The following is a 226,519-nucleotide window of genomic DNA, read 5'->3' as shown; positions in this document are numbered from 1 at the left end:
GCGAGCGGCGAGCACTGCTGCGCCGCCGGCCGACGGTGACCTCCTGGCGCAGGCTCCTGGAGACCGCGCGCGTCGAGTACGAGCGCAGCGCGGGGATTCTGCCCTTCGACGACGAGGACTACGAGCGCTTCGCCGCGGTCGGATAGGCCGGACGGCGGTGCGCCGGCGGTCGGCTGACGGCCTGCCGGTGTGGTGTCTCGCCTCACCATCACCTCACCCACCTCTCGTCATCGGCACGAGTGGGGGTGCGAGTACGGCGCGCCTTGTCAGGGGCGGGTACGAGTACGCGCACGCCTCCGAGCACGACCGCGGCCAGGGCCGCGGTCGGCCGTGGGGCGCGAGTGACATGGGTGACGCGGGCTAACGGATCGATGCGGGCCGGGGGTTGGTCTGCGGCTGGTCTGTGATGGGCTGCGATCGATCTGCGATCGATCTGCCGCCACCTGCGCCACTGGTGACGCTCTGCGCCGCCGGTGACTGTGGCCTGCCGTGTGCCGTGTGTGCGCCGCCGGGTGCCATGCGCCGCTTGCTGGGTCGCCGTGTCCGCCAAGGCCCGCTACGCGCGCCCGCGCGTCTGCTTCCTCGGCTTGCCTCGGCGCGTCTGCCTGTCTCGGCGATGGTCACCGATGCCGGTCACCGCGGCACGACGCCGCCGTCCGTCACGGTCCATCACCGCTGTCTGTTATGCGCGCTGCCTGCCGTGCGTCTGCTGCGTCTCCTTTATGCGCGTTCATGCGCGCTGCCGACCGCCGCGCGGGCACCGACTCAGCCCGCGCGTTTGGTCCGTTCCAGTGGAACCGCGAGGCGATCGCCGATCGCTCGCAGCCCTGCCAAGTCGTGTACGTCGCCAGGGAGTGCGGCCACTTGGGCCACCGGAACCTCGGGGTGGAGAGCCGTGAAGCGGTCGTGTGTGCGCTGCTCGCGTCCGAGCACCTGCATACGCTCCGCGTGCAGCCGAAGCAGGCCCGCGGCGAGCCGCTCCGCCGACGTGTCCGCCGACGTGGGGGAGACGTCGGGGTCCGCTGCCGAGGGGTTCCGCGCTTGAGCATTCCCTGAGGGGGGATCGACAAATCCGCCGTCGGCAAGATTTTCTGCCCCGGTATCGTTCTTGGCCGGATCGCTTCCCTCCGCCGCGTTCGCGAGCGCATCGCCCGGATCCGCCGGATCCGCGGGGTCGCCCGTCAGGGAAAGGATCTCCGCGGCGGCCAACGCCCGTTCCGCGGAAAGCTGTTCGGCCCCGCTGCCGTGTACCCGGTTCAGCACCAGCCCGGCCAGCGGCATCTGGTCCGCGGCCAGGCGTTCGACGAAGTACGCGGCCTCCCGCAGGGCGTCCCGCTCGGGTGCGGCCACCACGAGGAAGGCGGTACCGGGAGCCTGCAGTAGCCGGTAGGTGGCCTCCGCGCGAGTACGGAATCCGCCGAACATGGTGTCCATCGCGGCAGCAAACGTCTGAACGTCGCGCATCAGCTGCCCGCCGAGCACCTTGCTGACCGTGCCCGTCATCATCGACACGCCCACGTTCAGGAACTTCATCCCGGCCTTGCCGCCCACCTTCGCCGGCGCCATCAGGACCTTGATGAACTTCCCGTCCAGGAAGGAGCCGAGACGTTTCGGCGCGTCCAGGAAGTCCAGCGCCGACCGGCTGGGCGGGGTGTCGACGATGATCAGGTCCCATTCGTCGCGGGCCCGGAGCTGGCCGAGCTTCTCCATGGCCATGTACTCCTGCGTGCCCGCGAAACCGGCCGAGAGCGACTGGTAGAAGGGGTTCGCGAGGATGGCCCGGGCGCGCTCGGGGTCGGCGTGCGCCTCGACGAACTCGTCGAACGTCCGCTTCATGTCCAGCATCATGGCGTGCAGTTCGCCGCCGTTCCCGTCGCCGATGCCCTCCACCCGGCGCGGGATGTTGTCGAGCGCGTCGATGCCCATGGACTGGGCGAGCCGGCGGGCCGGGTCGATGGTGAGGACGACGACCTTACGGCCGCGCTCGGCGGCCCGTACGCCCAGGGCGGCGGCGGTGGTGGTCTTGCCGACGCCGCCGGAGCCGCAGCACACCACGATGCGGGTCTGCGGATCGTCCAGCAGGACGTCGATGTCCAGCCCGGGTGCCACGTCCATGCCCATGCCGCCTCCTGCGTACGACTCGTTGTCCGTGGCGCCCTTACGGCGGGCGCCGCTCACGCCGGCCACTGCTTGCGCAGGTCCGTCGCGAGTCGGTAGAGCCCCGCCAGGTCGATGCCGTCCGTAAGGAGCTCCAACTCGTGCAGCGGCAGCCCCAGGCCGGTCAGCTCGGCGCGCTGCGCCCGCTCCAGCGCCACCCGCTCGGCGTGCTCCCGCGCCTGCTCCAGCAGCGGGTCGACCAGCCGCTCGGCCATGCCGCCGCGGCGCGCACCGCCCAGGCCCGCCTGGGAGAGCGCCTTGGCGACGGCCGTGCGCTGCCCGTTGGCGACGGCCTCGACGGCCTCGTGGTCGAGGACCGCGGGGCGCACCATGTTGATGATGACCCCGCCCGTCGGGAGGCCGTCGGCGCGCAGCTCGGCGATGCCGTCCGCGGTCTCCTGGACCGGCATCTCCTCCAGCAGGGTCACCATGTGGACCGCCGTCTGGGGCGACTTCAGGACGCGCATCACGGCCTGTGCCTGGTTGTGTATCGGGCCGGTCCGGGCCAGCCCCGCCACCTCGTCGTTGACGTTCAGGAAGCGGGTGATGCGGCCGGTGGGCGGCGCGTCCATGACCACGGAGTCGTAGACGAAGCGGCCGTCCTTGCCCTTACGGCGCACCGCTTCGCACGCCTTGCCGGTCAGCAGGACGTCCCGCAGCCCCGGGGCGATGGTGGTCGCGAAGTCGATCGCGCCCAGCTTCTTGAGGGCGCGTCCGGCCGAGCCCAGCTTGTAGAACATATGGAGGTAGTCCAGAAGTGCGAACTCCGGGTCGATCGCCAGAGCGTGCACCTCCCCGCCGCCCGGCGCGGTGGCGATCTTCCGCTCCTCGTAGGGCAGCGGCTCCGTTTCGAAGAGTTGTGCGATGCCCTGACGGCCTTCGACCTCGACCAGCAGGGTGCGCCTGCCCTCGGCCGCGAGGGCCAGCGCGAGTGCGGCGGCGACCGTGGTCTTGCCGGTTCCGCCCTTACCGCTGACGACATGGAGCCTGCTCACACTGGGGAGCCTAACCAGTCGCCCCTCGCCCTACGCACCAGGGCCCGGCGGAGAGGCATTACAGTCGGCCCCATGACCAAGTGGGAATATGCGACCGTACCGCTGCTCGTACACGCCACGAAGCAGATTCTTGACACCTGGGGCGAGGACGGCTGGGAGCTGGTCCAGGTCGTCCCCGGGCCGAACCCTGAGCAGCTGGTGGCCTACCTGAAGCGGGAGAAGGGCTGATGGCGGGCGGCACCGTCGAGGGCAGGCTCGCCGGGCTCGGCCTGAAGCTGCCCGAGGTCGCGGCGCCCCTGGCCTCGTATGTGCCCGCGCTGCGCACCGGTCCGTACGTCTACACCTCGGGCCAGCTGCCGCTGGTCGAGGGGAAGCTGGGCGTGACCGGCAAGGTCGGCGCGGAGGTGACCCCGGAGGAGGCCAAGGAGCTGGCGCGCACCTGTGCGCTGAACGCGCTGGCCGCCGTGAAGTCGGTCGTCGGTGACCTCGACCGGGTCGTGCGTGTCGTGAAGGTCGTCGGTTTCGTCGCCTCGGCACCGGACTTCACCGGCCAGCCGGGTGTCGTCAACGGCGCGAGCGAGCTGCTGGGCGAGGCCCTGGGCGACGCCGGCGTGCACGCGCGCAGCGCGGTGGGCGTGGCGGTGCTGCCGCTGGACGCGCCGGTCGAGGTCGAGATCCAGGTCGAGGTCGCCGACTAGCGAGCGTCCAGGTCGCCGACTAGCGAGGGCCGAGGTCGCCGACCGACGGGCCTCGAAGTCGCGGACTGGGGGGCCGGACCCGTGGGCGGGCCGTGCCGGTGGGCCGGTGGGCGCGGACCGGTGTGACCGCCGGTGCGCGGGCCGGCCCCGGCGTGGTGCCGCCGGTGCCACTCGAACATCAGCCCGTAAGCGCATAGCATCCGGCCATGTCCACTACGAATGGCCAGTGGTATCCACCCGAGTGGCCAGAGCGGATCCGCCTCTTGTCGGCGGGCGAGCTCACACCGGTGACACCGCGCCGGGCCGCCACCGTGCTGCTGCTGCGGGACGGACCGGACGGAACGGACGGGCAGGACACCCCACAGGAGGCACAGGGCGGGGACGGGGAGCACTCACCGGAGGAGCTCGACGCACCGGAGAGGCTCGACACGGTGCCGGAGCCCGCGGAGGCCCCGGAAGGCTCTGAAACGCCCCCAGAGAGCCTGTGGAACGCGGCCGGAGGGGCCGACGGGCTCGCCGTCTACATGCTGCGCAGACGCGCCTCCATGGCCTTCGCCGGAGGCGCGTACGCCTATCCGGGTGGTTCCGTGGACCCGCGCGACGAGCGGATGGTCACCTGGGCCGGTCCCTCGCGGGCGCGGTGGGCGCGGCGGCTGGGCCTGGACCCGAGCGAGGCGACGCGGGCTCAGGCCATCGTGTGCGCGGCGGTCCGCGAGACCTTCGAGGAGGCGGGGGTCCTGCTCGCGGGCCCCACGCCGCACACCGTGGTCGCGGACACGACGGGGGACGACTGGGAGACGGACCGCGCGGCGCTGGTCGCCCGGGATCTGTCGTTCGCGGAGTTCCTGGACCGCCGGGGGCTTGTGCTCCGCTCGGACCTGCTGGGCTGCTGGGCGCGCTGGATCACCCCGGAGTTCGAACCGCGCCGCTACGACACCTGGTTCTTCGTGGCTGCGCTGCCGCGGGGGCAGCGCACCCGTAACGCCTCCACGGAGGCGGACCGGACCGTCTGGATCCGCCCGGGCGACGCGGCCGACGGCTACGACCGGGGCGAGCTGCTGATGATGCCGCCCACGATCGCGACGCTGCGCCAGCTCGCGGCCCATGGCTCGGTCGCCGACGTACTGGCCGCGGCGGCGGACCGGGATCTGACGCCGGTGCTGGCCCAGGCGCGGGTGGAAAACGGTGAACTGGTGTTGAGCTGGCCGGGTCATGATGAGTTCACCAAGCACATCCCGGGAGCCACGGGGGGACCCTCCGCATGACGTACGCATCCGCTCTGCCCGGCCAGCCGCGTGGGGGCAGCATCGGCGGCCCGGCCACCGACCGGTCCTTCTGCGTCCTGGCGCCGAACGCCTCGCCCATGACGCTGGACGGCACCAACACCTGGATCGTCGCCGAGCCCGACTCCGACCTCGCCGTCGTCATCGACCCCGGGCCGCTCGACGACGCACACCTCAAGGACGTCATCGCGACCGCGGAGCGAGCGGGCAGGCGGATCGCGCTGACCCTGCTCACCCATGGCCACCCGGACCACGCGGAGGGCGCGGCGCGCTTCGCCGAGCTGACGCGCACGTCCGTACGGGCGCTGGATCCGGCGCTGCGGCTGGGCGACGAGGGGCTGGGGCTGGGGGACGTCATAACCACCGGCGGTCTGGAGCTACGGGTGGTGCCCACGCCCGGCCACACCGCCGACTCGCTGTCCTTCCACCTTCCGGCCGATGGCGCGGTCCTTACGGGCGACACGGTGCTCGGGCGGGGCACGACCGTCGTCGCGCATCCGGACGGGCGGCTCGGCGACTATCTGGACTCGCTGCGGCGGCTGCGCTCGCTGACGGTGGACGACGGGGTGGACACGGTCCTGCCGGGGCACGGGCCGGTGCTGAACGACGCCCGGGGCGTCGTGGAGTACTACCTCGCGCACCGCGCCAACCGCCTCGCGCAGGTGGAGACGGCCGTCGAGGACGGTCACCGGACTCCCTCGGAGGTCGTGGCGCGGGTGTACGCGGACGTGGACCGGTCCCTGTGGCCGGCGGCGGAGCTGTCGGTGCGGGCCCAGCTGGACTATCTGCGCGAGCACGGGCTGATCTGAGGTCGCTCTTCCTGGAGCTCGTAGGGGCTCCAGCCCGTTCGGGAGCGCCGTAAGGGCCCCGCCGGAATCCCGGCGGGGCCGTTACGTTCCGTTTTCGCGTATCCGTTCCGTCCGGCGGTTCCGTCCGGGTCAGCGGGAGCGCTTGGCCAGCCGCTCGACGTCCAGCAGGATCACCGCGCGCGCCTCCAGCCGCAGCCAGCCGCGGCCCGCGAAGTCGGCGAGCGCCTTGTTGACGGTCTCGCGGGAGGCGCCGACCAGCTGGGCCAGCTCCTCCTGGGTCAGGTCGTGGACGACGTGGATGCCCTCCTCCGACTGCACGCCGAAGCGGCGCGACAGGTCCAGCAGGGCCCTGGCGACCCGGCCGGGAACGTCGGAGAAGACGAGGTCGGACATCTGGTCGTTGGTCTTGCGCAGGCGCCGGGCGACCGCGCGCAGCAGCGCGGAGGCGACCTCGGGCCGGGCGTTCAGCCAGGGCTGCAGATCGCCGTGGCCGAGGCCGAGCAGCTTGACCTCGGTAAGGGCGGTGGCGGTGGCGGTACGCGGGCCGGGGTCGAAAAGCGACAGTTCGCCGATCAGCTCGCCGGGGCCGAGCACGGCGAGCATGTTCTCGCGGCCGTCGGGAGAGGTGCGGTGGAGCTTCACCTTGCCCTCGGTGACCACGTACAGGCGATCGCCGGGGTCCCCTTCGTGGAAGAGCGCGTCACCCCGCGCGAGGGTGACCTCTCCCATGGAGGCGCGCAGCTCAGCGGCCTGCTCGTCATCGAGCGCCGCGAAGAGCGGGGCGCGCCGCAGAACGTCGTCCACGAGTCTCTCCTTGTCGACATGCACAGGGGACCGACGTCCCCATGATGCCGGACGGTAAAACAGTGCGATCAATCACAAGTTTGACGCACTGGCCTGCCGGGCTGTGCGGCAGGGGTCCGATTGGGGACCTCTTCACGGTGGCCGGGGCGGATGTCAGTGGGTGGGCTTAGGCTGGCCGGGTGTCCAATACGCCGGTGAGAGCACAGGGCAAGGGGGCCGGACGGGTGACCGCACCTCGTAATTCCGCTGTGGGCGAACAAGAGTCCGCTGAGTCGGCAGAAGCCGCGAAGCCGCATAAATCGGTCAAGGGCTCGAAGGGCGCCCGCCCCGAGTCCCGGCTCGCCCTCGTCCGCCGCGCCCGGCGTATCAACCGCGAGCTCGCCGAGGTGTATCCGTACGCCCATCCCGAGCTCGACTTCGAGAGCCCCTTCCAGCTGCTGGTGGCCACGGTCCTGTCCGCCCAGACCACCGATCTGCGGGTCAACCAGACCACCCCCGCGCTCTTCGCCGCCTATCCGACGCCCGAGGACATGGCGGCGGCCGACCCGGAGGCCCTGGAGCAGCTGATCCGGCCGACCGGCTTCTTCCGCGCCAAGGCCAAATCGCTGCTGGGCCTGTCCGCCGCCCTGCGCGACCGCTTCGGCGGCGAGGTCCCTGGTCGGCTCGAGGATCTGGTCACCCTGCCCGGTGTCGGCCGTAAGACGGCCAATGTGGTGCTCGGCAATGCCTTCGGGGTGCCGGGCCTGACCGTGGACACCCACTTCGGGCGGCTGGTGCGGCGCTGGAAGTGGACCGCCCAGGAGGACCCCGAGAAGGTCGAGGCGGAGATCGCCGCGCTCTTCCCCAAGCGCGAGTGGACGATGCTCTCGCACCGCATCATCTTCCACGGCCGCCGCGTCTGCCACGCCCGCAAGCCCGCGTGCGGCGCCTGCCCGATCGCCCCGCTCTGCCCTGCGTACGGGGAGGGCGAGACCGATCCGGACAAGGCGAAGAAGCTGCTGAAGTACGAGATGGGTGGCCAGCCGGGCCAGCGCCTGCGCCCGCCGTCCGACTACCCCGGCCGTCCCGCCGCCCCCCTGGGGGCCGCCGAGTGACGAGCACGTACGGCGGGGATGTGGAGGTCAGCGCCCATGGGCTGCCCGAGTGGCTGCTGCCGGTGGCGCGGCTGGCCGAGACGATCGAGCCGCGTCAGCTGAGCCGGTTCCTGCCGCCCCCGCAGGGCGGCGGCCGCCCCTCCGCCGTGCTGGTGCTCTTCGGCGAGGGCGCCGACGGCCCGGAGCTGCTCCTCATGGAGCGCTCCGGCTCGCTGCGCTCGCACGCCGGCCAGCCCTCCTTCCCCGGCGGTGCCCTCGATCCGGAGGACGGGGATCCGGACGAGGAGGGCCCGCTGCGCGCGGCGCTGCGCGAGGCCGAGGAGGAGACGGGGCTCGACCCCTCGGGGGTGCAGGTCTTCGCCGTGCTGCCGCGGCTCTACATCCCGGTGAGCGGTTTCGTCGTCACCCCGGTGCTCGGCTGGTGGCGTCGGCCCAGCCCGGTCGGGGCCGTGGACCCGGCCGAGACGGCCCGGGTCTTCACGGTTCCCGTGGCGGATCTCACGGACCCGGCGAACCGGGCCACGACCGTCCACCCCAGCGGCCACCAGGGGCCCGCCTTCCTGGTGGGATCCGCTCTGGTCTGGGGCTTCACCGCCGGAGTGATCGATCGCATCCTGCATTTCGCGGGGTGGGAACGACCTTGGGACCGCGCCAAGCACGTCTCACTCGACTGGCGCGCGTGAGACGGTGTTCCGGTGAATGTGCTGGACATCCTGCTGCTGCTCGCCGCCGTATGGTTCGCGGTCGTCGGCTACCGCCAGGGCTTCGTCGTCGGCGTGCTGTCGGTGACGGGGTTCATCGGGGGTGGGCTGATCGCGGTCTATCTGCTGCCGCTCATATGGGACGGCACATCCGACAAGACCTCCCCCGGTACGGTCGGTGCCGTGGTGGCGATCGTCCTGGTGATCGTGTGTGCCTCGGTCGGCCAGGCCGCCACCACTCACCTGGGGAACAAGCTGCGGCGGTACATCACCTGGTCACCGGCGCGCGCCCTGGACGCCACCGGCGGCGCGCTGGTGAACGTCCTGGCGATGCTGCTGGTGTCCTGGCTGATCGGCTCCCTGGTGGCCCAGACCTCGCTCCCCACCCTGGGCAGGGAGGTCCGTGACTCCAAGGTGCTGCTCGGGGTCTCCCGCGTCGTTCCGGACGAGGCGAACACCTGGTTCACCGACTTCTCGTCCGTGCTCGCGCAGAACGGCTTCCCGCAGGTCTTCTCGCCGTTCGCCAATGAGCCGATCACCTCGGTGCCGCAGCCCGATCCCGCGCTCGCCCAGTCCCCGGTGGCCACGCGGGCTCAGGAGAGCATCGTCAAGGTCGTCGGGACCGCCCCCAGCTGCGGCAAGGTCCTCGAGGGCAGCGGCTTCGTCTTCGCACCGAACCGGGTCATGACCAACGCCCATGTCGTCGGCGGCGTCAGCGACCCGACCGTACAGATAGGCGGCGAGGGCCGGCTGTACGACGCCAAGGTCGTGCTCTACGACTGGAAGCGCGATATCGCGGTCCTCGATGTGCCCTCGCTGCAGGCCCCGGCGCTCCAGTTCGCCCAGGACGACGCGCGCTCCGGTGACGGCGCGATCGTCGCCGGCTTCCCGGAGAACGGCGCCTTCGATGTGCGCGCCGCCCGCGTCCGCGGCCGTATCGAGGCCAACGGCCCCGACATCTACCGCCGCTCCACCGTGCACCGCGATGTGTACTCGCTGTACGCGACCGTGCGGCAGGGCAACTCCGGCGGTCCGCTGCTCACCCCGCAGGGGCGGGTGTACGGCGTGGTCTTCGCCAAGTCCCTCGACGATGCCAACACCGGGTACGCGCTGACGGCGGACGAGGTGAGCGAGGACATCGAGAAGGGGCGTACGGCCGACCAGCCGGTGGACAGCCAGGGGTGTGCCCTCTAGCGCGGTGGCCGAGGGATATGCCCTCCGGAGCGGATGCGCCCGGCGGAGTGTGGCCCTCCAGAGCGGAGAGGCCCTCCAGAGCGGGGTGATCCGGTGGTACCGAGCGTGCTACCAGGGGTTTCCGGTGTCGCCGGGGCCCTGTGCCGCGCCGGAGGTACTGCTAGCGGCTGCGTGGATGGCGCAACCGCGCCGAGACCCACCGGGCCCGGCGGCGGATGATGCGGGGAATCCCGAGGTTCGGGTCATGGCCTTGGGTAGGCCCGGAGCCGCCCCGCTCGGAAACACTCAGCGCGGCATTGGCAGTAGCGGCGGCCTGGGGGCCGCGGCTGTTTGGTGCGTCACGGTAGTCGTGCGTCCAGCCCATACCTCGGTGTCTGCCCCTGACCCAAGGTCCGTAATCGCCGGTGGCTGCGGCAATTGGCCTATGCTCCAGGCAATTGGCTGTTCGAAAAACAGATGTTCGCTCAACCGTCGTCGCGCGGTCGGAATGCGTACGGCCGACGCCGCTCAGCGGTCGGGTTCGGGGTCCTTCAGCCAGTTGATCAGCTCAGAGGTGAAGGCCCGGGGGTCCTCCTCGTGCGGGAAGTGGCCGAGCCCGTCGAAGAGCCGCCAGCGGTACGGGGCCTCCACGTACTCCCCGGAGCCCGCCGCGCTGCGGGTCCGCATCACCGGGTCGAGTGATCCGTGCAGATGCAGGGTCGGGACCTGCACCGGCCGCTTCATTCGCCGGTTGAACTGGAAACCGTCCGGCCGTGCCAGCGACCGCACCATCCAGCGGTACGGCTCGATCGAGCAGTGCGCGGTCGAAGGGATGCGCATCGCCCGCCGGTAGACCTCCACGGCCTCGTCCTCGGGCAGCCGCGGCCCGGACCACTCCCGGATCAGCCGCCCCACGGCCGCCGCGTCGTCCGCGACCAGCCGGCGCTCGGGCAGCCAGGGCCGCTGGAAGCCCCACACATGGGAGCTGGCCGCGCTCTGCTTGACGTCCGCCAGCATCGCCGAGCGCCAGCGGCGGGGGTGCGGCATCGAGGCCACCGCGAGCCGCCGCACCAGCTTCGGCCGCATCACCGCGGCCGTCCACGCCAGGTAACCGCCCAGGTCATGGCCGACGAGCGCGGCGTCCGGCTCACCCAGCGAACGGATCACACCGGTGATGTCGAGGGCGAGGTTGGCCGGGTCGTAGCCCCTGGGCGTACGGTCGCTGCCGCCCACCCCGCGCAGATCCATCGCGACCGCGCGGTAGCCGGCGTCGGCGAGCGCGGGCAGCTGGTGCCGCCAGGTCCACCAGAACTGCGGAAAGCCGTGCAGCAGCAGCACCAGCGGGCCGTCACCCAGCTCGGCGATGTGGAACCGCGCGCCGTTGGCCGCGACATCCCGGTGGGTCCAGGGGCCGTCGAGCCGTACGACCGACGCGGAGGTATCAGGGACGGTCATGCCGAGGAGCGTGTCATATCCCGCACGGAGCGTCCGCCATTGCTCTCGGCACGCGGATGCGGCTTGACGCTCCCCAGCACGGCGGCGCTCTCCTTGGACGAGGCGATCGACCGCTTCGGGGCCTTGACCTTCTTGAACTTCAACAGCGCCAGCAGCCCCAGGATCCCGGCGAACAGCCAGTAGATACCGCCCACGATCAGAAAGCACCAGGCGAGGCCGAGGCCGGTCCAGGCGCGCATGCCGTAGGCGAGGGCGAAGCTCAGCACCGGCAGCGAGAACAGCAGCAGCACCCCCGCCGCCATCCCCGCGCCGCTGCCGACCGCGGCCTTCTTGGCCCCCACCCGGAGCTCGGCCTTGGCCAGCGCGATCTCGTCGTGCATCAGCGCCGACAGCTCGGTGGTCGCCGTCGCCACCAGCTGGCCGAGGCTGCGGTTGCCGCCGTCGTCGGCTGCGCTCATCGCCATCTCCCTCTGCTCTTGTGCGTCTTCGCTCGTGCTGCGCCGTCCGCGCTTGGTACGTCTTGCTTGGTACGTCTTCTGTGCTTGCTACGTCTTCTGCGCATTTCTGCGGGCGTCAAGCCTCTCAGATCATGCCGGACCATCGTCGCCGGAGTCGTTTGCGGCGGCCACTTCGGCAAGCCGCCGGTGCTCGGCGGCCTTAGCCTCGTGAATGGCGGCCATCCGCAGGTGGTATTCGGGGCTGTCCAGCTCATAGACGTCCGGGATGCCGTCCATGTCCTCGTCCCGCTCCTCCTCCTGACACAGCCGCTGGTACGTGGTGTTGCGCAGCTTGAGGAGGATGCCGGCGAACAGGGCGGCCGTCAGGGAGCCGATGAGGACCGCCGCCTTGATTTCCCCGGCAAGTGTGGGATCGGCGGGGAAGGCGAGTTCGCCGATGAGGAGGGAGACGGTGAAGCCGATTCCGGCGAGGGCGGCCACGGCGACGACATCGGCCCAGGCCAGATCCTCGTTCAGCTCGGCTTTGGTGAAGCGGGCGGCGCACCAGGAGCCGCCGAAGACGCCGACGGCCTTGCCCACGACGAGGCCGAGGACGACGCCGAGGGTCTCCGGGCGGGAGAAGACATCCGCCAGGGCGCCGCCGGAGAGCGGCACCCCGGTCGCGAACAGGGCGAACAGCGGCACCGCCACGCCCGCCGACACAGGGCGCAGCCGGTGCTCGACGCGCTCGGCGGGGGAGCGCTGCTCGCCCTCCCGCACGGTGCAGCGCAGCATCAGGCCCATCGCGACGCCGGCGATGGTGGCATGCACACCGCTGGCGTGCATCAGCGCCCAGACCACCACGGCGAGCGGGAGATGGATCCAGGCCGTCCGGACGCCCTTGCGGTGCAGCAGCCAGGCGAGGACAAGCGCGGCGATGGACAGGCCCAGGGCGATGAAGTTGATGTGCTGGGTGAAGAAGATCGCGATGATCAGGATGGCGCCGAGGTCGTCGACGACCGCGAGGGTGAGCAGGAAGGCGCGCAGCGCGGCGGGCAGGGCGGTGCCGAGCACGGCGAGGACGGCGAGCGCGAAGGCGATATCGGTGGCGGTCGGCACGGCCCAGCCCTCGAGGCTGCCACCGCCGCTCGCGCTGACGGCGACATAGACGAGCGCGGGCACGGCCATGCCGCAGACGGCGGCGATCACGGGCAGCGCGGCCGCCTTGGGGTCGCGCAGCTCGCCCGCGACCAGTTCGCGCTTGAGCTCGATACCGGCGACGAAGAAGAAGATCGTGAGCAGGCCGTCGGTGGCCCAGGAGGCGACCGAGAGGTGCAGATGCAGCGCCCGGGGGCCGAAGGAGAAGTCTTTGATGTCGCCGTAGAGGCCGCTGAGCGGGGTGTTGGCGAGGATCAGCGCCACGATGGCGGCCACGAGGAGGACCACACCGCCGACGGTCTCGGTGCGCAGCGCGTCGGTGACGAACGTCCGCTCGGGCAGCGACAGGCGTCCGAGGAACTTGCGGCTGGTGGGCGCGGCCACAGGCGGGCCTCCTGGGTGGGTAGGTGGTGCGGATACACGTGTGGCGTATGCCGACCAGACTTCCCGGCGCTCCCGCCCCTCATCTTGTCGTAATTCTTATGCGACAGCCACCTGCGGCCATCACGGCGAGGGGCGCCCCCGCCTGGCGGGAACGCCCCTCGCTCATGTGGTGCTGATGTGGAGCCTGCTGCTGATGTGGCCCCTTTAGTGCCCTTGGCGTCTGTGGTGTCTGTGACGTCTGTGGCGCCTGCGGTGTGCCGGCCCTGGGGTGGGCCGGATCAGTCCTCGCTGGGGGCGGAGGGCAGCTTGCTCTGGATCAGCTCCATGACGGAGGAGTCGGTGAGCGTGGTGACATCGCCCAGCGCGCGGTTCTCCGCGACATCGCGCAGCAGACGGCGCATGATCTTGCCGGAGCGGGTCTTGGGCAGCTCGGCCACCGGCAGGATCCGCTTGGGCTTGGCGATCGGGCCGAGCTGCTTGGCGACATGCGCCCGCAACTCCTCGACCAGGCCATCGTCCTCGGCCGCGCCGCCGCGCAGGATGACGAAGGCGCAGATGGCCTGGGTGGTCTGCGGGTCGGTGGCGCCGACGACCGCCGCCTCGGCGACCTTGGGGTGCGAGACGAGCGCCGATTCGACCTCGGTCGTGGAGATGTTGTGGCCGGACACCAGCATCACATCGTCGACCCGGCCGAGCAGCCAGATGTCGCCGTCGTCGTCCTTCTTGGCGCCGTCGCCCGCGAAGTAGCGCTTGTCGAAGCGGGACCAGTAGGTGTCCAGGTAGCGCTGGTCATCGCCCCAGATGGTGCGGAGCATGGACGGCCACGGCTCGGTGAGCACCAGATAGCCGCCATGGCCGTTCGCCACCTCATTGGCCTCGTCGTCCACGACGGTGGCGGCGATGCCCGGCAGCGAGACCTGGGCCGAACCGGGCTTGGTCGCGGTGACGCCCGGCAGCGGGCTGATCATGATGCCGCCGGTCTCGGTCTGCCACCAGGTGTCGACGACGGGTGTGGTGTCCGCGCCGATGTGCTTGCGGTACCAGACCCACGCCTCGGGGTTGATGGGCTCGCCGACGGAGCCGAGGATGCGCAGTGAGGAGAGGTCGAACTTGGCCGGGATGTCGTCGCCCCACTTCATGCAGGCGCGGATCGCGGTCGGGGCGGTGTACAGCAGGGTGACCCCGTACTTCTGCACGATCTCCCACCAGCGGCCCTGGTGCGGGGTGTCCGGGGTGCCCTCGTAGAGCACCTCGGTGGCGCCGTTGGAGAGCGGGCCGTAGACGATGTACGAGTGACCGGTGACCCAGCCGACGTCCGCGGTGCACCAGAAGACGTCGGTCTCCGGCTTGAGGTCGAAGACGGCGTGGTGGGTGTAGGAGACCTGGGTGAGGTAGCCGCCGGAGGTGTGCAGGATGCCCTTGGGCTTTCCGGTCGTACCCGAGGTGTAGAGGATGAACAGCGGGTGCTCGGCGTCGAACGCCTCGGGGGTGTGCTGCTCCGGCTGGCGCTCCACGATCTCGTGCCACCAGACGTCGCGGCCCTCGTGCCAGCCCACCTCCTGGCCGGTGCGGCGGACGACCAGCACACTGCGCACGTTCTCGGTGCCGGGCCGGGTGAGCGCCTCGTCGACGGCGGGCTTGAGCGCGGAAGGCTTGCCGCGTCGGTAGCCGCCGTCCGAGGTGATGATGACGCGGGCGTCGGCGTCCTGGATGCGGGTGGCGAGAGCGTCGGCCGAGAAGCCGCCGAAGACCACCGAATGCGGGGCGCCGATGCGGGCGCAGGCCAGCATCGCGACCACGGTCTCCGTGATCATCGGCATGTAGATGGCGACCCGGTCGCCCGACTGGACCCCCAACTCGGTCAGCGCGTGGGCCGCCTGGGAGACCTCCCGCTGCAGCTCGGCATAGGTGAGGGAGCGGGTGTCGCCGGGCTCGCCCTCGAAGTGGAGCGCCACCCGGTCGCCCAGACCGTTCTCGACGTGCCGGTCGACGCAGTTGTACGCCACATTGAGCTTGCCGTCGGCGAACCACTTCGCGAACGGCGGGTTCGACCAGTCGAGTGTCTCGGTCGGCGCGGTCGCCCATGACAGCCGACGGGCCTGCTCGGCCCAGAAGCCCAGGCGGTCCGCCTTCGCCCGCTCATACGCCTCGGCCGTGACATTGGCGTTCGCGGTCAGCTCGGCGGGCGGCGCGAAGCGACGCTCCTCCCGAAGAAGGTTGGCCAGGCTCTCGTTACTCACGACATCTCCCATTCCCAGGGTGTCCGTTGTGTCCCAGGCCATAGCTCATCAGCCAACGGCACACCCTGACAAGGGCTGTCGCCGAAAATTGGTTTAGACCTGTCATGGTCTATGTCACCGCTCCAGCTCCGGGGCCCCCTGGACGGGGTCGCCTCCCCGCTCCGCGACGCCGGAATGACCGCTACCGGCGTGGGCGGGGGCCGGGGTGGCGAGGCAGGCGGAGATGGGCGCGTCATGGCCCGGACGGACGGGCAAAAATCTCCCCGAGCCCGTGTCCAGGACATACGCCTGCGCCTCCGCCACGTGGAAATACATGCCATGCAGCGCCAGCCCGCCCTCCGCCACCCGCCGTGCTACGCAGGCGTGGTCCATCAGATGGTCGAGCTGCTGTCGCACATTGACCAGCGCCAGCCGCTCCACATCATCGGCGATCGGCCGGCTCGACAGGGCGACCTCGCCGCGCCCCAGCCGACCGATCCGCTCCATCCGCGCCAGCGCCGGTCCGCCGTGGCGCAGCCAGCGCTCCAGCGGCGAGCGGTCCAGTGGTGAGCGCTCCTGTGGCGAGTGCTCCTGCGGCGTCGGGTCCCCGCCGGCGGATGCCCCGGCGCCGGGCTGGGACGGCGTCCGGGGCGGCGCCGATGAGCCGAGCAGCGCATGCATCGCACCGCATCCGGAGTGCCCGCACACCGTGATGCTGCTGACCTTCAGGACCTCCACCGCATAGTCGATCGCCGCGCCCACCGAGTCGCAGGAGCCATCGGCGCCCGATGGTGGCACCAAATTGCCGACATTGCGCACGGTGAACAGGTCGCCGGGGCCACTGGAGGTGATCATGCTGGTCACCAGGCGGGAGTCGGCGCAGGTGAGGAACAGCTGGCTGGGTCGCTGCCCCTCCCGCGCCAGCCGGGCCAGCTCGTCGCGGACCAGCGGTGCCGTATGGCGCTGGAACGCGCTCACCCCGCCGAGCAGCTGACCGCCAGCGTGCCCGTCGGCGCCCGCGGCCGCCGCGGCGGGACGGGTGCAGTGGTGATCACGCCAAGGTGTCCACGGCCGGCAGGCCCGGGCGCCGCCCGCTTCCGCGATCCGCCGCGCCGGCCGTCCATCGGCCGTCGCCCGCCCGGAGCCCGAGGACCGGCGGAGCGCCGTGAGCGGAGTGACCGCGAGGAGGGCGACCGCAAGGACCGCGGCTGCGGCCACGAGGTCGGCTCGGAGAGAGGCGCCGCAGGCCAATGCGATGCCCAGTGAGGCCGGGGCGACAACCAGTGAGAGAGGAGCGGCGAACAGGATGAGGATGGCCGAGGTGGAGAGATCTCCGTGTCTGCGGCGGGAGACCCGGTGGATCCGGTCCAAGAGCTTCAATATTCCCGTCTCCTCCGGGGGCCTTCGGTCGCGGATAGGGCCGCGGCGGTGGGTCACGGCGTACTGCGGTACTGAATCCCAAGCGTTGGTAAATGAATCGTAATGCTGAGTAAAGTCGCTGGGAAGTCTTTTGGGGGGAGTGAGCCGCTATTCCCCCTATGGGGTGAATAGTCATTTAAAACGCCTTGTCATCCTCTGTCCTTTCCTCGGTCCGTGCGAGGTTGGCTCCCATCCGGCCGGATCTCCTGGAAGCAGCACGGGACACGAGGGGCGAGGTGGCGGTATGCGGACCAGAAGAAACGTCACTGCACTGCTGGCCGCGGTGGTGGCGCTCTCCATGCCGGTCGGCTGCTCAGGGGACACCGCCCAGACCCATGGGCCGGGCGGCACCGCGGGCCCGCGCCACGACAGGGACGGCCCTCAGAAGGGTCCGGGGGCGCCGAACCACCCCGACAAGGCCCCCAAGGCGGTGCGGCTCATCGGCGACGGATCGACCTCCGACACCGGCCCGCAGCCCCATCAGCCGAAGGCCGAGCGGCTTGAACCGGGCGAGAGACCACCGCAGTTCGTCGTCTTCTCCTGGGACGGCGCCGGCCAGGACAAACGCAAGCTGTTCTCCCACTTCCGCGCGGTCGGCAGGAAGTACGGCGCGACGATGACGTACTTCCTCAGCGGCGTGTACCTGCTGCCCGCGGAGAAGCGGTACCTCTACGATCCGCCCAGGCATCGGCGCGGCGCCTCGTCCATCGGCTTCAACGACGTCAAGGGCATCAAGGCCACGGTGGAGCAGCTCCGCGGCGCCTGGCTGGACGGCAATGAGATCGGCACCCACTTCAACGGCCACTTCTGCGGACGCAAGCGCGGAGTCGGCAGCTGGTCGGCGCGGCAGTGGACCAGCGAGATCGAGCAGGCCGAGTCGTTTGTCGAGAACTGGAAGACCAACTCCGGTCTGGAGCATGAGAAACCGCTCCCCTTCGACTACGGCAAGGAACTCATCGGCGGCCGTGCGCCCTGTCTGGAGGGGCAGAAGAAGCTGATCCGGGCGGCCGCGAAGCTGGGATGGCGCTATGACGCGAGCTCGCCCGGCGGGCTGCAGATCTGGCCTCGTAAGATCCACGGCATCTGGGACTTCCCGCTGCAGCAGATCCCCGTACCGGGCCGCTCGTTCGAGACGCTCTCCATGGACTACAACTTCCTCGCCAACAAGCCGCGCAAGAAGGCGGGCAAGCGGCCCAAGCGCTCCACCTGGGGCCGTCCGATGCGCGACGGTCTGATCGCCGCCTTCGACCGGGCGTACGAGGGCAACCGGGCGCCGCTGTTCATCGGCAACCACTTCGAGTCCTGGAACGGCGGAACGTATATGCGCGCCGTGGAGGACGTCATCAAGGAGGTGTGCCCGCGCAAGGGAGTGCGCTGCGTCTCCTTCAAGCAGTTGGCCGACTGGCTGGATGCGCAGAACCCCCGCGTCCTCGAGAAGCTGCGGGTGCTGGACGTCGGGAAGCGGCCGCCGGGCGGCTGGAAGAGCTACCTGGCCGCCGAGCAGGCCGTGCCCTAAGCGGGAGCGGGAGCAGCCGCCGAACCCTCCTCCGGCGCGAACTCCCGCAACGCGAAGGCGGGGTCGACCTGGGCGGCCAGATCGGCACCCGTCTTCGCGTTCCCCCAGCTCTGCGCGTTCTTCAGGTGGAAGTGCACCATCTGACGGGTGTACCGCTGCCAGTCGCGCCGCTCGTACGAGGCGTCCACCGCGTCCCGCAGAGTCCGCAGCGCGTCGCGGTTCGTCTCCTCGAGCTCCTCGAACCGGGGCGCACGACCCTTCTCCATCGCCCGGACCCAATCGGAGTGGCCGAACGCGACCAGGAGGTCATCGCCCACCTCCGCACGGAGGAAGTCCAGGTCGTCCGGTCCCTGCACCTTGTTGCCGACCACCCGGAGCGCCACATCGAAATCGCGGGCGTACTCCTTGTACTGGCGGTAGACGGAGACGCCCTTACGCGTGGGCTCGGCCACCAGGAACGTCATGTCGAAGCGGGTGAAGAGGCCGGAGGCGAAGGAGTCGCTGCCCGCCGTCATATCGACGACGATGAACTCGCCCGGTCCGTCGACGAGATGGTTCAGGCACAGCTCGATCGCGCCGACCTTGGAGTGGTAGCAGGCGACGCCGAGATCGGATTCGGTGAAGGGGCCGGTCGCCATCAGCCGCACCGCCCCGTCGTCGAGTCGCAGGGTGCGGGCGCATGCCTGGTAGACGGGGTTGTCCTCGCCGATCCGCAGCAGCCGCGACCCCTCGCCCGGCGGAGTCGTCTTGATCATGGTCTCGGCGGAGGCGATCCGGGGGTTCGTGCCGCGCAAGTAGTCCTTGATCAGCGGGAGATGGGCGCCCATGGCGGGCAGTGCGGCGGCCTCTGCCTCGTCGAGTCCGAGCGCGACGCCCAGATGCTGGTTGATATCGGCGTCGACGGCGACGACAGGGGCGTGGGCGGCGGCGAGATGGCGGATGAACAGCGACGACAGCGTGGTCTTGCCGCTTCCACCCTTGCCTACGAAAGCGATCTTCATGTTCACCTAGCGTAGGTGAGTGATCGCGGACCATGCGGGATTTACGTGAAGAACACCACTCCAACGAGGGGTGCCGGGTGCGGTGTGCGTAGTGTCGTACTCATGAGTACGTCAGCTGATCCGCTCGCCGCCCTGGCGGCGCTGCCCGGTGTGGCCGAGTCCGTCAACGCCGTACGGAACGCCGTGGACCGGGTCTACGGGCACCGGGTGATGCGCCGCCGCAGCAATGAGGTCACCTCCGAGGCGGCGTTGCGCGGGGCGCGGGGCTCCGCCGCGCTGGCCGGTGCGGACTGGGCGCTGGAAGAGGTGCGCCGCCGTACCGACTTCGGGGCCGAGGGCGAGCCGCGCACGGTGGGGGCGGCGCTGCGGCTGACCGCCGAGGCGGGGCAGTTGCTGAGCATCTGGCGTCAGTCGCCGCTGCGTGTTCTGGCCCGGCTGCATCTGGTCGCGGCGGGCGGGGTGGAGGGCGACGAGGGGGTCGGACGCCCCCGGCAGTCGGGTGAGCCGGTGGACGAGCCGCTGATCGGGTCCGATCTGCCGCTGCCGGACGCGGATGAGGTGGCGGGGCGGCTCGATGGGCTGGCCCGGCTGCTGCTCGCGGGAAGCGAGGCTCCAGCGCTGGTGGCGGCGGCGGTGGTGCATGGTGAACTGCTCGCCCTGCGGCCCTTTGTCTCCCGCAATGGTTTGGTGGCGCGCGCGGCCGAACGGATCGTGCTGGTCGGCAGCGGCCTCGATCCGAAGTCGATCTGCCCGGCCGAGGTGGGGTACGCGGAGCTGGGCGTCGCGCCGTACATGGCGGCGCTGGAGGGCTATGCGTCCGGAACGCCGGAGGGCATGGCGGTGTGGATCGCGCACTGCGGACGGGCGGTTGAGCTCGGCGTGCGGGAGTCCACGGCGGTCTGCGAGGCCCTGCAGCGCGGGGCGGCCTGACGCCTGACAAGAGTTGCGGCGGTACCCGTGGGCACCGCCGCTGGCACAGCTACCGGGTTACCATGCGTGCAATCTCATTCGCCCATCAGGTCGGGAACTTCTGCCCGTCACCTGGTGCGGCTGGCCCGTAATCGACGGGTCGACGTCGCGTGGGTGCTCAGCATCTGTGCTCGGTCCGTGGGGCCTTGGCGTCTGAGGGTTTCCTCCCGGATACCCCTGGTCTCGCGGGCCGTCGATTCCTTTGTACTCCTGCGAGAGGCCAAGCGGAACCCCTCGCCGTAGATCTTTGCTATTACCCCTAAACGCGGGCATAAAGGGCGCGGCGCCGATTGGTGTACCACACCAGCCCGGCGGTGGCGGCGGCCGCGCCGACGGCCGCAGCCACGGCGAGCACCGGGCGGGGCGGCATGGGGAGCGAGGGCCTGCGCTGCTTCAGCCGGACCGGGCGGTCGAAGGAGAGAACCGGCCAGCCGCGGGCCGCCGCCTCGCGCCGCAGCGCCCGGTCCGGGTTGACCGTATGAGGGTGGCCGACCGCCTCCAGCATCGGGAGATCGGTCGCCGAATCGCTGTAGGCGTAACAGCGTGACAAGTCGTAGCCCTCCGACTCCGCCAGCTCGGCGATCGCCTCCGCCTTGGTCGGGCCATAGGCGTAGTACTCCACCTCTCCGGTGAACACCCCGTCCTCGACGACCAGGCGGGTGGCCACCACGCGGTCCGCGCCCAGAAGCTCACCGATCGGCTCGACCACCTCCGCCCCGGAGGTGCTGACGATCACCACATCGCGGCCGGCGATGTGGTGCTCCTCGATGAGCGAGGCGGCCTCGTCGTAGATGATGGGGTCGATCAGATCGTGCAAGGTCTCGGCGACGATCTCCTTCACCTGCTGGACATTCCATCCGCGGCAGAGCGCCGAGAGGTACGCGCGCATCCGCTCCATCTGGTCGTGATCGGCGCCGCCGGCGAGGAAGACGAACTGCGCATAGGCGGTACGCAGTACAGCGCGGCGGTTGATCAGACCACCCTGGTAGAAGGACTTGCTGAAGGTGAACACGCTTGACTTCGCAATGACCGTCTTGTCCAGGTCAAAGAAGGCGGCTGTCCGGGGCAAGGAGTGGTTTTCCACGACGCCGAGCATAGGGCCCACCATTCGGCGTAAGCTCAGGCGCGTGGGTTTGCCTGAGAAGGCTCTCGGGTACACCATGGAAGTCACGGATCGTTCGCGACCGTGCTAACCCGGCCCGACTCCTCCCCCCCGAGTCGGCCGTGGGGACGACCCCCGCTCTCCCCCCGGCGGGGGTCGTCGCATGTCCGGACGCATTTTCGGCGTTCTCACGAGATCTTGCTCCCCTCCCTCGGGCCCGTGTGGCCCCGGCTCTCCACAGCTTGAGCGGTAACCGTAAGTAATCGCTAGGCTGCTCTCCGGAAGTCACTGCTTTAGGTGACTGGGATATTCACAAGTGATGAGTTGTCCACAGTTTTGGACCAAGATCCCCAAGATTTTCTGGATCGCAGCACGGTGATTCTCCGCGGTGCTCGCACTCGCTGTTCGCGGAAGTGAGAGCGCGTAACGGATATGGGAGGGGATCGTGACTGCATCCATCACACCGGAACGCCCTTCGGCGGCCGAAGGACAACGGAGCAGACCGCTCATCGTCACCGAGGACGAGGAGCTTCTCGACGATCTGCTGCGGCTGTGCGCGGCGGCCGGAGCCGAACCGGAAGTGGCACATGGCGCGCTCACCCGCCGGGGCAGTTGGGAGGCCGCACCGCTGATTCTGGTCGGCGACGACTCGGCCGCCCGGCTGTGCGACCGGGCCCGCAGAGAAGGGGTGCTGCTCATCGGGCGCGATCTGGACGACCACGGCATCTGGCGGCGGGCGGTGGCGCTCGGCGCGGACAACGTGGCGTTCCTGCCCGATGCCGAGACCTGGCTGGTGGACCGGATCGCCGATGTCGCCGAGGGCGTGGGCCGGCAGGCCCTGACCATCGGGGTCATCGGCGGCCGCGGCGGCGCGGGCGCCTCCACCCTCGCCTGCGCCCTGGCGGTCACCGCGGCCCGCTCCGGACGGCGCACCATGCTGATCGACGGCGATCCGCTGGGCGGCGGGCTCGATGTGCTGCTCGGCGGCGAGGGCGTGCAGGGGCTGAGATGGCCCGCCTTCGCCGAGTCGCGGGGGCGGGTCGCCGGAAGCGCTCTGGAGGAGTCGCTGCCCGAGCTGCACGCGCTGCGGGTGCTCAGCTGGGACCGCGGCGATTCGGTCGTCATCCCGCCCTCCGCGATGCGGGCGGTGCTGGCCGCGGCCAGGCGGCGCGGCGGGGTCGTGGTGGTGGATCTGCCGCGCCGCGTCGACGACGCGGCGGCCGAGGCCCTGGCCCAGATCGACCTCGGGCTGCTGGTCGTCCCGGCGGAGCTGCGAGCGGTCGCGGCCGCCCACCGGGTGGCGTCCATGGTGGGCATGGTGCTGCGGGACCTGCGCGCGGTGGTGCGGGGGCCATGCGGACCGGAGCTTGCCGACGAGGAGATCGCGGGGCTGCTCGGGCTGCCACTGGCCGGTCAGCTGCCGCCGGAGCCCGGTCTGGCGGAGGCGTTCGAGGGTGGGGAGCCCCCGGGCGGCAGCCCCCGCGGACCACTCGGCCGGTTCTGCGCGGAGTTCTGGGCGCGTGCCCTCGCCGACGAGGGAGGTGTCACCGCATGAGCGTCGTATCGCCGGATCTGCTGGACGCGGTGCGGCTGCGGCTCGCCGGGAGCGGCGCGGAGCCCACGCCCGCCCGGGTGGCGGCGGCCCTGCGTGAGGAGGGGCGGCTGCTCGGCGACACCGAGGTGCTCGGGGTGGTGGAGGCGCTGCGCTCGGAGCTGGTCGGCACCGGGCCCCTGGAGCCGCTGCTGGCCGCCGCCGATGTCACGGACGTCCTGGTCACCGCCCCCGATGAGGTGTGGGTGGACCGGGGCTCGGGGCTGGAGCGCACAACCGTCACCTTCGTGGACGCGGCTGCCGTGCGCAGGCTCGCGCAGCGGCTTGCCGCGGTGGCCGGGCGGCGGCTGGACGACGCCCGGCCGTGGGTGGACGCCCGGCTGCCGGATGGGACACGGCTGCATGCGGTGCTCCCTCCGGTCGCGGTCGGCTCGACCTGTCTGTCGCTGCGAGTAGTGCGCCCCCGGGCCTTCTCCCTCGCGGAGCTGGAGGCGGCCGGGACGGTGCCGCCGGGCGGCGCGCAGCTGCTGCGGGCCATGCTGGACGCCCGGCTGTCCTACCTGATCAGCGGCGGCACGGGCTCGGGCAAGACAACGCTGCTGAGCACCCTGCTGGGGCTGGTCGGCCCGCAGGAGCGGATCGTCCTCGCCGAGGACTCGGCCGAGCTGCGGCCCGACCACCCGCATGTGGTCCGGCTGGAGACCCGCCCTGCCAACCAGGAGGGCCGAGGCCAGGTCACCCTGCGGGATCTGGTGCGGCAGGCGCTGCGGATGCGCCCCGACCGGCTGGTGGTCGGGGAGGTGAGAGGCGCCGAGGTCACCGATCTGCTGGGGGCCTTGAACACCGGCCATGAGGGCGGCTGTGGCACCGTCCACGCCAATACGGCGGCCGACGTTCCCGCGCGGCTGGAGGCGCTCGGCTCGACCGCCGGTCTGGACCGGGCCGCGCTGCACAGCCAGTTGGCGGCGGCGCTGTCGGTCCTGGTCCATCTGGTGCGGGACCGCGGCGGACGGCGCAGGATCGCCGAGCTGCATGTGCTGGACCGGGACCGGTCGGGCTTCGTCACGACCGTCCCCGCGGCCGTCTGGAGCCCGGAGGGCTTCGAACGGGCGGCGGGCTGGCAGCGGCTCCAGCGGCTGTGCGCACGGGGCGGAGGCGCGGCATGACGGGCGCGGGAGCGGACCAGGGGGCGCTGGCGCTGTGCGCCGCGATGCTGTGCGCGGGGGCGGCCGTATGGCTGCTCGCCGGGCGGGACCGGGAGCTGCGCCGGGTAAGGGTGCTGTTCGCGGGCGGCGGACCCGTCGAGCCGGCGGGGCCCGGCCCGGTGCGGCGGCTGTCCGAGACGACCGCCTGGCTGCGGGAGCGCTGGCGAGTCGGGTACGGCGGGCGGATGGGGCGTGAGCTGCTGTGCCTGCCGGTCGGATGTGTGATCGCGCTGCTGGGCTCGTCGATTCTGCCGCTGCTCGGGGCGATGGTGGCCACTCCGGTCGTCGGCCGGTGGCTGCGGTCCCGGCGGCGCGAGCGGGACCGTGTGCGGCGCGCCGCCGGGGTGATCGACCTGTGCGCCACCGTGGCGGGCGAGCTGCGGGCCGGGCGGCATCCCGGCGAGGCGCTGCTGGCGGTGGACCCGGGGCACCTGAGGGAGCGTTGGGGGCTGGTGACGGCCGCGGCCCGGTTCGGCGGTGAAGTGCCGGACGCGCTGCGGAGGGTGGCCCGGCTGCCGGGTGCCGAGGGGCTGACCGGGGTCGCGGCCTGCTGGCAGGTGGCGGTCGACGAGGGAGCGGGGCTGGCGGCGGGTCTCGACCGGGTGGCGGCGGCGCTGCGCGCCGAGCGGGACCAGCGGGAGAGCCTGGACGCCAAGTTGGCGGGAGCCAAGGCCACCGCCGTCGCACTGGCGGTGCTGCCCGTCGTCGGACTGGTGCTGGGCGGTCTGCTGGGCTCCGATCCACTGCATGAGTTGCTGCACACCCCGACCGGGCTGAGCTGCCTTCTGGCGGGCGGCTTGCTGGAGTGGGCGGGCCTGGTGTGGACCGGCCGGATGGTGCGGGCGGCGCGTGAGCCGGGGCGGCCGGTGGCCGATGAGCGCTGAAGTTGTCCACAGCCTGGGGATTTCGCTGTCCTTCCTGGCGGCCGCCCTTTACACGGTGATGGCGATGGTCGAGGCCCATCGGGAGCGGGGCGCCCGACGACGGCTGGCGGCGCTGCTTCCGGGCGCGGAGGACGGGCGGCCAAGGAGGGCCCGGCCCGGGTGGCCGAGGAGGGCCCGGCCGTGGCGGCGCTGGCGCGCCGGGGCCACTGCGGGCGCGCTGCCCCTCTGGGCCGCGCCGTGCGGGGCTGTGACGATCGCCGTCGTCCTCGTCGGAGGGCCACCGGGGTGGGTGCTGGGGCTCATCGCGGCCTGGGGCCTCTGGCGCTGGCAGCGGCACCGCCGCGCGACTGCCGGGCGCTCCGGCCGTGACCGGCACCTCGACGCGCTCGCCGCGCGCCAAGTCCCGCTGGCCGCCGATCTGCTGACCGCCTGCCTGGCGGCCGGAGCGGGCCCGCGGAAGGCGGCGGAGGCGGTGGGAGGTTCGCTCGGCGGCCCGGTCGGTGAGCGGCTTGCCCAGACCGCGGCGGAGCTGCGGCTGGGAGGCGAACCGGCCCATGCCTGGGGGCGCATCGGGGCTCTGCCTGGAGCGCAAGGGCTGGCGCGCGCCCTGGAACGCGCCGGGACAACGGGCGCTCCGGCGGTGGAGCCGGTGTCCCGGCTGGCGGCCGAGTGCCGGGCCGCGCAGGGGCGGGAGACGATGAGACGGGCCGATCGCACCGGTGTGCTGGTCAACGCACCGCTCGCCGGCTGCTTCCTCCCCGCGTTCCTGCTGGTCGGTCTGGCCCCGGTGATGATCGGGCTGGCCCGCGGCCTGATGGGCGACGGCCCCTGAACACCGGCGAGACCACCAATCACACCAGCACCAACCACACCAGCGAACGACAGCGGCACGACACAGCACGGCGAACGACGAACGACCAACGAGGAACCGCGGTCAGTGACACCGCGGACAGGGACAAGGGGGGCCGACATGGTGAAGCAGTGGTGGGTACGGCGGTACGCGGCGGCGCGTGCGAAGGCCGAGGCGGGCATGGCCACCGCCGAGTACGCGATGGGAACGATCGCGGCATGCGGTTTCGCCGCGGTGCTCTACAAGGTGGTGACCAGCGGGACCGTCAGCGGCGCGCTGCAGTCGGTCATCGGACGGGCGCTCGATGCGCAGTTCTGAGGCGCCGGGGACGGCGGAGCGGACGGGCCCGCGCGCCAGGAGCGACGCGCGGGGCGTCCCAGGGCTCCGGGGCGTCACAAGGACCCGGGGCGCCCCATGGACTCCGGGCCTCCCGAGGACCCATGGCCTCCCGAGGGCCTGCGGCCTCCTATGGGCCCAGGGCGTCCCGAGGGCCCGAGGCGTCCTAGGACCCCGGGGTGTCCCAAGAACCCGGCGCACGGGGCGGGACAGCGGCTTCGTCACGGCGGAGACGGCCGTCGCGCTGCCGGTGCTGGCGCTGTTCGCCCTGATGCTGATCTGGGGGCTGATGGCCGCGGCCGCGCAGCTTCAGTGCGTGGACGCGGCCAGGGCAGGGGCGAGGGCGGCGGCGCGTTCGGAGCCGAGGGCGGACGCGATGGCCGCCGCCCGCTCGGCCGCACCCGATGGAGCGCGGGTCGAGCTGTGGCAGGAGGGGGACCTGGTGCGGGTGCGGGTCCGGACGCATGCCGCCGGTCCCGGTCCGCTGGCGGTGAATCTGCGCGGCGAGGCGGCAGCGCTCGCCGAGGACACGGTGGGCGCGGTGGACGCGGATGGTGCGGCCCGGGAGGCGGCGCCGTGAGAAGGACGGACGACCGGGGGTCGGCCACCGTCTGGGCGGCGCTGGCCGCGACGGCCCTGTGCGCGGTGTTCGCGGCCGTACTGGCGGCCGGGCAGGCCATGGTGGCGCGCCATCGGGCGGGCGGAGCCGCCGATCTGGCGGTGCTCGCGGCGGCGGACCACGGTTTGGAGGGGGCTCGTACGGCTTGCGGTCTTGCCCGGCGGGTGGCCTCCGCCCAGGGGGCGCGCGTGGTGCGATGCGCCCTGAGCGGTGAGATCGCGGATCTCACGGCGGAGGTGCGCACCGGCCCGTTCACCGTCCGGGCCAGGGCGCGGGCGGGACCAGCGGGCACTCCCGTCACCGGGCCGCCGTCGGCGCCGGGCCGTGGGGAGCGCTCACTCGGCGGCCGGCGGCTGCTCCGGTGCCCCGGCGAGCAGGGTCGTCAGCAGGCGGATGGCGGCCTTCTTGTCCAGCGGATCATTGCCGTTGCCGCACTTGGGCGACTGGATGCAGGACGGGCATCCCGCCTCGCACTCACAGGCGGCGATCGCCTCGCGGGTGGCCGCCAGCCAGCGGGCGGCGGTGTGGAAGGCGCGCTCGGCGAAGCCCGCGCCACCCGGATGCCCGTCGTACACGAAGACGGTCGGCAGCAGCGTGTCGGGGTGCAGCGGGACGGACACCCCGCCGATGTCCCAGCGGTCACAGGTGGCGAAGAGCGGCAGGATGCCGATCGAGGCGTGCTCGGCGGCGTGCAGGGCGCCGCCGAGGGCCTGGGGGTGCACCCGGGCCTCCTCGAGCTGGTCGTCGGTGACCGTCCACCACACGGCCCGGGTGCGCAGGGTGCGCGGCGGAAGGTCGAGCTTGGACTCGCCGAGGACCTCACCGGTGATCAGCTTGCGGCGCAGAAACGAGACCACCTGGTTGGTGACCTCGACCGAGCCGAAGCACAGCCGCGCGTCCCCCCAGGGGATCTCGGTGGTGGTCTCCAGGATGGAGATCGCCGTGGTGTCGCGGGCCGTGGTCGAGTAGGGCGGAGCGGCCTCCTCCACCAAGGCGACCGAGTCGTCGAGGTCGAGCTGCCTGACGAGATAGCTCCGGCCCTGATGGAGGTGGACGGCGCCCTCGTGGACGGTGGTGTGGGCCGCCGCGGCGTCCACGGTGCCCAGCAGCCGCCCGGTCGCCGCCTCCACGACCTGGACCGGGCTGCCGCCTGCCCCGCGGATGTCGGTGAGGTCGGCGGCGCGCTCACGGCGGGTCCAGTGCCAGGCGGTCGCCCGGCGCCGCAGCAGCTTGCGCTGCTCCAGCTGCGGCATCAGCTCCTCGGTGGCGGGGCCGAAGAGCTCCAGGTCCGGCTCGGTGAGCGGAAGCTCGGCCGCGGCCGCGCACAGGTGCGGCGCGAGGACGTACGGGTTGTCCGGGTCCAGGACGGTGGACTCCACCGGCTGCCGGAAGAGGGCGTCCGGATGGTGGACGAGATAGGTGTCCAGCGGGTCGTCCCGGGCGACCAGGATCGCCAGGGCCCCTTCGCCGGTGCGCCCGGCCCGTCCGGCCTGCTGCCACAGGGAGGCGCGGGTGCCGGGGTAGCCCGCCACGACCACGGCGTCCAGTCCGGCGATGTCCATCCCCAGCTCCAGGGCGGTGGTGGCGGCGAGCCCGAGCAGCTCTCCGGAGTGCAGGGCCCTCTCCAGGGCGCGGCGCTCCTCGGGGAGATAGCCGCCGCGATAGGCGGCGATCCGGTCCGGCAGCGAGCGGTCCACTTCCGCGAGCCGCTCCTGGGCGATGAGCGCGATGAGCTCCGCGCCCCGCCGGGAGCGCACGAAGGTGACCGTACGGACGCCCTGGACGGCCAGGTCGGTGAGCAGGTCCGCGGACTCGGCCGTGGCCGTGCGGCGTACAGGGGCGCCCTGCTCGCCGTGGAGCTCGGTCAGCGGCGGTTCCCAGAGGGCGAAGACGACCTCGCCGCGGGGCGAGCTGTCCTCGGTGATCTCCACGACGGGCACGCCGGTCAGCCGGCTCGCGGCGACCGCCGGATCGGAGGCGGTGGCCGAGGCGAGCAGGAACACCGGCGAGGAGCCGTAGCGGGCGCAGACGCGGCGCAGCCTGCGCAGCACCTGGGCCACATGGGAGCCGAAGACACCCCGGTAGGTGTGGCATTCGTCGATCACCACATAGCGCAGCGCGCGCAGGAAGGAGGACCATCTGGGGTGGCCGGGCAGGATGCCGCGGTGGAGCATGTCGGGGTTGGTGAGCACATAGTTCGCGTACTGGCGGACCCACTCGCGCTCCTCCACGGGCGTGTCGCCGTCGTAGACCGCCGCCCGGATGCCGGTGCCCAGCGGGGCGGTGAGGCCGGCCACCGCGCGGCGCTGGTCGGCGGCCAGCGCCTTGGTGGGGGAGAGGTACAGGGCGGTCGTCCCCCGCCCGTTGGGCTCCTCCGAGCCATCCAGCAGGGTGCTGAGGACGGGGGCCAGATAGGCGAGGGACTTGCCGGAGGCGGTGCCGGTGGCCACGACCACGGAATCCCCGCGCAGCGCGTGTTCGGCCGTACGCGCCTGGTGGGCCCACGGGCGATCGATGCCGGCCGCGCGAATGGCGTTGATCACCTCCGGCCGGATCGCCGAGGGCCAGTCGGCATGGGTTCCCGGACGCGGGGGCAAGTGCTCCGTATGAGTGATGCGCGCGCCCCGGCCCGCCCCGGTGCTCAGCCGACCGAGGACGGCCCGGGGTGAGGGGTGTATGCCCGCCTGCCGCGGGATTTGGTCGTGGGCCATCGACACCGAGTGTGTCACTGGTCTGACGGACAATGGTCTCAAGGCGTCGTGCACGCCTGCTGGTAAGTGATTGAATGCCATCGCGGCTGCCGATCCATGGGGGGCGACCGCTCGATGCAAGGTGCTGGAGGATCCGTGGACCTGTCCCTGTCGACTCGGACCGTCGACGACCGCACGGTCGTCGAGGTCGGTGGCGAGATTGATGTATACACCGCGCCCAAGCTGCGCGAGCAGCTGGTCGAGCTTGTCAACGACGGCAACTACCACCTGGTCGTCGACATGGAGGGCGTCGACTTTCTCGACTCCACCGGACTCGGCGTGCTCGTCGGCGGGCTCAAGCGAGTGCGGGCCCACGAGGGCTCGCTGCGCCTGGTTTGCAACCAGGAGCGCATTCTGAAGATCTTCCGCATCACCGGCCTGACCAAGGTGTTCCCGATTCACACCTCGGTCGAGGACGCTGTCGCGGCGACCGACTGACAAGATCGCCGAAGGAAGACACAGAAGGGGGTTCCGGGCGGTGTACGCCCGGCCCTCCCGATAAGCACGCCCATACGCCCGAGGGGGATGGCATGGCCACCGTCGAACTCCGCTTCAGCGCGCTGCCTGAGCACGTCAGGACCGCTCGTCTTGTCGCGGCCGCCGTGGCGCGTCGGGCGGGGGTGGATGAGGCCGTGCTCGACGAGGTGCGGCTCGCGGTCGGCGAGGCGTGCACGCGTGCGGTCGGGCTCCACCTGAGCAATGGGGTGGAGGCACCGGTGCGGGTGTCGCTGACCGAGGAGGAGAAGAAGTTCTCCATCGAGGTCGGTGACGAATCCCCGACCTCGGCGGCCTTGGCGTCCGGCTCCCATCCGGAGATGGACGACGAGGCCGAGGGCGAGGACGAGATGGGTCTCGCCGTCATCAGCGGGCTCGTCGACGATGTCGAGGTGACGACCAGCGAGTCCGGTGGAGTGATCCGGATGAGCTGGCCGACGTCACCCCAGCCTCTGGTGTCCTAGCCCCTACAGCGCCGGGTCCTGCGTCACAGCGCCGGGCCCTGCCCCCATTGGGCTGGGCCTTGCCTCGCCGTGCCGGGTCCTGCCCCCATTGGGCTGGGCCCTGCCTCGTCGTGCCGGGTCCTGCCCCCATTGGTGGGATCCTGCTCGCGGTGGGCTGTGTGCTGCTCCCGTTGGTCCGGTCCTGCTCGCAGTGGGCTGGTCCCGCCACGTCTGGCTGCGTCCTGCCCCAGTCAGTTCAGGTCCTGCCACGTCCGGCTGCGTCGTGCTCTCGCCGGTTCGGGCTCTGCCCGCAAAGCCCGGAGCGCCGCCATCCCCGCGCGCCCCACCGCGCCGGGCTGAGTCCTGTTCGCACAGGCTGCGTCCTGCTGGCGCCGGGCACGCCCTCTCAACCGCGGCTCGGGGCCGGGAGCGGGCCTCGCTCGCCCTGATCGCCCATAGCTGGGTCCCTCGTGAGGGTCATCTGTCCGTCATCCCTCTTCCGACCCGCAGGACCAGCAGAACCCGCTGGAACCCACCGAACCGGCCGTTTCATGATCGCCGGTCCGGCTCTTGGCATGCCCGCGCCCGGTCGCCCGCAGGGTCCCTGCGCACCTCTCGGCGCGCGCTTTTTCGATCTCTGGCTTAGGCTCTGAACAGCGCTTTTCTCGACGACGCAGGACTGCCGCCAGATCATCTATATAGATCATTTGTAGAGATCATTTTACATCCGTCAGTGAATTGTCGACCTTCCTTCTTCCGAAGGAATTCATACCGCCAAACCAATTGATCTTCGCTGGTGCGGGCGAATTCCCATTCCGGCGCCCTGTTTTGATCGTGTGACGCTCCCTACAATCCGTCCACATCTCGAGCTCAGGACGCCTGAGCGCGGCGGCTCTTCTGCGGTCGCAGAACTGCTGCGCGCCCATGTGCCAAACGTCAAGGAGGACGAATGGCGGGGCCTCTCACCCCTCATCAGCTGGACCTCACCCCAACCCTGGCCGCCGCAGAGCTGACCGACGACAACCGTGTGATCGTGCTGGTGATCGCCGCCGTCGCGATCGCGGCGCTCGCGGTCGCGGTGGTCCTGGTACGACAAGTCCTCGCGGCGGGCGAGGGCACGGACAGTATGAAGAAGATCGCCGAGGCCGTTCAGGAAGGCGCCAATGCCTATCTGGCCCGGCAGTTGCGCACCCTCGGCGGATTCGCCGTGGTGGTGTTCTTCCTGCTCATGCTGTTGCCGGCGGACGACTGGGCGCAGCGCATCGGGCGTTCGGTGTTCTTTCTGATCGGTGCGGCGTTCTCGGCCGCCACCGGCTATATCGGGATGTGGCTCGCGGTGCGCAGCAATGTGCGCGTCGCCGCCGCCGCCCGTGAGGCCACCCCCGAGCCCCCCACCACCCCCGTCAATGGCGATTCGGCCGCTTCCGCACCCGGTAAGCCGAGCGTGGATCTCACGGCCGTCTCGCACAAGGCGATGAAGATCGCTTTCCGTACCGGCGGTGTGGTGGGCATGTTCACCGTGGGCCTCGGACTGCTGGGCGCCTCCTGCGTGGTGCTGGTCTACGCGGCCGACGCGCCCAAGGTGCTGGAGGGCTTCGGGCTCGGCGCCGCGCTGATCGCGATGTTCATGAGGGTCGGCGGTGGCATCTTCACCAAGGCCGCCGACGTCGGCGCCGACCTCGTCGGCAAGGTCGAGAAGGGCATCCCCGAGGATGACCCGCGCAACGCCGCCACCATCGCGGACAACGTTGGCGACAACGTCGGTGACTGCGCCGGTATGGCCGCCGACCTCTTCGAGTCGTACGCCGTCACCCTGGTCGCCGCGCTGATCCTCGGCAAGGCGGCCTTCGGCGACGCGGGGCTGGCCTTCCCGCTGCTCGTTCCGGCCATCGGCGTGATCACCGCCATGATCGGGATCTTCGCCGTGGCTCCGCGCCGCGCCGACCGCAGCGGAATGAGCGCCATCAACCGCGGCTTCTTCATCTCGGCCGTGATCTCGATGGCACTGGTGGCGGTCGCGGTCTTCATCTATCTGCCGTCCAGCTACGCGGATCTCGACGGGGTCACCAACCGCGAGATCCTCGGCCACAGCGGTGACCCGCGGGTCCTGGCGCTCGTCGCCGTCGCCATCGGCATCGTGCTGGCCGCGCTCATCCAGCAGCTCACGGGCTACTTCACCGAGACGACCCGGCGTCCCGTGCGGGACGTCGGCAAGACCTCGCTGACCGGCCCGGCCACGGTGGTGCTCTCCGGTATCTCGCTCGGTCTGGAGTCGGCCGTCTACTCGGCGGTGCTGATCGGGCTGAGCGTCTACGGCGCCTTCCTGCTCGGCGGCACCTCGATCATGCTGGCGCTGTTCGCCGTCGCCCTCGCCGGCACCGGTCTGCTCACCACGGTCGGTGTGATCGTCGCGATGGACACCTTCGGTCCGGTCTCCGACAACGCCCAGGGCATCGCCGAGATGTCCGGCGATGTCGAGGGCGCGGGCGCGCAGGTGCTCACCGACCTCGACGCGGTCGGCAACACCACCAAGGCGATCACCAAGGGCATCGCCATCGCCACGGCGGTGCTCGCCGCGGCCGCGCTCTTCGGCTCGTACCGCGACGCCATCGCGGAGGCCGTGAGCGATGTGCACACCTCCGTGGCCGGGGAGATGAATCTGAACCTGGACATCTCGCAGCCCAACAACCTCGTGGGCCTCGTCCTCGGCGCCGCCGTCGTCTTCCTCTTCTCCGGGCTGGCGATCAACGCGGTGTCGCGGTCGGCCGGAGCGGTGGTCTTCGAGGTGCGGCGGCAGTTCCGCGAGAAGCCCGGGATCATGAACTACAGCGAGAAGCCCGAGTACGGCCGGGTCGTCGACATCTGCACCAAGGACGCGCTGCGCGAGCTGGCCACACCGGGTCTGCTCGCCGTCCTGGCGCCGATCGCCGTCGGCTTCACCTTCGGGGTCGGCGCGCTCGGCTCGTTCCTGGCGGGCGCGATCGGCACCGGCACGCTGATGGCCGTCTTCCTCGCCAACTCCGGCGGCGCCTGGGACAACGCCAAGAAGCTGGTCGAGGACGGTCATCACGGCGGTAAGGGGAGCGAGGCGCATGCCGCGACGGTGATCGGCGACACGGTCGGCGATCCCTTCAAGGACACCGCGGGCCCCGCGATCAACCCGCTGCTGAAGGTGATGAACCTGGTGGCGCTGCTGATCGCCCCCGCGGTGGTGAAGTTCTCCTACGGGGACAACGCCAGCCCTGGGCTGCGTGCGGTCGTCGCCGGGCTCGCCGTCGCGATCATCGTGGCCGCGGTCTACATCTCCAAGCGGCGCGGAATCGTCGTAGGTGACGAAGACAACTCCGAGCGCGTGGCGAAGTCAGCCGACGCGGCGGTGGTGTCCTAGCCCCGGAAGGGGGCAGGAGGCCGGGAAAGCCCCTGCGACATGCGGGCGGGCGATGTGCGACAGCACATCGTCCGCCCGTGTCCCTGTCCGGGGTGTCCCGTCCGCTCGATGAGGCCATGTCCACAACGAGCGGGGTGCAAATAGCTCCAAAAGTATCGATACAGGGCGCTCACCGGGTGGGCCTCGCCGGATGGACGTGTATGTTCCGGGGCCGAGAGCCATGGAAGGGACCAATCCGGTGAACAAGAAGCTTGTGGCTGCACTGTCCGGCGGTGCGGCACTCGTACTGGCGCTGACCGGCTGCGGGGGCGGCGATGAGGACAAGAAGGTCGACGACTGGGCCAAGTCGGTCTGTGACGAGGTGCAGCCTCAGCTGAAGAAGATTCAGGGCGCCAACACCGCGATCCAGGGTGCCGCCGACGAGCAGGACTCCAAGAAGCTGCAGCAGACGGACTCCAAGGCGTTCCAGGAGATCTCCGAGTCCTACGGGGCACTCGCCAAGGCCGTGAACAAGGCGGGCCCCCCGCCCGTCGACAACGGCGACAAGACCCAGCAGCAGGCGGTCAAGGAGCTCAACGCCACCTCGGGGGCGTACACGAAGCTGAAGACGTCCGTCGACAAGTTGGACACCTCGGACAAGTCCAAGTTCGCCCAGGGGCTCAAGGGCGTCGCCGACGAGCTCGACAAGCTCAGCAAGTCGGGTGACCAGGCCCTGCAGAAGCTGCAGGAAGGAAAGGTCGGCTCGGCGATGGCCAAGCAGCCCGGCTGCCAGAAGCCGAAGACGACCGGCGGCGCCACGGCGCAGTCCTGACGGGCTGCCCAGGGCCGCTCGAGGCCGCCCCGGTTTCTGCCGCCAGGGGCTAACGACGCCGCCTCGCGCTTCCTTTGTCGGCCCGTCAGCCTGGCCGACGCGGGCGATGTCGTCCCGATGCCGACTGTCGTCGCCCGCTGTCGGTGGTTGCCCCGACAATGGGGGCGTGAGTACGCACCAGCCTCCGTTCCGCCTGCCCGTCGCCGACCCCGAGCGCACCGCCCGCCTTCGTGAGGCGCTGTCGGCCGCCTCCTTCACCGCCGATGGCCTGCTGGATCTGCTCGGCTCGTCCGCCTACGCGGCCCTGGCGCGCGGCGAGACCGTCCCGGCGCTGCGCGCCACCCGGGGCGAGAGCAGCCCGCTGGAGACCCTGGTGCGGCTCTTTCTGCTGCAGCGGCCCGTGGCGTACGAGCGGGCGGCCGCGGCCCTGTCGGCCGAGGACTGCCTCGCCGACGGCTGGCTGGTGCGCGAGGGCGACGAGGTGCGCGCGAGCGTGGATGTGCGGCCTTACGGCGGCCCCGAGGACCAGGAGTGGTGGATCGTCTCCGACCTGGGCTGCGCGGTCGGCGGCGCCGGAGGGATCGGCGGCCCGGGCGGCGCGCGCGGCCGTGAGGACCGCTCCCGGCTCGTCCTCGGGGTCGGCGGCGCGTCCACCACGCTCGCCGGTCTCACCGTGCCCGCGCCCGTGGGCCGGGTCCTCGACCTCGGCACCGGCTCCGGTATCCAGGCGCTGCACGCGGGCCGCCACGCCACCCGGGTCACCGCCACGGACCGCAATCCGCGCGCCCTGGCGATCGCCCGGCTGACCCTCGCCCTGTCCGGGGCGCCGGAGCCGGATCTGCGGGAGGGGTCGCTGTTCGAGCCGGTCGGGGACGAGACGTACGACCTGATCGTCTCCAATCCGCCCTTTGTGATCTCCCCCCGCTCCCCGGAGGGCAGTGAGCTGGTCTACCGGGAGGGCGGGATGTCCGGGGACGACCTGTGCCGCACGCTCGTCCAGCAGTCCGCCGGGCACCTCGCCGACGGCGGCTGGTGCCAGCTCCTGGCGAACTGGCAGCACATCGAGGGGGAGGACTGGCGCGAGCGGGTGGCCTCCTGGGTCCCGTCCGGCTGTGACGCGTGGATCGTGCAGCGCGAGGTGCAGGACGTCACCCAGTACACGGAGCTGTGGCTGCGCGACGCCGGTGAGCATCTGGCCGGCCCCGAGGCGTACGCGGCGCGCTACGACGCGTGGCTGGACGAATTCGAGGCGAGCAAGACCAAGGCCGTCGGCTTCGGCTGGATCACCCTGCGCAAGTCCGGCGCCGACCGGCCCTCGGTGACCGTGGAGGAGTGGCCCCATCCGGTCGAGCAGCCGCTGGGGGGCGAGGTCATGGCCCACTTCGACCGGCAGGACTTCCTGCGCACGCATGACGACGCGGCGCTGCTGACCGCCAGCTTCCGGCTGGCGGACGAGGTCGTCCAGGAGCAGGTGGGCCCGCCCGGGGCCGAGGACCCCGAGCATGTGGTGCTCAGGCAGTACCGGGGAATGCGGCGCGCGACGACGGTGGACACGGTCGGGGCGGGCTTCGCGGGTGTGTGCGACGGCACACTGAGCGCGGGCCGGATCCTGGACGCCATCGCCCAGCTGCTCGGGGAGGACCAGGTGGTGCTGCGCGACCGCACCCCGCAGTCCATCCGGCTCCTGGTCGAGCAGGGATTTCTGCGGCCGGTCGGCGACGACGGCATAGAGGCGCGATAGAGCGCGCGGGGCGGATACTTGGGGGCGTACGCCGGTGGTACAGAGCCCTCCCCCGCGCCCCCGTATGGCAGAAAGCTGCCGCCGGAGCGCAGAAGAGGCCACCTGGGACACGGGCCGTACGAGGCGACGCGCGCTGTTCACCCGCGGTTCGCGCTCACGCCTCCCGTGCGTGCCACGCTCCCGGCATGGAGAGCGGACCTGCGATCTTCGCCGGAACGGCATTCGTGTTGTTCGGCGCCGCGCTGCTGCTGTGGACGGCGGCGCGGCTGAGGCTGCGCGCACCGGTGGCACATGGTGTGAGTCCTGTCGCTTCCGCGGCGCTCTCCCTTCTCTTCGGCGTCGCCGCGCTCGGCGGCGGAATCTGGTGCCTCGGTTACGCCTGACAGGGCCTTCCGCGCTGCCTCGTGCCGGGTCCGGGCGGCAGACAGGTCGGTTGTCGGGTTACCGTTCGAGTGGCGTTGCGGGCTTTTTCCGTTTGACACGGGGGCGGGATGTACCGTCACACTCCGCAGCGTCACCGCAGAGGGAGGCCGTGTGAGCGTTACCCACACGGCACTGCCCGTTCACCGAGCGTCGACCGGAGAGAAGAGCCAAGTTGTCCCCGACCACCAGCGAGACCGCGCAGGGCGGCCGCCGACTCGTCATCGTCGAGTCGCCTGCCAAGGCGAAGACGATTAAGGGCTACCTCGGCCCGGGCTACGTGGTCGAGGCCAGCGTCGGGCACATCCGGGACCTGCCGAACGGTGCGGCCGAGGTCCCCGACAAGTACACCGGCGAGGTCCGGCGGCTCGGCGTGGACGTCGAGCACGACTTCCAGCCCGTCTATGTGGTCAACTCCGACAAGAAGAGCCAGGTCAAGAAGCTCAAGGAGCTGCTCGCCGACTCCGACGAGCTCTTCCTGGCCACCGATGAGGACCGCGAGGGCGAGGCCATCGCCTGGCACCTCCAGGAGGTCCTCAAGCCCAAGGTCCCGGTGCGCCGGATGGTCTTCCACGAGATCACCAAGGACGCCATCCGGGCCGCCGTGGCCAACCCCCGCGAGCTGAACCAGCGCCTGGTGGACGCCCAGGAGACCCGCCGCATCCTCGACCGCCTCTACGGCTACGAGGTCTCGCCGGTCCTGTGGAAGAAGGTCATGCGCGGCCTGTCCGCGGGCCGGGTCCAGTCCGTCGCCACCCGTCTCGTCGTCGAGCGCGAGCGCGAGCGCATCGCCTTCCGCTCCGCCGAGTACTGGGACCTCACCGGCACCTTCGCCACCGGCCGGGCCGGTGACGTCAGCGACCCCGGCACCTTCGGCGCCCGCCTTACGGCCGTCGACGGCCTCCGGGTCGCCCAGGGGCGCGATTTCACCTCGCTCGGCCAGCTCAAGGACGGCGTCAACGTCCTGCAGCTGGACGAGGCCGGTGCCCGCTCGCTGGCCACGGCCCTCGCCGACACCGCCTTCACGGTGCGCTCGGTCGAGTCCAAGCCGTACCGCCGCTCGCCGTACGCGCCGTTCCGTACGACGACCCTGCAGCAGGAGGCCAGCCGCAAGCTGGGCTTCGGGGCCAAGGCCACCATGCAGGTCGCGCAGAAGCTGTATGAGAACGGCTACATCACCTATATGCGTACGGACTCCACCGTCCTGTCGGACACGGCGGTCACGGCGGCCCGCGCGCAGGTCACGCAGCTCTACGGCGCCGACTATCTGCCGGACAAGCCGCGCACCTACGCGGGCAAGGTCAAGAACGCCCAGGAGGCGCACGAGGCCATCCGCCCCTCGGGAGACCGTTTCCGCACCCCGGCGGAGACCGGCCTCACGGGCGACCAGTTCCGGCTCTACGAGCTGATCTGGAAGCGGACCGTCGCCTCCCAGATGAAGGACGCGATCGGCAACTCGGTCACCGTCAAGATCGCCGGGCAGGCGAGCGACGGCCGGGACGCCGAGTTCTCCGCCTCCGGTAAGACGATCACCTTCCACGGCTTCATGAAGGCCTACGTGGAGGGCGCCGACGACCCGAACGCCGAGCTCGACGACCGCGAGCGCCGGCTGCCGCAGGTCACCGAGGGCGACCGGCTCTCCGCCGAGGAGATCACCGCCGACGGCCACGCGACCAAGCCCCCGGCCCGCTACACCGAGGCATCGCTGGTCAAGGAGCTCGAAGAGCGCGAGATCGGCCGCCCCTCGACCTACGCCACGATCCTGGGCACCATCCTCGACCGCGGCTATGTCTTCAAGAAGGGCACCGCGCTCGTGCCCTCCTTCCTGAGCTTCGCCGTGGTCAACCTGCTGGAGAAGCACTTCGGCCGGCTGGTCGACTACGACTTCACCGCCAAGATGGAGGACGATCTCGACCGCATCGCGCGCGGCGAGGCCGAGGCCGTGCCGTGGCTGAAGCGCTTCTACTTCGGCGAGGGCGCACAGGCCGGCGCCGCCGAGGCCGGGAACGGCGACGGCGACCACCTCGGCGGCCTCAAGGAGCTGGTCACCGACCTGGGCGCGATCGACGCCCGGGAGATCTCGTCCTTCCCCGTGGGCGACGGCATCGTGCTGCGCGTCGGCCGCTACGGGCCGTACGTCGAGCGTCCGACGGAGATCGAGGGCGGCACCGGCCGGCGCGCCGACGTCCCCGACGACATGCCGCCGGACGAGCTGACCGTGGAGTACGCGGAGGAGCTGCTCGCCAAGCCGAGCGGTGAGTTCGAGCTGGGCCCCGACCCCGACACGGGTCGCCTGATCGTGGCCAAGGACGGCCGCTACGGCCCGTACGTCACCGAGGTGCTCCCCGAGGACACTCCCAAGAGCGGTAAGAACGCCGTCAAGCCGCGCACCGCGTCCCTCCTCAAGTCGATGTCCCTGGACACGGTGACCCTGGCGGACGCGCTCAAGCTGATGTCGCTGCCGCGGGTGGTCGGCGCCGACCCCGAGGGTGTGGAGATCACCGCGCAGAACGGCCGCTACGGCCCGTACCTGAAGAAGGGCACGGACTCGCGGTCGCTGGAGAGCGAGGAGCAGCTCTTCACCATCACGCTCGAGCAGGCGCTGGCGATCTACGCCCAGCCCAAGCAGCGGGGCCGGGCCGCGGCCAAGCCGCCGCTGAAGGAGCTGGGCACCGACCCGGTCAGCGAGCGGCCCGTGGTGGTCAAGGACGGCCGCTTCGGCCCGTACGTCACGGACGGCGAGACCAACGCGACGCTGCGCCGCGACGACGACGTGGAGACCATCACGCCCGAGCGCGGCTACGAGCTGCTCGCCGAGAAGCGTGCCAAGGGCCCGGCCAAGAAGACCGCCAAGAAGACGGCGGCGAAGAAGACCGCGGCGAAGAAGACGGCGACCAAGACGGCCGCCAAGAAGACCGCGGCGAAGAAGACGACGGCCAAGAAGACGACCGCCAAGACCGCCGCCAAGAAGACGGCGGCCAAGAAGTCGTCGGCCAACGCCGAGTAGGAAAGCGGGGCAAGGCGGAGCAATCCCCGCGCCATCCACGGCTCACCGCCCGTTTGTTCGGCCGGGGGGCCGTGGATTCATGTGGTCCGGATAGGCTGGCGGGATGACGCGAGAGCAGCCAACGGACGTGACCGCCACTTCCGGTGCCCTTGCCGCGGACTCCCGCGAGCGGGCCGTACGAGCCCTGCTGCGCTATCAGCCGCTGCGACGGCTCTGGAGCGCCCAACTCGTCGGCGGCGCGGGGGACGCGCTCGCCGTGCTGGTGCTGGTGCTGCTGACGCTGCAGGCGTCCGTGGCCGCGGACTCCTTCGGCGGCGGGTATCGCGGTGCCGCCTTCGCGGTCGCGGTGGTGCTGGGCGTTCGGCTCCTGGCGACCGTGCTGTTCGGCGCGGTGCTGCTGGGGCCGCTCGCCGCGCTCATCGGCCCCTCCGGTCCGCTGGACCGCCGCTGGACCATGGTCGGCGCGGACGGTCTGCGGCTGGTGCTGCTCCTCATCGCGCCCCTGTGGATCGACTGGGCCCCGGCCGACGCCGTCGCCTGGCTGCTCATCACGACCTTCGTCGTCGGCGTCGCGGAGCGCTTCTGGACCGTCGCCAAGGACGGCGCGGCGCCCTCGCTGCTCCCGGCACCGCCCGCCGAGGGCGCGGCCGTGCGCCCGCTGCCCGACCACCTGGACGCGCTGCGGCGGCTCTCGCTCCGTACGAACTTCCTGACGCTGCCGATCGCCGCCGCCGGGCTGCTCGTCGTCACCCTCATCGGCAGGCTGCTGGGCACCGGTGTGGAGTGGTTCCACACCCACCAGGCCGCCCTCGGCTCGTACGTCGGCGCCGGACTCTTCGCCGCGTCGATCTCGATCCTCACCTTCCTCGAGCTGCCCGGCGCGCAGACCAGCCGCACCCGCTCCCCCCTGGAGGGGCTGCGCCGGCCCCGCGCCGCCTCCGGTACCGGCGCCGACAAGGGCCGCACCGGTGCCGTTCCGCTGCTGGTGCTCGCCTGCGCCGGGGTGGCGGGCGCGATCGCCGCGGCCGTGGGTGTCGCCCCGCTGCAGGCCATGGACCTCGGCGGCGGCCCGGTCGCCTTCGCGCTGCTCGCCCTCGTGCTGGCCGGCGGTCCGGCCCTGGGCATCCGCTGGGCCCCGAAGTTCCTCCCGGGACTGTCGCGGCGCAGGCTGCTGGCGCTGTCGGTCGCGCTGACCGGGCTCGCGCTGCTCACGGTGGGCCTGGTGCACGACACGACCACCGTCGTGCTGATCGCCCTGGTCGCGGGCGTGCTGGCCGGGATCGCCGCCCACACCGGCCACGCCCTCCTGGACCAGGAGTCCGAGGAGGCCCGCCGGCCCCGGATGACCGCGCATCTGCAGGCCGTCGTCCGCGTCAGCGTCGGGTTCGGCGCGGTCGTCGCGCCGCTGCTCGCCGCCGTCATCGGACCGCACCGGCTCGGCAGCGGCGATTTCGTCTTCGCCCACGGCGGCGCGGCCTTCACCCTGATGCTGGTGGGCGCGCTGCTGCTGCCCGTCGCCGCGCTGGTCCTCGGCCGGACCGACGACCGGCAGGGAGTGCCGCTGCGGCGCGATCTGCGCGAGGCGCTGCTCGGCGGCGGGGGCGTGGACGAGGGCCCGACCGCCACCGGTTTCTTCATCGCCATCGAGGGCGGCGACGGCTCGGGCAAGTCCACGCAGGTGGAGGCGCTGGCCGAGTGGATAAGGGCCAAGGGCCACGAGGTCGTGGTGACCCGTGAGCCGGGCGCGACCGCGATCGGCAAGCGGCTCCGCTCGATCCTGCTCGACGTCTCGTCCGCCGGGATCTCGCACCGCGCCGAGGCGCTGCTGTACGCGGCGGATCGCGCCGAGCACGTCGACACCGTCGTCCGCCCGGCGCTGGAGCGCGGTGCGGTCGTCATCTCCGACCGCTACATCGACTCGTCCGTGGCCTACCAGGGCGCGGGGCGCGACCTCGCCGCGACCGAGATCGCCCGTATCTCGCGCTGGGCGACGAACGGCCTGGTGCCGCATCTGACGGTGCTGCTGGACGTCTCGCCGGAGACCGCGCGCGAGCGCTTCACCGAGGCCCCGGACCGGCTCGAATCCGAGCCCGCCGAGTTCCACCAGCGCGTACGGGCCGGATTCCTGGCCCTCGCCGCCGCCGACCCGGCCCGCTATCTCGTCGCCGACGCCGGGCAGCTGCCGGAGGCGGTCACCGCCGTGGTGCGCCACCGTCTGGACCAGATGCTGCCGCTGTCCGACGCGGAGGTGAAGGCCCAGGAGGAGGCCCGTAAGGCCGCCGAGGAGGAGGCCCGCCGCCGCGCCGAGGAAGAGGCCGCCCGTAAGGCCGAGGAGGAGCGGCTGGAGCGCGAGCGCCAGGAGGCGCTCGCCAAGGCGCGCGCCGAGGAGGAGGAGCGCAAGCGCCGCGAGCTGGAGGAGGCCCGCCGGCGCGAGGCCGAGCGGCAGGCGGAGGCGGCCCGTCAGCGGGCCGAGGACGCGCGCCGCAGGGCCGAGGAGGACCGTAAGCGCATCGAGGCCGAGGACCGCGCCCGCGCCGCTGACGAGGAGCGGCGCCGCCTGGAGGCGGAGGCGGAGTCGCTGCGGCGGGCCGAGGCCGAGGCGCGCCGCCAGGAGGAGCAGCGCAAGGCCGAGGAGGCGCTGCTGCGGGCGGAGCAGGCGCGGCTGGCGGCGGACGCGGCGGATGCGGCGGCTTCCTCCGGGGCCGAGGCGCCGACCGTGGAGACCGAGACCCCGGCCCCGCCGCCCCACGACGCGGACGGGCCCCGGGGAGCGGACGGCTCCCAGGACACCGGCGGCGCCCGGGACGCGGCGGGCCCCGCCTCCGGCGACCCGGACTCGACGAAGACGGTCCAGACGCCGCGGTTCGACCCGTGGGCGGAGTACGTCGGCGAGGGTGGCTCCGGCCGTCCCGCCGTCCCGGACGCGGACGAGACCGCGGTGCTGCCGCCCGTGCCTCCCCAGAACGGCCCGGACGCCGGTGACACCGCCGTGCTGCCGCCCGTACGGCCCCAGGACGGCCCGGAGCGCCGGGGCGGCCCGGACGCCGAGGAGACGGCCGTCCTGCCCCAGCCGCCCGCCGAGCCGCCCACGAACGCGGCCGACGAGACGGCCGTGCTGCCGCCCGTACGGGACGAGCGGTCCGCCGACCCGGCGGACCGGGTCCCGCCGTGGCTGTTCCGGCAGGAGCAGGAGCAGGGCCGGGGCGAGGGGAACGACCGCACGCGCGAGATGCCGCAGTACGGCCACGGTCCGGGCCAGGGCCAGGGTCACGACCAGGGCCAGGCGTGGGGCGGTACGGAATCTCCGCGTCCGCGCCGCCGTCGTCCCGAGTGGGCGGAGGAGACCCCGCTGGACGACCTCCCGTCGCTGGCCGACGAGCTGCTCGGCCCGCGCGACGACGAGGACGGCCGACGCCGCTGACGGCAGGGCGGTGACGTCATGGCGCTGACGGCAGGGCGGTGCGGCATGGCGCCGACGGGTGGTCGCTGACGGCAGGTCGGCGACGTGGGGGCCCTTGACCGGGCCTCCTGACGGCAGGACGCCGATGGCCATGTGGGCGAGGATCGGTGGCCGAACCCCGTCACCGGTGACGTCGACGGCAAGCGCTACACCGCGCAGGAGATCTCCGCGCGGGTGCTGCGGAAGCTCCAGCGCGACGCCGAGGCGAATCTCGGCGAGGAGGTCACGGACAGGGCCGCCGAGGCACGGTGACACGTTGGGGCGCTGACGGCAGGGACGCTGGCGAGTGGCCGCTGACGGCAGGCGCCCACCAGCCCCCCGTGACGGAAGGCCCCTGACGGAGGCCGACCGACGGAGACCCGCTGACGGCCCGCCCAGCCGGGTGCCCCGCCGACGGCGTGCTCGGCTGTCGGTGGGGTGGCCCACAATGGGATGCCGTAAGCACGAACGGCGGAGGCAGCCATGGCGGTGTGGGACGACCTGGTCGGGCAGGACCGAGTAGCGGCCCAGCTGACGGCGGCCGCGCGGGATGCGGACGCCCTGGTCACGGCGGCGGGCGAGGCGACCCCGGCCGCGGAGCCCATGGCGTCGTCCAAGATGACCCACGCCTGGCTGTTCACCGGCCCGCCCGGCTCCGGCCGGGCCACCGCGGCCCGCGCCTTCGCCGCCGCGCTGCAGTGCGTCAGCCCGGACCGGGCGCTCGGCGGCGCCCCCGGCTGCGGCTTCTGCGACGGCTGTCACACCGCCCTCGTCGGCACCCACGCCGATGTGGAGGTGGTCCGTACGGACATGCTCACCATCGGCGTCAAGGAGACCCGGGAACTCGTCCGCCGTGCCCAGCTGTCGCCCGCCGGCGGCCGGTGGCAGGTGATCGTCATGGAGGACGCCGACCGCCTTACCGAGGGCGCGGGCAATGTTCTCCTCAAGGCCGTCGAGGAGCCCGCGCCGCGCACCGTATGGCTGCTGTGCACGCCCTCGCTGGAGGATGTGCTGCCCACGATCCGCTCCCGCTGCCGCCTCCTCACCCTCCGCACTCCTCCGGTGGAGGCCGTCGCGGACCTCCTCGTCCGGCGCGACGGCATCGACCCCGAGCTCGCCGCCTCCGCCGCCCGCGCCACCCAGGGCCATATCGACCGCGCCCGCCGACTGGCCACCGACGAGCGGGCCCGCGCCCGCCGCGCCGCCGTCCTGAAGCTCCCGCTGCGCGTCGACGACGTGGGCGGCTGCCTCAAGGCGGCCCAGGAGCTGATCGACGCGGCGGCCGAGGACGCCAAGCAGGTGGCGGAGGAGGTCGACGTCAAGGAGACCGAGGAGCTGCGCGCCGCCCTGGGCGCCGCCGCCGGTACGGGCGGGCGGCTGCCGCGCGGCACGGCCGGGGCGATGAAGGATCTCCAGGACCGCCAGAAGCGCCGTGCCACCCGCACCCAGCGCGACACTCTCGACCTCGCGCTCACCGATCTGATCGCGTTCTACCGCGATGTGCTGGCCCTCCAGCTCGGCTCCCAGGTCGCGCTCGCCAACACCGACGTACGGGACGCGCTGGAGCGGATCGCCTCGGGCTCGAAGCCCGAGCGGACGCTGCGCCGGATCGAGGCGATCACGGCGTGCCGTCAGGCGCTGGACAGCAATGTGGCGCCCCTGCTGGCGGTCGAGGCGATGACCATGGCGCTGCGGGCCGGCTGAGTCACCCGTACGGGTTCGCTGTCGGGCGCATGAAGCGTGTCCGGGCGGATACCCTCCGTAAGGGGGCAAACCGGCCGTATCTCCAGGGCTCGATGTCCAGGACCCGATCTACAGGATCCGGGTGATCACCCTGGCCACCCTGGCCACCCGGATCACCTTGCTCGACGTGATCCGGATGATCCGACCGGTGCGATCCCGCGACTCGACCGCGCGAACCGAGGGATCAGCCCATGAACGCCCCGCACAGCAGCCGCCCGCTCCGGACCCTCGGCGCCGCCCTCGCCTCCGCCGCCCTGCTGTCCTCCGGCTGCTCCGCGGACGCCTCCGCGCCGCCCGCCGCGTCGATGCCGAAGAAGGCCGTCCCCGCCGCCCTCAGGCCGTACTACGAGCAGTCGCTGAGCTGGCGCCCCTGCGGCGGCGCGGACTTCGAATGCGCCACGCTCAAGGCCCCGCTCGACTACACGAGACCCGGCTCCGGCCGGGATCTGAGCCTCGCCGTCTCCCGTAAGAAGGCGACGGGCCCCGGCCGCTCCCTCGGTTCGCTTCTGGTGAACCCCGGCGGCCCCGGCGGCTCCGCGGTCGGCTATCTGCAGAGCTTCGCGGCCGTGGGCTACCCGACCCGGGTGCGCGCCCGCTACGACATGGTGGCGATGGACCCGCGCGGTGTGGCCGACAGCGAGCCCGTCACCTGTCTGAGCAACAAGCAGATGGACGCCTTCACCCAGACCGACCAGACGCCCGACGGCCGCGGCGAGACCGGTCGTCTCGTCGCCGCCTACAAGAAGTTCGCGCACGGCTGTGAGGCCCGCTCCGGCCGGATCCTCCGCCATGTCTCGACGGTCGAGGCGGCCCGCGACATGGATGTGCTGCGCGCCGCGCTGGGCGACCGGAAGCTCCATTACGTCGGCGCCTCCTACGGCACCTTCCTCGGCGCCACCTACGCCGATCTCTACCCGCACCGCGTGGGCCGTCTCGTCCTCGACGGCGCCCTCGACCCGACGCTGTCCTCCCGGCGCATCAACCGCGACCAGACCGCCGGTTTCGAAACCGCCTTCACGGCCTTCGCCGGGGACTGCGTGCGCCGCACCGGCTGCCCGCTCGGCACCGGATCCGTGGCCGCCGCCCGCGACCGGCTCAGCGCCTTCTTCACCCGGCTCGACTCCCACCCGGTGCCCACCGGCGAGTCCCGGGCCCTGGGCGAGCCCCTCGCCACCATGGGCGTGATCTCCGCCATGTACGACGAGACCGCCTGGCCCCAGCTGCGCACCGCCCTCCGCTCCGCGATGCGCGGCCACGGCGCCGGTCTGCTCAGCCTGGCCGACCTCTACTACGAGCGCGACACCGACGGCTCGTACGCCAACCTCATGTACGCCAACCCCGCCGTCAACTGCCTCGACCTCCCACCCGCCTTCCGCACCCCCGCCGAGGTCAAGAAGTCCCTCCCCGCCTTCCAGGAGGCATCCCCCGTCTTCGGCGGCGCCCTCGCCTGGGCGGCCCTGAACTGCGCCTACTGGCCCGTCCGCCCGACCGGCACCCCGCACGCCCTGCACGCCAAGGGCTCCGCCCCCATCGTCGTCGTCGGCACCACCCGCGACCCCGCCACCCCCTACCCCTGGGCCCGCGCCCTGGCCGCCCAGCTCTCCTCCGCCACCCTCCTCACCTACGACGGCGACGGCCATACGGCCTACGGCCGCGGCAGCAGCTGCATCGACAACGCGATCAACACCTACCTCCTCACCGGCCGCCCACCGGCCCCCCACACCCGCTGCCGCTGACCAGCCCCGGCCCCGCCCGGGCCGCACCCGGCCCCGTACGGAGCACCCCTCGAAACTGTGTAGACTTGGCGACGCTGCTGCTGCCAATCTGGCTCCGCGGCATGCCGCCTTAGCTCAGTCGGCCAGAGCGACGCACTCGTAATGCGTAGGTCAAGGGTTCGATTCCCTTAGGCGGCTCACTTGAGGCCCAGGTCACCTTCTCTGTGACCTGGGCCTTTTTTGTTTGGCGCAGATGCCGTGACCCGGCTCCTGCCGGGCCTTGTGGGGGCTGTCCCCCGTGCGAGCTACGCGTAGGTGTCCACCGTGTGGTGACGATTCCGGGGGGCCGGATCCGTAGCGTTCGAGGTCGCCGCGGCGGTTCGGCTGCGGATATGGCGGCGCATTGCGCGACCGCCACGGAAATGCAGCCTTTTCGGCGTCAATTCTCTTACTGGGGAGCAAACATGGTCCGCAATGGTCGGCTGTCGGCTGTGATCGCGCTGTCGTGTGCCGTGGCAGGTGTGGGGCTTGTCGGCTGTGAGGACTCCACGAAGGCGGATGCGGACGCGTCCGCCGGCGGGAGGTCCGCTGCTGCTCCGGAGAAGGCGGCTGACGAGGGCTTGCTCACCGGCACCAAGAAGATCGAGGTCGGCGGGCGGTTGGTGAATGTGTCGTGTGCGGGTACGTCGGCGGACGACCGGCCGGTCGTCGTGCTTTTGGCCGGGGGTGGCGATGGGCTGGAGAAGGTGGTCGGTATTCAGAAGACCCTGAGTGAGAAGAATCGGGTCTGCGCCTATGACCGCTTCGGCGAAGGGTCCAGTGACAAGCCCGAGGGGCCTCAGACCCTCAAGAGCACGGGGAAGGTTCTGACCGCCGTGCTCGATCGTGTCGCCGGTGACCGTCCGGTCGTGCTGGCGGGGCATTCGCTGGGCGGGCTGATCGCCGCCCGGTATGCCCCCGACCATCAGGACAGGGTCAAGGGGCTGGTCTTGATGGACGCCACCTCGCCGACGCAGACCGCGGATCTCAACAAGGGGATCCCCGAGTCCGCGACCGGCCCGGCGGTCGAATTGCGTGATCAGACCCTCGCGATCCTTCATGGCGGGGAGCCGGAGATGCTCACGGTGCCGGACGGGAAGGTCCGTTCGGCCGGGGACATCCCGGTGGAGGTGATCCATCACGGGAAGCAGTACCTCGCGGCGGTTCCCGACTACGGGCCGGGCCTGGAGCGGGCGTGGACCAATGGCCAGCGCAAGTGGCTCGCGGTCTCCAGCCGCAGCAGGCTGAGCACCGCCAAGAACAGCGAGCACTACATCTACGTCGACCAGCCCGATGTCGCCGTCCGGGCGATAGAGCGCGTCACCTCACAGGCCGCCGACCGCGCGTAGGGCCCGCGTTGGAGATCTCCCTGCGTAGCGTTTCCTCCGTCCGCGGCGTTTTGGCTGTGGAGGGACGAAGGAGTCGATGATGAGACCGGTGCCGGTGATGGCTGTTCGGCGGGTGCCGGAGCTGTGGCGCCGGTTCGACGTCACGGTCCGGGATCTGCCGCTCGGGCTGCTGATCCTCGCCGGGTCGCTCGTACCGGCGTTCCACAACCACGGGACGCAGCTCGGCGGTCTGCCGGCCCGCCCCTTCGATGTGCTGGCCGTGGTGGCAATCGCCCTCCAATGCCTTCCGCTCGCGGTGCGGCGGCGGTGGCCGATCGTCTGTCTCGCCCTGGTGTCGGTCGGCTTCGCCGTCGACCAGCTCCGCGGCTACCACTCGTTCGCGGGCACCGCGGTGCCCGTCGCGCTGCTGAGCGTGGGGTCGCATCTGGAGCGGCACCGGCGCGCCACCGCGCTCCTCTTCTCGGCGGCGTATGTGCCGCTGGCGGTCGCGCTCTACCGGCTCGGTTCGGGCGCCGAATCGCCGGGTGAGTTCCTGATGTACTACCTGGCGCTGGCCCTCCCGTGGGGCATGGGGTCGTGGCTGCGCTCCACCCGGGTCGCGGAGGCCGAACGCCGCCGCCGGGTCGCCGAGCACACCCGCACCGCCGAACGCACCCGCATCGCCCGCGAGCTCCACGACGTCGTGACCCACCATGTGACCGCGATGGTCGTACAGGCCGAGGCGGCACGCTATCTGACGGCCGCGCCCGACCGGCTCGACCAGGCCCTGACCGCCGTCACCGACACCGGCCGACGGGCCATCACCGATCTGCGGCACCTGCTCGATCTGCTCAACCCCGACTACGGCACCGAGACCAGGACACCGGCCGTCGGCAGGCTTCGCACGCTTGTGGAGCAGACCCGGCGGGCCGGGCAGCCGGTGGAGTTCACCGAGGAGGGCACGCCGGCGGAGTCGACCGGCAGCGCCGACTTCGTCGCCTACCGGGTGGTGCAGGAGGCCCTGACGAATGCCCTCAAGTACGCTCACGGCAGCCACACCTCGGTCCAGGTGCACCACGGCGCAAGGGAGATCACCGTGGAGGTCAGCACGGACGGTTCCGGCTCACGGGCCGGGTCGCCCGGCGGGAGCGGGCGGGGCCTGGCCGGGCTGCGCGAACGGGTCGACGTCCTGGGCGGCGACTTCAGCGCGGGCGTGCGGACGGGCGGCGGCTTCGTCGTGCGGGCACGGATACCCGCGAGGAGCCCGTCATGACCGAGCCGATCCGGGTCCTGGTCTGTGACGACCAGGTGCTGGTCCGCACCGGGCTGGTGACGATCATCGACGCTCAGCCCGACCTCGACGTGGTGGGCGAGTGCGGGGACGGTCAGACCGCGGTCGAGCTCGTCGGCCGGCTGCGCCCGGAGGTCGTGGTGATGGACGTGCGCATGCCGGTGCTCGACGGCATTGAGGCCACCCGGCTGCTGGCCGGTGCCGGGGTGCCGCATCCCGTCAAGGTGCTCGTGGTGACCACGTTCAACCTGGACGAGTACGTCTACGAGGCGCTGCGCGCGGGGGCGAGCGGGTTTCTGCTCAAGGACGCGCCGCCGTCCCAACTGCTCCATGGCATCCGGACCGTGGCCACCGGGGCGGCACTGCTGGACCCCGAGGTGACGCGGCAGCTCGTGGGCACGTACGCCGCCCGCATCCGGCCCGCCGAGGGCCCCCCGCGCGACATCCCGCTGACCCCTCGCGAACTGGAAGTCCTCCGCCTCATCGCGAACGGCCTCTCCAACAGCGAAATCGCCGGGACCCTCGTGATCAGCCAGGAGACCGTCAAGACCTTCGTATCCCGCATCCTCGCCAAGCTCGGCCTCCGCGACCGCGTCCAGGCGGTCGTCTACGCCTACCGCCGGGGTCTGGTGACCTGACGGCGCCGCGCGGGTGGCCGGGGCACACGGAACCCCAGCTCGGAACCGGGTCCGAGCTGGGGTTCGTCATGTCGTCTGCCGTGTCGTCAGCTGTTGATGGGGGGCCTGGAGGACCAGGCCGTCAGCGACAGGGTGCCGTTGTCGAGGTCCTCGCCGAAGGCGACGGTGCTGTGGGAGTTGCTGCCCGTCGGGGAGATCTGCAGGTACTTCGCGTGGGCGGTCGAGGCGCCGGTGGTGGTCCACACCAGGTCGGCCCAGGCGCTCTTGCCCGGTCCGAGGGTGATCGGGTGGGAGCCCGGGTCGGTGGCGAAGTAGGTGCTGCCGTGGCGGGCGGTGGTCTTGATGGCGGTGTGTCCGGCGCCCTCCAGGGCCAACCCGGCGTAGCCGCTGATCACGCAGGTCTCGTCGCCGGTGTTCTTCACCCGCAGGAAGGTACCCCGGTGGTTCATCCCCGCCTGGGAGGTACCGGCCGAGTCCAGGGTCGCCCGCAGCGTCCCCGGCTGGCATTCGGCGGTCGCCTGCGCCTTGTCGGACCCCGAGCCCAGGGCCGTTGCCTGCTTGCCCGACTGGCCCGCCTGGTTGTGGATCGAGGCGTCCGACTGCGACGACTTCGCGGAGGACGACGCGTGGGAGGAGGAGTTCCCCTTGGCGTCGGACGACGAGTCGTTGCTCCCGCAGGCGGTGAGGGCGACGGCCGAGGCGGCGGCGATCAGCGCGGCCACACCGGCCTTGCGGACTCGGCGGTTGAGAATGTGGTGCGACATGACGACCCCCATGGGCTTCTGGATGGTGCGGTTCCTGCTCACGCACCATCCATGGTGTCGGCCGCCGCTGGCGTTCTCTTAACGACCGCTGCCGATTCGCTAACGTCCGGCTAACGCCCGCCGTCAGCCCTCCGCCGGGGTCCAGTCGGCCACGAGGTCCAGGAGACCGGGGAAGCGGGCATCGAGGTCGGCGATCCGGACGTGGCTGCGGCGCTCCAGGCCGTATTGGCGCTGACGGGTGATGCCGGCCTCGCGAAGAGCCTTGAAGTGGTGGGTGAGCGAGGACTTGGGGCGGTCCAGCCCGAACCAGCCGCAGGTGTGATCGAACCGCTCCGATTCGAGGAGGAGTTTGCGCACGATGCGGAGGCGGAGGGGGTCACTCAGCGCGCCCAGGACCGTTTCCAGGCGGATCTCCTCCACGGCCGGCTCCGGGAGCGGGGGCGGGAGGTCGGGGGGTTCGGGGAGCGCCTTGATGGCGGGGCGGGCGCTTTGGGCTGATGGCGCCGTATGGGTGGCTCGAGTGGTCCGGGTGGTCATCGGTGGGGTCCTCGTCGCGCGGCTCGCTGTACGAGTCCGATCGTACTGCATGCTAAGTTCGACTTAAGTCGTACTGAGGTCGTCGGGAGGAGCTGTCGTGACGGGGAGTCGAACCGTGGCGGTGCCGGATGCGCGGGAGGCGCATGGCGAGAAGGAGGAGGGGGCGGCCGCGACCCGGTGGGTGTGGACGGCCGCATGGCCGGTCACCGCCGTGTTCGTCCTCTCGAACGCGGCGACGCCGCTGTATGTGCGGTGGCAGCGGGAGATCGGGTTCTCCAAGGGCACCCTGACGGTGATCTTCGCCTGCTACATCGTCGGACTGCTCGGTTCGCTGCTGGTCTCGGGCGTGGTGTCGGACCGGGTGGGGCGGAAGCCCGTGCTGCTGCCCGCGCTCGGGCTCGCGATGGCGGCCTGCGCGATCTTCGCGAGCGCGTCGGCCGTGGCGGCGCTGATCGTGGCGCGGCTGTTCAGCGGGATCGCGGTGGGCGCCGTCGTCTCCGCCGGGATGGCGGCGGTGACCGATGTGGCCGGGCCGGGGCGACGACGGCTGGCGGCGCTGCTGGCCTCGTGCGCGATGGTGTGCGGGGCCGGGCTGGGGCCGTTGCTCGCCGGGGTGCTGGGCAAGGGGGTGTTCGTCCTGGAGGCGGTGCTGCTGGCGGCGGCGGTCGTGGCGGTGGTGCGGATGCCGGTACGGCGTCCCGTCGCGCCCGCGAAGGGGGCGTGGGTGCGGATGCCCGGGGTGCCGCGGGGGAGCGGAGGGCAACTTCTCATGGGTATCGCCGTCTTCGCGCCCGGCATCACCGCCACCTCCTTCGTGCTGTCCCTCGGGCCGTCGCTGCTCTCGGGGCTGCTGGACACCACCAGCCCGGTGGCCGCAGGGGCCATGGCCTTCGTGATGTTCCTCACCGCGACCGGTGCGCAGTTCGCGGTCCAGCGGCTGGACCGGCGGACGATCCTCATCGCCGGTGCCGTCAGTACGACGATCGGCATGGGGGCGCTCATCGCCGCCGTCCGAGCCTCCTCCGTACCGCTGCTCGTCGCCGCCGCGCTGCTGGCCGGGGCGGGCCAGGGGATGGGGCAGCTCGGCGGGCTGTCGCTGCTCAACTCCAGTGTTCCGGCGAGCCGTCTGGCGGAGGCCAACGCGGCGCTCAACGTCGGGGGCTATGTGCCCGCGGGCGTGCTGCCGGTAACGGCGGGTTACCTCAGCGACGCGGCGGGGCTGACGACGGGGGCGACCGTCTTCGGGGCCGTTCTCATGGCGTTGGCCCTCGTCGGGGGGCTGGTGGTGCTCGCCGGTCCGCGATCCGCCCGCGGGAAGTAGGCATGGGGGCATGAAGGGTGGGTAGACGGGACCCCAATCAGCCTATGCATGCAGCCGATACAGGGAGTGCGACGGTGAACGACACGGCACCCGTGACAATGTCGACACTGACGGCAGCCGGAGCTGAGCAAGCACATGGTGTTCAGGTACGTGACATTGCACTGAATGGAATGGAGAACGCCGGAACGTCCGATCTGCCCACGGTGGACGATCCGGCAAAGGTGGCGCCCAAGGACGCGCGGGCGCTGACCAAGACGTTCCTGGACCGGCTGACGGAGCTGGAGGAGGGGACGCATGAGTACCAGTACGTGCGGAACACCCTCATCGAGCTCAACCTGTCGCTGGTCCGGTACGCCGCCCGGCGGTTCCACAACCGCTCGGTGGAGATGGAGGACATCGTCCAGGTCGGCACCATCGGGCTGATCAAGGCGATCGACCGGTTCGACCTGAGCCGCGAGGTCGAGTTCACCACCTTCGCCGTTCCGTACATCGTCGGCGAGATCAAGCGATTCTTCCGCGACACCAGCTGGGCGGTGCATGTTCCCCGCCGCCTGCAGGAGTTGCGGATCGACCTCGCCAAGGCGAACGAGGAGCTGTTCCAGCGGCTGGACCGGTCGCCCACCACGGCCGAGCTCGCGGAGTATCTGCAGCTGAGCGAGGACGAGGTCGTCGACGGACTGGTGGCCAGCAACGGCTATCTCACCACCTCGCTGGACGCGCCCGCGGAGCAGGAGAGCGGGGCAACGCGGGTGACCACGTACGCGGACCGGTTCGGCGATGTCGACCCGGCCATGGAGACCGTGGAGAATCTGCACGCGCTCAAGCCGCTGGTGGAAGAGCTCGGTGAGCGGGACCGCCGCATTCTGCAGCTGCGGTTCGGCGAGGAGCTGACCCAGTCGGAGATCGGCGCCGAACTCGGCGTCTCCCAGATGCATGTCTCCCGGCTGCTCAGCCGCGCGCTGGGCCGGCTGCGGCGCGGAATGCTCGCCGACGACTAGGCACGTCATGCCCGCCGACGGGGCACGTAATGCCTGTCGCGTACTACGCGTAGCGAATTCCGCTCACCGCCGCACTGGCCTTTACAACAAAACAAGGGCCTTTACGGCAGAACACAGGAACGCAGACCGAAGGGGCCCGGCCGGAGATTTCTCCGGCCGGGCCCCTTCGGTCTGCGCCGTGTCGGGTTTATCCGCACGGTCTTCGGGCTACCAGCGGTACCACCGCCCACGTCGCCCGCCGACCGTCGGCCGGGCGACGAAGCCGATCAGCCAGACGGCGAGCACGATGACCGCGATCCACCACAGAGCCTTCAAGGCGAATCCGGCGCCGAAGAGAAGCAGTGCGAGAAGAAGAACGACAAGCAGGGGAACCATATTTACCAACCTCCTCGACGCCGCGAGTACCCCATCGGGATTCCGGCACACCTGATCAATTCATGCTGTTTCGAACACTCCCGTTACCCCTGGTGGATGGGTGGCCTGGCGAGCCACGGTGAGCGGAGGCAGGCTGGAGGAGCAGAGGTCAGAGGGTGATACGTCATGATCCAGCCAGCCGATATCCGTGAGTGGCGTGACCAGGATGTGGTCGATGAGCAGGGCCGCAAGATCGGGGTGCTCGAGGCGATCTACGTGGCCACCGCCACCGACGAGCCCGCCATGGCCACGGTCCGCACCGGACTGCCCACCCGCCACCGGCTGGTGTTCGTCCCGGTGGACGACGCGGTGGTAGGGCCGGGCTATGTGAAGGTCTCCTACACACGGTCGCTGGTGAAGAAGGCCCCCTCGCTCGGCATCGACGATGTGCTGCCCGCGGAGCAGGAGGGGGCGATCTTCCAGCACTACGGGAAGACGTACCAGTCGGGTCCGGGCGGCGGGCGGCAGCTCGCACGCCGCTGATGGTCGAGGACGCTTGACGCGCGAGGAGAGGTGTCGGCCGTGGCGCTCTTCCTGTTCCTGGTGATCGTGGCCATCGTGCTCGGTCTCATCGGCTGGGTGGTGCACGGGCTGGGCTATCTGCTGGTCATCGGTGTGGTGGTGCTGGTGATCGACATCGTCCTCGGGCTGGTGCGGCTGGTGCGAAGGTCCCGGCGGCACCGGATCCGATGATGGGGCGCGAGACGGCCGGGGTCCCCTTCGGCGCCCACTCCGTCCCCCACGCCCCCGGCACGCTCCGGCTCTCCGGCGACCCGGCGGCGGCCGACCGGCAGGTCCTGGAGTACTACCGAAGGTGGAAGGCGTTCTTCCTCCGCTCGGGCGATGAGGTGGGCGGCCGGGGCCGGTGCGCGGTGTTCACACCCGACGCGGCCCACCCCTTCGTCGCCGAGGCCCAGGGCTACGGACTGGTGATCACCGCGCTGACGGCGGGCGCCGACCCCGATGCCCACGCCCTCTTCGACGGCATCCTCCGCCATGTGCTGGCCCACCCCTCCGTCAACCACCCCGAGCTGCACGCCGCCCAGCAGGACGCCGGTGGCCGGGACGTCGGGGGACGGGACTCCGCGACCGACGGCGACCTCGACATCGCGTACGGACTGCTGCTCGCGGACCGGCAGTGGGGCGGCGGCCACGGCGACTACAAGGCGCTCGCCCTGCGGCGGATCGACGCCGTCATGGAGCGCGAGGTGCACCCCGGCACCCGGCTGACCAAGCTGGGCGACTGGTCCTCGGGCCGTTTCGACGAGGTCTCCCGGACGTCGGACTGGATGCCGGACCACCTCCGGGCGTTCCGGACGGCGACCGGCGATCCGCGGTGGGACGAGGTGCTGGACGCGCAGCTGTCGCTGGCCGGTGCGCTGCGCACCCGCCATGCCCCGGCCACCGGGCTGCTCCCCGACTTCGTCGTGGACACCACGTCCGGCGCTCCGAGGCCCGCGCCGGGGAAGGTGCTGGAGAGCCCGCATGACGGCGACTACCACTGGAACGCCTGCCGCGTCCCCTGGCGGCTCGGCGCCGACGCGGTGATCAGCGGCGACGCACGGACCCGGGCCGCCGCGCGCGGGCTCAGCCGCTGGGCGAGGGCGGCGACGGGCGGTGACCCCGGGCGCATCCGGAGCGGATACCGGCTCGACGGCACGGCCTACGGGGACCCGGGCTCGTCCGCCTTCTTCGCGCCCTTCGCGGTCGCCGCGATGACGGAGGGCGGGAGGGATGACGACGGGGGCGAGGGGGAGGGCGGGGCCGCGCAGCGTTGGCTGGACGCGCTGTGGGCGCGGATGTGCGGCTCCCCGCCCGATCCGGCCCGCGCCTACGCGGCCGGGGTGCAACTCCAGTCGATGCTGGTGGTCAGCCACAACTACTGGGTGCCGTAGAGGTGCCCGGCCCGGGCGGCGGAGCGGCGTCGGCCCGTCGCGTCACCGTCTCGCGGAGCGATTCCAGGGCGGTCCTCGCCGGGCAGTCGGGGAGCGTCGACAGGGCCGCGCGGGCGGCGAGCGAGCCGGTCCGGCTCGCCAGTACCTCCAGATGGTGCTCGACGGGGTCGCGGTCGCCGCCCCCGTGTTGTCCCGGTGGGCGTCCGGGCACGGGGCGCCGCGCCGTACGGTCGCCTCGTCCCGTACGCCGTCGTGGTAGTGCGTTGGCCAGATGGGTCAGCTCGACGACGGCGGCGGCGGGGACCACGCCCGGTGCGCCGGGGTCGCCGGACCGCGCCGCCGGCAGCGCCGGCAGCGGCCGGAGCCGCTGCCGGCCGTGCGGGTCAGCTCCCGCGCCGCCTCGGTGATGAACGGCACCTCGCTCTTGGTGGCCTTCAACAGGCCCTCGTCGACCGCCGCTTGGGCGGCCCGGAGGCCGTCCGCCGACGCGCGGTCCCGCACGGTCGGCTGCATGGAACGGTCGGCTGCATGGACGGAAATGTCTCATATGTCGTCGGTGGCCGGTCTCAGGACGGCGGCTCAGGAATCCTTCGTGGCCGGAACCCTGGCCCGGATGCGGCTTCCCTGCCCGGGGCGGCTGTCCACGTTCAGCGTGCCGCCCACCTCACGGGCCCGCTCCCGCATGGAGAGCAGTCCGAGATGGCCGGGGAAGGAGCCCTTGCAGTCGAAGCCCACGCCGTCGTCGGCGACCGTCAAGGTGACGGCGCCCGGTTCGTTGAGCAGATGGAGCCGTACGTTCCGGGCCTGCGAATGCTTGGCGATGTTGTGCAGCGACTCCTGGGCGATCCGGTACAGGGCGTGCTTGGCCTCCGGTGTGGTCTCCGGTTCGGCGTCCAGCTTCGCCTCGGTGGTGATCCCGTACCGGGCCCGGAGCGCCTCGACATGCTGGGTGAGCGCGGCGACCAGGCCCTCGGCCTCCAGCGATTCGGGTCGCAGCCGGCACAGCAGGGTCCGGGTCTCGGCGATCGCGGCGTCCGCGAGCCGCCGTATGTACTCGATGGGCTCGGCGAGTTCGGCCAGCTCGGCGAGGTCCACCACCTCCCCGACGGCCTCGTGGCCGCCCGCCGGAGCGACCCATACCGCCCCTTCTCCCGGGCTCCGCGTCTCGGCCCGTCCCACCGGCTCCGCGCTGTCGATGTCGCGTTCCAGCATCTCGCGGGCGGTACGGGCACCCAGTGCGATGCCGTAGAGCGCCTGCGAGACCGAGTCGTGCAGCTCGCGCGAGATGCGCTGCCGCTCCTCGCGGACGGACCTCTCCTGGGTGGCCCCCTGCTGCCGGTCGTTCTCCACCGCGCAGGACGCATGCCCCGCGATCACCTCCAGGAGGGTGATGTCCGCCTCGCCGGGGTCGCGGCCGGGCGGGAAGTGGCAGCACATCGCGCCGATCGCGGTGGATTCGCGCAGCAGTGGCCAGGCGGCCACCGCACCCCGCGCCGGGCCGTCGCCGTCCGCGCCGGTACGGCCGCCGCCGTGGATGACGGGCGCGGCCCCGGCGATCGCCTCCAGCGCCGGTTTCCGGGACGGTGGGGTGTGGCCGTGGCCGCCGCCGACCAGGCGCAGATTCGCCGACGGTCCGGGCTCCAGCAGATAGACCGTGCAGCTCGCGGCGCCGGTACGGGCCACCGCGCCCGCGGCCAGGGAGTCCAGGGTCCGCCGTACGCAGGGGCCGGAGGAACGGGTGAACCCCGAGGGACCGGACGAGCCCCAAGCGGAACCCGAAGGGCCAGCGGCCCCCGTGACCCCTGACGCCCCCGCGAATCCCGAGGGCCCCGAAGATCCGGACGACCCGGAAGCCCCCGCGAATCCCGAAGGCTCCGGCAGGCCCGAAGCCCCCGATGAACCCCAAGCGCCCGCGGAACCGGCGGAGCCCGGCCCGGCGGCCGCGGACGCCAGCCGCCGCAGATGTTCCCGGTGCCGGATCTGGGCGACGGCATGGGCGGCGGGGGCCGCGAAGCGTCCCACGGTGCTCACGTCGGCATGGCTGAGCCGCCGCCCGCCACCGCGGTTCGCCACCTCGATCACCCCCACGGGGTGGCCGCGCACCAGCAGCGGCGCGTCCAGCACCGAGGCCGGGACCGCGTGCCGGGGGTCCCGGCCGAGCCGGCGCGGCCGCCGTTCGTGGCTGGAGACCGTGGGCCGTCCGGCGCGGATCGCCTGGCGGGCGGGGGAGGAGCCGCCGGGCGTCAGGGGTCCGCTCGGCGCGGTCCATGGGGCGCCGTCGGTGGCTCGTATCGTCAGGACGTCGCCCGGCTCCAGCACCATCACCCGGGCCATATCGGCGCCCAGGAGCTCACGCACCCGGCGGGCGATCAGCCGGAGCGTGGCATCGGCGGGCTCGCCCGCCAGGATGTGTTGGGTGACCTCGGCGAGCGCGGTGGCGCTCCGCCGCCGCCGGGTCGGGGTCCATCGTGTATTGATCACGCCGACCACCACTGCTCCCTCGTCGTCGACTCCAGTGCTTCCGGAGGGGTGAGTTCACCCGCCGGTACCAGGCCGGACTGCACCGCGTAGACCGCCGCCTGGGTCCGGCTGTGCACCCCCAGCTTGGTCAGGATGTGGCTGACATAGGTCTTCACCGTCTGCTGGCCGATCCGCAGATCGTGGGCGATCTCCTTGTTGGCCTTGCCGCGGGCGAGCATGGTGAGGACCTCGGTCTCCCGCTCGGTGAGCTGCTCGGGGCCGCTCGGCTCCCTGACCTGGCCCATCAGCCGGGAGATCGCGGCCGGGGAGACATGGATCTGGCCCGCGGCCGCGGCCTTCACCGCGTTGCGGAGGTCGTCGGCCTCGGCGTTCTTCAGCAGGAAGCCGATGGCCCCCGCCCGGACCGCGCCCATGACCATGGCGTCGTCGAGGGAGCTGGTCAGCGCCACCACCTCGACCTCGGGGAGGTCCTGGCGGATCTCGGCCGTGGCCGATACGCCGTCCATCACCGGCATCAGCAGATCCATCAGGACGACGTCGGGGCACAGTTCCCGGGCCAGCCGCACGGCTTCCCGGCCGTTGGTCGTCTCGCCCACCACCTTGATTTCGTTGTCGAGCCCAAGGATCATGCGTAGGCCCTGCCGGACCACCGCATGGTCGTCTGCGATCAGCACGCGAAGCGCCACTTGGTTCACCTGCCCATGGAGTACATCGCCGCACGAGCGGAGACGGACGCGGAAACGGTCGCGATCAGCGGTTCGAAGAGGGGGAGGGCCAGCAGGACGAGGACGCCCGCCACCCACCCGCCCAGGACGTCACTCACCCAGTGGGTGCCCAGATAGACGGTGGTCAGACCGATGCCGAGCGCCATCACGCAGGCGATCAGCGCGCCCGTCCGCCGGTGGCGACCGGCGAGATAGGCGACGGTGCCCCAGATCACGACGGCGTTGGCGGCGTGACCGGAGGGGAAGACCATTCCGCCGTGGAAGAGCTCGGCGGATCCGGGGGTCTGGGCGTAGGGCGGGCCCACCCGCCCGGTGAGGATCTTGACGGCGCCGACGCTCACATTGAGCAGCAGCAGCGCCAGGCCCAGGACCAGCGGCGGGCGCGGGTTTCGGGTCCGCCCACCGCACCAGCAGGCCCAGGCCAGGGCGGCCAGGGCGGTGGGCCCGCGCTGGCCGGCGATGACGAACGCGTCCAGGACCGGCCGGAGCTGCGGCCACTGTTTGTACGGCTTGAACAGGGCCACCTGCCAGTCGAGCCGGACGAGCTGCGAGCCGGTGAGAACGGCCGCGAGGACCGCCGCGTAACAGGCGGCGGCCACCAGGAAGGCGATCGTGTGTCCGCGACTGAGCGGGCATCGGATCCGTCCATGGACTCGCATGGGGAGGAAACCCGTCTCGGTATGCCCGCGATTCCATCCTAAGGGGGACTTTCCGCCCCATTCGGCCCTCGGTGGGCCCGGCCCGGGTGGTCCGCTCTCTTCGTACGGGCCCATACGGGGGAGAGCCCGCAGGGCCCCGTACGGCCACAGCGAATGGCCCCGCGCCGGAGGGGGCCATGGCCGTACCCGGAGGGGCTCCGGGGTCAGCCCGTCACTCCTCCGGCCCCTCCGGCTGCGCGGGCTTGAAGCCGAATTCGGCGGCCCTCGCGACCGCCTCCAGCTGTGAGCGCGCGTCCAGCTTCTCCAGGATCCTGCGCACATGCGTGCGCACGGTGGCGTAGCTGATGCTCAGCCGCTCCGCGACGGCCCGGTTGTCCAGGCCCTGGCTCATCAGGGTGAGGATCTCCTGCTCACGCGGGGTCATGCTGTCCAGGCGCTCGGTCTGCTGGGCCGTGGACCGCGCGTCCTCGCGGTGTCGTGCCAGCACCTCCACCAGGGTGCTGGCCGGGATGAGGGTCTCGCCCTCGGCGGCCGAGCGGATGGCGGCCGCGATCTCGTCGCCGCTCGCCGACTTCAGCAGATAGCCGCAGGCGCCCGCCTCCACCGCGGCCAGCAGCGCCGAGTCGCTGGCGTCGGCGCTGAGGATCACGATGGCGACGGAGGGGTCATGGGCCCGCATGCCGGCCGCCGCGTCGGCCCCGGTGCCGTCGGGCAGCCGGAAGTCGACCAGGGCCACATCGGGCTTGAGCTCCTTGGCCATGGGCACGGTCTCGGCGACCGAGTCCGCCCAGCCGACCACCGTCAGATCCGAGTACTCGGCCAGCAGGGCCCACAGCCCCTCGGCCACCACCCGGTGGTCCTCGACGATCAGCACCTTCGTCAGTTCGGGAGGTGCGGTCACGGCTGTGGGTCCCCTTCGGGGGAGTCGGCGGGGTCGAGCGACGCGCCCGGGGGAGCGCCGAGCGGCACCCAGAACTCCACGGTGGTGCCGGAGCCGGGTTCGCTCTCGATCCGGCACCAGCCGCCCGCGATCTGGGCCCGCTCCTGGATCAGGGAGAGCCCGAGGTGGCCGGGGCGGGACTCCACCTCGAGCGGGTTGTAGCCGTCGCCGTCGTCGACGATCCGCACCAGGCAGCCGTCGTCGAGCCCGAGGAGCTGTACGTGGACCGTCTTGGCGTGGGCGTGCTTGCGCACGTTCACCAGCGCCTCCTGGGCGGTCCGGTAGATCAGTGCCATCGTCTCGGCCGGGGGATGGGCCGTGAGCCGGTCCTCCAGCCGGTAGGTGATACCGGTCTCGGCGCGTATCTGCTCCAGCAGGCCGCGCAGCGCCCCGGCCAGGCAGCCGTGTTCCAGGCTGGACGGCCGCAGGTCGAAGATGAGCTGCCGCAGCCGGCTGAGCGAGAGCTTCAGGGTCTCGTCCAGCTTGTCCATCACCCGCTGCTCGTCCGGGTCCCGCAGCCGCCGGCGCAGTTGCTGGAGGCGGAGGCTGGCCGCGGTGATCACCTGGATGGTGTCGTCGTGGATGTCGGCGGCGATCCGCCCCCGCTCGGCCTCCTGGGCGTGGACCAGATGGCTGAGCAGTGCCTGGCGGTCGCGGTCGGTGACCTCCAGCAGCTCCAGGCTGCGCTCCAGGACGAACTGGGCGCGCTGCACCTCGGTGATGTCCCGGATGGTCAGGACGGTGAGCAGGCCCTCCTCCGTACGCAGCGGGCTGATGCTGACGTCGGCGGGGAACTGCTTGGCGTCGCTGCGCCGGCCGACCAGCTCCATGCTGTGACCCACCGGCTCCTCCAGGCTGTCGTCCCATTCGCGCAGCGAGACGGTGAGCGGCTGGTCGGGCAGGAGCGCCTCCACGGCCCGGCCGATCAGATGGTCGCGGTCGTAGCCGAAGAGCGCCTCCGTGCGGTTGTTGGCCGCCTGGATACGGCCACTGGTGTCCACGATCAACATCGCGTCCGGGGAGGACTCGATGAGCTGGCGGAACCGGCTCTCGGCCGCCCGAAGCTGGCTCAGGTCGGAGATGAAGACCACCCCGCGGGGCTGCCGGCCCTGCAGATGGCCGCCGCTGAACTGGGCGGGGAACTCGGTGCCGTCGCGGCGGCGGCCGCTCATCACCGACGGCGCGGTGAAGACCCGGCCGATCAGCTGCTCGGAGGCGGTGCGGTAGCGCTCGGGGACGAGGTCCCGCAGCCGCTTGTCGCGCAGCTCCGCCGAGCTGTAGCCGAACATGTGCCGAGTGTGGGCGTTGGCGTACTCGATCCGGCCGCGGGGGCCGACGATCAGGACACCGCACGGCGCGTGGCCGAGCAGCTCCAGGAACGAGTCCTCCAGGCGGTTGCCGACCAGGTCCTCGAACCGCCAGGAGGCGCGCTCGGCGCGGCGCAGCGGCTCGGCGCAGTCCGCGAGGAGCTCCGCGGACATGCTGAACTGATCGCGGGCGGCCCGGATGATCGCCTCGAGGATCTCCTCGGCGGGGGTGCCCTTGACCAGATAGCCGCTGGCGCCGACGGCGAGCATGTTCAACACGGTCTCGCGTTCGCCGTGGGCGGACAGCGCCACCACCCGGGCGTCGGGGACCTGGTCGCGGATGGCCCGGACGCTGCTGGGGGCGTCGCCCCGGGGCATGTGCACGTCCATGATCACGACCCGGGGGTGGTGGTCGACCGCCGCGCGCACGGCCTGCTCATGGTTGATGGCCAGGCCCACGAGTTCCAGGTCGGGGTGGGAGTCGATGAGGTCGGCGAGCGCCTCCCGGACGGCCGGGTCGTCATCGGCCACCACAACATCGATCCGGTTGTCGCCCATCACTACCCACCTCCCTTGAGGACGGCACCCTGCAGTTCGCGGATGCTGAATTCATCGCGCCGGCAGTGCGCCAGCGAGGGCATGACCGCGGCCAGTGGCGCGACCAGCACGTTGTAGTGGCTTCCGATGCGGTCGCATACGGCGACCGCCGTCGCGGCGTCCCACACCGCCGCCCAGAAGGCCCAGTCGTGTCTCTGGTGGTTCCGGGCGGTGTCCAGGGCGGCCCGGCGCGCCACCGAGGCGGCGACCAGGATCCGGTACCGCTCCTCGGGTGTGGTGGTGCGATGGACCACTGCCCAGCCCTCGGCGCGGGTCTGGCTGGACGTCTGCTTCCACAGATCGGCCACCCGGTCGATTTCCTCTGGGGAGAGGTCCTCGATATGGGTCAGGAATTGTAGGACTCTTCGTGAGTTAGGGCCGAAAACTACGCTCATAGGACACTCCAGGACGCATGGTACATCTATGGAACTGGTGAGCCGCCCTACGGCCGCCGGCGGCCGGCCGCTCCCTGGAACGTGGGCCTGCCTTCCGGCCGTATTCGCCGTCCGGCGCGGTCCGGCCCACGTTCTTCCTCGGTGCCGTTCGCCGGCCCTAATCTCCGCGTCCCTGGGACATGTTGATGCTCGCCTTCGCGACCCCACCGCTCTTCTGGCCGATGAGCTGGAAGGCCACACCGCTCTCGTCCGCCGGGGTGATCTTGTACGAGCCCACGGCCGACGCCTTGCCCCGGCTGTCCACCTGGAAGGTCCCGATCTTGCGCTGACCGTTCGCGCCCGACCCGGCGTAGGCGGTCACCGTCTCGCCCGGGGCGAACCCCGCCACGTAGAAGCTGAGCGTGGTGCCCGCCCTGCCGCCGAAGGCGCTGGGCTCGGCGGACGGGGTGTACGGCAGCACGGTGAAGCCCGAGCGGACCACGGCCCGGCTCTGGTCGCCGATCGCCATCAGCGTCTGCCGCCCCTTGAGGCCGAAGGGCACGTTGAACGCCACGTCGCGGATCTGCCCCATGCCGTTCGCCTGGGCGGTGAAGGCCGGCAGACCGCCGGTGGAGTTGATGTAGACCAGCACCCGTTCGCCGGGCGCGAACTTGTTGGCGGACAGCGTGATCCGCTGACCGGCCTTGAGCGCGTACGGCTTGGACTTCATCGAGGGGTACATGGCCAGCATCTGGAAGGGCGCGGTGGCCGTGGTCTTGCTGCGCTTGCCCACCAGGACCAGGGTGCTGGAGCCGGTCGGGGCCACGCCCACCTTGATCGCCGCATGGGCGACGCTGCCGCTGCTGTCGGTGTGCAGCGTGGTGACGGGGGTGCCGGTGGTCCGTCCCCAGAAGACGTCGATGGTCTCACCCGGGCGGAAGCCGCGGGCGTTGACCGTCACCACGTCGCCGGGGCGGCCGACCAGCTTGTTGATCTTCGCGGTGCCGACGGCGCCACCGGTGATCACCTTGGCCTCCGCCGTCTTGGTGCTGCCGCGCTGCTGGGCGACCAGGGTCGCGGGCCGGTTGCCCGCGCTCTCGGGCATGGTGAACCGGGCGTAGATCGATCCGGACTTGTCCGAGCGCACACTGCCGATGGCGCGGCCCTTGGTGTCCGACTTCCGGACCTTGAGCAGGATGTCCACCGTGGCCTTCTTGTCGAAGCCACCGCCCTCGACCGCGGCGCTGCCGCCGGGGTTCACCAGGCCCGGGTTGATCACGATGATCGGGCCGGATGCCTGGGGGACCCGCTGGTTGCCCAGCTTGATGGTCTTGGGCTGCTTGGGCGGGCGTATCTCCTGCTCCTGCCGGGAGTGCTCCTTCTTCGGGGCGCCCCCGCCTCCGCCGCCGGTGGTGTTCAGGGCGCCTCCGAAGCCGCCGCGCGCGACCACCTGGACGAGCGATCCTATGATCGCGAAGACCACGAGAGCGAGCAGAGCGGTCTTCCAGGTGAGCTTTTTCTTCTTGTCACCGTCGGGGGTGTTCTCCTCGTCGAGGGTGTTCTTCTGGTGGGGGAGGTTCTCCTCGGCGAGGGGGCTTTCCTCCTCGGGGATTTCCTCTTCCTCGAGGATGTCGTCGTCCTCATCGGAGACGTCCTCTTCCTCGGGGATCTCCTCCTCCTCGAGGATGTCGTCTTCCTCGGAGATACCGTCTTCCTCGGAGACGTCGTCCTCCTCGGGGATTTCCTCCTCGTTCTCGGGATCATCCCTGTCCTCCCGAACATCCCAGTCGTCGTCGTACTCAGGCATGGCCTTCACCTCCTCTTCCCATGGCTACTGCACACGGTAGATTTCCAGCCTGATATTGCCCTCGGTCACCGACCAGACGCGGTTGGAATTTCGCAGCGCCTGGAGTATCCAGTTCTCCCGGCCGTCGGAATTGTTGAGCATCATGGATCTGCGCATCTTGTTCGACATGATGATGTAGTCCACGTTCTGCCACTTCTTCTTGAACAGTTTGTCGCGGACGTCCGGGTCGGACGAGGCGTTCCAGTGGGAGTGCGCGTACGGGTAGAACGGGCGGATATCGTGCAGTTGACTCCACAGGTCGTCGTCCATGACGATGCGCGAATTCGGCGGAACGTGCTTGCGTACCCAGGCGATCTGAGCGTGCTGCATTCCGGTGAGGTTGATCTTGGACTGGTACTGGTCGGCAATCTGCGTACGGCCCTCGGTATTGGTGTGGACGAGATATCCGGAGGCCGGTGACGCCAGGAGCAGAATGGCGACGAACGACGGCACGGCGACCCGGGTCATGGAATGGGCACCACGCATGAACCGACTGGCGAACGAGCCCTTGAGCAACCGGTCCGTGACCATGCCGACATTGAGCGCGAACATCGGGATCAGCGGCGTGACGTAGAAGTCCAGCACCACGCTGCCGCGCACCAGATAGAAGGCGTATCCGAAGGCCAGCGTTCCGGCGACCAGAAAGCCCAGGTTGCGCCTGCGGTTCCGCACGCCGATCCACAGGCAGATCACCATCGCGCACACCCCGGCGATCAGCAGGACCTTGTCCCGCACCAGCCAGCTGGTCTGAAGCAGTCCGGTGTGGCTGAAGAGGGTGCCCTGGTTACGGTTGAGCTGCCACCACAGGGTGTAGAGCAGCGAGACGTGGTCAGCGGGCGGATTGTTCAGATCGAAGTCGAATCCGCTCGGCAGCAGCTCGTTCTTGAGCAGTGCGTAGGTCACATATGCGCCGATCGGGCTGAGCGCGGCGAATGGCCAAAGGGCCCTGGTGAACCGATGGCTGGGCGATCCCTTGATTCTTCGGTAGAGCAGATACATGAAGGTCGGCACGAAGAAGATCGCGTTCTCCTTGGTGATCAGGGCCATCCCCAGCGCCACCCCGCCGCCGAACACCGCTCTGATCGTGACTTCCCGGCGGAGCAGCATGAACAGGCTCAGCAGCAGCCAGAAGATCATCAGGTTGTCCAGCAGGACCTGCCGCTGGAAGTAGACCGCGATCGGCGAGACGTTGAAGAGGAACGCGGTGACGGTGGCGGCCAGCACACTGCCGGACAGCCGCCGGGCGATCTCGAACAACAGATAGACGCTGGCGATATGCACCAGCAGCATCAGAAATCGTCCGGTGTTGATTGCGCTCCCGAAGGTCTCGAACTGCTTCGGCAGCGGAAAGGCCCAGCCGGCCAGGGTGATCCAGCCCAGCGGGGCGTGGTCGTAGTCGTAGGTGTACGGGGACAGGCTGGTCTCCCGCAGCACCGACCACGCCCGCTGCATATAGATGCCCTCGTCGGTGAGGTAGAGGGGGTAGCGGAACAGGTGGTAGCCGTGGGTGAGCACGCCGGTCAGCAGGGAGACGACCAGGGCGATCTTGCCCTTGGTCCCCAGCGGGGGGAACCAGCCGCGCGCCACGGAGAACCGCGGGCCGCGACGCGGACGCCGCGCGGAGGCCTTGGCGTTCTTGGCCGCCACGGTCTTCTTTCCTGGCGTGGCGCTCTTGTTCGGTGCGGTCTTCTTGCCTGGTGCGGTGCTCTTGGCCGCCACGGTCTTCTTTCCTGGCGTGGCGCTCTTGGCCGGTGCGGTGCTCTTGCCTGGCGTGGCGCTCTTGGCCGCCACGGTCTTCTTGCCCGGCGCGGCGCTCTTGGCCGCCACGGTCTTCTTGCCTGGTGTGGCGCTCTTGGCCGCCACGGTCTTGTTGCCCGGTGCGGCGCTCTTGGCCGCCACGGTCTTCTTGGCCGCCACGGTCTTCTTGCCCGGTGCGGTGCTCTTGGCCGGTGCGGTGCTCTTGTTTGGTGCGGTCTTCTCGTCCGGTGCGGTGCTCTTACTCGGTGCGGTGCTCTTGTCCGGCGGCGTGGTGCTCCTGTTGGGCGCGGTCTCCTTGTCCGCCGCGGTCTTCCGGCCTTCCGAGTCGACGGGCGCCGACCGCGAGGGCGTGGTGTTATCCGACACGCGACTCCGCCTCCTCGGTGGTGGCCCGGTGGGCACCTACGTGCTGTGTCTTCTCCCAGTCGTGGCGGCCGAGCATCTCGCGCCGCATGGCCCGCAGCGCGGCGTACGCGAGGATCATCTGAAAGGGGAACCAGGCGATGGCCATGCGCATGAGGGCTTTGGGCGAGGCTTCGAGGCCATGGGCGCCGGTGAACTCGTACAGACCGACCGCCTGGACCAGAAAGTGCGCGGCCAGCAGCAGTACGGGCAGATACGAGCAGAGCGCGATCAGCACCGGCACCTTGAGGATGAGGATCATGCCGAGCGAGATCGGCAGATAGAGGCCGAGCAGCGCCTGTCCGCGCGGGAACACCAGGACGTAGAAGGCGAGCCAGCGCTGTTTGCGCGTCGGCATCTTCTTCCACGTGCCCTTCTTCAGGGTCTGTATGAAGCCCTGGCTCCAGCGGGTGCGCTGCCGGATGAAGTGGCCGAGGGTCGGCGGGGTCTCCTCCTTGGTCACATACCGGTCGTCATAGACGACGCGCACCCGCTCGCCCATGGCGGATATCCGCAGGCCCATGTCGGCGTCCTCGGTGAGGTTGCGGTCGTCCCAGCCGCCGAGCCGCAGCAGCAGTTCACGGGCGAAGAAGACGGTGTTCCCGCCGAGCGGGATCGAGCCGTGGTGGGCGTGGTAGTGCAGCCGGCTCTTGAACCAGAAGAAGTACTCCAGGACGTTGAGCGTCGAGTACCAGTTGGACTCGTAGTTCATCAACTGCACACCGGCCTGGACCACTCTGACCTTCTCCTGCACCATCACGGTGTTCACCAGGCTGAAGATCTCCGGGTGGATATCGTCCTCCGCGTCGAAGATCGTCACCACTTGGTTGGCGGTGTGCGGAAGCGCCGTGTTGAGGCCGTGCGGTTTGTTGATCGGCTGGTCGTCGAACACCACGACCCGCACGTTGCGCAGCCCTTTCCGCTTCAGCTCGTCGATCTTCTCCTCGGCTTTTTTGATCGTGCCGTCGTCGTCCTGTGAGCAGATCACGAAGACCTCCAGCAGTTCGGCCGGATAGTTGGCCCGCACCACGCGCTCGATGGTGTTCTGGATGACGTCTTCCTCATGCCGGGCGGGCAGCAGGACACTGAAGGAGATCTGGGGCGGCAGGAACTCATCCGGTGCCCTGGCCTTCCGTTCGGCATCCGACCGGTCCCAGGTGTAGAGCATGAGGTAGAGGACGTGGGCCGACTGGACGGTGAGCAGAACCGAGACCACGATCAGCACCAGGTAAATGATGGAGACAATCATCGGCTCCGCCTCCCCCAGACCCAGCCGGTACTCGACGCGAAGTTGACCGCGAAAGCCGCCGCGATGCCGAGGCAATTCGCCAGCAGCAGATGCGTTCCGCCGCGCACCAGTGACCAGACGATGAGCACATTGACCCCGAGTCCGCCCAGGACCGAGACATTGAACTTGATGAATCGACGGAGGGACGGAGTGCCGACCGCGAAGGTCCATCGGTCGTTCAGCAGATAGTTGTGCACCACGGCCAGTTCCACCGCTATCGCCGACGCCGCCAGGAGCGGAAGTCCGACCCAGTGATAGAGAACGAAGAGGACCACCGTGTTCACGAGCACACCGCCCCCGCCGACGACCGCGAACCGAAGGGCCAGCCCGGGCATACCGGCCATCGGGTTCCGGACCGGGAGGGCTCGCGAGAGCATTCCGGTCCGCTTACGGTCTTTGCCGGCGGAGGTATCCGTCTCTTCGTCCGGCTCTCCGGTGCGCTCGCTGAACGTTCGGAAACGCTGCATCGCGACTCCCTCGACAGGAGGCTCTTATCGCCCTTGGCCCAAGAGTGCGTCACCCGAAAAGGAGGTAGTACCCGCGACCGGGGGAGCGGGTGGTACACCTTCGGCGGGCCCCGCCGCTCCCCCGTATTGGGGAGAGCCGGGTCGCAGGTATCCCGACCGGTCCCCCAAAGAAGGGACGGGTCGCTCACTCTCTCGCGGGTGTCAGTACCTGCGGGGGATGCCCAAGATGAAATGGGCCCGACGGCCTTGCGTCCCGTGCGAAGAGAGTAGGTGACGTAATGTCAGGTCACGTGATGTCACGCCATCCATTCGCCGGCCGGGCCGGAGCGGTCATCGCAGCGATGACGCTCGCACTGGCCACGCCGGCTGCGGCAAGTGATTCCCATTCCGGTGGGCTGCACGATTCCGAATGGGCGCTGACCGCGCTCAAAGCGGAACGCGCCTGGAAAATCAGCAAGGGTGCCGGAGTGACCGTGGCGGTCATCGGCACCGGGGTCGACGCAACACATCCGGATCTGCGCGGGCGCGTGGTCCGCGGAAAGGATTTCGCGGGCGGCACCGGCGGCTTCGGCACCCGGGACGGAGGCAAGGCGGCCGAGCAGTCCACCCATGCCGCCGGGATCATCGCGGGCACCGGCCGTAATTACCGCGGCGACGGGGTGTACGGCCTCGCGCCCCAGGCCAAGGTGATGCCGCTCGGCGTCTACCGCGACGGAAAGGCCCTCCCCGACCCCACCGCGAAGGCCATACGCCACGCGGTCGGCCAGGGCGCCCGCGTCATCGATCTGGCCGTCTCCTTCAAGCGCCCGACCCCCGCGCTGCGGTCCGCGGTGAAGTACGCCGTCGCCAAGGACGCCGTGATCGTGGCCGGCGCGGGCGACAACGGCAAGGAGGGCAACAAGCCCACCTACCCGGCCGCCCTCCCCGGAGTGGTCGCCGTGGTGGCCACCGACAAGAAGGGCGCCGTCTGGACCTCCTCCCACCACGGTGGGAAGACCCTCCTGGCGGCCCCCGGCGTCTCCATCCTCACCACCTCCGGCAACAACGACTACTGGACCGGCGACGGCACCGCCTTCGCGGCGCCCTGGGTCGCGGCGGGCGCCGCGCTGCTGCGCTCGGAGCACCCCCGCTGGAACGCCAACCAGGTCGTCCAGAAGCTGATCGACACCGCCGACCGCAAGGGCTCAGCGGGCCATGACCCGCGCTATGGATACGGGGTGATCGCCCCGGCCAAGGCGCTGGCGGACCGGGCCGCGCCACCGGCCTCCGCCGAGCTCTCCGCCCCCCGCCGCCATCCGGCCGCCACCCCGGCCGCCTCCGCCGACAAAACCGACGGGGATGAATCCGCCCTGGTCACGATAGGGGTGGTGGCCGGAGTCCTGGTGGTGCTCGCGGTCCTGGCGGTGGTGCTCATCAGCCGGCGCAGGCCCCCGCCCGACAACTCCCACAACGGCTGAGGCCGGACTGGACTCGCCATGATCACGAAACTGTGCGCACGCGTCCGCCGCCCCCGCCCGCCGGCCGGCGGACGTAAGCCCAAGTGGGCGGGGCGGGGCATCGCCCAGCTGATCGTGATGGTGCTGGTGGTCGAGGTGGTGATGGCGGCGACCACCGTGCAGGCCCTGTTCGTGGGCCCGGTGCGGCAGCCGAACGGCAAGCCGTCGCTCCCCGTGGCCAAGCCGTTCTTCCCGGCGACGACCCGCTTCTACACCGACCCCCACAACCCGGCCGCGACCTGGGTGCGGGACCATCCGCACGACCGGCGCGCGTCGGCCATCGCCGAGCGGATCGCCGCCGAGCCCCAGGCCGCCTGGCTCACCGAGACCAATGAGTCCCTGGTCGAGGAGCGCACCCGGTCCCTGGTCCGCACCGCCGCCGCCCAGCGGCGGCTGCCGGTGCTGGTCCCGTACACCATCCCGCAGCGCGACTGCCAGCAGCTGAGCTCCGGCGGCGCGGGGGACACGGCCGCCTACGGGCGCTGGAGCGAGGCCCTCACCCGGGGGATAGGGGACGGGCGCGCCATCGTCATCCTCGAACCGGACGCGCTCGCCCATATGAGCTGCCTCAAGCGGCGGCAGCAGGCGGAGCGGTTCGCGGCGCTGTCGTACGCGGCGCGGGCGCTCCAGCGGGGGCGCCGCGGGCCCGGGTCTACTACGACGCCGGGAACTCCGGATGGCAGCCCGCGCGCACCATGGCCGATCGGCTGCGGCGGGCCGGTATAGAGCGGTACGGGGACGGGATAGCGGTCAACGTCTCCAACTTCAACGCCACCGCAGACGAGGTGCGCTACGGACTCTCCGTGATCAGGGAGCTGCGCCGACCCCGGCTGGGGGTCGTGGTGGACACCAGCCGCAATGGGGCGGGGCCCACGCGGAAGCACAGCTTCTGCGATCCGCCGGGCCGCAAGCTGGGCAGGCCCCCCACCGCCGCCACCGGCATCCCCGGTATCGACGCCTTCCTGTGGGTCAAGCAGCCGGGGCAGGCGGACGGCTGTGCCGCCGGGGCGGGCATGTTCCTCCCCGGGTACGCCTACCGGCTGACACGCTGACTCGCGGGCCCCCTTGTCCCTCTGATCCCCTCCCCGCTGACCTCCTCAAAGGCGCCGGTCACCCCGTGACCGGCGCCTTTCGCATGCCCTGAGCACCTCGCACCACCCCCCCATATCGGACATAACCCTCATAAAACGGCCGAATTCTCCTACCTCAATTGAGGTAGGCGGAATTCGGCCGTTTGGTGTGCCCGGAATTCCTGCAATTGAGGTACGCAGATTTCAGTCAGCCGTACGGCGATTCGGACCTCGGTCGGTCCCTAATGTCGGTGAGCGAAAGGACAAGCCACGAAGGAGCTCCCATCGATGCACAGAGTTCTCGTCGTGGAGCACCACCCACTGGTGTTGAGTGCTCTCGCCGATCTCGTTGTCGAGGAGCCCGGACTGGAGCTATCCGGAATTGCAGGGTCGGCCCGAGAAGCAATTTCTCTGGCCAACCACATGCAGCCGGATGTGGTGCTGATCGACGTGGATGAGCGCAGCTGGCAAACGCAGCGGCTGGTCCGCCTGATCGGCGAACTCCTACCGTCCGCGCGGATTGTCCGGCTGACCGCAGTCTCCGACCCGCAGATGGAATGTCTGGAATCTCCGACGAACAACCCCAGCATCCTCAAGACCGCAGTACCCGAATTCCTCAGGAGCATCACCGAATGAATTCCCCCATGGACCAGAACAACGCCCCGACCACCGAGACCAAGCGCACGCCGCGCTCGCAGCGTCTCCGCTTCGGTATCGCCGCGGCCGTCGTCGCTGCTGCTGCCGTGGGTGGCACTGTCACCGCTTTCGCGGTGAACAACACCGATGGCCAGTCGGCCACCACCACCTCCGCCGCCGGGGCCAAGGCCACCGGTGCGGGCGCCGAGGGCCCGCTGTCCACGAAGAAGAGCGAGATCGTGGACGCCAACGGCAAGAAGGTCGTCCTGACCGGTGTGAACTGGTTCGGTTTCGAGACCGGCACCTACGCGCCGCACGGCCTGTGGACCCGTAACTGGGAGTCCATGCTGGACCAGATGGCCAAGCAGGGCTTCAACACGATGCGTCTGCCGTACGCGAACGAGATGTTCAAGTCGTCGGCCAAGCCCAACGGCATCGACTGGCACAAGAACCCCGATCTGAAGGGCCTCACCCCCCAGCAGATCATGGACAAGATCGTGAAGGGTGCCACCGACCGCGGCATCCGCGTGATCCTGGACCAGCACCGTCCGGACCAGTACGGCCAGAGTGAGCTGTGGTACTCCCAGAGCCTCACCGAGAAGCAGTGGCTGGACGACTGGGTCAAGCTGGCCAAGCGCTACAAGAACAACGACCGGGTGATCGGCGCCGACCTCCACAATGAGCCGCGTGGCCAGGCCACGTGGGGCGACGGCAACCCGAAGACCGACTGGCAGCTGGCGGCCACCAAGGCCGGTAACGCCATCCACAAGGTCAACAAGGACTGGCTGATCTTCGTCGAGGGTACGGACCGCCACAAGAACGAGCAGTTCTGGTGGGGCGGTGACCTCCAGGGTGTGAAGAAGCACCCGGTGAAGCTCAAGGAGCCGAACAAGGTCGTCTACTCGGCCCACGACTACGGTCCGGGCGTCTACAACCAGAACTGGTTCATGGCGAAGGACTTCCCGAAGAACATGCCGGCCATCTGGGACAAGCACTGGGCGTACATCAAGAAGCAGAACATCGCCCCGCTGCTGATGGGTGAGTTCGGTGGTAAGAAGACCGCCGGTAAGAGCTCCGAGGCCGTGTGGCAGAACGCCCTGATGGACTACCTCAAGAAGCACCAGATCAGCTACACCTACTGGACCTGGAACCCGGACTCGGGCGACACCGGCGGTGTGCTGAAGAACGACTGGAAGACCATCGACCAGAACAAGATGAAGATGCTGTCCAAGTACCAGACGCCTCTGCTGGAGGCGAAGAAGGGGAAGTAATCGTCGGAGTGACCCCTTCGGTACACCGCCGATGACCACCTGGAGGTCATGGGCAGTGGGCAGCAGCGAGGGCCCGCAGGCAGCCGCCTGCGGGCCCTCGTCTTTTTCCCGGCCGGAAGGGAAGCGCGGCGGACCCCCGGCGGGTTTCCCTCCCGGGCCGCGGACCGCGCCCGCGGACCGGCCCCCACCCCCAGGGAGGCCGATGATGAAGCCCCATCCGGCGACCGGCCGGCTGTTCTTCCCCCTGGTCGCGCTCGTCGTGATCGTGGCCGATCAGCTCAGCAAGGCGATGGCGCTGGCCGCCTGGAGCGGCACCGCCGGGCCACAGGCCCGGTTCGGCCCGTTCTGCGCGCTGCTGGTCCGCAACACCGGGGTCGCCTTCGGCCTGGGCCACAGCCGGCCCGCGCTGATCGTCGTGATCACGCTCGCGGGCGCGGTGGCCACACTGGGTGCGGCCGGTGCGGGGCTGCGGGCCCGTGGCCGGGGCGCGGCGCTGGGGCTGGGGCTGATCGCCGGGGGAGCGATGGGGAACGGCGCCGACCGGATGATCCGGTCGCCGGGCCCGCTGCGCGGTGCCGTCATCGACTGGATCACGCTGGACGCCCGCGGGCCGGTGTTCAACCTCGCCGATGTGGCCCTGATCACCGGGATCCTGCTCACCGCGGCCCTGCTGCTGCGCAGACCCTCGCGCGAACGGGCCGTCGCACTGCCCGGCGGGAGTGGGGGGCCCGACCCGATCGTCAGCCTCCGGCCTTGTGCACCGCGCCCTGATCCGCGTCCCGATCCGACCCCGGCACCCTCCCTGGGACCGGCTCCGGCTCCGCCTCCGCCGGCACCGCCCCGGGCACCGTCTCCGTCCCCGGGACCGGCTCCGTCGGCGCCGCCTCCGTCCCCGGCGCATGACTCTCCCGGTCCGCGAGGACTGCCGCGAAGTCCCTGAGCCGGTCCAGCACGATCGCATCGGTCGTCCCATGGGCGGCCAGCGCCTCGCTGATCCGCTGGTAGACGGCGAGCTCCCGGGCGCAGCGGTGGCACTCGGCCACATGGGTCCGCACCCGGGCCGCGGCCGGCGCCTCCAGCTCCCCGTCCAGATACGACTGGAGCATCGGCGCGCCCAGGGGACACCGTGTGGTCCGGAGCCGTCCGGTGGTCTGTGTGGTCCGCCACCATGTCCATCTCCTCATGCGCCACCTCGCTCCGATTCCACTCCCGTGTCCAGCAGCTGGTTCCGGATCCGCTTGCGCGCCCGGTGCAGCCTGCTCATCACCGTCCCCTTGGGGACGTCCAGCACCTGTGCGGCCTCCGCGTACGACAGCCCGTCCACATGCACCAGCCGCACCACCTGCTGGTCCCGTAGCGGAAGCGCCGTGAACGCGGCGTCCACGGCCTCGTCGAATGTCGTGTCGACCACCAGTTCCTCCGGTGTCGCGTCCCGGGCCGGGACCAGCCGCTCCAGTTCCGTATCCGGATCGTCGAGCAGCCGGGGCCGGCGCTGGCGGCGCCGGCTGACCTCCGCATGCCGCATGATCGTCAGCAGCCAGGCCCGTGGATGTCTCCCGTCAAAACGGCCGACTGCCCGGTACGCCCGTAGTAACGTGTCCTGCACGAGATCCTCGGCGTCGGCTCGCTGGGTGGTCAGTGACATGGCCACGCGCAGCAGCACCTCGAGCTCGGGCAGCACATACTGAGCGAACATGCGCTGCTGATGGGCGTCCGGGTCAGCCACGGGGTGCCTCCTCGGATCCGGACCCCCCGGGACGCGAAGCACGACATATCACACTCTGTGTAACATCTCGCTCACCGCGCCGCACGGGATGATCGGCGATCCGAGTGGCAGATCGGACGTTGAGGCAGACCGGACGTTCCAGCAGGATCAGACGTCGACGTAGCTCAGACGTTCAGGGAGACCAGGCGCTTTCCCTCGGCCGTACGGACTTCGAAGCGTTCGATGTCGGCACGCTTCATGCCCGCGCCGCCGTGGGCCCACAGCGGATCTCTCGCCTCCGCCTTGGGGCTGTCCTCGATCCCGTACCCCCATGCGGGCACCGACCAGGTCATCATCGTCTGCTCGTGGCCGTCCTTGGAGATCGCGATCAGGTTGCAGTCCAGGGGGCCCTTGAGGTTCTTCAGCCGCAGGACGGCGTCGGTGCCCCACATCTTGTCCTCCAGCGCGACCGCCGCGTTCACCTTGGTGTCCGGGTCGGTGCCCTGCACCTTGTCGGGCATTCCGGCGAAGAGGGCGCTCTCGTTGGGGGCGGCGGTCACGGAGCTGTCCGAGCCGCCGGAGGTGACCGCGATGGTGCCGACCGGACCGCCGACGATCAGGACGGCCGCCGCCGCGACCAGGTACAGCCCGCGCCGCCGCCGCTTGGCGCGGGATACGGCCACCTCGCCGACCATGCGCTGGAGCAGCGCCGGGCCGGGGCGCGCGGTGAGGGTCTCGATGGCGTTGGGAGTGGCGCTGAAGGCATGTGGCGTGTGGCCCGTGAGCTGGGTCCGCCCGGGGCTGCCGTGGATCCCGGGGATGTCGGCCGCCAGATCGGCCAGCAGGGGTTCCAGTCCGGTCAGCTCGTCGAGCTGCCGTCCGCACTGGTCGCAGCCGGCCAGATGCTCCTCGAAGTAGCTGGCCTCCGCCTCGTCGAGCACGCCGAGCACATACGCGCCAACGGCGTCATGTCCCGAGTGGTGCGTCTGCGCTGTCATGCCGTTACTCCTCTCTCCTCGAGCGCGAGCTTCATGGAGCGCAGCGCGTAGAAGACCCGGGACCGTACCGTCCCGCTGGGTATGCCCAGGGTCTGGGCCGCCTCGTTGACGGTCCGGCCCTTGAAGTAGGTCTCGACCAGCACCTCGCGATGGGCGTCACTGAGGTCCTGCATCGCGTCGGTCAAGGTCATGAGCCGCAGTGCACGGTCGATCTCGTCCTCCGCGGGCATGAGTTCCAACGGGGAGGGGTCGACCTCCTGCGGCCGGGCCTGCCGGCTGCGGTGTCCGTCGATCACGATCCGCCGGGCGACCGTGACCAGCCAGGGCCGGATGGAGCCGGTGGCCCGGGACAGCTGGTCGGCGTTCCGCCAGGCGCGCACCAGGGTTTCCTGGACGACGTCCTCGGCACGGTGCCGGTCGCCCGCGACCAGCCGCAGGACGAACGCGAGCAACGGCCCGGCGTGCTCCTGGTAGAGCGCGCGCATGAGGTGCTCGTCCGGCGTACCACGCCGGGATCTTGACGGACGCTCATCGGCCACGGCGGCGTCGTCGTGCACCTGAACCTCCAGGACCTGACCTGAGTTGGACATCTACGGACGCTCCCGGTCTGAGCCCCGGGGGGGATCGGCGGCCATGTCGGCCTCTTCCCCCTTCACTACGCACGGGGGGAGGCAGCCGCTCAACGCGTCGCGAAGAAATTCCGATCAGGGGTCAGGGGCCCGGCGGGCCAGGGGGTCGGTCAGGGCGCGGGCGGGGCGGTCAGGAGACCATCGCGTTCAGCAGCAGGGGCTGTACCTTGCCGTCGAGCATCGCGCCGAGCCCCTCGACCGCGCAGACGTCGGGGTGGTCGGCGATGTTCAGCGGCATCCCGGTGGCGTCCCGCAGCATCGTGTCGAACCCGGGCAGCACCGCGCTGCCGCCGGCCAGCATGATGCCGCGGTCGGCGAGGTCGGCCACCAGATCGGGCGGACAGCGGCGCAGCACCGTGCCGATGGCGTCCAGCACTCCGGTGAGCGGGGTGCGGATGGCGCTTTGTACGCTCCCGACATCGATCCGTACGGTCCGGGCGAGCCCCGTGGCCACGTCCCGGCCGTGCACCTCGGTGCTGGGCACGGCCGGTGCGCCGTCCGCGCTGTTCTTGAGCAGCAGATGCAATGGGCGAACGGCCTGGCTGGGCAGCATCAGCGCGTGCTCATTGCGCAGATACTGGACGACCGCGTGGTCCACGGTCTCCCCGCCCACCGGCACCCGCTCGGCGGCCACGATCGAGCCCAGCGACAGGACCGCGACCTGGGTGGTGGCCGCGCCGCACACCACGATCATCGTCGCCTCGGGCCGTTCCACCGGCAGACCACAGCCCACGGCGGCGGCGATCAGGGTGTCCACCAGCTCGACCCGCTTGGCGCCGATACCGGTGAGCGTCTCCACGGCGGCGCGCTGGGCGAGCGGGTCGGCGTCGTGCTGTACGCAGACGGCGGCGCTCACCAGCGGGCGGCGCCGCCAGGCCCGCCGCAGCTTGTTGCCCAGCAGCAGCCGCAGCATCCGCTGGGCCATCTCGATGTCGACGACGGTGCCGTTGGAGACCGGCCGGACGACGCGGATGTGCTCGGGCGTCCGCCCGGTCATCCGCTCCGCCAGCGCGCCGACCGCGATCAGCCCGCCGGTGTGGGTGTTCACGGCGGCGACGGTCGGCTCGTCGACGATGAGCCCGGTACGCCTGAGGTAGACACGCGTTCTGGCCGCGCCGAGGTCGACGGCGATGGAGCAGCGGCGCAGTGCCTCGATGCTGATGGTCATGGCAGGTCTCCCCTGTGGGCGGCGTGGCGGGCCGCCGCCCGGCGGCCCTCCGCTCTCATCGTGTGGGGACGATCAGGGCCGCTGCCTGCGGGGCTGAGCCGGTCGGGGGAGCGACTGCCCCTGGGCCGGAGCGGTGGATCGTCGCGGGCCCACGACGCCTGCACGGCGCGCCGCCCGGTTACGGCTGGACCGCTGGGGCTGCCCCTGCACCGGATGCCGGATGCCGGATGCCCCGGGCGTCAGCCGCTGCTGTCGCAGCCGCGAAGATCCACCGGACCCGGGGCGCCTACTTCGCGTCCGCGTAGCACTCCACCGCGGCCATGGTGAGGGGAAACCGCACCGGTGTCGGTCCGAAGGCGATCCGCCCGGCCGTCTCGCCCGCCTCGGCGATCGCCTCCCGGACCGCGTCGGCCTCCTCCTGGGGGCAGTGCACGATCACCTCGTCGTGCTGGAAGAAGACGATCTCCGCGCGCAGCCCCGCCCCGCTCAGCGACCGCCGCAGCGCGGCGAGCATCAGCAGGGCCCAGTCGGCGGCGCTGCCCTGCACCACGAAGTTCCGGGTGAACCGGCCCCGCGCGCGGGCGCTCGCCGTGCTGCCGTACGACGGCTCCTCCTGCTCCCGCGGCAGCCCCGCCTCGTCGGCCGGCTCCTCGGCGCCGCCGCCCGCGGGCGGGCAGGTGCGGCCGAGCCAGGTGCGCACCAGCCGGCCCTCCTCGCCCGCGCGGGCCGCGTCGTCCACATACGCCACCGCCGCCGGGAAGCGCCGCCGCAGGGCGGCGAGATGCTTCAGGCCGTCGCCGGAGGTCTGGCCGTACACCGCGCCCAGCAGTGCCAGCTTGGCCAGCTCGCGGCGGCCGGAGAAGGCGCGGTCGGACAGCGTCGCGTACAGATCCCGGCCGCTGCCCGCGACCTCCATCAGCCCGGGGTCGCGGGAGATCGCGGCGAGCACCCGGGGCTCCATCTGGTCGGCGTCGGCCACCACCAGCCGCCACCCCGGATCGGCCACCACCGCGCGCCGCACCACCTTGGGGATCTGCAGCGCCCCGCCGCCGTTCGTCGTCCAGCGGCCGGAGACGGTGCCGCCGGGCAGGTACTCCGGGCGGAAGCGGCCCTCGCGCACCCAGGACTGGAGCCAGGCCCAGCCGTGGGCGGTGTGCAGCCGGTAGAGCTTCTTGTAGCGCAGCAGCGGCTCCACGGCGGGGTGGTCGATCCGCTCGAGCTCCCAGGCGCGGGTCGAGCCGAGCGTGATGCCCGCACGGGCGAACGCCTTGACGACCTCGGCGGGCAGATCGGGCCGGACGCGGGTGCCGAAGGCGCGCGAGACCTCGTCGGCCAGCTCGACCAGGCGCTGTGGCTCCAGACCGCCCGGATAGCGCTCGCCGAGCAGCTCGTCCAGCAGCTCCCGGTGACGGTCCGCGCTCCAGGGCACCCCGGCGCGCCGCATCTCGGCGGCGATCAGCATCCCGGCCGACTCGGCGGTGGTCAGCAGCCGCATCCGGTCCGGGTGCTCGGCGGCCTCCGTACGGACCAGCTGCTCCGCGTAGACCGCGAGCAGCGCCTCCAGCGGGTCGGCGCCCGGCGGCAGCGGCGGCGGACCGGGCTCGAACAGCGACGGCTGGCCTCCGGCCGCCCGGGGCGGCGGATCCTCGGGGACGGGCAGCCCGCGCAGCCGGGCCCAGGCGGCGGCGAGCGAACGCGGTGCGCCCGAGCGCCCCTCATGGCCGAGGAGCAGCGCCTCGGCCGCCTCGATGTCATAGGCCCGCTCGACCCGGACCCCGGCGGCCAGCAGCCGCGGATAGACCTCGGCGGTGGACCGCCACACCCACCGGTCGGCCTCGGGGCGGGATCGCACGGCCTCCGCGATCCCGCCCTGGGCCGCCGTGACCTCCACTACCGGTCCGGCGGCCTTTCCGCGGGGGTCGAGCGGGCAGAGACGGACACCCCCGTCGTCCGTCTCCGCCGCCGCCCACCTCATGCCCGTGAGTCTCGCAGGGGGGTCTGACAACGCCCCGCGACGAGGTCCGCTCAACCCGGAGGGGGACTCGGACGTCATACATGACGACTGCTCTTCTTCACTCCGGGCAGGAGATGCCGGGTGTCGGGTGATCATGCAGATACGCATGGTGCACGTGCATCCGCCTGTGCATCTACCTGCGCATACGCAGATGCATTTGCCCATGCTTTTGCAAAGGAACGCAGCTATGATCCGAGACAGTTGACAGCTGCACGCATGTACGAACACGTGGAGAAGCCCTGTGCGCGACCACCCCTACAACGGCATGGCGGCCGCGGACCTCCAGGGGGTCGTCTGGCAGAAGAGCAGACACAGCAACTCCCAGGGTTCCTGTGTCGAGTTCGCCAAACTGCCCGGTGGGAACGTGGCCGTCCGCAACTCCCGGTTCCCCGACGGGCCGGCGCTGATCTACACCCCGGCCGAGGTCGAGGCGATGCTGCTCGGCGCCAAGGACGGCGAGTTCGACCATCTTGTGCAGGATTCGGCCGGTATGGGCTGATCGCCGCGGACGCGCGACACTGGTAGTGGCGAGCGGGGGCACCCGACTGATGTGAGACGGCGATGAGCGGCTCGGTGCGGGTCGGACGCATACTCGGGGTTCCACTGCGGATGCACTGGAGCGTTCCGGTGCTGATCGTCCTGCTCGCTTACGGGCTGGGGCGCCAGACGCTGCCCGCGTGGACCCCCGGCCGCACCGGCACCGTCTACGCCCTCGCCAGCGTCGTCGGCGCCGTGCTGCTGATGGGCAGCCTGCTGCTCCACGAGGCCGCGCACGCGGTCGCCGCCCGCCGTAAGGGCGTCTCGGTGGAGGACGTGACGCTCTGGGCGCTGGGCGGCATGACCAAGATGGGACGGCCCCGCACCGCCGGGGTCGCGTTCTGGGTGGCCGTCATCGGACCGCTCACCAGCCTGGTCATCGGCGGCGCCGCCCTCGGCGTGGGGATCGGGGTGCACGCGCTCACCGGATGGGGCGTGCCGACCGCCGTCCTGATCTGGCTGGGCTGGGCCAATCTGCTGCTGGGCGTCTTCAATCTGCTGCCCGCCTCGCCACTGGACGGTGGCCGGGTGGTGCAGGCCGCGATCTGGTGGCGCACCGGGGACCGGGAGCGCGCCGACCGGGCGGCGGGGCGCAGCGGCCAGATCCTCGGCGTTGCGCTCATCGCCCTCGGCTGGATCTCCTTCCTGCGCGGGAACACCGGCGGGCTGTGGCTCTCGCTCATCGGCCTCTTCATGGTGATCATCGCCAACGCGGAGCGGCAGCGGGCCGGGGTCAACACGGCGCTGCGCGGGGTGCGGGTGGCGGACGCGATGTCGGCGCCGGTCGCCGCCGGGGCCGACTGGCTGACCGTGGCACGGTTCATCGACGACGTGGCGGCCCACTCCCGGCATTCGGTGATGCCGGTGCTGGACTTCGAGGGACAGCCCAGCGGGGCCGTCCAGCTGCGCGCGCTCGCGGCGGTGCCGACAGAGGCCCGTGAGACCCAGCGGGTGCGCGATGTGGCGACGCCGCTGTCGCGGTGCACCGTGGCCGAGCCCGGTGAGCTGCTGAGCGAGGTGCTGGAGCGGGCGCGTCCGGGTGGCGGCGGTATGCCGGTGCTGGTGGTGGATCACGGGCAGCTGGAGGGGATCATCACGATGCACGATGTGAACCGGCTCTTCCAGCTCCATGGCCTGGGCATCACCACGGCCCCGCCGGAGTCCACCCGCCCGTGACCGCTCATGCGGAGCGGGCGCGTGTATTCAGGCGTGGGGGAGGCGGCTCACACCGGGGGGAGATGGAAGACGGCCCAGACGATCTTTCCGTGCGGGGTGCCCGGCAGCGGCTGCCAGCCCCAGCCGTCCGTGAAGGACTCCACGAGATGGAGCCCGCGCCCGGATTCCTCGCCGCAGCCCGCCTCGCCGGCCACCGGGCCCACGTCGCTGGGGTCGCGTACGGCGCACACCAGCCGTGAGGGGCCACGCATCAGATGGAGCCGCACCGGCCGCTCGGGCTCACCGGGCGTCGCCGCGGTGCCGGGCAGGGCGTGCCGGAGCGCGTTGGTGACCAGTTCGGAGACGACGAGCGCCACTTCGTCGAGGAGTTCGGGGATGTTCCACTGCCGCAGGGTGGAGCCGGTGAACTGCCGGGCCCCCTTGACCGCCTCGAAACGGGCGGGAAGGGCACAGGAGACGGATCCGGAGACGGCGGAGGGGTCGATCGCGGTAAGCCCTTGCCACAAGGGTTCCAGCAGGGCCGAACCTTCGCTCCCCATGCGAGCACTCCTGCATCCGTGGCCGTGACGAACTCTGGCCAGATTTCGTACCAGCTAGCACGTGCGCACAGCCTATGGTTTCGAATGCGCACGTCAGATGCAAGGGCAAATGCACGTGCACGCACATCAGTTGGTCCGGTCCGATCGGTTTTAGTCGGATATCTGACTCCGTACACTGACGTACAACCTCGGGCTGAGTAACGACATGCCTACGGCGCGGAGCCCGAACAGTGGCAGACTTCACCCTCAGAGGCTGCGGGGGTGCCGTTCGCAAGGATGCTTTCCGTACAGGGAGGATCGCGGAAATGGCCGCAGGCGAGTCGAGTGGATCGGTGGTGCGCCGTATCCTCCTGGGCTCTCAGCTCAGACGGTTGCGCGAGGCCCGCGGCATCACCCGTGAGGCGGCGGGCTATTCGATCCGCGCCTCCGAATCCAAGATCAGCCGCATGGAGTTGGGCCGGGTGAGCTTCAAGGCGCGGGACATCGAGGATCTGCTCACGCTGTACGGAGTCACCGACGACGCGGAGCGCGCGGCACTGCTCGGGATCGTCCGCGAGGCCAATGTCGCCGGGTGGTGGCACAGTTACGGCGATGTGCTGCCCGGCTGGTTCCAGACCTATGTCGGCCTGGAGGGCGCCGCCTCCCATATCGGCTGCTACGAGGTCCAGTTCGTGCACGGTCTGCTGCAGACCGAGGGCTACGCCCATGCCGTGGTCACCCGCGGCCAGCCCCAGGCGTGCACCGAGGAGGTCGAGCGGCGGGTGGCGCTGCGCCTCGAGCGGCAGAAGCTGCTGGTCTCCGAGCGCGCCCCGGCGGTCCATGTGGTGCTGGACGAGGCCGCGCTGCACCGCCCCTACGGCGGGCGCGGCGTGATGTCCGCCCAGCTCCGTCATCTGATCACGGTCTCCGAGTATCGACATGTGACGCTCCAGGTGATGCCGTTCGCCTTCGGCGGGCATGCGGGGGAGAGCGGTGCGTTCACCCGGCTGCGCTTCCCGGAGTCCGACCTTCCCGACATCGTCTATCTGGAACAGCTCACCAGCGCGCTCTATCTGGACAAGCGCGATGAGGTCTCCCAGTACGAGCGGGTGTTGGAGCGGCTCAGCGCGGACAGCCTGTCCCCGGAGAAGAGCCGGGATTTGCTCCGAGGGCTCCTTCACGACGCCTGACCCGTCAGTAGGATGACGTTCTGTCAGGAATACCCCCCACCCGTGCGCGGCTGTCGGTGCGCGGCACCGCGTCCTGCAGATAGGGATGGCATGTCCTACTTCTCCGAGTTGGCCCTTCAGTTCATCGACGGCGAGTGGCGCGGCGGAAGCGGTTCCTGGGACATCGTCGACTTCAACCCCTACAACGGGGAGAAGCTGGCCTCCATCACCGTGGCGACGGTCGAGGAGGTGGACCTGGCCTACCGGGTGGCCGAGCGCGCGCAGCCGGAGTGGGGCGGCACCAACCCCTATGCCCGGCGGGCCGTCTTCGAGCGGGCGCTGCGGATCATCGAGGACCGCGAGAAGGAGCTCACCGAGACGATCATCGCGGAGTGCGGCGGCACCCATGTGAAGGCGGGCTTCGAGCTGCATCTCGCCAAGGAGTTCCTGCGGGAGGCGGTCCATCTGGCGCTGCGGCCCGAGGGCCGCATCCTGCCGTCGCCGGTGGACGGCAAGGAGAACCGCCTCTACCGGCTGCCGGTGGGCGTGGTCGGCGTCATCAGCCCCTTCAACTTCCCCTTCCTGCTGTCGCTGAAGTCGGTCGCCCCCGCGCTGGCGCTCGGCAACGCCGTCGTCCTCAAGCCGCACCAGAACACCCCGGTCTGCGGCGGTGGCCTGGTCGCCAAGATCTTCGAGGAGGCCGGGCTGCCCGCCGGGCTGCTCAATGTCGTGGTCACCGACATAGCGGAGATAGGCGACGCCCTGATCGAGCACCCCATACCGAAGGTGATCTCCTTCACCGGCTCCGACAAGGTCGGCCGGCATGTCGCCACCGTGGCCGCCTCCCACTTCAAGCGCACGGTCCTGGAGCTGGGCGGCAACAGCGCGCTGGTCGTGCTGGACGACGCCGACCTGGACTACGCGGTGGACGCGGCCGTCTTCAGCCGCTTCGTCCACCAGGGGCAGGTCTGCATGGCGGCCAACCGGGTGCTGGTGGACCGGGCGGTGGAGCGGGAGTTCACCGAGAAGTTCGTGGCCAAGGTGGAGACGCTGAAGGTGGGCGACCCGGGCGATCCCACCACCCACATCGGCCCGCTGATCAACGAGGGCCAGGCCGAGGCGATCGCCTCGCTCGTCGAGCAGACGATCGCCGAGGGCGCCACCGCGCTGGTGCGGGGGCGCACCGAGGGCACCCTGATGGGGCCGACCGTGCTCAGCGGGGTCCCGGAGGGCGCGGCGATCCTCGGGCAGGAGATCTTCGGGCCGGTGGTGACGCTGATTCCGTTCGACGGCGACGAGGAGGCCGTCCGGATCGCCAACGACACCGACTACGGGCTCAGCGGGGCCGTGCACACCGGGGACATCGAGCGCGGGGTGCGGTTCGCCCGGCGGATCCACACCGGCATGATCCATGTGAACGACAGCACGGTCCACGACGAGCCGATCGTGCCGTTCGGCGGGGAGAAGCACTCCGGTCTCGGACGGCTCAACGGGGAGTCGATGATCGAGGACTTCACCACCACCAAGTGGATCTCCATCCAGCACGGCCGGAGCCAGTTCCCGTTCTGAGCCGGCACGGAAACGCGCGCCGACGGAAAACGCGCGCCGACACGCGGACAGAAGCTGACCGCAAGCCTTCCTAACGTGGGGTTCATCGAAGGGCGCCGGACCCGGGCGCCCTCCAGATGAGAGGCGGCAGCCATGCCCGTGATCGTGAACCCCGAGGCATGTAACGACGAGCGCGGTGCGCTGCTCGCGTACCTGGACGCGCAGCGCGGCGGCATCCGGCGCTCGGTGCACGGCCTGACCGAGGCGCAGGCCCGCAGCACCCCCAGCGCGAGCGCGCTCTCGCTGGCCGGGCTGCTCAAGCACGTGGTCACCGGCGAGCGCGGCTGGCTGCGCGTCCTCCAGGGCAAGGCGCCGGGGAACGCCAAGGACCAGATGGCCGAGTGGGAGCACACCTTCGAGCCCACCGAGGACGAGACGGTGGAGGCGATGCTCGCCCTGTACGACGAGGTGGCGCGCGAGACCGACGAGGCGGTGCGGGCCCTGCCGTCGCTGGACACGACCTTCGAGGCCCTCCGGCTGCCCTGGGACGAGGGCGGCACCCGCACCTGGCGCTGGGCCGTCCTCCACCTGATCGAGGAGATCGCCCGGCACGCCGGTCACGCCGACATCATCCGCGAGACGATCGACGGCAAGGGCGCCTTCGACCTGGTCTTCGAGACCGGGGCGATGCCGGAGCCGGACTGGTCGATCCTGGAGGGGTGATCCGCCGGGCCCGGCGACGGCCTAGCCTGGTCACGGCGGGGCCGGGACCAGGATGGAGAAGAGCGGGCGATGTCAGCGATCCGGTTGCTGGTGCTGGGGGCCGTGCGCCAACACGGGCGGGCGCACGGCTATCAGGTCCGTAACGACCTGGAGTTCTGGGGCGCGCATGAGTGGTCCAACGCCAAACCCGGGTCGATCTACCACGCCCTCAAACAGATGGCCAAACAGGGCCTGATGCGCGCGCACGACGTCGCGCCGAGCACGGTCGGCGGGCCGCCGCGGACCGAGTACGAGCTGACCGGGGCGGGCGAGGAGGAGTACTTCCGGCTGCTGCGGGATGCGTTGCTGCGCCATGACCAGAAGATCGACGAGCTGACGGCCGGGGTGGGTTTCATCGTCGACCTGTCCCGCGCCGAGGCGATCGCCCTGCTGAAGCAGCGGGTGGCGGCGCTGGAGGAGTGGCGGGCCGAGGTGACCCAGCACTGGACGCCGCCGGACGGGACCCCCGAGGAGTGGGGCCATATCGGCGAGATCATGAAGTTCTGGGTGCACTCCGCGGACAGCGGCGCCGAGTGGACCCGTGGGCTGATCGAGCGGCTCGAGGGCGGGGCGTATGTGATGGCGGGGGAGGGGGAGCGGTCGGTGGAGGTGCTGCCGGAGGGGGTCCCCAACCCGTACGCCGCACCCGACGCGGACTGAGGAAGACCATGCCGAGGGAGGACGGCTGACGTCGGCCGTTCGGAATTAATCAAGTTTGACTAGAGGTAGTGGCGGGCAGTACCTTCCGGGTCCGCGTAGTCAAACTTGACTACGCGGAGCGGAGAAGCACAGAAGGAGAGGGGAAGACCTTGGCCGACAGCGATCCCGCGATCGTCGTCGAGGGACTACGGAAGACCTACCGGGACAAACGAGCCCTCGCCGGGCTCGATCTGACCGTCCCGCAGGGTACCGTGCACGCCGTGCTCGGCCCCAACGGCGCGGGCAAGACCACCTGCGTACGGATCCTGGCCACCCTGCTGCGCCATGACGGCGGCCGGGCCGAGGTCGCCGGGTACGACGTGCTGCGCGACCCCGACCAGGTCCGCTACCGCATCGGCCTGGTCGGTCAGCACGCCGCGGTGGACGAGGAGCTGAGCGGACGGCAGAACCTGGAGATGTTCGGCCGCCTCTACCACCTGGGCGGTCGGCAGGCGGCCGTCCGCGCGGACGAGCTGCTGGAGCGGTTCGGCCTGGCCGGCACCGGCACCAAGGCCGTCAGCCAGTACAGCGGCGGGATGCGGCGCAGGCTGGACCTGGCCGCGAGCCTCGTCATGCGGCCGCGGATCCTCTTCCTGGACGAGCCGACCACCGGGCTCGACCCCCGGGGCCGTACGGAGGTGTGGAACGCGGTCCGTTCGCTGGTGGACGGCGGTACGACCGTGCTGCTCACCACCCAGTACCTGGAGGAGGCGGACCAACTCGCCGACCGCGTCTGCGTGATCGACGGTGGGCGGGCCATCGCCGACGGGACCGCCGACGAGCTCAAGGCCCGGCTCGGCGGGGACCGTATCGAGGTGGTGCTGCGCGACGCGGGCCAACTGCCCGCCGCCGCCTCGGTCGTGGGCATGGCGACCGGCACCGGCGAGGTCGAGACCGACCCCGACCGCCGGCGGCTCGGCGCACGGGTCACCGACCGGGTCGCCGCGCTCACCGAGACCGTACGGGCGCTGGCGGCGGCCGGGATCGAGGCGGAGGACATCGTGCTGCGCCGCCCCACCCTCGACGAGGTCTTTTTGCATCTCACCGGGGAGCCGGCCGACACAGCGAAGGAGGAGACCCCCGTATGACGACCGCGACCCTCATCGACTCCTGGACCATGACCCGCCGCGGGCTCGCCCACTGGGCCCGGCAGCCCGTCCAGGTGGTCGTCCAGCTCGTCTTCCCGGTGATGATGCTGCTGATGTTCGCCTACTTCCTCGGCGGCGGGATGACCGTCCCGGGCGGCGGTGACTACAAGGACTTCCTGGTGCCGGGCACGCTCGCGCTCACCATGGTGTTCGGCCTCGAAGGGACGATGCTCGCCATCACCCAGGACCTCAACAAGGGCGTCATCGACCGCTTCCGGTCGATGCCGATGGCCCGCTCGGCGGTCCTGGCCGGGCGCAGCGTGCTGGACATGCTCCAGTCGGCGCTCGGTCTGTTCGTCCTGCTCGGGGTCGGTCTGGCGATGGGCTGGCGCTGGCACGGCGGCGTCGGCGACGGGCTTCTCGCCGTCGGGCTGCTGCTGTGGCTGCGGTTCGCGATGCTGTGGCTCGGGATCTTCCTGGGCATGGCCGCCGGGCGCCCGGAGATGGTGCAGGCCGTCCAGATCCTGGTCTGGCCGGTGGGCTTCCTCTCCAATGTCTTCGCCTCACCCGAGACCATGCCCGGCTGGCTCGGGGCCCTCGCGGTCTGGAACCCGATGTCGGCGACGGCCACCGCGATCCGCGATCTGTTCGGCGGCCCCGGTGGCGGCGGCGAGGGCTGGGCCGCGGACCATGCCCAACTTCTCGCCGTCTGCTGGCCGCTGGCGCTGATCGCGGTCTTCGCGCCGCTCGCCGTGCGGCGTTACGGGCGGCTCAGCCGCTGACGGCGGCCCGGGGCCGGACGTCCGGCGGGTCACACCCCCACCGGTCGTCGCCGGTTGCGGATACGGTGCATATATGGGGAACGACAGGTCGGGCACGGGGGCGGAGACGGCGAGTGGGCCCGGATACGCCCTGCTGCTCGCCGCCGGCCCGGCCGGCAAACAGCGACTGATGGACGCGGCCGCCGCGCTGCCTCAGCTCGCCGCCGTACCGCCGGCGGCGCTGCTGGGCACGCCCGGCGGCGCCAGCGTCGTCCAACTCGTGGACCCGGCCGATCCGCAGACCGTGCTGACGCATCTGCGCACCGCCGCCGCGCACCCGGGCCCGGTGCTGGTCCATCTCGCGGGCCAGCTCACCCTCGACGCCAAACAGCGGCTGCCGCATCTGGCGTTGGCCCGTACGACGCCGAGGACCGCCCGCTATACGGCGCTGCCGTGGCACTGGCTGACGGCCGAGCTCGGCCGGCGGCCGCCGGGCAGCACCGTCGTGGTCGCCGATCTGGTGGCCGACGAGACGGCGTGGCCGCCGCTGAGGGCCGCCGGGCCGTCCGGACTCGCGGCCGGGCTGACGCTGTACGGCACGGTGGCGCCCGCCCCGCCCAAGCGGGGAGCCCCGCCCAAGCGGGGGATGGCGACGCCGGACTACAGCCGGGCGTTCGCCGGGCTGCTGCGGGGCGCCGCCGAACGCCCCCCGCTCGCGCTGCTGCACCAGCGGGCCGCGCTGGAGGCCGGGTTGGGCAGCGGTCCCGAGCTGCTGCTGGACGGCGCCGGGCCGGATGAGGCGTATCCGGCCCCGGATGCCGCTCCTGGCCCGGAGGCCGCCGGATGGGCCGGGCAGACCGGACCGGCTGAGGCGGCCGGGTCGGCTGAGGCGGCCGGGTCGGCCGGGGCAGCCGGGCCGGTGGCGGTCACGCCGCCGCGTATGCCGTTGAGCCCTCCCGAATCGTTCCTCTCCGCCGATCCGCGACCGGCGCCACCATCACCGCGCCCGCCCCAGCCGACGCACGCCCCCCTGCCCCCGCCGCCCCGGCGGGCGCCCGTGGCCGATCCGCTCGCCGCCACGCACGCGGCGATATTCGAGGCGGCCAACTCGGGGCGGCACAGCGAGGCCGCCTCGATGGCGGCCGCCTGGGAACAGGAGGCCCTCCGGACCGCCGGTCCCCGTTCCGACGAGGCGATCCACTGGCTGGAGGTCCGGGCCGATCTCTCCCGTATCGCCGGGGACCCGGCCCGCGCCTGTGAGCTGTGGCTCGCGGTGGCCGACGCGCGGCTGGGCAACGGGGAGCCGGTCGGCCATCCCGAGGTCGAGGGAGCCGTGGACCGGGCGCACCACCAGTGGCAGTTCGTCCAGGACCGGGCCAGGGCCGGCGCCCTGGCCCCGCCGCTGATGGAGCTGCGGAGCAGGGTGCCCGGCCGCAAGCCCGGCGCGCTGGAGGCGGTCCGGCGCCGGGCCGAGCTGCTCCGGGCCCCGGCCCGCACGCGCTGACCGCCGTCGTTCCCAGGACCGGAGACACCGGGTTCAGTGGTGGAACGCCTTGGCGGTCTTCCCCGTGGGCGCGGGCTGCGACCGCAGGTCCGGCAGCAGCGACCCCAGGTCGTTCAGGAAGAGATCGGCGAGGTCCTCCGAGAAGCCGTTGCGGCACACCACCCGCAGCACGGACAGGTCCTCCCGATTGCGCGGGAAGGCGTACGCGGGCACCAGCCAGCCGCGTTCGCGCAGCCGCCGGGAGACGTCGTAGACATCGAAGGTGCCGACCCCCTCCGCCGTGGTGAACGCGAACACCGGGAGCTGATCGCCGCGGCTGAGCAGGGTGAAGTCCCCGAACGCCTCGATCCGCTCGGCGAGCGAGCGCGCCACGTCGCGGGTCTGCTGCTGGACGGCGCGGTAGCCCTCCCGGCCCAGCCGGACGAAGGTGTAGTACTGGGCGGCCACCTGGGAGCCGGGGCGGGAGAAGTTGAGCGCGAACGTGGGCATGTCGCCGCCCAGGTAGTCGACGCGGAAGACCAGCTCCTCGGGCAGCGCGTCCGCCGTACGCCACAGCGCCCACCCCACCCCGGGGTAGACCAGGCCGTATTTGTGCCCCGAGGTGTTGATGGAGGCCACCCGCGGCAACTGGAAGTCCCACACCAGGTCCTGGTCGAGAAACGGCGCGACCATCGCGCCCGAGGCGCCGTCCACATGCACCGGGATGTCCAGGCCCGTGCGCTCCTGGAGGTCGTCCAGCGCCCGGCACACCTCGGCGACGGGTTCATACGAGCCGTCGAAGGTGGAGCCCAGGACCGTCACGACCCCGATGGTGTTCTCGTCGCACAGCTCGGCGGCGGCCTGGGGATCGAGGTGGAACCGGTCGCCCTCCATGGGCACCTGGCGCGCCTCCACCTCCCAGAAGTCGCAGAACTTCTCCCAGCACACCTGGACATTGGTCCCCATGACCAGGTTGGGGCGGGCGGTCGCCGGATAGCTCACCGGATTCCGCTTGGCCCAGCGCCGCTTCAGGGCCATTCCGCCCAGCATGCATGCCTCGCTCGACCCCGTGGTGGAGCAGCCCACGGCCGTGTCCGGATCGGGTGCGTGCCACAGATGGGCGAGCATCACCACACACCGCCGCTCCAGCTCGGCGGTGCGCGGGTACTCATCCTTGTCGATCATGTTCTTGGGGAAGCAGTCGGCCATCAGCCTGCCCGCCTGCGGCTCCATCCACGTGGTGACGAAGGTGGCCAGATTCTGGCGGGCGTTGCCGTCCAGCATCAGCTCGTCATGGACGAACTGGTACGCGGTCGTGGGCGCCATCGGCTCGTCCGGGATGCAGTGGTGCGGGGGCCTGCCGGTCATCCCGCTCACCGGATTGGCCTCGCCGTAGACCGGATTGACGGAGAACTCGGAGCGATGTCCCCGGTGGGGCGGGGTGGGGGTGCCGTGATGAAGTGCCATCTTCGTTAAATTAGGGGCATATCGGCGATATGCCCCGCTACCGCGCCGTGCCCCCGCTACCGCGCCGTGGCCGCGCCCCGCCCCCTCGCTACCCCGCGCTGCTGAGCGACAGCTTCGCCGCGAAGCCGAGGAACGCCGTGCCCGCGGCCGCCGAGAGCCCCGCCCTCAGCCTCCGGCGCCGCCGGAGGGTGGCCGCCAGATACGTACCGCTGAAGATCAGCACCGAGAGATAGGTGATGCTGAACAACTGCGCCCAGGCGCCCAGCGCCAGGAAGGACAGCGCGGGATGGGCGTAGTCCGGATCCACGAACTGCACGAAGAAGGAGATGAAGAAGAGGATCGCCTTCGGGTTCAGCAGGCTGATGACCAGCGCCCTGCGGTAGGGGCGCTCGCCCTCCGCGGACCCCTTGGCCGCGTCCGCCGACTCCGCCGACGCCATCGAGGCATCCGCGGACTCCATCGCCGCGTCCGCGCTCCTCGGCCGGCGGCGCCACAGTGCCCGCGCCCCGCGCAGCATGCCCACCGCCAGCCAGGTCAGATAGCCCGCGCCCGCGAACTTGACCACCGCGAAGAGCACCGGGCTGGCGTTCAGCAGCGAGGCCACCCCGCCCGCGGACAGCGCCATCAGCACGGCGTCCCCGCACACCACCCCGGCCGCCGCCCGATAGGCGGTACGGGGGCCGCGGCGGGCCGCGACCGACACCACATACAGCGAATTGGGGCCCGGCAGCAGGATGATCAGCGCCAGACCGGCCAGATAGGTCGAAAGATCGGTTATCCCCAGCACAATCGGCAGGATGGCAGCCGCCCGCCGCGCCGCCCAGCGAGTTTCGCCATCCGGACTTGCACCTCACGCGGCGTAAGGGCGCACCGTGGAACCCGTACCGAACTGAAGGAGAGCGGACCAGGTCATGAGCTATTCCGTGGGACAGGTCGCGGGCTTCGCCGGCGTCACGGTGCGCACGCTGCACCACTACGACGAGATCGGACTGCTGCGCCCCGGCACCCGCAGCACGGCCGGGCACCGGCGTTACGACGACGCCGACCTCGACCGGCTGCAGCGGATCCTGTTCTACCGGGAGCTCGGCTTTCCGCTCGAAGAGGTGGCGGTGCTGCTCGATGACCCGGATATCGATCCGCAGGCCCACCTGCGGCGTCAGCACCGGCTGCTGACGGACCGGATCGAGCGGCTGCGGAAGATGGCCGCCGCCGTCGAACAGGCCATGGAGGCGCGGAAGATGGGCATCAATCTGACTCCCGAGGAGAAGTTCGAGGTCTTCGGGGACTTCGACCCGGACGAGCACCAGGAGGAGGTCGAGCAGCGCTGGGGGGACACCGAGGCGTACAAGGAGTCCCAGCGCAGGGCCGCCTCGTACACCAAGGAGGACTGGAAGCGGATCCAGGAGGAGGCGGACGAACTCGGCAACCGCTTCGTCGCGCTGATGCGCGCGGGCACCCCGCCGACGTCCGAGGCGGCGATGGACCTCGCCGAGGAGCACCGGCAGGGGATCAGCCGTAATCACTACGAGTGCGGCCATGAGATGCACGCCTGCCTGGGCCGGATGTACGTCTCCGACCACCGCTTCACGGAGAACATCGACAAGGCCGGGCCGGGGCTGGCCGTCTACCTCCGGGACGCGATCCTGGCCAACGCGGAGCGGCACCGCTAGGCCCTAGGGGCATCCCTGGAGGGTGGGGCCGAGGGCGGGAGTGCTCGCGGTGGGAACCAAGGGCAGGCACACGGCGTTGATAGCTTTGGGCGGCACACTGCGAAGAACTCTGTCGATGTTCTCCGTGCATCAGTCCGCCCCGACCTGCGGCCGGGCCTCGCACGAGCCTGCTTCCCTCGACCCAGGAGCCTCCCACCCGTGAACACCCTCGCGCTCGGCCCTCAGTGGCTGGACCCGGACTATCTGATCGAGACGTTCGGTCTGCTCGGTGTCCTGGCCATCGTTTTCGCGGAGTCCGGTCTGCTCATCGGCTTCTTCCTGCCGGGCGACTCGCTGCTCTTCACCACCGGCCTGCTGGTGACCACCGATGTGATCAAGCAGGAGCTGTGGCTGGTGTGCGTGGCCGTCGCGGTCGCCGCGATCGTCGGTGACCAGGTCGGCTATCTCTTCGGCCGGAAGGTGGGGCCGTCGCTGTTCCGGCGCCCCGACTCCAGGCTCTTCAAACAGGAGAACGTGGAGAAGGCGCATGAGTTCTTCGAGAAGCACGGGCCGAAGTCGCTGATCCTGGCCCGCTTCGTGCCCATCGTGCGGACGTTCACGCCGATCATCGCGGGCGTGAGCCGGATGAACTACCGCTCGTTCATCATCTTCAACATCATCGGCGGCGTGCTGTGGGGCACCGGCGTCACCCTGCTGGGCTCGGCGCTCGGGAAGGTCGACTTCGTCCATGAGCACATCGAGCTGATGCTGATCGCGATCGTGCTGCTGTCGGTCATCCCAATCGTGATCGAGTTCCTCCGGGCCCGAGGCAAGGCGAAGAAGGAGGCCGCCGCGGAGCCGGATCCGCAGGGCCCGGCCTCGGGCGCTCCGAACCAGGGGCCGCGCGGGCGCCACGCCAAGCGCTGACGCCGAGCGCCGGGGCCGGCCGCTGAGCGTCCCGGCGCCCCCGGCGTTCCCCGCCACCCGGCGTCTCCTGTCTGGCCGGCACCTCGTTCACCTGCGTTCACGTCCGTCACACACACCCGCCCCCACTCCCCCTCGGCGGTCACCGCCCCGCACAATGGGCTCCGGTGGCCGCCGATGCTGCATCCTTGGCTGCTGGGAACCGTACGGGGAGGGCTGGTGAGGAGCGAGGAGACGTGAGGCCGGACCGTCAGCAGGTGCCGCGCGGTGCGAGCGCGGTGGACGCGGACACGGGGGAGAACCAGAAGCCCCAGTCGGACGAGGCGCACAGCGCCTTCACCCCGCCCCTCGGCATACCCATGCCGCCTCCGCCCGAGGACGAGCACCCGACATCGGAGTTCGCCGTGCCCAACGGGCTGACGGCGGAGACCTCCGTCGAACCCGAGGGCTCGGCCTTCGTGCCGCCCCCCGGGGTGAAGACCCCGCAGAACAACCAGACCACCGGCGGCTTCCCCGCCATCACCCCGGCGAACGGCTTCCCCGTCGTCCGGCTGACCAAGGACGCCCCCTGGCAGGACCGGATGCGCACGATGCTGCGCATGCCGATCAGCGAGCGCCCGACGCCCGAGCGCGTCGAGCAGCAGGACGAGACCGGACCGGCCGTGCCGCGTGTGCTCGACCTCACCCTCCGCATCGCCGAGCTGCTGCTCGCGGGCGGCGAGGGGGCCGAGGACGTCGAGGCGGCGATGCTCGGCGTGGCGCACGCGTACGGGCTCGACCGCTGCGAGCCGACCGTCACCTTCACCCTGCTGTCGGTCAGCTACCAGCACTCGCTGGTGGACGATCCGGTCACCGCCAGCCGGACCGTGCGGCGCCGGGGCACCGACTACACCCGGCTGTCGGCGGTCTTCCGGCTGGTGGACGACATCACCTCGCAGGAGGAGTTCACGCTGGAGGAGGCGTACCGGCGGCTCGCCGAGATACGCCGTAACCGTCACCCCTACCCCGGCTGGGCGCTCACGGTGGCCGGCGGAGGGCTGGCCGGCGCGGCGAGCATGCTGGTCGGCGGTGACTGGCCGGTCTTCTTCGCGGCGGCCATCGGCGCGATGCTCGGCGACCGGCTGGCGTGGCTGGCGTCGGGGCGCGGGCTTCCGGAGTTCTACCAGTTCGTGGCCGCGGCGATGCCGCCCGCCGCGATGGGCGTGGCGCTCAGCCTCATGAACTCCGGACTCCAGGCGTCCGCCGTGATCACCGGTGGGCTGTTCGCGCTGATCCCGGGGCGAGCGCTGGTCGCGGGCGTCCAGGACGGGCTGACCGGCTACTACATCACCGCGGCGGCCCGCCTGCTGGAGGTCGGCTATCTGATCGTGGGCATCGTGTGCGGGGTGCTCACGGTGCTCTACGGGGGCGTCCAGCTCGACGCCAAGCTGAATCCGGAGGCGGCGCTGCGCCATGTGGAGCGGCCGGTGATCCAGATCCTGGCGGCGATGCTGCTGGCGCTGACGTTCTGCATCCTGCTCCAGCAGGAACGTCACACCGTGCTGTTCGCCACGCTCAACGGCGGGGTCGCCTGGGTGGTCTACGGCGCGCTGGCCGATACCGCCGACGTCCCGCCGGTGGCCGCCACGACCGTGGCCGCCGGGCTGGTCGGCCTCTTCGGCCAGTTGCTCTCGCGCTATCGCTACGCCTCGGCGCTGCCCTACGTCACGGCGGCGATCGGGCCGCTGCTGCCCGGTAGCGCGACCTACTTCGGCCTGCTCGCCCTGGCCCAGGGCAACCTGGACCGCGGCATTCCGTTCCTCACCCAGGCGGCGGCACTGGCCCTGGCGATCGCCATAGGGGTGAACCTGGGAGGCGAGGCCGCGCGCCTCTTCCTGAAGACACCCGGTGCCACCATCGACCCCTCCGGCCGCCGCGCCGCCAAGCGCACGAGGGGCTTCTGACGGGCGCGCTGCCCGGGGCCGTGCTCGCCCGGGACCGTCGCCGCCCCGGGGCCGGAAACGCCGGAGGGCGGGACACCCCCAGGGTGTCCCGCCCTCTCGCGTGCTCAGGGCTCAGTGGCCGCCGGCGGCCTCGAGGCGCTTGATGGACGCCTCCACCTCGGCCTCGGCCTCGGCGCGGCCCACCCAGTTGGCCCCTTCGACCGACTTGCCCGGCTCGAGGTCCTTGTAGACCTCGAAGAAGTGCTGGATTTCCAGGCGATCGAACTCCGAAACGTGGTGAATATCACGCAGGTGCTCCACCCGGGGGTCCGAGGCCGGTACGCAAAGCAGCTTGTCATCGCCACCCGCCTCGTCCGTCATCCTGAACATGCCGATGGCACGGCACTTGATCAGGCAGCCGGGGAACGTCGGCTCGTCGAGAATGACCAGTGCGTCCAGCGGATCGCCGTCCTCGCCGAGGGTGTTCTCGACGAAGCCGTAGTCCGCGGGGTAGCTGGTCGACGTGAAGAGTCGCCGGTCAAGACGGATGCGACCCGTCTCGTGGTCCACCTCGTACTTGTTCCGCGAACCCTTCGGGATCTCGATGGTGACGTCGAACTCCACGGGTGGCTCCTCCATGATCAACACATACGTCTGGTGATTAAGTGTCCCCCACGCAGGTGTGTGGTGGCGAAAGGGGCTGGTCGGTCGTGCCTGAAGCCCGATCGTGGCAGGTCAGGGAGTGGCTGAGTCACCGGCTGAGCCGTGGGCGACGCGAGTTCGACCGCGCGCGCGGTCGTGGGCTGTACGAATGGGACCGCGTACGCGCCCGTATCCGGCGCGAATGGCGGCGCACACCCCGGGAGCGGCAGCGGACCTGGCAACTGGTGACGGTCTCCGCCGCGACCGGTCTGGTGGTCGCCGTGGTGTCGGTGCTCGTGGCCGGGCCCTGGGACGGCGGACAGCGGACGGCCGAACGCGCCCGCGCCGCCGAGGACCGGGCCCCGGGTGGCGGACCGGACGGCGGTCCGGGGCGGCCCGCGCCCAGCGCCTCGCCCGTCCTGGCCGCGCTCGGCGCGCGCCCCGCGCCCAAGTCGCCGGACAGCGGTGGGGACGCCGTGCCGCCGCCCACCGGAGCGGGACTCGCCGACACGCTCGAACCGCTGCTGGAGGATCCCGCGTTGGGCGATGAGCGCTCGGTGGCGGTGATGGACGTGACCACCGGTCAGCAGGTGTTCGGCAGCAAGGCGGGTACGGCCACGATCCCCGCCTCGACGATCAAGCTCGCGACCGGTGCCGCGGCCCTCTCCGCCCTCGGCCCGGACCACCGCATCAGGACCAGCGTCGTGGCGGGCGCGGGTCGGCACGACATCGTGCTGGTCGGCGGCGGCGACCCCACGCTCACCGCGCGGGCCGTCAAGGGGAGCGACCACCCCGCCGCACTCCGCCAGTTGGCCGATGACACCGCCCGCGCCCTCAAGAAGCGCGGCACCGGCCCCTACCGGCTCGGCTACGACACCTCGCTCTACTCCGGGCCGAAGCTCCACCCGATCGGCCCCAACGAGAACCTCTCGCCCGTCGTCCCCCTGATGGCCGACGAGGGGCGTAAGGACGACAGCGACCACGGCCCGGCCCCGCGCGCCGAGGACCCGGCCGCCGACGCGGCCGGCACCTTCGCGTCGATGCTGCGCGACCGCGGCGTCGAGGTGAAGGGCGAGCCCGGCTCGCGCAAGGCCGCCGAGGACGCCCGTACGGTGGCCTCCGTCCGCTCCCAGCCGCTGTCCTCGCTCGTCGAGCGGATGCTGACCACCAGCGACAACGACATCGCGGAGGCCCTGTCCCGGCAGACCGCCCTCGCGGCCGGCGAGCCCGCCAGCTTCGCGGGCGGGGCGAAGGCCGTGACCCAGCGGCTGCGCAAGCTCGGGCTGCCGCTGGGCGGTGCCCGGATCGCGGACGGCAGCGGGCTCGACCGCACCGACCATGTGTCCGCAGGGCTGCTCTCCCAGGTGCTGGTGCGCGCCGCCGACCGCGACCACGCCCAATTGCGGTCGCTGCTCACCGGGCTGCCGGTGGCCGGTTTCAGCGGCACCCTGCGCACCCGCTACGCCCAGGACGCGGTCGGCCGGGGCGTGGTCCGCGCCAAGACCGGCACCCTCACCGGGGTCAACAGCCTCGCGGGCTCGGTCGTGGACGCGGACGGCCGGCTGCTGGTCTTCGCGTATCTGACCAACGGCACCACCGACGCCGACGGCGCCCAGCGCGCCCTGGACCGGATGGCCTCGGCCCTGGCCAACTGCGGCTGCCGTTGAGCACGGGGGCGGCCCGGACGCGCGGCGGCCACGCCACGGTGGCCGCCATAAGGCCACGAGGGTGACCCGGACGCGGGGTGGCCGCCTGCGCGGACCTCGGTGTCCTCCCGGATGGGGCGCGGGCCACGTACCGTGAAGCCATGACGAGCATCGGTGGTGTGGAGATGGTCGACTGGAATCTCGCGGTCGCGACCGCGACCCGGCTGGTGCGCCCCGGGCCCGAGGTGAGTCGCGAGGAGGCGCGTGCCGTCGTCGCGGAGCTGCGGCGGCACGCCAAGTCCTCGGAGGAACACGTCCGCTCCTTCACCCGGATGGCCGTCTCCGGCGGCCCGGCCTCGGACACCCCCGTCCTCGTCGTGGACCGCGCGGGCTGGATCAAGGCCAATGTGGCGGGCTTCCGGCAGATCCTCAAACCGCTGCTCGGCAAGATGCAGGACCGGCGCGGCGGACTGCCCGGCGGGGCGGTGCTGGGCGCGGTCGGCGGCAAGGTGACCGGCGTCGAGCTGGGGATGCTGCTGTCCTTCCTGGCCTCCCGGGTGCTCGGCCAGTACGAGACCTTCGCGCCCGCGACCCGCGAGCTGCCCGGCTCCCCGGGCGGCGGCCGGCTGCTGCTGGTGGCGCCCAACATCGTCCACGTGGAGCGCGAACTCGACGTGGCCCCGCACGACTTCCGGCTGTGGGTCTCGCTGCACGAGGAGACCCACCGCACCCAGTTCACCGCCGTGCCGTGGCTGCGCGACCACATCGAGTCCGAGATCCAGGCGTTCCTCGGCGAGACCGATGTGGACCCGGCCACCCTGCTGGAGCGGGTCCGCGAGGCCTTCCAGTCGCTGAGCGGCGGCGGCCGTCCCGATGACGAGCGGGACGAGGCGGACGGGGGCGGCGCGCCCAGCATCATCGAGCTGGTCCAGACCCCGGCCCAGCGGGAGATCCTGGCCCGGCTGACCGCGGTGATGTCCCTGCTGGAGGGCCACGCCGACTACGTCATGGACGGGGTGGGGCCGGAGGTCGTGCCGTCCGTCGCGGAGATCCGGGAGAAGTTCCAGAAGCGCCGGGCCAGCGGCGCGGGCCGGCTCGACCAGGCGCTCCGCAAGCTGCTGGGGCTCGACGCCAAGCTGCGGCAGTACCGTGACGGTGAGCGATTCGTCCGGGCCGTGGTGAACGAGGTCGGCATGGACGGCTTCAACCGTGTCTGGACCTCGCCCAACACCCTTCCGACCAAGGCGGAGATCAGCAAACCCGCCGAGTGGGTCGCGCGGGTGCACCGTAAGGCGGAGTCCTAGAACCGGCACACTCCCGGCACACGCGGAAACGGACGAACGCCCCCTTTAATCACTCGTCCGAGGGACCGTTGGCGACGGGTAGGCGTGCGATGCTCGGGGAACAGCTCGCTTCTGTCACCATCGACATACGCAGCGTGACGAAAACGCCGCGTCACTCCTCGCACCCCCCGAGGCACCCCCTCGAATGACAGATGGGAAACGGACATGGGTCCCCATCCAGCGGTCGCCGCGATACGCCTCGCGGTCCGCCGCGTCCTCCACGACGTCCTCGTCACCCACTCGGCCTCGTCCTCCTGCTCGCCCTCCGCCGCCTCCTCGCCCTCGACGCGTTCGGCCCCCGCCCCCGCGGCTCCGCCCCGCCCGACGACGCGCCCCTCGTGCTCGCCGCCTGCTCCGGCGGCGCCGACTCCATGGCGCTCGCCTCCGCCCTCGCCTTCGAGGCCCCGCGGGCCGGCCTGCGCGCCGGCGGGGTCACCGTCGACCACGGCCTGCAGCAGGGCTCCGACGCCCGCGCCGCCGAGGTCGCCGACCGGATGCGGGCGCTGGGCCTGGCGCCGGTCGAGACGATCGCCGTGTCCGTCGGCCGCGGCGGCGGCCCCGAGGCCGCCGCCCGGGACGCCCGCTATGCCGCGCTGGACGCCGCCGCCGAGCGCCACGGCGCCACTGCCGTGCTGCTCGGCCATACCCGTGACGACCAGGCCGAGACGGTTCTGCTGGGCCTCGCCCGCGGCTCCGGCACCCGCTCGCTGTCCGGCATGGCCTGGGTCTCCGGGGCCGACGGCCGCTACCGCCGCCCCTTCCTCCAGCTGGACCGGCACACGGTCCGCGAGGCGTGCCTGGCCCAGTCGCTGCCCGTCTGGGACGACCCGCACAACGTGGACCCGTCCTACACCCGCTCCCGGGTCCGCCACGAGGCGCTGCCCATCCTGGAGAAGGCGCTGGGCAAGGGCGTCGTCGAGGCGCTCGCCCGCACCGCCCAGCTCTCCCGCGACGACGCCGACGCCCTCGACGCCTGGGCCGCCCGCGCCGAGGCCGATGTGATGACCACCGCACCGGCGGCGGCCGGTGGTGCGCAGGCCGTGCATCTCGACACCGTCGGCCTGCACGGACTGCCCACCGCCGTCCGCCGCCGGGTACTGCGCCGCGCCGCCATCGCCGCGGGCGCGCCGGCCGGTTCGCTCTTCGCCCGCCACATCGAAGAGGTGGACCGGCTGATCACCGGCTGGCGGGGGCAGCGGGCCATCAACCTCCCCGGCCGCGTCGAGGTCCGCCGTGAGGGTGGCAGACTGGTCATCCGGCAGGGCTGATCCGCCCGAGCCAGATGAGCCGGTACGTCGAACGAAAGTGGCGCGGGTGGACGACAAGGACATGGGCACCGACCTGAAGTCGGTCCTCATCACCGAGGAAGAGATCAACGCGAAGCTGGCGGAGCTGGCGGCCACCATCGACGAGGAGTACGCGGGCAAGGATCTGCTGATCGTCGGCGTGCTCAAGGGCGCGGTCATGGTGATGGCGGATCTGGCACGTGCCCTGTCCACGCCCGTCACCATGGACTGGATGGCCGTCTCGTCGTACGGCGCGGGCACCCAGTCCTCCGGGGTGGTGCGTATCCTGAAGGACTTGGATACCGACATCAAGGGCAAACACGTCCTGATCGTCGAGGACATCATCGACTCCGGACTGACGCTGTCGTGGCTGCTGTCGAACCTGGGCTCGCGTGAGCCCGCCTCGCTGAACGTCTGCACCCTGCTGCGCAAGCCGGAGGCGGCCAAGGTCGCCATCAAGGTGAAGTGGGTCGGCTTCGACATCCCCAACGAGTTCGTCGTCGGCTACGGCCTGGACTACGCCGAGAAGTACCGGAACCTGCGGTTCGTCGGCACCCTGGCCCCCCACGTCTACGGCGGCTGACGGCGCCGCGGACCCCTGGGAACCTGGCGGGGTTTTCCGCCGTTGGAGCAGGGGAAGGCGGTTTTGTTAACAGTCCACGGCGGCGTCGGGTGACAATGCTGGGGTACCGTCCGAAGGTCAGTCTTTTTTGAGACTGAGGATTGCACAGCTCATACACCGCAAATACACCGCAATACACCGCACGCACGGGCGGCCCCTCCAGGGCTGCCGTGCCTCACTGTGGCAGGAGGGACGGGGCGGCTTCGCCCCGTATGGATGGACGTGAAGCGCTACTTCCGTGGGCCGGTCATGTGGATCGTGCTGGCCGTCCTCGCCGTGGTCGTGTTGATGCAGGTCGTCGGCTCGTCCGGCGGCTACAAGTCGGTGGACACCAGTCAGGTCGTCAAGGCGATCAACCAGAACCAGGTCCAGTCCGCCGAACTGACGACCGGCGACGAGCACAAGGTAAAGATCAAGCTCAAGGACAACGTCGCCAAGATCTCGGGCAGCGACAAGCTCCAGGCCACCTACATCGGTGACCAGGGCGTCGATCTCGCCAAGACTCTGCAGGCCAATGCCCAGAAGCCCAATGGGATCCCCGACGGGTACAACGTCTCGACGTCGAAGCAGAACCCCTTCGTCGGGATTCTGCTCTCGCTGCTCCCGTTCGTGCTGATCGTCGTGGTCTTCCTGTTCCTGATGAATCAGATGCAGGGCGGCGGCTCCCGGGTGATGAACTTCGGCAAGTCGAAGGCCAAGCTGATCACCAAGGACACGCCGAAGACGACGTTCACCGATGTGGCGGGCGCCGACGAGGCGGTCGAGGAGCTCCAGGAGATCAAGGAGTTCCTCCAGGAGCCGGCGAAGTTCCAGGCCGTGGGCGCCAAGATCCCCAAGGGTGTGCTGCTCTACGGCCCGCCCGGTACGGGTAAGACGCTGCTCGCGCGCGCCGTCGCGGGCGAGGCGGGTGTCCCCTTCTACTCGATCTCCGGCTCCGACTTCGTCGAGATGTTCGTGGGTGTGGGTGCCTCCCGGGTCCGCGACCTGTTCGAGCAGGCCAAGACCAACGCCCCGGCCATCGTCTTCGTCGACGAGATCGACGCCGTCGGCCGGCACCGCGGTGCGGGCATGGGCGGCGGCCATGACGAGCGCGAGCAGACGCTGAACCAGCTGCTCGTCGAGATGGACGGCTTCGATGTGAAGGGCGGGGTCATTCTGATCGCCGCCACCAACCGGCCCGACATCCTGGACCCGGCGCTGCTGCGCCCGGGCCGCTTCGACCGGCAGATCGCCGTCGACCGCCCGGACATGCAGGGCCGGCTGGAGATCCTCAAGGTCCACCAGAAGGGCAAGCCGGTCGCCCCGGACGTCGACCTGTCGGCCGTCGCCCGTCGCACCCCCGGCTTCACCGGTGCCGATCTGTCGAATGTGCTGAACGAGGCCGCCCTGCTGACGGCCCGCAGCGACGGGAAGCTGATCGACAACCACTTCCTGGACGAGGCGATCGACCGTGTCGTGGCCGGTCCGCAGAAGCGGACCCGGATCATGAGCGACAAGGAGAAGAAGATCACCGCGTACCACGAGGGCGGCCACGCCCTGGTCGCGGCGGCTTCTCCGAACAGCGACCCGGTGCACAAGGTCACGATCCTCTCCAGAGGCCGGGCCCTGGGCTACACCATGGTCCTGCCGGACGAGGACAAGTACTCGACCACGCGCAACGAGATGCTGGACCAGCTCGCCTACATGATGGGCGGCCGGGCGGCCGAGGAACTGGTCTTCCACGACCCGACCACGGGCGCGTCCAACGACATCGAGAAGGCGACCACCACCGCCCGCGCGATGGTCACGCAGTACGGCATGACCGAGCGGCTCGGCGCGATCAAGTTCGGCTCGGACAACTCCGAGCCCTTCCTCGGCCGTGAGATGGCTCACCAGCGCGACTACTCGGAAGAGGTCGCCGCGCTGGTGGACGAGGAGGTCAAGAAGCTCATCGAGGCCGCGCACAACGAGGCCTGGGAGATTCTCGTCGAGAACCGGGACGTCCTGGACAACCTGGTGCTGGCGCTGCTGGAGAAGGAGACGCTGAACAAGGAGGAGATCGCCGAGATCTTCGCCCCGATCGTGAAGCGTCCGGCCCGCCCGGCGTGGACCGGCTCCTCGCGGCGTACGCCCTCGACCCGCCCGCCGGTGCTCTCCCCCAGGGAGCTCGCCCCGGCGAACGGTGCCCAGCCCACCTCGGCGGCTTCGCTGACCAAGAGCACCACTCCGGAGGACGCCGCCGAGCGCCCCGAGGAGTCGGGCTCCGGTTCGGAGAGCTGACCCCACCACCGGGGGCGGTATCCGTCGCCGGTGGGCCCCGGAATGAATGCCGCGTCCACCAGGTTCTAGCCTGGTGGACGCGGCATTTACGCGTTCGTTGTGTGTATGTGAGGAACGAGGCAGCTCCATGACCGACCCGGTGACGCTGGACGGCGAGAGCCCCATTGGCGTGTTCGACGAGAAGCGCGCCGAGAACGCGATCCGTGAGCTGCTGATCGCCGTTGGCGAGGACCCCGACCGGGAAGGGCTGCGCGAGACGCCGGGCCGGGTGGCCCGGGCGTACAAGGAGATCTTCGCGGGGCTGCGCCAGGAGCCCGAGGACGTCCTGACCACCACTTTCGACCTGGGCCATGACGAGATGGTGCTGGTGAAGGACATCGAGGTGATGTCGTCCTGCGAGCACCACCTGGTGCCCTTCGTGGGCGTGGCCCATGTGGGCTATATCCCGTCCCACGACGGCAAGATCACCGGGCTGTCCAAGCTGGCCCGGCTGGTCGATGTCTTCGCCCGCCGCCCCCAGGTCCAGGAGCGGCTGACCACCCAGATCGCCGAATCCCTGATGCGGATACTGGAGCCGCGCGGGGTCATCGTGGTGGTCGAGTGCGAGCACATGTGCATGACCATGCGCGGGGTGCGCAAGCCCGGCGCCAAGACCCTCACCTCGGCCGTCCGCGGCCAGCTGCGCGACTCGGCGACCCGGGCCGAGGCGATGAGCCTCATCATGGCCCGCTGAGCGGCTCCGGGCGCCTCAGGCCGGGATGAAGCCTCGGCCCGGCTTGACGGGCCCGTACGGGTCGGCTGGTGGCCTTTGGGCCTGCGCCGCGCCTCAGGCGCGGGCCGCGGCGCTCGGGCCGTCGCCGTCGTTGTCGTCGTCCTCCGGGAGCTTGAGGACCCGCTCCAGGAAGAACGCGGCCGCCACCACCCCCGCGGCCGCCAGCACCGACGCCCCGGCGTAGATCGCCTGATCCCGGCGGGCGGGCACATCGAGCTGCTCCATGGCCAGGAAGACGCCCGCCCCGCCGTACATCCCCGCGATCAGCGCCGACACCAGCGCGCTGGCCTGCCCGAAGACCACCGCACGGGCGGCCACCATCGGGTCCACGCCCTTGGCACCCGGCTGCCGCTCCCGCTGGGCGCGCAGCCGGGACCGCAGCGACAGCGCGGTGGCGGCCAGCACGACCGCGATCACGGCCAGCACGATCGGCGCGGCCACCGGGACGCTCGGCAGCGACCCGAACGTGTCCCACAGCCGGGCGCCCGCCCACGACACCACACCGGCCACGGCGAACAGCCCGACCAGCACCCCGATCCGAAGTTGCTTCACCGAGCGGTCGCCCCTCAATTCAGTACGTGCCAACGCGTCCGGAACCTATCCGGATCAACGTCTACTCGGGCAGTCGCAGTTCCAGATCGGTGCGGACCCGGACACCTTCCTGGCCCATCGCCGCCAGCAGCCCCGCGACCGCCCCGCGCCCGGGGACCTCGGCCTGCGGATCCACGTCGTTCCACGGCACCAGCACGAAGGCGCGCTCATGGGCACGCGGATGCGGCAGGGTCAGGTGGGGGTCGTCGGACACCACGTCCTGATACGCCACGATGTCCACGTCGATGGTGCGCGGGCCCCAGCGCTCGTCCCGCACCCGCTCGAACGCCTCCTCGATCGCGTGGCCGCGCTCCAGCAGCGAGGACGGCGGCAGCGTCGTCTTGATCAGCACCACCGCGTTGAAGTACGTGGCCTGGGTGCCGGGCTCCACGCCCCACGGGTCCGTCTCGTACACCGGCGATACGGCCTTGACCCGCAGGCCCGGAGTGTCCTCCAGGGCGTCGATGGCGCCCTGGAGGATCTCCAGGCGGTTGCCCAGATTGCTGCCGAGCGAGATCACCGCTCGTTTGGGGTTGCTCAACGTCACATCGGCGGCGTCCACCTGCTCCACCACGGAGATGGGAACGGGCTGCACGGTCGGGTCGCTGCTGCTCATACTCGGCTCCGGGTGATGGTGATGGTCACATCGTCGAAGGGCACGGTGATCGGGGCCTGGGGCTTGTGCACCACGACCTCGACCTCCCGCACCACGTCGTGCTTGAGGCACCGGTCCGCGATCCGTTCGGCCAGCGTCTCGATCAGATCGACCGGCTCACCCCGCACCACGGCCACGACCTCTTCCGCCACCACGCCGTAGTGCACGGTCTTGCCGAGGTCGTCGTCGGCCGCGGCGGGCCGAGTGTCCAGGCCGAGCACGAGGTCCACGACGAAGTCCTGGCCCTCCTCGCGCTCATGGGGTAGCACGCCGTGGTGCCCGCGAGCCTTCAGGCCGCGCAGCGCGACACGATCCACCTGAACCACTCCTGCTGGTCGTCGGTACGCGGGCACGCCCTCCTGGCCGGAGCGCACCACCCGTCCCCTGCCGTCTGCGGGGGTACCTGCCTCGCAATCTACCTGCGGGCCCCGGCGGCATTCGCCCATGGGGTGGGCGGTGCCGGCTGCCGACGCTCCGCGCCACAGCCTTCTACCCCCACCTCGCGGGGCTCGAACGGGGTCGGGTCAGCCCGGCAACAACCCGTCGTCGGCGGGGCCTTCGGGACCGCCCGGCTCCTCGTCGTCACTCTCCGCGAGCACCGGGGAGCCGTGGTGCGACCAGACCTTCCAGCCGTCCTCCGTGCGGCGGAACACATTCGTGGCCACGACGAGCTGGCCGACCAACGGGCCGAGCTGGCCCTCCTCCTCCGCGGGGGCGCCGCTGAGAATGTTCTCGGTGCAGGTCACCAGGGCGGTGTCGGCCATCACCGACACCTCGACATCCGTCAGGAAGAACTGGATGTAGTCCGTGTTGGCCATGATCAGCGCATAGGAGCGGAGCACCTCGCCCCGGCCGCGCAGCACCGGCCAGCCCGGGTGGACACAGGACACCTCGGTGTCGGGGGAGTCCAGCCACAGCCGCTGCAGCGTGGTGTGGTCGCCCTGCTCCATGGCGTCGTACAGCGCGGTGTTCACCTGCGCCACACGTTCGTTGTCCGTAAGGGAAGTCACAGCGCTCCCGCCGTGTTTTCGGCCCGCTCGATGGCCCGCGCCACGCGCACCGCGTCCGCGCTGGCCCGTACCTCGTGTACCCGGACGGCCCAGGCGCCTTCGCGTGCCGCGAGCGCGGTGACCGCCGCCGTGGCGGCGTCCCGCTCCCTGGCGGGCGGCGGGCTACCTCCGTCACCGGCCAGGACGCGCCCCAGGAACCGCTTGCGGGAGGCCGCCACCAGCAGCGGCCGGCCCAGCTCCCGCAGCGCGGACAGATGGGCGACCAGCGTCAGGTCGTGCCCGGCGTCCTTGGCGAAGCCCAGGCCCGGGTCGATCACGATCCGCTCCGGGTCGATACCGCCCGCGACGGCCTGCTCCAGGCTGTCGCGCAGCTCGGCGACGACCTCGCCGACCACGTCCGCGTACACCGCTCGGTTGTTCATGTCGATCGACTGGCCGCGCCAGTGCATCACCACGAACGGCACCCCCGCCGCGGCCACCATGGGCACCATCGCGGGGTCGGCGCCGCCGCCGCTGACGTCGTTGACCAGCCGGGCCCCGGCCGCCACGGCCCGCTCGGCCACCGCGGCCCGCATGGTGTCCACGCTGATCACGGCACCGGCCGCGGCCAGCTCCCGGACGACGGGGATCACCCGGCGCAGCTCCTCGGCCTCGTCGACGCGCGCCGCGCCGGGCCGGGTCGACTCACCGCCGACGTCCACCAGGTCGGCCCCGGCGGCGACCAGATCGAGACCGTGCTTGACGGCCAGTTCGGTGTCGAACCACCGGCCGCCGTCGGAGAAGGAGTCCGGTGTGACGTTCACCACGCCCATCACCGCGCACCGGTCCCACTCCGGCAGTCCGGCCACCCGGCCCCGCCCATGCAACGTGCTCATGTGCCCAGCCTAGGCGTAGGGGGTGTCTTCTGGATCAGGCCGCCTGCTGCAGCCCCCGCCCGTCGGCCAGCTGCCGATGGGCGCAGGGCCGGGGCTCGGGGCGCGGTCCGCGGCGCAGCAGCCGGGGCAGGGCCAGCGAGACGAAGCCCTCGGCCTGCATCGCGGCCAGGCCGATCCGGGGCAGGTCGCGGGTGTTGCGGAAGACCACGAAGCGCGGCTCCCAGCGCGGCTGGAACTTGGCGTTGAACTTGTACAGCGACTCGATCTGGAACCAGCGGGAGAGGAACACCAGCAGCGCCCGCCAGCCGCGCAGCACCGGGCCCGCGCCCAGCTTCTCGCCGCGCGCCAGCGCCGAGCGGAACATCGCGAAGTTCAGCGACACCCGCTCCACGCCCAGCTCGGGGGCGGCCTGCAGGGCGGCCACGATCAGCAGCTCGTTCATGCCCGGGTCGGCGCTGCGGTCGCGCCGCATCAGCTCCAGCGACATCCCGTCCCGGCCCCACGGCACGAAGTGCAGCACGGCCTTGAGATCCCCGTACGGGCCCTCCTCGACGCCCTCGTCGGCGGCCTTGTGGGCGGTGGCGACGACCGCGTCCCCGTCCGCCGGGTCGCCGATCCGGCCCAGCGCCATCGAGAAGCCGCGCTCGGTGTCTGTGCCCCGCCAGTCGGCGGCGGCGCGCCGGATGGCCTCCAGCTCCTCGGGGCCCAGGTCGGCGGCGCGCCGCACCCGGGTCCGGTAGCCGGCCCGCTCGATCCGCTTGACCATCTGGCGTACGTTGCGCATCGCGCGCCCGGACAGGGTGAAGTCCGCCACATCGACGATGGCCTCGTCGCCGAGTTCGAGCGCGTCCAGGCCGGTCTCCCGGGTCCACACCTCGCCGCCGGTCTCGCTGCAGCCCATCACCGCCGGGGTCCAGGAGTGGGCGCGTGCCTCCTCCATGAAGCGGGCGATCGCGCCGGGCCATGCCTCCACGTCACCCACCGGGTCGCCACTGGCGAGCATCACCCCGGAGACCACGCGGTAGCAGACCGCGGCCTTGCCGCTGGGGGAGAAGACCACGGCCTTGTCGCGGCGGAGCGCGAAGTGGCCGAGCGAGTCGCGGCGTCCGTGGGTGGCGAGCAGCTCCCGCAGCCGCTCCTCGTCCCCGGGGGTGAGACGGGCGGCGGGGTGCTCGGGGCGGAAGGCGAGATAGGCGGTGGTGGCGACGGTCAGCAGGCCCAGCGCGCCGAGCGAGTAGCCGACGGTGTAGTCCGCGCCGTGGCGGTAGTCGACCGGCCCCTCGAAGCCGAACAGGCCCCACAGGACGTGTTCGAGCTGCGCGCCGAGCGACGGGCTTCCTTCGATGGCGTCCGGATGCGAACGGACGATCAGCAGTCCCACGGTGACGCTGACCGCGCCCATGACGACGAAGTTGGCCAGTGCCATCCAGCGGCTGCGCGGATCGGGCAGCGCCGCGAACTCGGCGCGGTAGCGGATCAGCACCCCCATCAGGACGAGGGAGAGGACCATGCCGATGACCGAGTGCCGGTAGAGCAACTGGGCGGCCGCGCCGACGGGCAGCAGCGCCACGGCGGCGACCCAGGCCCGCCGCTTACGCCGTTTGAGGCCGTGGGCCAGCATCAGCAGCAGCAGACCGACCACGATCGAGGCGGCGGCGGCCAGGGAGCTCACGGCGCCCGGCAGCAGTTCGGCCAGCGCGTGCACCCTGCTGTGGCGCAGCCGGGGGAAGACGATGTCCATCAGCCCGATGAGCGTGCAGGCGGTGCCGACGACCGTGGGCACCGCCTCCGGCCTGGGGCCGCGCAGCAGGCGCCGTATCCGGTGGGGAACCTCTCCGGACGTTTCGGCATCTTGACTGTCAGGCATCTGTATTCCCGTCGCTTCGGTCAAGAGGATCTTTGGTTCTGTTGCGTGGCATCCGCACGATTTGCGCCCTGGTAGACGCCGTTTGAGGCAGCGGGGTTCCAACCGCGGCACGGGGGAGCCGGCCGCCCGGCAGAAAGATAGTGATGGGTCTCACGAGCAACAACCTCGTGATCGCGGCGGTCGTCGCGGCGTTGCTGCTGTTCGCGGCCACGATATGGCTGTGGCCCCGGTTGTCCGGGCGCGGAGTGGCTCCCGTGCTCGGCCGGGTCGGCATGCTACTGGGGACGCAGCTCACCGTGTTCGCGGCGTTCGGATTGTTCGCCAATCAGTCGTTCGGCTTCTACGGTTCCTGGTCCGACCTCTTCGGTACGCAGGACGAGCCGGGTGTCGTGGTGGACCACGACACCCCCGGTACCCGGGTGCGGGTCACCGAGACCCGCCATCTGGCCGTGGACGGCGGCTCGTCGCCCAAGGTCGCCGGGCGTGTCGAGAAGGTGAACATCCAGGGGCCGGTCTCCGGGATCGCGAGCCCCGCGTACATCTATCTGCCACCTGAGTACTTCCGGCCCGAGTACGCCCGGCGGACCTTCCCCGCCGCGCTGGTGCTGACCGGCTACCCGGGCACCACCGAAGCCCTCATCAATGGCCTGAAATACCCCCAGAACTCGCACAAACTGGTCAAAGCGGGGAAGATGCAGCCCCTCGTCCTGGTGATGATGCGGCCGACGGTCGCGCCGCCGCGCGACACCGAGTGCGTGGACGTGCCGGATGGGCCGCGGACCGAGACGTTCTTCACCAAGGACCTGCCGAAGGCGGTGGCCGACCACTACCGCGTGGGCCAGCGGGCCCGTAACTGGGGCGTCATCGGAAATTCCACCGGCGGCTACTGCGCCCTGAAGATGGCGATGCGCCACCCCGACGCCTTCTCCGCGGCGGCCGGGCTCTCCCCGTCGTACAAGGCCCCGATCGACGCGACCACGGGCGATCTCTTCGGCGGCAGCAAGCGGCTGGAGCGGGAGAACGACCTGATGTGGCGGCTGTCCCACAAGCCGGCGCCGCCGGTGTCGCTGCTGGTCTCCAGCAGCGAGCACGGTGAGCACAACTACCGGGACACCGTGCGCTTCGTGAACAAGGTGAAGCGGCTGAACCGGCGCGGGGAGCCGACCCGGATCTCGTCGATCATCCTGGGCACCGGCGGCCACAACTTCAACACCTGGAAGCGGGAGGTCCCCGCCGCGCTGGAGTGGCTCGGCGGCCGCCTCAGCGACCGCTGAGCCTCCGGGGCTCCCCGGCGCCCCCGAAAGCCTCTTCAAGGCGTCGGGGGAGCCCGGGGAAGACTGGGGAAGCCCGGGGGAGTCCTACACGTCGGCGACGGTCTGCAGCTGGACGTCCCCGCGGGCGATGCCGCCCGCGTCGGCGTCGATCGAGCGGCGGAGGGCCTCATGGAGCCGGGCCGGGGTGAGGACGCCGAGGAAGCGGTCATCGTCCAGGACCGCGATCCAGCCCGCGTCATGCTGCAGCATCGTGCTGAACGCCTGCTTGAGCGGCGCCCCGACCGGCAGCCACGCCTCCATCCGGCGCGCCTGGTCCCGTACGGTCCCCTTCGGGCCGTCGGCCGCGTCCGCCGGGATCCAGCCGTGCAGCCGCTCGGCGTCGTCCAGGACGACGGCCCAGCGCGCCCCTTCCGAGGCCAGCCGGGCGGCCGCCTTGGGGAGCGGGTCGTCCAGGTGGACGACGGGCGGCTGCTCCAGGTCGCCCGGTTCGATGGGGGTGACCGACAGCCGCTTCAGCCCGCGGTCCGCGCCGACGAAGTCGGCCACATACGGGGTGGCGGGCGCGCCCAGCACCGTGGCCGGGGTGTCGAACTGCTCGACCCGCCCCGAGCCGTAGACCGCGATGCGGTCTCCGAGCCGGACCGCTTCCTCTATGTCATGGGTGACGAAGAGCACGGTCTTGCGCACCTGTGACTGAAGTCGCAGGAATTCGGTCTGCAGGTGTTCGCGTACGACCGGGTCGACCGCGCCGAACGGCTCGTCCATCAGCAGCACCGGCGGATCGGCGGCCAGCGCGCGGGCCACGCCGACGCGTTGCCGCTGGCCGCCGGAGAGCTGGTCGGGATAGCGGTCGCCGTAGACGGACGGGGCCAGGCCGACCAGGTCGAGCAGCTCGGCGGCGCGCTCCCGCCCCTTCTTCCGCTGCCAGCCCAGGAGATGCGGCACGGTCGAGGTGTTCTCGAGCACGGTCTTGTGCGGGAACAGCCCGACCTGCTGGATGACATAGCCGATACGGCGGCGCAGGGCGACCGGATCGGCCTCGGCGATGTCCTCGCCGTCCACCAGAATCCGCCCCGATGTCGGCTCGATGAGCCGGTTCACCATCTTCATCGTCGTCGTCTTGCCGCAGCCCGAGGGACCGACCAGGGTGACCAGCTCACCCTCCGCCACCTCGAAGGAGAGGTCGTCCACGGCCGTCGTGCCATCGGCGTAGCGCTTGGTGACATGCTCGAAACGGATCATGGCTCCTCATTGTTGCCGCATTCGTGGCAGACATTGTTGCTGTTGTGTGGCGATCGGACGAGATTGTCATCTCCCGGGGTTAGGGTCACCAGGAATTGTGAAGAGCAACGGGCCGCGACCCGACGGGGGAGGTGAGCGTATGGCCGACGGAAACTGTCTGATCAGTAACGAGTGGATATGCGGTGAGTATGTACGCACACGTGGTCAGGAGCTGACGGACGCGACGCTCGAGCATGTGTGGATCACGCTCGCCTCGGTCGCGATCGGTCTGTTGGTCGCCTTTCCGCTGGCGCTGCTGGCCCGCCGATGGCGGGCCGTGTCAGGGCCGGTGCTGGGGCTGACCACGATCCTCTATACGGTGCCGTCGCTGGCGATGTTCTCGCTGCTGCTGCCCGTGTTCGGGGTTTCGGTCGCGGTGGTGATCACCGGTCTGGTGCTCTATTCGCTCACGATCCTGGTGCGCAACATCATGGCCGGTCTCGCCTCGGTGCCCGAAGAGGCGCGGGAGGCGGCCCGGGGCATGGGGTACGGCCCGCTGCGGCTGCTCTTCGGCGTGGAGCTGCCCCTCGCGCTGCCCGCGCTGATGGCCGGGCTGCGGATCACCACCGTCTCCACGGTCTCGCTCACCACGGTGGGCGCGATCATCGGATACGGCGGCCTCGGCAACCTCATCTACGAAGGCATGCGCAGCTTCTTCAAGGCCGAAGTGCTCACCGCCTCGGTGCTGTGCGTGGCGCTGGCGGTCGTGGCGGATCTGCTGCTGCTCGCCCTCCAGCGGCTGCTGACGCCGTGGGCGCGCAAGAGTCGGAAGGGCACCACCTGATGGACGTCGTCGCCAAGGCGTGGACCTGGCTGGCCACCGGTTCGCACTGGGCGGGCCCCGACGGGGTGTGGCACCGGCTCGGCCAGCATCTGTTCCTGACCTTCGCCTGCCTGGCCATCGCCTGCGCGGTGGCGCTGCCGATCGCCGTGGCCCTCGGCCATATCGGCAAGGGCGGCGCGCTCGCGGTCAACATCTCCAACGCGGGGCGCGCCGTGCCCACCTTCGCGGTGCTGGTGCTGTTGCTGCTCAGCCCGCTGGGGACGCACGGCGAGTGGCCCACGATCATCGCGCTGGTGCTGTTCGCCATCCCGCCACTGCTCACCAACGCCTATGTCGGGGTGCACGAGGCGGACCGGGAAGTCGTGGAGGCGGCCCGCGGGATGGGGATGACGGGCGGCCAGCTGATCCGCAGGGTCGAGCTGCCGCTGGCGTTCCCGCTCATCATGACGGGCGTACGGACGGCCGCGGTGCAGGTCGTGGCCACCGCGACGCTGGCCGCGCTGCCCGGCGGCGGCGGTCTCGGCCGGATCATCACGGCGGGCTTCCGGCTCACCGACACCCCGCAGGTGGTGGCCGGGGCGGTGCTGGTCGCGGCCCTCGCCCTGGTGGTCGAGGGCGTCTTCGTGGTGCTGGGGCTGCTGCTCGACCCGATGCGGCGCAGGACGGGCCGGCGGCTCGCCGCGTCCCGCCGCCCGCCCGCCGACCAGGCCCCGGCCTCACCGGCGCTGACGACGTAGCACCCGCGGGCCGGGCCCTCCCGCGACCGGACGCACGCGGGTGCGGATTCCCAGGGCGGGCGGCGCGGGTGACGCGGACGGCGCGATCGACGCAGAGAGCGCGGACACCGCACACGGACAACGCACAGAGCGCGGACAACACACAGAGCGCGGACGACGCAGACCACGCGGACAACGCAGAAACGCGGCCGACGCGGAAGAACGCGACGACGCGGACAACTACGGATGGGGAACCATGAGCAAGATCTATCGGGCGGCGGCGGCCGTCGCGGGGGTCGCCGCGCTGACGGCCGGGCTGACCGCGTGTGGCGGGGACAGCCTGGAGAAGTCGAGCGGCGGTGACAGCTCCGGGAAACCGGGCAAGGGCTCGCTGGTGATCGGATCCGCCTCCTTCTCCGAGTCGAAGATCCTCGCGGAGCTGTACGCGGGGGTTCTGAAGGACGCGGGCTATTCCACTTCGATCAAGACCGTGGACGCCCGCGAGCTGTATGAACCGGCCCTGGAGAAGGGCCAGATGGATGTCGTGCCGGAGTACGCGGCGACGCTGGCCGAATTCCTCAACCAGAAGAAGAACGGGTCGAATGCCGCCCCGGTGGCCTCCTCGGACGTCGACGAGACGGTCACGGCGCTGAAGAAGCTCGCCGAACCGCGCGGGCTGAAGGTGCTGGACCCCGGCAAGGCCGTGGACCAGAACGCCTTCGCGGTCAGCGGTGACTTCGCGAAGAAACATGATCTCAAGACGCTCTCCGACCTCGGGAAGTCGAAGCAGAAGGTCACCCTGGCGGCGGGCGACGAATGCCCCAAGCGGCCCTTCTGCCAGCCGGGTCTGGAGAAGAAGTACGGCATCGACATCGCCGGGATCGACCCGCTGGACATCGGCAGCGTCCAGGCCAAGCAGGCCGTCAAGGACGGTAAGGACCAAATGGTCCTGACCACGACCACGGACAGCACGCTGGATCAGTTCGGGCTCGTTCTGCTCGACGACGACAAAAATCTGCAGAATGCCGACAACGTACTTCCCGTGGTGAATGCGAAGTCCGCCGGCTCGCAGAAGATCGCGGACTCGCTGAACAAGCTCACCAAGGTGCTGACCACCGCCGATCTTCGGGAACTCAACAAGAAAGTTGACGCCGAGCGGCTCAAGCCGACGGATGTCGCCGCCGACTACCTGCGGGACAAGGGGCTGGTGAAGTAGGATCAAAACCCCGCTCGGCAGGGCTTGGCAAGGGATCACGGACACGCGACCGCCGCATTTGCCAACGGATTGACAACAGATCTGGCCCGGCGGGCACCCAAGCGACCCCTTTGCACGGTAGGTTTCGGGCCATGCCACGTGGACGCCACCGCCAATCCCCACCCCTGCACAGGCTTCTTCCCTCCGCTTCGGTCGCAGTCGCGTCAATAACCTGCGCCGCCGGAGCCTGGCTGGTCGGCGATACGGTCGTGATCCGCGGACTTGCCGCGACCGCGGCCGCCGCCGCGGTCGTCGGCGCCTTCCTGATGCGCCGTTGGGACCGCTCGGCCGGCCGCCGTGTCGCGGAGGCCGCGAGCGAGGCCGCGCGCCAGGAGATGAAGTACGAGGAGCGGATCGCGGAGCTCGAGGCGGACGCCGAGAAGGCGAGCGAGCTCCGCACCGCGCTCAACACCCGGCTGCGCGCCAAGCGCGCCGAGCTCGCCCGGCTGCGCAATGAGCACGCCGAGCTGCTGCGCCGCTACGCCACGGCCGAGACCGAGCGGGCCACCGCCCTGGAGGGCCGCCGCCGGCTCGCGCTGGAGGCCGCTTCCCCCGCGAAGGCGCTGGAGGCGGCGACCGTCCCCGCCGAATCCGCCGGGTCGAGCGTCGAGTCGAACGAGCCGGACGGCACCGCCTCCGGGCGCGCCATGCCGTCGGCCACCGCCTACGCCAAGGCCGACGAGGCGCTGAGCCGGCTCAGGGAGAGCGCGCGACGGCAGAAGGAGCGCCGGGAGCAGGCCGCTGCCGCGGGTGCCCGATCCGACGCCCCGGCTCCCGCGACGGACGCCCGGAAGGGCGCGGAGCGGGACGGGCGCAAGGGCCGGCGCGAGAACCGCGACAAGGGCGGTGCCGCCACGCTGGGGAAGCCCCCGGCGGTCGGCGGGCAGGACGACGACGGCCCCCAGGAGCCGCCCGTCCACGCCCGTACGGCCGCCTCGGCGGTGGTGCCGTATGCCGCGGCACGCCGGGCCGCCTCCCGTTCGGAGAGCGGCTTCGACTACTTCGGCACCCAGAAGAAGCACCCGAAGAAGCAGAAGCGGGAGCCCGAACCCGCCGAGGAGGACCTCGCCGATGTGATCGGCGACGAGACCCTCGCGGAGACCAGGAAGGGCGCGGTGGGCGAGGTCATCGACCTGACCGCGCACGACGAGACGGAACAGATCGACCTCGGGGAGCTGCGCAGCGCGATCTCGTAACGGGATCGCGCCCGCGCGCCTTGGCGCCGCCGGCTACGTGGCGTCGCCGACTACTGGTCGGTGCCGCCTACTTGTCGATGTCGCCGACGACGAAGAAGAGCGACCCCAGGATCGCCACCATGTCGGCGACGAGCGTGCCCGGCAGCAGCTCGGTGAGTGCCTGGATGTTGTTGAACGAGGCCGAGCGGAGTTTCAGCCGGTACGGCGTCTTCTCGCCCTTGGAGACGAGGTAGTAGCCGTTGAGGCCGAGCGGGTTCTCGGTCCAGGCGTAGGTGTGTCCCTCGGGCGCCTTGAGCACCTTCGGCAGCCGCTGGTTGATCGGCCCCGCCGGGAGCTCGTCGAGCCGGTCCAGGCAGGCGTCCGCCAGCGCCAGGGAGTTGTGCGACTGCTCCAGCAGGCACTCGAACCGCGCGAGGCAATCGCCCTCCTGGCGGGTGACGACCTTGAGGACGTCCTGGAGCTCCGGGTAGGCCAGATACGGCTCGTCGCGCCGCAGATCGAAGTTCACCCCCGAGGCCCGGGCGATGGGGCCGCTGACCCCGTACCCGTGCACCGTCTCGCGGGTCAGGACGCCGACGTCGCGGGTGCGGCCCCGGAAGATCTCGTTGCCGAGCACCAGGTCGTCGTACACGTCCATCCGCGAGCGCACCTCGGCCACGGCCTGGCGGGCCCGGCCCAGCCAGCCCGCCGGGAGATCCTCCTTGAGGCCGCCGACCCGGTTGAACATGTAGTGCATCCGGCCGCCGGAGATCTCCTCCATGACGTGCTGGAGGTCCTCGCGCTCCCGGAACGCGTAGAAGATCGGCGTGATGCCGCCCAGCTCCAGGGGGTAGGAGCCGAGAAACATCAGGTGGTTCAGGATCCGGTTGAGCTCGGCGAGCAGCGTACGGGTCCACACCGCCCGCTCCGGGACCTCCATGCCCAGCATCCGCTCGACGGCGAGCACGACGCCGAGTTCGTTGGAGAAGGCGGAGAGCCAGTCGTGGCGGTTGGCCAGCATGATGATCTGGCGGTAGTCGCGCGCCTCGAAGAGCTTCTCCGCGCCCCGGTGCATATAGCCGATGACCGGTTCCGCGCTCTGGATCCGCTCTCCGTCGAGGACCAGCCGCAGCCGTAGCACTCCGTGAGTGGAGGGGTGCTGTGGGCCGATGTTGAGCACCATGTCGGTGCTCTCCGCGGCGCCGCCGATGCCGACTGTCGTCTCCGTCATGCGTACCAGTGTCTCAGCACGCGCTGCCTGGCAGGGGCCTCGCCCCTGGACCCCGGGGCTCTGGGGTGGAGCCCCCCCACGCGGCGGAGGCGCGTATCGATGCGCTGCGTTGCTGGGCCCGGGGTCTGGAGTGGAGCCCCCCACACGGCGGAGCCGCATATCGTCAGGTGCCGGGAAGGGGCGGGAAGGGGCGGGGGCGGGAAGGGGAAAGCCCGCCGCAGGGGCCAAGGCCCGTCGGACACTCCCTACGGCCGGAGCACGTCGTGGGGCAGGTCCACCGGCTGGAGGAGCCAGGTGAAGGCGCCCAGGCCCGCCGGGTCGGTCAGCTCCGCGGCCTCGCCCGCCGCGCCGAGGGCGCGGACGTAGGCGGCGGGGTCGGTGGAGGCCAGGGCGAGCGGGGGGCGGCGGCCGTCGACGCCGAGGGCGCGCAGCGCCTCGCGCTGGGCCAGCAGCCCGGCGCCGGGCCCGGTCGCGGCGGCGGCGCACGCGTCCATCGCGACATGCGCCGTCAGATCGCAGGAGCCGTCCGGTACGGGCCGGACCTCGCGCCCCTCGCGGAAGCCGGTCAGCGTGCCGAACGGGGGCCGGGCGGCGCGCTCGTGGCCGTAGTCGACGGCGACCGCGAGGCCCGCCCGCAGGGAGCGCACGGCCCGCGCCCAAGCGTCCTCGCGCGGATGGCCGATCTCGGCGCGCAGCCCCGGTTCGGCGCCCGCCAGGGGCCACCAGCGGGCCAGCCACGCCGCGTCCTCGCCGTCCACCGGGTCGCCCAGCCGCTCGGTGCCGTCCCCGGCCGCGAGGTCCACCTCCACCCGGCGCGGCACCCCGTCCGCGTCGTTCTCGGCGATGTCCACGGGCACGTTGTCGAGCCACTCATTGGCGAACAGCAGCCCCGTGCACCCCTGCGGCGGGGCGTCGAGCCAGGCGATCCGCTCGTCCAGGCCCGCCGGCCGCTCCGCCCGCTCCACCGCGTAGGGTCGCAGCCGCCGGTCCAGCTCATGCGGCAGACCGGGGGCCAGGGCGAGCATCCGCGTGAGCAGCTCGCCGCGGCCGGCTCCCAGGTCCACCAGCGCCAGCTCGGCGGGGCGGCCCAGCGCCTCGTCCACCCGGCCCAGCAGTTCCGCGACCGCCCGGGCGAAAAGCGGTGAGGCATGTACCGACGTGCGGAAATGCCCGGCGGGGCCCTCCGGGCGCCGGAAGAATCCGCCCGTTCCGTACAGCGCCCGTTCGGCCGCCGTACGCCATCCGCTCCACTCATGCTTCTCAGTCGCCACACCGCCACGCTATGTGGAATCGTCTCCACCTTGGGGAGTAGGGCCGGGCGATACGGATCGCCCCTCGGGTTGACCCGAGAGGGTTCGGCGGTGCCTACGCTGGGTGACGTGCAGCGCCTCTACGAATTTCTCCGCAGGCATCCGACAGGGGTGGACACCTTCTGGGCCGTCCTCCTCGTCGGCTTCGGTTCCCTGTGGGTCGTGGAGGCGGAGATGGGCCGGGGTTCCCGGTTCGCGGCCGTGCCGATCGTCCTGGCCCTGGGGACGACGGTCGCGCTGCGCCGCCGCGGCCCCGAGAAGATGCTGGCGCTGGCCATCCTGTGCGGTGTCGCCCAGCTCGCCGCCGACGTCAAGCCCAATCTGGCCGACTTCGCCATGCTGGTGATCGTCTACACGGTGGCGGTCGCCTCCTCGCGCCGGGCCTCCCGCTTCGCGCTGGGCGTGGCGATCAGCGCGGCCCCCCTCGCCACCCTCCGCTGGCCGCAGTCCCACCAGGGCTGGTGGGACGACCTCGTCTCGGCGGTCTTCGTCTCCATCCCGTTCGTACTGGCCTGGGTGCTCGGCGACTCGATCCGCACCCGCCGCGCCTACTACGCCCAGCTCGAGGAGCGGGCCGCCCGGCTGGAGCGGGAGCGCGAGGCGCAGTCGAAGGTCGCGGTGGCCGCCGAGCGCGCCCGGATCGCGCGGGAGCTGCACGATGTGGTGGCACACAACGTGTCGGTGATGGTGGTGCAGGCGGACGGCGCGGCATACGTCATGGACGCCTCGCCCGAACAGGCCCGGCAGGCGCTGGAGACGATCTCCGGCACCGGCCGCCAGGCGCTCGCCGAGATGCGGCGGCTGCTGGGCGTGCTGCGCACCGGGGAGCCTGGCGAGGAGAACGACTACGTCCCCCAGCCGGATGTCGAGCAGATCGACGAGCTCGTGGAGCAGGTGCGCGGCGCCGGGCTCCCGGTGGACTTCAAGGTGGTGGGCAGCCCGCGCCAGCTCCCCAGCGGGGTCGAGCTGACCGCGTACCGCATCGTGCAGGAGGCGCTCACCAACACCCGTAAGCACGGCGGCCCGGACGTGGGCGCGAGCGTCCGCCTCACCTACTTCGACGACGGGCTCGGGCTGCTGGTCGAGGACGACGGGCGGGGCGCGCAGCGCGAGATGTACCAGGACGGCGGCGCCGACGGCAGCGGCCACGGGCTGATCGGGATGCGCGAGCGCGTCGGCATGGTGGGCGGCACGCTCGACGCGGGACCGCGGCCGGGCGGCGGTTTCCGGATCAGCGCACTGCTGCCGCTGAAGCCGGTCCGTTGAGCGGTGGGCGCATCATGACCCGTATGCGCATGCGTAACGTCGCGCCGTGGCCGCTGTAAGCCGGCTGTCAGGCCAGAGGAAGGGACCCGTCCGGAATGTCGATTCGCGTCATGCTCGTCGATGACCAAGTGCTGCTGCGTACCGGCTTCCGGATGGTGCTCGCGGCCCAGCCCGATATGGAGGTCGTCGCCGAGGCGGGCGATGGGGTGGAGGCGCTGCAGGCGGTGCGCTCCACGGAGGTGGACGTCGTCCTCATGGACGTCCGGATGCCGAAGCTGGACGGGGTGGAGGCGACCCGGCGGATATGTGAGCGGGAGGGGGCGCCGAAGGTCATCATACTGACCACCTTTGATCTGGACGAGTACGCCTTCTCCGCGCTCAAGGCCGGGGCGGGCGGCTTCATGCTCAAGGATGTGCCGCCCGCGGAACTGCTCGCGGCGATCCGCGCGGTGCACAGCGGTGACGCGGTGGTCGCGCCCAGTACGACGCGCCGGCTGCTGGACCGGTTCGCGCCGATGCTGCCGGGCGGTGGGGGAAGCGGCGGCCGGGTCCGTCCGGAGCTGGAGCGGCTGACCGACCGGGAGCGCGAGGTGGTGCTGCTGGTCGCGCAGGGACTGTCGAACGGCGAGATCGCGGCGCGGCTGGTGCTGTCCGAGGCGACCGTGAAGACCCATGTGGGGCGCATCCTCACCAAGTTGGAGCTGCGGGACCGGGTGCAGGTGGTGGTGATGGCCTACGAGACGGGGCTGGTGCGGGCCGGGGGCTCGGCCGGACCGGCTCGCTGAGGCGGGGCGGCGCTCTTACGGCGGCTTTCTGACGGCGGCTTTCTTACGGTGGCGTCTTTACGGTGGAGTCGGCGTCCTTACGGCGGCGTTTTCACCGGGGGGACGGCCGTCCTACCGTTCGTTCTCGCCGTTCTCCTGCCGGTCGCGCAGGACCAGGTCGAGCAGTCCGGGGAAGCGCTGGTCGAACTCCGGGCGGCGCAGCCGGTTGACCCGCTTGGGGCCCATGTCGCGCTGCTCGATCAGCCCGGCCGCGCGCAGCACCGAGAAGTGGTGGCTGAGCGCCGCCTTGCCCACGGGCACGTCGAAGGTGCCGCAGGTGTGCTCCCAGTCGGCCGTGGTGGCCAGTTCGCGGACCAGTCGAAGCCGTACGGGGTCGGCGAGCGCCGCGAGCGCGGTCTGCACCGGGACGTCGTCGGGGTGGGTGTGCTCGGGGGCGGCCCGGTGGCTTCGGTTGCTCATCGCTGCTCTGCTCCTCTGCCGCTCATGGCCCGGTCCCTGTTCACTCTGTGGTGAACATTTTAGGCGGAGCCCTTGGGACCGCACGCTACAGACAGGGCCCTACCGCAGCACGCTCTCCAGGAAGTCGCTGCCCAGGCGGGCCACCGACGGCAGGTCGAGCTGGTGCAGCACATAGCGGCCGCGGCGGCGGGTGGTGAGGAGACCGGCTTTCTTCAGCACGGCGATATGGCGGGAGACCTCCGGGGGCGTGATGCCGTAGGCCCCGGAGAGCTCACCGGTGGTGTGCGGGCCGCGGGCCAGGGTGCGGCACAGCCGCATCCGCATCGGGTGGGCCAGGGCCTCGAGGCGGCGCTGGACGAGCTCCAGGGCGGCGGGCGGGGGGAGTTCGGGGGCGGCGACCGGGTACTGGATCACCGGGCGCCAGCCGGGCGCGTGCACGATGACGAGATGCGGCCAGCCGAAGGCGGTCGGGATGAAGGTGACGCCGTCGCCGTACGCCGTCGTGCGGCCGCCCGCCAGCTTGTCGGCCAGGATGCTCTCCCCGTCCTCCGACAGCGACAGCGCGGCGGAGGCCGACGCCAGCGCCTCCCCGAGCCCCTTGCGCTGCAGCAGCTCGGCCTTGTGGCGGGCGTCGGCGGCCAGCTGGATCCGCGTCCGCCGCCAGGTGTCGGCGAAGAACGCCTGGTCGCAGTCCTCCAGCAGCCGCCGCAGCCAGACCCGCAGCCCATCCGGGTCCTCCAGCATGCGGTCGGTGAAGGCCGCCTGCCGCGGCCCCCGGGCGGCGGCCATCTCGCGGACCCGGGCCCGTTCGCCCGCGTCGACCAGCGGCGAAGGGGTGTGCCGGGTGTACGAGGGAGAGCAGGCGATCTCGAAGGCGGCCGCCACGAACGTCTCGTCGTCGATCCGGTCCAGCGCGTCCAGCTCCTCGGCGAGCGTCGCCCCGGGGACGGCCGGGAGCAGCAGGTCGGAGCGGGCGGTGCGCCACAGGAAGTCCGCCTCGCAGAGCCGGTCCGCGAGGTCCGGCTTGAGCGCCGAGGCGGTGGCGGTGGCCCAGCCGTGCAGCCCGGGGTGGTGGCCGGGCTCGGACAGCACATGGAGCGCGGCGCCCAGCTCGGCGAGCGGGGACGGGCTGAAGACGATGCGCTCGGGCGGTAGCCCGGCGATGTCGATGACATTGGCCATGAGCCCATGGTGCGGGAGCACGCCCCCGGCGCCGCCTCGTTTGACGGCCGCCGTCAAACGGCGTGACGGGCGCCCGGGGCCCGGCGGACCGTCGAGCCATGTCCCTCACCGAGCAGTACGCACTCGACCTGTACCGGGCCGCCCTGCGCGGCGAGCCCGCCCCGCCCGCACCGGGCCGCCACGACTGGCGCACCGTCCGGGAGCTGCGCGAGTACCGCGACGCCCAGGCCGTGCCGGCGGGGCGCCCGGCCCGCCGCCGCAGCCGCCATGACCGCCTTACGGACGCGCCGGGCGCCGTAAGGGCGATGCCGCATGCCGTCAGGGCGATGCCGGGCGCCGTAAGGGCGATCAGGGAGGCGCTGGCCGCGCTGCGGCTCCGGTCAGCCGTCCCCCTCCGTGAGCTCCCGGACCCGGTCGAAGAAGGCACCGGCCGCGGCCGTGACGTCGTCAGCCGTCCAGTCGAGTGCGGGTGAGGCGACCGTCAGCTCCGTCGCGGCCAGACCGGGCGGCCCCGGCTCCCGCCAGCGATGGAACAGCGTCGTCCCCGTCTCCTCCGCCAGCCGCACCCCCGCCTCGTCCAGCACCGCCGCCGGATACGGCAGCCACACCTGGAACTGGTGGGTGTGCGGCACCTCCGGATGCACCCGGGACCACCCCACCCCCTCGGCCGTGAACGCCGTCCGCAGCGCCTGCGCCACCACCCGCGCATGCGCCACGTACGACGGAAGCCTCGGCAGCTCGCGGTCCAGGCCGTCCAGCGCGGCCAGCGCCGCCGGCCACTGCTGGAAGAGCTGGCCGCCGTACCGGTGGCGCCACGCCCTGGCCTCCGCCACCAGGGTCTCGGGCCCGGCCAGCGCCGCTCCCGAGATGCCGTCGAGCGACTTGTAGAAGGACACATAGACGGAGTCCGCCAGGCCGGCGATCTCGGGCAGCTCCCGGCCCAGGTGCGCCGTGCACTCCCACAGCCGCGCCCCGTCGAAGTGCACCACCGCGTCCCGCTCCCGGGCCGCCTCCACGACCGCGACCAGCTCGTCCCACTCGGGCAGTACGAATCCGGCGTCGCGCAGCGGGAGTTCGAGGGCGAGCGTGCCGAACGGCTCGTCGAGGCCGAGGACCTCCTCGGCGGTGGGCGGCCGCGGCTCGCTGGTGGGATGCACCGCCCGCAGCCCGCTCACCGTCAGATACGCGTCCCGCTCATGCACCTCCAGATGCGCCAGCGGATGCACCGCCACCACCGGATTGCCGGTGCGCCCCGCCCAGCAGCGCAGCGCGACCTGCTGCGCCATGGTGCCGGTGGGGAAGAACGCCGCGGCCTCCATGCCGAGCAGCGCGGCCACCCGCCGCTCCAGCTCCTCGACGATGCCGTCCCCGTAGATGTCCACCCAGCCGTCCCCGCCGTACGGCGAGGGGTCGGCCGTGAGGGCGGCCGTGAGGGCGGACAGCCGCTCGGTGATCCGCCGCTCGGCGGGCCCGCGGGTGAGCGTCCGCTCGGAGCCGTGCCAGGCCGCGAGGCGGCGCACGCGCGCGGCCCGCTCCGTGTCGCCGGTGGCGCCGTCCGCCCCGGCCGGAGTCTCGTCCGCCGTCTTGTCCGCCATCTCGTCCGCGGCGATGCGCGTGCCGTCCGGCTCGTCTGCCGTGCCCGTCCTGTCCTTCATGGGCCGATCATGTCGCACGGGTGTCCATCGGACCACAGAGTTGTCCACAGGCCCGGGCTGCGGCCAATCTCCCCCGGAAACACTCGCGTAGCATGGCGGGGAATCGTCCGGTACCCCCTGAGGACTGGAACGGAAGGCCGCTGTCGCGTGAACGCACAACCACTTCCCGAGCCGCAGGACCGCCCGGCCCGGCTCACCGTCGGGGTCGTCGGCGCGGGCCGCGTCGGCCCGGCCCTCGCCGCCTCGCTGCGACTGGCCGGACACCGCCCGGTCGCCGCCTCCGGTGTCTCCGACGCCTCCGTGCGCCGGGCCGCCGCCCTGCTCCCCGAGGTCCCGATCGTCCCGCCCTCCGAGGTGCTGGCGCGGGCCGAGCTGGTGCTGCTCACCGTCCCCGACGACGCCCTGCCCGAGCTGATCGCGGGCCTGACCGAAACCGGTGCGGTGCGCCCCGGCCAGCTCCTGGTGCACACCTCCGGCCGCTATGGCGTCAGTGTGCTGGAGCCCGCGCTGCGGGCCGGTGCGCTGCCGCTCGCGCTGCACCCCGTCATGACCTTCACCGGCACCTCGGTGGACGTCCAGCGGCTGGCCGGCTGCTCCTTCGGCGTCACCGCCCCCGAGGAGCTGCGGCTGGCCGCCCAGGCGCTGGTCATCGAGATGGGCGGGGAGCCCGAGTGGATCGCGGAGGAGTCCCGCCCGCTCTATCACGCCGCCCTCGCCATCGGCGCCAACCACCTCACCACGCTGGTCGCCCAGTCCCTGGAGCTGCTGCGCGCGTCCGGGGTCGAGGCCCCCGACCGGATGCTCGGCCCCCTCCTCGGCGCCGCGCTGGACAACGCGCTGCGCAGCGGCGACGCCGCGCTGACCGGCCCGGTCGCGCGCGGCGACGCGGGCACGGTCGCCGCCCACATCGCCGAGCTGCGGCGGCACGCCCCGCACGCCGTCGCCGGCTATCTGGCCATGGCCCGCACGACCGCGGACCGGGCGCTCGCGCACGGCCTGCTCAAGCCGGAGCTCGCGGAGGACCTGCTGGGCGTGCTCTCGGATGTGACCGACGCACGGGGCCGGGGAGGCAGTGAGTCATGAGCCCGAAGCTGTGGACCAAGGCGCTTCCTGGGGAGCCGGATGTGGAGCTGTTCCGCCATCGCTCGGATCTGGACACGGCGCTCGCGAACTTCGCCGTGCCGGGGCGCACGGCCGTCGTGATGACCATGGGCGCGCTGCACGACGGGCACGCCTCGCTCATCCGCGCCGCCCGCGCCCGGGTGGGCGCCAAGGGCCTGGTGACCGTCACCGTCTTCGTCAATCCGCTGCAGTTCGGCGCGGGCGAGGACCTCGACCGCTATCCGCGCACCCTCGACGCCGACCTCAAGGTCGCGGCCGAGGCGGGCGCGGACATCGTCTTCGCCCCGTCCGCCGAGGAGATGTATCCGGGCGGCGAGCCGCATATCCGGATCACCGCCGGCTCCATGGGCGAGCGCTATGAGGGCGCCTCGCGGCCCGGCCACTTCGACGGGATGCTCACCGTCGTCGCCAAGCTGCTCCATCTCACCCGCCCCGACGCCGCCTTCTTCGGCGAGAAGGACGCCCAGCAGCTGGCGCTGGTCCGCCGGATGGCCCGCGACCTGGACTTCCCGGTCGAGATCGTCGGCGTCCCCACCGTCCGGGAGGGCGACGGCCTCGCCCTCTCCAGCCGTAACCGCTATCTGTCGGCCCAGGAGCGGGACACCGCGCTGGCCCTGTCCCGGGCGCTGTTCGCGGGACGCGACGCGGGGCTGCTCGCGGCCGGGGAGGGCCCGGCCGGCGCCGAGGAGCACGAGCTCATACGGGTCGCGTCCCCCGCCGCGGTGCGGTCCGCGGCGCGGGTGGTGCTCGACGAGGCGGCGCGGCTCGAACCGCCGCTCGTCCTCGACTATCTGGGCCTGGCCGACCCCGCCGACTTCACCGAGGTCTCCGACGGACACACCGGTGAGGCCGTGCTGGCCGTCGCGGCCAAGGTCGGCGCCACCCGCCTGATAGACAACATCCGCCTGTGGATCGGAGCCGCCCGATGACCCATCCGACCGGGCGGCCCGACGCCGCGGCCCCCGCCACCGCCCTGCGCGCTCCCGCCCCCGGCTGGGCCACCGAAGCCGATGTCGTGGTCGTCGGCTCCGGGGTCGCCGGGCTGACCGTGGCGCTGCGCTGTGCCGCGGCCGGGGCCAAGGTCACCGTGGTCACCAAGGCCCGCCTGGACGACGGCTCCACGCGCTGGGCTCAGGGCGGCATAGCCGCCGCCCTCGGCGAGGGCGACACCCCCGAGCAGCATCTGGACGACACTCTGGTGGCCGGTGCCGGGCTCTGCGACGAGCGGGCGGTACGGACGCTGGTCACCGAGGGACCCGAGGCGGTGCGCCGGCTCATCGCCACCGGCGCCCGCTTCGACGCCGACGACGACACCGGCGAGATCCTGCTGACCCGCGAGGGCGGCCACCACCGCCGCCGGATCGCCCACGCGGGCGGCGACGCGACCGGTGCGGAGATCTCCCGGGCCCTGGTCGAGGCGGTGCGCACGGCCGGTATCGACACCGTGGAGAACGCCCTGGTGCTCGACCTGCTCAAGGACGGTTCCGGCCGGGCGGCCGGGGTCACCCTGCACGTCATGGGCGAGGGCCGGCGGGACGGCGTGGGCGCGGTGCGGGCGGGCGCGGTGGTCCTCGCCACGGGCGGTATGGGCCAGATCTTCTCCGCGACCACCAACCCCGCCGTCTCCACCGGTGACGGGGTCGCGCTCGCGCTGCGCGCCGGGGCCGAGGTCAGCGATCTGGAGTTCGTGCAGTTCCACCCCACGGTGCTGTGGCTGGGCCCGGAGGCGGAGGGTCAGCAGCCGCTGGTCTCGGAGGCGGTGCGCGGCGAGGGCGCCCATCTCGTCGACGCCGACGGGGTCCGCTTCATGCAGGGGCAGCACGAGCTGGCCGAGCTGGCGCCCCGTGACATCGTCGCCAAGGGCATCACGCGGCGGATGCAGGAGCGCGGCGCCGAGCATATGTACCTGGACGCCCGCCACTTCGGGGCCCGGATGTGGGAGCGGCGCTTTCCGACCATCCTGGCCGCCTGCCGCGCGCACGGGATCGACCCGGTGACCGAGCCCATCCCGGTCGCCCCGGCCGCGCACTACGCGAGCGGCGGAGTCCGCACCGATCTGCGCGGCCGCACCACCGTCCCCGGGCTCTACGCCTGCGGGGAGGTCGCCTGCACCGGCGTGCACGGCGCCAACCGGCTGGCCTCCAACTCCCTTCTGGAGGGCCTGGTCTTCGCGGAGCGCATCGCGGAGGACATCACCGCCGCGGCCGACGGCTCCGCGCGCCCCGCCGCGGCCGCCGAGCGGCCCGGACCGGACGAGGCTGCCCCCCATGGAGCGCCCCTGCTCGCCTCCGAGGCCCGCTACGAGATCCAGCACATCATGACCCACGGTGCCGGAGTGCTGCGCTCCGCCGAGAGCCTGGCCCGCGCCGCCGACCGGCTGGAGCGCGTCCACGACGACGCCGCGGCGCAGCTGCGGCGGGACGGCAAGACGGCCGAGCCCGGGGTCGAGACCTGGGAGGCCACCAACCTCCATCTGGTCGCCCGGGTCCTGGTCGCCGCCGCGCAGCGCCGTGAGGAGACCCGCGGCTGCCACTGGCGCGAGGACCGCCCCGCGCGGGACGACGCGGCCTGGCGCCGCCACCTCCTGGTCACCCTCCGCCCGGACGGCGCCCTCGATGTCCGTTCCACGGACTCCGAAGCGTTTCCCCCACCGACCACCCCCCGAACCGAGACGGAGTCCCGCCCGTGAGCAGCACCTCCGAAGACCGCCAGCCATCCGTGTCCCTGCCGCTGCTGCAGATCGGCCGCCCCGGCGAGGCGGCGGGCTGCGGTGACGCCTGCGGCTGCGGCGACGACGCCGACGGCTCCGGGCTCGACCCGATGGAGTGCGGTTTGGACCCCGACCTGGCCGAGCTGCTGATCGGCGCCGGACTCGACCCCATCCAGGTCGAGGACATCGCGCACATGGCCATCGAGGAGGACCTCGACCAAGGTGTGGACGTCACCACCGTGGCCACCGTCCCCGAGGACGCCTTCGCCACCGGTGACTTCACGGCCCGTGAGGCGGGTACCGTCGCGGGGCTGCGGATCGCCGAGGCGATCCTGTCCGTCGTCTGTACGGACGAGTTCGAGGTCGAGCGGCATGTCGAGGACGGCGACCGGGTGGCGGCCGGCCAGAAGCTGCTCAGCGTCCGCACCCGCACCCGCGATCTGCTCACCGGTGAGCGCAGCGCGCTCAACCTCCTGTGCCGGCTCTCCGGTATCGCGACGGTGACCCGTGCGTGGGCGGACGCCCTCGACGGGACGAAGACCAAGGTCCGTGACACCCGTAAGACCACCCCGGGGCTGCGCGCCCTGGAGAAGTACGCGGTGCGCTGCGGCGGCGGCGTCAACCACCGGATGTCGCTCTCGGACGCCGCGCTGGTCAAGGACAACCACGTGATCGCGGCGGGCGGTGTCGCGGAGGCGTTCGGCGCCGTGCGGGCCGAGTTCCCGGATGTGCCGATCGAGGTGGAGGTCGACACCCTCGACCAGATCCCGCCGGTCCTTCAGGCGGGCGCGGACCTCATCCTGCTGGACAACTTCACCCCGGAGCGCACCCGCGAGGCCGTCGAGCTGGTCGCCGGGCGGGCCGCGCTGGAGTCCTCGGGGCGGCTGACGCTCGCGAACGCCCGTACGTACGCCGAGACGGGCGTCGACTATCTGGCGGTCGGCGCGCTCACCCACTCCTCCCCGATCCTGGACATCGGCCTGGACCTGCGCGAGGCCGAGGGGAAGTAATCGATGCTGCTGACCATCGACGTCGGAAACACCCACACCGTGTTGGGCCTGTTCGACGGCGAGGAGATCGTCGAGCACTGGCGGATCTCCACCGACGCCCGCCGCACCGCCGATGAACTCGCCGTCCTGCTGCAGGGCCTGATGGGCATGCACCCGCTGCTCGGCGAGGAACTGGGCGACGGCATCGCGGGCATCTCCATCTGCTCCACCGTCCCCTCGGTGCTCCACGAGCTGCGCGAGGTGACCCGCCGCTACTACGGCGATGTGCCGTCCGTCCTGGTCGAGCCGGGCGTGAAGACCGGTGTGCCGATCCTGATGGACAACCCCAAGGAGGTCGGCGCCGACCGGATCATCAACGCGCTGGCCGCCGTCGAGCTGTACGAGGGCCCGTGCGTGGTCGTCGACTTCGGCACCGCGACCACCTTCGACGCGGTCAGCGCGCGCGGGGAGTACGTGGGCGGGGTGATCGCGCCGGGCATCGAGATCTCGGTCGAGGCGCTGGGCGTACGCGGGGCGCAATTGCGCAAGATCGAGCTGGCCCGCCCGCGCAGCGTGATCGGGAAGAACACGGTGGAGGCCATGCAGTCCGGCATCCTCTACGGCTTCGCGGGCCAGGTGGACGGGATCGTCCGCCGAATGGCGCGGGAGCTGGCGCAGGACCCGGAGGACGTCACCGTGATCGCCACCGGCGGGCTGGCGCCCATGGTGCTAGGAGAATCCTCAGTGATCGATGAGCATGAGCCCTGGTTGACCCTGATCGGCCTCAGACTGGTCTACGAGCGGAACGTCTCGCGCGGCTGAGCACCGGCGATCAGCTCTTCACCTGCGTGCTCGACCGTATTGACGGCATTCCGAAACGAATTCCCGCGCTCTGGATTCGCCGGGGGCGCCGATCGCTCTTCGCCATTGGTCACGGAGCGGTCAAGGGAAAGACGGCACTTCGAATTCCGTATTGACAAGCGGAAGGGCCGTCGACCATGTACACCGGCACCCGGATGCGACGGTCCGCCCCGGGTGCCGGGTCCGGACGGGGCCGCCTCGGCGCGGCCCCGTCCGGCGCTTCCCCCGTATGGCGGCTCGGCGTCCGCAACGCGCCGCACCGTCCGACGCTCAGCGAAATTTGTCCGCTTAGCACTTAAAGTCGCCCCATGCCCACGCCATATGGATCCCGCGGCGGAATGGCGTTCAGTGCGGATGAGCTGCGTGTGCTCCGACGCGCCCTCGCCATCGCCCTCCGACCCGACCCCGTCACTCCCTCTGCCGGCCCCCTCGGCCCGGACCGGGCGGAGGAGGTCCAGGACTGTCTCCGGCTCGCCGAGGCCGTGGACGAAGCGGTCCGCGAGGGCGGGCGGCTGCGAGCGTTCCTGCTCGACGAGCTCGCCCGCTACCGCGCCGCCCTGCCCGGCGCCGCCGTCGGCTATCTCGAGCAGCTCCAGGGCGCCCTCGCGGCCGGTTATGAGCCGCTGGCCGAGGATCTGGCCGCGCTCCGCGCGCTGTGCGGGTCGGCCGCCGGGGGTGGTGAGGCGACGCGCCGACGCGCGCTGCTGAGCCACTGCGAGCGCCTTGCCGAGCGGGGCGTGCGCGCCCGGCTCGCGGAGCGCGCCGGCGCCGTCGTACAGCCGCGCACGAGCCCCGTGGGGCCCCGGCTGCGCGCCCTGCCCGGCGGGGTCTCGGCGGCGCCCAGGACGGCCGCGCAGGGAGTGGTGCGAAAGGGGGCGGAGATCGTGCGCGAGGCCCTTCAGAAGGCCGACGAGCCCAAGGGGGAGCCGCAGCCGCGCAAGAAGCCCGCGGCGCCGGAGCACGGCGACCGCGAGGAGCCGAAGCGACGCGAGCCGGGCCGCCGCGCGCCGCGCCCGGGGCGTCCGGTGCCCACGCCGGCGGAGGTCTTCCCGCCCAAGCGCCGCCCCTCGCCGCCCCCGGAGCACGGGTCGAGCCTCGGCGCCGGGGCCCGTTCCGCCTGACCCCGCCGGGCCCGGCCCCCGCAACGGCCCCGGGCCGCCGCGCCCGGGACCGGTGCCCGGCTCCGGGAGGCCACGGCGCGCCGCGTAATCTGGTGGTCTCGAGCAATAAGGAGGCCGAGAGCCATGGATTATGTCTCCGCGCTGATCCCGCCCGTCTTTATGGCCGTGGCCTTCACCGCGCTCATCGTGACGATGGTGAAGAGCCAGGGCGGCGCCAACAAGTCCAAGGAGGACGCCGCGGTGGACGCGGCGCTGGCGGCCCGCTCCGAGGCCGAGGGCCCGGCCCCGGAGCGCGAGACGGCCTGATCGGATCGATCGGCCCATCGGGCGCCGCCACCCCCGCACACCACGGCGGCACCACGCCGGACCACGCCCCGGGACGCATCGCGTTCCGGGGCGTGTGGCTTTTCCTGCGCAGACCTCCCGACATTCGGGACATCTCCCACTATTATTCTCCGTGTGCCTCGGCCATTGGGAGATCTCGAAGACGCGGTCATGACGCGGGTGTGGAAGTGGAACCGCCCGGTCACGGTCCGCGAAGTCCTGGAAGACCTTCAGCGGGAACGCTCGATCGCCTACACCACCGTCATGACGGTAATGGACAACCTCCATCACAAGGGGTGGCTGCGCCGGGAGGTGGAAGGCCGCGCCTATCGATATGCCGCGGTCTCCACGCGCGCCGCCTACTCGGCCGCACTGATGAACGAAGCGTGGTCGACCAGTGACAACCCCGCGGCCGCTCTCGTCGCGTTCTTCGGGATGATGTCCGAAGAGCAGCGCGACGCACTACGGGATGCCATGCGCGTCGCACAACTGGGTGAGACCGGAGAGAGCCCCGGTGAGTCGGGGCGATGACCCAGGGCGATAGCGTCCGGTCATGTCCTCCCCACTATCAAAAGTAGTCACCGTCCGCCGTGCCCGGACCGGCGATGTACGAGCGGTGCGCCGCCTCATCGACTCCTACGTGGACGACCGCATCCTGCTCGACAAAGCCACCGTGACGCTTTACGAGGACATCCAGGAGTTCTGGGTCGCCGAGCGCGACGAGGACGCTGAGGTCATTGGCTGTGGAGCGCTGCACGTCATGTGGGAAGACCTCGCGGAGGTCCGCACTCTCGCCGTCGATCGGACTCTCAAGGGCACCGGCGTAGGCCACCTGGTGCTCGACAAGCTGTTGCAGACGGCGCGCTGGCTGGGGGTGCGGCGCATTTTCTGCCTCACCTTCGAAGTCGACTTCTTCACCAGACACGGCTTCGTGGAGATCGGCGAGACGCCGGTCGACGGCGATGTGTACAGCGAGCTCCTGCGTTCCTATGACGAGGGCGTCGCCGAGTTCCTTGGTCTCGAACGGGTGAAGCCGAACACCCTTGGCAACAGCCGGATGCTTCTGCAACTGTGATCGCGGGCCCTATGTCCGAATCGCTCCCCTATCACATAGCTCCGGAACATGACCTTCCATGAGGCTTCCCGCTTGGTGGATCGGTCGAACCTTCCCGGGGGGTTTGTGTTTTTCCGGGAAAGGCGGTTTCCTATTCTCTCGTAGTGTAATTACCTGGGGGGTGAGTCATCAGCGGCTAACGCCGCACCCCCGAGCCCCCCGTTTTCCCTGAAAGGAACCCCATGGCACAGAAGGTTCAGGTCCTTCTTGTCGACGACCTCGACGGCGGCGAGGCGGACGAGACCGTGACGTTCTCCCTCGACGGCAAGAGCTACGAGATCGACCTCACCACCACCAACGCGGACAAGCTCCGTGATGCCCTGGAGCCCTACACCAAGGGCGGCCGGCGCACCGGTGGCCGGGCCTCCGGCGGCCGGGGCAAGGCGCGCGCGGCGTCGGGCGGCAGCCAGGACACCGCGAAGATCCGCGCCTGGGCGAAGGAGAACGGCTACGAGGTCAATGACCGCGGCCGTGTTCCGGCGACCGTTCGTGAGGCATACGAGAAGGCCAACGGCTGAGCGCGTCAGCCTTTCCCGGCTCGCCGCTGCCTCGGCAGCGGCCGGGCGCGCATCAATCGGGTGCGGTGGCATTCGGTAGCCGCCGCGTTCACGAGCCGTACGAGATCGGGGGCGCCCCCATCGCCCCCGAAGCCTGTCCTCGGCAGCGTTGGCTCCACCTCGCCCTTCGGGTCGGGAGGTCGCAGCCATACGGCGGCCTCCTGCGGGCATCGCTCTCCGGGCGCTCCGGCGTCCAGGAGCGGCGGCCAGGAGCGGGAGGGGCATGGCGCGGTGATCCGGCCACCGGCGCCGATCGCGCCCAGGTCCAGGGCCACACCGCCCCACTCCAGCCAGTCGAGCAGCCCGGGAAGCTCGTCGGCGCTGCCAGGGGCCACCAGAAGCCGCATCCAGGCGCCCTCCACCGCGACCGGACCGGTCCGCGGTACGCGCCGCAGCATCGCCCATCCGGCCACGGCCGGCAGTTCGATGACGTCGAAGGCCACCCCCGTGAGCAATTCGACGGGATCGCTGCCGGCCGTCGGCCAGCCCAGCTCCCGCTCGTACCAGCGTGACGCGGGGGCCGGTGCCGGTGCGGACGGCCTCGCGCCGTGGACCCTGTGGATCATGCCCAGCAGAACTCTCCGCCCTCCCCCTGGTTACGCCCCGGATGACCTACCGTGCGGGCCCGTGTGCGCACCGTGCCCGTGAGGGGCGGTGCAGGGCCGGTGAACGTGCGCAAGGTTGTTCGCCCGTAGCGGATGGAACCGGGCCCCACGGCATGGAGTATCTGTGCTTGCGGGTAAGACATCCCTAGTGGGGAGGGGCGGTCCGCGTGTCGGGAGGAAGCGGCGTTCGCCATCGGCGTACTGGCGGTGGGCGTAGATGCCTGGCCTGCGGGAACATCGTCTCGCACCATCGGGTTAAGGCAGTTGTCGGCTGTTCGGGCAGGAAGCCAGTGGCTGTTTGCCCCGCGCGAGCGGGGGTGATCCGGACGGTTGTCGGCAGTTGGAATGAGCTGTCCCGGGTTGCGGGACTAGCATGCGGAAGGACAGGGAGGGGATCGTCCCCGATCTTTCTGACCGCTCTGAGGAGCGATTAACGATGTTCGAGAGGTTCACCGACCGCGCGCGGCGGGTTGTCGTCCTGGCTCAGGAAGAAGCCCGGATGCTCAACCACAACTACATCGGCACCGAACACATCCTCCTGGGCCTGATCCACGAGGGTGAGGGTGTCGCCGCTAAGGCCCTGGAGAGCCTCGGGATTTCGCTCGAGGCGGTCCGCCAGCAGGTGGAGGAGATCATCGGGCAGGGCCAGCAGGCCCCGTCCGGGCACATTCCCTTCACCCCCCGTGCCAAGAAGGTGCTGGAGCTGTCGCTCCGCGAGGCCCTTCAGCTCGGCCACAACTACATCGGTACGGAGCACATCCTGCTCGGCCTGATCCGCGAGGGCGAGGGCGTCGCCGCCCAGGTCCTCGTGAAGCTGGGCGCCGATCTGAACCGGGTGCGGCAGCAGGTCATCCAGCTGCTCTCCGGCTACCAGGGCAAGGAGGCCGCCACCGCCGGCGGCCCGGCGGAGGGCACTCCCTCCACCTCGCTCGTCCTGGACCAGTTCGGCCGCAATCTCACCCAGGCCGCCCGCGAATCCAAGCTCGACCCGGTCATCGGGCGCGAGAAGGAGATCGAGCGGGTCATGCAGGTGCTTTCGCGCCGCACCAAGAACAACCCGGTCCTCATCGGCGAGCCCGGCGTCGGCAAGACGGCGGTCGTCGAGGGACTGGCCCAGGCGATCGTCAAGGGCGAGGTGCCCGAGACCCTCAAGGACAAGCACCTCTACACCCTGGACCTGGGCGCCCTGGTCGCCGGCTCCCGCTACCGCGGTGATTTCGAGGAGCGCCTGAAGAAGGTGCTCAAGGAGATCCGCACCCGCGGCGACATCATCCTGTTCATCGACGAGCTCCACACCCTGGTGGGCGCGGGCGCCGCCGAGGGCGCGATCGATGCCGCCAGCATCCTCAAGCCGATGCTGGCGCGGGGCGAGCTGCAGACCATCGGCGCGACCACGCTCGACGAGTACCGCAAGTACCTGGAGAAGGACGCGGCCCTGGAGCGCCGCTTCCAGCCCATCCAGGTCGCCGAGCCGTCGCTGCCCCACACCATCGAGATCCTCAAGGGCCTGCGGGACCGCTACGAGGCGCACCACCGCGTCTCGATCACGGACTCGGCCCTGGTCGCGGCCGCCACCCTGGCCGACCGCTACATCTCGGACCGCTTCCTGCCGGACAAGGCGATCGACCTGATCGACGAGGCCGGTTCCCGGATGCGGATCCGCCGGATGACCGCACCGCCGGACCTGCGCGAATTCGACGAGAAGATCGCCGATGTGCGCCGGGAGAAGGAGTCCGCGATCGACTCGCAGGACTTCGAGATGGCCGCGGGCCTGCGCGACAAGGAGAAGCAGCTCCTGGCCGCCAAGGCGAAGCGGGAGAAGGAGTGGAAGGCCGGCGACATGGACGTCGTCGCCGAGGTCGACGAGGAGCTGATCGCCGAGGTCCTGGCCACGGCCACGGGCATCCCGGTCTTCAAGCTCACCGAGGAGGAGTCCTCCCGGCTGCTGCGCATGGAGGACGAGCTGCACAAGCGCGTCATCGGCCAGAAGGACGCCATCAAGGCGCTCTCCCAGGCCATCCGGCGTACGCGTGCGGGCCTCAAGGACCCCAAGCGCCCCGGTGGCTCGTTCATCTTCGCGGGCCCGTCCGGTGTCGGTAAGACCGAGCTCAGCAAGACTCTCGCCGAATTCCTCTTCGGCGACGAGGACGCGATGATCTCGCTCGACATGTCGGAGTTCAGCGAGAAGCACACCGTCTCGCGGCTCTTCGGCTCCCCGCCCGGATACGTGGGTTACGAGGAGGGCGGCCAGCTCACCGAGAAGGTGCGCCGCAAGCCGTTCTCCGTGGTCCTCTTCGACGAGGTCGAGAAGGCCCACCCGGACATCTTCAACTCGCTGCTGCAGATCCTGGAGGACGGTCGGCTGACCGACTCCCAGGGCCGGGTCGTGGACTTCAAGAACACGGTGATCATCATGACCACCAACCTCGGCACCCGGGACATCTCCAAGGGCTTCAACCTGGGCTTCGCCGCCCAGGGCGATGTGAAGACCGGCTACGAGCGGATGAAGAACAAGGTCAACGAGGAGCTCAAGCAGCACTTCCGGCCCGAGTTCCTCAACCGTGTCGACGACACGGTCGTCTTCCACCAGCTCACCGAGGAAGACATCATCCAGATCGTCGACCTCATGACCACCAAGGTGGACGAGCGGCTCAAGGACCGCGACATGGGCATCGAGCTCAGCGGTGACGCCAAGAAGCTGCTCGCCAAGCGGGGCTACGACCCCGTGCTGGGCGCCCGGCCGCTGCGCCGGACGATCCAGCGCGAGATCGAGGACGTGCTCTCGGAGAAGATCCTCTTCGGCGAGCTGCGGCCGGGCCACATCGTGGTCGTGGACACCGAGGGCGAGGGTGAGGAGAAGAAGTTCACCTTCCGCGGCGAGGAGAAGTCGGCGCTGCCCGACACCCCGCCGATCGAGTCCGCCGCCGGTGGCGCGGGCCCGAACCTCAGCAAGGAGGCGTGACGCGGCGACGCCGCGCCCACGCCTGGGGCCGCCCCGGACCATCCCGGTCCGGGGCGGCCCCCTTTTTTTGTGCGGGCGGATTTGTGCGGGCGGAGCAGTGGCCTTATCCGTAGGCACGCCCCTGAGGGGCCCTGGCGGGGCTCTGCGGGCCCTGGGGGTTTCCCTGGACTTTCCCCGGCGGGGAGGGCAAACGGGAGCCAGGAGCCGCTCAGGGGGCCAGGAGCCGGTCAGGGGCCTGGCCGCCGGGGAGACCCCCAGGAGCCGCGCCTCCGGGCCGCTGCCCTTACGCGCCCGCCACGATCACCTGGACGCCCTCCGGGACCCCGGTCACCCCCGTATTGCGGTGGCTCAGCCGCAGGATGTGCAGCCGGGGGAAGGCGGCCAGCCAGCTCAGGTCCAGGTCCGCGCCCAGGTCGTAGGCGAGCCACAGCTCGGTCAGCCGCTCCGCCACCAGGTCCTCGGCCAGCTGGTCCGGGGTGAGCGCACCGGCTATCTGGACGCAGGGGCGGCCGCCGAGCCGCCGCAGGGCCCGCAGCTCCTCCAGGTCCGACACCGGAAAGTCGAGTTCCCGCTCATCGAGATGGCCGATGATTTCCTCGGCGTAACGATCGGTGTCATATCGCCGCCAGGCGCCCGCGAGCTGCGCCCGTACCGCCCAGGAGGCGCGGCCCCGCAGCCGGACCAGATAGTCGATGGCGCGGTCGTCGGCTATCGAGGTGGCGGTGACGGCCAGCCGGTGGGCTTCCTCATCGGATACGCCGCTGGGATCGGGCAGCATTTCCAGCACGATAGGCCCGATCCAGCCCAGCGCGCGGGCCGCTTCCAGCGAGGTCGGGCGTACCAGATCGCGGGTATAGCGATGCACCCGGGAACGCACCTCGGGGTCCAGCTCCGTCGCGTGTTCCAGACATGCGGCCGCCAGGAGTTTGCGATGGCGGGCATGGACCGGCCGGGCGTCTTTACGGGCCGCCAGCAGCCCCTCCAGGAGGTAGCCGCATTCATCGGGGCGGGCGAGAGCGACCGACATTCTGATCACTTCTTCCCAGTCGTCCAGGTGTGCGTGGTCGATCAGGAAGTCGAAATCGTGCCGTTCGACGACCGCTCTCGCACTGAGATAGTCCTGGAACGTTCGGTGCACGAAATCGACCGAACCGGGTGTGGGCTCGCGCAATAGACCGGTCCGATTGAGCAGATGTCGGTAGATCTCCTCCGGCCCGCCCTGCCGCGCCGCGTGCGGAATGGCCGGGAGGTGCCGGCCGAGCGTCTCGACGGCGGTGGTCCGGTCCATTTCGGACCGGCCGTTGACGAGCATCCAGTGCGCCAGCTTCTGCAGAAGCTGGATCTTCGGTTCCTGGGGGAGGTCGATTCCCTCCGGCGGCAGCATGGCGCGCTCGCGGTCGCGCCGTTCCAGCAGCATGGAAAGGGCCGCGTCATAGAGGGCTTTCCGGCCACGCGGCAGATAGCCGCGGCGGTCCCGGTGCAGCGCGCACAGCAGACCGCACATCAGTGGATTGGTGGCCAGCCGGCCGAGGTCCCGGGTAATCCTTACGGCGTCCAGCAGCGTTTCCTCGTAACCACTCAGCCGGTCCAGATCGGCACCGTCGGTGATGTCCTGGCGGGCGGCCGCATGCCAGCGCCGGATGAACGCGGTGACCCCCTCGCGGCTGAGCGGGGAGAGTTTCAGCTCGGTGAAGCGCTCCGAGGCCAGCCAGTTCTCCCGTACGGCCGAGGGGCGCGAGGTGACCAGCCAGATATTTCCCGGATAGCGGGCCGGAAGCTCGCGCAGCGCCTCCCGCAGCCGCTCACGCTCCCCCTCCGGGGCCTCGTCCACCCCGTCCACGAGCAGCAGCCCGCGCCCGTGGGACAGCACCCGTTCGGCCCAGCCGGGCGGCTGTGCGGCGGTGTGCGGATAGCGGACGGCGGACAGGAAGGCGTCCGGCTCCGGGAAGCCGTCGCGGCGGAACCGGCGCACGGGGAGCACGAAGGGGACCCGCCCGCGCAGCCCCGCCAGCGGGATCGGGAGGTCACCGCGCGCCACGGACACGGCGAGCCGCTGCACCAGCGTGGTCTTGCCCGAGCCCGCCACGCCCCACAGCAGCACCCTTTCGCGTCCGGCGAGGGCCTGTTCCGCGGGGGCGCTCGGGCCTCCGCCGTCGGCCTCGGTCTCCAGGCTGAGATAGGCGGCGTCCAGCGGCCAACTGTCGGGGGAGTGGGTCAGATCGATGCCGTAGATGGTGAGGTGGTCGTGGGCGGCGATGATGTCCTGGGCGTAGCGCTCCTCGAACGCGGCGTCCTCGGCGGCCGTGACGAAGGGGGAGCGGCGGACGAGGAAGCGCAGGATGTGCGCGCAGACGGCCTCCCGCAGCGAGGCGTGCGCCCGGGCGTCGTCCGCGTCCAGCCCCTCGTCGGCGTCGGGGGCGGCGATGGCGAGGTGGCGGGCGAAGGCTTCGGGGCCGAGGCGGACGGCCCGCAGGTCGTCCAGGTCGACGGTGCCGAGGGCGTGGAGGGTGCGGGCGAGGGCGTCGGTGAGTTCGGGGTGCGCCGGCTCTTGTTTCTGATCGACGCCCCCTTCGGTGGCCTCCTTAAGGAGCGCGGCAAGGAGCGCGGAGGCGATCCGGGGCAGGTCCCGTTCGGTCAGCGTCCGGTGGTCGCCCTGGAAGGCGACGAGGGAGGCGATGCGGACGGGCCGGTCCACCGGCCCGTCGGCGACGAAGAGTTCCTGGACCAGTGTGGCTATGGCTGCGGGATCCATGAGGCCCCGTCCCCCGGTGACTGTCGTTCGCCGTTCAGAAGCCACCAGGGTAGGCACGGTCGGTGCCGGATGGGTGGGGGTTCGGCGTGGGTTCCGGGGGCGGCCGGTGGCACGGGGCGGGTGCGCGGTGTGGTGGGCGGTGGTCGCTGGGGTGCGCGGCGGGGTGCGCGGGGGGTGCGCGGTCGGTTGGGTGGTGGGTGCCGGGGGCGGGGCCTCCGGGGCGGCGCCCTGGACCGTATATTTACGGCGCCATTGGCCGGGGACTTGCGTGGGCCGGAGATTGGCGCCACAAATACACGTAAGCGTCCAGGGCACCACCCCTCCGACCCCACCCCCTCCCGCCGTCCCGCGGCCACCCGCCGGTGGTCCCGGCCCCTGACTCGGTCCCGGCCCCGCTCGGTGACCTACCGGTCCGGCTCCTCCACCTCGAAGAGCTCGTCCAAGAGCTCGTCTGCCTGGGAGACGGTGAACGCACGGTCCAGCCAGTGCCGCAGGGTGTCTCGGTAGGTGCATTCGCTGATGCGGCGGCGTGTCTCGGACCGGACGGCGATCCCCCGATGTTCGAGGATGCGCAGGACTCCCTCGGCAAGCCCTGCCGCCTCCCCGTGGGCCTGGCCCTTGAGGAAGGTCTGCTCGATGAGGGTTCCCCGGCCGGGGAAGTAGCTACCTACTACGGCCATGGTGTCGTCAGCCGTCCTCGGTGAAGAGCTCGTTGGCGGTGGAGACGGTCATGGCACGGTCGAGCCAGTGGTCCAGTGTCTTGATGTCGGTGCAGTCGGTGATGCGCTCGCGGATCTCCGCCGAGGTGCGGATCCCCCTGTTTTCCAGGGTGCGCAGCACGGCGCGCGCACCCCCCACAGCCTCACCGACGGCCTTGCCCTTGAGGAAGGTCTCTTCGACAAGGGTGCCGCGACCAGGGAAGTAGCTGCCTACCACGCTCATCAGTTTCCTCCAGACGTCTCGTGCCGGGGTATTCCCCAGGCCGATCTCCAGTAGCTCCGAGTAGTACGGGCGGGACTCCGGGTCGGCCTTGGCGAGGGCCTGAGCGAGTGTTTTCAGTATGGCCGGAGCATTTGGGTCGCGCCCATGTGTCAAGGCGGAGAAGGCAGCCAAGGTCAGATCCTGGGACGCCTCCTCGGGGTCGAGGATCACCGGGACGTTTCCGGGGCCCAGCACCAGCGGGTGTACGGATAGTGCTGTCCACCCCTCCACGCCGATCCGAAAGGGCCCCGCCGCCCAGTCGGCGGTTTTCTTGTCCTGGCAGACTACGAGTAGCAGCACCGGAAGCTCGTGCTTCGCTGCCATGTACGAGAGGTAGTACGCCCAGCTGACCGTCTTGTCCAGGTCGCGGCGCCCCTGTGCCTCGATGGCCAGGAGGAAGCTGCCGCCGTCAGGCGGAACCACGCGCAACACGCTGTCCACGCGCCGCTCCAGCGGGCGGATCTCCGTGGCGTCGGGGGTGAGCACCTCGACGGCTGCTTCCTTTGGCAGCGGGACGTCCAATATGCGGAATACCGGGGCGAGTAACTCCGGTCGTTCTTGAAAGATGCGATGTGCGGCCTCGTGCCGCGAACTGACCATGTGTGTGAACGTAGGGTCGTCGGAGCATGTGCCCGGGGCAAATGACCGGTGATCACCCGATTGGGCGAATGGGTCAGGCCGCGATCTCGTAGGCGTTCTGCTGCGGGGCGAGTTCGAACCAGAGAAGCTTGCCGCTGATGCCGAAGAGGTCGTCGGCGAGGGGGTAGCCGCCCCAGTTGTCGGCGCACAGCCGGACGATGAGCAGGCCCCGGCCGGAGGTCGCGTCCAGGCAGGAGGCGGCCTCGGTGAGGGCCGTGAAGCGGTCGAGGGGGCTGGGCGGGGCGTCGAAGGGGGCGGGGATGGTGGGGTTGGTGTCCCAGATGCTGACGCGGAGACGGCTTTCGCAGAGGTGGCGGATGCGGAGTTGGGCCGGGCCGTCGGAGTGCGGACGGCGTTGGTGACCAGTTCGCAGGTCAGGAGTTCCGCCGTGTCGGTCAGTTCCGTCATGCCGTGGGAGGCAAGGACCGCCCGGAGAGTGGCGCGTGAGATGCGTGCGGCCCGTGGGTCGTTGGGCAGGCGGAGGGAGTACGTCCAGGGGTCGGAGGACGGCGGTACGTTGGCCATGGAGTCTCCCTCGGTCGGGCGAAGTTGGGGCACTTGAGCCACACCGTAGGGCAGGCGGTGGTAGACCTGCTACGAAAACAGCAGCAAGGCTGCTAAATGACTTCGTGTGGGTGACATAGGGAGATCCGGATGCCCCCGAGCAACACCCCGACCCTGACCCAGCGACGCCTGGGGACAGAGCTGCGTAAGCTCCGGGAACGCGCGGGCTTGTCATCAACCGCTGCCGCCGCGCGGCACGGAATCAACCAGGCTCGCCTGAGCAGTATCGAGGCCGGTCGATACCCGGTGAGTGCGGATCGTGTACGCGTCTTCGCCCGTAACTACGCATGTGGGGAGGACGATCTACTGGATGCACTGGCCGACATGACGGGCGGCCGCACCCGGGGCTGGTGGGACGAGTACCGGGAACACCTCCCGGCCAGCTTCGCTGACCTGGCCGAGCTGGAACACCAGGCGCACGGGTTGCGCGTCGCAGTTGTCATCCACATCCCGGGTCTGCTGCAAACCGTGGATCACGCCCGTGCCGTGATCCGGGAAGCAGCTCCGCCGTTGCGGGCATACGAGGTGGAGCATCGACTGTCCCACCGAATGAAGCGACAGGCGATCCTCTACGGCGACAACCCGGTGCCGTACACCGCGATCATCCATGAGGCCGCTCTGAGGATGGAGTTCGGCGGCGTGGAGACGGTCCGCGCTCAGCTTGAACACCTCATCGCCATCAGCGAGATGGATAACGTCACCATCCAGGTGATTCCGTTCGGCGGTGGTGGCACCTTTCCTGGTGCTGGGCAGTCGCTCGACTATGTCATCGGTCCCGTGCCACAACTCGATACGGTGCAGCTCGACCTGGCGTGGGGATGCCAGTTCATCGATGCTGAGGCCGAGCTGGCCAGGTACAGGGCTATCGTCCAGCGCATGAGGACGACTGCTCTCCAGCCACGAGAGTCGCGGGACTTCATCCGTGGCATCTTGCGTGCGATGTGAAGGGAGAAGCGTGTCCGGATACCAGTGGCGGAAGTCGTCTTACAGCGCTAACTCGTCGAACTGCGTGAACGTCGCCGCTGACGACGACGGCATAGCGCTGCGCGAGAGCGACGACCCCGACGTCGTCCTGATCACCAGACCCGCGGTCCTGCGCGCCTTCATACGTGGGGCCAAGGCCGGTGCCTTCGATCGCATCCGGGAAGGCGGGGCTTAAGGCGCGACGGCCCGTCGGGAGAGGGAGGGAGAACAGACGGCCCGTCGCGGCCGTCCGTGACGCTAGGCCCCGGCACTGAGCGGGCACTTAGCGCTTGCTGAGGCCGGAAAAAGGAGAGGCGGGCCGGGTGTCGACCGGGGTACCGTCATCCGCATGGACTCGTTTCTGCAGATCTACGGCTGACACGCCGCTCTCTCCGGCGCACCGGTGACCACGCCCGTGCGCCGGGTCGTCGTGTCCATTTCGCCGTAGACCTGAAACGAGTGATCTCTCATGTCACGTCCGTCCCGTCGCCGTGCCCATATCGCCATGGTCGGCATCCCCGCCATCAGCCACACCCTCCCCAGCCTGGAAGTCATCCGCGAGCTCGTGGCGCGTGGGCACCGGGTGACGTACGCCAACGATCCCTTCGTCGCGGACGTCATCAAGCCGACCGGCGCCGAGTTCGTGCCGTTCGAGTCCACCCTGCCGGTCGCCGACAACGACTGGCCCGAGGACCCGATCGCCGCGATGACGGTGTTCCTGGACGACGCCATCGGCGTCCTGCCCCAACTGCGCGCCGTGTACGACCGCGACCCGGCCGATCTGTATCTGTACGACATCGGCGCGTACGCCGCCCGTGCGCTCGCCGAGGCGCAGGGGCGCCCGGTGGTCCAGGTGTCACCGACGATCGTGGCCTGGGAGGGGTATCACGACGAGTTCGGGGCGCAGATCATGAGCCTTCCCGGTGCGGAGGCGTACCAGGAGAAGTTCGCGGCATGGCTCGCCGGGGCCGGCGCCACCACCACGGAGCCGAACGCCTTCTCCGGCCTGCCGCCGCGCTGCGTCGCGCTCATTCCCCGTGCGATGCAGCCGAACGCCGACCGGGTGAACACCGAGGTCGTGACGTTCGTCGGGCCGTGCCTCGGCGACCGTGCCGACCAGGGCGGCTGGGAGCGCCCCGCGGGCGCGGAGAAGGTGCTGCTGATCTCCCTGGGGTCGGCGTACACCCGGCAGGCCGGCTTCTACCGCGAGTGCGTCGCGGCCTTCGGGGAGCTGCCCGGATGGCATGTGGTGCTGCAGATCGGCAAGTACGTGGACCCGGGTGAGCTGGGCGAGATCCCTGCGAACATCGAGGTCCACAACTGGGTTCCCCAGCTCGCGATTCTGGAGCGGGCCGACGCGTTCATCACCCATGCGGGGATGGGCGGCAGCAACGAGGGGCTGTACACCGGCTGTCCGATGATCGCCGTGCCGCAGGGGGCCGAACAGGCCATGAACGCCGACCGGCTGGTGGAGCTGGGCGTGGCCCGCCGTATCGACACGGCGGATGCCACCGCCGAGGTGCTGCGTGCCGCTCTGACCGAGCTCACCGCGGATCCGGAGGTCGCGCGCGTCTCGGCGCGGCTGCGGGACGAGGTGCGGGCCGAGGGCGGCACCGGACGGGCCGCCGATCTGATCGAGGACGCGCTGCGCTGACATGACGATGGCCCGGCCGCTTGTGGCGGCCGGGCCATCGGCAGGCGTCGGGCGACTACTTCACGATCGTGATGCGGTCCGCCTTCGGCGGGTCCAGCGGCGAGGACTGCGACGAGTGCGCGCCCAGGTAGGCCGTGAACGCGTCCAGGTCGGAGGCGCCGACGAGCTTGTTCTTGCCGTCCTTGAAGGCGGGGAAGCCGTCGCCGCCGCCCGCGAGGAACTCGTTCATCGCGACCCGGTAGGTCTTGGCGGGGTCGATCGGCTCACCGTTCAGCTTCACCGTGTCCGTGACGATCCGGTCCTTGCCGGACTTGGTCAGATCCAGGGTGTAGGTGAGGCTCCTGGAGACCTGGAGGATCTTCGGGGACGCCTCGTTGGAGCCGCTGACCTGCTGCTGGAGCGCGGAGATGAGCTGGGAGCCGGTCAGGTCGATCACGTTCATCATGTTGGTGAACGGCTGGACGGTGAACGCCTCGCCGTAGGTCACCACCCCGTCGCCCTCACTGCCCGACGCCTTGTGGGCGAGGTCGGAGCGGATGCCGCCGGGGTTCATGAAGGCGAGTTGGGCGCCGCCCTTGTCGGCCGGGGAGAGCGCTTCGAGCTGGCCGTCGGCGATGACGTCGCCCAGGGGCGTCTCGTACGCGGTGGAGCCGCGGCCGTTGACGTCGGCGGAGATATAGCCGACCGGCTCGCCCGCGATCGGGGCGGCCAGCTTGTTCCAGCGCCCGATGAGCGAGGTCATGTCGGGCGCCTTGGGCTGGTCGCGGTCGACGACGTGGTTCGCCGCGTCGGCGCCCTTCACGTTCGTCCGCACGATGTCGCCGGTGCGGCGGTCGTAGGTGAGCGTGGTGTCCGTGTAGAGACGGCCGAAGGAGGCCGCGGAGGTCACGGTGCGCGGGGTGCCGGACGGGTCCGGGATGGTGCAGGTGTACGCCTGGTGGGTGTGGCCGGTGACCAGGGCGTCGACCGTGGGCGAGATGTTCTTGGCGATGTCGACGATGGGGCCGGAGATGCCCTTGCCCGCACCGCCGTTGTCGCAGTCGTCGTTGTACGAGGCGGAGGCGGGCAGCCCGCCCTCGTGGATGAGCGCGACGATCGACTTCACGCCCTTGCGCTGCAGCTCCTTGGCGTACTTGTTGACCGTCTCGACCTCGTCGTGGAACTTCAGGCCCTTGACGCCCTCGGCGGTGACGATGTCCGGGGTGCCCTCGAGGGTGACCCCGATGAAGCCGATCTTCACGCCCTTGTGCTTCCACACGGTGTAGGGCTTGAGGATGGGCTTGCCGGTCTTCTCGTCGGTGACGTTCGCGGCGAGGTAGGGGAAGTCGGCGCCCGGGAAGTCCTTGCCCTTCTCGTAGCAGCCCTCCTTGGGGTGGCAGCCGCCGTTCTGAATCCGGCTCAGCTCGGCGCGGCCCTCGTCGAATTCATGGTTGCCGACCGCGGTGACGTCGAGGTCCAGCTTGTTGAGCGCCTCGATGGTCGGCTCGTCGTGGAAGAGACCGGACAGCAGCGGGCTGGCGCCGATCATGTCGCCGCCGGCGGCGGTGACGGAGTAATCGTGGCCCTTACGGGCGTCACGGAGGGAGGTGGCCAGGTATTCGGCGCCACCCGCCGGGATGGTCTTGGTGGTGCCGTCCGGCTGGGCCTCGGTGACGGTGCCGGAGGAGCCCTGCGGGGGCTCCAGGTTTCCGTGCAGGTCGTTGAAGGACAGCAGCTGTACGTCGACGGTGCGCCCGGGCCGGTGCTTGTCCGAGGCGGCGGCGGTGTCCGCGCCCGCCGGGCCCACGGCGGTCAGCACCCCGGCCGCGGCGGCCAGCACCGCGACTCCCGTGGCCAACCGGCGTGCCGCCCCGCGCCGTTGAGGTCTCGCTGGCATGTCGTCCCCTTGTGTGCCCCGTGATGGATGGTGGGGCGCAGCTTACGGTCAACGCGCGTAGCGGGGCAGGGGGATGAGGTGAAGAGCTGATGGCCGGACGTCAACGGGGTGGTCCGATGGGTCAGCCGGGTGACTCGCCGGTACGAAATTGTGCAGCGGCTTGCCGCACAAGGGGGCCGCCGTAGGCTCGGCCTTATGAATGACGTGGTGAACGAGACATCCGGTGCCCGGCGGCTCGATGTGCTGGAGGAGCTGACGCCCACCGAGGCGCAGGATGTGCTGCGGCTGGTCGCGGAGTCCGCGCACGCCGATGGTCAGCAGGCCGTGTCCGAGCAGGGGCGGCTGCAGCTTCGGGGGCGGCGGGAGGGCGTGCGGCATCTGGTGCTGCGGGAGCCGAGCGGGGAGCTGGTGGGATACGCGCAGCTTGAGGACACCGACCCGGTGGAGGCCCCGGCCGCCGAGCTGGTCGTGCACCCGGCGCACCGCGGGCAGGGGCATGGCCGGGCGCTGGGAGTGACCCTGCTGAGGGAATCGGGGAAGCGGCTGCGGGTGTGGGCGCACGGGGGGCATGCCTCGGCGCGCCATCTGGCCCAGGTGCTGGGACTGACGCTGTTCCGGGAGCTGCGCCAGATGCGCCGGCCCCTGGGGTCGCTCGCGGAGCTGGGCCTGCCGGAGCCCACGTGGCCGGAAGGCGTGAGCGTACGGACCTTCCGGCCCGGCGAGGACGACGCCGCCTGGCTGGCGGCGAACGCGGCGGCCTTCGCCCACCACCCCGAGCAGGGCTCACTCACCCAGCGTGACCTCGACGACCGTAAGGGCGAGCCGTGGTTCGATCCGGCGGGGTTCTTCCTGGCCGAGCGCGAGGGGCGGATCGTCGGCTTCCACTGGACCAAGGTGCATGCCGAGGAGCGGCTGGGGGAGGTGTACGTCGTGGGCGTGCGGCCGGACGCGCAGGGTGGCGGGCTCGGTAAGGCGCTCACGTCGGTCGGGCTGCGGCATCTTGCCGCCCAGGGGCTGCCGACCGCGATGCTCTATGTGGACGCCGACAACTTCGCCGCGGTCGCGGTCTACGAACGGCTCGGCTTCGTCACCCATGAGACGGACCTGATGTACCGGACCGAGACCTGAGCCGGCCCCGGCCCGGGGCGCTCGAGAGGGCGGAACCCCAGGGGGTCGGACCCCTGGGGGATGGGTCCCGATTTCCTACGCGCCATGTGTCCGTTACCGGCGATTCAACCTTGGTTGCGAGCATCACTGAATGCAGCCCGCTGTGCCGAATTCGTCGAACCGGAGGCTCCGTGCCGTTTCCGCACCCGCTTCCGCGACGCCGTCTTCGCCTCCGGCGCGGAACAATGAATTCATGAGCGACAGCAGCGGTCAGGCATCGGTTTCCCCTCAGCCACAGCGCCAGCCCTCGGTCGGGTCCATCGCGGCCCATCGGCCGCGTGCTGTGGCCGCGCCACCGGTGCGCTCGCTCGACCCCGACCTCGACGCCGACCTGGACTCGTACGAGGAGGGGGCCGGGCCCGACCTGGTGGACGGGGAGTTGCCGCAGAGGCGGTTCCTGGACCGGGAGCGCAGCTGGCTGGCGTTCAACGAGCGGGTGCTGGAGCTGGCCGAGGACCCCTCCACCCCGCTGCTGGAGCGGGCCAACTTCCTGGCGATCTTCGCCAGTAATCTGGACGAGTTCTTCATGGTGCGGGTCGCCGGCCTCAAGCGGCGCATCGCGACCGGGGTCGCCACCCGCTCGGCCTCCGGGCTGCAGCCGCGCGAGGTGCTGGATCTGATCTGGAACCGGTCCCGTGAGCTCATGGCCCGGCACGCCGCCTGCTATCAGCAGGACGTCGCCCCGGCGCTCGCGGAGGAGGGCATCCATCTGGTCCGCTGGCCGGATCTGAGCGAGAAGGAGCAGTCCCGCCTCTTCACCCTCTTCCGGCAGCAGATCTTCCCCGTGCTGACCCCGCTCGCGGTGGACCCGGCACACCCCTTCCCCTATATTTCGGGGCTTTCGCTCAATCTCGCGGTCGTGGTGCGCAACCCGGTGAGCGGGCATGATCACTTCGCACGTGTGAAGGTCCCGCCGTCGCTCTCCCGGTTCCTGGAGGCGTCGCCGCAGCGGTATGTGCCGCTGGAGGACGTGATCGCGGCGCATCTGGAGGCGCTCTTCCCGGGGATGGAGGTGCTCGCGCACCACATGTTCCGGGTGACCCGCAACGAGGACCTCGAGGTCGAGGAGGACGACGCCGAGAACCTCCTGCAGGCCCTGGAGAAGGAGCTGCTGCGCCGCCGCTTCGGGCCCCCGGTGCGGCTGGAGGTCGAGGAGTCCATCGACCCGTATGTGCTGGACCTGCTGGTGCGCGAGCTGAAGATTTCGGACGCCGAGGTCTATCCGCTGCCGGGGCCGCTCGACCTCACCGGGCTGTTCGGGATAGCCGCGCTGGACCGGCCGGAGCTGAAGTACCCCAAGTTCGTGGCGGGCACCCACCGGGACCTCGCCGAGGTGGAGTCCGCGTCCCCGCCCGACATCTTCGCGGCGCTGCGTGAGCGGGACGTCCTCCTCCACCACCCGTACGACTCGTTCTCCACCTCCGTGCAGGCGTTCCTGGAGCAGGCGGCCGCCGATCCGGACGTGCTGGCGATCAAGCAGACGCTCTACCGCACCTCCGGCAAGTCGCCGATCGTCGACGCGCTGATAGACGCCGCCGAGTCGGGCAAGCAGGTGCTGGTGCTCGTGGAGATCAAGGCGCGGTTCGACGAGCACGCCAACATCAAGTGGGCGCGGAAGCTGGAAGAGGCCGGCTGCCATGTCGTCTACGGCCTCCTCGGCCTGAAGACCCACTGCAAGCTGTCGCTGGTGGTCCGCCAGGAGGGCGACACCCTGACCCGCTACTCGCATGTGGGCACCGGCAACTACCACCCCAAGACCGCCCGGCTGTATGAGGACCTGGGGCTGCTGACGGCGAATTCCCAGGTCGGCGCCGACCTCTCCGACCTCTTCAACCGGCTGAGCGGCTACTCCCGGCGGGAGAACTACCGGCGGCTGCTGGTCGCCCCCAAGTCGCTGCGCGACGGGCTGATCACCCGGATCAACAAGGAGATCACCCACCATCGGGCCGGGCGTCCGTCCTACGTCAAGATCAAGGTCAATTCGATGGTCGACGAGGCCGTCGTCGACGCCCTCTACCGGGCCTCGCAGGCCGGAGTGCCGGTCGATGTGTGGGTGCGCGGCATCTGCGCGCTGCGGCCGGGTGTCCCCGGGCTCTCGGAGAACATCCGGGTCCGCTCGGTCCTCGGACGCTTCCTTGAGCATTCGCGCGTATTCGCGTTCGGTAACGGCGGCGAGCCGGAGGTGTGGATCGGCAGCGCCGACATGATGCACCGCAACCTCGACCGCCGGATCGAGGCGCTGGTGCGGGTCACCGACCCCGGCCACCGCGCCGCCCTCAACCGCCTGCTGGAGACCGGGATGTCCGACTCCACCTCCTCCTGGCATCTGGGCCCGGACGGCGAGTGGACACGGCATGCGACGGACGCGGAAGGCCAGCCGCTGCGGAACGTTCAGGAGATGCTCATCGACGCCCGGAGGCGACGGCGTGGTTCAACGACATGACCTGTCACCGGCCGGGATGACGGGCGCCGCGGATCCGGCCGCCGCCCCGCCCTGCCCAGGGGCGGACGGCATGACGGACCGGGGTGTGCCGGAGCGCGGTGCGACGACGGACCGGGGGACGGCGGAGCGGGGGACGGCGGAGCGGGCGGCGGAGGCCGCGGCGGCACCTTCGTGGGAGTCGGCGACGGCCGGTGAGGTGCTGTCGGCGTATCTGCACGCCCGGGCCGGGGACTTCCTCCGCAGCCTGCGGCTGCACCGCGAGAGCGGCTCCGATGTGCAGGAGGCGGCCGAGGCCGCCCGGCTGCTGCGCCGCGCGGCGCGGCGGATCAGCGGCGCACTCTACGTCTACCGCCCGCTCACCGATACGGCCTGGTCCGATCAGTTGCGGACCGAGCTGGCCTGGCTGTCGGGCACGCTGGCGCGGGAGCACGCCTACGCGGAGCGGCTGGACCGGCTGCGCGGCGCCCTGCACCGGCTCTCCGGCGCGGGCGGCTCCTCGGACCGGTCGTCGCAGGGCGAGGGGACGGCCGCCGAGTTCGCGAGCTCCGGTGAGTGGCCCGCCGAGGGCGTCCCGAACGGCGCGCATGCCACGAGCGCGGCGCGCACCGCGCGCGGCGGGGTCACGGTCGCGGTCGACGGCGCGGGGGGCGGGCCCTCCGGCACCGCGGGCGCCGGAGGTACTGCGGGCGCTGCAGGTACCGCCGCCGCCGTCCCGCCCCGTTCCACCCGTGCCGCGCGCCGCGGTGTCTCCCTGGCCGCCGGTGCGCCGGGAAGCGGAGCCGCGGATCCTGTCGGGGGCAGGGTGCGCGGTCCGGTCCGGCCGACCCGGGCGGCGCCGAGGGCGCGGCCGGGACGTCCAGGGACGAGGGCCGGGCGGCCGGACGGCGGCGCGGCGAGCGCGGCGAGCGCGGTGACAACAGCGGCCGGACCGCCAAGGGCGAGAAGGCCGACCGGCCTGGCCGGCCGGGCGCGGCCCACCAGCGCGCCGGTGCCGAGGAGGAGGCCCGCGGCGGGGCGCTGACCGTGGGCGCGGCCCGCGCCGGAGCGCTGCTGGAGCGCCAGCTCACCCTGGCCCGGACCCGGGCCCACACCGCGGCCCTGGAGGCGCTCGGCTCCTCCCGCTTCCACGCGGTCGCCGACACCGTCGCCCTGCTCGCCTCCGACGCCCCGCTCGACGAGGCCAACGCCGCCCGCCCCGCCGGGCAGGTGCTGCCGCCGCTCGCCGAACTGGCGAACCGGCGGCTGGCCGAGGCGGTGGAGGCGCTGCCGCTGATCCGCGCCGGACATCCGTACAACGCGGAGGCGCTGGTCCACGGCCTGGCGGCGACCTCGGCGGCGGACGCCCCGCCCGCCAGCGAGCGCCAGGACGCCCCCTGGCACCAGGTGCGCCATCTGCTGCGGCTGCGGCGGTACGCCCTGGAGGTGCTCGACCAGGTGTGGCAGCAGCCGGACGGGGCAGACGGGCCAGGTGGGTTCGGGCCGGGCGGGTCCGGCCCCGCGGACGCCGAGCCACCGCTGTCCGTACGGCTCCTGGCCGCCGGACAGGCGCTGGAGCGCCACCGCGACGCGGCCGAGGCGGCCGCCGCCGCGGCGGCGGCCGCCCGTACGCCCCGGATCGCCCCGGCGACGGCGTACGCGCTGGGCGTGCTCCACGCCGATCAGCGGCATGAGGTCGAGGCGGCCCGCTTCGCGTTCGGCCGGATCTGGCGGCGCGTGGCCACCAGATCCTCCTGACGGCGGGACGCCCGGGGCGAGCGGTGACAAGAGACGACGCATAGGCACGAAGAATGCGGTGGAGACCGGGGAGGGAGACGGCGGATGAACCGGTCGGATTCCCGTGGTGACAGGGGAGCGGACACCGGGACGGTCCTGGCGGCGGGCTGTGTGCTGTGGCGACGGTCCCCGCACGGCGGCGGGCTGGAGATCGCCCTCGTCCACCGCCCCCGCTACGACGACTGGTCCCACCCCAAGGGCAAGCTGAAGCAGGGCGAGGACGCGCTGCACGGCGCCGTGCGCGAGGTCGTCGAGGAGACCGGTATGGGCTGCGCCCCGGGGGCGGTGCTGCCCACCCTCCACTACATGGCCAAGGGCCGCCCCAAGGAGGTCCGCTACTGGGCGGCGGAGGCCGTCGACGACGAGACCTTCGTACCCAACCGCGAGGTCGACCGCCTGCTCTGGCTGCCCCCGGACGCGGCCCGCCTCCGCCTCTCCTACGACCACGACCGCACGCTCGTCGACGCGCTGCTGCACGCTCTGCGGCCGTCCTGAACCGCCCTCGGGACCGGGTCAGCGGCGGCGCAGACTCTTGTCCGCGAGCGCCGGCGGCAGGTAGTAGCTGTCGTCCCGGTTGAGGTCGGTACCCGGCGGGACGATCTCGTCGATCCGGTCCAGGACGTCCTGGCTCAGCTCCACCTCGGCCCCGGCGAGCAGATCCTCCAGCTGCTCCATGGTGCGCGGGCCGATGATCACCGAGGTGATGGCCGGATGGGCCCGTACGAAGGCGATGGCCAGATGCGGCAGCGAGAGCCCGGCGTCGGAGGCCAGCTCGGACAGCGCGCCGACCGCCTCCAGCTTGCGCGCGTTGCCGGGCAGCGTCGGGTCGAACTTGTGCTTCTCCACGGCCGCCCGGCCGCCCGACAGATCGACGTCGGACGCCTTGGTGTAGCGGCCCGTGAGCCAGCCCGCGGAGAGCGGGCCCCAGCTCAGCACGCCCATCCCGTACCGCTGCGCGGTCGGCAGCACCGCCGCCTCCGCGCCCCGCGCCAGCATCGAGTACGGCGGCTGCTCGCTGCGGAACCGCACATGCCCGCGCCGGTCGGAGACCCACTGGGCCTCCACGATCTGCTCGGCCGGGAAGGTGGAGGATCCGACGGCGCGCACCTTGCCCGCGCGGACCAGGTCGGACAGGACGGACAGCGTCTCGTCGATGTCCGTCGTGGGGTCCGGCCGGTGGATCTGGTAGAGGTCGATGTAGTCCGTGCCCAGGCGGCGCAGGCTGTACTCGATCTCGCGGGTGATCCAGCGCCGTGAGTTGCCGCCCTCGTTGGGGTCCTCGCCCATCGGGAAATGGGCCTTGGTGGCCAGGACGATGTCCTCGCGGCGGCCCTTGAGGGCCTTGCCGACGATCTCCTCGGACTCGCCCTCGGAGTAGACGTCGGCGGTGTCGACGAAGTTGATGCCCGCGTCCAGGGCGCGGTGGATGATCCGTACCGAGTCGTCGTGGTCGGGGTTGCCGATGGCGCCGAACATCATCGCGCCCAGGGCGTACTCGCTCACCGAGATGCCCGTCCCACCGAGGATCCTGCGCTTCATGGCTGGTGCCTTCCGCTGATTTCCATGGCGTCTGCTGTCCATGGCCGGCCTCTGCTGTCCATGGCGTCTGCTGTCCATGGCCCTTTGCGCCTTCAGCCTCGGGTCCGGGCGGACACCTCACCAGGCCCGGCTCAACCTGGGTCTGCCAGAACCACCTGTCCGGCCCAGAAGCGGGCGGCGCGCGGATAATGGACGGATGGGCCATGGCGAACCGGAGATCAAGTCGTTCCTCAAGGCGCGCCGCGCCGCGCTCGACCCGGCCGAGCTCGGGCTGCCGGAGGGGATCGTGCGGCGCCGGGTGCGGGGGCTGCGCCGTGAGGAGGTCGCCCAGCTGGCCGGGATCAGCGTCGACTACTACACCCGTATCGAGCAGGGCCGGGCCCCGGCCATCTCGGACTCGGTGGTCGACGGACTGGCGCGGGCGCTGCGGCTGACCCCGTCCGAGCACACGTATCTGCGCAACATCACCCTGCCGCGGCAGCGCGGCGGAGCGGCCGACCCCGACCCGCGGCCGCGCGTGCGGCCGGAGATCCAGCAGCTTCTGAACGCGATGGACGGAAATGTCCCGGCCTATGTCTACGGTCCGGCGATGGACATCCTGGCCTGGAACCGGCTCGGCACCCGGCTCTGCATCGACTACCCCGCGATCCCCGAGGAGCGGCGCAACGGCCCGCTGCTGGTCTTCCTCGACCCCCGGCTCAAGGAGATCCATCCGAACTGGGCCGAGGTCGCCGACGACACGGTGGCCGGGCTGCGCGCGGAGGTCGGGCGCCATCCCGGCAACTCACGGGTGTGCCGGGTGACCCATGAGCTGCTGGAGCGGAGCGAGGAGTTCCGGCGGCGGTGGGAGGCACAGGAGGTGCAGGAGCGGACGCGGGGCGTCAAGCGGTTCCGCCATCCGGAGATGGGGGAGCTGGTGCTGCGGTTCGAGGCGTTCGCCCTGCCGGCCGATCCGGGGCAGATGCTGTGCACGTACACGGCCGACGAGGGGTCGGCGACGGCGGAGGCGCTGAAGGTGCTGGCGGGCGCGGCGGCGGTGGCCTGACCTCCCGAGCCGCCGCCCGGCGCCCCGCCCTTCGCCCCGACCCTGTTGCGTCCAACCTCCTTGACGTGACTGGAAAGTTTCCTTACTTTCAACTCCTCTCACGGTGGCGCGCTAGGGCAATGGAGGTCCGGATGTCCGGCACCGAGGGCGGATTCGTCCGCCGTATCGGCCTGTTCCAGGCGACAGCCATCAACATGAGCCAGATGTGCGGCATCGGCCCGTTCGTCACCATCCCCCTCATGGTCGCCGCCTTCGGCGGACCGCAGGCCGTCATCGGCTTTGTCGCGGGCGCGGTGCTCGCGCTCGCCGACGGGCTGATCTGGGCCGAGTTGGGCGCCTCGCTGCCGGGGGCCGGGGGCAGCTATGTGTATCTGCGCCAGGCGTTCCAGTACCGCAGCGGCAAGCTGATGCCGTTCCTGTTCGTGTGGACGGCGATGCTGTTCATCCCACTGATCATGTCCACCGGCGTGGTCGGTCTGGTGCAGTATCTGGGCTATCTGTGGCCCGATATGACGCAGACCCAGGGCGATCTGGTCGGACTCGGCGTCATCGTCCTGGTCATCGGGCTGCTGTGGCGGGGGGTCGAGCACATCGCCCGGATCACGGCCGTCATGTGGTGCGTGATGATCGCCTCGGTGGTCCTGGTCATCGTCGCCGCCTTCAGCCACTTCGACGCGGGGCAGGCGTTCACCTATCCGGACCACGCCTTCGAACTGAGCAGCGGTCACTTCTGGACCGGGTTCGCCGCGGGCCTGACCATCGGGATCTACGACTACCTCGGCTACAACACCGCCGCGTACATGGGCGCCGAGATCAAGGACCCCGGTCGCACCCTGCCGCGGGCGATCGTCACCTCGATCGCCGGGATCATGGGGATCTATCTGCTGCTGCAGATCGGCACCCTCGGTGTCGTCGACTGGCACGAGATGACCGAGCCCGGCTCGGTGGCCTCCCAGTCCGTCGCCTCTGCGGTGCTGGAGGAGACCTGGGGGAAGGGCGCGGCCGACGTCGTCACCGTGCTCATCCTCATCACGGCCTTCGCCTCCGTCTTCGCCGGGCTGCTGGGCGGCTCCCGGGTGCCGTACGACGCCGCCCGCGAGCGGGTCTTCTTCCGTCCGTACGGCACGCTCCATCCGCGCCATCGCTTCCCCATGCTGGGCCTGGCCACGATGGGCGTCGTCACCGCGATCGGCTTCCTGATCGGCCGCCACACCGATCTGGCCACGCTGATCCAGCTCCTGACCACGGTCATGGTGATCGTGCAGGCCCTGGCGCAGATCGTCGCCGTCACGGTGCTGCGCCGCCGCCAGCCGGGGCTGCGGCGGCCGTACCGGATGTGGCTCTATCCACTGCCGAGCGTGGTGGCGCTGGTGGGCTGGGTGGTGATCTACGGCTACGCGGACAAGAACTCCCCCGGACGGCACCCCATCGAATGGTCGCTGGCCTGGGTCGCGGCGGGGTGTGTGGCGTTCGTGCTGTGGGCGCGGGTGGAGAAGGTGTGGCCGTTCGGGCCGAAGGAGATCAGCGAGGAGTACGCGGCGGGCGCCGACCCCGACGCGGAAGGGGGCACCCCGGGCACGCCGGGCGTGGCGAAGGCCCAGGGCGGTACGGGCGACGCCTAGGGCCGCACGGGCACAGCCCGACCGGAGCCGTCAGCCCCGGGGCGCCAGGGCCTCCCACCGCACCGTGACCTCGCCCTGGCGCCAGCGCCGTGGGCCATCCGCGAGCGGCCAGCCCTGTGCGCGCAGCGTCTGGGCGCTGCGTATCCAGCGCTGACGCGCGCTGAGCGGCGCGTACGGGGCGGCGGCCGCCCAGGCGCGGTCGAAGTCGCGCAGGAAGGTGTGCACCGGCTCGCCCGGCACATTGCGGTGGATCAGCGCCTTGGGGAGCCGTTCGGCCAGGTCGGAGGGGCGTTCCAGGGAGCCGAGGCGGGCCGCGAAGGTCACGGTGCGCGGGCCCGCCGCGTCGAGCGCGACCCACACATGCCGCCGCCCGATCTCGTCGCAGGTGCCCTCCACCAGCAGCCCGCCGGGCGCCAGCCGGGCGCACAGCCGCCGCCATACGGCGGCGACCTCGCCCTCCTCGTACTGCCGCAGCACATTGGCCGCCCGGATGAGCGCCGGACGGGCCCCGCCGGGCAGCGGCACCTCGAAGCCGCCGTGCGCGAAGGTGAGCCCCTCGCGTTCGTACGGCCGCGCGGCGGCCACCCGCCCGGGGTCGATCTCGACCCCCACGACGCGGGCCCCGGCCCGTACGGTCCGTAGCCGGTCCAGCAGCTCGACGGCGGTCCAGGGGCCGCCCCGTACCCCAGATCCACCGCCACCGGCGCCTCCCCGGCCCGCCGCAGCGCGGCCCCATGCGCCGCCGCGATCCACCGGTCCATCCGGCGCAGCCGATTGGGATTGGTCGTCCCGCGGGTCGCCGAACCGATCGGACGGGACGGCGGGGGGACGCGGGCGGGCATGGCGCAGAGCCTATGCGGGGGCGGACGGGGCGTGGCCGACGGGTATCGGAACGTCACGCTTTGGCAAAGCGGAAATGGGAACCATAAGTTCCGGTGTTAACGACCGAGGAGGGAGCCCGCCCCGTCAAGGAGGTAACGCTCGGTGAGCCAGCACGCGTCCCGGCTCGGCGGTCTGCGAGGCCGGTCCCATATACCGTTCGGCGCACCGCCCCACCAGCGGCTTCGCCGCATTCCACGGCGGCCGCGGCGGATCGCGATGCTCAGTGTGCACACCTCGCCGCTGCATCAGCCCGGCACCGGCGACGCCGGGGGGATGAACGTCTACATCGTCGAGCTGGCCAAGCGGCTGGCCGCCATCGACATCGAGGTGGAGATCTTCACCCGGGCCACCACCGCCGCGCTGCCCCCGTCCGTCGAGCTCGCCCCCGGTGTGCTCGTCCGGCATGTGGACGCCGGGCCCTACGAGGGGCTGGCCAAGGAGGAGCTGCCGGCGCAGCTGTGCGCGTTCACCCACGGGGTCATGCGGGCGTGGGCCGGGCACCGGCCGGGCCATTACGATCTCGTCCACTCCCACTACTGGCTCTCCGGCCATGTCGGCTGGCTGGCCGCCGAGCGCTGGGGAGTGCCGCTGGTGCACGCCATGCACACCATGGCCAAGGTCAAGAACGCCGCGCTGGCGGCGGGCGACACCCCCGAGCCCGCGGCCCGCGTGATCGGCGAGCAGCAGATCGTCCGCGCCGCCGACCGGCTGATCGCCAACACCGGCGGGGAGGCCGACGAGCTGGTGCACCACTACGAGGCGGCGCGCGAGCTGGTCGCGGTCGTCCACCCCGGGGTGAACCTCGACCGCTTCCGGCCCGCCGACGGCAGGGCCGCCGCCCGGGCCCGGCTGGGGCTTCCGGCCGACGCGCTCATCCCCCTCTTCGCCGGGCGCATACAGCCGCTCAAGGCCCCGGACATCCTGCTGCACGCGGTCGCCCACCTCCTGGAGGAGGAACCCTCGCTGCGCGAGCGCATGGTCGTGCCCGTGGTGGGCGGCCCCAGCGGCAGCGGTCTGGCCAAGCCCGAGGGGCTGCACAAGCTGGCGGCGCGGCTGGGGATCTGCGATGTGGTCCGGTTCCGGCCGCCCTGTGCGCAGGACGAGCTCGCGGACTGGTACCGGGCGGCGTCCGTGCTGGTCATGCCCTCGTACAGCGAGTCGTTCGGGCTGGTGGCCATCGAGGCCCAGGCATGCGGCACCCCGGTCGTGGCGGCCTCGGTGGGCGGTCTGCCGGTGGCCGTACGGGACGGGGTCAGCGGCACGCTGATCCAGGGCCACGACCCCGCCGACTACGCCCGCGCCCTGCGCCCCTTCGCGAGCGAGCCGGGGAGGGTGGAACGGATGGGCGCGGCGGCGGCCCGGCACGCGGAGTCCTTCGGGTGGGACACGGCCGCCGCGGCGACGGCGGACGTCTACGCGGAGGCGATGCGTGAGCGGCGTCGCCTACGATCGGCCCATGGCTGACCCCAAGGCTGACATCGCGCCCAAGACCGACCCCCGGGCCGTCATCGAGCGGACGCTGAACGACGCCGAACTGGAGTGGGAGAGTCCGGAGGACGGCACCTACGTCGTCACGCTGCCGGGCACCCGCAAGCTGTCGACCACCTGCTCGCTGCGGGTCGGCCGGCACTCCCTCTCGGTCAACGCCTTCGTCGTCCGCCATCCCGACGAGAACCACGAGGCCGTCCACCGCTGGCTGCTGGAGCGCAACACCCGTCTCTACGCGGTGAGTTACGCGATCGACCAGCTCGGCGACATCTATCTGGTGGGCAAGCTGCCGCTCGCCGCGGTTATCCCGGAGGAAGTGGACCGGCTGCTCGGCACGGTGCTGGAGAACGCGGACGGCAGCTTCAACACCCTGCTGGAGATGGGGTTCGCGACCGCCATCCGCAAGGAGTACGCCTGGCGCACGGCGCGCGGCGAATCGACGCGCAACCTTGAGGCGTTCAGCAATCTGACCCGGGACGCGGCGAAGTAGACGTCGGCGAGGCGCGTCCCGCGCGCGCTTGATGTACGGCCCTGACGCGCCTCCTTGCCATGCCTGAGGTACGTCCATCCTGACGCGACCCCTTCCGTACACCCCTGCCCCATGGCATTCTCACGCCGTCTCTCACCTGAACTGCGTTCACATCCATGGAAGGCGGGGCTGGTTCATGGGCACGGAGATCAACAGAAGGCGGCTGCTCGGCGGGGCGATGGGCGTGGCGGCGGGCGCCACGTTCCTGGGGACGGGCGCCCCGTTCCTGACCGCCACGGACGCGGCGGCCGCATCGCGTACCGCCACCGGACCGGGCGCCCCGGGCGGGGCGGGCACCTCCGGCGGGGCGCGGACGTCCCCCCTCTGGCGTGAGTTCCGCGCCCGGCCTTACACCCATCCGCAGATCCCGTACGTCGGCCGCGCCGGATTCCTCGGTGGGCGTACCCACTTCCCCCGCCTGCCCGTCGTCGCCGACGTCCGCGACTACGGCGCCCGGCCCGACGGCTCCACGGACGCCGCCCCCGCGATCAACCGCGCCATCGCCGCGGCCGGGCGGCGCGGCGGCGGCACGGTCCTGGTGCCGCCCGGGACGTACCGCGTGGACGACGTCATCCGCCTCGGCTACGACAACGTCGTGCTGCGCGGCGCGGGCAGCGGCCGCACCACCCTCCACGCGACCCGCAGCCTCACCGAGCTGATCGGCCCGTACGGCAGCCGCTACGGCGGGAACAAGTCGTCCTGGTCCTGGGCCGGCGGGCTCATCTGGATCTGCCCGGACGCCCGCCGGCGCTCCCTGACCGACGCGATCCGGGCCCAGGCGTGGCCGTTCGAGGGCTGGACGGGCAACCAGCGCGACGAGGGGCACACCCTCACCGAACTCGCCGCCCCCGCCCGCCGCGGGGACTGGACGGTGACCGTCGAGGACCCGTCCGCCCTGCGCCGCGGCGACCGCGTGCTGTTCCAGCTCGCCGACGACGACAGCCACTCCCTCCTGCGCCATATGGCCGGTGACGTCGAGGGCGCCGCCGACTACGTCTGGGCCGACAAGACCAAGCTCACCTCGTACGTTCCTTACGAATGGCCGTGCCGCGTCGTCTCCGTCGACCGGTGGCGCCGCCGGGTGACCCTGGACCGTCCGCTCCCGCTGGACGCCCGGCCCGCCTGGAAGCCCCGGTTCACCACGCTCGTACGCCCGGTCACCGGCTCCGGGGTCGAGGGCATCACCCTCGATGTCGTCGAGACCCCGCAGTCGCAGCATCTGCTGGACAAGGGGTACAACGGCGTCGCGCTGCAGTGCGCGTGGGACTGCTGGGTGGACGACGTGACCGTCAACAACGTCGACAACGGCTTCCTGCTCGTCGCCGCCAAGGCGTGCACCCTGCGCCGCACCCGGGTGACGGGTCGCGGCAGCCATCATCCTTACTGCTGCCGCGAGGGCTCGCACGACAACCTCGTGGAGGACTTCGTGCTGGCTCAGCGCACCGTCCCGGCCCCGGCGGGGACGTCGCTGCACGGCATCAACGTGGAGGGGCTGTCCAGCTACAACGTCTGGTCGCGCGGCCGGATGGAGATGGGCACCTTCGACACCCACCGCGGGATGCCCTTCGCCAACGTCCGTACGGAGATCACGGTGGACAACACGGGGGCGCACGGCGGCGACGCGAGCGCGGGCCCGCTCTACGGTGCGCGGTTCACCCACTGGAACGTCACGGTCAGCAATCAGCGGGCCGGCTGCGTCAAGATCGACGACATCGCGCCGTACAGCGCGACGGTCGGGATCAGCGAGGTCCGGCAGTTCGGCCAGATCGACGTCCCGGACTTCACCGGTCCGCTGCACTCCCGTATCGAGTCCTATGGCCACCCTGAGGCCGTCCACCCCCGCAATCTGTACGAGGCCCAGCGCGCGATCGGCTGACATCTCCCCGAAAACACGGTGAGAAACGCGGTGAAGAAATACGGTCCATGACGCCTCTACGTGGTGAACCGGCTCCGGCGGCCGGGAACCATGAAGAGGAGACACAAGGGTGCTCATGGACAATCCGTGGCTCACGGTGGCAACGGTCGTGACGGTGGGGGTGCTACGGCTGATGGGGGACGTCATCCGCTGGCTGGCGGCGCGCTCGGGCGAACGGCTCCGGGCGCGCACGTTGGCCGAGTTGGTGAGCAGAACGGCACCGGGCACGGTGCTCACCGACCACCGCCCCGACGGCGCGGCGCTGACCATAAGGCGGCGGGTGGAGGAGCGGGACGGGGGTGATCGGGGTGAGTGACACCGTCGAGGAGACCGCGCGCGGCGGCGAGTTCGAGGAGGAGTTCGACGCCTTCTACGCCCGCACCTACCCCTGGCTGGCCGCCCGCGCGGTGATGCTCAGCGGCAACCGGCAGAACGCCGAGGACGCCGTGCAGGAGGCGTACATCGAGGCGATGCGCCGCTGGCCCGAGGTCAGGGCGTACGCCTCGCCCGAGGCATGGGTGACCACCACCATGCGGCGCAAGCTGTCGAAGGACGGGCGGCGCTGGTGGTTCCGCTGGAAGCCGGTCGAGATGGCCGAGACGACCGTCCCGGCCGCCCCGACCGCCACCGTGGAGGAGACCGCCGAGGCACTGGCCGCGCTGCGCGCCCTCGGCACGCTGCCGCCACGCCAGCGTCAGGTGGTCGTCATGCATTCGCTCGAGGGCATGAGCTATCGGGCGATCTCCGCCGAGCTCGGGATCTCGGTCGGCAGCGTCGGCAGCAACCTCAACAAGGCCCGCGCCCGGCTGAGCCTGATGCTGGACGTCTCCCCGGAGCTCGGCCGTCCGACCGAGCGCCTGCTGACCCGCACGCCGGAGGATCCGCTGACGGCGGTGCTGTACGGGGCCGCGGAGTGGCTGTCGGACGGTTTCCGGGGCGATGCGCGGAGCGGTTTCCGGTCCGACGCCGCCCGTAACGGCGGTCCCGACGGCATTCGGGAGCGCCGATGATCGCCGCCGCCCGCGCCCTCCTCGCCCTCGCCCTGCTCGCCGTCTTCTACGCGCTGGTCGCGGCCATGGTGCTGCTCTGGGGCGCCTTCCTCGCGGCGGCCTTATGGACCGCGGCGGAGCCGGGGGTCCAGACGCCGCCCATGAGCGTCGTCACCGCCTGCGCGGCGTTCGCCCCGATCGTCTTCGGCATGGTGTGGGCGGTGATCCGCACCGCCCGCCCCGCCGTATCGCGCGAGGACGCGGTGACGGTGACCCGGCGCGGGGCACCGGAGTTATGGCGCACGGTCGAGGAGCTGGCCCTCGCCGTCGGCACCCGCCCGCCCGCCCGTATCCGGCTGACCGCCGAGGTCAACGCCTCCGTCACCGAGGACGCACCACTCCTCGGGCTCGCCCCCGGCCGACGCGTCCTCTACCTCGGAATGCCCCTGTTGGCCTGTCTGCCGCCCGCGGAACTGCGCGCCGTCCTCGCCCATGAGCTGGGCCACTTCTCCCGCCGCCACAGCCGCTTCGGCGCGGTCGCCCATCGGGGCGCGGCGGGGCTGGACGCCGCCCGGCAGGCGATCCAGGAGGCGTCGGCCGCCAACCACCTGGTGCGGCTGTACGCGGGCTGGCCCCTGCTGCTGCTCGGCCTCTACACCCGCGTCTTCCGCTGGCTCACCCGCCCGGTCCGGCGGCGGCAGGAGCTGGAGGCCGACCGCGAGGCCGCCCGGGTGGCCGGTCCGGGCGCCATGGCCGACGCGCTGCGCTCGACGGCGGCGCTTGAGGCGGCGTGGCAGGAGTTCCTGGCGGACTTCCTCGCCCCGATGCGCCGGGCGACGGGCCGGATCCCCGACGATCCGTTCCGCGCCTTCGCCCATATGGTCGAGGCCCCCGAAGTACGGGAGCCGCTGGCCGCGTTGCGCGCCCGGTCCGTCGAGCGGCCCGCCGACCCCGACGACGCGCATCCGGCGCTGGCCACCCGGCTGGAACGGCTGGCGCGCCTGCCTGCCCCGGAGCCCGGCGCCGAACCCCTTTTCCCGGACGCCCTCTCCCTGGATCCCCTCGCCCCGGACCCCCTCTCCCTACAGCCGCGGTACGCGGTCGCGCTGGGCCGCCTCACGCTGTCCGGCCCGGACGCGGGAAAGCGGGTGCCGTGGCGGGACTGGCTCACCGAACTGGCCGCGTACCGCGCGACGCGCATCCTCACCTCGTTGGCCGAGGTGGTGCGCGGGGTCGAGGAGGCGGAGGGGGCGGGACGCCAGAAGGCGGGGCCGGTCACGGGGCCGGACGCGATGCCAATCGGGGAGCCGGACGCGAGGTGGGTCGGGGAGCCGGAAGCAGAGCGGTTCGCGGAGCCGGGCGCGGGACCAGCCGCCCAGCCGGACGCGCTCACCATCCAACGGGTGCTGCGGCTGCTCGACAGCGGCCGCCGTATGCCCCTCGCCCGCGCCCTCGACTCCCGTCTGTCGCACGGTGAGCTGACGCCCCACCCCGAGCAGACCGAACGCGACGATCCGCTCAGCTCCCTGGCCGACGCCCTGGCCGTGCTGATCGGAGCGCAACTGGTCGCGCGGGGGACCGCGTACTGGGCCATGAACTGGACCGGCCCCAGCATCCTCGTACCGCCCGACGGCATCGCCCCCGAAACCATTCGCACCTGGGCCGACACCGCCGTGCGGCTGCCCGGCCAGACCCAGCGGCTCGGGCTGCACCTGGCCGCCCTGGGCGTGGACGAACGCGCACCCCTGCCCTGCCCGGCCAGGGGTACGGCGGACGGGCCGATGCCGGGGGAGAAGGCGCGGCGGATCAGCATCACGCCCGAGGTCACCGGCCCCGCGCGCCGGCGCATCATCGCCGTAGGGGCGCTGGCGCTCACCGTGCTGGTGGTGATGACGGGGTGGACGTTCGCGCTGTGGGCGAACAAGGACGAGCCGAGCTACCCCCGGATCCCGGTGACCCGGTGGAACGACCGCTACCAGCCGGGCGGCGGCACCGGCACGGATCCCGTTCCGTACCCGACCTACCAGCGGCCCACTTTCCCGGACCGGCAGACGATCCCGACCTACCAGCCCCCACTGCCCCCGCCCATCCATATCGAGCCCGTCATCCCCAGGTCCGCGCCGTAAGCGCACCGGTCCGCGCCGTAAGCGCACCGGGCCGTGCCCTTAGCCACCGCTGCCCTCGCCCACCCCAGCCCGGACGCCGCCCCCGGCACCGATCTCACCCTCAGGGCCCGCGCCCACCTCGGCACCCGCGCCATCACCCACACCCACCCCGCTCGCAGAAACCTCGCCCCCGGATCCGTCGGCCGCAGGCCGACTCCGCATCGCACGCCCCAACGCCGCGTACCCCCCGGCCGCCACGACCCCCACCACGGCGCTGCTCGCCCACAGGGCGTCCGCCCCGAAGCGGTCCATGACCGCGCCACCCACCAGCGGTGCGGTGAGCGAGGCGAGGGACCAGGACAGGCTGTACATCCCCTGGTAGCGGCCGCGCGCATGGGTCGGGGAGAGCCGGGCCACGAGCCCCATCTGGGTGGGGGAGTTGATGATCTCGCCGAGCGTCCAGACGGTCACGGCCACCGTGTACATCCCGACCGACCCGGCGAAGGCGGTCAGCCCGAAGCCCCCTCCGGTCAGCAGCGCGGAGGCCATCAGCAGCGGCGCCGGATCGCGGTGTTCGAGGAACCGCGTCACCGGGATCTGTACGGCCACGATCAGCGCGCCGTTGGTCGCGATCGCGATGCCGTAGTCCGTGCTGGACAGCCCCTCCGCCCCCATCGCCACGGGCAGCGCCACGAACGCCTGCTGGATGAGGGTCGCGACCAGATACGACAGCCCGACCACGGCCATGAACCGCCGGTCCCGCAGCACCGAGCCCAGCCCGACCTCCGGATCCGGCGCGGCCACTGCCCCATCCCCACCCCCATCCCCGGCGGCGGCGTCACCCCGCTCCGGACGGGACTCCGGCACCTTGGCGAAGACGATGACCGCGCACAGCAGCGTCATCCCGGCGTCGCCCAGGAAGAGCGTGAGATAGCCGTGGCTCGCGATCAGCCCGGCCGCCGCCGCGGAGACGGCGAAGCCGAGGTTGATGGCCCAGTAGTTGAGCGCGAAGGCCCGCACCCGGTCCTCGGGGCGGACGATGTCGGCGATCATCGCCTGCACCGCGGGCCGTGACGCGTTGCTGGTCATCCCCACCAGGCAGGTCACGACGGCGATGGCGACCGGGTCCTGGACGAAGCCCAGCACGGCCACCGTGACCGCCGTCGACACCTGCGAGACCAGCAGCGTGGGCCGCCGCCCCAGCCGGTCGGTCAGCACCCCGGCGACCACCGCCGACACCGCCCCGCCCAGCCCGTGCAGCGCCCCGACCAGCCCGGCGAACATCGCCGAATAGCCCCGATCCGCGGTCAGGTACATGGCAAGGAACGTGGCCACGAACCCGCCCAGCCGATTGACCAGCGTGGAGGTCCACAGCCACCAGAACTCCCGGGGCAACCCCGAGACGCTCTCCTTCGCGGCCTGTTTCAGTCGAGCGACGGACACCGGACGACTCCCCCCTGTACATGCCACAGCCTGTAAGTGGCGCCACCAGGATCCGCAACTTACCCACGCCGCCCCCGCGCCGCCAGCGAATTGACGGGGTCCGTCAACCGACCCCCTCGGACCGGTCCAGTAGGCTCGGCGGCATGGCCGACGCACCGTACAAGCTGATCCTCCTCCGCCATGGCGAGAGCGAGTGGAACGCGAAGAACCTGTTCACCGGCTGGGTGGACGTCAATCTGAACGAGAAGGGCGAGAAGGAGGCTGTCCGCGGCGGTGAGCTGCTGAAGGACGCCGGCCTGCTCCCCGACGTGGTCCACACGTCCCTCCAGAAGCGCGCCATCCGCACCGCGCAGCTCGCCCTCGAGGCGGCCGACCGCCTCTGGATCCCGGTCCACCGCTCCTGGCGCCTCAACGAGCGCCACTACGGCGCGCTGCAGGGCAAGGACAAGGCGCAGACCCTCGCCGAGTTCGGCGAGGAGCAGTTCATGCTGTGGCGCCGCTCGTACGACACCCCGCCGCCTCCGCTGGACCGCGACGCCGAGTACTCCCAGTTCGCGGACCCGCGCTACGCGACCCTCCCGCCGGAGCTGCGCCCGCAGACGGAGTGCCTCAAGGACGTCGTCGTCCGCATGCTCCCGTACTGGTTCGACAGCATCGTCCCGGACCTGCTCACGGGCAGGACGGTCCTGGTCGCGGCCCACGGCAATTCCCTCCGCGCCCTGGTCAAGCACCTCGACGGCATTTCCGACGCCGACATCGCGGGCCTGAACATCCCCACCGGCATCCCGCTCTCCTACGACCTGGACACCGACTTCCGCCCCGTCAACCCGGGCGGCACCTACCTCGACCCGGAGGCCGCGAAGGCCGCCATCGAGGCGGTCAAGAACCAGGGCAAGAAGAAGTAAGCCGCCGCCAGTAAGCCCCCTACCTGCGGTTTCTCCGCCGGTAGGGGGCTTGTTGCTGTGCCGGGGCCGTCTCCGGGCCGTGAGCTGCTTGATCGGGCCGTCAGGCGGCAATGCGCCGAGCCCACCGTTCGGGTGATTGCTCGGGCGACGGGGATCACCGGATATCCGGCCTGTCGGACAACCCGACATACTGTGCGAATGACGGCACAGAAGACAATTCCCCCCTTGATTCACCAGACATGGAAAGACGCCGACCTCCCTCCGGCATGGCAGAAGTGGGCCGAGTCCTGGCGGCTGAACCACCCCGGCTGGGGTTACCGATTGTGGACGGACGCGGACAATCGCGCCTTCCTCCAGGAGCACTATCCGTGGTTCCTGCCGGTCTACGACGGTTATCCCGAACCGATCATGCGGGCCGACGCGATCCGCTATTTCCTGCTCGACCATTTCGGCGGCCTCTACGTGGATCTGGATTTCGAGTGCCGGAAGCCGGTCTCCGACCTCCTTGACGGGCGCGAGCTCGTCCTCGGCTGCGAACCCGAGGCACACACCCGCCTGTTGCTGGCCCGGCAGCGCGGATTCACCCGCATCGTCGGCAACGCGTTCATCGCGTCACGGCCGGGCCACCCCTTCTGGGCGGCCCATGTGCACCGTCTGCTGGTCGGCGCCCACAAGCTGCCGCACACGCTCGATGCGACCGGCCCGTTCTTCCTCACCAGAGCGGTCGACAGCGCCCCGGAGCCGGACTCGATCACGGTGGTCGGCCCGGAGGTCCTGTATCCGGAGGTGAGCCCGTACGCGACAGAGCTGTTCGGCCCGCAGGAGGCCGACTACGACCGCGCCTACGCCGTGCACCACTGGTCGGGAAGCTGGGCCTGCGACACCGCGACCGTGCCGAGGGTCTCGGCCGGCAGACGGCTCCCGTTCTGGGCGAGCCAGGAGCGGCAACCGGTCGCCGACGGCCTGCTCAACCTGGAGGCGCAGCGCCGCCGCCTGGCCTCGGGCGCGCCGGCGCCGGCCGTGTCCTGCCTGATGGTGACCAAGGACCGCTCGGCGACGGCACGCCGCGCGATCAGGTGCTTCACCGCTCAGACCTACCCGAACCTGGAGCTGGTGGTGCTGGAGGACGGCACCGATGACGCGCTCGAGCAGCACATCCGTGACCTGGGCGACCCGCGGATCCGCCATCACCGGCTCCCCCCGGAGGGACGGACCTTGGGGGAACTGCGCAATGAGGCGGTGGACCGGGCCACCGGGCCGTACGTGTGCCAGTGGGACGACGACGACCTGTACGACCCGGAGCGGGTGGAAACCCAGATGGCGGCGATTCTCGCGCTCGGCGCCGACGCGTGCTTCCTCGCCCGTGAGCGGCTGTGGTGGCCCGCCCGGCGCAAGCTCGCCATCTCCTGCGCGCGGGTCTGGGAAGGGTCGATGGTGTGCGCGAAGGACCGGCTCCCGCGCTATCCGGCCGAGCGCCGTGGCGAGGACACCCCGGTGGCCGAGGAGATCGTCCGAAGCTGCCGGGCCGTCTCGGTGGACGCGTCCGACCTGTACACCTACGTATGCCACGGGAACAACACCTTCGACGAGTCGCATTTCGCGGAGCACTTCGAGGTGGCGACCCATGTGTGGGCCGAACCCGGCGCCTACGCCGGGCAGTTGCTCGCCATGGCGGCCCGGCTGCCGCTCGAGCCGGGGGACATCGCGCACGCCGAGACCGCCGCGGCCGCCGCGAGCACGTACGAGCGGAAGCCGCAGCCGGTCCCCGAGCCGACCCCGGCGCCGGCGAGCGAGCGGCCCCCGGTGCTGGTGCTCACGCCCCTCAAGGACGCGGCCGCGTTTCTGCCCGGCTATCTGGACCGCCTGCGCACGCTGGACTACCCGCGCGAGGCGATCTCGCTGGGCCTGCTGGAGGGCGACAGCAGGGACTCGACCCCGGAACTGCTCCGGCAGCTCCTGCCCGGTATCGAGGGGGAGTTCCGGCGGGTGACCCTCGTCCACCATGACGTCGGCCTCCAGTTGGCCGGAGCCCGCTGGGAGCCGGGAATCCAGCGCCGGCGCCGGTCGGTGCTGGCCAAGGTGCGCAACCATCTCCTCGCCCGGGCCCTGGCCGACGAGGAGTGGGTGCTGTGGCTCGACGTCGATGTCACCGACTACCCGGCGGACCTCGTCCAGCGCCTGCTCGGCGCGGGCAAGGACATCGTCGTCCCGCACTGCGCCACCGCACCCGGCGGGCCGACGTACGACCTGAACACCTTCGTCCTCAAGCCCGGAGCCTCCACGCTCAACTGGGCCCAGTGGCTGCGCGACGGCATCCTTCAGCCTCCCCGGGGCTTCGGCCGGACGTATCTCGACGAGTTGCGTGGACGCGGACTCGTCCGCGTCGACTCGGTCGGCGGAACCGCGTTGCTGGTCCGTGCGGAGTTGCACCGCGACGGCCTCAATTTCCCGTCCTTCCCCTATCGGCAGCTCATCGAGACGGAGGGGCTGGCCGCGATGGCCCTGGACATGGGAACCGCCTGCTGGGCGCTGCCCGATCTGGAAGTGGTGCATCCGCACCACGGCGCACCGCAGCCGGAGCCCGCCCTCCTGGCCGTCACGCACAGTAAGTAGTCATTTTGACACATGGAGTGACAAAACTTACGGTGACTTTGCTGCCCACGTCGCGACATACAGCGGCATTCCGGGGCAGATCCCCCGCACCCGAAGGAAAGGTGTCACCGTGAAATCCCGTGTCATGACCTCACTGGCGCTGCCTGCCGCGCTGGCCACGGCCGGACTGCTCAGCAGCGCGGAGGCGGCCTACGCCGCCATCGCTCCGGACACGCAGACGGGGACGGCGGCGTATGGGTACTCAGGACAGCCGATGAGCGGCGACATCACCCTCACGCCCGGGACCAGCCACCCCTGCGACCCGATAGGCAACGTCACGATCACCGACTACGGGCACTGCTGCCCGCCGGTGAACAACATGACCATCACGGACTACGGGCACTGCTGCCCGCCCGTGAACAACATGACGATCACCGACTACGGGCACTGCTGCAACGTCGGCAACGTCACCATCCCCGACTACGGGTGGTTCTGCAGGGTCGACGACGACCCCGGACTCGAGCGCGAGTTCGGCCGCCAGCACGAGCACGCGGCCGGCACCCACGCCCCCCAGCGTGCGGAGCGCGCGCACAGCTGACGCAGGATCCGTCGCTGTGTCCGGCCGTGGGCCCGCGGAAGTGGCCCGGGGGGGACGGCCGGCGCTCGGAACACCGGCTTCCGGCCGCCCGATCCCGATCCCGCTCCCACCCCACCCCCGATCCCGTTCCCGCCCCGAACCGAAAGACCGCGCATGTCTCACCATCCCGACCCCGTGGTCTCGGTGGTCATCCCCTGCCATGACTACGCCCGCTATCTGCCCGAGGCCGTGTCCAGCATCCTTGCCCAGACCTTCCGGGACTGGGAGCTCCTCATCGTCGACGACGGCAGCACCGACAACACCGTCGAGGTCGCCCGGTCCCTGATCGCCCGCCACCCCGACCGGCGCATCAGGATCGTCCAGCGGGCGAACGGCGGCGTCTCGGCCGCCCGTAACACCGGGATCGATGCGGCCACCGGCCGCTACGTCCTTCCGCTGGACGCCGACGACGTGATCGCTCCCACGATGCTCGAGAAGACCGTCGCGGTCCTGGACGACAGCCCCGGCATCGCGATCGCCTCCACTGATGTGTTCACCTTCACCGACGACGATCTGCCCCCGCAGGCGATGTCCCTCCCCGCCTACAGCCGGGAACTGATGCTCCAGCGGCTGATCATGTTCTACTGCTCGCTGTTCCGCCGGGAGGTGTGGCAGGCCGTGGGCGGCTACGACGAGAGCATGCGGGCCGGAGAGGACTGGGACTTCTGGGTCGGCTGCGTCGAGCACGGCTTCGATGCCCACCACATCCATGAGCCGCTGTTCGGGGCACGCAACAAGGACACGGGACTGCACGTGGAGGCCGCCGAGAACGACCTGGCCATCCGGGCGCGGATCGTGGCCAACCACCCGAGCCTGTTCAAGCCGATCACCCGTGGCTGGGCGCAGGCCGTGCTCGGCCAGGACGCGGAAACCTGCCTGCGGGACGACCGCGTGCCCGACGACATCCTCACCCGGGCCGCCGAGATGGATCACTTCCTCACCGCGGTGATGGCCCTGCAGCGCACGGCGCGGGTGCAGCACTACCACATCCAGCGGCTGGAGAAGGAACTGGCGGCGCACCGCCACGCGGCCGGCTCTCCCGCCCAGGAGAAGGGCCCGACGGCGTCGGCGGTTTCCGCCGTCTAGCGTGGTGATCAGGCCCTCGACCTGCGCCTATGGCGCGGATCAGAGGGCCTGGGGCCTTTCGCGGCCTGGGCCCGCTGTGGGTCCGCAGCGTCAAGGATCGTGAGGCATCAGGCGGTCGGCGGGTCGTCGGCGAGGCCGACGTGGGAGCCGACGTCGTCGCGGTGGGCGGCGTCGAGAACGGCGTTCAGCAGCCCTGGGAAACGGGCGTTGAGGTCGTCGCTGCGCAGGGTGACGAAGCAGCGGGTGCCTTCCTGCCGGGTGCGGGTGACGCCCGCGTCCCGGAGTACGCGCAGGTGATGGCTGAGGGTGGACTTGGCCACTGGCGCACGCAGTTCGCCCCATCCGTGTTCGCGTTCGTCGGCGAGTACCCGTATCAGGCCGACCCGGATGGGGTCGTTGAGCGCCCCCATCACGTCGATGAGGGTGATCTCGTCCGGAGTGGGATGTCGCGCTTGTTTCACGGAGACCATGTTACGTTATTCGATGTTCTATGAATGACGAACATTGAGGTGTCATGAGCGACAAGCCCCCCGTAGATCTCGTTGAACGCGTTGTCATCGTCACCGGAGCCGGGTCCGGCATCGGCCGGGCCGCGGCGCGCGCCTTCGCCCAAGCCGGTGCCCGGGTCCTGGGAGTCGGTCGCCGCATCGACGCTCTTGAGGAGACCGCCGCCGGCCATTCCGCGATCGTCGCCCATTCGGCCGACCTGAGCGACCCAGGAGCACCGGAGGAGGTGGTCAACGCCGCGGTTGAGCGCTGGGGGCAGGTGGACGTGCTGGTCAACAACGCCGGAGCCACCAAGATCATGACGCTGGCCGACACCACCGACAGCGCCATCACCGACCTGTTCGGCCTCAACGTCGTCGCCCCCAGCCTGCTGGCCCGAGAGGCGCTGCCGCACCTGCGCCGGAGCCGGGGCTCGATCGTCAACATCTCCAGCACCTACGGCCACCGGCCGCTGCCGGGCGGCGCCCACTACGCGGCGTCCAAGGCCGCCCTCGAACAGCTCACCCGCAGTTGGGCAGTGGAACTCGCCGCCGACGGCATCCGCGTCAATGCCCTCGCCCCCGGCCCGACGGAAAGCCAGGCCCTGGCCGCCGCCGGACTCTCCCAGGAGACCATCGAACACATCAAGCACGAAGAAGCCTCCCGCATCCCCCTCGCCCGCCGCGGCAACCCCGACGAGGTCGCCGCCTGGATCCTGCGCCTGGCCGATCCAGCCACGACCTGGCTCACCGGGCAGATCCTCACCATCGACGGCGGCCTGGAACTGACCTGACGGCCCCGGCTTCGTGGAGCACGCCCACAGCGCGGCCAACGGCGCCGGCCGGTCAGGAAGTGGACCCCACCGGCACCCCGGCCAACACGGCCCCGACCACGGACCGCCTGATCGGGTCGGCCCGCGCTGACGTGCTCGGCAAGCTCAGGCGCCAAATCGACGGCGCCGAGGCCATCATCGGCAACGCGGAGCATGAGCGCGCCAAGCGCCGGCGGTGAGTGGCAACTCGTTCAACATCGACGCCACCTGACCTCAGCCCGCTACCCGCGGTTTCATCGCGGGTAGGGGGCTTCGGGGCACGGCAGCCCGAGAGCCGATGCCCGGCGCCTCAGCGCATCGCCGCCTCGCCCGAGTACACCGCACGCAAAGCGCGCTCGACCGTCTCCTCGTTTTCGCCCACCGGGGCCACGTAGTCCAGCGCGCCGGAGCACTGGGCGCCGATGAGCTGGCGTGAGGGGTCGAGGGGCAGCCTGGAGATCAGTTCGTCGTCGGCGACGACCTCGCGGGCCTTTACGCCGCTGCCGATCAGGACGACGTCGGCTTCGGTCACGAACTCCATCGGGCGCTGGCCGGTGACCTCGACGCCGTTCATGGAGGTGACCACCGGCGTGGGTGTGGTGATGAAGGCCTCCAGGCCCTCCTTGCGGCATCGGTTGATCAGCGCGGAGGCGATGAAGCTGTCGAGCTCGTTGAATCCGTCAAAGGTGACCACGGCTACCTGCGGCATGGCATCTCCTCACGTGCGATACGGCGGCTCAGTGTCTCCCGGGCGCCGGGCGCCGGGCCCGGGTCGCGGGCCAATGGGGGAGCGGTGGCTCATCGGGCCATAAGACCTCTTAAGGACTTACGCTGACATCGTCCGCGGCGGCCGCACAACCGGGACGGGACGGTGAGCTACGCATGGCCAGGTACGAGCAGATCGCCGATGCCCTACGGCAGAGCATCCGCGCAGGTCAGCTAACCCCCGGGGAGCGGCTTCCGGCCGAGGACAAGCTCGCGGCGCGGTATCGGACCAGTGTGCCGACGCTGCAGCGGGCGCTGTCGGAGCTGGTGGCCGAGGGGCTGATCGACAGACGGCACGGGGTGGGGACGTTCGTGCGCACCCCGCGCCGGCGGGTCATGCGGAGCAACGATCGGCATCAGTGGGAGAAGGACCGGGTGCGCCGGTCCACGGCGGAGCGGCTGCGGACCGGGTCCACCGAGCATGACACCGGGCTGGAGGTGACCGACCTCGCCTTCCACGCCGAGTACCGCGACGCGAAGGCCGACGAGGACCTGGCCTCCGTCTTCGGGGTCCCCATGGGCACACGGCTGCTGGAGCGGATCTACCGCACCAACTGCCGCGCGGAGGACGCGCCGTTCGCCCTGGTGCGCTCCTACCTCGTCCACGACGTGGTGTCCGCCAATCCGGAGTTGCTCGACGCCGCCAACGAGCCCTGGCCCGGCGGCACCCAGAATCAGCTCTACACGATCGGCATCGAGCTGGACCGCATAGAGGAACGGATCACGGCCCGGCCGCCGACGGTGGAAGAGGCCGAGGCGCTCGGGCTGAAGAAGGGTGTGTCGGTGATCGTCCTGCGCAAGATCTGTACGGATATCCGCGACCGGGTCGTGGAGGTCTCCGACGTGACGCTGTGCGGAGACCGTACGGAGCTCGTCTTCACCACGCCCCTGAAGAGGTGGTGACCATGCCGAACACCATGAGGACCATATGAACACCATCACCGTCATCACCGCGGTCCACGCCCCGGGCGCCGAGCATCTGCCGGACGCCTACAAGTCGTTGCGCGAACAGGAGCTGCCGGACGGCTGGGACTGGCAGTGGGTCATCCAGGAAGACGGCGAGACCGACGCCGTACGCCCCTACGTCCCCGACGACGCCCGCGTCAGCTTCGGCCAGGGCCGGGCCGGGCGGGCCGCGATGGCCCGCACGATGGGGCTCTCCCGCGCCGAGGGCGAGTACGTCAAGGTGCTGGACGCCGATGACATGCTCACCCCCGGCGCCCTCGCCCGCGACCTCCGCGCGCTCACCGACCACCCCGATCTCGGCTGGGCCACCTGCCGCGCCCTGGACCTGCTGCCCGACGGTTCCACCGTCGGCTTCGCGGGCGATCCGCCGCAGGGGCCCATCGCGCGCGGCGCCCTCCTCGAATTCTGGCGGGCGAACGACTACCGCGCCCAGGTCCACCCCGTCACCCTCTTCGTCCGCCGGGACCTGCTCCTCGCCCTCGGCGGCTGGATGGCCCTGCCCGCGTCCGAGGACACCGGCCTCCTCATGGCCCTCAACGCGGTCAGCCGCGGCTGGTTCACCGCCGAGACCGGCCTGCTCTACCGCAAGTGGCCCGGCCAGGTCACCAGCCAGTCCGCCCACACCGACGAGGCCGAGCGCGCGGCCCGCTTCGCGGTGGTCGAGGCCCGGGCCCGGGTCCTGGCCGCCATGGACGGCTGGCGCTACGAGGCGCGCTAGGCCGGGCGGCGGCACCGATGAGTTTGTGCGGCGCCCCCGGTCTGAGAGGTGGAAGAGCTCACCGACCCAGGAAGAGCTCACCGACCGCTTCCCCGGAGGGGCATCATGAGGAAGATCACCGCCAGTCTGTTCATCTCGCTCGACGGGGTCGTGGAAGCGCCCGATCAGTGGCACTTCCCCTATTTCAACGACGAGATGGGCGCCGCCGTCGACGCGTCCTTCGCCACGGCCGACACCCTCCTCCTGGGCCGCAAGACCTACGACAGCTTCGCCGGAGCGTGGCCGGACCGTGAGGCGGAGGGCGGCGAGGACGCCGGTTTCGCCAAGAAGCTCGGCGACGCCCGCAAGATCGTCGCCTCCCGCCAGGACCTCACGTTCACCTGGCGGAACTCCGAACTGCTCAAGGGAGAGCTGGCCGACGCCGTCACCGCGCTGAAGCGCGAACCGGGCGGGGACATCGCCCTGAGCGGCTCGGTCTCCGTCGTCCGGCAGCTCCTGGCGCACGGCCTGCTGGACGAGTTGCACCTGCTGGTGCACCCGATCGCCGTCCGCAAGGGCATGCGGCTGTTCGACGAGGCCGACACCACGGTCCCGCTGAGACTGCTCTCCTCCGCGACCTTCCGCACCGGTGTGCTGCACCTGGTCTACGCCCTGGCCGAGCCGACGGGTGAGGCGACCTACGACGACGCCAAGGTCCACCTGCCCCGCGACGACCAGTAGCGCTGCCGAGTCCCTTATGAAGCGGGCGGCTGTTCCTGCGGTTGTTGCGGCTGAGGCTGCTGCGGTTGGGGTTGCTGCGGTTGGGGTTGCTGCGGTTGGGGCTGTTCGGGCTGAGGCTGCTGCGATTGCTCGGGCTGGCCCGGCGGCTGCTGCGACGGCTGGTCGGATGGGGGCTGCGGGGTCGTCTCCTCGGGCGGCGGTGTCGTGCCTTCGGGCGGTGTGGTGCCCTCCGGTGGTGTCGTGCCTTCAGGAGGAGTCGTGGTGCCCTCGGGTGGTGTGGTGGTGTCCTCAGGCGATGTTGTAGTGCTCTCGGGTGGTGTGGTGGTCCCCCCGGGAGGTGTCGTGGTGCTCCCAGACGGCTTCTTGGCCACATCCGGTGGCGCCGGTATGCCGGTCGGGGCGTTGCCCACCCCGGACATCGCACATCGAGAAGGATATTGATCCGGCCTCAAGAGAATGAATACCGTCTTGTCGCCGCCCTCCAATGGCTGCTGCACCAATCCCTTTCTCTCCGCATTGACAACAATGATGTTCTTGATGACTGTGGGGGACCTATTGACCACGGTAACCGAGTTCGATGAGAAGCTGGACCATGTTGGTCCGCTGAACGTCGCCTGGGCGCCCTGCGGCGGCGCAGTTACTTTCACGGGGTTGCCGCAGTTGCACTTCGCGACAGGGGCTCCACGCTTATCGATGAAGACTGCGGTCCCGGCCTGGAGGACCAGACCGTCCCACGTCACCTCACCACTGCGAAATCCGTAGGACGTCACATACGTGTCTGAACGCAGAGTGACGCTCGACAGTTGACCGACGTAGTTCGGTATGTCGGCCGATCGAATGCCCTGAATCTGACTCCAGGCTGCCGCCTTCCTCGGATCGGCCTGCAGTTCAGCGGTCAGCGCCTGCCCATCGCAAGGGGCTTGACCTGGGGTCCCGGCGTACAGCCCAGGCGTGTTGCTTTGGAAGGTACGGCCCCCACTGGAGGGAGACGCTACGTTTCTCTGATCAGTGCCCACAGGTCGCGTGAACGCCGGAACGGAATTTGTCCCGACCGGCTCCCGGCGATATTCAACGGCCTCCGCTTTCTGGGAGGTGTAGATGATCGCGAATACCGCTACCACCACAATGATGACAATGAGTCCGATGATCAGCAGTGCGCGACGCGAGGTGAGGCGCCATGAGTTCGAGCTCATATCTCATCCTTCCCTCACCTCCACTCTGCTCGCGCTGTGCGCGCCCTGGTTCCCCCGAGGGGAAGGGATTCTTCCCCTACTTATGGGTGATTTCGGCACCCCCTGTCGAAGGGGCGCTTCGCCGTCAGAGGCGCTAGTGCAGCGTCTCCGCGTCCACCCGCGAGAAGACCAGGTCGCTTTCCTCGGCGACCGGGCCCCGCCAGCGCCTCGGCACCTCCGGCGGGCGCCGGAGGGCGTCCGGGTAGGTGCCCGCCGCGTAGTCGTTGGTCAGGCGGTAGACGTGGAAGCCGTGGCTCTTCAGCGCTGTCAGCAGCTCGTCGACGGAGTCGCCGAGGTCGGCCATGCGCTGGGGGGTGACCTCGACGGTCAGTTCGGCGTCGGGGCGCAGCTTGTCCAGCAGGGGGAGGAGGCCGCGGACGACGCCGCCTTCCGCGCCCTCCACGTCGATCTTGATCACCCTGGCCCGGGCGATCTCCTCCTCGGTGAGGAGGCGGGGCAGGGGCTGGGCCGCGATCTCGAAGGTGGACTCGGCCGGGCCGTCGTAGGGGACGACGCTGTTCGCGCCCATGTTGCGGGAGCTGGCGAGGATGAACGTCAGCAGCTCGTCGCGGTCGGAGACGGCCGCGTTGATCGCGCGGATGTTGGCGCATGCGTTGCGCCGTGCGTGCCGCAGGAGGATGCGGTGGAAGGTCGGCGAGGCTTCGATCGCCACCACCGTGCCGCCTGCCCCGACGAGGCGGGAGGCCAGGATGCTGTAGTAGCCGATGTTGGCCCCGACGTCCACGAAGACGTCCCCGGGCTTCAGGCGGCGCTGGAGCCACCGCGTCATATGCGGTTCCCAGACGCCGAAGAGGTACAGGTAGCGCTGGATGAGGTCCTGTGTGTCGACGGCGAAGGTGGCGCCGAAGCGCGTACGGGCCAGGCGGTGCAGGGGGCGGTCCCGCAGGGCGGCGTTGAGGTGGTTCTCGACCAGGGCCCGCTTTCCGGCGCTCCAGGGCGCATGGCGGACGTACTCGCGGCCGAGGTCCAGAGCGGCCTGGTCGAGCCTGCGGCTCACGGGGCCTCCAGGGGGGGAGGGTCGTTCGTTCTCGTTCGTTGCGCCGGCACCGTTGCGCCGGTGGCGTTGAGTCTCCCCCTGACGTGCTTCCCCCTGACATGGAAGCGCCCGACCGCTGGCGACGGGGGATGCACCAGCGGTCGGGCTGTACCTAAGAGTAACGCGGCTCCTCGCGTGTGGGAGCCGACTCCTCCCTCCGATGAGGAGTTGTGACCGCGATCACGCAACGTTCTCGCAACGTCGTTACCGACCGCAGGGAGGCTCGTACGACAGCCGCGGCAGATACTCGTCCCATTTCTCCGGTGTCAGCACGCCCCGGGTCATCGAGCAGATACGGCGATCCGCCTCGTCCACGTCCAGGCTCCACAGCCGGACCGTGTCGGCGCCGCTGGACACCCCGAGCATCCGGTTCCCGCGGCTGAACGACAGGAAATTGCCGGTCTTGGCGTTGGGGCTCAGCGACTGGCCGATGGACGTGGCCTTGGACGGGACGGTGACGTCCCACAGGCGGGCCGTGTTGTCGTTGCCGCCGCTCGCCAGGGTGCTGCCGTCCCGGCTGAACGACAGCGACACGATCGCGTCGGTGTGGCCGGTGAGGGGGGAGCGCAGCCGGGTGGCCCGGCCGGGGGCGGTGACGTTCCAGAGCCGGACCGTGTTGTCGTCGCTGCCGCTGGCCAGCGTGCGGCCGTCCGGGCTGTAGGCGAGCGCGTTGACGGGGCCGAGATGTCCCGTGACGCGCGGGCCTCGTCGGACCGCGTGACGCGGGTCGGTCACGTTCCACAGCCGGATGGTGTTGTCCGCGCTGCCGCTGGCCAGCGTCCGGCCGTCCGGGCTGAAGACGAGGGAGTTGATATAGCCCTTGTGGCCGGTGAGCGGCGCGCCGAGCCGGCGGACCCGGGACAGGTCGCTGACGTTCCACAACTGGATGGTGTCGTCGTTGTACGCGGTCGCCATGACGCGCCCGTCCGGGCTGAAGGCCAGCGCGCCCGCGAACCGGGTCCGCAGGGGGACGGGCGGCCGGTAGGCGACGGGGTGGGCCGGGTCGGTGACGTTCCACAGCCGCACCTCGCGGTCGCCGGTCATCATCGCGAGGGTGTGGCCGTCGGGGGAGAAGGTCAGTTCACGGATCGAGCCCTCGCCGGGGCTGAACGGCTTGCCCAGTGGCACCGGCCGGGTGGGCTTCTCCACGTTCCACAGCCGGACCTTCTCGTCCCGCCCGGCCGTGGCGAGCACCTGTCCGTCCGGGCGGAACGCTCCGCTGCGGCCGACCATGTCCGACGTCGGCAGCGACCACAGGCGGACCGTGTTGTCGCCGGTCCCGGTGGCGAGGGTGCGGCCGTCGGGGCTGAAGCCCAGGGCGTACATCTCGCCGCTGCTGCCCGCGAGCGGCTCGCCGACCTGCGAGGGGTACTCCGGATCGCTGACGTTCCACAGGCTCGCCGTGCTGTCCTGGCTGGCGGCGGCGAGCATGGATCCGTCCGGGCTGAAGGACACCGACCAGATGGGGCCGGTGTGGCCGGTGAGCGGCGAGCCCAGTGGCTCCGCGCGACGCGGATCGCCGACCTTCCACAGCCGGACGGTGTTGTCCGCGCTGCCGCTGGCCAGCGTCCGGCCGTCCGGGCTGAAGGCCACCGAGTGCACCAGGTCCTTATGGCCGGTCAGCACCGTCTCGATCCGCTTCGGACGGCGCGGATCGGCCATGTTCCACAGCCTGATCGTGCCGTTGTCGCCACCGGCCGCCAGGGTGCGGCCGTCGGGGCTGAACGCCACGGAGCGTACGGCGGCGGTGTGGCCGGTCAGCGCGCCGAGCGGCTTCGGCCGGCCGGGGCGGCTCATGTCCCAGAGGCGAACGACGCGACCTTCCGTGGCCGTGGCCAGCGTGCGTCCGTCCGGGCTGAAGGCGAGCAGATAGATCGTGCCGTCGTGGCGGGACAGGGGCGCGCCGAGCGGGCGCGGGTGGCGGGGGTTCCGCACGTCCCACAGCCGGACCGTGCCGTCGTCGCCGGCACTGGCCAGGGTGCGGCCGTCCGGGCTGAAGACCGCGCTGCTCACCCAGCTCGTATGGCCGGTGAGGGGTTTGCCGAGCGGTTTGGGGCGGGTCCGGTCGCTCACGTCCCACAGCCGTACGGTCCGGTCGTAGCTGGCGGTGGCCAGCAGCCGCCCGTTCGGGCTGAACGTGGTGAGGTAGACGGCGCCGGTGTGGCCGTGGAGCGGGGTGGCCAGCGGCGCGTTCACCACCGAGAGCAGCCGGTTCTTCGTGGCCTCGTCGTCCGGTCGCAACCGGTGTGCCACCAGGGCGAGTTGGGCGGAGAGCGACGGATCCGTGTACTGGAAGCGATCGGCTTCGGTGACCACCTGCTCGAACACCGCGTCGTCCCGCTGCTGCCAGGCGACCACCGCCGTACCGGCGGCCAGGACCGCCAGGACGACCAGAGCCGACACCGCACCCCGGCTGAGCCACACCGTGCGCCGGCGCAGCCGGACGGACGCGGCCAGGAACTCCACCGCGCTGCGGGTCAGATAGGTGCCGCCGGCGGTCTTCGCCCAGGTGTGGGCCTGCTCCAGGCGGGAGCCCCGGTAGAGAAGGGACGCGTCGCGGTTCGAGCCCTCCCAGGCCCGGCCGTCCTCCTCCAGCCGCTGGCGCACCAGATGGTCGTTCCGGTCCTCGTCGATCCAGTCGCGCAGCCGTGGCCAGGCGTGGAGCAGCGCCTCATGGGTGATCTCCACGGTCTCCGCGTCGAGCGTCACCAGGCGGGCGCGGACCAGCGCTTCGAGCGATTCCTCCGTCTTGCCCGGATCCGTCGACTCCTTCGCGAGCTGGTGCCGCGTCCCCCGCCTGCGGGTGGCCTGGGTGTCCTCGCCCAGCCGGACCAGCCGCAGCAGAAGCAGTCGCGCGGCCGTGCGTGCCTCGGTGTCGAGGTCGGACCAGGCGCGCTCGGCGGTGGCCGCCACCGCGCCCTGGATGCCGCCCGCCGCGCGGTAGCCGGCCAGCGTCAGCCGTCCCGCCTTGCGCCGCTGCCAGGTGGCGAGCAGGGCGTGGGACAGGAGCGGCAGCACGCCCGCGTCATGCGTGCCCCGAGGGCTGTCGGCGCTCACTTCACGGACGATCAGCTCGGCCATCCCCGGTTCGAGTTCCAGCCCCACGGCCTTGGCCGGGCCGGTCACCGCCTCGCGCAGCTCGGCGGTGGTCAGCGGGCCGAGCACCATGTGCCGGTGCTGCAGCGCGTCGGCCAGTTCGGGATAGGCCAGGCACAGCTCGTAGAAGTCGGCGCGAATGCCGAGGACGACGAGCACGGGGGGCGGCTCGCCGGGGCCGTCGGGTGTGCAGACGGCGTGGAGGAGCTGGATGAACGCGCGGCGGTCCGCCTCGTCGGAGCCGAGGGTGAACGCCTCCTCGAACTGATCCACGATCACCACCGGACGGGCGGCGGCGGACGTCTCGTGTTCCGCCCAGGCCGTGACGGCCTCGCGCACCGCGCGCGCGAACCCGGGAGTGCCGGGCTCCCGGGACTCGGTGCCGGGCTCCCTGGCCTCCGGGTCGGCGGCCGAGGCGGGGACGACGTCCGCGAGTTCGGGGATCCGGCGGGCCAGCTCGGCGAGCGGATCGGCGCCCGGCACGAGCTGCAGCACCCGCCGCTCGCGCAACGCGGGCACCAGCCCGGCGTTCAGCAGGGAGGACTTCCCCGCCCCGGAGGCGCCCACGAGCACGACCAGACCGCCCGTCTCCTCCGCCGCGCAGAGCTGGGTGACGAGGGCGTCCGTGCTCCGCTCGCGGCCGAAAAACCACCGGGCGTCCTGCTGACGGTACGAGGCCAGCCCGCGATACGGGCAGACGCCACCGGAGACGGCCGGGGTTTCGGCCGGGGGCCGTTCCTCTTCTTCCGCGGACGCATCGGGGCGCTCGCCGACCGGATCGGCCACCGCCCGCTCCCACAGCCGCTGCCAGTGGGCCATGTCGTACAGGCCCTTGGACACCGGCACGGGCCGCGCGCGGCGGGCGTCGGGTATCAGGACGAGCAGGACGGCCGCGAGGGCGATGAACTGGGCGGGTACGTTCTTGGCCCGTCGCCAGTCGCTGATCCGCTGGGCGGAGACCCGTACGGGACGCCCTCGCTCGTCGGCCCGCTGGAGTCGGACGACCGCCTCGGACACGCTCTTGAGAGGAGGGTTGCCGGCCTCCCGGTACAGCAGCGCGAGGCGTTCCGCGAAGGCTGTGCGTGCCCCCGAGTCGGAACTCAAGGTCTCCACTCCTTACTTCCCCCGCGCTCTGAACATCCGGACCGGAAAACTCACTTTATACGGCTGACCAGCGGTGAAGCCGGTAATGCGATACCGGAACCTCCTCGGTGAGGGGCACAACTGGCAGGATCATGGCGCAGTAGCGCACCCCACCACGAGCCGCCCAGCAAGGCCATCAGCTCAGCGCACGGAGAGACAACCCATGACACCGCAAGTTCTCGGTCAGCTTTCGTCGACGTCATACGTTTCGCCGGAGCCACGAGACGGCGGTCGCGGGCCCGTCGTATGAGCTCGGGAGATCCGTGGAGCCGGCCTTGTCCGGACGGCCGTCGCATCGACCACGGATCGGGCCTCCGCACCTGATCCGCGCCGGCACGGCGCGGATCGCCGCCGCCCCATGGTTCGGCACCGGTCCCCACGAGGGGAGGGACCGGCGCCGAACCTGGGAGCGGGTCAGGTCATCGGGGCGCGGCGGGCCAGTCGCCGGGGCCGCCGCCGTTCCATTCGATCAGCTCGGGGTTGTCGAGGGTCGCGTTCTCTTCCAGCACACCCGCGCGCTGCAGGAGCCGCCGGAGCTCGTCCGCGCTCACCACCACGCCGACGTCCTGGCCGTCGATCAGCACACGACGGCGGCCGTCCAGCGGTTCGTCCACCACCACGCGGGCCGGGGCCGGGGTCTTGTCCTCCATAGCACCAGGCTCGCCGCATCCGGCGCCGCCCGCACCTCGGGCGGGGCCTGCCGACGAGGCCGAATGGCAGAGGGCCCGGCCCACGAGGCCGACGGCACAGGGCCTGGGACCGGTCATCCGGTCCCAGGCCCTCCGTCACACCGGTCGTGCGGTCGTGCGGTCGCGCCGGTCCTACGTCGTGCGGTCGTGCCCGTCAGCCGCAGCAGCCGCCGCACTGGCACGGACCGCCGGACTGGCAGCCGCAGCCGCAGCCCGATCCGCAGCCGCATGCGCCGACAGGGCTGCCGACGGGGTGGGTCGGAGGGGTTTCGGGCTTGGAGAGGTCCGCCATGCGTCGCCTCCTCGGGAGGGGTCACGTCACCTGCTCTTCATGGTGCCGACGACCCGGCGGCCGCGCGCAGGGGCGCGTCGACGGCGCTTCGATGCACGCCGTCGCGGACGCTCACGCCCCTTCGACGCCTCCCTGTGGGGACATCTCGTCGGCGTGCTCACCGGTGACCAGGTAGACCACGCGCTTGGCGACGGAGACCGCGTGGTCGGCGAACCGCTCGTAGTAACGGCCCAGCAGCGTGACGTCCACGGCGGTCTCTATGCCGTGCTTCCAGCGGTCGTCCATCAGGTGCTGGAAGAGGGCGCGGTGCAGCAGGTCCATCGCGTCGTCGTCCTGCTCGAGCTGGAGCGCCAGGTCGACGTCCTTGGTGATGATGACCTCGGCGGCCTTCGCCATCAGCCGCTGCGCGAGCTGGCCCATCTCCAGGATCGTGGCGTGCAGATCGTGCGGCACGGCCGAGTCCGGGAAGCGGAGCCGGGCCAGCTTGGCGACATGCTGCGCGAGGTCGCCGGAGCGCTCCAGATCGGCGCTCATCCGCAGGCTGGTCACCACGATCCGCAGATCCGTGGCGACCGGCTGCTGCCGGGCCAGCAGGGCTATCGCCCGTCCCTCCAGATCCCGCTGCAGATCATCGACCTTCTCATCGGCGGCGATGACGCTCTCGGCGAGCTTGAGGTCCGCGTCGAGAATGGCAGTGGTGGCACGGCCGATGGCCGAACCGACGAGCCGGGCCATGTCGACCAGGCCGTCCCCGATCGAATCAAGCTCCTCGTGGTACGCGTCCCGCATCACTGACCTCTTTCACTGACTCTCGGTGACGATCTCTGACAGGGTTTCTGGCAGATCTCCGTGGCTTTTGCCCTCGAGGGCCCCACACTTCCACGCTCCGGCCGGAACGCGTCCGCTTCCGGCATCGGGCGTTAATCACACCTAACTCCCAGGTGAACTCTCGGCAACGTGGCCCCGGCCGCCCCGTGTGACACCTGCCCGGCGAAACGTCCGGAGTGAACCGATACCGACGCCGCGGTGAACTCTCGGCAACGTATGACCAAGGGGATCGTCACGGGGCTGTGGGGTGGTCTCGCCGCCCGCATAACCTGGACGCATGAACGTGAACGCGGCGATCGCCGCAGTGGCGGCGCTCGCCGGGTTGTGCACCGGCGTCATCGCCATGCTGGCGTTCCGCTGGAGCGAGCGTGAACAGGCGAAGCCTACGCGCTCCTCACTGCATACCGACGCCGTGCTGCCGCCCGGCGTCGACACCGTCCTGTCAGTGCTGCGCTCCTCGGCCGTCGTCCTCGACGAAGCGGACGCCGTCGTCAAGGCAAGCTCGGCCGCGTACGCGCTGGGCCTGGTGCGCGGCGGCAAGCTGGCCGTGGAGCCGATGATGGCGATGGCCCGCGACACCCGGCGGGACGGCGAGATCCGCCAGATCGAGCTGGATCTGCCGCGCCGCGGCACCGGCCGGGGCGGGGACGCGCTCGCGGTGTCCGCCAGAGTGGCCCCGCTGGGCTCCCGGCTGGTCCTGCTGCTGGTGGAGGACCTCACCGAGGCCCGCCGGATCGAGGCCGTGCGACGTGACTTCGTCGCCAACGTCAGCCATGAGCTCAAGACCCCGGTCGGCGCGCTGTCCCTGCTGTCCGAGGCCGTGATGGACGCGTCCGACGACCCGGAGGCGGTCAACCGCTTCGCCGGCCGGATGCAGGTCGAGGCGACCCGGCTGACCAGCCTCGTCCAGGAGCTCATCGACCTCTCCCGGGTGCAGAACGACGACCCGCTGGAGGACGCCGAGCCGGTCCGGGTGGACGAGCTCGTCGCCGAGGCCATCGACCGGTGCCGCCACCAGGCGGGCACCAAGCAGATCACGATGGCCACGGGCGGCACCGCCGATCTGCACGTCTGGGGCAACCGTGGCCAGCTTGCCGCCGCGCTCGGCAATCTCGTCGAGAACGCGGTCAACTACAGCCCGGCCCGTACCCGCGTCGGCATCGCCGCCCGCCGCATCCCCGCCACCGGCGGGGACCTGATCGAGGTCGCCGTGACCGACCAGGGCATAGGCATCTCCGAGAAGGACCGCGAGCGGATCTTCGAGCGCTTCTACCGGGTCGATCCGGCCCGCTCGCGGCAGACCGGCGGGACCGGGCTCGGTCTCGCCATCGTCAAGCATGTGGCCGCCTCGCACGGCGGGGAGGTCACCGTGTGGAGTGCCGAAGGCCAGGGCTCCACCTTCACCCTGAGGCTCCCGGAAGCCGGTGCGGCACGGGACCGGGACCGCTCGAGGAGCCGGCCGAGCGAGTCGAGCGAGTCGTACGACACCGGAGCAGACCTCGATGGCGAGGACCACGGCCGGCCGTACGAGACCTTCACCAATGAACCACTCTCTGCCCCGGAGGTCCTTCCGTGACCCGAGTTCTGGTCGTCGAGGACGAGGAATCGTTCAGCGACGCGCTGTCGTACATGCTTCGCAAGGAGGGGTTCGAGGTCGCGATCGCGACGACGGGGCCCGAGGGCCTCGACGAGTTCGAGCGCAACGGCGCCGACCTGGTGCTGCTCGACCTGATGCTGCCGGGTCTGCCCGGTACGGAGGTCTGCCGTCAGCTGCGCGGCCGGTCCAATGTCCCGGTGATCATGGTGACCGCCAAGGACAGCGAGATCGACAAGGTGGTCGGGCTGGAGATAGGTGCCGACGACTATGTGACCAAGCCCTTCTCCTCGCGTGAGCTGGTCGCCCGGATCAGAGCCGTGCTGCGCCGCCGCGGTGAGCCGGAGGAGATCACCCCCGCCGCCCTGGAGGCCGGGCCGGTCCGGATGGACGTGGACCGCCATGTGGTCACGGTCGGCGGCGGCAAGGTGGACCTCCCGCTGAAGGAGTTCGACCTGCTGGAGATGTTGCTGCGGAACGCGGGCCGGGTGCTGACCCGGATGCAGCTGATCGACCGCGTCTGGGGCGCGGACTATGTGGGCGACACCAAGACGCTCGACGTCCACGTCAAGCGACTCCGGGCCAAGATCGAGCCGGACCCCGGAGCGCCTCGCTACCTGGTGACGGTGCGGGGTCTGGGCTACAAGTTCGAGCCGTAAACCGGACCCGGGCGCCCGGAGCCGCCGGACGGAGTCCGGCACAGCGTCCCGAAGCCCGTGAGGCCCGCCAGGGCCGAGCGGTGCGAGGGGCGCACGGGGAGGGGGCTCGAGCCGGACCCCGGGGGCGCCTCGGTACCTGGTGACGGTGCGGGGTCTGGGCTACACGTTCGAGCCGTAAGCCATAAGGCGCAAAGCCGGACCCATGCGCGAGGGCGGCCCTGGAAAGTTCCAGGGCCGCCCTCGCGCATGTCCGGGGCCGGTCTCAGGGACGGCCCGGGTGACGGTCTCAGTGAGCGTCGCCGTTCGGGTTCGGCTCACCCGTCGCGATGCCGTTCGGGGCGCCGCTGCTCTGCTCGGAGCCCGGCCGGCCGCTCGCCGTGTCGCCCGGCTTGTCGGTCGCCGTGCCGGACGGGGTGCCGCTGGGCTTGCCACTGGGCGTATCGCTCGGCTTGCCACCGGGCGTCGCCGAGCCCGTCGGCTTGGCCGTCGGCAGCTTGGACGGGCCCCAGCCCTTGAAGTAGCTCGTCGCCGGGACCACGAACGCGGTGACCGGGATATCGCCGGTCGAGCTGAGGTCGAAGACGACCCGCTCCGCGTTGCCGTCCTGGGCGGCCTCGCGCCCGTCGCTGATGACGGCGGAGGCATTGCCCTCGCCGCCGAAGGCCACCGAGCCGCCGGCCGGGACGACGACCGGGCCGCTCTTGCCCTTGGCCGGGCTGAGCTTCACCCGCGCATGGGTGCCGGGGAGGGTGATGGCCTTGACGGTCTGGTCCCCCTTGCCGTTGTTGAAGAGCCGGCCGGTGACGACGGCCGGGCCCTTCGCGTCGCGGTCCGGCTGGGTCACCAACGTGGCGTTCTGGATCTTGATATCGCCGACAGCGGTCGCGGCGTTGTCGGGCTTGACCTCCAGCGTCTGTGCGTCGTTCCCGGCTCCGCAGGCGGAGAGCGGGGCGACCGAGACCACGATGGCGGCTGCGGCGAGGGCGCCGCGTCGAAGGCTGCTGCTCACGGCGGCGGCATCTCCTAGGACGAGGTAGACGAGGTAAAGATTGGATCAGCGCGCTTAGATTACCGATCCGCCTGCTTCGGCCCGCACCCGACCCGCCCCAAGGCGCTCGGCCCCGGGTGGCGCACCCGTGCGCGCCCGGTTGCGGGGTGCGTTACGAGGTCCGTACGGCGCCGTCCTGAAGTCCCGAATATCGGCTCGGCCGTTCACACGGGAGATTATCGGTAAGGAATCCATGCATGTCCGAGAATTGATCACACACTTGATGCGCTCTGTGTGATCAAGTCTGTGATCAATTCGCGAATCGGGGCCGGACCGCTCGCTCCTGATCCGAACGGAGTAGCGGAAGTCCATCGACCGGACTCCGGCAAAACGGGACGTACGCCCACTCGTCCGGGCTTCTTCGGGTGCGTAACGGGCGGGTTTCCGGGTGCCCGGACAGCCGCTCCCACCTGCGAATACCCGGTTCCGCACGCCTCGTGCAGCACGTTCCGGCCGCACTTGTCAAGCCCCGAGATATGCCCTGACCTGCGAAAACGCCATTCAGAAGAAGGCGTTCCCGTGTTACCCTGGATAGCCACGGAAGGGGTACCTGTCACATGACGTTCAAGGTTGGCGACACCGTGGTCTATCCCCATCACGGGGCCGCGCTGATCGAGGCCATCGAAACTCGCCAGATCAAAGGCGTGGACAAGACCTACTTGGTGCTGAAGGTCGCTCAGGGTGACCTGACGGTTCGTGTGCCGGCGGACAATGCGGAGTTCGTCGGTGTGCGTGATGTGGTCGGCCAGGACGGGCTGGATCGGGTCTTCGAGGTGCTGCGTGCACCGTATGCGGAAGAACCGACGAACTGGTCCCGTCGTTACAAGGCAAATCTCGAGAAGCTCGCCTCCGGCGATGTGATCAAGGTGGCCGAGGTCGTGCGTGATCTGTGGCGCCGAGAGCGTGAGCGCGGACTCTCCGCCGGTGAGAAGCGCATGCTCGCCAAGGCCCGCCAGATCCTGGTGAGCGAGCTCGCGCTCGCCGAGAGCACCAATGAGGACAAGGCCGAGGCTCTGCTCGACGAGGTTCTCGCGTCCTGAATATCAATGCCGTGGTGCCCGAGTGACTCAGACCTCTTATTCCCGCTAAGTCGTCTGTCGCCGGGCGCTGCGGCATGCGTACGCACCGGACGCTGTGATCCCCATGCGGTGATCTCTTGGATCTCCACGCGGTGATCTCTTGCGAGCCCCCGGTCGTCGCACCCTGTGCCGGTGCGCTCAGCCACGCCACGGTGCGCGGTACAAGGTGTGCCGGGCCCGGGCAGCTGACTCGACCGGTCGTCACGGAAGGGGCCGGTCGGGCCATCGCGCCCGGCACGCTGTGGCCATACCCATCTCGGCTGAGGAAGCAAACCTGAACGCCAACTCAATGTCCGCGACCCCGGATCACGGCGGCTCCGGTGCGTCCGGCCGACCCGCCCGCACCGCCGCCGTGATCCCCGCCGCGGGCCGCGGTGTGCGGCTGGGCCCGGGCGCCCCCAAGGCGCTGCGCCCGCTGAGCGGCACGCCCATGCTCGTCCACGCCGTACGGGCGATGGCCGGATCCCGCTCCGTCTCCCTCGTCGTCGTGGTCGCCCCGCCGGACGGCGCCGACGAGGTACGGCGGCTGCTGGACGCGTATCCGCTGAGCGGCAGCCTCACCGACACCACCGAGGTGGTGGTCGTGCCCGGCGGCGAGACCCGCCAGGAGTCGGTGCGCAAGGGGCTGGCCGCCGTCCCCGAGACCGTCACCACCGTGCTGGTGCACGACGCGGCGCGGCCGCTGGTGCCCGTGGACACGGTGGACGCGGTCGCCGCCGCCGTACGGGACGGGTCGCCCGCCGTCGTCCCCGCGCTGCCGCTGACCGACACCGTCAAGCGGGTCGAGCCGCGCACCGGCGAGCGGGCCGGTGAGCCCGAGCCTGTCGTCGGCACCCCCGAGCGGGCGCTGTTGCGCGCCGTCCAGACCCCGCAGGGCTTCGACCGTGCCACGCTCGTGGCCGCCCACGAGAAGATCGCCCTGGAGGGCGAGGGCGCGACGGACGACGCGGGCATGGTGGAGCGGCTCGGCGTCGAGGTCGTGGTCGTCCCCGGCCATGAGGAGGCGTTCAAGGTGACCCGGCCGCTGGATCTGGTGCTGGCCGAGGCGGTTCTGGCCCGCAGGAGGGCGAACGATGGCTTCTGACGCGGTGGCGCTCCCCCTGGTGGGTATCGGCACGGATGTGCACGCCTTCGAGAAGGGCCGTGAGCTGTGGTGCGCGGGTCTGCTGTGGGAAGGCGATGAGTATGGAGGGTACGGACTCGCCGGGCACTCGGATGGCGATGTGGCCGCGCACGCCGCCTGTGACGCGCTGTTCTCCGCCGCCGGGCTCGGCGATCTCGGCGCCCACTTCGGCACCGACCGCCCCGAGTGGTCCGGCGCCGCGGGCACCACGCTGCTCGCCGAGGCGGCCCGGATCGTGCGGGACGCGGGCTTCGAGATCGGCAATGTGGCGATCCAGGTGATCGGCGTGCGCCCCAAGATCGGCAAGCGGCGCGAAGAAGCGACGAAGGCGCTGACGGCGGCGGTGGGCGCCCCCGTCTCGGTATCCGGTACGACCACGGACGGCCTGGGCCTGACCGGCCGCGCCGAGGGCCTCGCGGCGATCGCCACGGCGCTGGTGGTCCGGCGGTAACGGGGAGCAAAAGGGGCAGGGGCCCCGTCGGCTGCTGTCCGCTCGTCCCACGCCCCGGTTTCGTCCCGAGTGTCACGCTTGCGTGTCCCCGCCGGGGAAGGCGCACAGGGCACCGTTCACTTCCCACTACCCTTGATGCGTGACTATTCGCCTGTACGACACCAGCGCCCGGCAGATCCGTGACTTCACCCCGCTCAGGCCGGGCTGTGTCTCGATCTACCTGTGTGGCGCGACCGTGCAGGCGGCCCCGCACATCGGGCACATCAGGTCGGGGCTGAACTTCGACATCATGCGCCGCTGGTTCGCCCACCGCGGCTACGACGTGACGTTCATCCGCAATGTCACCGACATCGACGACAAGATCATCGCGAAGTCGGCGGAGCAGAAGCGGCCGTGGTGGGCGATCGGCTACGAGAACGAGCGCGCCTTCAACCGGGCGTACGACATCCTCGGCTGCCTGCCCGTGACCTATGAGCCGCGGGCGACCGGTCATGTCCCCGAGATGATCGAGATGATGCGGGAGCTGATCGACCGGGGCCATGCCTATGCCGCCGAGGGCAATGTCTACTTCGATGTGCGCTCGTTCCCCGAGTATCTGAAGCTCTCCAACCAGGATCTGGACGGACTGCGCCAGCCCTCCGGCGAGGGCGAGATCGGCAAGCGCGACCCGCGTGATTTCGCCATGTGGAAGGCGGCGAAGCCGGGGGAGCCGAGCTGGGAGACCCCGTGGGGGCGCGGCCGTCCCGGCTGGCACCTGGAGTGCTCGGCGATGGCGCACAAGTACCTCGGGCGCGCCTTCGACATCCACGGCGGCGGCGTCGACCTGATCTTCCCGCACCATGAGAACGAGATCGCGCAGGCCAAGGCGTTCGGCGACGACTTCGCCGCCTACTGGGCGCACAACGCCTGGGTGACCATGAGCGGCGAGAAGATGAGCAAGTCGCTCGGCAACTCGGTGCTGGTCTCCGAGATGGTCAAGCGCTGGCGTCCGATCGTGCTCCGCTACTACCTGGGCACCCCGCACTACCGGTCGATGATCGAGTACAGCGAGGAGGCCCTGCGCGAGGCCGAGTCGGCGTTCGCGCGGATCGAGGGCTTCGTCCAGCGCGTGGTGGAGAAGGCAGGGACCGTCGAGCCCTCGGCCGAGGTGCCGCCCGCCTTCGCGGAGGCGATGGACGACGACCTCGGGGTGCCGCAGGCGCTCGCGGTCGTCCACACCACCGTCCGCCAGGGGAACTCCGCCCTGACCGCCGACGACAAGGAGGCGGCGGTCGCCCGGCTCGCCGAGGTGCGGGCCATGCTGGGCGTGCTGGGCCTCGATCCGCTCGATGAGCACTGGGCGGGCGGTTCGGACCGCGGTGAGGATCTGCACGGCGTGGTCGACTCGCTCGTCCGGCTGGTTCTGGAGCAGCGGCAGGCCGCGCGGACCCGTAAGGATTACGCGACGGCGGACGCGATCCGCGATCAGCTCCAGCAGTCGGGTCTGGTGATCGAGGACACCCCGTCCGGACCGCGCTGGGAGCTGGGCCAGCGCTGAGGCCCTGACCTCCCGTGAGGCCCTGACCTCCGGTGTTGTGCCGCCCGGCGCCCCGGGCGGCACACTTGTGACCGTACAAATGACCGCACTGACGCCTTTGACCTCACAGACGGGTGACGTCGGCGTCCGAGCCGCTTGCTGAGCAGCGCTGAGCAGTGAAGAGACAGGTGACCATTCATGGCCGGCAACAGCCAGCGCAGGAACCGCCGTACCAGCAACAAGAAGGGTGCGACGGTCGGTAGCGGAGGTAAGCGGCGCCGCTCCCTCGAGGGCAAGGGGCCGACCCCGCCCGCCGAGATGCGTAAGGGACATGCCAAGCAGCGGATCGCCAACGCGCGGACTCGCCAGGCGGCCAAGCGCCCCGTCGCGCGCCGCGGCGGCAAGGGCTCGAGCGAACTGGTGGTGGGCCGTAACCCGGTGGTCGAGGCGCTGCGCGAGGGCGTTCCGGCGAACACCCTGTATGTGCAGCAGTTCATCGACAGCGACGACCGGGTGCGCGAGGCGCTGAAGCTGGCCGCCGACCGCGGCGGCATCCACCTCATGGAGGCGCCCAAGCCCGAGCTCGACCGGATGACGAACGGCCTGAACCACCAGGGTGTGGTGCTCCAGGTCCCGCCGTACGAGTACGCCCACCCCGAGGACCTGAGCGCGGCCGCCTTCGACGACGGCGAGGACCCGCTGATCGTCGCCCTCGACGGCGTCACCGACCCGCGCAACCTGGGCGCGGTGGTCCGCTCGGTGTCCGCCTTCGGCGGCCATGGCGTGGTGGTACCCGAGCGGCGCGCCGCCGGGATGACCGCGGGCGCCTGGAAGACCTCCGCGGGCACCGCCGCCCGCACCCCGGTCGCCCGCGCGACCAACCTCACCCGGACGCTGGAGGCTTACCAGAAGGCGGGCCTGACGGTGGTCGGGCTGGCCGCGGACGGCGAGGTCGAACTGCAGGACGTCGAGGCGCTGGACGGCCCGCTCGTGATCGTCGTCGGCAGCGAGGGGAAGGGGCTCTCGCGGCTGGTGGGCGAGACCTGCGATCTGCGGGTGCGGATTCCGATGCCGGGCGGCGCGGAGTCGCTCAACGCGGGCGTGGCGGCGGGCGTCGTCCTGTACGAGGCGGCTCGGCGCCGGGCGTAGGTGGGCCTTAGGCGCGGGTGCCTTGGTGCCTTGGTGCCTTGGTCCTTGGGCGGGCCCCCGGCTGGGGCTCCGCCCCAGACCCCGCTCCTCAATCGCCGGAGGGGCTGAGTGATGCGGGCCCGATGCGGTCGTAAGGCGCGCACGGTTCGGTCGTGGGCCGGGGCGTGGGTGCCCTGGCCCGGGCGGGTCCCGCGACCGATGATCTTGACGGGCCTCGGACAGATCGGGACGTCCCCGGCAGTGTCTTTCCCGTCCGTCACTCGGTTAGTTGGGCGTGGAGACCAGAAAAGCCCGCATGCCTTCGCCCCTGGCGGGAAGCGCGCGGGGATTCGACGACGAGCCACAGCTGACCATGGCCAAGGTGCCATGCGATCCCGCGCAGGTCGCCGTCAACGCCCCGAGCTTCCGGGTGCAGCTCAGCGCCCCGGTCGTCAGCAGCGCGCTGACGAACACGGCCCGGCTCACCCGCGTCCCGGCCCCGGGCCGGCGTCGGCCGCCCGTGGTGTGGAGCGGCCGCACCCGCCCCGGCGGGGACGCCGCGGCGACCCGGCTGCTGCAGGCCGTGCGGTACTCCGCCGAGGGGTTGACCGACAGTCTGTCCGACGGCCTCTCGGACCGTCTGTCCGACGGCATGTCCGATGGTCTGGGCCGTTCCCGGTCCGGGGAGGGCGCCGAGGACGTGGGCGCCACCCAGGTGCTGCCGCGGATCGCCTTCGACGACGACACCCCCACGGTCATCGGCCCGCGCGGCTCCCGTACGGAGAACGCGCCCCGGTCGTACGGCGGGCGGCGCCGGCCGGACGCGGACGGCCCGGCCGAGGCGAGCGGTGCCAGCGCGGCGGCCCGGGCGGCCGGGGCGGAGCGGCGCGGCGCGTCCTCCGGACGGCCGGGCGCCATCGACGGCGACGGGCCCGAGCCGCGGAGCGCCACGGTGCCGCGCCCGCGCCGCCACTCCGAGTCCGTACGCCACGCCTACTACCCCGGGCGCCGGATGAACCTCGGCGTCGTCCTGCTCCCGCTGCGCATCTTCCTCGGCTTCATCTCCGTCTACGCGGGGATGGGCAAGCTCTCCGACCCCGTCTATTTCGACGGCGGCGAGCGCGGTTCGATGGTCACCTGGCTGCGTACGCTGCACCCCTGGCCGATCGCGGAGCCGCTGCGCGACCTGGCGCTGGAGCATCCGGTGGGCGCCGGGCTGACCGTGGCGTTCCTGCAGATCGTGGTCGGGGTGCTCACCGTGCTCGGGCTGTGGCAGCGGCTGGCCGCCTCGTTCGGCGCGCTGCTGTCCGCCGCGCTGATCCTCACCGTGAGCTGGCGTACGGTGCCGGTCTACGACGCGCCCGACATCATCTACCTCGCCGCCTGGAGTCCGCTGGTCATCGCGGGCGCGCCGGTCTACTCGGCGGACGCCCGGCTCGCCGGCGAGGCATGGCGGCGGCTCGGCCCCCGGGCCGAGCTGTGGGAGCTGCGGCGCCGGGTGCTGCGCCGCGGCGGTGTGATGGCGATGGTGGTCGCCGGGCTGACGCTTCTGATGGGCTCGATGCTGGGCACCGCCGTACGGTCCTCGGAGGTCGTGAAGGCGCCGGAGCCGAGCGATATGCCGACGAACAACCTGCCCGGCTCGCCGCTGCCCAGCAAGTCCGTGGAGAGCCCGCGCGGCGGGCAGCGCGGGCCGATGGTCACGGGCGACGGCTCGGCCGGTGCGCCGTCGCCGCGCGAGCGGCTGCCGCACCGCCCCAAGCCGTCCGCCTCGGCGTCGACGTCCTCCTCCGGGGTGCCGAGCGCGACGGGCTCGGCGTCCGGTACGTCCGACCGCCCCAGCAACGGATCGCGGTCGCGCCCGGGCCTGGGTACCACCCCCCGCTCTCCGCGCCACCCCCTCGCCCCGACGGCGGGCCCGTCGTCGCTGGGCGGCGCGGGAGGAGGGGTGTCCGCGGGCGGTCCGGAGGGCGGCCCGCCGGAGGACAACACGTCGACCTACAGCGACCCGGCCGCCGACGAGGCCGCCTTGGGCGGCCTCCTCGGCTGAGCCGGGGCCAACGGGGCACCGTCCGGATGGACGAGGCGTCCAGGCGGACGAGGGCCCGGCGGGCGGGCGGCGGCCGGTGCCCGCGCTCAGCACCGCCTCGCCCGCGGGCGGACGACGGACGCGCGGGCGGACGACGAGCCACGCCAAGCACCGCCCGAGCCCCCCAGCAGCGGGCACCGGAGCCCCGAGCAGCGGGGCACTCGAGTACCTGAGACGGGATCGCCGGGGCACCGAAGCACCCGAGCACCGGGGGCATCCCAGAAGCGGGGCCCCCGAGGACGGGACCGCCGGAGCGCCCGAGCACCGAAGCACTCATGCCCCCAGCACCGAAGCCCCCAGCACCGAAGCCCCCAGCACCGAAGCCCCCAGCACCGGGAGCCGCCCACGCACAGCCGCCCACGCGCCGCCGCTCAGCCGTGTGGCACCGGTGCCGTGTCGAAGGAGCCGTGGCCGTGCGGTGCTGGGCCCGAGGCGAGTTCCTTCGCGGCCTCGGTCAGGTCCTTGGCGGTGTCGATGGCCCGCCAGTACGCGCCCTGGGGCAGCGGGAAGCCCGCCAGCCGCCGTTCCCGCGCCAGGCGCGGGAACGTGGTGCGCTCATGGTCGCCCCGGTCGGGCAGCAGCGTGGTGAAGGCGGCGGAGAAGACGTAGACGCCCGCGTTGATGAGATACGGCGAGGGCGGCGACTCGATGAAGTCCAGGACATGCCCGAATTCATTGGTCTCCACCGCGCCCCACGGAATCCGCGGCCGGGCGAGGGCGAGCGTGGCGGTGGCCCCGCGTTCCTCGTGGAAGTCCGCCATGTCGCGGAGCGAGAAGCGGGTCCAGATGTCGCCGTTGGTGGCGTACCAGGGCTGGTCGGGCTCGGGGAGACGGGCGGCAGCGAACTTCAGGCCGCCGCCGCGCCCCAGCGGCTCCTTCTCGACGACGGTCCGCACCCGCAGCGGCAGGTCCGCCGTCTCGAGCCAGTCCTGGAGGACGGCGGCGAGGTGGCCGCAGGAGACCACGGCGTCGGTGACGCCCTCGGCGGCCAGCCAGGCGAGCTGATGGCCGATGATCGGGGTCCCGGTGCCCGGGATCTCGACCATCGGCTTGGGGCGGTCGTCGGTGTACGGACGCAGCCGTGAGCCCTGGCCTCCGGCCAGGACGACGGCTTGTGTGGGGCGCGCGCTCTGGTGGGGATGCCCGGGTCTGCGCTCGTCGTCATCGCTCATGAACCGCACCATATGCGGTGGGAGGACCGCCGCAGGCGGAGCCGGAGCGGGAACGGCGGCAAGAGCGGGAAGAGCACGGGCGGTACGGGCCACGGCGGGATCCGCGTGGCCTCGGCGGGACGGGTGACGCGGTCAGCGGTACGCCTGGGTGATACCGGAGGCGAACGAGGTGTCGCAGACGGGCCGGGCGTACGCCTGGGCGCGGCTCACACCGCCGTACTTGGCGACCGCGGCGCGGCCCAGCGCACGGGCGATGGAGGCGCAGTGCTGGGCGAGCGAGGGCCGTTCGGCGGTCGCGGCCTGGAGGTGGGTGAGCGCCACGGAGGGGTTCTTCTCCTGGAGCTCGGCCAGCAGCCGGTCGCGCAGCAGCTCATGCGGGGCCCGGTGGGTGGCGTGGGTGGACGCCCGATCGGAGGAGGCGGTGAGGATCTGCGACTCGGAGCTCGGCGAGGCCCAGGGGACGCGGGTGACCGCGAGGGTGCCGGAGAGGACGAGCACGACGGGGAGGACGAGAGCGAGCGTTCTGCCGATGCGGCGGGCTGCGGTGTTCACGGGGTAGTTCCTCGCGGGTGGGTGGTACGGGACTGCGGTACGCCGTGATCGTAGCGAGGAGCGACGATTTGGCGACATTCCGTCACCAGGCTGGGTGATGGAAAACCCGCTTCGGCGATCGGGAGGTTGACGCTCGGGGACGAAATGGTCGAAATGTCGGGGAATTTATCGACAACGCAACAACGCAACAACGCGACTACCGCCCCCCGCGCAAGACGACAACCGCCCCCGCGCAACGCGACGGCGCCGCCCGTCCGCAGGAGCGGACGAACGGCGCCGTCGGAACGACTGACAGGTCAGCGTGCTCAGTCGCTGAGGCGCTCCCCGGTGGAGGTCGAGAAGACGTGCATCTCGCCCGGCCGCGGCACGACGTGCAACTGCGCGCCCTTCTCCGGCACCTGGCGCCCGTTCACGCGGACGACCAGGTCCTTGTCCTCGCCGCCGACCTCGGCGGCGCCGTAGACATAGCCGTCGGCGCCGAGCTCCTCGACGACGTTGACGGTGACGGCGAGACCGGCCGGGGCGTCGTCGGACGCCTTGGTGAGGGCCTTGGCGGCGCCGCCGTTCTGCTCGACCACGTCGAAGTGCTCGGGCCGGACGCCCACGGTGACTGTGCGGTCACCCTTGTCGGCCGCGGCGCTCAGCGCCTCACGCGAGACCGGGACGACGCTGTTGCCGAACTTCACACCGCCGTCGGTGATCGGCACCTCGACGAGGTTCATCGCCGGCGAGCCGATGAAGCCCGCGACGAAGAGGTTGGCGGGGCGGTCGTACATGTTGCGGGGCGAGTCGACCTGCTGCAGCAGGCCGTCCTTCAGCACCGCCACCCGGTCGCCCATGGTCATGGCCTCGACCTGGTCGTGGGTGACGTACACCGTGGTGATCCCGAGCCGCCGCTGCAGGCTGGCGATCTGCGTACGGGTCTGCACACGGAGCTTGGCGTCCAGGTTGGACAGCGGCTCGTCCATGAGGAACACCTGCGGCTCCCGGACGATCGCCCGGCCCATCGCCACACGCTGCCGCTGACCACCGGACAGCGCCTTCGGCTTGCGCTCCAGGTACTCGGTGAGGTCGAGGATCTTCGCCGCGTCCTCGACCTTCTGCCGGATCTCGGTCTTGTTGACGCCGGCGATCTTGAGCGCGAAGCCCATGTTCTGGGCGACGGACATGTGCGGGTACAGCGCGTAGTTCTGGAACACCATGGCGATGTCCCGGTCCTTCGGCGGCAGGTGGGTGACGTCCCGGTCACCGATCCGGATGGACCCGCCGTTGACGTCCTCCAGCCCCGCGAGCATCCGCAGGGAGGTGGACTTTCCGCAGCCGGAGGGGCCGACGAGGACGAGGAACTCGCCGTCCTCGATGGCGATGTCGAGCTGATCGACAGCGGGCTTCTCAGTGCCCGGGTACACCCGGGTTGCCTTGTCGTACGTGACCGTGGCCATGGTGATCTGTCCCTTCACCGGCAGGAACGTGCCGGACGATCCGAGTAAAGGAGGGGTCTAGTCCACCGGAGGTGGATTGGCGTGACGCTATACCGGACAGGGCGGCCCTGTCTCTAGGTGAGCCCCGGGAATTTTCGAACGGATCACGCCCCGGGGACGGGTACACTGCTGGGGATGCCGACTTAGCTCAGCTGGTAGAGCACCGCTCTTGTAAAGCGAAGGTCGTCGGTTCGAACCCGACAGTCGGCTCTGAGCCCGAGCAGGGAAGAAGCCCCGGATGGCCTGTCCTCCGGGGCGCTTGACATCCACGGCTGAATCACGAAAGCCCGCCATCGACGATGGCGGGCTTTCGTGACGGTGAAGCGTGTCGGTCGGCGACTCGGGCGGCTCGTGGGGCAGGTCGGCGGAGCCCGGGCGGTGGGGTCCGTCCGGTGGAGGGCGCGGCCGGGCGGGCGGCGGCATGTCCCGGAGGGTTCCGTCTGGGCGTTCGGGCAACTCGCGCTGTGTGCGGTGAACGCGGGGTGAACTTTCCTCGGGCCCGGGTTCTTCACCTCCGGTGTTGCAGCATGTTCCGCTCCTGTGAAGTCTTCGCGGCCCGTCGCATTGCAGCTTCCTGCACCGGATGTTGCCTTCCGAGATTGAGTACGTTGATATGGTCTCGACGGATCGGATAACCCGTGCGTTCTTGGCGACGGGTTCTCGACGGCCACCGGTTGGTGGTCGCCGGACAGGGGGCAAAATGCATGAGCGGGAGTTCCGCGCTTTCGTATCCATCGCTGAGATAGGGCGTATGGATCAAGCGGCCAAGGCGCTCGGCTATTCACAACCGGCCATCAGCTACCAAATCAAGTGCCTGGAGCAGATGCTGGGCACCAAGCTTTTCACCCGCGACTCCACCGGTGCGCAGCTCACCAGAGAAGGTCGCATGATTCTTCCGTCCGCACGTGCGGTGCTCGCGCTGATCGACAGCATGAAGGGCGTCTGCGCCGCGGCCTGACGCATGCTGCAATCGCCACTTCGGTCCGGATTGTGGCGGCCGTCACCCAGGAATCGGGAACTCCTCATGTGGATGATCGCCACATGGGTTTGGAGTGATATGACCCGCTGGTTCGCGGCTTGTCGGAGTCATTCTCGATTCACCGTGTTGGCTGGCAGTAACAGGACAGAAACATCCCGGGATGCTTGCTGAAAGCCTCCTCATCGATACGTACAGTGATGATCGCGAGGGTGGAGGCGGGGGAGCCCCGGGGTTGCGCTACAGCTAGCTGACAACTTCGGGGGTTCGCGCGGCGGGGCCAAGGGGGGGCGTTACGGGGCGGCCCACCTGCTCTTTCTGGGCCAACTCGGATGCATTGACTGGCGTAGGAGTGGGAACTACTGTCGGCCGCGCATCGATGATTGAAGTGTTCCGCCTTTCAACCTTTATCGACGGGACATACCTGGCCATTCAGGGGGATGGTCACTCACTTCAACCTCCCAGCCGCATCCCGGGCCCACCGGTCCGAGGTTCGCTGGTGATCGTTGTGTCATAACGGGGGTAATAAGCGTGACAGGTTTGGCAATGGCGCCTGTTTCCGCGAGAGCGGGAGAACAGGCGGCGATAAGCGCGGCTTCGGGAGCCGGCGGCCCCGAACCGGGGCGTGACGGCGTGGTGCAGGCTCTGCTCCAGGCCCGTAAATTGATCGAATCGACGGTGAATCTGCACCGTCGCACCGTGGCCCGGCACGCCGTGGTGACGATGAAGGGGAATGACGCGGCCGTTGCGAACGCCGTGGAGGCGCTCGTGGACCGGGCCCGGCACGGCATCAGCATCGCGCTCCCCGCCGGCGGTGACCGGGCCGAGGTCATGGTCTCGGCGCTGCGCCGGCTGAACGGGCCGGACCATGAGCGCATTCCGGTGCGGCTGCTGTGCACGCCCGGTTCGCTCACCGACCCGGCGATCCGGGCCGCCATGGAAAGCGATGTGAACACGCAGGTCAAGGTCGTCGACGCGGTCATGGAGATGCTGATCGTGGACGGCGGCGTGGCCATGGTCCGGTCCTCCGCGGAGCGCGGGGGAGGGGATGTGGTGTCGGTCATCGAGGACACGGCGTCCGTCCGGGCCCTGGATCTGCTGTTCGCCGGTGCGTGGTCGGGCGCGGTGCGCCCCGCGGAGCACCGCTGGATCAGCGAGCGGCTGCGCACCGAGTCCGCCCGGCGCATCCTGGAGCGGCTCTGCAAGGGCTACACCGACGATGTCGCGGCCCGTGAGGTCGAGGTCTCGTTGCGCACCTACCGGCGCCATGTGGCGGAGATCATGCGGGCGTTAGGGGCCAATTCCCGCTTTCAGGCGGGGGTGCGGGCGGTCGAGCTGGGTCTGCTGTCGACGGCCGACTGCTGACCCGTGGAGCGGCGCGGTGCGGGGCGGGCCGCGCCGATGGGCGGACACGAGTGGGTGTTCCGCGGTTGATTCGCGATGAAGAACTCACACGGGGGGTGAGTGGTGTGCCATCCGGGATGCCCGAGAGCGCTTCGGGCAGCAGCCGTCGAGAGGTCGACCTCGTTCCGGTCGAGGCCGCCGATGAATTCGAACGGGAGCTGCTGGAAGTCAGCGCGCTCCTGGCGTCCACGGTGGACAGACGCCGCAACCAGCTGCACCGCGACTCCCTGGTGGACGTCATCGACGCCCATGAGGACGCTGTCGAGACGGCGGCGCGGCTGGTCACCCATGCCACTACGCGCGTCGATGTGGTGCTCGCCGCGGAGCCCGCGTACTCCGAGGCGGTCCACGACGCCCTGACCGCGCTGCTGTCCGGGGCGGCGCGCACGACCTCCCGGGTGCGGCTGCTGTGCACGCCCTCGACGCTCGACTGGCGGTTCGTCTCGGCGCATGCCGCCGAACCGCGGGTACGGACCCGGGTGGCCCGGATCCCCGCGCTGGTCGCTGTGATCGCCGACAACGAACACGCGCTGGTGTGCGCCGCGTCGGTGGCCGGCCGCCGGGCCTCGGTGGTCCGCGCTCCCGGTGTCATCCAGCCGCTGGTCGCGCTCTTCGACGGGGTGTGGCGCAACGCGGTCGAGGTCTCCGACCGCATCGAATTCGGCGACAAGACACGGGCGGATATCGCACAGCAGATACTCGAGCGGCTCCGGGCCGGGGTGACCGACGAGGTCGCGGCCCGGGAACTCGCCATGTCCGTACGCACCTACCGAAGATATGTCGCGGAGATCATGGCGTTACTCGGGGCGAATTCACGATTTCAGGCCGGAGTACGCGCCGCGGAACTCGGTCTGCTCATCTCGCAATCCCCCGGCGAGCGACGGTGACACGCCATCGCATTTTTTTCAGAAGCCCACGGCAGCTTCATGACGGGCCGTTGCCCGGTGCGTCGGGGCGCGGCTAGAACTGGCCGCAAGGAATGCGGGGCGGGTCACCAGGGCGACGGGGGATCGGCCGACGATGACGAGGAGGTGCGTGGAGAAGATGGCCGTCGGCATCGACAGCAAGTGGTTCCGCAGATACGGGACCGAGGCGGCGCCGCGCAGGCGGCTGGTCTGCCTGCCGCACGCGGGGGGATCCGCCGGGTTCTTCCATGGCTGGGGAACCGCCTTCGACTATGGCGTGGAAGTGCTCGCCACGCGCTATCCGGGCCGGCAGGAACGGCTCGTGGAGCCGGGCATCGACCGCATCGAGGACTTGGCGGACGAGGTCACCGCGGCCCTGCTGCCCTTCGCGGACGTGCCGTTGACCCTCTTCGGCCACAGCATGGGCGCGTCCGTGGGGTACGAGGTCGCGCTGCGGCTGGAGAGCCGGTACGGCATCCGCCTCCAGGCGCTCTTCGTCTCCAGCCGGAAGGCGCCGCACAAGCTGACGCCCCAGACCACCTACCTGGACGGCGACGAGGCGCTGCTGGAGGAGGTGCGGGGGCTCGGCGGCACCGATGGGGCGCTGCTGGACGACCCGGATCTGCGCGAGGTGGTGCTGCCGGCGCTCCGGGCGGACTTCAAGGCGGTCGGGACGTACGGTCCCCGTACCGCGGCGCCGGTCGGCTGCCCGGTGGTGGCCCATGTCGGGGACGGCGACCCGCACATCAGCGCGGAGGACATGGCCGCCTGGGGCGAGGTGGCACCGGCGGGCTTCGAACTGCGGGTGCTGCCGGGGCACCACTTCTACCTGGTGGAGCAGCGCGACGCCGTCGTTCGCGCGCTCGCCGAGCATCTGGGCTGAACTCATGGCCCACTCGACGATGACCTCACCGCCGCTGATGAGCGGAGTGGGCGTGCTCGACAAGGCGTCGCTGCTGCTGGGCGTGTTGGAGGGCGGCCCGGCCACGCTGGCCCGGCTGGTCTCCGACACCGGTCTGAAACGGCCCACCGCGCACCGGCTGGTGCTGGCCCTGGAGCGGCTGGGACTGGTCGCCCGCGACGGGCACGGGCACTTCGCCCTCGGCCCCCGGCTGGGCGACATGGTCGTCGAGGCCCGCCAGGACCGGCTGAAGGCCCAGGCGGGCCCGGTGCTGGCGCAGGTGAGCGCCCGGACCGGGGCGAGCGCCCGGCTCCACCGGCGCCGCGGCCGGATGCGGATCTGTGTGGCCTCCTCCGAGGTGCTGGGCGGTGAGCCGATGCCGGTGGGCACCGCGTTTCCCATGAAGTCCGGGGCGGTGGCCCAGGTGCTGCTCGCGTGGGAGGAGCCCGAGGCGCTGTACGAGGCGCTGCGCGGGGCCCGGTTCACCGCGGCCATGCTCTCCGGCGTACGGCGGCGGGGCTGGGCGCAGAGCGTCGGGGGCTGGGAGCCGGACACGGCGACCGTCTCGGCGCCGGTGCGTTCGCCGGACGGGCGGGTGATCGCGGCGCTGTCGCTCTCCGGGCCGATCAGCCGGGTGGGCCGCAATCCGGGGCAGCAGTTCGGCTGTGCGGCGATCGACGCGGCGGTGCGGATCGCCGAGTTGTCAGGTTGCTGACGCCTCGCGGACTGCGGGGCTGGGTGGGACGAGGGCGGGGGTGGTCGGGCCGAACGACACCGAGGCCGTGGGGAGGCAGCTGTGCGGCAGGTGGAGTTCGGAATCCTCGGACCGGTGGAGGTGCGCGTGGACGGGCGGCTGTTGCCCGTCGACGGTGCCAAACAGCGGACCGTACTGGCCGCCCTGCTGCTCTCCGGCGGCCGGGTGGTCTCGGACGACCGGCTCAGCGAGCTGCTGTGGGGGCGCAATCCGCCGGTCACGATGACCGCGCAGCTCTACACCCATATCTCGCGGCTGCGCAAACGCTGCGCCCCCTGGCTCCACTTGGCCCGCCGGGGCCCGGGCTACACCATGGACCACAGCGGGGCCCGGTTCGACTGGGAGGATTTCCAGCGCCTGGCCGAGCAGGGGCGCGGGGAGCTCGCCGACGGCCGGTACGCGGACGCCGCCGAGCGGTTGCAGTCCGCCCTGGCGCTGTGGCGCGGACCCGCCCTGTCGGATGTGACCGGCTTCCTGGAGGAGACGGAGCTGCCGCGTCTGGAGGAGGCCCGGATCAGCGCGGTGGAGCACCGTATCGAGGCGGAGCTGGCGCTGGGCCGGCACGCCCGGTCCGTACCCGAACTGACCCGGCTGGTGGCCGAGCATCCGCTCCGGGAGGCGCTGCGCGGCCAGTTGATGACCGCCCTGTACCGGTGTGATCGGCGGGCGGACGCGCTGGCGGTCTACGAGCGCGGACGGCGGGTGCTGCGCGACGAGCTCGGGATGGACCCCGGCGCGGGACTGCGCCATGTCCACCACGGCGTGCTGCGCGGGGATCTGCCCGGCCCGGCCGCCCCGGAGCCGGTCCGGGTGCGGCTGCACAAGGCGGGGCGGGCCGGCGTCCCCGGACCCGAGTCGATGGCCGGGGACATCTGGGCCGGTCTGGTGCCGGCCATGCTGCCGACCGACATCGGCGATCTGAGCGGGCGCGCCGAGCAGCTCGCGGTCGTCGTGAACGGGCTGCGGGCGCCCGGGCGCGGCGGGGCGACGGTGCTGACCGGCGCTCCGGGTACGGGCACCTCGGCGCTGGCGGTGCACGCCGCGCACCGGTGCCGTGAGGACTTCCCGCACGGGCAGCTCTATGCCGACCTGCGGGAGGAGGACGGCGGGCCCAAGGATCCGCTGGATGTGCTCGGCTGGTTCCTGCGGGCCCTCGGCGCGGGCCATCACGATCTGCCCGCCGCCCTGGACGAGCGGGCGCAGCTGTACCGCAGCCGGCTGGACGGCCGCCGGGCGCTGGTGGTGCTGGACAACGCGGTCGAGGACCGGCAGGTGCGCCCGCTGCTGGTGAACGGCGACGGCTGCCGCACCCTGATCACCGGCCACTCCTCGCTCACCTCGGTGGAGGGGGTGCGCCTGGTGCGGCTGGATCCGCTGGACGCCGCGGAGGGGCGGCTGCTGCTGGCGGCGCTCGCGGGGCCGGGGAGGGTGGCGGCGGAGCCGGAGGCGGCCGACCGGATCGTGGCGCGGTGCGACGGGCTTCCGCTCGCGCTGCGGATCTGCGCGGCGCGGCTGGCGGCGTATCCGCAGTGGCGGCTGGCGCATCTGGCGGACCGGCTGGCGCCCGCGGACCGGCGGCTGGGCGAGCTGTCCCTGGGCAGCCTCGATGTGCGGGCGACCCTGGGCCGCTGTCACGCCCGGCTGGCGCCGACGGCCCGGTACGCGTTCCGGGTGCTGGCGCATCGGGAGACGGGCTCCGCGTTCACGGCGCGTCAGGCGGCCGTGGAGCTGCGGTGGCCGGAGGGGCGGACCGAGGACGTGCTGGAGTCGATCTCGGAGGTCCGGCTGCTGGACATCGTCGCCGACGGGGATCAACTGCGGTACCGGTACCGCCCGTTGGTGCGGCTGTTCGCCCGTGAGCAGCGGGGCCGGGGCCCGGGGCCGCGGCCACCGGTGCACGTCACGGGCTGATCGGGCCGGCCCTACGGGGCTTCTCCGGGCCGGGTCCCCGGCGGTCCTGGTGGTCGCCGGGCCCCGCCCGACGTGCGCGGCCGATCCGGGGCGGACGCCTCAGGGCGTGTCCGCCATGGTGCTGTGAACGGCGTTGATGAGCATGGCCACCAGGCTGGCCCAGCGGGCGCCGGCGTCGCTCATCAGCGACTGCCGGGACCCGATGTACTCGGCGTACTCCGTGCGGTGCGGGTCGAGCGCCAGCTCCCTGACGACCGCGGCGAACTGAGCCGGATCGCCGAGGTCCCGGCGTTCCAGGTGCCGCAGCCAGGCCGTGAAATCGAGTTCCACTCCGGCCGGAATCTCAGTGGTCGATACGTTTTCCACTGCACCTCCCTGGTTCGTGCGGACCGGTATCCATGTCCGCGGGACCAGCATGGAATGCCCGCCTATGGCCGACCTATTCCTGCGGAGGCCCGTGGCTATAGGCCGGTGATAGACGGTTCGGTGGGCCGTACGCCGTCCGGCTATACGCGGGGAAAACGGGCCTGCAGATTCCAGATGGCGGGGTTGTCCGCTAGTCCGTCGTGCAGATCCACCAGATCCGCGATCAGATCGTGCAGGAAGTCCCGGGCCTCCCGGCGCAGCGCGGTATGGGAGAAATTCAGCGGTGGCTCGGTGGCCGGTGTCCAGTCGGCGGTGATGTCCACCCATCCGAAGCGCCGTTCGAAGCGCAGCCGGTCGGTGGATTCGGTGAAGTCGAGTTCCGCGTGGACGGGGGTGGCCGAGCGGCTGCCGCGCGGATCCCGGTCGAGCAGTTCGACGATGTCGCACAGCGCCCAGGCGAAGTCCAGCACCGGCAACCATCCCCAGGCGGTGGACAGTTCGCGGTCGGTCGCGGTGTCCGCCAGATAGACATCGCCGCAGAACAGGTCGTGGCGCAGGGCCTGGACCGGTGCGCTCCGGTAGTCCGTCTGCGGCGGGTCCGGGAAGCGGTGGGAGAGGGAGTAGCCGAGCTCGATCACCGACCGATGGTGTCATGGTGTTCCGCCGGCCCGCGGCGGGGGCGGGCGTTGTGCTGGCACCTTCCTGTTAGCGCCATTGTGGAAGATCAGCGGACTCGGATAAAAATCCAGTCAGTTGGCGGAACACCCCGTGTCCAGCACGTGGACGGCGGGAGATCCGACTCCGGCGGTGGTCATCCCCCGAACGACCGTCGGTGTCTCCCTTCGGCGCGCCCGTGGTGCTCCGCGCACCCGTCGCGGCATGCCCGGGGAGGAGATCAGGGGCCCGGACACACCGTGCGAACCGACCACGGAACCGAGCCCCTGATCAGGGGATGGCGCCGGACGAGAACGTCTCGCTGGCAGCTTCCTGTACCGGCTGTTGCGCGGTTCCGGCCGCGCGGATAGTTCTGGAGGAAGCGCCGATAAATAACCGCCGTCGAGCGGGAATCCGGGTAGCGGGCAGGTCTGCCGACCGGGTTGTGGCAGCTTTATGCAGTGGGCATTGCGCGGTATGGCGGGGTGCCATAGAAAGATCCGAGTCCGAAATGGAAACGGCCTGCGGGTCGGCCTTGTTCGAAAGTGGGGGATCCACCATGAGTTCGGTGCACGAGGAGCGGGTGCAGAAGATCAAGGAGATCGTCTGCGACGTTCTGGAGATCGAAGAGGACGAGGTCACGGAGACCAGCCTCTTCAAGGAGGACCACTCGGCTGACTCGCTGCGTTCCATCGAAATTCTCGCGAATCTCGAGAAGGAATTCCACGTCACCATCGACCAGTCGGAACTTCCCCGGATGGTGCACCTCAAGGGCGTCTACGAGGTAGTCGCCGAGTCCGCCGGCTGGTAAAGCGGCGTTTTCGTAATCGCGGACACGGCCGGAACAGCGGACGAGGGGGACGGGATGGCGGAGTCGGGGCATGCGAGCCCGCGAAGAGTGGTGATCACCGGTCTCGGTGTGGTCTCCAGTATCGGTATGGGCGTCGATGAGTTCCGGCGGGGACTGCGCGCCGGAAGCAGCGGGGCCAAGCCGATCACGGTGTTCGACGTCGAGGGGTTCGACCACGCGAACGGCTGTGAGGTGGAGGACTTCGACCCCGAGCGGTGGATACGCCACCTCGCGGTCGAGCAGCTCGGCCGGGCGACGCAGTACTCGGTCGCCGCGGCCCGGATGGCGATCGAGGACGCGAGGGTCTCCATCGCGGACTGGCGGTCGCTGCCGGGTCTGATCTCCATCGGGACCACCGACGGTGAATCGAGGGACCTGGACCACCTGGTCGAGGCCGAGATCACCCACGGTTCCGAGCACATGCCGCCCGAACTCGCCCGCCGCGTTCCGGCCGGCCGTCTGTCGGCGGCCATCGCGCAGGAGCTGCAGCTCTCCGATGTGGAGGCGGTGACGATTCCGACCGCCTGCGCGGCCGGCAACTACGCCCTGGGCTACGGCTATGACGCCGTCCGCTCCGGGGACGCGGAGTACGCCTTGTGCGGCGGCGCCGATGCGATGTGCCGCAAGACCTTCTCCGGTTTCTACCGGCTGGGCACCATCGCGCCGGACCGGTGCCGGCCGTTCGACGTCGACCGCAAGGGCATCCTCACCGGTGAGGGCGCCGGGGTGCTGGTCCTGGAGAGCCTGGAGTCCGCGCTGGCCCGTGGCGCCCGGATCTACGCCGAGGTGCTCGGGTACGGCCTGAACTGCGACGCCTACCACCAGGTGGCGCCGAACCAGGACAGCGTCGGCCGGTGCATGCAACTCGCCCTGGAGAACGCCGGGGTCAAGGCCGACCAGGTGGACCTCATCTCCGCCCACGGCACCGGCACCAAGGCCAACGACGTCACCGAGGCCCGCGCCATCCGCGAGGTCTTCGGCAGCCGTCCGCCCAGGACCATCTCGATGAAGTCGATGATCGGCCACACCATGGGCGCCGCCAGTGCGCTGTCGGCCATCGGCTGCGCCCTGGCGATCACCGAGAAGTTCATTCCGCCGACCATCAACCACACGACCACCGATCCCGAGTGCGATGTGGACTGCGTGCCCAATGTGGCCATCGAGGCGGAGCTGAAGGTCGTGCAGAACAACGGCCTGGCCTTCGGCGGCAACAACGCGGTGGTGCTGCTCGGCCGGTACGACGGGGTGCCGGCATGAGCTGGGCGGTGACCGGCATGGGGGCCGTGGCCGGAGTCGGCGGCGATGTCGACGAGCTCTTCCACAACCTGTGCGCGGGCCGCTCCGGGGTCGCCGAGCTGCGCGGCTTCGACCGCGCCCTGCACACGGCTCACCACGCGTACGAGGTGGACAACCGCCCCGCACCCGGGGTGGACGTCACCCGGCGGGCGACCGGGCTGCTGCTGGACGCGGTCGGCCAGGCGGTCCGCGACGCGGGCCTGGACGAGAGCGATCTGAGCGGGGTGCCGGTCCTGGTCGGCACCGGACTGCGCGAACTGCGCTCGGTGGAGCTGTGGCGCACCCAGGGCGCCGAATTCCCCGCCGCGGAGCTGCACTTCGGCACCGCGCTGCGCGAGGCGTTCCGGGCCGATGACACCCACACCCTGTCCAACGCGTGCTCGGCCGGGCTGTACGCCCTGGCGCTGGGTGTGGACCTGCTGGCGCAGGGGGCGGACACGGTGGTCGTGGCCGGGGTCGATGTGCTCACCGAGACCATGTACGGCCTGCTGGAGCGGGTGCAGCCGGTGCCCCCGACCCGGGTGCGGCCCTTCGACCGCGATCGGGACGGCGTCCTGATGGGCGAGGGCGCGGCGGCGGTCGTGCTCAGCCGGGTCCCCGGCGGCCGTCCGGTGCACGGCCTGGTCCGGGATGTCGCGGTCAACTGCGACGCCTTCCATGTGACGGCGCCGGACCCGGCCGGTATCGCCGAGGCGATCAGGGAGGCGCACTCCCGGGGCGGGGTGAAGCCCGCCGACATCGACCTGTTGATGGTGCACGGCACCGGGACGCTGCTCAACGACGAGGCGGAGGCGACCGCGCTCGCGGACGTCTTCGGCCCGGACCGGGACAAGCCCCTGGTGACCGCCACCAAGTCGATGACCGGGCACACCTCGGGCGCCTCCGGGCTGCTCAACCTGGTGGTCACCCTGCGCTGCCTCGCCGAGGGGCGGGTGCCGCCGACCGTGGGCCTGGACGACCCGGTGGACGAGGCGGAGGGATTCCGGTTCGTCACCGGCGAGGCGGCCCACCGGCCGTTGACCGTGGCGCAGTTGAACGCATTCGGCTTCGGCGGGATCAACGCCGTCGCGATCCTGGAGGCGGCTCGATGACCGTGGTGGTGAGCGGGGTCGGCGTGGTGCTGCCCCGCGCGAGGTCGGCACCGGAGCTGATGACACCGGTGGCCGAGGCCCCGCCGGTCGAGCCGAAGGACCTGGTCGGCCGGAAGGGCCTGCGCTACAAGGACCGGGCCACTCAACTCGCCTACTGCGCGGCCGATGCGGCCCTGCGCCACGCCGGTCTGCTGGACGACGGGGGCCTGCGGGTCCCCGGCGGGAGCGTCGCGGTGGTCGCGAGCTCCAACTACGGCAATCTCGACACCATCTGCCGGGCGATCGACACCATCGCCGAGCAGACGGCCGCCGCGGGCAGCGCCATGGACCTGCCGAACGCCTCGAGCAATGTCATCGCCTCCTCCGTCGCCATCCGCTTCGGACTGCGCGGCCCCAACCTGATGCTGTGCAACGGCGCCACCTCCGGGCTGGACGCCGTCCACTGGGCGGCCACCCTGATCCGCGGCGGCCGGGCCTCCCGGGCGCTGGTCCTCGGCGTCGAACCCGACAACGAGTCCGTGCGCGCCTTCACCGGCGGGGCGCGGACCATCGACGGGGCGGCGGCGCTGGTGGTGGAGAGCGAGGAATCGGCCGCCGAACGGGGAGCGAGCGCGCCGGCCGTGCTCGGCGACTACGTCCGGGGCGCCGGACTGGGCCGCACGCTGGAACGGCTGGCCGAGGCGACCGGTGACCGGCCGGCCCTGTGGCACCTGCCCGAACAGCGGGCGGCCGCCGTGCCGGACACCCTGCTGGAGGGCGTGGACCGGCACGATCTGGCCGAGGTCTTCGGCCTGGGCTCGGGTGCGCTGGGAGTGCTCCAGTGCGCCGCGGCCGTCGGCTGGTTCGCCCAGGGCGGCTCCGGCCCGGTGTACGCCACCGCGGGCACCGACGCCGACGACGCCAGCGCGGGTATCGCGCTGCACGGGCGGGCAGCGGCCTGATGTCGACCGGTGACCGCCTCGTGCGGGGACCCGCCCGGGAGGACGGCGGGCCCGTTGTGGAGTCCGCGCGGGGCGACAAGGACAGCCCCGTGGTCGTGACCCGGCGCGCCGCGGGCGACCCCGGGCGGGGCCGGGTGCTCTTCCTGCACGGGCTGTCCAACAGCAGCTCGGTGTGGGACGCCTGCGTCGAACAGGGCCGCCGGACCGGCGGCCCCGAGATGTGGGCCGCCGACCTGCCCTGGCGGGGCCGGAGCGTCGCCGGGTGGAGCGCCCGGGGCGATCTCGTGCCGTATATGGGCGACGCCCTGCGCGCGGTGCCGGGCGGCGCCGGTGTGGTGGTCGCCCACTCGATGGGCGCGAACGTCCTGATGGAGTTCCTGGCCCGCCGGATCGAGGAGGGCCGGGACCCGTTCACCGAGTTCGGCGTCCACGGCATGGTGCTGGTGGCCCCGTTCTACCGGCGCGCGGCCGAGGAGTTCGACTGGGCGAGCCTGGCGTACTCCGTGGACAACATGGCCCCGCTGATCGCCGAGGGCATCCGGGTGCACGCCGGGGACCGGGTCCCCGGGGAGACCCGCCGGCACCTGGCCGAACGCATCCGGGACTGGGTCGGCCCCTATGGCTGGATGCGGTTCTTCGAAATCTATCTGCGCACCCCCGCCCTGCGCCTGGGACGGTTCACCGTGCCGTGCCTCGTGCTCGCCGGCGCGGACGACTTCGCCGCGCCGCCGGCCGAGGGCCGCGCGCTCGCGGACGGCCTTCCCGACGCCGAGTTCCGCCTGCTGCCCGACTGCGGGCACTTCCTGATGATCGAGCGGGCGCGGCAGTTCGCCGCCCTGCTCGATCGCTTCGTCAGCACCTGTTCGGCCGTCCGTCCGCACGGCGGTCCCGGCCCCGGATTCCCATGGGAGCACGATCGATGACCACAGTGGCCGAAGGCGCCGTCAAGAGGCTGCTCGCCAGCGAGACGACCGCGTCGCTGCGCACCCGATACGAGGGCTCCAACATCTGCACCTGGATCGGGTTCAAGCACATCAACTACCTGGTCGAGGAGGCCATCCTCTGCCACTTCGCGGACGCGGACCTCCCGGCGCGGGCGCTGTACGCGGAAGCCGGCCTCGGGGTGGACATCGTCGACCTCGACACCCGGATCCTGCACGCCCTCTACATGGACGAGACGGTCCAGGCGCGGGTGGTGCCGACGGCCGGGGACGACGACTCCTTCATCTCCTTCACGGTGGCCCTGCACGCCGACCGGGACGGTGAGGACACCAAGGTGGTGGCCGCCAACGCCAAGGTGGTGCTGCGCTCGGACAGCTATGTCGAGGCGGCCGGTGAACCGCCCGCCGAGCTCGCCCGGTTCGTCACCGGCCGGCTGAGCACCCCCGGCGCCGTCGCCCCCGAGCCGCCGGAGCTGACCGGCGCCGACCTCACGGCCGTCACCACCTCGCTGTCGGCCGGCCGCGGCACCTCCGGCCCCGACCCGGTGCTCGACCTGCTGACCGCGGGGAAGAACGCGTTCGGCTGGAAGTGGCGGATCCCCTACCCGTACTGCCACTTCTCGGAGCGGCTCCAGATGTCGAGCTATCTGCGGCAGATGGAGGAGGTCGTGGACCTCTTCCTCGCCGACCGGGGCATCTCGGTGAAGACGCTGCTGGACGAGCGCCGGTGGATCCCCGCCTGCCCGCACTCCCGGATCCAGATCCTGGACGAGGCGCTGATGGAGGAGGACCTCTACACGGTCTACACCGTCGAGAACGTCTTCAAGGACTTCACCTACACCTCCCGCATGGACTGCTATGTGGTGCGCGACGGCCGGCTGGTGCCGACCGCGACCGGCAAGGTCACCCATGGCTACGCCCTGATCGAGAACCGGCGGGACTGGAACCTGATCACCTTCGACGAGCGCGTCTCCAAGGCGCTGCGCGGCGAGTCCTGACCGACGACGGCGACGAGCGACGGAGCAGACATGAGTGGCGGCACAGCTCTTGTGAATCGACCGGTCATCACGGCCTGGTCGGCGGTATCGCCCTTCGGGATCGGCCGTGCGGCCTTCACCGAGGGGATCAGGGAGCGCCGGCCCGCGGCGGCCCCGCTCGATGACGAGCGGTGGCAGGCGGCCGGGGACCGCGCCTGTCTGGTGCCCGACTTCGACCTGCGCACGGTGCTCGGGAAGAAGGGGGTCCGCTCGATGGACCGGGTGACCGGCCTCGCGGTCACCACCGTCGCCCGGCTGCTCGACGACGCGCCGCGCAACCGGTGGGTGGCCACCGGCGAGGACGCCGCCCTCGTCCTGGGCACCACCACCGGCAGTGTGCAGAGCCAGATGGACTTCACCCGGGACTCGCTCACCGGGGAGAAGCCGTATCTGGTGGACCCGGCGCGCTTTCCCAACGCCGTGATGAACTGCGCCGCGGGGCAGAGCGCGATCTGGCACCAGCTCAAGGGGCCGAACACCACGATCGCCGGTGGCCACGCGGCGGGGCTGTACGCCCTCAACTACGCGCGCCGGTTGCTCACCTTCGGCCGGGCCAGGACCGTACTGTGCGGCGCGGTCGAGGAGTTCTCGCACGCCCGCTCCTGGCTGGAGCGCCACGCCCACCAGCCGGGCACCGAGGGGCCCGCGCAACTGCCCGGTGAGGGCTGCGGACTGCTGCTGGTGGAGCAGCGCGGCCCCGACGCGCGGGGCGACGCCGAGCAGCCGGTGCTGGCGGAGATCCTCGCGGTGGAGATGGGCATCGCCCTGGACGGCGGGGTCCGCCCCGCGCTGGCGGCCTGTCTGCGCCGGGCCCTGGACCGTGCGGAGGTGCACCCGGAGGAGATCTGGGCGGTCTCCACCAGCGAGGCGCCCGGCCCGTCCGGGGAGCAGGAGCGGGCCGCCGTGGCGGAGGCCGCCGAGGGGGCGGACCTGGTCCACCTCACCCAGGCCGCGCTCATCGGGGACACCGGCGCCGCGGCGGCGGCGTTCCAGATCGCCGGGGTGCTGGTGCACGCCGAGACCAACCCCGAGGCCGCCGGCCGGGTGGCGCTGGTGACCTCCGTCGACCGTGACGGCGCGGTCGGCTGCGCCCTGCTGCGTCTGGCCGGGCCGCGATGACCGGGACCGCCGGGATCATCGGGACCACCGGAACGCCGGACACCCGGCCGTGCAGTCCGGTCGCCGCGCGGGTGGAGGTCGTCCGTCCGGCCGCCGCCGACGACCGGGGCAAGGTGCGTGCGGCGACGGCCGTCACGGTGGGCGAGGACGAGGCGGTCTTCCCCGGGCACTACCCGGGCTTCCCCATCTTCCCCGGGGTCTGCGTGATCGAGTGCGTGCACCTCAGCGGTCTGCGCACCCCTCCGCCGGGCTCGGCCGGTCTGGAGCTGGTGGCCGTGGAGAGCACGCGGTTCCTCAGCCCGGTCTTCCCGGGCGACCGGCTGGCGGTGGACCTGGTGTGGACCGGCGGGTCCGGGGCGTGGAAGTGCGCCGCCAAGGTGGCCACCGAGCGCGGGCCCGCCGCGCAGGTCAGACTGCGGTTCACGGCCGAGGAGGCGTGATGATCGGCCAGTTGGAGATCAGAAAGGTGCTGCCGCACCGGTTCCCGATGCTGCTGCTGGACCGGGTGACCGAGGTGGTCCCGGGGGAGCGGGTGACCGCCGTGAAGGCCGTGACCTGCAATGAGCCCTGGTACCAGGGGCTCGGACCGGACGCGCCGGCGGAGGCCTACGCCTATCCGCGGGTGCTGCTGCTGGAGTCCTGGTGCCAGTCGGCCGGGCTGCTGGCCACCTGGGAGTCACCGGACCCCGATGTGCTCGAGGGCCAGGTCATGCTCTTCGGCAGCGTGTCCGGCGTCGAGTACCACCGGCCGGTGCTGCCGGGGGACGTACTGGAACACCGGGCGTCCATCACCCGGGTGGTGGACGACACCGTGATCATCGAGGGCGGTTCCACGGTGGCCGGTGAGCCCGCTGTGACCGTCGGTCTCGCGGTGCTGGCCTTCCGCCCGGCGGCGGAGCTGCGGCCCGGCGACCCGGCCCCCGCCCTCGCCTGACCCCTGGCAACAGACCTCCGGTCCCCTGCGGCCGGCCGAAATCGCTTTGGAGAACCAATGGCAGAGAACGCATCCCGGGTGGCGCTGATCACCGGCGGTTCACGGGGAATCGGCCGGGCCACGGTGGTGCGTCTGGCGCGGGACGGCTTCGATGTCGCCTTCTGCTACCAGTCGAACGAGGCGGCCGCCCTGGAGCTGGAGAAGGAGGTCACGGAGACCGGGGCCCGGGTGCTCAGCCGCAAGCTCGACGTCCGTGACGCCGAGGCGGTGCGTGCGCTGGTCGCCGAGACCGAGCAGACCCTCGGCCCGATAGACGCGGCCGTGACCGCCGCCGGGATCACCCGTGACAATCCCCTGCTGCTGATGAAGGACGACGAATGGCACGACGTGCTGGACGTCAACCTCGACGGGGTCTACCACGTCTGCCGCTCCGTGGTGTTCGGCATGATGAAGCGGAAGAGCGGGGTGATCGTCAACATCTCCTCGGTCGCCGGTGTGCACGGCAACGCCACCCAGTCCAACTACTCGGCCTCCAAGGCCGGGATCATCGGCTTCTCCCGGGCCCTGGCCAAGGAGGTCGGACGGTACGGAATCCGCGCCAATGTCGTCGCCCCGGGGTTCATCGACACCGATATGACGTCCGTGCTCACCGGCCAGGTGAAGGACAAGGCACTGGAGTCGGTGCCGCTCGGGCGGCTGGGGCGGGCCGATGAGGTCGCCGACCTCGTGTCGTACCTCGTCTCGGACCGTGCGGCCTATGTCACGGGCTCCGTCGTCCAGATCGACGGCGGCATCACCATCTAGCATCGCCCCGAACCCAGGAGGTTCCGTTGGCCGTCAAGCCACCGCGCTGGTATTTCTCACTCCGCAGCCCCTATTCCTGGCTCGCCTACCGTGAACTCACCGAGAACGCCCCCGATGTGGCGGACGCGATCGAATGGCGCCCGTACTGGGAGCCGGACGAGGTGAGCGAGGGCATGCTGGCCGACGCCGGGATCCACCTTCCGTATGTCGCGATGTCGAAGGAGAAGCACTTCTACATCCTGCAGGACGTCAAGCGGGCGGCCATCGAGCGCGGCCTGCGGATGGTCTGGCCGATCGACACCGCTCCCAACTGGGACGTCTCCCATCTCGCCTATCTGGTCGCCGAGGACGCCGGCCGCGGGCGGGACTTCATCGACGCCGTGTACCGGGCCCGCTGGGAGAACGGCATCGACATCTCGGAGCGCGCCACCATGGCCGCGATCGGCCATGAACTGGACCTGGACCCCGACGCGTTGGCCGGTGCGGCCGACGATCCGGAGATCCGCCGGCGGGGCATCGAGGCGCTGCGGGCGGTGGACCGCGACGGAGTGTTCGGAGTGCCGTTCTTCATCCACCGGCACGACAAGTTCTGGGGGCTGGACCGGCTCTCGGGATTCGTCGCGAGCGTCCGTGCCAAGACTCGGACCGTCGTCGAACAGCGGGAGAACGACCGCGGGATCGAGCCCGCCCTGCTCGTCCCGGCCGGTGACGCCGGGCACGCCGGTGGCTGCGGCTGACCGGACGTACGCAGAACGACCCTCATAGACCATCGTCGACCCGATAGACCTGTCAGAAAGGCGATCACGCCATGAGCAACCCCTTCGAGGACGAGAACGGCAGCTACTACGTGCTGGTCAACGACGAGCAGCAGCACTCGCTGTGGCCGGCCTTCGCGGAGGTACCCGCGGGCTGGACCGTCGTCCACGGCCAGGACAACCGCCAGGCGTGCCTGGACTACATCAACGAGAACTGGACCGACATGCGGCCCAAGAGCCTGATCGAGGCGATGGGCTGACGCACGCCACGTCCTCCCGTGCCACGGGGCCCGACATCCTGACGTCGGGCCCCGTGGTGTGTGTCCGGCAGGTTGCCGCGTGACATCCGGGCAGCCGCGGTCCGAGAAGGACGATCCGGACTAGTGTTGACACCCTCTTCATCGCACACGGGGGAACGTGCCATGACCTGGCTGGCCACCACCAGCATCGACGACCTGTCCTTCGGGCTGCTGATCGTGCTGATCGCGGTGTCGTCGCTGGGCGTCTTCGTCTTCGGCGTCTCGGCGATCTCCGGCCGGCTGCTCGGCATCCGGGTGGGCCCGCTGCGCGCCCTCGGCGCCGGTCTGGTCGGGCTGGGCGCGATGCTCGCCTTCAAGCCGACCATGCACGACCAGCAGAGCATGGGCGTGCTGTACGGGGTCCAGGTCGGGGTGTCCGTCCTTGCCGCGATGGCCGCCCTGGTGCTGGCCGAGGTCTTTCTGCCGCGCGGCAGCTGGGCCATACCCATGCGGCTGTGGCGCGCGATGCGCAGCCGGCTGCGGCGCACCCGCCGCTATTCGCAGATCAGCCGGATCTTCATGCGCCACGGCCTGAGCCGTCCGCTGCGCAGTCGGCACAGTCTGGAACGGGCCCTGCGGCCGGGCGAGTTCGGCGAGCGGATGGCCAGGGGGCTGCGGCTGGCGCTGGAGGAGTGCGGCGGGGCCTTCATCAAACTCGGCCAGCTGCTGTCCACCCGGCGCGATCTGCTGCCCCCGCACTTCATCGACGAACTCAGCCGTCTGCAGAGCGATGTGCCGCCCGCGCCGTGGGGGGACGTGGCGGCGCTGCTGCGTGAGGAGCTGGGCAGGCCGGTGGACGACGCCTTCGAGTGGATCGAGCAGATCCCGCTCGCCGCCGCCTCCATCGCCCAGGTCCACCGCGCCAAGCTGAGCGGGGGCCCGGTGGTCGTGGTCAAGGTCCAGCGCCCGGGGATCCGCGAGCGGGTCGAGCGCGACCTGGACATCGTCGTCGCGATCACCCGCAGCCTCCAGCAGCGGTCCCGGTCCTCCCACGCCATGGGGCTGCGGGATCTGGGCGACGGCTTCTCCAAGTCGGTGCGGGAGGAGCTGGACTTCCGGATTGAGGCCAACAACGCCGCGGTGGTGGCGGAGTCCTGCGACGGGTACGAGGCGGACGCCCCGGTGCGCGTGCCCCGGGTGTACGAGGAGTTCACCACGGCCAGGGTGCTGGTCCAGGAGTGGCTGGAGGGGGTCACCTTCGACCGTGCGGCGGCCGTCGCGGACCGCAAGGGGCTGGACCGCCGCCAGATAGCCCGGACCGCCTTCGCCTCCATGCTCCACCAGATTCTGCGGGCCGGGGTCTTCCACGCCGATCCGCATCCGGGCAATGTGCTGCTGCTCGACGACGGGCGGATCGGCCTGCTGGACTTCGGCTCGGTGGGCCGTATCGACCCGTCCGTGCGCCATGCCCTGCAGGAGATGCTGGTGGCCGTGGACCGCGGCGACCGGGCCGGGCTGCACGACGCGCTGATGGCCCTGCTCGGCACGAGGGCCACCAGGAGCGAGGACCTCATGCTCAACTCGCTGCTGCTGGAGCGTGAGCTGGGGCAGTTCATGGCCCAGCACCTGGGGGTGGGGGCGCGGCCGGACACCGAGATGTTCACCGCGCTGTTCCAGCTTCTCGCCCGGTTCGGACTGGCCGTGCCGCCGGAGGTGGCCGCCGTCTTCCGGGCCCTGGCGACCATCGAGGGCACCCTGGGCCGGGTCAGCCCCGACTTCAACATGATCGAGGAGGCCCGGGCGATCGCCGTGGACCTCCTCACCGACCGGCTGCGGTTCCGCGCCACGGGCAAGGGGAGCGAGGAGGAGGGCGCGGGGATAGCGTCCGGGTTCTCGTCCCTGGCGCGGGGCGCGGCCCATGAGTTCCTGTCCGCGCTGCCGATGCTGCGGCGGCTGCCCCGGAGGGCGGAGCGGATCGGCGCGTCGCTGGAGGAGGGGCGGTTCACGGTCCGGGTGCGGGTGCTCGCCGACGAGCGGGAGCGGCGCTTTGTCTCCGGGCTGATCCACCAGTTGACGGTCACGCTGCTGGCGGCCTGCACGGGGCTGATGGGGGTGGTCCTGGTGGTGTTCGGCACCGGGCGCGGGCCCCAGGTCACCGCGGAGGTGGAGCTGTTCCCGCTGCTCGGCTATCAGGTGCTCGCGGTCAGCGCGATCCTCATGCTGCGCGCCCTCTACACGGCGATACGCCGGCCCAACACCCACGACACGTTCTAGCGCCCGGGGCGCGTCCGGGGCCGGGGCGAATCCGGCTCGAGGCGGTACGCGACACCCGGCGGGCACCTCCGTGGACCGGCTCCTGGGCGGAGCCGGTCCGGATTCCTCAGGCCTCGCCGACCAGCAGGGGCTTTTCCCGCATGGTCCAGCCGTTGGCGTCCAGCACCCGCCGTACGCCCGCGACGGAGGTCGACTCCACGAGGAGTTCGACCAGGCCGCTCGGCTGGTCGAGGGAGTGCTCGATGCGCACGTCCTCGATGTTGACCCCGGCCTCCCCGACGGTGGAGAACAGCCGGGCCAGCGCTCCTGGCTGGTCCGGGACGGCCACCGGGATCGCCACGTACTCGGCGGGCTGCGAACGCTGTTTGTGCGGTACGCGGGCGTGGCCCCGATTGCCGCGCCGCAGCAGCTCCTGGAGATCGGCGGCGGCCTGCCGGCGCGCCTCGGACTCCGTGCCGGGCAGCGCCCGCAGGACGGCGATCAGCCGCTCCAGGTCCTTGGCGAAGCCGTCGAGGACGTCGGCCACCGCGTCGGCGTTCGCGGTCAGGATGTCGCTCCACAGGGCGGGTTCGCCCGCCGCGATGCGGGTGACGTCCCGTAGCCCCTGTCCCGACACCCGGATGTGCTCGGCCTCGGCGTGCTCCAGCCGGGCCGCCATCATCGAGGCGACCAGATGCGGGGCGTGCGAGGTCAGGGCGACGGCGCGGTCGTGGGCGTCGGTGTCCATCAGGACGGGGACACCACCGCACAGCGAGACCAGCTCCAGCCCCCGGTTGAGGGCCGAGCGGTCGGTGAGGGGCGAGGGGGTCAGCACCCAGGGGCGGCCCTCGAAGAGGTCGGCGCGGGCCGCGAGCGGACCGGAGCGCTCGGCGCCGGCCAGCGGATGTCCGCCGATGTAGCGGGACGGATCGCCGCCGGCCGCGCGGACCTCCTCGTGCGGCCGCACCTTGACGCTGGCCACATCGGTGTAGGTGTGTGCCAGCCCGTCCCGCTGACAGCGGGCGAGCACGGTGCCGATGCTCGCGGGCGGCACCGCCAGGACGGCGAGGTCCACCTGCCCGGCGGGCATCTCCAGCGAACCGGCCCCCAGGGCCTCGGCGGTCCTGGCGGCCGTGGTGTCGGCGTCGTCCAGGTACACCAGGACGCCCCGGCGGCTCAGGGCGAGGGCGATGGACGTGCCGATCAGCCCGGTTCCGACGACGACGGCGGTTCTCATGTGTCACGTCCCGGTGTGGGTCCGGTGGCGCCGGAGCGCTCGATCTCCGCCCGGAGGAAGACGGCGAACCGCCCGATGCCCTCCTCGATCTCCGCGGGGCTCAGATAGCTGAAGGAGAGCCGGATCGACCGTTCGCCGCCGGGGCCCGGGTAGAAGTAGGCCATCGGGGTCCAGATGACGCCGTAATCCTCGGCCGAGCGCAGCAGCGCGGCGTTGTCGGCGGGGAACGGCACCCGGACGGTGAGGAAGAAGCCGCCGCTGGGCCGGTTCCAGCCGATGCCGAGCCGGTCGCGGACGTCTTCGGGGAAGTGGCGGTCCAGTTGCTCCAGGGTGACGCGGAGCGCCTCGCCGTAGTGCTTGGCGGGCACCGCGTTGCGTTCGGTGAGCCGGCCGCCGCAGGCCAGCAGGGCACCGGCGACGGCCGCCTGGCTCAGCGCCGGGGTGTTCACCGTCACCATGCTCTTGATCTTGGCGAGTTCGTCGGCGAGCAGTGTCTCGGCCCCCGACGGATCCCGCACGGGCTGGTCCGCGACGACGAATCCGACGCGGGCGCTGGGGAAGACCGACTTCGAGTACGACCCGAGGTGGATCACCCGTCGCGCATGGTCCATCGACTTCAGGGTGGGCAGCTGGACGCCGGGGCTGACCAGCCGGTACGGGCTGTCCTCGAGGATGAGCAGATCGTGCCGGGCGGCCAGCTCCAGCAACTCCTCGCGGGCACGCCGGGACATGGTGTTGCCCGACGGGTTCGAATGGTCCGGCACCACGTAGAAGGCGCGCGGGCGGCGGCCCCGGGCCCGCTCGGCGAGGACGGCGGCCTCCACATCGGCCACGTCAAGACCGTCGGCCCGCTCCTCGACGGGGTGCACGGGCACCTGCAGCAGACTGGCGGCTCCGGTGATGCCCACGTAGCAGGGGCTGGCGACCAGCAGGACGTCCGCGGGGTCCGCGAAGAGCGCGCGCAGGGTCAGCAGCATCCCCTCCTGGGCACCCACCGTCACCACGATCGCCTCCGGCGAGGCGTCGATGCCCTCGTCGGCGCGGAGCGAGTCGCGGATCAGTCCGCGGATCTGGCCCGCGGTCGGGCCGTACTGGTACAGCGCGGTGCGGATGGCGTGGTCCGAGGCGCCGTCCGCGGCCAGGTGGTCGAGGTAGCGGCGGATGTGATCGAGGATCTCGTCCTTGTCGAAGAACTCCTCGTACGGCCTTCCGGGGGCGAAGGAGACCACGTCCGGGAAGCGGCCGGTGATCTCGTTCAGGAAGTTCATGGTGTCCAGCACCGGGTCGGACACGCTGCGGTGCAGGTCCTGCTTGCGCAGCCCGGTCGCAATGGTGTTCCCGGGCACGGCCGGCAGCGCCGTGTCCGGCACGCCGCGGTGCGGAGCCTCCCCGGTCAGCAGCGAGGCGTCCGCGTCGGCGACGGTGGCGGTGCCGGTCAGCGTCATGGCCTCCGACAGCTCATCGAGGACCAGGTCCAGGACGCCCGCCGCGCCGTCGCCGCCCGCCACGGCCAGCCCGTGCAGCACCGGGCGGCCCAGCAGCACGGCGTCCGCCCCCAGGGCGAGAGCGCCGAGGACGTCCCGGCCGCGGCGGACGCCGCCGTCCAGGAGCAGGGGGCAGCGGCCGTCCACGGCCGCTGCGATCGGGGCGAGCACGTCCAGGGTGGCCGGTGCCCCGTCCAGCTGCCGTCCGCCGTGGTTGGAGACCACGATGCCGTCCACGCCGGCGTCGATCGCGCGCCGGGCGTCCTCGGCGGTCATGACGCCCTTGACCAGTACGGGCAGTTGGCTGACCGAGCGCAGCCAGGCGATGACCGACCAGTCGAGCGAGGGGTCGAGGCCGGTGCGGCCGTGCTCGGACGGGGACGAGTAATCGGCCTGGTCCGCGGGCAGGTTGGCGGGCACGATATGCGGCGGCAGCCGGAAGTCGTTGCGCAGGTCGCGCAGCCGGCGGCCGAGCTGCGGGGTGTCGACGGTCAGGATCAGGGCCTCGAAGCCCGCGGCCGCCGCGTGCTCGATGAGCCGCCGGGTCGTGTCGCGGTCGCGGAAGCAGTAGACCTGGAGCCACAGGGGCGAGGTGGCGGCCGCGGCGATCTCCGCAAAGGTCCGCCCGGCGAAGGTGCTCACCACGAGCGGGAGGCCGGCCGCGCCCGCGGCCCGCGCGGTGGCCGTTTCGCCCTCGGGGTGCATCAGCGTGTGGTAGGCCATGGGCGCCACGGCCACCGGCGCCCCCCACCGGCGTCCCAGGATCGTGGTGGACGGGTCGCATTCACCCGTCCCGGTCAGGACCCGGGGGCTCAGCCGGATACGGTCGAACGCCGCCAGGTTGGCGGCGAGCGTCCGTTCCTCCCCGGCCCCGCCCTCGACGAAGTCCCAGACCGCCGGGTCCAGTCGGGTGCGCGCCCGCTCGGCGTACTCCTCGAGGGACAGCGGCGGCCGGGAGCCGCCGGAGGGGGCCGTGCGGCCGGTCACGAGTTGGCCGCCCGGGCGCGCTCGACGGCCTCGTACAGCGCGCGGATGTTGGAGCTTCCGAAGCCCTGGGCCCCGTGGCGCTGGATGAGTTCGAAGAACAGGGTGCGCCGCTCGTAGGGCGAGCGGGTGAAGAGCTGCAGCAGGTAGCCCCACTCGTCGCGGTCGGCGAGCACATTGGTCTTGCGCAGATCGGCGATCGCCTCGTCGAGGTTGTCGATCCGCTCGGCGAGGGCGTCGTAGTAGGTGCCGGGCGTCTGCAGGAACTCGACGCCCCGGCTCTCGAATTCGAGAACGGCCGGGATGATCTCGTCCACGAGGAACGCCAGGTGCTGCACCCCCGGGCCGCCGTTGCGCTCCAGGAATTCGTCGATCTGGCCCGGCTTCTTGGTGCTGTCGGGCTCGATGATGGTGAAGGTGATCCCGGCCGAGGGGCTGCGCACCACGATGGAGTCCATGGCCTGCTCGCCGACGGCGACGTATTCGCTGGAGTACTCCTCGAAGCCGAATCCGTCGATGTAGTAGCGGACCGTGTCGTGCAGGGTGCCGGCCTCCAGGCAGACCGCGATGTGGTCGAGCAGCCGCAGTTCGGTCGTGGTGCCGTCCTGGGCGGGGCGCTCCGGCGAGGCGATCCAGTCCCGGCCCGGGGGCAGCGCGTGCGGGCGGCCCGCGGAGCGCTTGAGGAGGGTGTGGCGGACGGCGCCGAAGCCGGAGACGGCGGGACCGGCCGGGTTGCCGGAGGTCAAATCGCGGGCCCCGGCGGCCAGGGCGCCCTCCCGGGCCGCGAGGGGGTCCTCGCAGGCGAAGGCGATGTCGGCGATGCCGTCACCGTGCGCCGCCAGGAAGTCGGCCGTGCCCGCTCCCGAGGTGATGACGAGCTGGATGTCCTTCTGGCGGAGGAGTATCGAATCCAGCGCTCCGGTCCGGCACCGGGCCTTTTCCTGGAAACCCATGCTGGACACGAAATAGTCCGTGGTTTTCCGCTGATCGCTGGTGTAGATCTCGATGTACTCGACGTCATACGCGGTCACGATGCTCCCCATCCGACGATTGCCTCGCCACACGTGTGTGTGCAACTCGTGGAATCGCACGCTACCGGCCCGGGGGAGCGTCGCCATGGGCCGCCAAGAATTCTTCTATAGCCGGAAAGACGCGGGTGCGGCATTTTTACGGAAGGCGGCGGAGAGCGGACCGCCAAGAAGGCCCGCCGACCGCGTCAATCGCCTCTTTTCGGGCGGTCGGCGATGATCGCGAAGGCGGTCGGCGGACCCTGGCAACGGCTTATTCGATTCTCTTCATTTGAACGCTTTGCGGCGCACCGTGTATGCGGGGGACTGACAGGATCATGGCATGGGGCTCCCCGCGCCCGGCTCCTCCCGCGGAGGCAATCCGACAAGCCGTCGGGTGGAGCCCCCCTTCGCTCTCTCCTCCGTCCGGATGACCGCCGGGAAACCCTCCGCGGGAGCTCGATAGAAATTCTTGAAGTGCGCCGGGGAAGCGCGGAAAACACTGCTATCAACGGGTCGGAGACGTCGTTCACCCACTGCGTCCGCGACATGCGTCCCGGGCCGATCGAGAGGACCCGACACATGGCCGAGGAGACCAGCCGGATGCCGGAGCTGCTGGGTGAGGACTTCATCCGCGACCCGTACCCGGTGTACGCCCGGCTCCGCGAGCAGGCGCCGGTGGCGCGGGTGGTGCTCGGCGGGGCACCGATGTGGCTGGTGCTCCGCCATGAGGCGGCGCGGGCCGCGCTGACCGATCCGAACCTGCACAAGGACCCCGAGCGCTGTGCCCGGCTGGCCGCCAGGCACGCGGGCGTCGACCCCGTCGAGCAGCCCGCCGCGAAGTCGCCCGGCCGGCGGATGCTGGTGGAGCACATGCTGGGCATGGACCCGCCCCACCACACCCGGCTGCGCAAGCTGGTGGCCAAGGCGTTCACCGCACGGCAGATCCAGGCGCTCCGGCCGCGGATCGAGCACACGGTCGGCGCGCTGCTCGACGACATCGCCGGGCAGGGCGAGGTGGATCTGCTGAAGGTGTTCGCCTTCCCGCTGCCGCTCACCGTGATCTCCGAGATGATCGGCGTGCCCGAGGCCGACCAGGCCGCCTTCGGAGCCTGGTCCAACGCGCTGACCGTGGCCGTCCAGCCGCAGGAGATGCACCGCATCGCCGACGAGATGGCGGAGTACCTCACCGGGCTGATCGCCGCCAAGCGGGCCGCCCCGGCCGACGACCTGATCAGCGGGCTGATCCAGGCGCGGGACGACGAGGACCGGCTCAGCGAGAACGAGCTGGTGTCGATGGTCTTCCAGCTCCTGGTGGCCGGATACGAGACGACCGCGCATCTGATCGGCAACGGGATGCTCGCCCTGCTGCGCCACCCCGACCAGCTCGCCGACCTGCGCGCGGACCGGTCGCTGCTGCGGGGCGCGGTCGAGGAGTTCTGCCGCTACGACAATTCGCTGCACCTGAACACGCTCTCGGTGACCACGGAACCGGTGGAGATCGCCGGTGTCCGCGTCCCGGCCGACGAGTTCGTCATCGTCTCGCTCGGCTCGGCCAACCACGACCCCGAACGCTTCGAGGACCCCGAGCGGTTCGACATCCGCCGGGAGGCCGGCGGCCATCTGGCCTTCGGCCATGGCATCCACCACTGCATGGGCGCGCCCCTCGCACGACTGCAGACCGAGATCGCCGTCGGCGCGCTCCTCGACCGTTTCGCGCGAATCGAACTGGCCGTGGCGCCGAAGGAGTTGCGCCGCGAGATGAACCTGACCCGGGGGCTGGAGTCACTGCCCGTCCGGCTCGGCTGAGCGAGACGGACCGGACCGGCGTACCGGCCGATGAAGAGGAGTCTGATGGATATCGCAATCTCCGCGGCTGGTCTGCGGAAGCGCTACGGCGACAACGAGGTGCTGGGCGGCATCGACCTGTCCGTCGAGGCGGGCACGGTCTACGGGCTCCTGGGCCCCAACGGCGCCGGCAAGACGACCACGGTGCGGATACTGTCGACGCTGATCGAGCCCGATGAGGGCACCGCGACCGTGGCGGGCCACGACGTGCTGAGCCAGGCCCACGAGGTGCGCCGCAACATCGGGCTGACGGGTCAGTACGCCGCGCTGGACGGCGAGTTGACCGGCCGCGAGAACCTGGTGCTGATGGGCACGCTGCTGCACCTGGGCCGCAAGCGGGCCCGGTCCCGCGCCGATGAGGTGCTGGAGATGTTCGACCTCACCGGCGCCGCCGACCGGGTCGTCAAGACCTACTCGGGCGGTATGCGCCGCAGGCTGGACCTGGGTGCCAGCCTGATCGGGAGCCCACCGGTGATCTTCCTGGACGAGCCGTCCACGGGGCTGGACCCGGTCAGCCGGAACGCGCTGTGGGACATGGTGCGCAAACAGGTCGCGGACGGGGTCACCGTGCTGCTGACCACCCAGTACCTGGAGGAGGCCGACCAGCTCGCCCATCGCATCGCCCTGATCGACAAGGGGCTGGTGGCGGCGGAGGGCACGCCCGACGAGCTGAAGAAGAAGGTCGGCGGCGAGCGGCTGGAGATCACCGTACGGACCACCGAGATGGTGGAGACCGCCCGGGCCGCGCTGGCCCGGATCTCCGCACGGGGCTCGGCCCCGCCGGTCGTCGACGAGAGCGGGATGCGGGTGTCGGTCGCGCTGGAGACCGGTATCGCCGGTGTCTCCGCGGCGGCGTCGGAGCTCCAGGGGGCCTCGGTGGAGGTGGTCGACTTCCTCGTTCGGCGCCCCTCGCTGGACGACGTGTTCCTGGAGCTGACCGGAGCCGGACCCGAGGCCGAACTGGAGACGACGAGCCGATGACCACCTATGTCCTGAGCGACGCGCTCGCCCTGGCGGGCCGCCACATACGGCATCTGAAGCGGGCACCGCAGCGGATCCTCAGCATCACCCTGATGCCGATCATGTTCGTGTTCCTCTTCGGCTACCTCTTCGGCAGTTCGATGAACGTGCCGGAGGGCGACTACCACGAGTACATCATGGCGGGCATCTTCACCCAGATGATGCTGGCCGGCGTCATCAACACCGGTGTGGGGGTGGCCGAGGACCTCTCCAACGGCCTGGTGGACCGGTTCCGTTCGCTGCCCATGGGCAAGGGCTCGGTGCTGCTCGGCCGGACCCTCTCCGATGTGGTGCTCAACGCGATCTCCTGTCTCGCGATGCTCTCCGTCGGCCTGCTCATCGGCTGGCGCATCCACGGCGGGCCGCTCAAGGCCCTCGCCGGCTTCGGTCTTCTGCTGCTGCTCGGCTACGCCACGGCGTGGCTCGGCTCGCTCATCGGGCTGCTGCTGCGCGATCCCCAGGCGGTCAACTCGGTGGCCATGGTGATCACCATGCCGCTCACCTTCCTGTCGGCGACCTTCTACCCGGCCCAGAACCTGCCGGGCTGGGTGCGTCCGGTGGCCGAGTGGAACCCGGTGACCACCCTGACCACCGGGATGCGCGAGCTGTGGGGGAACCCCACGGGGAACGGCGCCGACCCGGCGTTCCCGCTGCGGCATCCGGTGGCGGCCTCGCTGATCATGGTGGTGGTCCTGCTGGCCGTCGTGGTCCCGCTGGCCAACCGGGCCTACGAGCGGGCCGCCGCACGCTGACCCGCGGCCGTAGGACACCGAGAAGCCGAAGCCCGGACGACCGAGCGGTCGTCCGGGCTTCGGCCTGCCCCCGCCGGGGGAGCGCCGCCGGGTCAGCTCCCCAGATGCGCACGCCAGGTGTCATGGAGGCGGGCCAGGTGCTCGAAGCCGCCGACCACCACATCGGTCGGCACCCCGAAGTCCACCAGACAGGCGACCTCGTCCACCCCCGCGTCCCCCAGTTGCTTGAGCATCGCCATGCAGTCGTCGACGGTGCCGAACATCCCGCTGGTCTCGAAGTACCGGTCGAACGCCTGGGCCACGAGGAACTGACGGTCCTCCGGGCCCATGCTCTTCAGCTCCCGGGACATGTCCGCGCCCTGGGCGCCCGCCGCCTCGGCCGCCTTGATCAGCAGGTCGAAGGAGCTGGCCAGGTAGCGGGAGAACGGCTCGCGCACGGTCTCCCGCACGGCGTCGCGGTCGGTGCCGACGAAGGTGTGCACCATCAGGGCCACATGCCCCTGCCCGGCCGAGGCGCTGTGGTGCTCCCGGTACGCCCGGCGGTACTCGGCGATGCGCTGCGCGAGGACGTCGACCTCCTGGCCGAGCAGATGGGTCAGCATGCCCATCCCGTTCTCACCGGCCAGGGTGAACGTCGCCGGGGTGCCACCGCTGGTCAGCCACATCGGCAGTTCGGGCTGGACGGGCGGCGGGAACATGGTCAGCTCCACCGTCTCGCCCGCCCCGTCGGTCAGGGACACGCTCTCCCGCTTCCAGAGCCGGCGGATGGTGTCGACCGTCTCCATCAGCCCGGACTTGCGGGTCTCGTAGTTCTCCGGGCGGAGCGCGAAGTCCGCGGCGTGCCAACCCGAGGCGAGTGCCACCCCGGCCCGGCCGCCCGACAGGTTGTCGACGACCGACCACTCCTCGGCGATCCGCATCGGGTGGTGCAGCGGCGCCACGACGCTTCCGGCGCGCACCGCGACCCGTTTGGTGACCGCCGCCACCGCGGCGCCGGTCACCGAGGGGTTCGGGTAGAGCCCGCCGAACGGATGGAAGTGGCGCTCGGGGGTCCACACCGCGGTGAAGCCGTTGTCATCGGCGAACCGGGCACCGTCCAGCAGCAGCCGATAGCGGTCGCGCTCCTCGGTGTCGTTGTTGGCGAAGTAGAACAGGCTGAAATCCATGAGTCCTCCGGAAAGCGAAAGAAAAGCGCCCGGGGCGCGCTGACGGCGGGTCCCGGGCGGTGTCGCTGCTGTGTGCCGTTTCAGAAACGCACCGGCAGGTCGATCATCGGGCGGACCATCAGTCCGGGCCGATAACGCACCTCCGAGGGGTGCACGGCCAGCCGGATGCCGGGAAAGCGTTCATAGACCCGTCGAATCGCCAACTCGGTGAGCGCCTTGGACATATGGGAGCCCAGGCAGTAGTGGATTCCATATCCGAAGCTCACATGCGCGGGCTTGGGGCGGGTGATGTCCAGCTCCGCGGCACGGTCGGCGAAGGCGTGCGGATCGTGGTTGGCCCCGGCCAGCGAAATGATGATGATCTCGTCCTTGGGGATCTTCACCCCGCACAGTTCGACCGGCTCCAGCGTGACCCGCTGCAGGGAGTTGATCAGCGGGCTGGTGAACCGCAGCAGCTCCTCGACCGCGTTGGGCAGCAGACTCCAGTCGGCCCGGATCTTGTCGGCCTCGCCGGTATGGGTGAGCAGCGCCGCGAAGGAGCCGTTGAGCAGGCTGGTCGTGGTGTCGTTGCCGCCGGTCATCAGGGCGAACGCGGTGGACAGCGCCTCCGCGGCGGTCAGCCGCTTGTCCTCGTCGGCGTGGACCAGCGCGGAGATCAGATCGTCCTGCGGGGTCCGCTGTTTGGTGGCGATCAGCGCCTTGAGGTAGTCCGACAACTGCCGGGTGTGCTCCGCGATGATGCCCGTCGGATCGCTGGCGTCCACCCGGC

General features: G+C 71.2%; 199 protein-coding genes, 2 tRNA genes and 10 pseudogenes (2 of these 211 running past the window's edge). 136 read left to right on the top strand and 75 right to left on the bottom strand.

The genetic code is table 11. From position 1 onward, the window contains the following. Nucleotides 1-146, top strand: the 3' end of a protein-coding gene (locus BLV72_RS15650) for a WhiB family transcriptional regulator (protein ID WP_014061756.1). 190 nt of this gene lie to the left of the window's left edge; the window shows 146 of its 336 coding nt (coding positions 191-336); the start codon falls outside the window, past its left edge; it ends in the stop codon at nt 144-146. Nucleotides 147-765: 619 nt separating this feature from the next. Here BLV72_RS15650 and bagB read toward each other — a convergent pair. Together bagB and bagA are read right to left on the bottom strand one after the other, a co-directional pair. After that, nucleotides 766-2,121, bottom strand: coding sequence for an ATPase BagB (bagB, locus tag BLV72_RS15645; protein ID WP_093470366.1), 1,356 nt, complete (start codon nt 2,119-2,121; stop codon nt 766-768). Between the two features lie 53 nt (nt 2,122-2,174). Continuing rightward, nucleotides 2,175-3,152, bottom strand: coding sequence for an ATPase BagA (gene bagA / locus BLV72_RS15640; RefSeq protein ID WP_059148185.1), 978 nt, complete (start codon nt 3,150-3,152; stop codon nt 2,175-2,177). Between the two features lie 72 nt (nt 3,153-3,224). Here bagA and sp36 point away from each other — a divergent pair, with 72 nt between their 5' ends. The 4 genes from sp36 to BLV72_RS15620 all read left to right on the top strand — a co-directional run bounded on the left by sp36 (nt 3,225) and on the right by BLV72_RS15620 (nt 5,942). Beyond that, nucleotides 3,225-3,380, top strand: coding sequence for a Sp36 family protein (gene sp36 / locus BLV72_RS15635; protein WP_020870215.1), 156 nt, complete (start codon nt 3,225-3,227; stop codon nt 3,378-3,380). Then, on the top strand, nt 3,380-3,850 hold the full coding sequence (locus tag BLV72_RS15630) for a RidA family protein (protein WP_059148184.1): 471 nt from the start codon (nt 3,380-3,382) through the stop codon (nt 3,848-3,850). The genes sp36 and BLV72_RS15630 overlap by 1 nt, the downstream gene beginning before the upstream one ends. A 206-nt stretch (nt 3,851-4,056) precedes the next feature. Beyond that, complete coding sequence (locus BLV72_RS15625) at nt 4,057-5,115, top strand: NUDIX hydrolase (RefSeq protein WP_093462944.1); 1,059 nt, start codon at nt 4,057-4,059, stop codon at nt 5,113-5,115. After that, the gene (locus BLV72_RS15620; RefSeq protein ID WP_093462942.1) at nt 5,112-5,942 is read left to right on the top strand and encodes an MBL fold metallo-hydrolase; all 831 of its coding nucleotides are present in this window, start codon (nt 5,112-5,114) and stop codon (nt 5,940-5,942) included. The genes BLV72_RS15625 and BLV72_RS15620 overlap by 4 nt, the downstream gene beginning before the upstream one ends. A gap of 129 nt (nt 5,943-6,071) precedes the next feature. On the opposite strand, the gene BLV72_RS15615 is transcribed toward BLV72_RS15620, so the two are convergent. After that, complete coding sequence (locus BLV72_RS15615) at nt 6,072-6,746, bottom strand: Crp/Fnr family transcriptional regulator (protein WP_014061749.1); 675 nt, start codon at nt 6,744-6,746, stop codon at nt 6,072-6,074. Nucleotides 6,747-6,994: 248 nt separating this feature from the next. On the opposite strand from BLV72_RS15615, the gene nth reads away from it, so the two are divergent. From nth to BLV72_RS15600, 3 genes are read left to right on the top strand one after another with little or no spacing between them, the layout of a single operon-like run. Next, the gene (gene nth / locus BLV72_RS15610) at nt 6,995-7,840 is read left to right on the top strand and encodes an endonuclease III (RefSeq protein ID WP_425288377.1); all 846 of its coding nucleotides are present in this window, start codon (nt 6,995-6,997) and stop codon (nt 7,838-7,840) included. Further along, nucleotides 7,837-8,523, top strand: coding sequence for an NUDIX hydrolase (locus tag BLV72_RS15605; RefSeq protein WP_174887386.1), 687 nt, complete (start codon nt 7,837-7,839; stop codon nt 8,521-8,523). The genes nth and BLV72_RS15605 overlap by 4 nt, the downstream gene beginning before the upstream one ends. A 12-nt stretch (nt 8,524-8,535) precedes the next feature. After that, on the top strand, nt 8,536-9,735 hold the full coding sequence (locus BLV72_RS15600; RefSeq protein WP_093462939.1) for a MarP family serine protease: 1,200 nt from the start codon (nt 8,536-8,538) through the stop codon (nt 9,733-9,735). A gap of 160 nt (nt 9,736-9,895) precedes the next feature. Here BLV72_RS15600 and BLV72_RS49855 read toward each other — a convergent pair whose 3' ends face one another. The 6 genes and pseudogenes from BLV72_RS49855 to BLV72_RS15570 form a co-directional block, all read right to left on the bottom strand. Continuing rightward, the gene (locus BLV72_RS49855) at nt 9,896-10,099 is read right to left on the bottom strand and encodes a hypothetical protein (RefSeq protein ID WP_078642266.1); all 204 of its coding nucleotides are present in this window, start codon (nt 10,097-10,099) and stop codon (nt 9,896-9,898) included. A gap of 143 nt (nt 10,100-10,242) precedes the next feature. Beyond that, nucleotides 10,243-11,169: an alpha/beta fold hydrolase gene (locus BLV72_RS15590; protein ID WP_093462938.1), complete on the bottom strand. Its 927-nt coding sequence runs from the start codon at nt 11,167-11,169 to the stop codon at nt 10,243-10,245. Further along, nucleotides 11,166-11,627 (bottom strand): phage holin family protein, encoded by a 462-nt coding sequence (locus tag BLV72_RS15585; protein WP_059142389.1) that lies wholly within the window; start codon nt 11,625-11,627, stop codon nt 11,166-11,168. The genes BLV72_RS15590 and BLV72_RS15585 overlap by 4 nt, the downstream gene beginning before the upstream one ends. A gap of 129 nt (nt 11,628-11,756) precedes the next feature. Next, nucleotides 11,757-13,148 carry a Na+/H+ antiporter NhaA gene (gene nhaA / locus BLV72_RS15580; protein WP_093462936.1) on the bottom strand — a complete coding sequence of 464 codons (1,392 nt, stop codon included), beginning with the start codon at nt 13,146-13,148 and terminating at the stop codon, nt 11,757-11,759. Nucleotides 13,149-13,426: 278 nt separating this feature from the next. Beyond that, complete coding sequence (gene acs / locus BLV72_RS15575) at nt 13,427-15,388, bottom strand: acetate--CoA ligase (protein ID WP_093470365.1); 1,962 nt, start codon at nt 15,386-15,388, stop codon at nt 13,427-13,429. A 114-nt stretch (nt 15,389-15,502) separates the two neighbouring features. Then, nucleotides 15,503-16,507, bottom strand: a pseudogene (locus BLV72_RS15570) (carbonic anhydrase); the annotation flags it as partial. 523 nt (nt 16,508-17,030) lie between these two features. Here BLV72_RS15570 and BLV72_RS15565 point away from each other — a divergent pair. After that, entirely contained in the window at nt 17,031-18,302 is a 1,272-nt protein-coding gene (locus BLV72_RS15565; RefSeq protein WP_093462935.1) for a polysaccharide deacetylase family protein, read from the top strand. Here the strand turns inward: BLV72_RS15565 and BLV72_RS15560 are convergent. Then, nucleotides 18,299-19,303, bottom strand: a complete 1,005-nt coding sequence (locus tag BLV72_RS15560) for an ATP-binding protein (protein WP_093462933.1) — start codon at nt 19,301-19,303, stop codon at nt 18,299-18,301. The two genes, BLV72_RS15565 and BLV72_RS15560, sit on opposite strands and share 4 nt — an antisense overlap. Nucleotides 19,304-19,405: 102 nt before the next feature. Between BLV72_RS15560 and BLV72_RS15555 the strand changes: the two genes are divergently transcribed. Next, entirely contained in the window at nt 19,406-20,233 is an 828-nt protein-coding gene (locus BLV72_RS15555; RefSeq protein WP_093462932.1) for a Fic family protein, read from the top strand. A gap of 298 nt (nt 20,234-20,531) precedes the next feature. On the opposite strand, the gene BLV72_RS15550 is transcribed toward BLV72_RS15555, so the two are convergent. After that, nucleotides 20,532-21,368, bottom strand: a complete 837-nt coding sequence (locus BLV72_RS15550; protein WP_093462930.1) for an HAD family hydrolase — start codon at nt 21,366-21,368, stop codon at nt 20,532-20,534. 451 nt (nt 21,369-21,819) lie between these two features. Between BLV72_RS15550 and ssd the strand changes: the two genes are divergently transcribed. The 7 genes and pseudogenes from ssd to BLV72_RS49845 all read left to right on the top strand — a co-directional run. Continuing rightward, nucleotides 21,820-22,929: a septum site-determining protein Ssd gene (gene ssd / locus BLV72_RS15545; protein ID WP_093462929.1), complete on the top strand. Its 1,110-nt coding sequence runs from the start codon at nt 21,820-21,822 to the stop codon at nt 22,927-22,929. Then, nucleotides 22,926-24,092, top strand: a complete 1,167-nt coding sequence (locus BLV72_RS15540; RefSeq protein ID WP_093462927.1) for a TadA family conjugal transfer-associated ATPase — start codon at nt 22,926-22,928, stop codon at nt 24,090-24,092. Before ssd ends, BLV72_RS15540 begins: the two co-directional genes overlap by 4 nt. Next, a complete protein-coding gene (locus tag BLV72_RS15535; RefSeq protein WP_093462925.1) occupies nt 24,089-25,015 on the top strand; it encodes a type II secretion system F family protein in 927 nt (308 codons plus the stop codon). The genes BLV72_RS15540 and BLV72_RS15535 overlap by 4 nt, the downstream gene beginning before the upstream one ends. Beyond that, entirely contained in the window at nt 25,005-25,847 is an 843-nt protein-coding gene (locus BLV72_RS15530; RefSeq protein WP_093470363.1) for a type II secretion system F family protein, read from the top strand. The genes BLV72_RS15535 and BLV72_RS15530 overlap by 11 nt, the downstream gene beginning before the upstream one ends. Before the next feature lie 138 nt (nt 25,848-25,985). Then, nucleotides 25,986-26,183: a DUF4244 domain-containing protein gene (locus BLV72_RS15525; RefSeq protein ID WP_059142404.1), complete on the top strand. Its 198-nt coding sequence runs from the start codon at nt 25,986-25,988 to the stop codon at nt 26,181-26,183. A gap of 262 nt (nt 26,184-26,445) precedes the next feature. After that, nucleotides 26,446-26,781 carry a TadE family type IV pilus minor pilin gene (locus tag BLV72_RS49850; protein WP_244321404.1) on the top strand — a complete coding sequence of 112 codons (336 nt, stop codon included), beginning with the start codon at nt 26,446-26,448 and terminating at the stop codon, nt 26,779-26,781. After that, nucleotides 26,778-27,044, top strand: a pseudogene (locus BLV72_RS49845) (Rv3654c family TadE-like protein); the annotation flags it as partial. The gene BLV72_RS49850 and the pseudogene BLV72_RS49845, both read left to right, overlap by 4 nt. Nucleotides 27,045-27,155: 111 nt before the next feature. On the opposite strand, the gene BLV72_RS15515 reads toward BLV72_RS49845, so the two are convergent. After that, nucleotides 27,156-29,612, bottom strand: coding sequence for a DEAD/DEAH box helicase (locus BLV72_RS15515; RefSeq protein ID WP_093462924.1), 2,457 nt, complete (start codon nt 29,610-29,612; stop codon nt 27,156-27,158). A 54-nt stretch (nt 29,613-29,666) separates the two neighbouring features. Here BLV72_RS15515 and bldG point away from each other — a divergent pair, with 54 nt between their 5' ends. From bldG to BLV72_RS15445, 15 genes and pseudogenes are all read left to right on the top strand, one after another. After that, the gene (gene bldG / locus BLV72_RS15510; RefSeq protein WP_014061729.1) at nt 29,667-30,008 is read left to right on the top strand and encodes an anti-sigma factor antagonist BldG; all 342 of its coding nucleotides are present in this window, start codon (nt 29,667-29,669) and stop codon (nt 30,006-30,008) included. Between the two features lie 92 nt (nt 30,009-30,100). Then, complete coding sequence (locus tag BLV72_RS15505; RefSeq protein ID WP_093462922.1) at nt 30,101-30,529, top strand: ATP-binding protein; 429 nt, start codon at nt 30,101-30,103, stop codon at nt 30,527-30,529. A gap of 928 nt (nt 30,530-31,457) precedes the next feature. After that, on the top strand, nt 31,458-33,896 hold the full coding sequence (locus tag BLV72_RS15500; RefSeq protein WP_093462921.1) for a sodium-translocating pyrophosphatase: 2,439 nt from the start codon (nt 31,458-31,460) through the stop codon (nt 33,894-33,896). A 238-nt stretch (nt 33,897-34,134) separates the two neighbouring features. Then, complete coding sequence (locus BLV72_RS15495; RefSeq protein ID WP_244320779.1) at nt 34,135-34,707, top strand: small secreted protein; 573 nt, start codon at nt 34,135-34,137, stop codon at nt 34,705-34,707. Between the two features lie 166 nt (nt 34,708-34,873). Then, on the top strand, nt 34,874-36,448 hold the full coding sequence (locus tag BLV72_RS15490; RefSeq protein WP_093462919.1) for a DUF7059 domain-containing protein: 1,575 nt from the start codon (nt 34,874-34,876) through the stop codon (nt 36,446-36,448). A gap of 185 nt (nt 36,449-36,633) precedes the next feature. Continuing rightward, nucleotides 36,634-36,831 (top strand): hypothetical protein, encoded by a 198-nt coding sequence (locus tag BLV72_RS15485; RefSeq protein WP_014061724.1) that lies wholly within the window; start codon nt 36,634-36,636, stop codon nt 36,829-36,831. A gap of 212 nt (nt 36,832-37,043) precedes the next feature. Next, nucleotides 37,044-39,875, top strand: a complete 2,832-nt coding sequence (topA, locus tag BLV72_RS15480) for a type I DNA topoisomerase (protein WP_093462917.1) — start codon at nt 37,044-37,046, stop codon at nt 39,873-39,875. A gap of 103 nt (nt 39,876-39,978) precedes the next feature. Continuing rightward, the gene (gene tmk, locus BLV72_RS15475; RefSeq protein WP_093462916.1) at nt 39,979-43,296 is read left to right on the top strand and encodes a dTMP kinase; all 3,318 of its coding nucleotides are present in this window, start codon (nt 39,979-39,981) and stop codon (nt 43,294-43,296) included. 129 nt (nt 43,297-43,425) lie between these two features. Next, nucleotides 43,426-43,566, top strand: a pseudogene (locus BLV72_RS46610) (Hsp70 family protein); the annotation flags it as partial. 231 nt (nt 43,567-43,797) lie between these two features. Next, nucleotides 43,798-45,018: a DNA polymerase III subunit delta' gene (locus BLV72_RS15470; protein WP_093462915.1), complete on the top strand. Its 1,221-nt coding sequence runs from the start codon at nt 43,798-43,800 to the stop codon at nt 45,016-45,018. A 230-nt stretch (nt 45,019-45,248) separates the two neighbouring features. Next, the gene (locus tag BLV72_RS15465) at nt 45,249-46,793 is read left to right on the top strand and encodes an alpha/beta hydrolase (protein ID WP_093462913.1); all 1,545 of its coding nucleotides are present in this window, start codon (nt 45,249-45,251) and stop codon (nt 46,791-46,793) included. Nucleotides 46,794-46,896: 103 nt separating this feature from the next. Next, nucleotides 46,897-46,970 (top strand) — tRNA-Thr (locus BLV72_RS15460). A gap of 266 nt (nt 46,971-47,236) precedes the next feature. Next, nucleotides 47,237-48,160 carry an alpha/beta fold hydrolase gene (locus tag BLV72_RS15455; RefSeq protein WP_093462912.1) on the top strand — a complete coding sequence of 308 codons (924 nt, stop codon included), beginning with the start codon at nt 47,237-47,239 and terminating at the stop codon, nt 48,158-48,160. Nucleotides 48,161-48,239: 79 nt separating this feature from the next. Continuing rightward, nucleotides 48,240-49,412, top strand: coding sequence for a sensor histidine kinase (locus BLV72_RS15450; RefSeq protein ID WP_425288376.1), 1,173 nt, complete (start codon nt 48,240-48,242; stop codon nt 49,410-49,412). After that, the gene (locus BLV72_RS15445) at nt 49,409-50,068 is read left to right on the top strand and encodes a response regulator (RefSeq protein ID WP_093462910.1); all 660 of its coding nucleotides are present in this window, start codon (nt 49,409-49,411) and stop codon (nt 50,066-50,068) included. Before BLV72_RS15450 ends, BLV72_RS15445 begins: the two co-directional genes overlap by 4 nt. Before the next feature lie 86 nt (nt 50,069-50,154). Here BLV72_RS15445 and BLV72_RS15440 read toward each other — a convergent pair whose 3' ends face one another. Both BLV72_RS15440 and BLV72_RS15435 read right to left on the bottom strand, forming a co-directional pair. Then, nucleotides 50,155-50,874 carry a DUF4232 domain-containing protein gene (locus tag BLV72_RS15440; RefSeq protein ID WP_244320778.1) on the bottom strand — a complete coding sequence of 240 codons (720 nt, stop codon included), beginning with the start codon at nt 50,872-50,874 and terminating at the stop codon, nt 50,155-50,157. 81 nt (nt 50,875-50,955) lie between these two features. Beyond that, a complete protein-coding gene (locus tag BLV72_RS15435; RefSeq protein ID WP_244320777.1) occupies nt 50,956-51,369 on the bottom strand; it encodes an ArsR/SmtB family transcription factor in 414 nt (137 codons plus the stop codon). A 121-nt stretch (nt 51,370-51,490) separates the two neighbouring features. Between BLV72_RS15435 and BLV72_RS15430 the strand changes: the two genes are divergently transcribed. Then, on the top strand, nt 51,491-52,690 hold the full coding sequence (locus BLV72_RS15430) for an MFS transporter (protein WP_093470359.1): 1,200 nt from the start codon (nt 51,491-51,493) through the stop codon (nt 52,688-52,690). A 170-nt stretch (nt 52,691-52,860) separates the two neighbouring features. Beyond that, entirely contained in the window at nt 52,861-53,688 is an 828-nt protein-coding gene (locus tag BLV72_RS15425) for an RNA polymerase sigma factor SigF (protein ID WP_208905632.1), read from the top strand. A gap of 207 nt (nt 53,689-53,895) precedes the next feature. Here the strand turns inward: BLV72_RS15425 and BLV72_RS15420 are convergent, their stop codons facing one another. Continuing rightward, complete coding sequence (locus BLV72_RS15420; protein ID WP_078642219.1) at nt 53,896-54,063, bottom strand: hydrophobic protein; 168 nt, start codon at nt 54,061-54,063, stop codon at nt 53,896-53,898. A gap of 165 nt (nt 54,064-54,228) precedes the next feature. On the opposite strand from BLV72_RS15420, the gene BLV72_RS15415 reads away from it, so the two are divergent. Genes BLV72_RS15415 through BLV72_RS15405 form a run of 3 tightly spaced genes read left to right on the top strand, consistent with a single transcriptional unit; the run spans nt 54,229 to nt 55,997 of the window. After that, nucleotides 54,229-54,585 (top strand): PRC-barrel domain-containing protein, encoded by a 357-nt coding sequence (locus BLV72_RS15415; RefSeq protein ID WP_093462909.1) that lies wholly within the window; start codon nt 54,229-54,231, stop codon nt 54,583-54,585. Nucleotides 54,586-54,624: 39 nt separating this feature from the next. Beyond that, on the top strand, nt 54,625-54,795 hold the full coding sequence (locus tag BLV72_RS47910) for a hypothetical protein (RefSeq protein WP_167746360.1): 171 nt from the start codon (nt 54,625-54,627) through the stop codon (nt 54,793-54,795). Then, a complete protein-coding gene (locus tag BLV72_RS15405) occupies nt 54,795-55,997 on the top strand; it encodes a glycosyl hydrolase family 8 (protein WP_244320776.1) in 1,203 nt (400 codons plus the stop codon). The genes BLV72_RS47910 and BLV72_RS15405 overlap by 1 nt, the downstream gene beginning before the upstream one ends. Before the next feature lie 106 nt (nt 55,998-56,103). On the opposite strand, the pseudogene BLV72_RS15400 reads toward BLV72_RS15405, so the two are convergent. From BLV72_RS15400 to BLV72_RS15350, 11 genes and pseudogenes are all read right to left on the bottom strand, one after another. Beyond that, nucleotides 56,104-56,510, bottom strand: a pseudogene (locus tag BLV72_RS15400) (polyprenyl synthetase family protein); the annotation flags it as partial. A 66-nt stretch (nt 56,511-56,576) separates the two neighbouring features. Further along, a complete protein-coding gene (locus BLV72_RS15395) occupies nt 56,577-58,478 on the bottom strand; it encodes a sensor histidine kinase (RefSeq protein ID WP_167746359.1) in 1,902 nt (633 codons plus the stop codon). Beyond that, entirely contained in the window at nt 58,475-59,164 is a 690-nt protein-coding gene (locus BLV72_RS15390; RefSeq protein WP_059142423.1) for a response regulator, read from the bottom strand. Before BLV72_RS15390 ends, BLV72_RS15395 begins: the two co-directional genes overlap by 4 nt. Before the next feature lie 5 nt (nt 59,165-59,169). After that, nucleotides 59,170-59,802 (bottom strand): phosphatase PAP2 family protein, encoded by a 633-nt coding sequence (locus BLV72_RS15385; RefSeq protein WP_342030664.1) that lies wholly within the window; start codon nt 59,800-59,802, stop codon nt 59,170-59,172. Nucleotides 59,803-60,073: 271 nt separating this feature from the next. Beyond that, nucleotides 60,074-60,763 (bottom strand): response regulator, encoded by a 690-nt coding sequence (locus tag BLV72_RS15380; RefSeq protein WP_093462900.1) that lies wholly within the window; start codon nt 60,761-60,763, stop codon nt 60,074-60,076. Beyond that, nucleotides 60,760-62,667, bottom strand: a complete 1,908-nt coding sequence (locus tag BLV72_RS15375; protein ID WP_093462898.1) for a PAS domain S-box protein — start codon at nt 62,665-62,667, stop codon at nt 60,760-60,762. The genes BLV72_RS15380 and BLV72_RS15375 overlap by 4 nt, the downstream gene beginning before the upstream one ends. 2 nt (nt 62,668-62,669) lie before the next feature. Further along, nucleotides 62,670-63,014, bottom strand: coding sequence for a hypothetical protein (locus BLV72_RS15370; protein WP_244320775.1), 345 nt, complete (start codon nt 63,012-63,014; stop codon nt 62,670-62,672). A 244-nt stretch (nt 63,015-63,258) separates the two neighbouring features. Further along, nucleotides 63,259-64,887, bottom strand: coding sequence for a hypothetical protein (locus tag BLV72_RS15365; RefSeq protein ID WP_093462894.1), 1,629 nt, complete (start codon nt 64,885-64,887; stop codon nt 63,259-63,261). A 24-nt stretch (nt 64,888-64,911) separates the two neighbouring features. Next, complete coding sequence (locus BLV72_RS51065) at nt 64,912-67,050, bottom strand: glycosyltransferase family 39 protein (protein WP_093462892.1); 2,139 nt, start codon at nt 67,048-67,050, stop codon at nt 64,912-64,914. Further along, the gene (locus BLV72_RS15355) at nt 67,040-68,335 is read right to left on the bottom strand and encodes a glycosyltransferase (RefSeq protein WP_093462890.1); all 1,296 of its coding nucleotides are present in this window, start codon (nt 68,333-68,335) and stop codon (nt 67,040-67,042) included. The genes BLV72_RS51065 and BLV72_RS15355 overlap by 11 nt, the downstream gene beginning before the upstream one ends. Then, entirely contained in the window at nt 68,332-68,841 is a 510-nt protein-coding gene (locus tag BLV72_RS15350; RefSeq protein ID WP_093462888.1) for a GtrA family protein, read from the bottom strand. Before BLV72_RS15350 ends, BLV72_RS15355 begins: the two co-directional genes overlap by 4 nt. A 293-nt stretch (nt 68,842-69,134) precedes the next feature. Here BLV72_RS15350 and BLV72_RS15345 point away from each other — a divergent pair, with 293 nt between their 5' ends. The 6 genes from BLV72_RS15345 to BLV72_RS48765 all read left to right on the top strand — a co-directional run bounded on the left by BLV72_RS15345 (nt 69,135) and on the right by BLV72_RS48765 (nt 74,254). Next, nucleotides 69,135-70,298 carry a S8 family serine peptidase gene (locus BLV72_RS15345; protein ID WP_244320774.1) on the top strand — a complete coding sequence of 388 codons (1,164 nt, stop codon included), beginning with the start codon at nt 69,135-69,137 and terminating at the stop codon, nt 70,296-70,298. 18 nt (nt 70,299-70,316) lie between these two features. Next, entirely contained in the window at nt 70,317-71,063 is a 747-nt protein-coding gene (locus BLV72_RS15340; protein WP_244320773.1) for a glycoside hydrolase family 6 protein, read from the top strand. Beyond that, nucleotides 71,033-71,389 (top strand): glycoside hydrolase family 6 protein, encoded by a 357-nt coding sequence (locus BLV72_RS49835; protein WP_244320772.1) that lies wholly within the window; start codon nt 71,033-71,035, stop codon nt 71,387-71,389. The genes BLV72_RS15340 and BLV72_RS49835 overlap by 31 nt, the downstream gene beginning before the upstream one ends. Nucleotides 71,390-71,695: 306 nt before the next feature. Then, nucleotides 71,696-72,043 (top strand): response regulator, encoded by a 348-nt coding sequence (locus BLV72_RS15335; RefSeq protein WP_093462885.1) that lies wholly within the window; start codon nt 71,696-71,698, stop codon nt 72,041-72,043. An 8-nt stretch (nt 72,044-72,051) separates the two neighbouring features. Then, a complete protein-coding gene (locus BLV72_RS15330; RefSeq protein ID WP_244320771.1) occupies nt 72,052-73,314 on the top strand; it encodes a glycoside hydrolase family 5 protein in 1,263 nt (420 codons plus the stop codon). A gap of 205 nt (nt 73,315-73,519) precedes the next feature. Then, nucleotides 73,520-74,254: a signal peptidase II gene (locus BLV72_RS48765; RefSeq protein WP_208905631.1), complete on the top strand. Its 735-nt coding sequence runs from the start codon at nt 73,520-73,522 to the stop codon at nt 74,252-74,254. Nucleotides 74,255-74,345: 91 nt separating this feature from the next. On the opposite strand, the pseudogene BLV72_RS51060 reads toward BLV72_RS48765, so the two are convergent. From BLV72_RS51060 to BLV72_RS15295, 6 genes and pseudogenes are all read right to left on the bottom strand, one after another. Beyond that, nucleotides 74,346-74,420 (bottom strand): annotated as a pseudogene (locus BLV72_RS51060) (zf-HC2 domain-containing protein); the annotation flags it as partial. Nucleotides 74,421-74,494: 74 nt separating this feature from the next. Next, nucleotides 74,495-75,040, bottom strand: a complete 546-nt coding sequence (locus BLV72_RS15315; protein WP_093462877.1) for an RNA polymerase sigma factor — start codon at nt 75,038-75,040, stop codon at nt 74,495-74,497. A 164-nt stretch (nt 75,041-75,204) separates the two neighbouring features. Further along, nucleotides 75,205-76,017 carry a zf-HC2 domain-containing protein gene (locus BLV72_RS15310; RefSeq protein WP_093462875.1) on the bottom strand — a complete coding sequence of 271 codons (813 nt, stop codon included), beginning with the start codon at nt 76,015-76,017 and terminating at the stop codon, nt 75,205-75,207. Then, on the bottom strand, nt 76,014-76,607 hold the full coding sequence (locus BLV72_RS15305) for a sigma-70 family RNA polymerase sigma factor (protein ID WP_059142437.1): 594 nt from the start codon (nt 76,605-76,607) through the stop codon (nt 76,014-76,016). Before BLV72_RS15305 ends, BLV72_RS15310 begins: the two co-directional genes overlap by 4 nt. A 169-nt stretch (nt 76,608-76,776) precedes the next feature. Next, nucleotides 76,777-77,814, bottom strand: a complete 1,038-nt coding sequence (locus BLV72_RS15300) for a rod shape-determining protein (RefSeq protein ID WP_093462873.1) — start codon at nt 77,812-77,814, stop codon at nt 76,777-76,779. Between the two features lie 286 nt (nt 77,815-78,100). Then, nucleotides 78,101-79,789, bottom strand: a complete 1,689-nt coding sequence (locus BLV72_RS15295) for a bifunctional 3'-5' exonuclease/DNA polymerase (RefSeq protein WP_093462871.1) — start codon at nt 79,787-79,789, stop codon at nt 78,101-78,103. A 304-nt stretch (nt 79,790-80,093) separates the two neighbouring features. On the opposite strand from BLV72_RS15295, the gene BLV72_RS15290 reads away from it, so the two are divergent. Together BLV72_RS15290 and BLV72_RS15285 are read left to right on the top strand one after the other, a co-directional pair. Further along, complete coding sequence (locus BLV72_RS15290) at nt 80,094-80,327, top strand: DUF397 domain-containing protein (RefSeq protein ID WP_093470357.1); 234 nt, start codon at nt 80,094-80,096, stop codon at nt 80,325-80,327. A gap of 62 nt (nt 80,328-80,389) precedes the next feature. Further along, the gene (locus BLV72_RS15285; RefSeq protein WP_093462870.1) at nt 80,390-81,541 is read left to right on the top strand and encodes a site-2 protease family protein; all 1,152 of its coding nucleotides are present in this window, start codon (nt 80,390-80,392) and stop codon (nt 81,539-81,541) included. Between the two features lie 47 nt (nt 81,542-81,588). Here BLV72_RS15285 and BLV72_RS15280 read toward each other — a convergent pair whose 3' ends face one another. Continuing rightward, nucleotides 81,589-82,080: an ATP-binding protein gene (locus BLV72_RS15280; RefSeq protein ID WP_093462868.1), complete on the bottom strand. Its 492-nt coding sequence runs from the start codon at nt 82,078-82,080 to the stop codon at nt 81,589-81,591. Between the two features lie 305 nt (nt 82,081-82,385). Here BLV72_RS15280 and BLV72_RS15275 point away from each other — a divergent pair, with 305 nt between their 5' ends. From BLV72_RS15275 to BLV72_RS15245, 7 genes are all read left to right on the top strand, one after another. Beyond that, nucleotides 82,386-83,249 (top strand): helix-turn-helix domain-containing protein, encoded by an 864-nt coding sequence (locus BLV72_RS15275; protein ID WP_093462867.1) that lies wholly within the window; start codon nt 82,386-82,388, stop codon nt 83,247-83,249. A gap of 90 nt (nt 83,250-83,339) precedes the next feature. Then, a complete protein-coding gene (locus BLV72_RS15270) occupies nt 83,340-84,797 on the top strand; it encodes an aldehyde dehydrogenase family protein (RefSeq protein ID WP_093462865.1) in 1,458 nt (485 codons plus the stop codon). A 132-nt stretch (nt 84,798-84,929) separates the two neighbouring features. Further along, complete coding sequence (locus BLV72_RS15265) at nt 84,930-85,499, top strand: DinB family protein (protein ID WP_093462864.1); 570 nt, start codon at nt 84,930-84,932, stop codon at nt 85,497-85,499. A gap of 69 nt (nt 85,500-85,568) precedes the next feature. Continuing rightward, on the top strand, nt 85,569-86,198 hold the full coding sequence (locus BLV72_RS15260) for a PadR family transcriptional regulator (RefSeq protein WP_093462862.1): 630 nt from the start codon (nt 85,569-85,571) through the stop codon (nt 86,196-86,198). A gap of 149 nt (nt 86,199-86,347) precedes the next feature. After that, a complete protein-coding gene (locus BLV72_RS15255) occupies nt 86,348-87,325 on the top strand; it encodes an ATP-binding cassette domain-containing protein (RefSeq protein WP_093462860.1) in 978 nt (325 codons plus the stop codon). Beyond that, nucleotides 87,322-88,107: an ABC transporter permease gene (locus BLV72_RS15250; protein ID WP_059142448.1), complete on the top strand. Its 786-nt coding sequence runs from the start codon at nt 87,322-87,324 to the stop codon at nt 88,105-88,107. The genes BLV72_RS15255 and BLV72_RS15250 overlap by 4 nt, the downstream gene beginning before the upstream one ends. Nucleotides 88,108-88,180: 73 nt before the next feature. Then, nucleotides 88,181-89,590: a hypothetical protein gene (locus BLV72_RS15245; RefSeq protein ID WP_093462858.1), complete on the top strand. Its 1,410-nt coding sequence runs from the start codon at nt 88,181-88,183 to the stop codon at nt 89,588-89,590. A gap of 33 nt (nt 89,591-89,623) precedes the next feature. Here the strand turns inward: BLV72_RS15245 and gad are convergent, their stop codons facing one another. Beyond that, nucleotides 89,624-91,036, bottom strand: a complete 1,413-nt coding sequence (gad, locus tag BLV72_RS15240; protein ID WP_093462857.1) for a glutamate decarboxylase — start codon at nt 91,034-91,036, stop codon at nt 89,624-89,626. Between the two features lie 88 nt (nt 91,037-91,124). Further along, on the bottom strand, nt 91,125-91,823 hold the full coding sequence (leuE, locus tag BLV72_RS15235; RefSeq protein WP_093462855.1) for a leucine efflux protein LeuE: 699 nt from the start codon (nt 91,821-91,823) through the stop codon (nt 91,125-91,127). Nucleotides 91,824-91,947: 124 nt separating this feature from the next. Between leuE and BLV72_RS15230 the strand changes: the two genes are divergently transcribed. The 3 genes from BLV72_RS15230 (at nt 91,948) to BLV72_RS15220 (ending at nt 95,552) form a co-directional block, all read left to right on the top strand. Beyond that, nucleotides 91,948-92,706 (top strand): MerR family transcriptional regulator, encoded by a 759-nt coding sequence (locus tag BLV72_RS15230; RefSeq protein ID WP_093462854.1) that lies wholly within the window; start codon nt 91,948-91,950, stop codon nt 92,704-92,706. Between the two features lie 198 nt (nt 92,707-92,904). Next, the gene (locus BLV72_RS15225; RefSeq protein ID WP_093462852.1) at nt 92,905-93,612 is read left to right on the top strand and encodes a DedA family protein; all 708 of its coding nucleotides are present in this window, start codon (nt 92,905-92,907) and stop codon (nt 93,610-93,612) included. A 233-nt stretch (nt 93,613-93,845) separates the two neighbouring features. Further along, nucleotides 93,846-95,552 carry a threonine/serine exporter family protein gene (locus tag BLV72_RS15220; RefSeq protein ID WP_093462851.1) on the top strand — a complete coding sequence of 569 codons (1,707 nt, stop codon included), beginning with the start codon at nt 93,846-93,848 and terminating at the stop codon, nt 95,550-95,552. A 111-nt stretch (nt 95,553-95,663) separates the two neighbouring features. On the opposite strand, the gene BLV72_RS15215 is transcribed toward BLV72_RS15220, so the two are convergent. Continuing rightward, nucleotides 95,664-96,155, bottom strand: a complete 492-nt coding sequence (locus tag BLV72_RS15215) for an inorganic diphosphatase (RefSeq protein ID WP_014061662.1) — start codon at nt 96,153-96,155, stop codon at nt 95,664-95,666. An 86-nt stretch (nt 96,156-96,241) separates the two neighbouring features. Here BLV72_RS15215 and dacB point away from each other — a divergent pair, with 86 nt between their 5' ends. From dacB to folE, 6 genes and pseudogenes are all read left to right on the top strand, one after another. Then, nucleotides 96,242-97,840, top strand: a complete 1,599-nt coding sequence (gene dacB / locus BLV72_RS15210; RefSeq protein WP_093462849.1) for a D-alanyl-D-alanine carboxypeptidase/D-alanyl-D-alanine endopeptidase — start codon at nt 96,242-96,244, stop codon at nt 97,838-97,840. Between the two features lie 140 nt (nt 97,841-97,980). After that, nucleotides 97,981-99,123, top strand: a complete 1,143-nt coding sequence (locus BLV72_RS15205) for a zinc-dependent metalloprotease (RefSeq protein WP_093470356.1) — start codon at nt 97,981-97,983, stop codon at nt 99,121-99,123. Nucleotides 99,124-99,327: 204 nt separating this feature from the next. Further along, nucleotides 99,328-100,430 (top strand): annotated as a pseudogene (gene tilS / locus BLV72_RS15200) (tRNA lysidine(34) synthetase TilS). Between the two features lie 61 nt (nt 100,431-100,491). Continuing rightward, a complete protein-coding gene (gene hpt, locus BLV72_RS15195; protein WP_043241584.1) occupies nt 100,492-101,031 on the top strand; it encodes a hypoxanthine phosphoribosyltransferase in 540 nt (179 codons plus the stop codon). A 255-nt stretch (nt 101,032-101,286) separates the two neighbouring features. Beyond that, the gene (ftsH, locus tag BLV72_RS15190; protein WP_093462848.1) at nt 101,287-103,329 is read left to right on the top strand and encodes an ATP-dependent zinc metalloprotease FtsH; all 2,043 of its coding nucleotides are present in this window, start codon (nt 101,287-101,289) and stop codon (nt 103,327-103,329) included. Between the two features lie 127 nt (nt 103,330-103,456). Then, nucleotides 103,457-104,062 carry a GTP cyclohydrolase I FolE gene (gene folE / locus BLV72_RS15185; RefSeq protein WP_093462846.1) on the top strand — a complete coding sequence of 202 codons (606 nt, stop codon included), beginning with the start codon at nt 103,457-103,459 and terminating at the stop codon, nt 104,060-104,062. 93 nt (nt 104,063-104,155) lie between these two features. On the opposite strand, the gene BLV72_RS15180 is transcribed toward folE, so the two are convergent. From BLV72_RS15180 to BLV72_RS15155, 6 genes are all read right to left on the bottom strand, one after another. Next, complete coding sequence (locus tag BLV72_RS15180; protein ID WP_093462845.1) at nt 104,156-104,653, bottom strand: DUF3180 domain-containing protein; 498 nt, start codon at nt 104,651-104,653, stop codon at nt 104,156-104,158. A 61-nt stretch (nt 104,654-104,714) separates the two neighbouring features. Next, nucleotides 104,715-105,308 (bottom strand): 2-amino-4-hydroxy-6-hydroxymethyldihydropteridine diphosphokinase, encoded by a 594-nt coding sequence (gene folK / locus BLV72_RS15175; RefSeq protein ID WP_093462843.1) that lies wholly within the window; start codon nt 105,306-105,308, stop codon nt 104,715-104,717. Next, nucleotides 105,305-105,664 (bottom strand): dihydroneopterin aldolase, encoded by a 360-nt coding sequence (gene folB, locus BLV72_RS15170; RefSeq protein WP_014061653.1) that lies wholly within the window; start codon nt 105,662-105,664, stop codon nt 105,305-105,307. The genes folK and folB overlap by 4 nt, the downstream gene beginning before the upstream one ends. A gap of 207 nt (nt 105,665-105,871) precedes the next feature. Further along, a complete protein-coding gene (locus BLV72_RS15165; RefSeq protein ID WP_014061652.1) occupies nt 105,872-106,357 on the bottom strand; it encodes a nuclear transport factor 2 family protein in 486 nt (161 codons plus the stop codon). After that, nucleotides 106,354-107,232, bottom strand: coding sequence for a dihydropteroate synthase (gene folP, locus BLV72_RS15160; protein WP_167746357.1), 879 nt, complete (start codon nt 107,230-107,232; stop codon nt 106,354-106,356). The genes BLV72_RS15165 and folP overlap by 4 nt, the downstream gene beginning before the upstream one ends. A 34-nt stretch (nt 107,233-107,266) precedes the next feature. Next, the gene (locus BLV72_RS15155; protein WP_093462840.1) at nt 107,267-109,099 is read right to left on the bottom strand and encodes a phosphatidylglycerol lysyltransferase domain-containing protein; all 1,833 of its coding nucleotides are present in this window, start codon (nt 109,097-109,099) and stop codon (nt 107,267-107,269) included. Nucleotides 109,100-109,242: 143 nt separating this feature from the next. Between BLV72_RS15155 and BLV72_RS15150 the strand changes: the two genes are divergently transcribed. Further along, entirely contained in the window at nt 109,243-110,373 is a 1,131-nt protein-coding gene (locus tag BLV72_RS15150) for an alpha/beta hydrolase (RefSeq protein WP_093462839.1), read from the top strand. An 84-nt stretch (nt 110,374-110,457) separates the two neighbouring features. On the opposite strand, the gene BLV72_RS15145 is transcribed toward BLV72_RS15150, so the two are convergent. Further along, nucleotides 110,458-111,615, bottom strand: a complete 1,158-nt coding sequence (locus tag BLV72_RS15145) for an ABC transporter ATP-binding protein (RefSeq protein ID WP_093462837.1) — start codon at nt 111,613-111,615, stop codon at nt 110,458-110,460. 139 nt (nt 111,616-111,754) lie between these two features. On the opposite strand from BLV72_RS15145, the gene BLV72_RS15140 reads away from it, so the two are divergent. The 4 genes from BLV72_RS15140 (at nt 111,755) to BLV72_RS15125 (ending at nt 115,605) form a co-directional block, all read left to right on the top strand. Next, nucleotides 111,755-112,438, top strand: coding sequence for an ABC transporter permease (locus BLV72_RS15140; RefSeq protein WP_093462836.1), 684 nt, complete (start codon nt 111,755-111,757; stop codon nt 112,436-112,438). Further along, entirely contained in the window at nt 112,438-113,175 is a 738-nt protein-coding gene (locus BLV72_RS15135) for an ABC transporter permease (RefSeq protein ID WP_093462834.1), read from the top strand. The genes BLV72_RS15140 and BLV72_RS15135 overlap by 1 nt, the downstream gene beginning before the upstream one ends. Nucleotides 113,176-113,410: 235 nt before the next feature. Further along, a complete protein-coding gene (locus BLV72_RS15130) occupies nt 113,411-114,370 on the top strand; it encodes an ABC transporter substrate-binding protein (protein ID WP_093462833.1) in 960 nt (319 codons plus the stop codon). Between the two features lie 248 nt (nt 114,371-114,618). Beyond that, a complete protein-coding gene (locus BLV72_RS15125) occupies nt 114,619-115,605 on the top strand; it encodes a hypothetical protein (protein ID WP_093462831.1) in 987 nt (328 codons plus the stop codon). Between the two features lie 67 nt (nt 115,606-115,672). Here BLV72_RS15125 and BLV72_RS15120 read toward each other — a convergent pair whose 3' ends face one another. Next, nucleotides 115,673-116,815 (bottom strand): NADH-quinone oxidoreductase subunit D, encoded by a 1,143-nt coding sequence (locus tag BLV72_RS15120; RefSeq protein ID WP_093462830.1) that lies wholly within the window; start codon nt 116,813-116,815, stop codon nt 115,673-115,675. Between the two features lie 245 nt (nt 116,816-117,060). Next, nucleotides 117,061-118,086 (bottom strand): SAM-dependent methyltransferase, encoded by a 1,026-nt coding sequence (locus BLV72_RS15115; RefSeq protein ID WP_093462828.1) that lies wholly within the window; start codon nt 118,084-118,086, stop codon nt 117,061-117,063. A gap of 108 nt (nt 118,087-118,194) precedes the next feature. Here BLV72_RS15115 and BLV72_RS15110 point away from each other — a divergent pair, with 108 nt between their 5' ends. Together BLV72_RS15110 and BLV72_RS15105 are read left to right on the top strand one after the other, a co-directional pair. Then, nucleotides 118,195-119,391, top strand: a complete 1,197-nt coding sequence (locus BLV72_RS15110; RefSeq protein ID WP_093470355.1) for a sensor histidine kinase — start codon at nt 118,195-118,197, stop codon at nt 119,389-119,391. A 95-nt stretch (nt 119,392-119,486) separates the two neighbouring features. Beyond that, nucleotides 119,487-120,176 carry a response regulator transcription factor gene (locus BLV72_RS15105; protein WP_059142470.1) on the top strand — a complete coding sequence of 230 codons (690 nt, stop codon included), beginning with the start codon at nt 119,487-119,489 and terminating at the stop codon, nt 120,174-120,176. Nucleotides 120,177-120,287: 111 nt separating this feature from the next. Here BLV72_RS15105 and BLV72_RS15100 read toward each other — a convergent pair whose 3' ends face one another. Next, the gene (locus tag BLV72_RS15100; protein ID WP_093462827.1) at nt 120,288-120,635 is read right to left on the bottom strand and encodes an ArsR/SmtB family transcription factor; all 348 of its coding nucleotides are present in this window, start codon (nt 120,633-120,635) and stop codon (nt 120,288-120,290) included. A gap of 99 nt (nt 120,636-120,734) precedes the next feature. Then, nucleotides 120,735-121,817 (bottom strand): DUF5937 family protein, encoded by a 1,083-nt coding sequence (locus BLV72_RS15095; RefSeq protein ID WP_093470354.1) that lies wholly within the window; start codon nt 121,815-121,817, stop codon nt 120,735-120,737. A gap of 98 nt (nt 121,818-121,915) precedes the next feature. Here BLV72_RS15095 and BLV72_RS15090 point away from each other — a divergent pair, with 98 nt between their 5' ends. Further along, nucleotides 121,916-122,290, top strand: coding sequence for a hypothetical protein (locus BLV72_RS15090; RefSeq protein ID WP_093462825.1), 375 nt, complete (start codon nt 121,916-121,918; stop codon nt 122,288-122,290). On the opposite strand, the gene BLV72_RS15085 is transcribed toward BLV72_RS15090, so the two are convergent. Next, nucleotides 122,198-123,412, bottom strand: a complete 1,215-nt coding sequence (locus BLV72_RS15085) for a threonine aldolase family protein (RefSeq protein ID WP_093470353.1) — start codon at nt 123,410-123,412, stop codon at nt 122,198-122,200. The two genes, BLV72_RS15090 and BLV72_RS15085, sit on opposite strands and share 93 nt — an antisense overlap. A gap of 207 nt (nt 123,413-123,619) precedes the next feature. Here BLV72_RS15085 and BLV72_RS15080 point away from each other — a divergent pair, with 207 nt between their 5' ends. The 10 genes from BLV72_RS15080 (at nt 123,620) to BLV72_RS15035 (ending at nt 132,231) form a co-directional block, all read left to right on the top strand. Further along, a complete protein-coding gene (locus BLV72_RS15080) occupies nt 123,620-124,555 on the top strand; it encodes a Rossmann-like and DUF2520 domain-containing protein (RefSeq protein WP_093462824.1) in 936 nt (311 codons plus the stop codon). Beyond that, a complete protein-coding gene (gene panC / locus BLV72_RS15075) occupies nt 124,552-125,523 on the top strand; it encodes a pantoate--beta-alanine ligase (protein WP_208905630.1) in 972 nt (323 codons plus the stop codon). Before BLV72_RS15080 ends, panC begins: the two co-directional genes overlap by 4 nt. After that, nucleotides 125,520-127,283 (top strand): L-aspartate oxidase, encoded by a 1,764-nt coding sequence (locus BLV72_RS15070; RefSeq protein WP_093462822.1) that lies wholly within the window; start codon nt 125,520-125,522, stop codon nt 127,281-127,283. The genes panC and BLV72_RS15070 overlap by 4 nt, the downstream gene beginning before the upstream one ends. Further along, nucleotides 127,280-128,314 (top strand): carboxylating nicotinate-nucleotide diphosphorylase, encoded by a 1,035-nt coding sequence (nadC, locus tag BLV72_RS15065; protein WP_093462821.1) that lies wholly within the window; start codon nt 127,280-127,282, stop codon nt 128,312-128,314. The genes BLV72_RS15070 and nadC overlap by 4 nt, the downstream gene beginning before the upstream one ends. Nucleotides 128,315-128,317: 3 nt before the next feature. After that, nucleotides 128,318-129,115, top strand: coding sequence for a type III pantothenate kinase (locus BLV72_RS15060; protein WP_059142477.1), 798 nt, complete (start codon nt 128,318-128,320; stop codon nt 129,113-129,115). A gap of 347 nt (nt 129,116-129,462) precedes the next feature. Further along, a complete protein-coding gene (locus BLV72_RS15055) occupies nt 129,463-130,275 on the top strand; it encodes a hypothetical protein (protein WP_093462819.1) in 813 nt (270 codons plus the stop codon). 123 nt (nt 130,276-130,398) lie between these two features. After that, nucleotides 130,399-130,581: a hypothetical protein gene (locus tag BLV72_RS15050; protein ID WP_093462818.1), complete on the top strand. Its 183-nt coding sequence runs from the start codon at nt 130,399-130,401 to the stop codon at nt 130,579-130,581. A 153-nt stretch (nt 130,582-130,734) separates the two neighbouring features. Continuing rightward, nucleotides 130,735-131,130 (top strand): BlaI/MecI/CopY family transcriptional regulator, encoded by a 396-nt coding sequence (locus tag BLV72_RS15045; protein ID WP_078642159.1) that lies wholly within the window; start codon nt 130,735-130,737, stop codon nt 131,128-131,130. A 22-nt stretch (nt 131,131-131,152) separates the two neighbouring features. Continuing rightward, complete coding sequence (locus tag BLV72_RS15040) at nt 131,153-131,674, top strand: amino-acid N-acetyltransferase (protein WP_014061627.1); 522 nt, start codon at nt 131,153-131,155, stop codon at nt 131,672-131,674. A gap of 221 nt (nt 131,675-131,895) precedes the next feature. Beyond that, nucleotides 131,896-132,231 (top strand): histone-like nucleoid-structuring protein Lsr2, encoded by a 336-nt coding sequence (locus BLV72_RS15035; protein ID WP_059142482.1) that lies wholly within the window; start codon nt 131,896-131,898, stop codon nt 132,229-132,231. A 5-nt stretch (nt 132,232-132,236) separates the two neighbouring features. Here BLV72_RS15035 and BLV72_RS15030 read toward each other — a convergent pair whose 3' ends face one another. Continuing rightward, complete coding sequence (locus BLV72_RS15030; protein WP_093462816.1) at nt 132,237-132,836, bottom strand: SCO3374 family protein; 600 nt, start codon at nt 132,834-132,836, stop codon at nt 132,237-132,239. Between the two features lie 475 nt (nt 132,837-133,311). On the opposite strand from BLV72_RS15030, the gene BLV72_RS15020 reads away from it, so the two are divergent. Continuing rightward, entirely contained in the window at nt 133,312-135,837 is a 2,526-nt protein-coding gene (locus BLV72_RS15020) for an ATP-dependent Clp protease ATP-binding subunit (protein ID WP_093462814.1), read from the top strand. A 283-nt stretch (nt 135,838-136,120) separates the two neighbouring features. Here BLV72_RS15020 and BLV72_RS15015 read toward each other — a convergent pair whose 3' ends face one another. From BLV72_RS15015 to BLV72_RS49825, 4 genes and pseudogenes are all read right to left on the bottom strand, one after another. After that, the gene (locus BLV72_RS15015) at nt 136,121-138,589 is read right to left on the bottom strand and encodes an NACHT domain-containing protein (RefSeq protein ID WP_093462813.1); all 2,469 of its coding nucleotides are present in this window, start codon (nt 138,587-138,589) and stop codon (nt 136,121-136,123) included. Nucleotides 138,590-138,993: 404 nt separating this feature from the next. Then, entirely contained in the window at nt 138,994-139,269 is a 276-nt protein-coding gene (locus BLV72_RS15010; protein ID WP_093462811.1) for a hypothetical protein, read from the bottom strand. Nucleotides 139,270-139,276: 7 nt separating this feature from the next. Further along, nucleotides 139,277-140,170, bottom strand: a complete 894-nt coding sequence (locus BLV72_RS15005) for a hypothetical protein (protein ID WP_093462810.1) — start codon at nt 140,168-140,170, stop codon at nt 139,277-139,279. Nucleotides 140,171-140,243: 73 nt separating this feature from the next. Further along, a pseudogene (locus BLV72_RS49825) lies at nt 140,244-140,734 on the bottom strand (ATP-binding protein). A gap of 129 nt (nt 140,735-140,863) precedes the next feature. On the opposite strand from BLV72_RS49825, the gene BLV72_RS14995 reads away from it, so the two are divergent. The 3 genes from BLV72_RS14995 to BLV72_RS14985 all read left to right on the top strand — a co-directional run bounded on the left by BLV72_RS14995 (nt 140,864) and on the right by BLV72_RS14985 (nt 143,390). Beyond that, nucleotides 140,864-141,718 carry a helix-turn-helix domain-containing protein gene (locus tag BLV72_RS14995; protein ID WP_093462808.1) on the top strand — a complete coding sequence of 285 codons (855 nt, stop codon included), beginning with the start codon at nt 140,864-140,866 and terminating at the stop codon, nt 141,716-141,718. Then, nucleotides 141,696-141,932 (top strand): DUF397 domain-containing protein, encoded by a 237-nt coding sequence (locus BLV72_RS14990; protein WP_342030663.1) that lies wholly within the window; start codon nt 141,696-141,698, stop codon nt 141,930-141,932. The genes BLV72_RS14995 and BLV72_RS14990 overlap by 23 nt, the downstream gene beginning before the upstream one ends. A 273-nt stretch (nt 141,933-142,205) precedes the next feature. Continuing rightward, entirely contained in the window at nt 142,206-143,390 is a 1,185-nt protein-coding gene (locus tag BLV72_RS14985; protein WP_093462805.1) for a macrolide family glycosyltransferase, read from the top strand. Between the two features lie 55 nt (nt 143,391-143,445). Here the strand turns inward: BLV72_RS14985 and BLV72_RS14980 are convergent, their stop codons facing one another. Then, nucleotides 143,446-145,266: a bifunctional metallophosphatase/5'-nucleotidase gene (locus BLV72_RS14980; RefSeq protein ID WP_093462804.1), complete on the bottom strand. Its 1,821-nt coding sequence runs from the start codon at nt 145,264-145,266 to the stop codon at nt 143,446-143,448. 195 nt (nt 145,267-145,461) lie between these two features. Between BLV72_RS14980 and mshD the strand changes: the two genes are divergently transcribed. From mshD to BLV72_RS14960, 5 genes and pseudogenes are all read left to right on the top strand, one after another. After that, nucleotides 145,462-146,394 (top strand): mycothiol synthase, encoded by a 933-nt coding sequence (gene mshD / locus BLV72_RS14975; protein ID WP_093462802.1) that lies wholly within the window; start codon nt 145,462-145,464, stop codon nt 146,392-146,394. A 232-nt stretch (nt 146,395-146,626) separates the two neighbouring features. Continuing rightward, entirely contained in the window at nt 146,627-148,876 is a 2,250-nt protein-coding gene (locus BLV72_RS14970) for an RNA degradosome polyphosphate kinase (RefSeq protein WP_093462801.1), read from the top strand. Further along, nucleotides 148,788-149,294, top strand: a pseudogene (locus BLV72_RS52010) (CHAD domain-containing protein); the annotation flags it as partial. The gene BLV72_RS14970 and the pseudogene BLV72_RS52010, both read left to right, overlap by 89 nt. 425 nt (nt 149,295-149,719) lie before the next feature. Beyond that, nucleotides 149,720-150,610: pseudogene (locus BLV72_RS49815) on the top strand (CHAD domain-containing protein); the annotation flags it as partial. Between the two features lie 84 nt (nt 150,611-150,694). Beyond that, nucleotides 150,695-151,144 (top strand): NUDIX hydrolase, encoded by a 450-nt coding sequence (locus tag BLV72_RS14960; RefSeq protein ID WP_093462799.1) that lies wholly within the window; start codon nt 150,695-150,697, stop codon nt 151,142-151,144. 18 nt (nt 151,145-151,162) lie between these two features. Here the strand turns inward: BLV72_RS14960 and BLV72_RS14955 are convergent, their stop codons facing one another. Further along, entirely contained in the window at nt 151,163-152,188 is a 1,026-nt protein-coding gene (locus BLV72_RS14955) for an aldo/keto reductase (protein WP_093462798.1), read from the bottom strand. Between the two features lie 196 nt (nt 152,189-152,384). Here BLV72_RS14955 and BLV72_RS14950 point away from each other — a divergent pair, with 196 nt between their 5' ends. Further along, entirely contained in the window at nt 152,385-153,233 is an 849-nt protein-coding gene (locus tag BLV72_RS14950) for a helix-turn-helix transcriptional regulator (protein WP_093462797.1), read from the top strand. 131 nt (nt 153,234-153,364) lie between these two features. Continuing rightward, a complete protein-coding gene (locus BLV72_RS14945) occupies nt 153,365-154,855 on the top strand; it encodes an APC family permease (RefSeq protein WP_093462796.1) in 1,491 nt (496 codons plus the stop codon). Nucleotides 154,856-154,885: 30 nt separating this feature from the next. Here BLV72_RS14945 and BLV72_RS14940 read toward each other — a convergent pair. Then, nucleotides 154,886-155,697, bottom strand: a pseudogene (locus tag BLV72_RS14940) (class I SAM-dependent methyltransferase). A gap of 142 nt (nt 155,698-155,839) precedes the next feature. Here BLV72_RS14940 and mshA point away from each other — a divergent pair. The 6 genes from mshA (at nt 155,840) to BLV72_RS14910 (ending at nt 162,784) form a co-directional block, all read left to right on the top strand. After that, nucleotides 155,840-157,201 carry a D-inositol-3-phosphate glycosyltransferase gene (gene mshA / locus BLV72_RS14935; protein WP_093462794.1) on the top strand — a complete coding sequence of 454 codons (1,362 nt, stop codon included), beginning with the start codon at nt 155,840-155,842 and terminating at the stop codon, nt 157,199-157,201. Then, a complete protein-coding gene (locus BLV72_RS14930; protein ID WP_093470351.1) occupies nt 157,194-157,715 on the top strand; it encodes a type III secretion system chaperone family protein in 522 nt (173 codons plus the stop codon). Before mshA ends, BLV72_RS14930 begins: the two co-directional genes overlap by 8 nt. Before the next feature lie 175 nt (nt 157,716-157,890). Continuing rightward, a complete protein-coding gene (locus BLV72_RS14925; protein WP_093462793.1) occupies nt 157,891-159,630 on the top strand; it encodes a glycoside hydrolase family 55 protein in 1,740 nt (579 codons plus the stop codon). Between the two features lie 115 nt (nt 159,631-159,745). Beyond that, nucleotides 159,746-159,985, top strand: coding sequence for a hypothetical protein (locus tag BLV72_RS14920; RefSeq protein ID WP_125760254.1), 240 nt, complete (start codon nt 159,746-159,748; stop codon nt 159,983-159,985). Beyond that, nucleotides 159,978-160,679, top strand: a complete 702-nt coding sequence (locus tag BLV72_RS14915; protein ID WP_244320768.1) for an RNA polymerase sigma factor — start codon at nt 159,978-159,980, stop codon at nt 160,677-160,679. Before BLV72_RS14920 ends, BLV72_RS14915 begins: the two co-directional genes overlap by 8 nt. Then, nucleotides 160,676-162,784 carry a M48 family metalloprotease gene (locus BLV72_RS14910; RefSeq protein WP_093462791.1) on the top strand — a complete coding sequence of 703 codons (2,109 nt, stop codon included), beginning with the start codon at nt 160,676-160,678 and terminating at the stop codon, nt 162,782-162,784. Before BLV72_RS14915 ends, BLV72_RS14910 begins: the two co-directional genes overlap by 4 nt. Before the next feature lie 39 nt (nt 162,785-162,823). Here the strand turns inward: BLV72_RS14910 and BLV72_RS14905 are convergent, their stop codons facing one another. Further along, nucleotides 162,824-164,206, bottom strand: coding sequence for an MDR family MFS transporter (locus tag BLV72_RS14905; RefSeq protein ID WP_093462790.1), 1,383 nt, complete (start codon nt 164,204-164,206; stop codon nt 162,824-162,826). Nucleotides 164,207-164,349: 143 nt separating this feature from the next. Here BLV72_RS14905 and BLV72_RS14900 point away from each other — a divergent pair, with 143 nt between their 5' ends. The 4 genes from BLV72_RS14900 (at nt 164,350) to BLV72_RS14885 (ending at nt 169,426) form a co-directional block, all read left to right on the top strand. Further along, nucleotides 164,350-165,111: a phosphoglyceromutase gene (locus BLV72_RS14900; protein WP_093462788.1), complete on the top strand. Its 762-nt coding sequence runs from the start codon at nt 164,350-164,352 to the stop codon at nt 165,109-165,111. A 225-nt stretch (nt 165,112-165,336) separates the two neighbouring features. Further along, nucleotides 165,337-167,724: a glycosyltransferase gene (locus BLV72_RS14895; RefSeq protein WP_244320767.1), complete on the top strand. Its 2,388-nt coding sequence runs from the start codon at nt 165,337-165,339 to the stop codon at nt 167,722-167,724. 109 nt (nt 167,725-167,833) lie between these two features. After that, nucleotides 167,834-168,301 carry a hypothetical protein gene (locus BLV72_RS14890; protein WP_093462785.1) on the top strand — a complete coding sequence of 156 codons (468 nt, stop codon included), beginning with the start codon at nt 167,834-167,836 and terminating at the stop codon, nt 168,299-168,301. Nucleotides 168,302-168,454: 153 nt separating this feature from the next. Continuing rightward, complete coding sequence (locus BLV72_RS14885) at nt 168,455-169,426, top strand: glycosyltransferase family 2 protein (protein ID WP_093462784.1); 972 nt, start codon at nt 168,455-168,457, stop codon at nt 169,424-169,426. A gap of 107 nt (nt 169,427-169,533) precedes the next feature. Here BLV72_RS14885 and BLV72_RS14880 read toward each other — a convergent pair whose 3' ends face one another. Next, nucleotides 169,534-169,896, bottom strand: a complete 363-nt coding sequence (locus BLV72_RS14880; RefSeq protein ID WP_093462782.1) for an ArsR/SmtB family transcription factor — start codon at nt 169,894-169,896, stop codon at nt 169,534-169,536. Between the two features lie 44 nt (nt 169,897-169,940). Here BLV72_RS14880 and BLV72_RS14875 point away from each other — a divergent pair, with 44 nt between their 5' ends. After that, nucleotides 169,941-170,705 (top strand): SDR family NAD(P)-dependent oxidoreductase, encoded by a 765-nt coding sequence (locus BLV72_RS14875; RefSeq protein WP_093462781.1) that lies wholly within the window; start codon nt 169,941-169,943, stop codon nt 170,703-170,705. A gap of 59 nt (nt 170,706-170,764) precedes the next feature. Then, nucleotides 170,765-170,923, top strand: coding sequence for a hypothetical protein (locus tag BLV72_RS47900; RefSeq protein WP_167746264.1), 159 nt, complete (start codon nt 170,765-170,767; stop codon nt 170,921-170,923). Between the two features lie 110 nt (nt 170,924-171,033). On the opposite strand, the gene BLV72_RS14870 is transcribed toward BLV72_RS47900, so the two are convergent. Further along, entirely contained in the window at nt 171,034-171,432 is a 399-nt protein-coding gene (locus tag BLV72_RS14870) for a type 1 glutamine amidotransferase family protein (protein ID WP_093462779.1), read from the bottom strand. Nucleotides 171,433-171,605: 173 nt separating this feature from the next. Between BLV72_RS14870 and BLV72_RS14865 the strand changes: the two genes are divergently transcribed. The 3 genes from BLV72_RS14865 to BLV72_RS14855 all read left to right on the top strand — a co-directional run bounded on the left by BLV72_RS14865 (nt 171,606) and on the right by BLV72_RS14855 (nt 173,892). Then, the gene (locus BLV72_RS14865) at nt 171,606-172,391 is read left to right on the top strand and encodes a GntR family transcriptional regulator (protein ID WP_093462778.1); all 786 of its coding nucleotides are present in this window, start codon (nt 171,606-171,608) and stop codon (nt 172,389-172,391) included. Between the two features lie 25 nt (nt 172,392-172,416). Next, complete coding sequence (locus BLV72_RS14860; protein ID WP_093462776.1) at nt 172,417-173,172, top strand: glycosyltransferase family 2 protein; 756 nt, start codon at nt 172,417-172,419, stop codon at nt 173,170-173,172. Between the two features lie 105 nt (nt 173,173-173,277). Further along, on the top strand, nt 173,278-173,892 hold the full coding sequence (locus BLV72_RS14855; protein ID WP_093462775.1) for a dihydrofolate reductase family protein: 615 nt from the start codon (nt 173,278-173,280) through the stop codon (nt 173,890-173,892). Nucleotides 173,893-173,906: 14 nt separating this feature from the next. Here BLV72_RS14855 and BLV72_RS47305 read toward each other — a convergent pair whose 3' ends face one another. The 5 genes from BLV72_RS47305 to phoU form a co-directional block, all read right to left on the bottom strand. After that, entirely contained in the window at nt 173,907-175,085 is a 1,179-nt protein-coding gene (locus BLV72_RS47305) for a DUF6777 domain-containing protein (RefSeq protein ID WP_143059777.1), read from the bottom strand. 133 nt (nt 175,086-175,218) lie between these two features. After that, complete coding sequence (locus BLV72_RS14850; protein WP_093462773.1) at nt 175,219-176,142, bottom strand: FkbM family methyltransferase; 924 nt, start codon at nt 176,140-176,142, stop codon at nt 175,219-175,221. 243 nt (nt 176,143-176,385) lie between these two features. Further along, a complete protein-coding gene (locus BLV72_RS14845; protein WP_093462772.1) occupies nt 176,386-180,390 on the bottom strand; it encodes an nSTAND1 domain-containing NTPase in 4,005 nt (1,334 codons plus the stop codon). A 449-nt stretch (nt 180,391-180,839) separates the two neighbouring features. Further along, complete coding sequence (locus BLV72_RS14840; RefSeq protein WP_014061583.1) at nt 180,840-181,070, bottom strand: hypothetical protein; 231 nt, start codon at nt 181,068-181,070, stop codon at nt 180,840-180,842. Between the two features lie 442 nt (nt 181,071-181,512). After that, a complete protein-coding gene (gene phoU / locus BLV72_RS14835) occupies nt 181,513-182,190 on the bottom strand; it encodes a phosphate signaling complex protein PhoU (protein ID WP_093462770.1) in 678 nt (225 codons plus the stop codon). Nucleotides 182,191-182,506: 316 nt separating this feature from the next. Between phoU and phoR the strand changes: the two genes are divergently transcribed. Then, nucleotides 182,507-183,805 carry a two-component system sensor histidine kinase PhoR gene (gene phoR / locus BLV72_RS14830; RefSeq protein WP_093462769.1) on the top strand — a complete coding sequence of 433 codons (1,299 nt, stop codon included), beginning with the start codon at nt 182,507-182,509 and terminating at the stop codon, nt 183,803-183,805. Then, on the top strand, nt 183,802-184,482 hold the full coding sequence (gene phoP, locus BLV72_RS14825) for a two-component system response regulator PhoP (RefSeq protein WP_014061580.1): 681 nt from the start codon (nt 183,802-183,804) through the stop codon (nt 184,480-184,482). Before phoR ends, phoP begins: the two co-directional genes overlap by 4 nt. A gap of 286 nt (nt 184,483-184,768) precedes the next feature. Here the strand turns inward: phoP and BLV72_RS14820 are convergent, their stop codons facing one another. Beyond that, nucleotides 184,769-185,491 carry a DUF461 domain-containing protein gene (locus tag BLV72_RS14820; RefSeq protein ID WP_093462768.1) on the bottom strand — a complete coding sequence of 241 codons (723 nt, stop codon included), beginning with the start codon at nt 185,489-185,491 and terminating at the stop codon, nt 184,769-184,771. A gap of 596 nt (nt 185,492-186,087) precedes the next feature. On the opposite strand from BLV72_RS14820, the gene BLV72_RS14810 reads away from it, so the two are divergent. From BLV72_RS14810 to BLV72_RS14785, 6 genes are all read left to right on the top strand, one after another. After that, a complete protein-coding gene (locus BLV72_RS14810; protein ID WP_009716930.1) occupies nt 186,088-186,570 on the top strand; it encodes a CarD family transcriptional regulator in 483 nt (160 codons plus the stop codon). 328 nt (nt 186,571-186,898) lie between these two features. Continuing rightward, nucleotides 186,899-187,693, top strand: a complete 795-nt coding sequence (gene ispD / locus BLV72_RS14805; protein ID WP_093462767.1) for a 2-C-methyl-D-erythritol 4-phosphate cytidylyltransferase — start codon at nt 186,899-186,901, stop codon at nt 187,691-187,693. Continuing rightward, nucleotides 187,683-188,183 (top strand): 2-C-methyl-D-erythritol 2,4-cyclodiphosphate synthase, encoded by a 501-nt coding sequence (ispF, locus tag BLV72_RS14800; protein ID WP_093462766.1) that lies wholly within the window; start codon nt 187,683-187,685, stop codon nt 188,181-188,183. Before ispD ends, ispF begins: the two co-directional genes overlap by 11 nt. A 139-nt stretch (nt 188,184-188,322) precedes the next feature. Beyond that, nucleotides 188,323-189,720, top strand: a complete 1,398-nt coding sequence (gene cysS / locus BLV72_RS14795; RefSeq protein WP_093462764.1) for a cysteine--tRNA ligase — start codon at nt 188,323-188,325, stop codon at nt 189,718-189,720. Between the two features lie 177 nt (nt 189,721-189,897). Continuing rightward, entirely contained in the window at nt 189,898-190,848 is a 951-nt protein-coding gene (rlmB, locus tag BLV72_RS14790) for a 23S rRNA (guanosine(2251)-2'-O)-methyltransferase RlmB (RefSeq protein ID WP_059142771.1), read from the top strand. A gap of 295 nt (nt 190,849-191,143) precedes the next feature. Further along, nucleotides 191,144-192,877 (top strand): DoxX family protein, encoded by a 1,734-nt coding sequence (locus tag BLV72_RS14785; RefSeq protein ID WP_093462763.1) that lies wholly within the window; start codon nt 191,144-191,146, stop codon nt 192,875-192,877. Between the two features lie 410 nt (nt 192,878-193,287). On the opposite strand, the gene BLV72_RS14780 is transcribed toward BLV72_RS14785, so the two are convergent. The 3 genes from BLV72_RS14780 to BLV72_RS14770 form a co-directional block, all read right to left on the bottom strand. After that, nucleotides 193,288-194,088 carry a nucleotidyltransferase family protein gene (locus BLV72_RS14780; RefSeq protein ID WP_093470350.1) on the bottom strand — a complete coding sequence of 267 codons (801 nt, stop codon included), beginning with the start codon at nt 194,086-194,088 and terminating at the stop codon, nt 193,288-193,290. Nucleotides 194,089-194,220: 132 nt separating this feature from the next. Then, on the bottom strand, nt 194,221-194,640 hold the full coding sequence (locus tag BLV72_RS14775) for a hypothetical protein (protein ID WP_093462761.1): 420 nt from the start codon (nt 194,638-194,640) through the stop codon (nt 194,221-194,223). 305 nt (nt 194,641-194,945) lie between these two features. Further along, nucleotides 194,946-196,082: an ABC transporter ATP-binding protein gene (locus BLV72_RS14770; protein WP_093470349.1), complete on the bottom strand. Its 1,137-nt coding sequence runs from the start codon at nt 196,080-196,082 to the stop codon at nt 194,946-194,948. Nucleotides 196,083-196,258: 176 nt separating this feature from the next. Between BLV72_RS14770 and BLV72_RS14765 the strand changes: the two genes are divergently transcribed. The 7 genes from BLV72_RS14765 (at nt 196,259) to BLV72_RS51055 (ending at nt 202,972) form a co-directional block, all read left to right on the top strand. Further along, nucleotides 196,259-196,331: transfer RNA gene (locus tag BLV72_RS14765), tRNA-Thr, on the top strand. 490 nt (nt 196,332-196,821) lie between these two features. Then, complete coding sequence (locus tag BLV72_RS14760; protein WP_014061570.1) at nt 196,822-197,079, top strand: LysR family transcriptional regulator; 258 nt, start codon at nt 196,822-196,824, stop codon at nt 197,077-197,079. 651 nt (nt 197,080-197,730) lie between these two features. Continuing rightward, nucleotides 197,731-198,462 (top strand): helix-turn-helix transcriptional regulator, encoded by a 732-nt coding sequence (locus BLV72_RS14755; protein ID WP_093462760.1) that lies wholly within the window; start codon nt 197,731-197,733, stop codon nt 198,460-198,462. Nucleotides 198,463-198,578: 116 nt separating this feature from the next. Next, entirely contained in the window at nt 198,579-199,388 is an 810-nt protein-coding gene (locus BLV72_RS14750; protein WP_086711257.1) for a helix-turn-helix domain-containing protein, read from the top strand. A gap of 157 nt (nt 199,389-199,545) precedes the next feature. Then, nucleotides 199,546-200,289 carry a thioesterase II family protein gene (locus BLV72_RS14745; protein WP_059142797.1) on the top strand — a complete coding sequence of 248 codons (744 nt, stop codon included), beginning with the start codon at nt 199,546-199,548 and terminating at the stop codon, nt 200,287-200,289. Nucleotides 200,290-200,293: 4 nt separating this feature from the next. Next, nucleotides 200,294-201,022 carry an IclR family transcriptional regulator gene (locus BLV72_RS14740; RefSeq protein ID WP_093462758.1) on the top strand — a complete coding sequence of 243 codons (729 nt, stop codon included), beginning with the start codon at nt 200,294-200,296 and terminating at the stop codon, nt 201,020-201,022. Nucleotides 201,023-201,103: 81 nt separating this feature from the next. Further along, nucleotides 201,104-202,972: an AfsR/SARP family transcriptional regulator gene (locus BLV72_RS51055; protein WP_280143011.1), complete on the top strand. Its 1,869-nt coding sequence runs from the start codon at nt 201,104-201,106 to the stop codon at nt 202,970-202,972. A 99-nt stretch (nt 202,973-203,071) separates the two neighbouring features. On the opposite strand, the gene BLV72_RS14730 is transcribed toward BLV72_RS51055, so the two are convergent. Together BLV72_RS14730 and BLV72_RS14725 are read right to left on the bottom strand one after the other, a co-directional pair. Continuing rightward, nucleotides 203,072-203,338 (bottom strand): hypothetical protein, encoded by a 267-nt coding sequence (locus BLV72_RS14730; RefSeq protein ID WP_143059776.1) that lies wholly within the window; start codon nt 203,336-203,338, stop codon nt 203,072-203,074. 140 nt (nt 203,339-203,478) lie between these two features. Further along, nucleotides 203,479-203,976, bottom strand: a complete 498-nt coding sequence (locus BLV72_RS14725; RefSeq protein ID WP_093462755.1) for a hypothetical protein — start codon at nt 203,974-203,976, stop codon at nt 203,479-203,481. A 575-nt stretch (nt 203,977-204,551) separates the two neighbouring features. Here BLV72_RS14725 and BLV72_RS14720 point away from each other — a divergent pair. The 13 genes from BLV72_RS14720 to BLV72_RS14660 all read left to right on the top strand — a co-directional run bounded on the left by BLV72_RS14720 (nt 204,552) and on the right by BLV72_RS14660 (nt 216,273). Continuing rightward, complete coding sequence (locus BLV72_RS14720) at nt 204,552-204,803, top strand: acyl carrier protein (protein WP_014061562.1); 252 nt, start codon at nt 204,552-204,554, stop codon at nt 204,801-204,803. A 54-nt stretch (nt 204,804-204,857) separates the two neighbouring features. Continuing rightward, a complete protein-coding gene (locus BLV72_RS14715; protein WP_059142764.1) occupies nt 204,858-206,099 on the top strand; it encodes a beta-ketoacyl-[acyl-carrier-protein] synthase family protein in 1,242 nt (413 codons plus the stop codon). Next, nucleotides 206,096-207,229, top strand: a complete 1,134-nt coding sequence (locus BLV72_RS14710; RefSeq protein ID WP_093462753.1) for a beta-ketoacyl-[acyl-carrier-protein] synthase family protein — start codon at nt 206,096-206,098, stop codon at nt 207,227-207,229. Before BLV72_RS14715 ends, BLV72_RS14710 begins: the two co-directional genes overlap by 4 nt. Then, entirely contained in the window at nt 207,226-208,170 is a 945-nt protein-coding gene (locus BLV72_RS14705) for a beta-ketoacyl synthase N-terminal-like domain-containing protein (protein ID WP_093462752.1), read from the top strand. Before BLV72_RS14710 ends, BLV72_RS14705 begins: the two co-directional genes overlap by 4 nt. Further along, complete coding sequence (locus BLV72_RS14700) at nt 208,170-209,093, top strand: alpha/beta fold hydrolase (protein ID WP_093462750.1); 924 nt, start codon at nt 208,170-208,172, stop codon at nt 209,091-209,093. The genes BLV72_RS14705 and BLV72_RS14700 overlap by 1 nt, the downstream gene beginning before the upstream one ends. After that, on the top strand, nt 209,090-210,109 hold the full coding sequence (locus tag BLV72_RS14695; RefSeq protein ID WP_093462749.1) for a hypothetical protein: 1,020 nt from the start codon (nt 209,090-209,092) through the stop codon (nt 210,107-210,109). Before BLV72_RS14700 ends, BLV72_RS14695 begins: the two co-directional genes overlap by 4 nt. 30 nt (nt 210,110-210,139) lie before the next feature. Then, complete coding sequence (locus BLV72_RS14690; RefSeq protein ID WP_093462747.1) at nt 210,140-211,267, top strand: beta-ketoacyl synthase N-terminal-like domain-containing protein; 1,128 nt, start codon at nt 210,140-210,142, stop codon at nt 211,265-211,267. Next, complete coding sequence (locus BLV72_RS14685) at nt 211,264-211,707, top strand: 3-hydroxyacyl-ACP dehydratase FabZ family protein (RefSeq protein ID WP_244320766.1); 444 nt, start codon at nt 211,264-211,266, stop codon at nt 211,705-211,707. Before BLV72_RS14690 ends, BLV72_RS14685 begins: the two co-directional genes overlap by 4 nt. Continuing rightward, on the top strand, nt 211,707-212,201 hold the full coding sequence (locus BLV72_RS14680; protein ID WP_093462745.1) for a 3-hydroxyacyl-ACP dehydratase FabZ family protein: 495 nt from the start codon (nt 211,707-211,709) through the stop codon (nt 212,199-212,201). Before BLV72_RS14685 ends, BLV72_RS14680 begins: the two co-directional genes overlap by 1 nt. A 57-nt stretch (nt 212,202-212,258) precedes the next feature. Beyond that, nucleotides 212,259-213,005, top strand: a complete 747-nt coding sequence (fabG, locus tag BLV72_RS14675; protein ID WP_086710106.1) for a 3-oxoacyl-[acyl-carrier-protein] reductase — start codon at nt 212,259-212,261, stop codon at nt 213,003-213,005. Nucleotides 213,006-213,031: 26 nt separating this feature from the next. Next, nucleotides 213,032-213,742 carry a 2-hydroxychromene-2-carboxylate isomerase gene (locus BLV72_RS14670; protein WP_093462744.1) on the top strand — a complete coding sequence of 237 codons (711 nt, stop codon included), beginning with the start codon at nt 213,032-213,034 and terminating at the stop codon, nt 213,740-213,742. A gap of 71 nt (nt 213,743-213,813) precedes the next feature. Next, nucleotides 213,814-214,020, top strand: a complete 207-nt coding sequence (locus BLV72_RS14665; RefSeq protein WP_044573519.1) for an MbtH family protein — start codon at nt 213,814-213,816, stop codon at nt 214,018-214,020. Between the two features lie 162 nt (nt 214,021-214,182). Continuing rightward, nucleotides 214,183-216,273 carry an ABC1 kinase family protein gene (locus BLV72_RS14660; protein ID WP_093462742.1) on the top strand — a complete coding sequence of 697 codons (2,091 nt, stop codon included), beginning with the start codon at nt 214,183-214,185 and terminating at the stop codon, nt 216,271-216,273. Between the two features lie 106 nt (nt 216,274-216,379). Here the strand turns inward: BLV72_RS14660 and BLV72_RS14655 are convergent, their stop codons facing one another. The 3 genes from BLV72_RS14655 to hppD are packed head-to-tail and all read right to left on the bottom strand — an operon-like array spanning nt 216,380 to nt 220,988. Further along, entirely contained in the window at nt 216,380-217,489 is a 1,110-nt protein-coding gene (locus tag BLV72_RS14655; RefSeq protein ID WP_093462741.1) for a prephenate dehydrogenase, read from the bottom strand. Then, entirely contained in the window at nt 217,486-219,960 is a 2,475-nt protein-coding gene (locus BLV72_RS14650; RefSeq protein WP_093462739.1) for an aminotransferase class I/II-fold pyridoxal phosphate-dependent enzyme, read from the bottom strand. The genes BLV72_RS14655 and BLV72_RS14650 overlap by 4 nt, the downstream gene beginning before the upstream one ends. Continuing rightward, on the bottom strand, nt 219,957-220,988 hold the full coding sequence (gene hppD / locus BLV72_RS14645) for a 4-hydroxyphenylpyruvate dioxygenase (RefSeq protein ID WP_167746355.1): 1,032 nt from the start codon (nt 220,986-220,988) through the stop codon (nt 219,957-219,959). The genes BLV72_RS14650 and hppD overlap by 4 nt, the downstream gene beginning before the upstream one ends. Nucleotides 220,989-221,546: 558 nt before the next feature. On the opposite strand from hppD, the gene BLV72_RS14640 reads away from it, so the two are divergent. Genes BLV72_RS14640 through BLV72_RS14630 form a run of 3 tightly spaced genes read left to right on the top strand, consistent with a single transcriptional unit; the run spans nt 221,547 to nt 224,584 of the window. Beyond that, nucleotides 221,547-222,773: a cytochrome P450 family protein gene (locus tag BLV72_RS14640; RefSeq protein ID WP_093462736.1), complete on the top strand. Its 1,227-nt coding sequence runs from the start codon at nt 221,547-221,549 to the stop codon at nt 222,771-222,773. A gap of 45 nt (nt 222,774-222,818) precedes the next feature. Beyond that, nucleotides 222,819-223,793 (top strand): ATP-binding cassette domain-containing protein, encoded by a 975-nt coding sequence (locus BLV72_RS14635; protein WP_093462735.1) that lies wholly within the window; start codon nt 222,819-222,821, stop codon nt 223,791-223,793. Then, nucleotides 223,790-224,584, top strand: a complete 795-nt coding sequence (locus BLV72_RS14630; RefSeq protein WP_059142749.1) for an ABC transporter permease — start codon at nt 223,790-223,792, stop codon at nt 224,582-224,584. Before BLV72_RS14635 ends, BLV72_RS14630 begins: the two co-directional genes overlap by 4 nt. A gap of 92 nt (nt 224,585-224,676) precedes the next feature. Here the strand turns inward: BLV72_RS14630 and BLV72_RS14625 are convergent, their stop codons facing one another. Both BLV72_RS14625 and BLV72_RS14620 read right to left on the bottom strand, forming a co-directional pair. Then, nucleotides 224,677-225,750: a MupA/Atu3671 family FMN-dependent luciferase-like monooxygenase gene (locus tag BLV72_RS14625; RefSeq protein ID WP_093462733.1), complete on the bottom strand. Its 1,074-nt coding sequence runs from the start codon at nt 225,748-225,750 to the stop codon at nt 224,677-224,679. Nucleotides 225,751-225,830: 80 nt separating this feature from the next. Further along, nucleotides 225,831-226,519, bottom strand: the 3' portion of a protein-coding gene (locus BLV72_RS14620; RefSeq protein WP_093462731.1) for a cytochrome P450 family protein. 529 nt of this gene lie beyond the right edge of the window; only the last 689 of its 1,218 coding nucleotides appear in the window; the start codon falls outside the window, past its right edge — the gene reads right to left on this strand; its stop codon occupies nt 225,831-225,833.

The sequence above is a fragment of the Streptomyces melanosporofaciens genome, assembly GCF_900105695.1.
GTDB lineage: Bacteria > Actinomycetota > Actinomycetes > Streptomycetales > Streptomycetaceae > Streptomyces > Streptomyces antimycoticus.
The sequence above is the reverse complement of the archived record's forward strand: the minus strand, read 5'-3'. Positions and strand labels throughout refer to the sequence as shown.

What these genes read in the sequence shown, in the direction of transcription:
- bagB (WP_093470366.1), bottom strand. Translation starts at nt 2,121, where the DNA reads ATGGGCATGGACGTGGCACCCGGGCTGGACATCGACGTCCTGCTGGAC.
- sp36 (WP_020870215.1), top strand. Translation starts at nt 3,225, where the DNA reads ATGACCAAGTGGGAATATGCGACCGTACCGCTGCTCGTACACGCCACG.
- BLV72_RS15630 (WP_059148184.1), top strand. Translation starts at nt 3,380, where the DNA reads ATGGCGGGCGGCACCGTCGAGGGCAGGCTCGCCGGGCTCGGCCTGAAG.
- BLV72_RS15625 (WP_093462944.1), top strand. Translation starts at nt 4,057, where the DNA reads ATGTCCACTACGAATGGCCAGTGGTATCCACCCGAGTGGCCAGAGCGG.
- BLV72_RS15620 (WP_093462942.1), top strand. Translation starts at nt 5,112, where the DNA reads ATGACGTACGCATCCGCTCTGCCCGGCCAGCCGCGTGGGGGCAGCATC.
- BLV72_RS49855 (WP_078642266.1), bottom strand. Translation starts at nt 10,099, where the DNA reads ATGGGCTGGACGCACGACTACCGTGACGCACCAAACAGCCGCGGCCCC.
- BLV72_RS15590 (WP_093462938.1), bottom strand. Translation starts at nt 11,169, where the DNA reads ATGACCGTCCCTGATACCTCCGCGTCGGTCGTACGGCTCGACGGCCCC.
- BLV72_RS15585 (WP_059142389.1), bottom strand. Translation starts at nt 11,627, where the DNA reads ATGAGCGCAGCCGACGACGGCGGCAACCGCAGCCTCGGCCAGCTGGTG.
- BLV72_RS15565 (WP_093462935.1), top strand. Translation starts at nt 17,031, where the DNA reads ATGCGGACCAGAAGAAACGTCACTGCACTGCTGGCCGCGGTGGTGGCG.
- BLV72_RS15560 (WP_093462933.1), bottom strand. Translation starts at nt 19,303, where the DNA reads ATGAAGATCGCTTTCGTAGGCAAGGGTGGAAGCGGCAAGACCACGCTG.
- BLV72_RS15555 (WP_093462932.1), top strand. Translation starts at nt 19,406, where the DNA reads ATGAGTACGTCAGCTGATCCGCTCGCCGCCCTGGCGGCGCTGCCCGGT.
- BLV72_RS15550 (WP_093462930.1), bottom strand. Translation starts at nt 21,368, where the DNA reads ATGCTCGGCGTCGTGGAAAACCACTCCTTGCCCCGGACAGCCGCCTTC.
- BLV72_RS15540 (WP_093462927.1), top strand. Translation starts at nt 22,926, where the DNA reads ATGAGCGTCGTATCGCCGGATCTGCTGGACGCGGTGCGGCTGCGGCTC.
- BLV72_RS15535 (WP_093462925.1), top strand. Translation starts at nt 24,089, where the DNA reads ATGACGGGCGCGGGAGCGGACCAGGGGGCGCTGGCGCTGTGCGCCGCG.
- BLV72_RS15530 (WP_093470363.1), top strand. Translation starts at nt 25,005, where the DNA reads ATGAGCGCTGAAGTTGTCCACAGCCTGGGGATTTCGCTGTCCTTCCTG.
- BLV72_RS15525 (WP_059142404.1), top strand. Translation starts at nt 25,986, where the DNA reads ATGGTGAAGCAGTGGTGGGTACGGCGGTACGCGGCGGCGCGTGCGAAG.
- BLV72_RS15515 (WP_093462924.1), bottom strand. Translation starts at nt 29,612, where the DNA reads ATGGCATTCAATCACTTACCAGCAGGCGTGCACGACGCCTTGAGACCA.
- BLV72_RS15505 (WP_093462922.1), top strand. Translation starts at nt 30,101, where the DNA reads ATGGCCACCGTCGAACTCCGCTTCAGCGCGCTGCCTGAGCACGTCAGG.
- BLV72_RS15500 (WP_093462921.1), top strand. Translation starts at nt 31,458, where the DNA reads ATGGCGGGGCCTCTCACCCCTCATCAGCTGGACCTCACCCCAACCCTG.
- BLV72_RS15485 (WP_014061724.1), top strand. Translation starts at nt 36,634, where the DNA reads ATGGAGAGCGGACCTGCGATCTTCGCCGGAACGGCATTCGTGTTGTTC.
- tmk (WP_093462916.1), top strand. Translation starts at nt 39,979, where the DNA reads ATGACGCGAGAGCAGCCAACGGACGTGACCGCCACTTCCGGTGCCCTT.
- BLV72_RS15470 (WP_093462915.1), top strand. Translation starts at nt 43,798, where the DNA reads ATGGCGGTGTGGGACGACCTGGTCGGGCAGGACCGAGTAGCGGCCCAG.
- BLV72_RS15465 (WP_093462913.1), top strand. Translation starts at nt 45,249, where the DNA reads ATGAACGCCCCGCACAGCAGCCGCCCGCTCCGGACCCTCGGCGCCGCC.
- BLV72_RS15455 (WP_093462912.1), top strand. Translation starts at nt 47,237, where the DNA reads ATGGTCCGCAATGGTCGGCTGTCGGCTGTGATCGCGCTGTCGTGTGCC.
- BLV72_RS15450 (WP_425288376.1), top strand. Translation starts at nt 48,240, where the DNA reads ATGAGACCGGTGCCGGTGATGGCTGTTCGGCGGGTGCCGGAGCTGTGG.
- BLV72_RS15445 (WP_093462910.1), top strand. Translation starts at nt 49,409, where the DNA reads ATGACCGAGCCGATCCGGGTCCTGGTCTGTGACGACCAGGTGCTGGTC.
- BLV72_RS15435 (WP_244320777.1), bottom strand. Translation starts at nt 51,369, where the DNA reads ATGACCACCCGGACCACTCGAGCCACCCATACGGCGCCATCAGCCCAA.
- BLV72_RS15425 (WP_208905632.1), top strand. Translation starts at nt 52,861, where the DNA reads ATGGAGAACGCCGGAACGTCCGATCTGCCCACGGTGGACGATCCGGCA.
- BLV72_RS15420 (WP_078642219.1), bottom strand. Translation starts at nt 54,063, where the DNA reads ATGGTTCCCCTGCTTGTCGTTCTTCTTCTCGCACTGCTTCTCTTCGGC.
- BLV72_RS15415 (WP_093462909.1), top strand. Translation starts at nt 54,229, where the DNA reads ATGATCCAGCCAGCCGATATCCGTGAGTGGCGTGACCAGGATGTGGTC.
- BLV72_RS15405 (WP_244320776.1), top strand. Translation starts at nt 54,795, where the DNA reads ATGGGGCGCGAGACGGCCGGGGTCCCCTTCGGCGCCCACTCCGTCCCC.
- BLV72_RS15375 (WP_093462898.1), bottom strand. Translation starts at nt 62,667, where the DNA reads ATGGGCGACAACCGGATCGATGTTGTGGTGGCCGATGACGACCCGGCC.
- BLV72_RS15365 (WP_093462894.1), bottom strand. Translation starts at nt 64,887, where the DNA reads ATGCCTGAGTACGACGACGACTGGGATGTTCGGGAGGACAGGGATGAT.
- BLV72_RS15355 (WP_093462890.1), bottom strand. Translation starts at nt 68,335, where the DNA reads ATGATTGTCTCCATCATTTACCTGGTGCTGATCGTGGTCTCGGTTCTG.
- BLV72_RS15350 (WP_093462888.1), bottom strand. Translation starts at nt 68,841, where the DNA reads ATGCAGCGTTTCCGAACGTTCAGCGAGCGCACCGGAGAGCCGGACGAA.
- BLV72_RS15345 (WP_244320774.1), top strand. Translation starts at nt 69,135, where the DNA reads ATGTCACGCCATCCATTCGCCGGCCGGGCCGGAGCGGTCATCGCAGCG.
- BLV72_RS15340 (WP_244320773.1), top strand. Translation starts at nt 70,317, where the DNA reads ATGATCACGAAACTGTGCGCACGCGTCCGCCGCCCCCGCCCGCCGGCC.
- BLV72_RS49835 (WP_244320772.1), top strand. Translation starts at nt 71,033, where the DNA reads ATGGCCGATCGGCTGCGGCGGGCCGGTATAGAGCGGTACGGGGACGGG.
- BLV72_RS15335 (WP_093462885.1), top strand. Translation starts at nt 71,696, where the DNA reads ATGCACAGAGTTCTCGTCGTGGAGCACCACCCACTGGTGTTGAGTGCT.
- BLV72_RS15330 (WP_244320771.1), top strand. Translation starts at nt 72,052, where the DNA reads ATGGACCAGAACAACGCCCCGACCACCGAGACCAAGCGCACGCCGCGC.
- BLV72_RS48765 (WP_208905631.1), top strand. Translation starts at nt 73,520, where the DNA reads ATGAAGCCCCATCCGGCGACCGGCCGGCTGTTCTTCCCCCTGGTCGCG.
- BLV72_RS15310 (WP_093462875.1), bottom strand. Translation starts at nt 76,017, where the DNA reads ATGACAGCGCAGACGCACCACTCGGGACATGACGCCGTTGGCGCGTAT.
- BLV72_RS15305 (WP_059142437.1), bottom strand. Translation starts at nt 76,607, where the DNA reads ATGTCCAACTCAGGTCAGGTCCTGGAGGTTCAGGTGCACGACGACGCC.
- BLV72_RS15300 (WP_093462873.1), bottom strand. Translation starts at nt 77,814, where the DNA reads ATGACCATCAGCATCGAGGCACTGCGCCGCTGCTCCATCGCCGTCGAC.
- BLV72_RS15295 (WP_093462871.1), bottom strand. Translation starts at nt 79,789, where the DNA reads ATGAGGTGGGCGGCGGCGGAGACGGACGACGGGGGTGTCCGTCTCTGC.
- BLV72_RS15290 (WP_093470357.1), top strand. Translation starts at nt 80,094, where the DNA reads ATGGCGGCCGCGGACCTCCAGGGGGTCGTCTGGCAGAAGAGCAGACAC.
- BLV72_RS15285 (WP_093462870.1), top strand. Translation starts at nt 80,390, where the DNA reads ATGAGCGGCTCGGTGCGGGTCGGACGCATACTCGGGGTTCCACTGCGG.
- BLV72_RS15280 (WP_093462868.1), bottom strand. Translation starts at nt 82,080, where the DNA reads ATGGGGAGCGAAGGTTCGGCCCTGCTGGAACCCTTGTGGCAAGGGCTT.
- BLV72_RS15275 (WP_093462867.1), top strand. Translation starts at nt 82,386, where the DNA reads ATGGCCGCAGGCGAGTCGAGTGGATCGGTGGTGCGCCGTATCCTCCTG.
- BLV72_RS15270 (WP_093462865.1), top strand. Translation starts at nt 83,340, where the DNA reads ATGTCCTACTTCTCCGAGTTGGCCCTTCAGTTCATCGACGGCGAGTGG.
- BLV72_RS15265 (WP_093462864.1), top strand. Translation starts at nt 84,930, where the DNA reads ATGCCCGTGATCGTGAACCCCGAGGCATGTAACGACGAGCGCGGTGCG.
- BLV72_RS15260 (WP_093462862.1), top strand. Translation starts at nt 85,569, where the DNA reads ATGTCAGCGATCCGGTTGCTGGTGCTGGGGGCCGTGCGCCAACACGGG.
- BLV72_RS15250 (WP_059142448.1), top strand. Translation starts at nt 87,322, where the DNA reads ATGACGACCGCGACCCTCATCGACTCCTGGACCATGACCCGCCGCGGG.
- BLV72_RS15245 (WP_093462858.1), top strand. Translation starts at nt 88,181, where the DNA reads ATGGGGAACGACAGGTCGGGCACGGGGGCGGAGACGGCGAGTGGGCCC.
- gad (WP_093462857.1), bottom strand. Translation starts at nt 91,036, where the DNA reads ATGGCACTTCATCACGGCACCCCCACCCCGCCCCACCGGGGACATCGC.
- BLV72_RS15230 (WP_093462854.1), top strand. Translation starts at nt 91,948, where the DNA reads ATGAGCTATTCCGTGGGACAGGTCGCGGGCTTCGCCGGCGTCACGGTG.
- BLV72_RS15205 (WP_093470356.1), top strand. Translation starts at nt 97,981, where the DNA reads ATGACGAGCATCGGTGGTGTGGAGATGGTCGACTGGAATCTCGCGGTC.
- hpt (WP_043241584.1), top strand. Translation starts at nt 100,492, where the DNA reads ATGGGCACCGACCTGAAGTCGGTCCTCATCACCGAGGAAGAGATCAAC.
- ftsH (WP_093462848.1), top strand. Translation starts at nt 101,287, where the DNA reads ATGGACGTGAAGCGCTACTTCCGTGGGCCGGTCATGTGGATCGTGCTG.
- folE (WP_093462846.1), top strand. Translation starts at nt 103,457, where the DNA reads ATGACCGACCCGGTGACGCTGGACGGCGAGAGCCCCATTGGCGTGTTC.
- folK (WP_093462843.1), bottom strand. Translation starts at nt 105,308, where the DNA reads ATGAGCAGCAGCGACCCGACCGTGCAGCCCGTTCCCATCTCCGTGGTG.
- folP (WP_167746357.1), bottom strand. Translation starts at nt 107,232, where the DNA reads ATGAGCACGTTGCATGGGCGGGGCCGGGTGGCCGGACTGCCGGAGTGG.
- BLV72_RS15155 (WP_093462840.1), bottom strand. Translation starts at nt 109,099, where the DNA reads ATGCCTGACAGTCAAGATGCCGAAACGTCCGGAGAGGTTCCCCACCGG.
- BLV72_RS15150 (WP_093462839.1), top strand. Translation starts at nt 109,243, where the DNA reads ATGGGTCTCACGAGCAACAACCTCGTGATCGCGGCGGTCGTCGCGGCG.
- BLV72_RS15145 (WP_093462837.1), bottom strand. Translation starts at nt 111,615, where the DNA reads ATGATCCGTTTCGAGCATGTCACCAAGCGCTACGCCGATGGCACGACG.
- BLV72_RS15140 (WP_093462836.1), top strand. Translation starts at nt 111,755, where the DNA reads ATGGCCGACGGAAACTGTCTGATCAGTAACGAGTGGATATGCGGTGAG.
- BLV72_RS15135 (WP_093462834.1), top strand. Translation starts at nt 112,438, where the DNA reads ATGGACGTCGTCGCCAAGGCGTGGACCTGGCTGGCCACCGGTTCGCAC.
- BLV72_RS15130 (WP_093462833.1), top strand. Translation starts at nt 113,411, where the DNA reads ATGAGCAAGATCTATCGGGCGGCGGCGGCCGTCGCGGGGGTCGCCGCG.
- BLV72_RS15120 (WP_093462830.1), bottom strand. Translation starts at nt 116,815, where the DNA reads ATGACGGAGACGACAGTCGGCATCGGCGGCGCCGCGGAGAGCACCGAC.
- BLV72_RS15105 (WP_059142470.1), top strand. Translation starts at nt 119,487, where the DNA reads ATGTCGATTCGCGTCATGCTCGTCGATGACCAAGTGCTGCTGCGTACC.
- BLV72_RS15100 (WP_093462827.1), bottom strand. Translation starts at nt 120,635, where the DNA reads ATGAGCAACCGAAGCCACCGGGCCGCCCCCGAGCACACCCACCCCGAC.
- BLV72_RS15095 (WP_093470354.1), bottom strand. Translation starts at nt 121,817, where the DNA reads ATGGCCAATGTCATCGACATCGCCGGGCTACCGCCCGAGCGCATCGTC.
- BLV72_RS15090 (WP_093462825.1), top strand. Translation starts at nt 121,916, where the DNA reads ATGTCCCTCACCGAGCAGTACGCACTCGACCTGTACCGGGCCGCCCTG.
- BLV72_RS15085 (WP_093470353.1), bottom strand. Translation starts at nt 123,412, where the DNA reads ATGGCGGACAAGACGGCGGACGAGACTCCGGCCGGGGCGGACGGCGCC.
- panC (WP_208905630.1), top strand. Translation starts at nt 124,552, where the DNA reads ATGAGCCCGAAGCTGTGGACCAAGGCGCTTCCTGGGGAGCCGGATGTG.
- BLV72_RS15070 (WP_093462822.1), top strand. Translation starts at nt 125,520, where the DNA reads ATGACCCATCCGACCGGGCGGCCCGACGCCGCGGCCCCCGCCACCGCC.
- BLV72_RS15060 (WP_059142477.1), top strand. Translation starts at nt 128,318, where the DNA reads ATGCTGCTGACCATCGACGTCGGAAACACCCACACCGTGTTGGGCCTG.
- BLV72_RS15055 (WP_093462819.1), top strand. Translation starts at nt 129,463, where the DNA reads ATGCCCACGCCATATGGATCCCGCGGCGGAATGGCGTTCAGTGCGGAT.
- BLV72_RS15050 (WP_093462818.1), top strand. Translation starts at nt 130,399, where the DNA reads ATGGATTATGTCTCCGCGCTGATCCCGCCCGTCTTTATGGCCGTGGCC.
- BLV72_RS15040 (WP_014061627.1), top strand. Translation starts at nt 131,153, where the DNA reads ATGTCCTCCCCACTATCAAAAGTAGTCACCGTCCGCCGTGCCCGGACC.
- BLV72_RS15035 (WP_059142482.1), top strand. Translation starts at nt 131,896, where the DNA reads ATGGCACAGAAGGTTCAGGTCCTTCTTGTCGACGACCTCGACGGCGGC.
- BLV72_RS15030 (WP_093462816.1), bottom strand. Translation starts at nt 132,836, where the DNA reads ATGATCCACAGGGTCCACGGCGCGAGGCCGTCCGCACCGGCACCGGCC.
- BLV72_RS15020 (WP_093462814.1), top strand. Translation starts at nt 133,312, where the DNA reads ATGTTCGAGAGGTTCACCGACCGCGCGCGGCGGGTTGTCGTCCTGGCT.
- BLV72_RS15015 (WP_093462813.1), bottom strand. Translation starts at nt 138,589, where the DNA reads ATGGATCCCGCAGCCATAGCCACACTGGTCCAGGAACTCTTCGTCGCC.
- BLV72_RS15010 (WP_093462811.1), bottom strand. Translation starts at nt 139,269, where the DNA reads ATGGCCGTAGTAGGTAGCTACTTCCCCGGCCGGGGAACCCTCATCGAG.
- BLV72_RS15005 (WP_093462810.1), bottom strand. Translation starts at nt 140,170, where the DNA reads ATGGTCAGTTCGCGGCACGAGGCCGCACATCGCATCTTTCAAGAACGA.
- BLV72_RS14995 (WP_093462808.1), top strand. Translation starts at nt 140,864, where the DNA reads ATGCCCCCGAGCAACACCCCGACCCTGACCCAGCGACGCCTGGGGACA.
- BLV72_RS14985 (WP_093462805.1), top strand. Translation starts at nt 142,206, where the DNA reads ATGTCACGTCCGTCCCGTCGCCGTGCCCATATCGCCATGGTCGGCATC.
- BLV72_RS14980 (WP_093462804.1), bottom strand. Translation starts at nt 145,266, where the DNA reads ATGCCAGCGAGACCTCAACGGCGCGGGGCGGCACGCCGGTTGGCCACG.
- mshD (WP_093462802.1), top strand. Translation starts at nt 145,462, where the DNA reads ATGAATGACGTGGTGAACGAGACATCCGGTGCCCGGCGGCTCGATGTG.
- BLV72_RS14970 (WP_093462801.1), top strand. Translation starts at nt 146,627, where the DNA reads ATGAGCGACAGCAGCGGTCAGGCATCGGTTTCCCCTCAGCCACAGCGC.
- BLV72_RS14960 (WP_093462799.1), top strand. Translation starts at nt 150,695, where the DNA reads ATGAACCGGTCGGATTCCCGTGGTGACAGGGGAGCGGACACCGGGACG.
- BLV72_RS14955 (WP_093462798.1), bottom strand. Translation starts at nt 152,188, where the DNA reads ATGAAGCGCAGGATCCTCGGTGGGACGGGCATCTCGGTGAGCGAGTAC.
- BLV72_RS14950 (WP_093462797.1), top strand. Translation starts at nt 152,385, where the DNA reads ATGGGCCATGGCGAACCGGAGATCAAGTCGTTCCTCAAGGCGCGCCGC.
- BLV72_RS14945 (WP_093462796.1), top strand. Translation starts at nt 153,365, where the DNA reads ATGTCCGGCACCGAGGGCGGATTCGTCCGCCGTATCGGCCTGTTCCAG.
- BLV72_RS14930 (WP_093470351.1), top strand. Translation starts at nt 157,194, where the DNA reads ATGGCTGACCCCAAGGCTGACATCGCGCCCAAGACCGACCCCCGGGCC.
- BLV72_RS14925 (WP_093462793.1), top strand. Translation starts at nt 157,891, where the DNA reads ATGGGCACGGAGATCAACAGAAGGCGGCTGCTCGGCGGGGCGATGGGC.
- BLV72_RS14920 (WP_125760254.1), top strand. Translation starts at nt 159,746, where the DNA reads ATGGACAATCCGTGGCTCACGGTGGCAACGGTCGTGACGGTGGGGGTG.
- BLV72_RS14910 (WP_093462791.1), top strand. Translation starts at nt 160,676, where the DNA reads ATGATCGCCGCCGCCCGCGCCCTCCTCGCCCTCGCCCTGCTCGCCGTC.
- BLV72_RS14900 (WP_093462788.1), top strand. Translation starts at nt 164,350, where the DNA reads ATGGCCGACGCACCGTACAAGCTGATCCTCCTCCGCCATGGCGAGAGC.
- BLV72_RS14885 (WP_093462784.1), top strand. Translation starts at nt 168,455, where the DNA reads ATGTCTCACCATCCCGACCCCGTGGTCTCGGTGGTCATCCCCTGCCAT.
- BLV72_RS14880 (WP_093462782.1), bottom strand. Translation starts at nt 169,896, where the DNA reads ATGGTCTCCGTGAAACAAGCGCGACATCCCACTCCGGACGAGATCACC.
- BLV72_RS14875 (WP_093462781.1), top strand. Translation starts at nt 169,941, where the DNA reads ATGAGCGACAAGCCCCCCGTAGATCTCGTTGAACGCGTTGTCATCGTC.
- BLV72_RS14870 (WP_093462779.1), bottom strand. Translation starts at nt 171,432, where the DNA reads ATGCCGCAGGTAGCCGTGGTCACCTTTGACGGATTCAACGAGCTCGAC.
- BLV72_RS14865 (WP_093462778.1), top strand. Translation starts at nt 171,606, where the DNA reads ATGGCCAGGTACGAGCAGATCGCCGATGCCCTACGGCAGAGCATCCGC.
- BLV72_RS14860 (WP_093462776.1), top strand. Translation starts at nt 172,417, where the DNA reads ATGAACACCATCACCGTCATCACCGCGGTCCACGCCCCGGGCGCCGAG.
- BLV72_RS14855 (WP_093462775.1), top strand. Translation starts at nt 173,278, where the DNA reads ATGAGGAAGATCACCGCCAGTCTGTTCATCTCGCTCGACGGGGTCGTG.
- BLV72_RS47305 (WP_143059777.1), bottom strand. Translation starts at nt 175,085, where the DNA reads ATGAGCTCGAACTCATGGCGCCTCACCTCGCGTCGCGCACTGCTGATC.
- BLV72_RS14840 (WP_014061583.1), bottom strand. Translation starts at nt 181,070, where the DNA reads ATGGAGGACAAGACCCCGGCCCCGGCCCGCGTGGTGGTGGACGAACCG.
- phoU (WP_093462770.1), bottom strand. Translation starts at nt 182,190, where the DNA reads ATGCGGGACGCGTACCACGAGGAGCTTGATTCGATCGGGGACGGCCTG.
- phoR (WP_093462769.1), top strand. Translation starts at nt 182,507, where the DNA reads ATGAACGTGAACGCGGCGATCGCCGCAGTGGCGGCGCTCGCCGGGTTG.
- BLV72_RS14810 (WP_009716930.1), top strand. Translation starts at nt 186,088, where the DNA reads ATGACGTTCAAGGTTGGCGACACCGTGGTCTATCCCCATCACGGGGCC.
- ispD (WP_093462767.1), top strand. Translation starts at nt 186,899, where the DNA reads ATGTCCGCGACCCCGGATCACGGCGGCTCCGGTGCGTCCGGCCGACCC.
- ispF (WP_093462766.1), top strand. Translation starts at nt 187,683, where the DNA reads ATGGCTTCTGACGCGGTGGCGCTCCCCCTGGTGGGTATCGGCACGGAT.
- rlmB (WP_059142771.1), top strand. Translation starts at nt 189,898, where the DNA reads ATGGCCGGCAACAGCCAGCGCAGGAACCGCCGTACCAGCAACAAGAAG.
- BLV72_RS14785 (WP_093462763.1), top strand. Translation starts at nt 191,144, where the DNA reads ATGCCTTCGCCCCTGGCGGGAAGCGCGCGGGGATTCGACGACGAGCCA.
- BLV72_RS14780 (WP_093470350.1), bottom strand. Translation starts at nt 194,088, where the DNA reads ATGAGCGATGACGACGAGCGCAGACCCGGGCATCCCCACCAGAGCGCG.
- BLV72_RS14770 (WP_093470349.1), bottom strand. Translation starts at nt 196,082, where the DNA reads ATGGCCACGGTCACGTACGACAAGGCAACCCGGGTGTACCCGGGCACT.
- BLV72_RS14760 (WP_014061570.1), top strand. Translation starts at nt 196,822, where the DNA reads ATGCATGAGCGGGAGTTCCGCGCTTTCGTATCCATCGCTGAGATAGGG.
- BLV72_RS14750 (WP_086711257.1), top strand. Translation starts at nt 198,579, where the DNA reads ATGCCCGAGAGCGCTTCGGGCAGCAGCCGTCGAGAGGTCGACCTCGTT.
- BLV72_RS14745 (WP_059142797.1), top strand. Translation starts at nt 199,546, where the DNA reads ATGGCCGTCGGCATCGACAGCAAGTGGTTCCGCAGATACGGGACCGAG.
- BLV72_RS14740 (WP_093462758.1), top strand. Translation starts at nt 200,294, where the DNA reads ATGGCCCACTCGACGATGACCTCACCGCCGCTGATGAGCGGAGTGGGC.
- BLV72_RS14720 (WP_014061562.1), top strand. Translation starts at nt 204,552, where the DNA reads ATGAGTTCGGTGCACGAGGAGCGGGTGCAGAAGATCAAGGAGATCGTC.
- BLV72_RS14715 (WP_059142764.1), top strand. Translation starts at nt 204,858, where the DNA reads ATGGCGGAGTCGGGGCATGCGAGCCCGCGAAGAGTGGTGATCACCGGT.
- BLV72_RS14710 (WP_093462753.1), top strand. Translation starts at nt 206,096, where the DNA reads ATGAGCTGGGCGGTGACCGGCATGGGGGCCGTGGCCGGAGTCGGCGGC.
- BLV72_RS14705 (WP_093462752.1), top strand. Translation starts at nt 207,226, where the DNA reads ATGACCGTGGTGGTGAGCGGGGTCGGCGTGGTGCTGCCCCGCGCGAGG.
- BLV72_RS14700 (WP_093462750.1), top strand. Translation starts at nt 208,170, where the DNA reads ATGTCGACCGGTGACCGCCTCGTGCGGGGACCCGCCCGGGAGGACGGC.
- BLV72_RS14695 (WP_093462749.1), top strand. Translation starts at nt 209,090, where the DNA reads ATGACCACAGTGGCCGAAGGCGCCGTCAAGAGGCTGCTCGCCAGCGAG.
- BLV72_RS14690 (WP_093462747.1), top strand. Translation starts at nt 210,140, where the DNA reads ATGAGTGGCGGCACAGCTCTTGTGAATCGACCGGTCATCACGGCCTGG.
- BLV72_RS14685 (WP_244320766.1), top strand. Translation starts at nt 211,264, where the DNA reads ATGACCGGGACCGCCGGGATCATCGGGACCACCGGAACGCCGGACACC.
- BLV72_RS14680 (WP_093462745.1), top strand. Translation starts at nt 211,707, where the DNA reads ATGATCGGCCAGTTGGAGATCAGAAAGGTGCTGCCGCACCGGTTCCCG.
- fabG (WP_086710106.1), top strand. Translation starts at nt 212,259, where the DNA reads ATGGCAGAGAACGCATCCCGGGTGGCGCTGATCACCGGCGGTTCACGG.
- BLV72_RS14665 (WP_044573519.1), top strand. Translation starts at nt 213,814, where the DNA reads ATGAGCAACCCCTTCGAGGACGAGAACGGCAGCTACTACGTGCTGGTC.
- BLV72_RS14660 (WP_093462742.1), top strand. Translation starts at nt 214,183, where the DNA reads ATGACCTGGCTGGCCACCACCAGCATCGACGACCTGTCCTTCGGGCTG.
- BLV72_RS14655 (WP_093462741.1), bottom strand. Translation starts at nt 217,489, where the DNA reads ATGAGAACCGCCGTCGTCGTCGGAACCGGGCTGATCGGCACGTCCATC.
- BLV72_RS14640 (WP_093462736.1), top strand. Translation starts at nt 221,547, where the DNA reads ATGGCCGAGGAGACCAGCCGGATGCCGGAGCTGCTGGGTGAGGACTTC.
- BLV72_RS14635 (WP_093462735.1), top strand. Translation starts at nt 222,819, where the DNA reads ATGGATATCGCAATCTCCGCGGCTGGTCTGCGGAAGCGCTACGGCGAC.
- BLV72_RS14630 (WP_059142749.1), top strand. Translation starts at nt 223,790, where the DNA reads ATGACCACCTATGTCCTGAGCGACGCGCTCGCCCTGGCGGGCCGCCAC.
- BLV72_RS14625 (WP_093462733.1), bottom strand. Translation starts at nt 225,750, where the DNA reads ATGGATTTCAGCCTGTTCTACTTCGCCAACAACGACACCGAGGAGCGC.